At 33.9% G+C, this 230,686-nt stretch carries 222 protein-coding genes, 1 other RNA gene, 2 pseudogenes and 1 CRISPR repeat array (1 of these 226 cut by a window edge); of the genes and pseudogenes, 94 read left to right on the top strand and 131 right to left on the bottom strand.

Annotated elements, in window-relative coordinates; all coding sequences use genetic code 11:
* The 10 genes from LS70_RS01120 to LS70_RS01080 form a co-directional block, all read left to right on the top strand.
* Nucleotides 1–111 carry the final stretch of a hypothetical protein gene (locus LS70_RS01120; protein ID WP_034287557.1) on the top strand. Its footprint begins 204 nt before the window's first position, so the window shows 111 of its 315 coding nt (coding positions 205–315); its start codon lies beyond the left edge, outside the window; it ends in the stop codon at nucleotides 109–111.
* 2 nt (nucleotides 112–113) lie between these two features.
* Nucleotides 114–563, top strand: a complete 450-nt coding sequence (locus LS70_RS01115) for a hypothetical protein (protein WP_034287555.1) — start codon at nucleotides 114–116, stop codon at nucleotides 561–563.
* 29 nt (nucleotides 564–592) lie between these two features.
* Nucleotides 593–1,141: a BspA family leucine-rich repeat surface protein gene (locus tag LS70_RS01110; RefSeq protein WP_052083295.1), complete on the top strand. Its 549-nt coding sequence runs from the start codon at nucleotides 593–595 to the stop codon at nucleotides 1,139–1,141.
* 31 nt (nucleotides 1,142–1,172) lie between these two features.
* Nucleotides 1,173–1,598, top strand: coding sequence for a YopX family protein (locus LS70_RS01105; protein WP_034287552.1), 426 nt, complete (start codon nucleotides 1,173–1,175; stop codon nucleotides 1,596–1,598).
* A gap of 8 nt (nucleotides 1,599–1,606) precedes the next feature.
* Complete coding sequence (locus LS70_RS01100; RefSeq protein WP_034287549.1) at nucleotides 1,607–2,467, top strand: hypothetical protein; 861 nt, start codon at nucleotides 1,607–1,609, stop codon at nucleotides 2,465–2,467.
* A 66-nt stretch (nucleotides 2,468–2,533) separates the two neighbouring features.
* Entirely contained in the window at nucleotides 2,534–2,845 is a 312-nt protein-coding gene (locus LS70_RS01095) for a hypothetical protein (RefSeq protein ID WP_034287548.1), read from the top strand.
* Nucleotides 2,842–3,099, top strand: a complete 258-nt coding sequence (locus tag LS70_RS01090; protein WP_081949673.1) for a hypothetical protein — start codon at nucleotides 2,842–2,844, stop codon at nucleotides 3,097–3,099. Before LS70_RS01095 ends, LS70_RS01090 begins: the two co-directional genes overlap by 4 nt.
* Nucleotides 3,100–3,174: 75 nt before the next feature.
* A complete protein-coding gene (locus LS70_RS10150) occupies nucleotides 3,175–3,567 on the top strand; it encodes a toprim domain-containing protein (protein ID WP_236096402.1) in 393 nt (130 codons plus the stop codon).
* Nucleotides 3,480–5,177 (top strand): DNA topoisomerase, encoded by a 1,698-nt coding sequence (locus tag LS70_RS01085; protein ID WP_328591098.1) that lies wholly within the window; start codon nucleotides 3,480–3,482, stop codon nucleotides 5,175–5,177. The genes LS70_RS10150 and LS70_RS01085 overlap by 88 nt, the downstream gene beginning before the upstream one ends.
* A 78-nt stretch (nucleotides 5,178–5,255) precedes the next feature.
* Nucleotides 5,256–5,963, top strand: a complete 708-nt coding sequence (locus tag LS70_RS01080; protein ID WP_034287547.1) for a DUF3800 domain-containing protein — start codon at nucleotides 5,256–5,258, stop codon at nucleotides 5,961–5,963.
* A gap of 228 nt (nucleotides 5,964–6,191) precedes the next feature.
* Here the strand turns inward: LS70_RS01080 and LS70_RS01075 are convergent, their stop codons facing one another.
* On the bottom strand, nucleotides 6,192–6,644 hold the full coding sequence (locus LS70_RS01075; protein WP_034287545.1) for a hypothetical protein: 453 nt from the start codon (nucleotides 6,642–6,644) through the stop codon (nucleotides 6,192–6,194).
* Nucleotides 6,645–6,696: 52 nt separating this feature from the next.
* Nucleotides 6,697–7,074 carry a hypothetical protein gene (locus tag LS70_RS01070; protein WP_161594692.1) on the bottom strand — a complete coding sequence of 126 codons (378 nt, stop codon included), beginning with the start codon at nucleotides 7,072–7,074 and terminating at the stop codon, nucleotides 6,697–6,699.
* Between the two features lie 14 nt (nucleotides 7,075–7,088).
* Here LS70_RS01070 and LS70_RS01065 point away from each other — a divergent pair, with 14 nt between their 5' ends.
* Nucleotides 7,089–7,496, top strand: a complete 408-nt coding sequence (locus tag LS70_RS01065; RefSeq protein ID WP_161594691.1) for a YopX family protein — start codon at nucleotides 7,089–7,091, stop codon at nucleotides 7,494–7,496.
* 235 nt (nucleotides 7,497–7,731) lie between these two features.
* On the opposite strand, the gene LS70_RS01060 is transcribed toward LS70_RS01065, so the two are convergent.
* Entirely contained in the window at nucleotides 7,732–8,139 is a 408-nt protein-coding gene (locus LS70_RS01060; RefSeq protein ID WP_034287543.1) for a RepB family plasmid replication initiator protein, read from the bottom strand.
* 192 nt (nucleotides 8,140–8,331) lie between these two features.
* Here LS70_RS01060 and LS70_RS01055 point away from each other — a divergent pair, with 192 nt between their 5' ends.
* Nucleotides 8,332–9,402, top strand: coding sequence for a tyrosine-type recombinase/integrase (locus tag LS70_RS01055; RefSeq protein ID WP_034287542.1), 1,071 nt, complete (start codon nucleotides 8,332–8,334; stop codon nucleotides 9,400–9,402).
* On the opposite strand, the gene feoB is transcribed toward LS70_RS01055, so the two are convergent.
* A complete protein-coding gene (feoB, locus tag LS70_RS01050) occupies nucleotides 9,399–11,516 on the bottom strand; it encodes a ferrous iron transport protein B (RefSeq protein ID WP_138109281.1) in 2,118 nt (705 codons plus the stop codon). The genes LS70_RS01055 and feoB overlap by 4 nt on opposite strands.
* Nucleotides 11,517–11,519: 3 nt before the next feature.
* Nucleotides 11,520–11,744 (bottom strand): FeoA family protein, encoded by a 225-nt coding sequence (locus LS70_RS01045; protein ID WP_034287539.1) that lies wholly within the window; start codon nucleotides 11,742–11,744, stop codon nucleotides 11,520–11,522.
* 178 nt (nucleotides 11,745–11,922) lie between these two features.
* On the opposite strand from LS70_RS01045, the gene LS70_RS01040 reads away from it, so the two are divergent.
* The 3 genes from LS70_RS01040 to LS70_RS01030 all read left to right on the top strand — a co-directional run bounded on the left by LS70_RS01040 (nucleotide 11,923) and on the right by LS70_RS01030 (nucleotide 13,968).
* On the top strand, nucleotides 11,923–12,333 hold the full coding sequence (locus LS70_RS01040; protein ID WP_052083290.1) for a putative quinol monooxygenase: 411 nt from the start codon (nucleotides 11,923–11,925) through the stop codon (nucleotides 12,331–12,333).
* Nucleotides 12,334–12,449: 116 nt separating this feature from the next.
* The gene (mqnE, locus tag LS70_RS01035; RefSeq protein ID WP_034287537.1) at nucleotides 12,450–13,502 is read left to right on the top strand and encodes an aminofutalosine synthase MqnE; all 1,053 of its coding nucleotides are present in this window, start codon (nucleotides 12,450–12,452) and stop codon (nucleotides 13,500–13,502) included.
* Between the two features lie 10 nt (nucleotides 13,503–13,512).
* Complete coding sequence (locus LS70_RS01030; RefSeq protein WP_034287535.1) at nucleotides 13,513–13,968, top strand: phosphoribosyltransferase; 456 nt, start codon at nucleotides 13,513–13,515, stop codon at nucleotides 13,966–13,968.
* A 116-nt stretch (nucleotides 13,969–14,084) separates the two neighbouring features.
* Here LS70_RS01030 and LS70_RS01025 read toward each other — a convergent pair whose 3' ends face one another.
* Together LS70_RS01025 and LS70_RS01020 are read right to left on the bottom strand one after the other, a co-directional pair.
* On the bottom strand, nucleotides 14,085–14,486 hold the full coding sequence (locus LS70_RS01025) for a hypothetical protein (RefSeq protein WP_034287534.1): 402 nt from the start codon (nucleotides 14,484–14,486) through the stop codon (nucleotides 14,085–14,087).
* 92 nt (nucleotides 14,487–14,578) lie between these two features.
* Complete coding sequence (locus tag LS70_RS01020; protein WP_052083289.1) at nucleotides 14,579–15,244, bottom strand: thioredoxin domain-containing protein; 666 nt, start codon at nucleotides 15,242–15,244, stop codon at nucleotides 14,579–14,581.
* 209 nt (nucleotides 15,245–15,453) lie between these two features.
* Here LS70_RS01020 and LS70_RS01015 point away from each other — a divergent pair, with 209 nt between their 5' ends.
* The 3 genes from LS70_RS01015 to LS70_RS01005 are packed head-to-tail and all read left to right on the top strand — an operon-like array spanning nucleotide 15,454 to nucleotide 17,557.
* The gene (locus LS70_RS01015) at nucleotides 15,454–15,891 is read left to right on the top strand and encodes a DUF1924 domain-containing protein (protein WP_052083288.1); all 438 of its coding nucleotides are present in this window, start codon (nucleotides 15,454–15,456) and stop codon (nucleotides 15,889–15,891) included.
* An 18-nt stretch (nucleotides 15,892–15,909) separates the two neighbouring features.
* Nucleotides 15,910–16,434 (top strand): diheme cytochrome c, encoded by a 525-nt coding sequence (locus LS70_RS01010; RefSeq protein ID WP_034287531.1) that lies wholly within the window; start codon nucleotides 15,910–15,912, stop codon nucleotides 16,432–16,434.
* A complete protein-coding gene (locus LS70_RS01005) occupies nucleotides 16,427–17,557 on the top strand; it encodes a cytochrome b/b6 domain-containing protein (RefSeq protein ID WP_052083281.1) in 1,131 nt (376 codons plus the stop codon). The genes LS70_RS01010 and LS70_RS01005 overlap by 8 nt, the downstream gene beginning before the upstream one ends.
* A gap of 10 nt (nucleotides 17,558–17,567) precedes the next feature.
* Here LS70_RS01005 and fur read toward each other — a convergent pair whose 3' ends face one another.
* Entirely contained in the window at nucleotides 17,568–18,026 is a 459-nt protein-coding gene (gene fur, locus LS70_RS01000; RefSeq protein WP_034287529.1) for a ferric iron uptake transcriptional regulator, read from the bottom strand.
* Nucleotides 18,027–18,183: 157 nt separating this feature from the next.
* Here fur and LS70_RS00995 point away from each other — a divergent pair, with 157 nt between their 5' ends.
* Nucleotides 18,184–18,498 carry a DUF2325 domain-containing protein gene (locus LS70_RS00995; protein WP_034287526.1) on the top strand — a complete coding sequence of 105 codons (315 nt, stop codon included), beginning with the start codon at nucleotides 18,184–18,186 and terminating at the stop codon, nucleotides 18,496–18,498.
* Nucleotides 18,499–18,559: 61 nt separating this feature from the next.
* Nucleotides 18,560–19,255, top strand: coding sequence for a response regulator transcription factor (locus tag LS70_RS00990; protein ID WP_034287523.1), 696 nt, complete (start codon nucleotides 18,560–18,562; stop codon nucleotides 19,253–19,255).
* Between the two features lies 1 nt (nucleotide 19,256).
* Here LS70_RS00990 and LS70_RS10275 read toward each other — a convergent pair whose 3' ends face one another.
* From LS70_RS10275 to LS70_RS00980, 3 genes are read right to left on the bottom strand one after another with little or no spacing between them, the layout of a single operon-like run.
* The gene (locus LS70_RS10275; RefSeq protein ID WP_268902933.1) at nucleotides 19,257–19,385 is read right to left on the bottom strand and encodes a hypothetical protein; all 129 of its coding nucleotides are present in this window, start codon (nucleotides 19,383–19,385) and stop codon (nucleotides 19,257–19,259) included.
* A gap of 16 nt (nucleotides 19,386–19,401) precedes the next feature.
* A complete protein-coding gene (locus tag LS70_RS00985; RefSeq protein ID WP_034287521.1) occupies nucleotides 19,402–19,764 on the bottom strand; it encodes a heat shock protein transcriptional repressor HspR in 363 nt (120 codons plus the stop codon).
* Between the two features lie 10 nt (nucleotides 19,765–19,774).
* Nucleotides 19,775–20,644 carry a DnaJ family protein gene (locus LS70_RS00980; RefSeq protein WP_034287519.1) on the bottom strand — a complete coding sequence of 290 codons (870 nt, stop codon included), beginning with the start codon at nucleotides 20,642–20,644 and terminating at the stop codon, nucleotides 19,775–19,777.
* A 119-nt stretch (nucleotides 20,645–20,763) separates the two neighbouring features.
* Here LS70_RS00980 and LS70_RS00975 point away from each other — a divergent pair, with 119 nt between their 5' ends.
* Both LS70_RS00975 and nhaA read left to right on the top strand, forming a co-directional pair.
* Complete coding sequence (locus LS70_RS00975) at nucleotides 20,764–23,565, top strand: RecB-like helicase (protein WP_034287517.1); 2,802 nt, start codon at nucleotides 20,764–20,766, stop codon at nucleotides 23,563–23,565.
* Nucleotides 23,566–23,574: 9 nt separating this feature from the next.
* Nucleotides 23,575–24,903, top strand: a complete 1,329-nt coding sequence (gene nhaA, locus LS70_RS00970) for a Na+/H+ antiporter NhaA (protein ID WP_034287515.1) — start codon at nucleotides 23,575–23,577, stop codon at nucleotides 24,901–24,903.
* A gap of 18 nt (nucleotides 24,904–24,921) precedes the next feature.
* Here the strand turns inward: nhaA and LS70_RS00965 are convergent, their stop codons facing one another.
* The 3 genes from LS70_RS00965 to groES form a co-directional block, all read right to left on the bottom strand.
* On the bottom strand, nucleotides 24,922–25,785 hold the full coding sequence (locus tag LS70_RS00965; protein ID WP_138109280.1) for a polysaccharide pyruvyl transferase family protein: 864 nt from the start codon (nucleotides 25,783–25,785) through the stop codon (nucleotides 24,922–24,924).
* A gap of 152 nt (nucleotides 25,786–25,937) precedes the next feature.
* Entirely contained in the window at nucleotides 25,938–27,578 is a 1,641-nt protein-coding gene (gene groL / locus LS70_RS00960) for a chaperonin GroEL (RefSeq protein ID WP_034287513.1), read from the bottom strand.
* Nucleotides 27,579–27,604: 26 nt separating this feature from the next.
* Entirely contained in the window at nucleotides 27,605–27,865 is a 261-nt protein-coding gene (gene groES / locus LS70_RS00955; protein WP_034287511.1) for a co-chaperone GroES, read from the bottom strand.
* A 276-nt stretch (nucleotides 27,866–28,141) separates the two neighbouring features.
* Here groES and LS70_RS00950 point away from each other — a divergent pair, with 276 nt between their 5' ends.
* Nucleotides 28,142–29,314, top strand: coding sequence for a pyridoxal phosphate-dependent aminotransferase (locus LS70_RS00950; RefSeq protein ID WP_034287509.1), 1,173 nt, complete (start codon nucleotides 28,142–28,144; stop codon nucleotides 29,312–29,314).
* Between the two features lie 48 nt (nucleotides 29,315–29,362).
* On the opposite strand, the gene LS70_RS00945 is transcribed toward LS70_RS00950, so the two are convergent.
* The 11 genes from LS70_RS00945 to truB are packed head-to-tail and all read right to left on the bottom strand — an operon-like array spanning nucleotide 29,363 to nucleotide 39,097.
* Nucleotides 29,363–31,006: an N-6 DNA methylase gene (locus LS70_RS00945; RefSeq protein WP_052083279.1), complete on the bottom strand. Its 1,644-nt coding sequence runs from the start codon at nucleotides 31,004–31,006 to the stop codon at nucleotides 29,363–29,365.
* 3 nt (nucleotides 31,007–31,009) lie between these two features.
* Nucleotides 31,010–32,269, bottom strand: a complete 1,260-nt coding sequence (locus LS70_RS00940) for an aromatic amino acid transporter (protein WP_034287505.1) — start codon at nucleotides 32,267–32,269, stop codon at nucleotides 31,010–31,012.
* Nucleotides 32,270–32,299: 30 nt separating this feature from the next.
* The gene (locus LS70_RS00935; RefSeq protein ID WP_034287503.1) at nucleotides 32,300–33,064 is read right to left on the bottom strand and encodes an OmpA family protein; all 765 of its coding nucleotides are present in this window, start codon (nucleotides 33,062–33,064) and stop codon (nucleotides 32,300–32,302) included.
* Nucleotides 33,064–35,706: a hypothetical protein gene (locus LS70_RS00930; protein WP_034287501.1), complete on the bottom strand. Its 2,643-nt coding sequence runs from the start codon at nucleotides 35,704–35,706 to the stop codon at nucleotides 33,064–33,066. Before LS70_RS00930 ends, LS70_RS00935 begins: the two co-directional genes overlap by 1 nt.
* A gap of 15 nt (nucleotides 35,707–35,721) precedes the next feature.
* Nucleotides 35,722–35,898, bottom strand: coding sequence for a hypothetical protein (locus LS70_RS10040; protein WP_162845083.1), 177 nt, complete (start codon nucleotides 35,896–35,898; stop codon nucleotides 35,722–35,724).
* 9 nt (nucleotides 35,899–35,907) lie between these two features.
* Entirely contained in the window at nucleotides 35,908–36,294 is a 387-nt protein-coding gene (locus LS70_RS00925; protein ID WP_034287499.1) for a biopolymer transporter ExbD, read from the bottom strand.
* On the bottom strand, nucleotides 36,291–36,710 hold the full coding sequence (gene exbB, locus LS70_RS00920; RefSeq protein ID WP_034288993.1) for a TonB-system energizer ExbB: 420 nt from the start codon (nucleotides 36,708–36,710) through the stop codon (nucleotides 36,291–36,293). Before exbB ends, LS70_RS00925 begins: the two co-directional genes overlap by 4 nt.
* A 24-nt stretch (nucleotides 36,711–36,734) precedes the next feature.
* Nucleotides 36,735–37,196, bottom strand: a complete 462-nt coding sequence (gene smpB / locus LS70_RS00915) for an SsrA-binding protein SmpB (protein ID WP_034288990.1) — start codon at nucleotides 37,194–37,196, stop codon at nucleotides 36,735–36,737.
* A gap of 4 nt (nucleotides 37,197–37,200) precedes the next feature.
* Complete coding sequence (locus LS70_RS00910) at nucleotides 37,201–38,034, bottom strand: 4-(cytidine 5'-diphospho)-2-C-methyl-D-erythritol kinase (protein ID WP_201273943.1); 834 nt, start codon at nucleotides 38,032–38,034, stop codon at nucleotides 37,201–37,203.
* Nucleotides 38,034–38,264, bottom strand: coding sequence for a carbon storage regulator CsrA (gene csrA / locus LS70_RS00905; protein ID WP_034287497.1), 231 nt, complete (start codon nucleotides 38,262–38,264; stop codon nucleotides 38,034–38,036). The genes LS70_RS00910 and csrA overlap by 1 nt, the downstream gene beginning before the upstream one ends.
* A complete protein-coding gene (gene truB, locus LS70_RS00900) occupies nucleotides 38,258–39,097 on the bottom strand; it encodes a tRNA pseudouridine(55) synthase TruB (RefSeq protein ID WP_034287495.1) in 840 nt (279 codons plus the stop codon). Before truB ends, csrA begins: the two co-directional genes overlap by 7 nt.
* A 78-nt stretch (nucleotides 39,098–39,175) precedes the next feature.
* Between truB and LS70_RS00895 the strand changes: the two genes are divergently transcribed.
* From LS70_RS00895 to LS70_RS00860, 8 genes are read left to right on the top strand one after another with little or no spacing between them, the layout of a single operon-like run.
* Nucleotides 39,176–39,610: a hypothetical protein gene (locus LS70_RS00895; RefSeq protein WP_034287492.1), complete on the top strand. Its 435-nt coding sequence runs from the start codon at nucleotides 39,176–39,178 to the stop codon at nucleotides 39,608–39,610.
* A gap of 7 nt (nucleotides 39,611–39,617) precedes the next feature.
* On the top strand, nucleotides 39,618–40,739 hold the full coding sequence (gene hypD, locus LS70_RS00890) for a hydrogenase formation protein HypD (RefSeq protein ID WP_034287490.1): 1,122 nt from the start codon (nucleotides 39,618–39,620) through the stop codon (nucleotides 40,737–40,739).
* On the top strand, nucleotides 40,739–42,388 hold the full coding sequence (locus LS70_RS00885; RefSeq protein ID WP_034287487.1) for an AAA domain-containing protein: 1,650 nt from the start codon (nucleotides 40,739–40,741) through the stop codon (nucleotides 42,386–42,388). The genes hypD and LS70_RS00885 overlap by 1 nt, the downstream gene beginning before the upstream one ends.
* A gap of 51 nt (nucleotides 42,389–42,439) precedes the next feature.
* Nucleotides 42,440–43,075, top strand: coding sequence for a UPF0323 family lipoprotein (locus tag LS70_RS00880; protein WP_034287485.1), 636 nt, complete (start codon nucleotides 42,440–42,442; stop codon nucleotides 43,073–43,075).
* 2 nt (nucleotides 43,076–43,077) lie between these two features.
* The gene (locus LS70_RS00875; RefSeq protein WP_138109279.1) at nucleotides 43,078–44,247 is read left to right on the top strand and encodes a glutathionylspermidine synthase family protein; all 1,170 of its coding nucleotides are present in this window, start codon (nucleotides 43,078–43,080) and stop codon (nucleotides 44,245–44,247) included.
* Nucleotides 44,248–44,255: 8 nt separating this feature from the next.
* The gene (gene hemL / locus LS70_RS00870) at nucleotides 44,256–45,575 is read left to right on the top strand and encodes a glutamate-1-semialdehyde 2,1-aminomutase (RefSeq protein WP_034287482.1); all 1,320 of its coding nucleotides are present in this window, start codon (nucleotides 44,256–44,258) and stop codon (nucleotides 45,573–45,575) included.
* Between the two features lies 1 nt (nucleotide 45,576).
* Nucleotides 45,577–45,891: an AtpZ/AtpI family protein gene (locus tag LS70_RS00865; protein ID WP_034287479.1), complete on the top strand. Its 315-nt coding sequence runs from the start codon at nucleotides 45,577–45,579 to the stop codon at nucleotides 45,889–45,891.
* Complete coding sequence (locus tag LS70_RS00860; protein WP_161594690.1) at nucleotides 45,872–46,480, top strand: hypothetical protein; 609 nt, start codon at nucleotides 45,872–45,874, stop codon at nucleotides 46,478–46,480. Before LS70_RS00865 ends, LS70_RS00860 begins: the two co-directional genes overlap by 20 nt.
* Nucleotides 46,481–46,514: 34 nt before the next feature.
* On the opposite strand, the gene LS70_RS00855 is transcribed toward LS70_RS00860, so the two are convergent.
* The 6 genes from LS70_RS00855 to mltG all read right to left on the bottom strand — a co-directional run bounded on the left by LS70_RS00855 (nucleotide 46,515) and on the right by mltG (nucleotide 51,387).
* Nucleotides 46,515–47,078 (bottom strand): 2-oxoacid:acceptor oxidoreductase family protein, encoded by a 564-nt coding sequence (locus tag LS70_RS00855; RefSeq protein ID WP_034287477.1) that lies wholly within the window; start codon nucleotides 47,076–47,078, stop codon nucleotides 46,515–46,517.
* The gene (locus LS70_RS00850) at nucleotides 47,075–47,908 is read right to left on the bottom strand and encodes a 2-oxoglutarate ferredoxin oxidoreductase subunit beta (protein ID WP_034287476.1); all 834 of its coding nucleotides are present in this window, start codon (nucleotides 47,906–47,908) and stop codon (nucleotides 47,075–47,077) included. Before LS70_RS00850 ends, LS70_RS00855 begins: the two co-directional genes overlap by 4 nt.
* A 1-nt stretch (nucleotide 47,909) precedes the next feature.
* The gene (locus tag LS70_RS00845; protein WP_034287474.1) at nucleotides 47,910–49,037 is read right to left on the bottom strand and encodes a 2-oxoglutarate synthase subunit alpha; all 1,128 of its coding nucleotides are present in this window, start codon (nucleotides 49,035–49,037) and stop codon (nucleotides 47,910–47,912) included.
* Between the two features lie 10 nt (nucleotides 49,038–49,047).
* Nucleotides 49,048–49,359: a 4Fe-4S dicluster domain-containing protein gene (locus LS70_RS00840; RefSeq protein WP_034287471.1), complete on the bottom strand. Its 312-nt coding sequence runs from the start codon at nucleotides 49,357–49,359 to the stop codon at nucleotides 49,048–49,050.
* Between the two features lie 96 nt (nucleotides 49,360–49,455).
* Nucleotides 49,456–50,397, bottom strand: a complete 942-nt coding sequence (locus LS70_RS00835; protein WP_034287468.1) for a malate dehydrogenase — start codon at nucleotides 50,395–50,397, stop codon at nucleotides 49,456–49,458.
* A 144-nt stretch (nucleotides 50,398–50,541) separates the two neighbouring features.
* On the bottom strand, nucleotides 50,542–51,387 hold the full coding sequence (mltG, locus tag LS70_RS00830) for an endolytic transglycosylase MltG (RefSeq protein WP_236096401.1): 846 nt from the start codon (nucleotides 51,385–51,387) through the stop codon (nucleotides 50,542–50,544).
* A gap of 25 nt (nucleotides 51,388–51,412) precedes the next feature.
* Between mltG and LS70_RS00825 the strand changes: the two genes are divergently transcribed.
* Nucleotides 51,413–54,013 (top strand): YhdP family protein, encoded by a 2,601-nt coding sequence (locus tag LS70_RS00825; RefSeq protein ID WP_034287466.1) that lies wholly within the window; start codon nucleotides 51,413–51,415, stop codon nucleotides 54,011–54,013.
* 52 nt (nucleotides 54,014–54,065) lie between these two features.
* Nucleotides 54,066–54,686 carry an endonuclease III gene (gene nth, locus LS70_RS00820; protein ID WP_236096411.1) on the top strand — a complete coding sequence of 207 codons (621 nt, stop codon included), beginning with the start codon at nucleotides 54,066–54,068 and terminating at the stop codon, nucleotides 54,684–54,686.
* On the opposite strand, the gene folE is transcribed toward nth, so the two are convergent.
* The 22 genes from folE to LS70_RS00710 form a co-directional block, all read right to left on the bottom strand.
* Entirely contained in the window at nucleotides 54,683–55,237 is a 555-nt protein-coding gene (gene folE / locus LS70_RS00815; RefSeq protein WP_052083276.1) for a GTP cyclohydrolase I FolE, read from the bottom strand. The genes nth and folE overlap by 4 nt on opposite strands.
* A gap of 8 nt (nucleotides 55,238–55,245) precedes the next feature.
* On the bottom strand, nucleotides 55,246–56,166 hold the full coding sequence (htpX, locus tag LS70_RS00810; RefSeq protein ID WP_034287464.1) for a zinc metalloprotease HtpX: 921 nt from the start codon (nucleotides 56,164–56,166) through the stop codon (nucleotides 55,246–55,248).
* Nucleotides 56,159–57,283: a tRNA pseudouridine(13) synthase TruD gene (gene truD / locus LS70_RS00805; RefSeq protein WP_034287462.1), complete on the bottom strand. Its 1,125-nt coding sequence runs from the start codon at nucleotides 57,281–57,283 to the stop codon at nucleotides 56,159–56,161. Before truD ends, htpX begins: the two co-directional genes overlap by 8 nt.
* Nucleotides 57,284–57,298: 15 nt before the next feature.
* Complete coding sequence (locus tag LS70_RS00800; RefSeq protein WP_034287460.1) at nucleotides 57,299–57,817, bottom strand: FKBP-type peptidyl-prolyl cis-trans isomerase; 519 nt, start codon at nucleotides 57,815–57,817, stop codon at nucleotides 57,299–57,301.
* Nucleotides 57,818–57,843: 26 nt separating this feature from the next.
* Nucleotides 57,844–59,001 carry a tetratricopeptide repeat protein gene (locus tag LS70_RS00795; protein WP_034287459.1) on the bottom strand — a complete coding sequence of 386 codons (1,158 nt, stop codon included), beginning with the start codon at nucleotides 58,999–59,001 and terminating at the stop codon, nucleotides 57,844–57,846.
* 26 nt (nucleotides 59,002–59,027) lie between these two features.
* Entirely contained in the window at nucleotides 59,028–59,549 is a 522-nt protein-coding gene (locus LS70_RS00790) for an OmpA family protein (protein ID WP_034287456.1), read from the bottom strand.
* A gap of 77 nt (nucleotides 59,550–59,626) precedes the next feature.
* Nucleotides 59,627–60,907 carry a Tol-Pal system protein TolB gene (gene tolB, locus LS70_RS00785; protein ID WP_034287454.1) on the bottom strand — a complete coding sequence of 427 codons (1,281 nt, stop codon included), beginning with the start codon at nucleotides 60,905–60,907 and terminating at the stop codon, nucleotides 59,627–59,629.
* 2 nt (nucleotides 60,908–60,909) lie between these two features.
* Nucleotides 60,910–61,644 (bottom strand): energy transducer TonB, encoded by a 735-nt coding sequence (locus LS70_RS00780; RefSeq protein WP_034287453.1) that lies wholly within the window; start codon nucleotides 61,642–61,644, stop codon nucleotides 60,910–60,912.
* On the bottom strand, nucleotides 61,637–62,035 hold the full coding sequence (locus LS70_RS00775) for an ExbD/TolR family protein (RefSeq protein ID WP_034287452.1): 399 nt from the start codon (nucleotides 62,033–62,035) through the stop codon (nucleotides 61,637–61,639). Before LS70_RS00775 ends, LS70_RS00780 begins: the two co-directional genes overlap by 8 nt.
* Before the next feature lie 16 nt (nucleotides 62,036–62,051).
* Nucleotides 62,052–62,624, bottom strand: a complete 573-nt coding sequence (locus LS70_RS00770; protein WP_034287451.1) for a MotA/TolQ/ExbB proton channel family protein — start codon at nucleotides 62,622–62,624, stop codon at nucleotides 62,052–62,054.
* Entirely contained in the window at nucleotides 62,621–63,013 is a 393-nt protein-coding gene (atpC, locus tag LS70_RS00765; protein ID WP_034287450.1) for an ATP synthase F1 subunit epsilon, read from the bottom strand. The genes LS70_RS00770 and atpC overlap by 4 nt, the downstream gene beginning before the upstream one ends.
* Before the next feature lie 9 nt (nucleotides 63,014–63,022).
* The gene (gene atpD, locus LS70_RS00760; RefSeq protein WP_034288976.1) at nucleotides 63,023–64,426 is read right to left on the bottom strand and encodes a F0F1 ATP synthase subunit beta; all 1,404 of its coding nucleotides are present in this window, start codon (nucleotides 64,424–64,426) and stop codon (nucleotides 63,023–63,025) included.
* Between the two features lie 25 nt (nucleotides 64,427–64,451).
* Nucleotides 64,452–65,339, bottom strand: coding sequence for an ATP synthase F1 subunit gamma (gene atpG / locus LS70_RS00755; RefSeq protein ID WP_034287449.1), 888 nt, complete (start codon nucleotides 65,337–65,339; stop codon nucleotides 64,452–64,454).
* A gap of 15 nt (nucleotides 65,340–65,354) precedes the next feature.
* On the bottom strand, nucleotides 65,355–66,869 hold the full coding sequence (gene atpA, locus LS70_RS00750; protein WP_034287447.1) for a F0F1 ATP synthase subunit alpha: 1,515 nt from the start codon (nucleotides 66,867–66,869) through the stop codon (nucleotides 65,355–65,357).
* A gap of 19 nt (nucleotides 66,870–66,888) precedes the next feature.
* The gene (locus LS70_RS00745) at nucleotides 66,889–67,425 is read right to left on the bottom strand and encodes a F0F1 ATP synthase subunit delta (protein WP_034287446.1); all 537 of its coding nucleotides are present in this window, start codon (nucleotides 67,423–67,425) and stop codon (nucleotides 66,889–66,891) included.
* Entirely contained in the window at nucleotides 67,426–67,944 is a 519-nt protein-coding gene (locus LS70_RS00740) for a F0F1 ATP synthase subunit B (RefSeq protein WP_034287444.1), read from the bottom strand. It abuts the gene before it with no gap.
* Nucleotides 67,945–67,954: 10 nt separating this feature from the next.
* The gene (locus LS70_RS00735) at nucleotides 67,955–68,380 is read right to left on the bottom strand and encodes a F0F1 ATP synthase subunit B family protein (protein ID WP_034287442.1); all 426 of its coding nucleotides are present in this window, start codon (nucleotides 68,378–68,380) and stop codon (nucleotides 67,955–67,957) included.
* A 74-nt stretch (nucleotides 68,381–68,454) separates the two neighbouring features.
* Nucleotides 68,455–69,348 carry a ParB/RepB/Spo0J family partition protein gene (locus LS70_RS00730; protein ID WP_034287440.1) on the bottom strand — a complete coding sequence of 298 codons (894 nt, stop codon included), beginning with the start codon at nucleotides 69,346–69,348 and terminating at the stop codon, nucleotides 68,455–68,457.
* A complete protein-coding gene (locus LS70_RS00725) occupies nucleotides 69,348–70,136 on the bottom strand; it encodes a ParA family protein (protein WP_034287438.1) in 789 nt (262 codons plus the stop codon). Before LS70_RS00725 ends, LS70_RS00730 begins: the two co-directional genes overlap by 1 nt.
* Nucleotides 70,137–70,148: 12 nt before the next feature.
* A complete protein-coding gene (locus LS70_RS00720) occupies nucleotides 70,149–70,793 on the bottom strand; it encodes a biotin--[acetyl-CoA-carboxylase] ligase (RefSeq protein ID WP_034287435.1) in 645 nt (214 codons plus the stop codon).
* Nucleotides 70,793–71,695: a methionyl-tRNA formyltransferase gene (locus LS70_RS00715; RefSeq protein WP_034287432.1), complete on the bottom strand. Its 903-nt coding sequence runs from the start codon at nucleotides 71,693–71,695 to the stop codon at nucleotides 70,793–70,795. Before LS70_RS00715 ends, LS70_RS00720 begins: the two co-directional genes overlap by 1 nt.
* A 33-nt stretch (nucleotides 71,696–71,728) precedes the next feature.
* Nucleotides 71,729–72,484, bottom strand: a complete 756-nt coding sequence (locus LS70_RS00710; protein WP_034287429.1) for a putative metalloprotease CJM1_0395 family protein — start codon at nucleotides 72,482–72,484, stop codon at nucleotides 71,729–71,731.
* Nucleotides 72,485–72,592: 108 nt separating this feature from the next.
* On the opposite strand from LS70_RS00710, the gene ffs reads away from it, so the two are divergent.
* From ffs to prfB, 3 genes are all read left to right on the top strand, one after another.
* Nucleotides 72,593–72,690: signal recognition particle sRNA small type (gene ffs / locus LS70_RS00705), an RNA gene on the top strand.
* 44 nt (nucleotides 72,691–72,734) lie between these two features.
* Nucleotides 72,735–73,733 carry a tRNA 2-selenouridine(34) synthase MnmH gene (mnmH, locus tag LS70_RS00700; RefSeq protein WP_034287427.1) on the top strand — a complete coding sequence of 333 codons (999 nt, stop codon included), beginning with the start codon at nucleotides 72,735–72,737 and terminating at the stop codon, nucleotides 73,731–73,733.
* A 9-nt stretch (nucleotides 73,734–73,742) separates the two neighbouring features.
* Complete coding sequence (gene prfB / locus LS70_RS00695; RefSeq protein ID WP_034287426.1) at nucleotides 73,743–74,849, top strand: peptide chain release factor 2; 1,107 nt, start codon at nucleotides 73,743–73,745, stop codon at nucleotides 74,847–74,849.
* On the opposite strand, the gene LS70_RS00690 is transcribed toward prfB, so the two are convergent.
* The 7 genes from LS70_RS00690 to LS70_RS00660 form a co-directional block, all read right to left on the bottom strand.
* On the bottom strand, nucleotides 74,846–76,237 hold the full coding sequence (locus LS70_RS00690; protein ID WP_138109278.1) for a PhoH family protein: 1,392 nt from the start codon (nucleotides 76,235–76,237) through the stop codon (nucleotides 74,846–74,848). The genes prfB and LS70_RS00690 overlap by 4 nt on opposite strands.
* Entirely contained in the window at nucleotides 76,238–78,610 is a 2,373-nt protein-coding gene (locus LS70_RS00685; protein ID WP_034287424.1) for a ribonucleoside-diphosphate reductase subunit alpha, read from the bottom strand.
* Nucleotides 78,611–78,622: 12 nt separating this feature from the next.
* On the bottom strand, nucleotides 78,623–80,422 hold the full coding sequence (gene typA, locus LS70_RS00680; RefSeq protein WP_034287422.1) for a translational GTPase TypA: 1,800 nt from the start codon (nucleotides 80,420–80,422) through the stop codon (nucleotides 78,623–78,625).
* A gap of 107 nt (nucleotides 80,423–80,529) precedes the next feature.
* Nucleotides 80,530–81,291, bottom strand: coding sequence for a pseudouridine synthase (locus LS70_RS00675; RefSeq protein ID WP_034287420.1), 762 nt, complete (start codon nucleotides 81,289–81,291; stop codon nucleotides 80,530–80,532).
* Nucleotide 81,292: 1 nt separating this feature from the next.
* Nucleotides 81,293–81,658 carry a hypothetical protein gene (locus LS70_RS00670; protein ID WP_034287417.1) on the bottom strand — a complete coding sequence of 122 codons (366 nt, stop codon included), beginning with the start codon at nucleotides 81,656–81,658 and terminating at the stop codon, nucleotides 81,293–81,295.
* On the bottom strand, nucleotides 81,646–85,137 hold the full coding sequence (dnaE, locus tag LS70_RS00665) for a DNA polymerase III subunit alpha (protein ID WP_034287415.1): 3,492 nt from the start codon (nucleotides 85,135–85,137) through the stop codon (nucleotides 81,646–81,648). The genes LS70_RS00670 and dnaE overlap by 13 nt, the downstream gene beginning before the upstream one ends.
* A 38-nt stretch (nucleotides 85,138–85,175) precedes the next feature.
* The gene (locus tag LS70_RS00660; RefSeq protein ID WP_034287412.1) at nucleotides 85,176–87,833 is read right to left on the bottom strand and encodes a valine--tRNA ligase; all 2,658 of its coding nucleotides are present in this window, start codon (nucleotides 87,831–87,833) and stop codon (nucleotides 85,176–85,178) included.
* 211 nt (nucleotides 87,834–88,044) lie between these two features.
* Between LS70_RS00660 and fliW the strand changes: the two genes are divergently transcribed.
* Both fliW and LS70_RS00650 read left to right on the top strand, forming a co-directional pair.
* Nucleotides 88,045–88,434: a flagellar assembly protein FliW gene (gene fliW, locus LS70_RS00655; protein ID WP_034287410.1), complete on the top strand. Its 390-nt coding sequence runs from the start codon at nucleotides 88,045–88,047 to the stop codon at nucleotides 88,432–88,434.
* A gap of 5 nt (nucleotides 88,435–88,439) precedes the next feature.
* Nucleotides 88,440–90,476: an ATP-dependent helicase gene (locus LS70_RS00650; RefSeq protein ID WP_034287408.1), complete on the top strand. Its 2,037-nt coding sequence runs from the start codon at nucleotides 88,440–88,442 to the stop codon at nucleotides 90,474–90,476.
* 25 nt (nucleotides 90,477–90,501) lie between these two features.
* Here the strand turns inward: LS70_RS00650 and LS70_RS00645 are convergent, their stop codons facing one another.
* The 8 genes from LS70_RS00645 to LS70_RS00610 all read right to left on the bottom strand — a co-directional run bounded on the left by LS70_RS00645 (nucleotide 90,502) and on the right by LS70_RS00610 (nucleotide 98,737).
* Nucleotides 90,502–91,266, bottom strand: a complete 765-nt coding sequence (locus LS70_RS00645) for a hypothetical protein (protein WP_034287406.1) — start codon at nucleotides 91,264–91,266, stop codon at nucleotides 90,502–90,504.
* Nucleotides 91,267–91,312: 46 nt separating this feature from the next.
* On the bottom strand, nucleotides 91,313–92,506 hold the full coding sequence (locus LS70_RS00640; RefSeq protein WP_034287403.1) for a sensor histidine kinase: 1,194 nt from the start codon (nucleotides 92,504–92,506) through the stop codon (nucleotides 91,313–91,315).
* A 9-nt stretch (nucleotides 92,507–92,515) separates the two neighbouring features.
* Nucleotides 92,516–93,187 carry a homeostatic response regulator transcription factor HsrA gene (gene hsrA, locus LS70_RS00635; protein ID WP_034287402.1) on the bottom strand — a complete coding sequence of 224 codons (672 nt, stop codon included), beginning with the start codon at nucleotides 93,185–93,187 and terminating at the stop codon, nucleotides 92,516–92,518.
* A gap of 174 nt (nucleotides 93,188–93,361) precedes the next feature.
* Nucleotides 93,362–94,714 (bottom strand): class II 3-deoxy-7-phosphoheptulonate synthase, encoded by a 1,353-nt coding sequence (locus LS70_RS00630; protein ID WP_034287400.1) that lies wholly within the window; start codon nucleotides 94,712–94,714, stop codon nucleotides 93,362–93,364.
* Nucleotides 94,715–94,787: 73 nt separating this feature from the next.
* Nucleotides 94,788–96,071 (bottom strand): citrate synthase, encoded by a 1,284-nt coding sequence (locus tag LS70_RS00625; protein ID WP_034287398.1) that lies wholly within the window; start codon nucleotides 96,069–96,071, stop codon nucleotides 94,788–94,790.
* Nucleotides 96,072–96,189: 118 nt separating this feature from the next.
* Nucleotides 96,190–96,744: a LolA-like outer membrane lipoprotein chaperone gene (lolA, locus tag LS70_RS00620; RefSeq protein WP_052083275.1), complete on the bottom strand. Its 555-nt coding sequence runs from the start codon at nucleotides 96,742–96,744 to the stop codon at nucleotides 96,190–96,192.
* A 10-nt stretch (nucleotides 96,745–96,754) separates the two neighbouring features.
* Nucleotides 96,755–97,237 (bottom strand): YqhA family protein, encoded by a 483-nt coding sequence (locus tag LS70_RS00615; RefSeq protein WP_034288970.1) that lies wholly within the window; start codon nucleotides 97,235–97,237, stop codon nucleotides 96,755–96,757.
* A 78-nt stretch (nucleotides 97,238–97,315) separates the two neighbouring features.
* Nucleotides 97,316–98,737, bottom strand: coding sequence for an NAD-dependent succinate-semialdehyde dehydrogenase (locus LS70_RS00610; RefSeq protein ID WP_034287396.1), 1,422 nt, complete (start codon nucleotides 98,735–98,737; stop codon nucleotides 97,316–97,318).
* 122 nt (nucleotides 98,738–98,859) lie between these two features.
* On the opposite strand from LS70_RS00610, the gene LS70_RS00605 reads away from it, so the two are divergent.
* Complete coding sequence (locus LS70_RS00605) at nucleotides 98,860–99,597, top strand: M48 family metallopeptidase (protein ID WP_034287394.1); 738 nt, start codon at nucleotides 98,860–98,862, stop codon at nucleotides 99,595–99,597.
* Here LS70_RS00605 and purU read toward each other — a convergent pair.
* A complete protein-coding gene (purU, locus tag LS70_RS00600; protein WP_034287391.1) occupies nucleotides 99,594–100,424 on the bottom strand; it encodes a formyltetrahydrofolate deformylase in 831 nt (276 codons plus the stop codon). The genes LS70_RS00605 and purU overlap by 4 nt on opposite strands.
* Entirely contained in the window at nucleotides 100,421–101,317 is an 897-nt protein-coding gene (sppA, locus tag LS70_RS00595; RefSeq protein WP_034287389.1) for a signal peptide peptidase SppA, read from the bottom strand. The genes purU and sppA overlap by 4 nt, the downstream gene beginning before the upstream one ends.
* Nucleotides 101,318–101,438: 121 nt before the next feature.
* Here sppA and lepA point away from each other — a divergent pair, with 121 nt between their 5' ends.
* Nucleotides 101,439–103,229, top strand: a complete 1,791-nt coding sequence (lepA, locus tag LS70_RS00590; protein WP_034288967.1) for a translation elongation factor 4 — start codon at nucleotides 101,439–101,441, stop codon at nucleotides 103,227–103,229.
* Here lepA and LS70_RS00585 read toward each other — a convergent pair.
* Both LS70_RS00585 and LS70_RS00580 read right to left on the bottom strand, forming a co-directional pair.
* Nucleotides 103,226–104,614 carry a DASS family sodium-coupled anion symporter gene (locus LS70_RS00585; RefSeq protein WP_442906982.1) on the bottom strand — a complete coding sequence of 463 codons (1,389 nt, stop codon included), beginning with the start codon at nucleotides 104,612–104,614 and terminating at the stop codon, nucleotides 103,226–103,228. The two genes, lepA and LS70_RS00585, sit on opposite strands and share 4 nt — an antisense overlap.
* 48 nt (nucleotides 104,615–104,662) lie before the next feature.
* A complete protein-coding gene (locus LS70_RS00580) occupies nucleotides 104,663–105,979 on the bottom strand; it encodes an aromatic amino acid transport family protein (protein WP_034287386.1) in 1,317 nt (438 codons plus the stop codon).
* A gap of 153 nt (nucleotides 105,980–106,132) precedes the next feature.
* On the opposite strand from LS70_RS00580, the gene LS70_RS00575 reads away from it, so the two are divergent.
* The 4 genes from LS70_RS00575 to LS70_RS00560 are packed head-to-tail and all read left to right on the top strand — an operon-like array spanning nucleotide 106,133 to nucleotide 113,220.
* Entirely contained in the window at nucleotides 106,133–108,040 is a 1,908-nt protein-coding gene (locus tag LS70_RS00575; protein ID WP_034287383.1) for a type I restriction-modification system subunit M, read from the top strand.
* Complete coding sequence (locus tag LS70_RS00570; protein WP_138109277.1) at nucleotides 108,037–109,308, top strand: restriction endonuclease subunit S; 1,272 nt, start codon at nucleotides 108,037–108,039, stop codon at nucleotides 109,306–109,308. Before LS70_RS00575 ends, LS70_RS00570 begins: the two co-directional genes overlap by 4 nt.
* 13 nt (nucleotides 109,309–109,321) lie before the next feature.
* On the top strand, nucleotides 109,322–110,251 hold the full coding sequence (locus LS70_RS00565) for a hypothetical protein (protein ID WP_034287175.1): 930 nt from the start codon (nucleotides 109,322–109,324) through the stop codon (nucleotides 110,249–110,251).
* A gap of 2 nt (nucleotides 110,252–110,253) precedes the next feature.
* The gene (locus LS70_RS00560; protein ID WP_034287173.1) at nucleotides 110,254–113,220 is read left to right on the top strand and encodes a type I restriction endonuclease subunit R; all 2,967 of its coding nucleotides are present in this window, start codon (nucleotides 110,254–110,256) and stop codon (nucleotides 113,218–113,220) included.
* Nucleotides 113,221–113,249: 29 nt separating this feature from the next.
* Here the strand turns inward: LS70_RS00560 and LS70_RS10365 are convergent, their stop codons facing one another.
* Both LS70_RS10365 and LS70_RS00550 read right to left on the bottom strand, forming a co-directional pair.
* Nucleotides 113,250–114,629: a methyl-accepting chemotaxis protein gene (locus LS70_RS10365; RefSeq protein ID WP_034287171.1), complete on the bottom strand. Its 1,380-nt coding sequence runs from the start codon at nucleotides 114,627–114,629 to the stop codon at nucleotides 113,250–113,252.
* Nucleotides 114,626–115,162, bottom strand: a complete 537-nt coding sequence (locus LS70_RS00550) for a PAS domain-containing protein (protein ID WP_034287168.1) — start codon at nucleotides 115,160–115,162, stop codon at nucleotides 114,626–114,628. The genes LS70_RS10365 and LS70_RS00550 overlap by 4 nt, the downstream gene beginning before the upstream one ends.
* A 262-nt stretch (nucleotides 115,163–115,424) precedes the next feature.
* Here LS70_RS00550 and LS70_RS00545 point away from each other — a divergent pair, with 262 nt between their 5' ends.
* Genes LS70_RS00545 through LS70_RS00530 form a run of 4 tightly spaced genes read left to right on the top strand, consistent with a single transcriptional unit; the run spans nucleotide 115,425 to nucleotide 118,522 of the window.
* Nucleotides 115,425–116,300 carry a carbon-nitrogen hydrolase family protein gene (locus LS70_RS00545; RefSeq protein ID WP_034287165.1) on the top strand — a complete coding sequence of 292 codons (876 nt, stop codon included), beginning with the start codon at nucleotides 115,425–115,427 and terminating at the stop codon, nucleotides 116,298–116,300.
* A 15-nt stretch (nucleotides 116,301–116,315) separates the two neighbouring features.
* Nucleotides 116,316–117,197 (top strand): polysaccharide deacetylase family protein, encoded by an 882-nt coding sequence (locus LS70_RS00540; protein WP_034287163.1) that lies wholly within the window; start codon nucleotides 116,316–116,318, stop codon nucleotides 117,195–117,197.
* A 46-nt stretch (nucleotides 117,198–117,243) separates the two neighbouring features.
* Nucleotides 117,244–117,582, top strand: coding sequence for a hypothetical protein (locus LS70_RS00535; protein WP_034287161.1), 339 nt, complete (start codon nucleotides 117,244–117,246; stop codon nucleotides 117,580–117,582).
* Nucleotides 117,572–118,522 carry a CobW family GTP-binding protein gene (locus tag LS70_RS00530; protein WP_034287159.1) on the top strand — a complete coding sequence of 317 codons (951 nt, stop codon included), beginning with the start codon at nucleotides 117,572–117,574 and terminating at the stop codon, nucleotides 118,520–118,522. The genes LS70_RS00535 and LS70_RS00530 overlap by 11 nt, the downstream gene beginning before the upstream one ends.
* Here LS70_RS00530 and LS70_RS10360 read toward each other — a convergent pair whose 3' ends face one another.
* Nucleotides 118,523–120,532: a methyl-accepting chemotaxis protein gene (locus LS70_RS10360; RefSeq protein ID WP_052083261.1), complete on the bottom strand. Its 2,010-nt coding sequence runs from the start codon at nucleotides 120,530–120,532 to the stop codon at nucleotides 118,523–118,525.
* 220 nt (nucleotides 120,533–120,752) lie between these two features.
* Between LS70_RS10360 and cas9 the strand changes: the two genes are divergently transcribed.
* The 10 genes and pseudogenes from cas9 to LS70_RS00475 all read left to right on the top strand — a co-directional run bounded on the left by cas9 (nucleotide 120,753) and on the right by LS70_RS00475 (nucleotide 135,411).
* Nucleotides 120,753–123,926, top strand: a complete 3,174-nt coding sequence (gene cas9, locus LS70_RS00520; RefSeq protein ID WP_034287148.1) for a type II CRISPR RNA-guided endonuclease Cas9 — start codon at nucleotides 120,753–120,755, stop codon at nucleotides 123,924–123,926.
* Nucleotide 123,927: 1 nt separating this feature from the next.
* Complete coding sequence (cas1, locus tag LS70_RS00515) at nucleotides 123,928–124,890, top strand: type II CRISPR-associated endonuclease Cas1 (RefSeq protein ID WP_052083260.1); 963 nt, start codon at nucleotides 123,928–123,930, stop codon at nucleotides 124,888–124,890.
* Entirely contained in the window at nucleotides 124,853–125,176 is a 324-nt protein-coding gene (gene cas2 / locus LS70_RS00510; RefSeq protein ID WP_034287146.1) for a CRISPR-associated endonuclease Cas2, read from the top strand. Before cas1 ends, cas2 begins: the two co-directional genes overlap by 38 nt.
* Nucleotides 125,177–125,442: 266 nt before the next feature.
* Nucleotides 125,443–126,469: direct repeats of the CRISPR family, unit length 36 nt; unit sequence ATTTTATCATAAAAGAATTTAAAAAGTGGCTAAAAC.
* A gap of 109 nt (nucleotides 126,470–126,578) precedes the next feature.
* Nucleotides 126,579–127,304 (top strand): 3-deoxy-manno-octulosonate cytidylyltransferase, encoded by a 726-nt coding sequence (kdsB, locus tag LS70_RS00505; RefSeq protein ID WP_034291308.1) that lies wholly within the window; start codon nucleotides 126,579–126,581, stop codon nucleotides 127,302–127,304.
* A gap of 62 nt (nucleotides 127,305–127,366) precedes the next feature.
* A pseudogene (locus LS70_RS00500) lies at nucleotides 127,367–127,630 on the top strand (YnfA family protein); the annotation flags it as partial.
* A 104-nt stretch (nucleotides 127,631–127,734) separates the two neighbouring features.
* On the top strand, nucleotides 127,735–128,907 hold the full coding sequence (locus LS70_RS00495) for a NifS family cysteine desulfurase (protein WP_034291306.1): 1,173 nt from the start codon (nucleotides 127,735–127,737) through the stop codon (nucleotides 128,905–128,907).
* A 20-nt stretch (nucleotides 128,908–128,927) separates the two neighbouring features.
* Nucleotides 128,928–129,908: an iron-sulfur cluster assembly scaffold protein NifU gene (locus tag LS70_RS00490; protein WP_034291304.1), complete on the top strand. Its 981-nt coding sequence runs from the start codon at nucleotides 128,928–128,930 to the stop codon at nucleotides 129,906–129,908.
* A gap of 149 nt (nucleotides 129,909–130,057) precedes the next feature.
* On the top strand, nucleotides 130,058–132,034 hold the full coding sequence (locus LS70_RS00485) for a flagellar hook-length control protein FliK (protein ID WP_138109276.1): 1,977 nt from the start codon (nucleotides 130,058–130,060) through the stop codon (nucleotides 132,032–132,034).
* Nucleotides 132,035–132,046: 12 nt separating this feature from the next.
* Complete coding sequence (gene flgD, locus LS70_RS00480; protein WP_052083463.1) at nucleotides 132,047–133,102, top strand: flagellar hook assembly protein FlgD; 1,056 nt, start codon at nucleotides 132,047–132,049, stop codon at nucleotides 133,100–133,102.
* 11 nt (nucleotides 133,103–133,113) lie between these two features.
* A complete protein-coding gene (locus LS70_RS00475) occupies nucleotides 133,114–135,411 on the top strand; it encodes a flagellar hook-basal body complex protein (protein WP_034291211.1) in 2,298 nt (765 codons plus the stop codon).
* A gap of 197 nt (nucleotides 135,412–135,608) precedes the next feature.
* On the opposite strand, the gene LS70_RS10270 is transcribed toward LS70_RS00475, so the two are convergent.
* The 11 genes from LS70_RS10270 to hemJ all read right to left on the bottom strand — a co-directional run bounded on the left by LS70_RS10270 (nucleotide 135,609) and on the right by hemJ (nucleotide 148,069).
* Nucleotides 135,609–135,743 (bottom strand): hypothetical protein, encoded by a 135-nt coding sequence (locus LS70_RS10270; RefSeq protein ID WP_268902932.1) that lies wholly within the window; start codon nucleotides 135,741–135,743, stop codon nucleotides 135,609–135,611.
* 127 nt (nucleotides 135,744–135,870) lie between these two features.
* Complete coding sequence (locus LS70_RS00470) at nucleotides 135,871–136,380, bottom strand: ClbS/DfsB family four-helix bundle protein (RefSeq protein WP_034291209.1); 510 nt, start codon at nucleotides 136,378–136,380, stop codon at nucleotides 135,871–135,873.
* Between the two features lie 52 nt (nucleotides 136,381–136,432).
* Nucleotides 136,433–137,176 (bottom strand): GNAT family N-acetyltransferase, encoded by a 744-nt coding sequence (locus LS70_RS00465; RefSeq protein ID WP_034291207.1) that lies wholly within the window; start codon nucleotides 137,174–137,176, stop codon nucleotides 136,433–136,435.
* Between the two features lie 4 nt (nucleotides 137,177–137,180).
* Nucleotides 137,181–138,029 (bottom strand): DNA adenine methylase, encoded by an 849-nt coding sequence (locus LS70_RS00460; RefSeq protein ID WP_034291205.1) that lies wholly within the window; start codon nucleotides 138,027–138,029, stop codon nucleotides 137,181–137,183.
* Nucleotides 138,016–139,107: a hypothetical protein gene (locus LS70_RS00455; RefSeq protein ID WP_052083462.1), complete on the bottom strand. Its 1,092-nt coding sequence runs from the start codon at nucleotides 139,105–139,107 to the stop codon at nucleotides 138,016–138,018. Before LS70_RS00455 ends, LS70_RS00460 begins: the two co-directional genes overlap by 14 nt.
* A gap of 17 nt (nucleotides 139,108–139,124) precedes the next feature.
* Nucleotides 139,125–139,802 (bottom strand): TIR domain-containing protein, encoded by a 678-nt coding sequence (locus LS70_RS00450; RefSeq protein WP_052083461.1) that lies wholly within the window; start codon nucleotides 139,800–139,802, stop codon nucleotides 139,125–139,127.
* Nucleotides 139,803–139,837: 35 nt separating this feature from the next.
* A complete protein-coding gene (gene guaA / locus LS70_RS10130; RefSeq protein WP_236096399.1) occupies nucleotides 139,838–144,112 on the bottom strand; it encodes a glutamine-hydrolyzing GMP synthase in 4,275 nt (1,424 codons plus the stop codon).
* 110 nt (nucleotides 144,113–144,222) lie between these two features.
* Complete coding sequence (locus tag LS70_RS00415; protein ID WP_034288331.1) at nucleotides 144,223–145,500, bottom strand: arsenic transporter; 1,278 nt, start codon at nucleotides 145,498–145,500, stop codon at nucleotides 144,223–144,225.
* 5 nt (nucleotides 145,501–145,505) lie between these two features.
* Nucleotides 145,506–146,222: a bifunctional demethylmenaquinone methyltransferase/2-methoxy-6-polyprenyl-1,4-benzoquinol methylase UbiE gene (ubiE, locus tag LS70_RS00410; protein WP_034288333.1), complete on the bottom strand. Its 717-nt coding sequence runs from the start codon at nucleotides 146,220–146,222 to the stop codon at nucleotides 145,506–145,508.
* The gene (gene argH, locus LS70_RS00405; protein ID WP_034288336.1) at nucleotides 146,222–147,631 is read right to left on the bottom strand and encodes an argininosuccinate lyase; all 1,410 of its coding nucleotides are present in this window, start codon (nucleotides 147,629–147,631) and stop codon (nucleotides 146,222–146,224) included. Before argH ends, ubiE begins: the two co-directional genes overlap by 1 nt.
* A 9-nt stretch (nucleotides 147,632–147,640) precedes the next feature.
* Nucleotides 147,641–148,069 (bottom strand): protoporphyrinogen oxidase HemJ, encoded by a 429-nt coding sequence (hemJ, locus tag LS70_RS00400; RefSeq protein WP_034288339.1) that lies wholly within the window; start codon nucleotides 148,067–148,069, stop codon nucleotides 147,641–147,643.
* Nucleotides 148,070–148,203: 134 nt separating this feature from the next.
* Here hemJ and LS70_RS00395 point away from each other — a divergent pair, with 134 nt between their 5' ends.
* The 5 genes from LS70_RS00395 to LS70_RS00375 are packed head-to-tail and all read left to right on the top strand — an operon-like array spanning nucleotide 148,204 to nucleotide 152,094.
* Nucleotides 148,204–148,878, top strand: coding sequence for an amino acid ABC transporter permease (locus tag LS70_RS00395; protein WP_138109274.1), 675 nt, complete (start codon nucleotides 148,204–148,206; stop codon nucleotides 148,876–148,878).
* Between the two features lies 1 nt (nucleotide 148,879).
* Nucleotides 148,880–150,067: an Eco57I restriction-modification methylase domain-containing protein gene (locus LS70_RS00390; RefSeq protein ID WP_052083348.1), complete on the top strand. Its 1,188-nt coding sequence runs from the start codon at nucleotides 148,880–148,882 to the stop codon at nucleotides 150,065–150,067.
* Nucleotides 150,039–150,665 (top strand): hypothetical protein, encoded by a 627-nt coding sequence (locus LS70_RS00385; protein ID WP_052083349.1) that lies wholly within the window; start codon nucleotides 150,039–150,041, stop codon nucleotides 150,663–150,665. The genes LS70_RS00390 and LS70_RS00385 overlap by 29 nt, the downstream gene beginning before the upstream one ends.
* A gap of 29 nt (nucleotides 150,666–150,694) precedes the next feature.
* Entirely contained in the window at nucleotides 150,695–151,348 is a 654-nt protein-coding gene (locus tag LS70_RS00380) for an amino acid ABC transporter permease (protein ID WP_034288342.1), read from the top strand.
* A gap of 8 nt (nucleotides 151,349–151,356) precedes the next feature.
* Entirely contained in the window at nucleotides 151,357–152,094 is a 738-nt protein-coding gene (locus LS70_RS00375; RefSeq protein WP_034288345.1) for an amino acid ABC transporter ATP-binding protein, read from the top strand.
* On the opposite strand, the gene LS70_RS09900 is transcribed toward LS70_RS00375, so the two are convergent.
* Nucleotides 152,091–152,267, bottom strand: a complete 177-nt coding sequence (locus tag LS70_RS09900) for a hypothetical protein (protein WP_161594689.1) — start codon at nucleotides 152,265–152,267, stop codon at nucleotides 152,091–152,093. The genes LS70_RS00375 and LS70_RS09900 overlap by 4 nt on opposite strands.
* Nucleotides 152,264–153,751 carry an L-aspartate oxidase gene (locus tag LS70_RS00370; protein WP_201273941.1) on the bottom strand — a complete coding sequence of 496 codons (1,488 nt, stop codon included), beginning with the start codon at nucleotides 153,749–153,751 and terminating at the stop codon, nucleotides 152,264–152,266. Before LS70_RS00370 ends, LS70_RS09900 begins: the two co-directional genes overlap by 4 nt.
* Before the next feature lie 114 nt (nucleotides 153,752–153,865).
* Here LS70_RS00370 and LS70_RS00365 point away from each other — a divergent pair, with 114 nt between their 5' ends.
* Both LS70_RS00365 and uvrC read left to right on the top strand, forming a co-directional pair.
* Nucleotides 153,866–154,315: a hypothetical protein gene (locus LS70_RS00365; protein ID WP_034288348.1), complete on the top strand. Its 450-nt coding sequence runs from the start codon at nucleotides 153,866–153,868 to the stop codon at nucleotides 154,313–154,315.
* A gap of 20 nt (nucleotides 154,316–154,335) precedes the next feature.
* Nucleotides 154,336–156,177 (top strand): excinuclease ABC subunit UvrC, encoded by a 1,842-nt coding sequence (gene uvrC, locus LS70_RS00360; RefSeq protein WP_034288351.1) that lies wholly within the window; start codon nucleotides 154,336–154,338, stop codon nucleotides 156,175–156,177.
* Here the strand turns inward: uvrC and LS70_RS00355 are convergent.
* The 10 genes from LS70_RS00355 to LS70_RS00310 all read right to left on the bottom strand — a co-directional run bounded on the left by LS70_RS00355 (nucleotide 156,174) and on the right by LS70_RS00310 (nucleotide 163,699).
* The gene (locus tag LS70_RS00355; RefSeq protein ID WP_034288354.1) at nucleotides 156,174–156,662 is read right to left on the bottom strand and encodes a hypothetical protein; all 489 of its coding nucleotides are present in this window, start codon (nucleotides 156,660–156,662) and stop codon (nucleotides 156,174–156,176) included. The genes uvrC and LS70_RS00355 overlap by 4 nt on opposite strands.
* A gap of 71 nt (nucleotides 156,663–156,733) precedes the next feature.
* Nucleotides 156,734–157,057, bottom strand: a complete 324-nt coding sequence (gene cutA / locus LS70_RS00350) for a divalent cation tolerance protein CutA (RefSeq protein WP_034288357.1) — start codon at nucleotides 157,055–157,057, stop codon at nucleotides 156,734–156,736.
* Nucleotides 157,058–157,065: 8 nt separating this feature from the next.
* Nucleotides 157,066–157,347, bottom strand: a complete 282-nt coding sequence (locus tag LS70_RS00345; protein ID WP_034288359.1) for a hypothetical protein — start codon at nucleotides 157,345–157,347, stop codon at nucleotides 157,066–157,068.
* 8 nt (nucleotides 157,348–157,355) lie between these two features.
* Nucleotides 157,356–158,174 carry an HdrB C-terminal domain-containing protein gene (locus LS70_RS00340; protein WP_034288361.1) on the bottom strand — a complete coding sequence of 273 codons (819 nt, stop codon included), beginning with the start codon at nucleotides 158,172–158,174 and terminating at the stop codon, nucleotides 157,356–157,358.
* Nucleotides 158,175–158,182: 8 nt separating this feature from the next.
* A complete protein-coding gene (locus LS70_RS00335) occupies nucleotides 158,183–158,929 on the bottom strand; it encodes a DUF5644 domain-containing protein (RefSeq protein ID WP_034288363.1) in 747 nt (248 codons plus the stop codon).
* A 44-nt stretch (nucleotides 158,930–158,973) separates the two neighbouring features.
* On the bottom strand, nucleotides 158,974–159,447 hold the full coding sequence (locus LS70_RS00330) for a hypothetical protein (RefSeq protein WP_034288364.1): 474 nt from the start codon (nucleotides 159,445–159,447) through the stop codon (nucleotides 158,974–158,976).
* A gap of 19 nt (nucleotides 159,448–159,466) precedes the next feature.
* Entirely contained in the window at nucleotides 159,467–161,209 is a 1,743-nt protein-coding gene (locus LS70_RS00325) for a M3 family oligoendopeptidase (protein ID WP_034288365.1), read from the bottom strand.
* An 87-nt stretch (nucleotides 161,210–161,296) separates the two neighbouring features.
* Nucleotides 161,297–162,043, bottom strand: coding sequence for a flagellar type III secretion system pore protein FliP (gene fliP, locus LS70_RS00320; RefSeq protein WP_034288368.1), 747 nt, complete (start codon nucleotides 162,041–162,043; stop codon nucleotides 161,297–161,299).
* Entirely contained in the window at nucleotides 162,043–162,924 is an 882-nt protein-coding gene (locus LS70_RS00315; RefSeq protein WP_034288371.1) for an OmpA/MotB family protein, read from the bottom strand. The genes fliP and LS70_RS00315 overlap by 1 nt, the downstream gene beginning before the upstream one ends.
* 10 nt (nucleotides 162,925–162,934) lie before the next feature.
* Nucleotides 162,935–163,699: a motility protein A gene (locus tag LS70_RS00310; protein ID WP_034288374.1), complete on the bottom strand. Its 765-nt coding sequence runs from the start codon at nucleotides 163,697–163,699 to the stop codon at nucleotides 162,935–162,937.
* Between the two features lie 123 nt (nucleotides 163,700–163,822).
* On the opposite strand from LS70_RS00310, the gene glmU reads away from it, so the two are divergent.
* The 7 genes from glmU to LS70_RS00275 are packed head-to-tail and all read left to right on the top strand — an operon-like array spanning nucleotide 163,823 to nucleotide 171,040.
* Complete coding sequence (gene glmU / locus LS70_RS00305) at nucleotides 163,823–165,133, top strand: bifunctional UDP-N-acetylglucosamine diphosphorylase/glucosamine-1-phosphate N-acetyltransferase GlmU (RefSeq protein WP_034288376.1); 1,311 nt, start codon at nucleotides 163,823–163,825, stop codon at nucleotides 165,131–165,133.
* A 27-nt stretch (nucleotides 165,134–165,160) separates the two neighbouring features.
* The gene (gene thiS / locus LS70_RS00300; protein ID WP_034288379.1) at nucleotides 165,161–165,358 is read left to right on the top strand and encodes a sulfur carrier protein ThiS; all 198 of its coding nucleotides are present in this window, start codon (nucleotides 165,161–165,163) and stop codon (nucleotides 165,356–165,358) included.
* Nucleotides 165,359–165,411: 53 nt separating this feature from the next.
* The gene (gene argC / locus LS70_RS00295) at nucleotides 165,412–166,422 is read left to right on the top strand and encodes an N-acetyl-gamma-glutamyl-phosphate reductase (RefSeq protein WP_034288382.1); all 1,011 of its coding nucleotides are present in this window, start codon (nucleotides 165,412–165,414) and stop codon (nucleotides 166,420–166,422) included.
* Nucleotides 166,412–167,164, top strand: coding sequence for a UDP-2,3-diacylglucosamine diphosphatase (locus LS70_RS00290; protein ID WP_034288385.1), 753 nt, complete (start codon nucleotides 166,412–166,414; stop codon nucleotides 167,162–167,164). Before argC ends, LS70_RS00290 begins: the two co-directional genes overlap by 11 nt.
* Before the next feature lies 1 nt (nucleotide 167,165).
* Nucleotides 167,166–168,119, top strand: coding sequence for a chemotaxis protein (locus LS70_RS00285; RefSeq protein WP_034288388.1), 954 nt, complete (start codon nucleotides 167,166–167,168; stop codon nucleotides 168,117–168,119).
* Between the two features lie 33 nt (nucleotides 168,120–168,152).
* Nucleotides 168,153–170,546, top strand: a complete 2,394-nt coding sequence (locus tag LS70_RS00280; RefSeq protein ID WP_138109273.1) for a hybrid sensor histidine kinase/response regulator — start codon at nucleotides 168,153–168,155, stop codon at nucleotides 170,544–170,546.
* Nucleotides 170,546–171,040, top strand: a complete 495-nt coding sequence (locus tag LS70_RS00275) for a chemotaxis protein CheW (protein WP_034288391.1) — start codon at nucleotides 170,546–170,548, stop codon at nucleotides 171,038–171,040. Before LS70_RS00280 ends, LS70_RS00275 begins: the two co-directional genes overlap by 1 nt.
* Before the next feature lie 48 nt (nucleotides 171,041–171,088).
* Here the strand turns inward: LS70_RS00275 and hypA are convergent, their stop codons facing one another.
* Nucleotides 171,089–171,433: a hydrogenase/urease nickel incorporation protein HypA gene (hypA, locus tag LS70_RS00270; protein ID WP_034288393.1), complete on the bottom strand. Its 345-nt coding sequence runs from the start codon at nucleotides 171,431–171,433 to the stop codon at nucleotides 171,089–171,091.
* A gap of 84 nt (nucleotides 171,434–171,517) precedes the next feature.
* Between hypA and argF the strand changes: the two genes are divergently transcribed.
* The 9 genes from argF to LS70_RS00225 all read left to right on the top strand — a co-directional run bounded on the left by argF (nucleotide 171,518) and on the right by LS70_RS00225 (nucleotide 181,236).
* Nucleotides 171,518–172,438, top strand: coding sequence for an ornithine carbamoyltransferase (argF, locus tag LS70_RS00265; RefSeq protein ID WP_034288394.1), 921 nt, complete (start codon nucleotides 171,518–171,520; stop codon nucleotides 172,436–172,438).
* Nucleotides 172,417–172,842, top strand: a complete 426-nt coding sequence (locus LS70_RS00260) for a DUF2603 domain-containing protein (RefSeq protein ID WP_034288395.1) — start codon at nucleotides 172,417–172,419, stop codon at nucleotides 172,840–172,842. Before argF ends, LS70_RS00260 begins: the two co-directional genes overlap by 22 nt.
* A 13-nt stretch (nucleotides 172,843–172,855) precedes the next feature.
* On the top strand, nucleotides 172,856–174,217 hold the full coding sequence (hemN, locus tag LS70_RS00255) for an oxygen-independent coproporphyrinogen III oxidase (protein WP_034288396.1): 1,362 nt from the start codon (nucleotides 172,856–172,858) through the stop codon (nucleotides 174,215–174,217).
* A 9-nt stretch (nucleotides 174,218–174,226) separates the two neighbouring features.
* On the top strand, nucleotides 174,227–175,537 hold the full coding sequence (locus LS70_RS00250) for a (Fe-S)-binding protein (protein ID WP_034288399.1): 1,311 nt from the start codon (nucleotides 174,227–174,229) through the stop codon (nucleotides 175,535–175,537).
* A 109-nt stretch (nucleotides 175,538–175,646) separates the two neighbouring features.
* A complete protein-coding gene (locus LS70_RS00245; protein WP_034288402.1) occupies nucleotides 175,647–177,290 on the top strand; it encodes a methyl-accepting chemotaxis protein in 1,644 nt (547 codons plus the stop codon).
* Nucleotides 177,291–177,373: 83 nt separating this feature from the next.
* Nucleotides 177,374–178,588 carry a bifunctional 2-C-methyl-D-erythritol 4-phosphate cytidylyltransferase/2-C-methyl-D-erythritol 2,4-cyclodiphosphate synthase gene (locus tag LS70_RS00240; RefSeq protein WP_081949710.1) on the top strand — a complete coding sequence of 405 codons (1,215 nt, stop codon included), beginning with the start codon at nucleotides 177,374–177,376 and terminating at the stop codon, nucleotides 178,586–178,588.
* Entirely contained in the window at nucleotides 178,585–179,478 is an 894-nt protein-coding gene (locus LS70_RS00235) for a response regulator (protein ID WP_034288404.1), read from the top strand. Before LS70_RS00240 ends, LS70_RS00235 begins: the two co-directional genes overlap by 4 nt.
* Nucleotides 179,456–180,691: a sulfate adenylyltransferase gene (locus LS70_RS00230; RefSeq protein ID WP_034288406.1), complete on the top strand. Its 1,236-nt coding sequence runs from the start codon at nucleotides 179,456–179,458 to the stop codon at nucleotides 180,689–180,691. The genes LS70_RS00235 and LS70_RS00230 overlap by 23 nt, the downstream gene beginning before the upstream one ends.
* Nucleotides 180,692–180,699: 8 nt before the next feature.
* On the top strand, nucleotides 180,700–181,236 hold the full coding sequence (locus tag LS70_RS00225) for a phosphatidylglycerophosphatase A family protein (protein WP_034288409.1): 537 nt from the start codon (nucleotides 180,700–180,702) through the stop codon (nucleotides 181,234–181,236).
* Between the two features lie 4 nt (nucleotides 181,237–181,240).
* On the opposite strand, the gene LS70_RS00220 is transcribed toward LS70_RS00225, so the two are convergent.
* The 13 genes from LS70_RS00220 to LS70_RS00160 form a co-directional block, all read right to left on the bottom strand.
* Nucleotides 181,241–182,203: a chemotaxis protein gene (locus LS70_RS00220; protein ID WP_201273945.1), complete on the bottom strand. Its 963-nt coding sequence runs from the start codon at nucleotides 182,201–182,203 to the stop codon at nucleotides 181,241–181,243.
* 55 nt (nucleotides 182,204–182,258) lie between these two features.
* Nucleotides 182,259–183,962: an ABC transporter ATP-binding protein gene (locus tag LS70_RS00215; protein ID WP_034288415.1), complete on the bottom strand. Its 1,704-nt coding sequence runs from the start codon at nucleotides 183,960–183,962 to the stop codon at nucleotides 182,259–182,261.
* Between the two features lie 18 nt (nucleotides 183,963–183,980).
* Nucleotides 183,981–185,915, bottom strand: coding sequence for a penicillin-binding protein 1A (locus tag LS70_RS00210; RefSeq protein WP_034288418.1), 1,935 nt, complete (start codon nucleotides 185,913–185,915; stop codon nucleotides 183,981–183,983).
* A gap of 45 nt (nucleotides 185,916–185,960) precedes the next feature.
* The gene (locus LS70_RS00205; RefSeq protein WP_034288421.1) at nucleotides 185,961–187,130 is read right to left on the bottom strand and encodes an FtsW/RodA/SpoVE family cell cycle protein; all 1,170 of its coding nucleotides are present in this window, start codon (nucleotides 187,128–187,130) and stop codon (nucleotides 185,961–185,963) included.
* Between the two features lie 9 nt (nucleotides 187,131–187,139).
* Nucleotides 187,140–188,177, bottom strand: coding sequence for a YeiH family protein (locus LS70_RS00200; protein WP_052083350.1), 1,038 nt, complete (start codon nucleotides 188,175–188,177; stop codon nucleotides 187,140–187,142).
* A gap of 83 nt (nucleotides 188,178–188,260) precedes the next feature.
* The gene (locus LS70_RS00195) at nucleotides 188,261–189,175 is read right to left on the bottom strand and encodes a methylenetetrahydrofolate reductase (RefSeq protein WP_034288424.1); all 915 of its coding nucleotides are present in this window, start codon (nucleotides 189,173–189,175) and stop codon (nucleotides 188,261–188,263) included.
* 11 nt (nucleotides 189,176–189,186) lie between these two features.
* Nucleotides 189,187–192,027 (bottom strand): FAD-binding and (Fe-S)-binding domain-containing protein, encoded by a 2,841-nt coding sequence (locus LS70_RS00190; RefSeq protein ID WP_034288427.1) that lies wholly within the window; start codon nucleotides 192,025–192,027, stop codon nucleotides 189,187–189,189.
* Nucleotides 192,028–192,037: 10 nt separating this feature from the next.
* A complete protein-coding gene (gene dapE / locus LS70_RS00185; protein WP_138109272.1) occupies nucleotides 192,038–193,189 on the bottom strand; it encodes a succinyl-diaminopimelate desuccinylase in 1,152 nt (383 codons plus the stop codon).
* Nucleotides 193,190–193,216: 27 nt separating this feature from the next.
* A complete protein-coding gene (gene cmoA, locus LS70_RS00180) occupies nucleotides 193,217–193,927 on the bottom strand; it encodes a carboxy-S-adenosyl-L-methionine synthase CmoA (protein ID WP_034287049.1) in 711 nt (236 codons plus the stop codon).
* The gene (locus tag LS70_RS00175) at nucleotides 193,917–194,792 is read right to left on the bottom strand and encodes a bifunctional riboflavin kinase/FAD synthetase (RefSeq protein ID WP_034287047.1); all 876 of its coding nucleotides are present in this window, start codon (nucleotides 194,790–194,792) and stop codon (nucleotides 193,917–193,919) included. Before LS70_RS00175 ends, cmoA begins: the two co-directional genes overlap by 11 nt.
* Nucleotides 194,758–195,489, bottom strand: coding sequence for a 23S rRNA (cytidine-2'-O)-methyltransferase TlyA (gene tlyA, locus LS70_RS00170; protein WP_034288887.1), 732 nt, complete (start codon nucleotides 195,487–195,489; stop codon nucleotides 194,758–194,760). The genes LS70_RS00175 and tlyA overlap by 35 nt, the downstream gene beginning before the upstream one ends.
* Nucleotides 195,490–195,527: 38 nt before the next feature.
* Nucleotides 195,528–196,061, bottom strand: a complete 534-nt coding sequence (locus tag LS70_RS00165; RefSeq protein WP_034287045.1) for a hypothetical protein — start codon at nucleotides 196,059–196,061, stop codon at nucleotides 195,528–195,530.
* The gene (locus LS70_RS00160) at nucleotides 196,062–197,384 is read right to left on the bottom strand and encodes a UDP-glucose dehydrogenase family protein (protein WP_034287043.1); all 1,323 of its coding nucleotides are present in this window, start codon (nucleotides 197,382–197,384) and stop codon (nucleotides 196,062–196,064) included.
* Nucleotides 197,385–197,500: 116 nt separating this feature from the next.
* Between LS70_RS00160 and LS70_RS00155 the strand changes: the two genes are divergently transcribed.
* The 4 genes from LS70_RS00155 (at nucleotide 197,501) to murI (ending at nucleotide 201,308) form a co-directional block, all read left to right on the top strand.
* Complete coding sequence (locus LS70_RS00155) at nucleotides 197,501–198,424, top strand: aspartate carbamoyltransferase catalytic subunit (protein ID WP_034287040.1); 924 nt, start codon at nucleotides 197,501–197,503, stop codon at nucleotides 198,422–198,424.
* The gene (locus tag LS70_RS00150) at nucleotides 198,424–199,053 is read left to right on the top strand and encodes a LysE family translocator (protein ID WP_034287038.1); all 630 of its coding nucleotides are present in this window, start codon (nucleotides 198,424–198,426) and stop codon (nucleotides 199,051–199,053) included. Before LS70_RS00155 ends, LS70_RS00150 begins: the two co-directional genes overlap by 1 nt.
* Nucleotides 199,054–199,228: 175 nt before the next feature.
* The gene (rho, locus tag LS70_RS00145; RefSeq protein ID WP_034287036.1) at nucleotides 199,229–200,554 is read left to right on the top strand and encodes a transcription termination factor Rho; all 1,326 of its coding nucleotides are present in this window, start codon (nucleotides 199,229–199,231) and stop codon (nucleotides 200,552–200,554) included.
* On the top strand, nucleotides 200,535–201,308 hold the full coding sequence (gene murI / locus LS70_RS00140) for a glutamate racemase (protein ID WP_201273940.1): 774 nt from the start codon (nucleotides 200,535–200,537) through the stop codon (nucleotides 201,306–201,308). Before rho ends, murI begins: the two co-directional genes overlap by 20 nt.
* 18 nt (nucleotides 201,309–201,326) lie before the next feature.
* Here murI and LS70_RS00135 read toward each other — a convergent pair whose 3' ends face one another.
* From LS70_RS00135 to serS, 3 genes are read right to left on the bottom strand one after another with little or no spacing between them, the layout of a single operon-like run.
* A complete protein-coding gene (locus LS70_RS00135) occupies nucleotides 201,327–202,091 on the bottom strand; it encodes a TIGR02757 family protein (RefSeq protein ID WP_052083255.1) in 765 nt (254 codons plus the stop codon).
* The gene (locus tag LS70_RS00130; protein WP_138109271.1) at nucleotides 202,091–204,484 is read right to left on the bottom strand and encodes a tetratricopeptide repeat protein; all 2,394 of its coding nucleotides are present in this window, start codon (nucleotides 204,482–204,484) and stop codon (nucleotides 202,091–202,093) included. Before LS70_RS00130 ends, LS70_RS00135 begins: the two co-directional genes overlap by 1 nt.
* Nucleotides 204,485–204,487: 3 nt before the next feature.
* The gene (serS, locus tag LS70_RS00125; protein ID WP_034287031.1) at nucleotides 204,488–205,765 is read right to left on the bottom strand and encodes a serine--tRNA ligase; all 1,278 of its coding nucleotides are present in this window, start codon (nucleotides 205,763–205,765) and stop codon (nucleotides 204,488–204,490) included.
* A gap of 125 nt (nucleotides 205,766–205,890) precedes the next feature.
* Here serS and LS70_RS00120 point away from each other — a divergent pair, with 125 nt between their 5' ends.
* Entirely contained in the window at nucleotides 205,891–206,103 is a 213-nt protein-coding gene (locus LS70_RS00120) for a hypothetical protein (RefSeq protein ID WP_034287029.1), read from the top strand.
* Nucleotides 206,104–206,127: 24 nt separating this feature from the next.
* Here LS70_RS00120 and LS70_RS00115 read toward each other — a convergent pair whose 3' ends face one another.
* The 4 genes from LS70_RS00115 to gdhA all read right to left on the bottom strand — a co-directional run bounded on the left by LS70_RS00115 (nucleotide 206,128) and on the right by gdhA (nucleotide 211,231).
* On the bottom strand, nucleotides 206,128–207,468 hold the full coding sequence (locus LS70_RS00115) for an MATE family efflux transporter (protein WP_034288877.1): 1,341 nt from the start codon (nucleotides 207,466–207,468) through the stop codon (nucleotides 206,128–206,130).
* 53 nt (nucleotides 207,469–207,521) lie between these two features.
* Nucleotides 207,522–208,916: an alanine/glycine:cation symporter family protein gene (locus LS70_RS00110; RefSeq protein WP_034288874.1), complete on the bottom strand. Its 1,395-nt coding sequence runs from the start codon at nucleotides 208,914–208,916 to the stop codon at nucleotides 207,522–207,524.
* Nucleotides 208,917–209,014: 98 nt separating this feature from the next.
* Nucleotides 209,015–209,848: a DNA ligase gene (locus LS70_RS00105; protein ID WP_236096398.1), complete on the bottom strand. Its 834-nt coding sequence runs from the start codon at nucleotides 209,846–209,848 to the stop codon at nucleotides 209,015–209,017.
* Nucleotides 209,849–209,878: 30 nt separating this feature from the next.
* Nucleotides 209,879–211,231, bottom strand: a complete 1,353-nt coding sequence (gdhA, locus tag LS70_RS00100; RefSeq protein WP_034287027.1) for an NADP-specific glutamate dehydrogenase — start codon at nucleotides 211,229–211,231, stop codon at nucleotides 209,879–209,881.
* Between the two features lie 262 nt (nucleotides 211,232–211,493).
* Here gdhA and LS70_RS00095 point away from each other — a divergent pair, with 262 nt between their 5' ends.
* Nucleotides 211,494–213,080: an FG-GAP repeat domain-containing protein gene (locus tag LS70_RS00095; protein WP_052083253.1), complete on the top strand. Its 1,587-nt coding sequence runs from the start codon at nucleotides 211,494–211,496 to the stop codon at nucleotides 213,078–213,080.
* Nucleotides 213,081–213,128: 48 nt separating this feature from the next.
* Here LS70_RS00095 and LS70_RS00090 read toward each other — a convergent pair whose 3' ends face one another.
* The 4 genes from LS70_RS00090 to LS70_RS10035 form a co-directional block, all read right to left on the bottom strand.
* Entirely contained in the window at nucleotides 213,129–213,431 is a 303-nt protein-coding gene (locus tag LS70_RS00090) for a hypothetical protein (protein WP_138109269.1), read from the bottom strand.
* Nucleotides 213,428–214,831: an SLC13 family permease gene (locus LS70_RS00085; RefSeq protein WP_034287024.1), complete on the bottom strand. Its 1,404-nt coding sequence runs from the start codon at nucleotides 214,829–214,831 to the stop codon at nucleotides 213,428–213,430. Before LS70_RS00085 ends, LS70_RS00090 begins: the two co-directional genes overlap by 4 nt.
* A gap of 266 nt (nucleotides 214,832–215,097) precedes the next feature.
* On the bottom strand, nucleotides 215,098–215,538 hold the full coding sequence (locus LS70_RS00080; RefSeq protein WP_052083251.1) for a DUF4156 domain-containing protein: 441 nt from the start codon (nucleotides 215,536–215,538) through the stop codon (nucleotides 215,098–215,100).
* Nucleotides 215,535–215,687 (bottom strand): hypothetical protein, encoded by a 153-nt coding sequence (locus tag LS70_RS10035; RefSeq protein ID WP_162845082.1) that lies wholly within the window; start codon nucleotides 215,685–215,687, stop codon nucleotides 215,535–215,537. Before LS70_RS10035 ends, LS70_RS00080 begins: the two co-directional genes overlap by 4 nt.
* 97 nt (nucleotides 215,688–215,784) lie before the next feature.
* Between LS70_RS10035 and LS70_RS00075 the strand changes: the two genes are divergently transcribed.
* From LS70_RS00075 to LS70_RS00055, 5 genes and pseudogenes are all read left to right on the top strand, one after another.
* A complete protein-coding gene (locus LS70_RS00075; protein ID WP_034287022.1) occupies nucleotides 215,785–216,039 on the top strand; it encodes a helix-turn-helix domain-containing protein in 255 nt (84 codons plus the stop codon).
* A 93-nt stretch (nucleotides 216,040–216,132) separates the two neighbouring features.
* Nucleotides 216,133–216,378 (top strand): hypothetical protein, encoded by a 246-nt coding sequence (locus LS70_RS00070; RefSeq protein ID WP_138109268.1) that lies wholly within the window; start codon nucleotides 216,133–216,135, stop codon nucleotides 216,376–216,378.
* Nucleotides 216,375–216,644 carry a type II toxin-antitoxin system YafQ family toxin gene (locus LS70_RS00065; protein WP_034287891.1) on the top strand — a complete coding sequence of 90 codons (270 nt, stop codon included), beginning with the start codon at nucleotides 216,375–216,377 and terminating at the stop codon, nucleotides 216,642–216,644. Before LS70_RS00070 ends, LS70_RS00065 begins: the two co-directional genes overlap by 4 nt.
* Nucleotides 216,645–216,651: 7 nt before the next feature.
* A pseudogene (locus LS70_RS10125) lies at nucleotides 216,652–216,972 on the top strand (Fic family protein); the annotation flags it as partial.
* On the top strand, nucleotides 216,960–217,778 hold the full coding sequence (locus tag LS70_RS00055; protein ID WP_138109266.1) for a hypothetical protein: 819 nt from the start codon (nucleotides 216,960–216,962) through the stop codon (nucleotides 217,776–217,778). The pseudogene LS70_RS10125 and the gene LS70_RS00055, both read left to right, overlap by 13 nt.
* A gap of 8 nt (nucleotides 217,779–217,786) precedes the next feature.
* Here the strand turns inward: LS70_RS00055 and LS70_RS00050 are convergent, their stop codons facing one another.
* From LS70_RS00050 to ccsA, 6 genes are all read right to left on the bottom strand, one after another.
* Entirely contained in the window at nucleotides 217,787–218,518 is a 732-nt protein-coding gene (locus LS70_RS00050) for a hypothetical protein (protein WP_138109265.1), read from the bottom strand.
* An 82-nt stretch (nucleotides 218,519–218,600) separates the two neighbouring features.
* Entirely contained in the window at nucleotides 218,601–218,954 is a 354-nt protein-coding gene (gene rplT / locus LS70_RS00045) for a 50S ribosomal protein L20 (protein ID WP_034287054.1), read from the bottom strand.
* Between the two features lie 96 nt (nucleotides 218,955–219,050).
* On the bottom strand, nucleotides 219,051–219,245 hold the full coding sequence (gene rpmI / locus LS70_RS00040; protein ID WP_005021283.1) for a 50S ribosomal protein L35: 195 nt from the start codon (nucleotides 219,243–219,245) through the stop codon (nucleotides 219,051–219,053).
* A 25-nt stretch (nucleotides 219,246–219,270) separates the two neighbouring features.
* Nucleotides 219,271–219,786: a translation initiation factor IF-3 gene (gene infC, locus LS70_RS00035; protein ID WP_034287061.1), complete on the bottom strand. Its 516-nt coding sequence runs from the start codon at nucleotides 219,784–219,786 to the stop codon at nucleotides 219,271–219,273.
* Nucleotides 219,783–221,600, bottom strand: coding sequence for a threonine--tRNA ligase (gene thrS / locus LS70_RS00030; protein WP_034287063.1), 1,818 nt, complete (start codon nucleotides 221,598–221,600; stop codon nucleotides 219,783–219,785). The genes infC and thrS overlap by 4 nt, the downstream gene beginning before the upstream one ends.
* Nucleotides 221,601–221,689: 89 nt before the next feature.
* A complete protein-coding gene (gene ccsA, locus LS70_RS00025) occupies nucleotides 221,690–224,503 on the bottom strand; it encodes a cytochrome c biogenesis protein CcsA (protein ID WP_034288890.1) in 2,814 nt (937 codons plus the stop codon).
* A gap of 130 nt (nucleotides 224,504–224,633) precedes the next feature.
* Here ccsA and LS70_RS00020 point away from each other — a divergent pair, with 130 nt between their 5' ends.
* Together LS70_RS00020 and LS70_RS00015 are read left to right on the top strand one after the other, a co-directional pair.
* The gene (locus LS70_RS00020) at nucleotides 224,634–225,851 is read left to right on the top strand and encodes an HD domain-containing protein (protein ID WP_034287066.1); all 1,218 of its coding nucleotides are present in this window, start codon (nucleotides 224,634–224,636) and stop codon (nucleotides 225,849–225,851) included.
* Between the two features lies 1 nt (nucleotide 225,852).
* Nucleotides 225,853–226,491: a trimeric intracellular cation channel family protein gene (locus LS70_RS00015; protein WP_034287068.1), complete on the top strand. Its 639-nt coding sequence runs from the start codon at nucleotides 225,853–225,855 to the stop codon at nucleotides 226,489–226,491.
* 293 nt (nucleotides 226,492–226,784) lie between these two features.
* Here LS70_RS00015 and rpoD (LS70_RS00010) read toward each other — a convergent pair whose 3' ends face one another.
* Both rpoD (LS70_RS00010) and rpoD (LS70_RS00005) read right to left on the bottom strand, forming a co-directional pair.
* A complete protein-coding gene (rpoD, locus tag LS70_RS00010; protein WP_138109264.1) occupies nucleotides 226,785–228,644 on the bottom strand; it encodes an RNA polymerase sigma factor RpoD in 1,860 nt (619 codons plus the stop codon).
* 88 nt (nucleotides 228,645–228,732) lie between these two features.
* A complete protein-coding gene (gene rpoD / locus LS70_RS00005; protein ID WP_034287070.1) occupies nucleotides 228,733–230,592 on the bottom strand; it encodes an RNA polymerase sigma factor RpoD in 1,860 nt (619 codons plus the stop codon).
* Nucleotides 230,593–230,686 lie beyond the last annotated feature (94 nt).

Here is a 230,686-nt window from a genome sequence, read left to right as displayed (position 1 = left end):
CCAAAAACAGCAGAAGAAAAAAAACTTGTAAAACAAGAAGAGAAGTTAATTTACGACACATTGAGCCAAAGATTTTTAGGCAAAGAAGTGGCAAAGAGTATTGAGGAGTAAAAATGAAAATAAAAGATTTTAAAGAAAGATTTTGGGATAAGGAAGATGGGGTTTATTATTTCATAGAAGATAAAGGAATCGTAATGTTTAATGGTAATTTAGAAGATGAAATTTGCATTGAAGGTATGAATCCTTACATAGAATATAACACAGGACACATAGATAAAAAGAAGAGGAGAATCTATGTAAAAGATATTGTAAAAGTGAAGAATCCTAAGAATCCTAATGAAAAGCTTGTAGGAGTAGTTGTATTTAAATCAAAGACAGGTAAATTTTACATAAGAGATAAGTTTTATAAAGCTTATAAGGATATTCCTTTAGAGCAATTAGAATCTAATGAAATTGAAATAATAGGTATTGAAAATGAAACAATAGGGCGTTTGTGTGTTGCAGGAGAATTGAAAAATAGAATTTATATGCCAGAAAATGAACATTTAGTAAATGGGCAATAATGAAAATGAAAATGAAAAGGAATAGCAAAATGACAAAACAAAAATACAAACCAAAAACAAAAGATGAACTTCAAAAGCTAGTTAATAATGAATCTATCCATTTAGGAGATATTAATACTTCTTTAATTGATGATATGAGTTTTTTATTCTTTAAAAGTGAGCGCACAGATTTTAGAGGAATTGAAAGTTGGGATACAAGCAAAGTAAAAGATATGAATTTTATGTTTCATAACGCTAAAAATTTCAATCAAGATATTAGTAATTGGAATGTAAGTAAAGTGGAAAGTATGAGCCATATGTTTGTTGAAGCTTTTTCTTTTAACCAAGATATTAGCGGTTGGAATGTTAGTAATGTAAAAGATATGCAAGGTATGTTTGCTAAAGCTATTTCGTTTAATCAACCATTAAATTCTTGGAATGTAAGCAGTGTAGAGAATATGTGCGGTATGTTTAAAGACGCTCTTTCTTTTAACCAAGATATTAGTAGCTGGAATCTAAGTAATGTAGTAAATATGAAGCATATGTTTGAAGGTTCTCCTTGTATTTACAAAAACCAACCAAAAATTACAAATAAGTAGAGAATATCTACAATACAAAGGAGTTTCCAAAATGTTAGTAAAAGACTTTAAGTTTAGAATCGTGCCAAAACCTAATGAAAAAGGCGAGTATTGTAATTGTAATAATGCAGATTGTCCTGCTATGAAATTTCATTTTATCGTTGGGAATGAGGCTAAATCAAGACTTAGTGAAGAAGAGTTACAAGATTGTGAAATTGAGCTTTGGACAGGATTATTTGATAAGAATGGTAAAAAAATCTTTGAGGGCGATATTGTAAAAGTAGAACTCTTTTATGATTATAGTATGACTTGTGAAGTTGTTTTTGAGCTTGGTTTTGGATTAAAGCTTATTTCTTTTGCAAGTGTGAAATACTCTAATGACCCTCCAAAAGATTTTTGGACGCTTGAAGAAGTTAAAGATGAAGGATTTGCTATTGAGATTATCGGCAATACCCACGAGAATAAAGATGAGTTTTAAGGTATAATATGGACTTTGAATTACTTTTAAAGCTTAAAGAATTAGAAAAGGAAAGTGGCTTTAAAATAGAGCAGGATATTAATAATCCTAATTTATTTTATATCAAAGAGCCAAATACTAAAACACCTTTTGCAAGTTTAGATTATAGTAAGGAGATAGAAAATGCAAATACAAGAACCCATACTCAAACAAGCACATTACGAGAATGTTCCGCTTTATTCCTTGAGAGAATTAGAGGAATTATCGGAAAGAGAATTGCAAGAAGCGAGGAAATTCAGACAGGAAGCGGAAGAGTTCGCGAGGGAAGCACAGCAGTTCAAGAGGGAAGCGGACGCCTTTATGGATTCAATGATAGCCAAATATGGAGAATCAATCCTCAAGAAAGAATATCGCTCCAAAATCTAAACAAGAAATCTCAAGAGCTTTATACCAATAAAGCCCTTGAATCCTACCAACAGAATTTATCACTAGAAGAAAATCAAACAACAATCATAAAAGATGAAGTAGTAGAAGTAAAAATCTCCCCAAAAACCTTACAACAAAAGATTCCACAAATAGATTATGAAGCAATCATTAAGTCAAGTATGGGATTTACAACAACAGAAACGCTTAAATCCACTGCAAAAGACATAGCCAAAGATTATAATATATCCCAAGAAGAAGCCCTAAAAGGATTAGTTCAAGCTCATAACAAATTAGAATCACAAGAACAAAAAGAGCCAACCCAAACCAAGGAGCAAAGTCAAAATCAGAGTTTAAATCAAGAACAAAGCAAGATAATTTCTAAATCACAACTTCCTAAAGCGATTCCTAAAAAGACAGATTCAAAGAAACAAGAACCACCAAAAGAACAGGGTAGGGGAAGATAGATTAAGTGTTTATTAGTTTAAACTTTATGTTTTTTATTGGATTATTTTTAGAGTAAGGAAAAATAAATGATAGAAAAATACAACATATACAGCAACCGCAAATTATATACAGCTTTAAACACAACAAGGGCAACTTTATCAAAGTTACAAAGTGAAAAAGATAGGCTCAATAAAAAAATAGAATCTGCTATAAAAAAAGAGGTAGAAATAAAAAAGGCTTTGGCTAAATTATGGAAAACAAAAGAAGAACAGATGAAACCCTATAACAATATTCAAAAGAAAACTAATTCCCATAAACTTATAGGCATAATGAAAAAGGATACACAAGGTGAAATTGTTTTTATAGAAGACAATAATACTTTAAAGGAGAGAGAATGAAAGCATTAGTTAAAACCACCGCTAAAGTGGCAAGTTTTAGCGGTGTAAATTTGCAAGAGGCAGAGATTTACTTCTTTAAGAGGCTTCTTATTTCCTCTCTAAAAAGTGTTACTAGCACTGCAATCCCTGCAATGATTAAACTAAGAAGTTCCATTTTGGACTCCTTTATGGTTGGTTTCCTCCCGCACTCCCAACTAAATCGCCAAAAAAAAAGCCCAGCCCCCAAACGAGAGCCGAGCCTTTACCAACCATAAAGTTTGCAAATTTTTTTATCCATTTAGCCTTATGGATAAACACATTATAACACATTTTCACACAAAGGAGAAACAATGCAACTACAAAACGCTTTAATCATTATTGAAAGCCCAAACAAGATAGATAAGATTACAAAAATCACAGGAGCAAAAGTCTTTGCCACAGGAGGACATTTTAAAGAACTCTCTAAAGCAGTTATTAAAGATACAGAAAGTTATGAGCCTATCTTAGAATTTAAAGAGAATAAGAAAAATTATATCTATGAGATTCTAAAGAATGCAGAGGGTAAAGATATTTATATTGCAACCGACCCAGATAGAGAGGGTTATGCGATTGGATATTTATTCTATGAGTTTGTAAAGTCTAAAAACCAAAAAGTATTAAAAGAGCAGAATTTTTTGAGATTACAGAGAGTGGAATCGCTAAAGGCATTAGCAATTCTATCCCCTTTTTACAAAGCAATGTAAAAGAATTTGAATCTTGGAAAGCAAGAGTAGTAGGAGATAAGCTTGTAGGATTTATCTTAAGCCCAAAATATCAAAATATCTTCAAAGAAAATATTAGCATAGGTAGAGTGCAAACGCCTGTATTAACTTTTATTGTAGAAAGACAAAAAGAGATTGAAGCCTATAATGCTTTACCTTTAAAAGAAAAGGTAGATTATAAGATTAAAGCATTCTCTAGCAAAAATGGAATTGAATTTTCTATCCTTAATAATAATCTCTACAATGATAAAAACGAAGCTTTAAATCTCATAGATAAGCTTCCAAAAATTGCTAAATGTTATTCTGTTGAAACTAAAGAGAGTAAAATTAGCCCAAAAGCTCCTCTTAGGACTTCACAACTCCAAGAATTTGCCTCTAAAGCTTTAGGAATCTCTACAAGTCAAGTTATGCAATGCGCCCAAGCCTTATTTGAAAAAGGTTTAATCACTTATCATCGCACAGATTCTAATGCGATTTCTAAAGAATTTTTAGAAGAATTAGAATCACATTTAAAAAATGAAGAATGGTATCAAAAAAGAGAGTATAAAGCAGGAGAGCAAAGCCAAGCAGAAGCACACGAAGCAATTAGAATCACACATTATCATTCTTTTGAGAAAATAGAATCTCTAATAGAGGAATCTAACATTAAACAAGACCTTTTAAGAGATTCTAAATCTCTCTACACTCTCATCTATCAAAATACGATTCTCTCTCAAGCAAAAGATTGCATTAATACAATTACAACCTATACCTTTAGCATTAATGCAATGCTCTTTCATTTAAAAAACTCTAAAATCAAATATAAAGGATTTAAAGGAGTGTTTGGGGATTTAGACAATGGAGAGGGTGAGCAAGGAAGCAAGAAAAAAGAAAAAGATGAAATCATAGAAGAAGAGGGCGAGAATCAAGAAGCGCAATCTCTAAATCTTGATTTTAGTAAAGATGAGGAGATAGAAATTGCAAAGTTTGAAACACAAGAGTTTAAGAAAAAAGCACCGACAAATTATAAAGAGAGCAATTTTATTTCTTTACTAGAGAAAAACAAAATAGGCAGACCTAGCACTTATGCAACTTACTTACCAATACTACTAGATAAAGGCTATGTAACTTTAGAGAAAAAAGGCAAAGAGAATATTATTATCCCTACACAAAAAGGGATTAATCTTATTGAGATGCTAAAGGATAAAGAATCGTGGATTACTTTAAGTGAATTTACCGCTGAAATGGAAAATGTGCTAGATTTAATCACCAAAGGAGAATTAAATTATCTTGATTTCATTAAACCACTCCATCAAAAAATGAACTTTGCTAAGATTAATTCTAGTAAGCCAAGTGAGAATCAAATTAAATATGCAGAATCTTTAGCTAAAGAGCAGAGCAAAGAGATTCCAAAAGAAGTTTATGAGGATTTTAAAGTCTGCACTGATTTTATTACTTTACTTAAAAAAGATTCTAAGCCTACGCCACCAAGTGAAAAACAAATGAAGTTTGTAGAATCTCTAGCACAGAAGCATAAACTAGAATTGCCAAAAGGCTATAAAGAGGATTATAGGATTTGTAGTGAGTTTATCTCTAAGAATGCGAAGAAGTAAGAAAAAAATGGTTTAGCGGAAAAATTAAAGACTTATAAAATTTAGCTATAATAAAAAATAAAATGGAGGCAATAAGGTATGGAACATAATTTTTTACTCTTTGTTGATGAAACAGGAACTTTAAGCAGAGACAAGAACCAACCATTATTTGGTCTTGGTGCGCTTAAACTCAAAGAAACGAGTGGTTTTCTTGAAAAAATTTATTCACTTAAACAACAATGGAATAGAAAAAAGGAATTCAAATTTAACGAAATTCGTTACTATTCAGATGTTAATTTCTACAAGGAACTCATTAATGTTTGCTTTGAGCATCGAGGATTTAATTTTTATGCGTTTTTCATCAGTAAAACAAAGATTGTCAAAAATGAAACAACAATTTGGGAACTGCAAATGAATTTCCTAAAACAACACATTAAAGAAAATTGCAGTATGCCAAATGAAAAAGTATGCGTATTGGCGGATTATTTATCAAAACCCAACTCTATTCCTAGCAGTTTTGAAAAAACTATTTGTAAAATGCCACAAGTCTTTAATGCTTCTATGTTAGAAAGTGAATCATCAACTTTTATCCAAATCGTAGATATTTTAATAGGAGCAATAGCCTACAAAAATAATTTTCCTAATAGTAAAACCGAAAAGATGAAGTTTTGTTTATATTTGGAAGAAAAACTGCAAGAAAAAAGCAATGAGAGCCATTCAAAAGAAAAATTCTGTTATAAAAATTTAGAAAACAATTTCATTATCAATTACAAGGGAAATTTCTATTTTAGTTTGTATAAGAAGTAGAGTTATGGGGGTCATCAGCCTGCAATTAAATAACGCGCTAACACCCCACATAAATATTTCGTAAGTATAATCTTTTTAAATTAAAAATAGATTAAATCTTAAAGATTCTAAACACGGCAGAAAATATATAAATGCGAAGAAGTAGAATCGTATAAGCAAGGTGGTGAGGGAAGAATCCCTCTAAGTGTTAAAGGAATTATTTGCTTGAGAATTGTTTTTCGTAAAAAATCAAAAAATATTAAAAAACCATAATGAAGAAATCCATTTTGCAAGTTTTTCCAATCTCCCTCCAAAACTAAGGATAGTCATTGTAGCAAGAAAAATTGGCAATAAATCAAAAAGAATAACGCTGAATATTCTAGTTAATTTTAGATTGATAAACCAAGAAACAAGCTCTCTGCTAAATAAAAATGATAAGACAACAAAGAGCAAAATCTTTAAAAGACCAAATAAAAATTTAAGCACTGCAAACATAATTACAAAAGCTATTATATCCTCTATATTGATAATATTATAATAAAGAAGCATACCAACAACAATGCAAACCAATAATCCCTCAATAGATTTATAGAGAGTAAATGTGCCTTTAATGCTACCTTTAAATATATCTTTAGCACTTAATGCTTTGATTTTATTCTTGAAGTGATGAAACTTGATTTTAGCTCTTGATAAAATATACACTCTTAATTTCCATATTTTATATTATTACTCAAATTTGTGTATTCTAAGAATACTACATAAGCTTACCAAATTTATCTTCATATTTTTTATTTTCATTATAGAAAGGATATTCTTTATCTGTATAGCCATTTTTGTATAAAAACTTTTGCAAAGCAGAACAATTTTCAAATATTTTTAATTCTTTTTTATATTTCCCACCACCCTTTAAAAGTTCGGACATATAATCATTATTGCTTGGAATACCTTTGCTACCTTTTGCGACATAGTTAATATAAGAACATTCATTAGCAATTTTTTCATAGTCTTTTTCAAAAGATTCTTTTGCAGGGAAAATATTTTTAAAATTAACATTATCTTGTGATAAAAAATCATTGCTACCCATAGGATTTGTTTCTCCACAACCAACAAATAACAAACCACCTAAAGCCAAAGAAAGACTTAGGCGTGGATTATATCAGAAATAAACTAAAAATATTTAAAGATAGAACACATTATATAGGGTTAGATTCACAAATAGGATTTAGCGAATGCAAAGAAACACATAGGGGTTGCAACGAAGAAGAATTCTTTTTATTCACCAATCAAGAAGATTATGAAATTGAACTTTGGATAGGATTAAAAGATAAGAATGGTAAAAAGATTCACGAGGGTGATATTGTTAGTTATGAGGGCAAAATTAGAACAATTATTTTTAATGCCGAATATATGGTGTATGAATTGTGGGAGGTTGTTGAAGATAATGGAATCTACAATCTTAATGGTTTTCTTGAATATATGCACAATGAATCAATAGAAAGTGAAGATTATGAGATAATCGGTAATATTCACGAAAATAAGGAGTTGTTGCAATGAACGCTAAGGAAGCTGTTTTAAGCATTTAAAAAGTGTTTTTATATATAATTCTTTTAGTGTGTTTAAGTTGCTAGACTTTCTTTAGTGTAGGAGAGGAGGTGCTTAAATGGTTGATAGAGTTTTAAATCTTATCATTGCTATTTTGCAACTCATTAGAGAAATCCTAAGACTTCTCTAATAAAACTTCAAACATTAGAATTTTAAGCCTAACCGCCTTAGCATAAACTTAAACACACTATAAAATTTGCACTAAAGAAAGGGCGGTTCTTGGTGCGGAAAATAATGCTTCTCCTTTATCAATGGTTAGGGGATTATAATCAAAGAATATCAATAAAGCAAAAATCTCGGAGCTTACTGATGAATGTGATTTTTGTATATCCATAAGATTCTGAAATACAAAAGAATCAATATCAAGATATTTAAAATGTCTGCATTCAATTTCTTTAATGATTCTATAAAGATTCTTTGCACTTTTGGTGGTAATAAATGAAAATTCCTTAAGAGAGAATCCCACAAGAAAGTTTTTGTGGATATTATTAAAAAACTTATATGCTTCTGGAGTAACTTTAACATTCAAATAACTTAAAACATTGTTTTCATAATGTGAGCTAATATTAAAAAGTGTGATTCTATATAAATCCATATTCTTACCATTTACAACATAATTCTTAATAAATGAGCTTTGCAGTTTGTTACAAAAATTCTCAATATTTTTCAAAAAAAGTTTGAAAATTATAGTTTTCAATACAAAATTATAATATTTTTGCTATAATGCAGGCTTTGTAAAATATAAATCATAGCTTAATGTAATTTTATATGAGTTTAAGGAAATCAAATGCGTTATGCAATTGACCATTTTTCTAATTTTGATAAGAATCTTTTATTCTGGCTTGAGCGTTTTATTTATAGCAAAATTAACAGCTTATCAAATCATCAGGTTAAAAACAAAGATGAAATTTTAAAGGTGCTTGCAAAATTTCGCGGTGGATTTGAATCCATAGAATCTTTGCAAAATACTTGTAAAGAATGTAGAAATATTGGTCTAATTGGCGTGAATACTTATATTATACCGCTTGTTAGGCTTTATGAATACCTTACGCATTTAGGTTTAGAAAGCCTTAAAAATGTCGATGAGGAGCTTTTAAAGGAATTTCTAACCATTCACACAAGCGCGCTATCGGACGCAACAAAAAAAAATTATAGAATGGCATTATTAAATTTCTTTGGTTTTGTGGATAAGCAAAATGAAGATGCACAAGGCACTTCTTATAATTTCCGTATTACGCTTAAAAACTGGGGTGGTTTGCGCGGTAAAAGTGGGCAAAAGCTCCCTTCTTTTATGAATGAAGAGGAAGTGCATCGCTTTATTAATGGAATCAATAATTTTGTTTTTAAGCACCAGGATTTAGGAGCTAGAAACCGCTTACTTTTAAAGATTATTATCTACACTGGAATCCGTGTTGGTGAGGCTTTGGGATTAAAGCTAAAAGATATTATGCAAGATGGAGAATTTTATCTCATACAAGTGCGTGGAAAAGGGAATAAACCGCGTGTTGTAATACTAAAAGCCAAAAATATTAATGAGGATTTGGTATTGTGGAAAAGTGCGCGTGATACAATGCAAGTTGAAGATGATTTGCTTTTTTGTAATCATAAGGGTAAAAAGCTTACACAAGCTTATGTGAGTAGAATCGTAGAACAAGTTTTATTACACAATGGAATCAGAAAAGAAAAAAATGGCGCACATATGCTCCGCCATAGTTTTGCTACCCTACTCTATCAAAAAAGCCAAGATTTGGTGCTTGTCCAAGAATCCCTGGGGCACGCAAGCCTAGATACTTCTCGGATTTATATGCACTTTGATAAACAAAAACTAAAAGACACCACAGAGATTATGGAACATTAGCCTAGCAGGATTCCTGCAATTAGGCTTCCAATCCAAGCTGCTATATAAGCAGTGATACAAGTAAATAAGAATAAATACACAATATATTTAAAGCCGCCTGCTTCCTTGCCAAATACGACTGTTGCGGCAAGGCAAGGATTATAAATCATTATAAAAAGAATAAATGCGACTGCGCTTTGTAATGGAATCGCATTTTTAATCACTTCCATAAGGCTTTCGCTTGTTTCATCGACTTCAGCACCAAGCGTGTATAGCACCCCCATTGTAGAGATTACGACTTCTTTTGCCGCTAATCCACTAAGAAGAGAAACACTCATTTTCCAGTCAAATCCAAGCGGTGCAAAAATCGGCTCAATCGCCTTTCCTGCCATTCCCAAATAGCTATTTTCAATGCGTTGTTCTTCTAAAGAAAATTCAAGTTGATTCCTTTCCTCCTCATTTAAAGCATTTTCTATCTTTTGTGTATAGGATTCCTCAAGGGATTCTTGTTTGGGATAAGTGCTTGCAAACCAAATGAGAATTGACGCTGCTAGAATAAAAGTTCCTGCTTTTTTAAGATACATTTTTGCTTTTGCTACGATAGAAAACCAAACAAGATTCCAATTTGGCATACGATATTTTGGCATTTCCATTACAAAAGGTTCATCAGGACCTCTAAAAGCTGTTAAGCGTAGAATCTTTGCCATAATAAGCCCAATAATTGCACCTAAAATATAAATACCAAAAAGCCAATTCCCTGCCTCGCTGATTGGAAAAAATGCCCCAACAAATAGCACATACACAGGAAGTCTTGCTCCACAACTCATAAAGTTTATGATAAATAATGTGAGCAATCTATCTTTTTGGCTTTTTAGTGTGCGTGTCGCCATAAATGCTGGCACAGAACAACCAAAACCTGTAACTAAGGGAATAAAACTTTTTCCATGTAAGCCAAATTTATGAAAAAATCCATCAAGCAAAAACGCTACTCTTGCCATATACCCTGTTGTTTCTAGTAATGCGATTCCAAAAAACAAAATAACAATATTGGGTAAAAATAATATCACTGCCCCAACCCCGCCAATGATTCCATCAGCAAGCAAAGATGCAAGGGCTTCATTGCTTAGATTCTCTTTGATTCCATCTCCAAGCCATGCAAAAAAACTTTCAATCATATCCATAGGCAATGCGCCAAGCGTAAAGGTGAGCTGAAAAAGTATCCACATAAAAAATAAAAAGATTGGAATCCCTGCGTATTTGTTAATCAAAATACGGTCAATACTGCTTGTATAGTTGTGTTTTGAAGCTTTTTCGTAGCGCACAGATTCCGTAATAAGACCGCTTACAAAAGCATACAAATCATCTAAAAAAATCTCTTGAATCGAACGTGTATCAAAAGTCGCATAAAGTGTATTAAGGGATTCTTGTAAGACTTTTGAAAGTTCCATCCAAATAGGTTTTTCATGGAGAATCTTAAAAATTTTTTCATCTTGTTTTAAAAGCAAAATTGCAATTTGACGCTTACTTAAGCCCAAAGATTCCACACTTCTATCGCATTTATCTTCTAAAAAATGCTCAATATGTAAAATTTCATTTTCAATGGCATTGCTATAAATGCGTTTATTTTCGCCCTGTTCTTTTTTGTGAAGTTGTATGATGTTATCTAATAATTCTTCTAAGTTTTCTTTTGTATGTGCTGAAATTTGCACACAAGGGATTCCAAGCAGTTCTTTTAGGCTTTGTGTGTTAATTTTTATGCCTTCATTGAGTGCTTCATCGCTCATATTTAGAGCAATTATCATCTTTTTTTGTGTGTCTAAAAGTTGTGTGCTAAGCTGTAAATTGCGTTCTAAATTTGTAGAATCCACAACATTAACAATTAAATCATAAGTATCATTTTCTAAAAATTCTTTTGTGATTTGTTCTTCTTTGGAATAACCATATAAAGAGTAAGTTCCGGGAAGATCCACAATTTGCAAAGTATAGCCTTTGTGTAGAGTTTGTGCTTGTGCTTTCTCTACGGTTACTCCTGTGAAATTTCCTACTTTCATATTTGCATGGCATAGCGCATTAATCAATAGACTTTTACCGACATTTGGTTGTCCAACTAGTGCAATTTTGATAGTATTTTGCATGTATTAACCTTTTTGAATGATGATAGATTCCGCTTCTTCTGCGCGCAAAGCAACACAACTTCTATCAATTTCTACTAAGATTGTAGAACCTCCAAGAGAGCTTTTTACGCGCTTGATATGGCTTGATTTGACAAGTCCAAAGCTAAATAAACGCTCACGCATTTTTTCGTTAGCATCAATGCGTGCAATTACTCCATACTCTCCATCTTTTAAGGAATTTATTGTCATTTCATAGTCCTTGTAGTGTAAAATAATTGTGAGATTCTAAACAGTTTTATATTAAAACAATATTAAAATTTATTATCATTTTCTTTAGTGTTTTATTGCTCTAATTTAGGAGATGATGAAATTTTGCTATAATTTTTATCAAAGATAGAATCTTAGAAAAGTTAAATAAGGGGGAGAAATGAAAAAATTACTACTCATTATAAGTTTAATGATTTTTGGAGGCACCGCATTAATGGCAGAAGATAAAAACAATGGAATGATTGTAAGAATTTCTGAAATTGAAGTATATCCAGAGTATTTGGAAGAATATTTGAAATTTGCAGTTGAAGTTGCTGAGGATTCTGTGCAAAAGGAAAGTGGCGTGGTTTCAATCTATCCGATGATGCTAATTTCTGATAATCATCAAATTAGGATTTTAGAAATCTATGAAAATCAAGAAGCTTATAAAAATCATATTGCGTCTAAGCATTTTCAAAAATACAAACAAGGCACTTTGCATATGGTAAAATCGCTTAATTTGGTTGATACATACCAATTAAGCGAAGAGAATTTTAAAAGAATTTTCAAAAAGTCAAAATCAATAAAATAACATTTAGTTACTCGCCCTACTCTGCTTTTTAGGCTTTTAAAGCAATAATATAAATTAAAGTATTTTTTGTATAATTGCGCTTTACAATTTAAGGATTTAGTTTTTTAAGGTGATTTATGCAAGATTATAAACACGCGGATTTTTTAGATTCTAAAAACGCTTTAGAGCTTTATGATTTAGACCTTTTTACTTTGGGAAAAATGGCGGATTCTCTGCGTCAAAAATATTTTGGCAAAAAAGTATTTTTCAATTCAAATCGTCATATTAATCCCACAAATGATTGTGCGGATATTTGCAAGTTTTGCGGATTTTCTGCGCACAGAAAGAATCCTAATGCTTATACAATGGATAAAGAGCAAGTTTTAAAGATTGCTAGGGATTCCGTAAAATCTGGAGCGTTAGAATTACACATTGTAGGTGCGCACAATCCTAAGCTAAATTTAGAGTGGTATTTGGAGCTTTTTAGAGAGCTAAAGGCAGAGTTTCCGCAAGTGCATATTAAGGCTTTAACTGCTGCAGAAGTGAATTTCTTAAGTAAAATCTCAAATAAAAGCCACCAAGAAGTGCTAGAACTAATGGCGCAAAATGGCGTAGATTCTATGCCCGGTGGTGGTGCGGAGATTTTTGATGAAAAAGTGCGTGCTTATATTTGTAAGGGCAAGGTGGATTCTAAAGATTGGTTGAAAATTCATGGAATCTGGCATTCTTTGGGCAAAAAATCTAACGCAACAATGCTTTTTGGGCATGTGGAATCGCGAGAACATCGGATTGACCACCTATTGCGCCTTTATCATCAACAAGAAAAAAGTGGTGGTTTCAATGCTTTTATTCCGCTCGTGTATCAAAAAGAAAATAATTTTTTAAAAGTTACAGAATTTCCTAGTGGGCAGGAGATTCTAAAAACGATTGCAATTGCTAGAATCTTATTGCCAAATATTCTACATATTAAAGCATATTGGGCGACTTTGGGGTTAAATTTGGCACTTGTTGCGCAAGAGTTTGGCGCAGATGATATTGATGGCACGATTCAAAGAGAAGCAATCCAAAGTGCAAGTGGTAGCAAAAGTGCTTATGGAATCACAAAGGATACATTGGTCGCAGAGATTAAAGACGCAGGATTTATCCCTGTTGAGCGAGATAGTCTATATAATGAGATTCAAATTTATTAAGGAGGTTTAAATGCAGTATTACAGCTATGAAATGTTTAGGGAGGATATGAAAGAGCTTGTTAGTCAGATTGATTTTAATCCTGATGCGATTGTTGCGATTTCTCGCGGTGGGCTAACAATGGCGCATTTTTTAGGAATCGCACTTGATTTAAGACGCGTTTATACAATCAATGCTTCTTCATTTTTTAACAAAGTACAACAAGAGATTCAAATCTCAAATATTCCAGAGCTTAGCGGAAATCAACGCGTTTTGATTGTCGATGAAATCGTAGATAGTGGCACAAGTATGGAGAAAGTTTATAATATTTTAAGTGAAATTAACACTAACATTGATTTTAAAACAGCGTGCATTTTTCATAAACCTACAGCAGGTTTCAAGCCGGATTTTATTTTGCGTGAAGCTAAAGATTGGGTGGAATTTTTTTGGGAAGTGGATATTGTAAAATCAATACGAGAAAAGCAATAAAATTTTAGTGCGTTTTTTGTCAATTTTTGACAAATGCGCAATTTGTGGATTCTACTAGCATAGAATCTTACTTCATTTGTGGCAAGCAGAATCCCGCAAAAACAACGCAATGTTTATTAATAAGCTCTAGGATAGCATTTCCATTCAATTTCTTTAGCGGTTAATTGCATATTTTGTGGCAAGCCTGTTTGTGGATTGATTGCTTGTGCATTGCTCTCTGCATAAGCATTATATCCTCCATAAGGAATCGCTTCAACTTTTACAAATTTACCCACAGTTAAATCTCTAAAAGACCCATAAATATCTTGCCCAAAAGGACCACAATCATCACCTTTAATTTCTGTATAAGGCAAAACCTTAATCACGAGTTGCCCACCCGGACCAGATAGAGTGATTGTTTTGTTTTTGTTATCTACTGCTGAAATTTGCCCATGCACATCAAAATCATATCCAGCCATTGCAGAAGTAGAAAGAATCGCTGCGCTTAGTAGCACTCCAAATAATTTTAAAGTTTTCATTTTGTCTCCTTGTTGGAATTTTGTTGTTACGATTGGAATTATAAAAATACTTTGTTAATAAATTATGAAGATACTTTCAAGTTTTTATGAATTTATTTCCCTAGTAAATAATCTATCTTATAAATAAAATCTTCAGTGTCTTTTACATTTTGGGTTAAGATTAGATATTTGCCATTAATAATAAAGCTAGGAAGGCTTTTTATGCCTGTTTGCTCAATAGAATCTTGCCAAATTTTGAGTTTTTCTTGCACATCTGTTTGATGAAGTTGCGTTTCAAATTTTGTGCGTGAAATTTCCATAGCGTCTAATCCATAGTCGATAAACGAATCCTTATTTTTGAATATTTTTTGTTTTGAAAATGCGTCAAAATATGCATTGCTTGCGCGTCTAAAATAAGATTCAATATCTCTGGAATGGAGGGTGCGCTCCTCATCAATGCTAACTGCAACTGCTAAAACTTCGCTTGCTTGTGCGCTAAATTGGCTTCCTGTGATGATATGATAGGGTAAAAATACTGCCTCTTGTGGAATCACTGCAAATAACTTTGGTAAAATTTTTGCCATTTTTGCGCAATGTGGGCAACCTACATTAAAAATCTCTACAATAGATTTTTGTGGAACATTTAGGGGATTTTTAAGCACGATATAATCTCTACCCTCTTTTAAAGGTTGCGCATTTAGTGTGCTAAATGCAAGAAATGCGCTTAGAATCGTGCCAATAATTAATTTTGTAAAACATAATATGAATGATTTTTGCATAAGCCCTCCTTTATTTGTTGCAAAGAATTATAGCAAAAGTTAAAAATGCAACATAATAAGTTTAATAAAAGCTGAAAGTTACAGAATTGCTTTATGTTAGATTAAGTTTTATATACGATTTATCGTAATTAAGCACACAATACAATTTTTAATATTATCTTGACAATTTATTTTTATAATTAGATATTTCTAAATGAAAAAGGATAAAAATGAGAATGAATATTAAAGGTATTGCACTAGGTGCTTGTGGTGTAATGTTTGCGACAAGTATGAGTTATGCGGGTGGGTTTAATGCGCAAATGCAAGCGTATATTGAGGAGCTAAAAGTTGAAGCCAAGCAAGCTAATCCGCAATTTGTGGATTTTGATGCAAAAAGAGGTGAAGCGATTTTTAGCACAAAAAATAAAGGCAAAAATGATGCTTTGCTTTCTTGCCAAAGCTGCCATAATGCGGATTTAAAAACTTCTGCGACAAATATTTTTACAAACAAAACCCTAGAACCTTTAGCACCAAGTGTGAATCCTGCGCGACTAAGCGATGTTAAAGAGGTTAAAAAGTGGCTTAAGCGCAATTTCAAAGATGTTTTCTTGCGTGAAGGAAATGCGCAAGAAAAAGGTGATGTGCTGTATTATATTGTTTCACAATAATTTATCAAGGGAAAAATAATGAAAAATTTACCAAAATCTTTTTGTATTATCTTGCTTTGTGCTTTCTTTGGCGTTTCTTTAAATGCTAAATCTAAAGGACCAGAAGTAAAGCCTGTGGATAATCCACTTTATAAAAAAGAATGCGCAAGTTGCCATTTTGGCTATCAGCCGGGTTTATTGCCTAGCCCATCGTGGAAATATATTATGGAAAATCTAAGCTCACATTATGGCACAGATGCGAGTTTGGAAAAAGAAGAGATTGAGCAAATCACAAAATATTTGCTAGATAATGCAAGTGAAAAAGCTCCGCAATATCGCCGTAGTGCAAAGCTTACAAACTCTATGCAACCGGGAGTTTTATACACTTCTATTTCTCAGATTCCCTACCACCAAAAAAAGCATAGAAAACTAAAAGAATGGATGGTAACGCAAAAGGAAGTCGGAAATATTGCTCGTTGTGCGGCTTGTCATACAAAGGCAGATGAAGGGGTTTATGGAAAAAGAACAATAAATATTCCAAATTACGGAATGTGGCGTGATTAAAAGCTATATTTGGACTTTTGTTAATCGCTTTTTGCATTATTTTTTGATTGCGAGTTTTTCGCTTGCGTATTTGTGCGTCTATTTTGATGCGCTGATTACTTTCCATTTTATTTTTGGAATCCTATTTGGTGCAGGTGTTTTGCTTCGCGTTATTTGGGGATTTGTTGGCACAAAGTATTCGCGCTTTAGTGATTTTGAATTTCGCGGAATCCTTAGCTACTTCGCCTCTATTTTAGGAGAGAAAAAGCACTATATAGGGCATAATCCTGCTTCAAGTGTGGCGATTGTGTTAATCTTCGTGCTTGGCTTAATAACGATTTTAAGTGGAATGCTCACCATTGGTGCAGAAGAACAAAGGGGAATCTTTGGCTATCTTTTCTTTGAATATCGCTACTTTGAGATTTTTGAAGATTTGCATGAATTTTGTGCTAATGCACTTTTGGCTGTGATTTTAATCCATATTTGTGGAAGCTTGATTGATAAATTTTGGAATAAAAATGATTCCATAGATTCTATGATAAGTGGCTACAAAAGGACAAATCAAGAAGAAAACATTACTTTAAGCCTTACTCAAAAAGTGATTTTTGGATTCTATTTAGCCTTTTTGTTTGTTCTGATTCTTTATTTGTTTTATCCGCGCAATGTGTTTTTGCGCCCCTTTGAAAGAGAGATTTTTGCAAGCCAAGATTTAAAAGAATACACCAAAGAATGCGGAAGTTGCCATATTGCTTATGCTTCTTATTTGTTGCCAAAATCTTCTTGGGATTCTATGATGAGTGATTTGGAGAATCACTTCGGGGAAGATGCGAGCTTGGAGCAAGAATCGCAAGAAGTCATTGCAAAGTTTTTGCAACAATACTCAAGCGATTCTGTGGATACAAAATTTTCTAGCAAGATTGCCAAAGAATCTGATTCTAATAAAATAGCCATAACAAAATACCATTATTGGGAAGTTGCACACGATAAGATAAAACCTGCACTTTTTGAAATGGAAGAAATTAAAAGCAAAGCAAACTGCCAAACTTGCCACAAAGACGCAGAATCTGGAATCTTTGCTAAAAGCGCGATAGATTACGCAAAGCTAAAAAGCCTAAAGAAAGAACTTCAAGATTCTAAGCTTTAAGAAGATTTTTTTAAGATTCTTCTTTTTTTAGGCACTTATTGCAAACCACATAGAGCATCATATCGTGTCCTACAAGTTTTCCATTATAGGAATTAGCGACTTCAATTTGTAATTTTTCAATCTCATCGTTGCAAAATTCTTCTATTTTGCCACATTCTACACAAATAATATGGTCATGGTGTAATCCACTTGCAATCTCGTAACGTTTTCCACTTTTATCTACTTCAATAGAGCTGACAAAACCTTCTTTTTCCAAAAAAGATAAAATTCTATAAATAGAAGAAATGCTTGTGCTTTTGCAATTTTTTCTAATAATAGAAAAAATATCCTCTGGGCTTAGATGCCCCCCTTCCTCATAAATTACTTTGATTATCATCTCTCTTTGCTTGGAACTTTTTAGGTTATTTTTTTTGATTGATAAATGTAATCTGTCTAAAATTGTTTTGAGAGATTCTTTATATTTTTTCATAGAAAAATCCTTAAATAAAAATCTAATACTTAAAAATAATATTGTAGCAAAAAATCAATAAAGTAAAGATAAAATAAGAATCGTTTTTATTTTACTTTAAGTTGATATTGATTATCATTTTGTGATTATTTTATAATTTATATATTAAGGATAGTGTATGTCTGTATTAGTGATTGGAGGAGATGAGATTACTCCTATTAAAGCGGTTTTAAAAAATCTTGGGTGTGAAAAAATTACACATTGGGACGGGAGAAAAGAGAGCATTAATCATAAAGATTTACCACAAAATATTGCATGTTTGGTTATGCTTACAAATTTTCTAAACCATAACACAATGCGTAAATTTCGTAGTGCGGCAAAGAAAAAAGAGATTCCAGTTATTTGTGCAAAACGTAGCGTGAGTTGTTTGTATTGCGAGTTTATAAAGACTTTTGGCGAAAGTTGTAAAAAAGCTTGCCCTTGTGAAAATTAAGCTTAATTAGATTCTTTATGCAATACAATTTACCCTAGATAATATTTATTTAGGAAAAACAATGACTCCAGAATTATTAGAACCTCTTAAGGAATTAACATTGCTAATCGTTGAAGATGATTCTGTTGCGCTAGATTTACTTAAGATTCCTCTTGAGTGCCGCTGCAAAAAAGTAATAACAGCCAAAAAAGGCGAAACTGCATTAAAACATTTTAAAAATGAGGCAATAGATATTGTGATTACTGATGTGAAATTAGATGGAAAGCTAGATGGAATCGCAATGGTTAAAAGTATGAGAAAAATTAATCCAAGCATTCCTGTTATCTTTATGACAGCTTATAGTGATGAAGAAAAAATTGCAGAAATGATGCGATTAAATGCAGCATCATTAATTAAAAAAGTGGTAGATTTAGAAGAATTATTTGTTTTACTTTTAAATATCAATAAAAGCCTTAATAAAGAACAAATTGTAGATTTAGGGAAAGGGATAAGCTATCGTCGCCGAGATAAATCAATCCTCAAAGGATTTGCGGTTTTTGAACTCACAGATAGGGAATGCAAGATTTTGGATTTACTTTTAGAAAATAATGGTTATCCTGTTACTTATGAAGAGTTTCATCAAAAAGTTTGGGGTGGGCAGCAAATGACGATGGATTCATTACGTATGCATATTAATGGAATTAGACGCAAGACTTATTATGAACTTATCATAAATCAATCTCGTCTTGGCTATAAAATCCAACCAATCTTTGAATAATCTAAAAATTGAAACGCCACTCTGTGTAGCCTGAAGCTCCTTCAGAGTTTGCGTGTCCTCTTGTAGAGCATGCGTTAAAACAGAATAACATTAAAGGTAGGAAGATAAGTAATATTGTTGTTTTTCGCATTTAATTCCCTTAACAATTATTTAAAAATAATGACTTCATAAGAACTTTGTTTTTTTACTACAGACTTGCTTGGCTGACTAGCTTTTAATTTTTCTAAATTTAAGCGCAATTCTTCAATCTCTTTATCTTGTTCATCAAGTTTATCTTTTAAGCGCATAATAATATCTACTCCTGCTAGATTTACACCTAAATCCCTTGTTAAACGCAAAATTGTTTTAATCTTGTCAATATCGCGTTGAGAATACAAGCGCATTTTGCCATCTGTTCTTCCCGGCTCTACTAACCCTTCACGCTCATATTGGCGCAAAGTTTGTGGGTGGATAGATAAAATTTTAGCAACCACGCTAATTAAATATACCGGTTCATCATAACTATACATTGTTTTCTCCTTATAAATATTTTTCTAATGCGTCTTTTAATTCTTGAGGAAATGTATCACTATCTGGCAAAACAATATTTGCTTCTAAATACAAATCCCCATAAGTTTTGCTTTTTCTATTGTATGCTCCTAACTCTTTTACGCGGAATCTTTGTGCGTTTTTTGTATTTTTTGGAATCTTTAGCGTGATAGTTTTGCGCAGCGTTTCAATCTCTACTTTACCGCCAAACAAAGCAATCTTTAATGGCACATCAAAAGACATTGTTAAATGGTCGCCTTCTTGTGTGTATTGTGGGTGTGATGCGACACTAACTTTAAGCAGCAAATCCCCGCTTTGTCCCCCTGCACTATTTCCTTTGCCTTTTAGTCGGATTGTTTCACCACTTCTAACGCCTGCTGGAATCTTAATATCATAACTGTTGTTTTGGATATTGACATTATGCACTCCTCCTAAAAGTGCTGTTGTAAAAGGGATTGTGATTTGCGCATTAATATCCAAATTGAGATTTCTGGTGTTTTGGAATCCTCCAAAATTAAACCCTCCACCGAAGTTTGCACTATTAAAGCCACCTTGTGCAAATCCTCCACCAAAAATTTGACTTAAAATATCATCAAGATTTACTCCGCCATGTGAGCGTGTGAAATCATGAAAATTTTGTCCGCCAAACATAGAATCCCCAAATTGGTCATATTGTTTGCGTTTATTTTCATCGCTTAAGATTTCATAAGCTGCATTGATTTCTTTGAATTTATCTTCCGCACCCGGCTCTTTATTAATATCAGGGTGATATTTGCGTGCAAGGCGACGATAAGACTTTTTGATTTCATCTGCACTTGCATTTTGTGAGACTTCAAGTGTTTCATAAAGACTTTTTGACATTCTTATTTCCTTAAAAATATTTATAACTTTTAGTGTATTATATTATAAACCTTTAGTTTATGTCAATCAACTTTATTTTAAAAAATAGAAATGTTATAATTTTTATTTTGGAGAAATTTATGCAATATCCGCTATTATCGCTAAGCGCAAGTGCTGGAAGTGGAAAAACTTACCAACTCACAAGACGCTATTTAAGCCTTCTCTTTCAAGGAGCAAAGCCTTCAAATATCCTTGCTCTAACTTTTACCAAAAAAGCTGCCAAAGAAATGGAAGAGCGCATTACGCAAAATATTGAAAATCTATACCATAATAAATCTAATAGAGAGTATATTAAAAAACTTGAGTTTATTACTATAAAAAATAATCCAAAAGAGCAAGATTGGAAAGCAATAGAAGAAAAGATATGTCATATTTACTATGAGTTTTTAAGACAGGATTTAAAAATTACAACCATTGACGCATTTTTTCAAAAGATTCTAAAGAGTTTTTGTTGGTATGTGGGCGTGGAATATGATTTTGAAATCCAAGATGAAGAAAAAGATTCCATTTGTGAGATTTTTTTAGAACATTTAGAAGAAAAAACTTTTCAGAGTATTTTGAATTTTTGTTTTGCAGAAAAATGGACACTAGATTCTGTAATTGATATGTGTGTATTTTTAGATTCCTTTAAAGAGAGTTTAAGTCAAGAACTTTTTGTAAAAAATTTTATAGAATCCCAAAATATTGATTATGAAGCACAAGCAATGGAATATGCAAAAAATATCCAAAACACTTATTATAATTATTTTGAAAAGGAAACGGATAGTTTAAAGTTTTATGATTTTAAAGGCTTGTTAGAAAAAGGAAAAACTTGGCTTACAAAAACAACTTTGCAAGAATATAGAGGTTTTTCTAAAGTGCCTTTTGAGCAAGAAAATTTTGAGCGTTTAAAAGAATGCGTCCTTAATGCTTTAAGACAAAAGGAATCGCAATATCTAAACGCACTTTATACGATATTTCAGTGCTTTTTAGAGGCTAAAGAGCAATATTATAAAGACAAAAATTGCCTAAGTTTTAATGCAGTGGCTTCAAAGGTGCATACGCTTTTACGAGAAAATTTGGTGAGTAAAGATTTCTTGTATTTTAGACTTGATAGCACTCTTAGCCATATTTTAATTGATGAGTTTCAAGATACAAGCATTTTGCAATATTCTATCCTTAAACCTTTAATTGATGAGATAAAATCTGGAATCGGACAAAAAAATTTTCTTAGAAGTTTCTTTTATGTGGGAGATATAAAGCAGTCCATTTATAGGTTTCGTGGTGGGAATCCAGAGCTTTTTAAAATCGCAAGTGAAGGAATGGAGCATTTAAATTTGGAACATAACTATCGTAGCTCCATTGCGATAGTGGATTTTGTTAATCAAGTGTTTAAGGACAAAATTGATGATTTTATTCCACAGATTCCAAACTCTAAAAATACTGGCTTTGTAAGTGTAAAAAGCTATGAAAAAGAAGAGCTTTATAGTGCGGTATTGGAATCTTTAGAGCATTTAAAAGCATTAGAGATTAAAGATGATTCTATTGCGATTTTAGTTTTTGATAATAAAATGGTTGTGGAGCTTGCGCAATTTTTGCAAGAACAAAATTATAAGATTGTAATTGATACAAGTGCTAGACTAATTAATCATAATGAAGTGCGCGCAATTTTAGAACTTTTAAAATACATTACGACACAAAATCCTTTGCACAAAGAGGAATTTTTTATGCTTTTGGGGCTTTTAAAAGAAAGCGATTCTGTTTTTGAGCTATTTTTACAAAGTTTGCAAACTTCAAAAAATCCTGCGCATTTAATCTTAAAAATCATGAAAAAATATAAGATTGCAAGTTTAAGTGCTAAAAAATTTTTAGAATCTGCATTGGAATATTCTACATTAGAGACACTACTAGAAAATATTGAAAAGCTTTCTTTGGATATTGTATCTAGTGATTTTTCTGGAATCCGTATTATGACAATCCATAAATCTAAAGGCTTGGAATTTGAAAATGTGCTAATTGTGGATAAAGCAAATAAAGGAAACACACAGCGTTCTAAGGTATTTTTTGAGTTTATGGAAAATGGTGTGGATATTGCACATATTTTTAAATTAAGTAATCCTGTGCGCCAAAGTCTGGATTTGACATACAATAACGCTCTTATTAAAGAGAAATTGCAAGAATCAAAAGATTTAAAGCACCAAATTTATGTCGCTCTAACGCGCGCAAAACATACAATGCACATTTTAAAACTTAAAGAAAAGGGTGCATTTGTAGATTTGTGTTTAGAGGATTCCACCTATGGAGTTTTGGAATCTCTTGCAAAAAATTTAGAAGATTCCGCAATAAAAACCTCAAATCCTATATTTAATAAAATCCTAAAGCAAAAACTTAGCTTAGAAGATCAAGGGCGTCAAAGAGATATTCAAACACAAGAATCAGAAACTAAAAATGCTGAAGATAATCCAAAGGGGATTTATTATGGAATCGCACTGCATTTTGCAATGGAGCAAAAGTTGAAACATAAATTAAGTGATGCTTTGTTGTTAGAAATTTTAAATAATAAATTTGGGTTTTATTTAGATATTGCAGAGTTGGACAAAATTATTGCACGTAATAATTTTGTCTTAAAAAATGAAAATTTTATTGCAATTATGGCTAAAGGAAGAGTAAAATACGAAGTTCCCTTTTTGGAAAATGGCAAACAAAAACGCATAGATCTTTTAATTTTGGGTGAGGATTCTGCTTGGATTGTGGATTATAAAAGTGGTAATCCTGATGAATCTCATACAATACAGGTGCGTGAATATATGGAATCTATGCGCAAAATGTTACATAAAAACACTTATGGTTATGTTTTTTATACAAAAGAAGGGCAAAAAGGAAAACTGATTGAAATTACATAAGGAGCAGTCATGGAGGCAGAAAATAAAAGTGGATTTTTAGCAACACTTAGCAAAATAACACAAAGTGAGTCTTTTGCGGGTGTTTTATTGCTTTGTTGTGCAGTTTTGGCAATGATTGTTGCAAACTCTCCATTAGGTGAGGCTTATGCGGCACTTTGGAAAACACAATTTGGATTTAGCGTTAATGGTAGTTTTATTGGAATGAGCTTAGAGCATTGGATTAATGATGTTTTAATGGCATTCTTCTTTTTGGTCGTTGGTTTAGAAATTAAACGTGAAGTTCTTTTTGGTGAGCTTGCAGGATTTAAGCGCGCAGCATTACCGATTATTGCAGCACTTGGCGGAATGATTGGACCGGGTTTAATTTATTTTGCCCTAAATGGCGGGACAGCTTCAGAACACGGATTTGGGATTCCTATGGCGACAGATATTGCTTTTGCACTTGGAGTGTTAGCGACATTGGGAAAACGTGTTTCAGTTTCTGTTAAAGTCTTTTTGGTCTCTTTAGCTGTTGCAGATGACTTAGGAGCAATCATTGTAATCGCCCTATTCTATTCTAGTGGAATTTCATTTGAATGGTTAGCAATTTCAGCAGGTATTGTTGTATTGCTTCTTGTCTTAAATCGTCTTGGCGTTAAAGCTTTAACACCTTATATGATTTTAGGTGTATTTTTATGGATTGCTGTGCATAGCTGTGGTGTGCATGCGACAATTGCAGCTGTTATGCTTGCATTTACGATTCCAGTTGCACCTAAAATTGATACAATGAGCTTTATGGATAGGGTTGTAAAAATTGTTGATAAGTTTAGAGAGGCAGAAAAAGAAAAAGATGGAATCTTGCTACAAAATGAGCAAGTGCATGCACTTGCAGAAATTGGTAGCCAAAAAAATGCTGTTCAAAATCCACTTTTGCGCTTAGAACATGCCCTTGCGCCTTATAGCAGTTTTGTGATTATGCCTATTTTTGCTTTTGCAAATGCAGGAGTTACGATTGGTTCTAATATTGATTTTAATGTAGATCATGTTTTTCTTGGAATCTTTTTAGGATTAGTTGTAGGAAAACCAATAGGAATATTCCTATTTACTTTCTTAGCAGAAAAGCTAGGTATTGCAGCACGTCCAAATGGTGTAACTTGGGTAGAAATCTTTGGTGCAGGAGCATTAGGAGGGATTGGATTTACAATGTCAATGTTTGTAACAAATCTTGCTTTCTCTGGAGAACATGCACTTATCGCTACTGATGTTGCGAAGATTTCTATTTTGATTGCTTCATTAACTGCTGGAATCTTAGGAAGTATATTCTTCTTGGTGCGTGATAAAATCACACATCACCAATAAATTAAGAGCTTTTTGCTCTTAATAAGGAAAACACTCTAAAAGTTGTTTTTGCTTTTCTTTAATCATTGTGCGTGAAATGGGATAGTTTTTTTGAATCTCTTTTTGCAAATACGTGCTATCTAGTGTATTAAAATTTACCTGATTTAAATCAAACTGCAAATGCCCTTCTAAATCATAGGCAGAATAATAATCTATAAATTTATAATTTTGCTCAACTCTCATTGTATTTGTTGCTAAGATTCTAGCATTTGGAATCCCAAAACTATCCGCAATAATAAGTCCATGTAAGGCAGAACTTAAGATAATTTTACATTGTGCAATTTTTTGCAGAGATTCTAAAACATCTCCATGCACATCTATGAAAATCGCATTATTTAATACTTGTGTAAGTTGTTTGAAAATTGGCAAATGCACTTCGCTATGATGTGGAATGATTCCAAAGTCATATTTCTTTTGTTGTTTTTTAATAAGTTTTGAAGCAAGTATTCCGGGGTCTGCTAAGGGAATATTTTTAAAATTAACTTTTGTGATATTCTCTAAGCGTTCTTTAGTTTTTTTGCCGCGTAGTGCATAAACTTCAATCTTGCGTGTTAATTGGTTTTCTTCCCATAAAGGATTCATTAAAAATCCTGAACCCCAAATTTTAATTGGCGCAGCAGCTCTTACTCTCATTTGCCATTGCATATTAGATTCTAATTGTTTAGGCATTATCAGCAAACCTAATGTGCTACCAATAAAAGACGCTTCAAAATTTAAAAGATTTTTATAGGTGATTGCGGGGGGGGGGGCAATTTTAAGAGAAAAAAGCTCTTGACAGATATTTTCATTTAATAAATCTCCAAGATTCCTTTCTCCATGATTCCAGTATAATAAAGAAAGCATATTTATCCTTAAAAATATTATTTTAATATTAAAAGTAACTGCAAGACTAACTATACCAAGATTTTTATAAATTTAAATGATTGAATTAATGATAAAAGGAGTTTGCATTAGGGAGTAGAATCCCTAATGTCTTAATTAAGTAAAAAGGGGGATTACATCATTCCGCCCATTCCGCCCATTCCGCTCATTCCGCTCATATCTGGCATAGCTGGTTTATCTTCTTTAATCTCATGCACTGTTGCTTCTGTTGTCAAAAGTAAGCTTGAAACAGAAACTGCATTCTGCAATGCAATTCTTGCAACTTTAAGTGGGTCAATAATTCCTGCTTCAAACATATCTACATAGCTACCATTAGAAGCGTCAAATCCATGATTTACATTAGAATCTTTTTCTACATTATTTACAACCACACCATCATCAAATCCTGCATTATTTGCAATTTGTTTAATCGGTGCAGAAATTGCGCGTTTAATGATTTCATAACCAATTTTTTCATCACCTTCAAGCTTGAGGCTAACTTTAGCTGCTGCGCGCACGAGTGCTGCACCACCACCGATGATAATACCCTCTTCTACCGCTGCTTTTGTTGCGCTTAGCGCATCATCTACGCGGTCTTTTTTTTCTTTCATTTCTACTTCACTTGCGGCACCAACTTTAATAACAGCTACACCACCACTAAGCTTTGCTAATCTTTCTTGGAGTTTTTCTCTATCATAGTCGCTTGTAGTGCCTTCAATTTGTGTTCTAATTTGTGCGATTCTAGCTTTAACCGCTTCTTTTTTGCCTGCACCATCAACAATTGTTGTATTGTCTTTGTCAATCACGATTCTAGCTGCTTGTCCTAAATCCGCAATTGTTGCTGCTTCAAGTGTTTTGCCTAATTCTTCGCTAATGACCTCACCGCCCGTTAATGTCGCAATATCTTTTAACATTTCTTTTCTTCTATCGCCAAATCCGGGTGCTTTAACTGCTGCAACATTCAATACACCGCGCAATTTATTAACAACCAAAGTCGTTAGTGCTTCTCCTTCAATGTCTTCAGCGATGATAAGCAAAGGCTTACCGCTTTTCATTGTTGCTTCTAAAAGTGGCAGAATATCTTTCATAGAAGTGATTTTTTTATCTGTTAATAAAACATAAGGTTGCTCTAATTCTGCTTCCATTTTGTCGCTATTGGTTACAAAATATGGACTTAAATAGCCTCTATCAAACTGCATTCCCTCAACAACGCTTAATTCATCATTGATTCCTTTTGCCTCTTCAACGGTGATAACACCATCTTTGCCAACTTTTTCCATTGCTTCTGCGATTAACTCACCAACTTTAGAATCAGAATTTGCAGAGATTGTCGCAACTTGTGCAATTTCTTTTTTGCCTGCAACAGGTTTAGAGATTTTCTTAAGCTCTTCTGTGATTGCTTCTGCTGCCTTATCCATTCCGCGCTTAACTTGCACAGGATTCGCTCCTGCTGTAATATTTCTTAAACCTTCTTTAAAAATACTATAAGCCAAAACGGTTGCGGTTGTTGTTCCATCTCCTGCTGCATCTGCTGTTTTACTTGCAACTTCTTTAACAAGCTGTGCGCCCATATTTGCAATTGGGTCTGCAAGCTCAATTTCTTTAGCCACAGAAACTCCGTCTTTTGTAATACTAGGAGCTCCAAAACTTTTTTGGATTAAAACATTACGTCCTCTTGGTCCCATAGTTACTTTTACTGCGTCATTAAGTTGTTTTACACCCTCATACAATCTATTTCTTGCATTATCTGAAAAATTAATTTCTTTACTTGCCATTTTTTATTCCTTTTATCAATATTATATTAAGCAATTACGCCTAAAACATCTTCAAGTTTTAAAATCAAATATTCTTTACCATCAAGTTTTACTTCTGTGCCAGAATATTTACCAAAAACAATTTTGTCATTAACATTCACATCTTTAACTTCTGAACCTACTGCTTTTACGATTCCTTCTAGTGGTTTTTCTTTTGCGTTATCAGGAATAATGATTCCAGATGCTGTTGTTGTATTTTCTTCGAGCCTTTCTACTAAAACTCTTTCTCCAAGTGGTTTAAAATTCATAGGATTACCTCCGACTTAATTTAATTTAAAAACGCGGAATTATAATGTTTTTTTTTAAGATTGTCAATACATTAAGTTAAAATATTCATAATATCTTAGTCTAATAGACTAAATATTAATTAGCTTATTATACTAATATTTTTCTTTTTAAAGAAAATATGATTCTGTAAAATACACAAATACTACAAACTTTCAAAAGCCTAGTTTTAGTAGTTATAAAGGAAAAAAGTAATATTCTTTTTGGAATTTAACCTTTAATTGTTTAGGAGTTATATTATGCAGGCACATTATACAAATCGTGTTACAAATCTTTCAGAGTCCATTACACTCGCTATTAGCTCATTAGCAAGAGAGCTAAAAGCACAAGGAAAGGATATTCTTTCATTCTCTGCGGGTGAGCCGGATTTTGATACACCACAAGTCATAAAAGATGCAGCTATTTTAGCAATTCAAGAAGGCTTTACGAAATACACAGCGACTGCTGGGATTCCAGAATTACTTAATGCAATTAGTCAAAAACTACAACGTGATAATAATCTTAGCTATTCCACAAAAGAAATTATTGTTAGCAGTGGAGCAAAGCATTCTTTGTTTAATGTTTTTCAAGCACTTATCCAACAAGATGATGAAGTGATTATACCAAGCCCTTACTGGGTAACTTATCCCGAGCTTGTAACTTTTAGTAATGGTAAAAATATCTTTATCCAAACTTCAGAAGAGAATCATTTTAAAATCACAAAAGAACAACTAAAAGCAGCAATTACTCCAAAAACAAAAATACTGATTCTAACATCTCCTTCTAATCCAACCGGAATGGTGTATTCACGCAAAGAGTTAGAAGAAATTGCAGAAATTTTAAAAGGCACAAATATTTGGGTATTAAGTGATGAAATTTATGAAAAACTGATTTATGAAGGGACTTTTATTTCCACAGGCAGCATTAGTCAAGATATGCTTGAGCGCACAATCACAATTAATGGATTAAGCAAAGCTGTTGCAATGACAGGTTGGAGAATGGGTTATTTAGCAAGCAAAGACCAAAAGCTTTGCAAGCTTATTAATAACTTACAAGGTCAAGCACTTTCAAATATCAATTCTATCACGCAAAAAGCAGCAATTGCTGGGCTTAATGGAAGCGCGGATAAAGATATTGAAAATATGCGTGTGGCTTTTAAGCAAAGACGTGATTTTGCCTGCGAAAAGCTTAACGCAATTCCGGGATTAAGCGTTAGTAAGCCAGATGGAGCCTTTTATCTTTTTATTAATTGCAGTGCAATCAATAAGGATTCTATGCAATTTTGCAAAGATTTATTAGAGCAAGTTGGGGTTGCTGTAGTTCCGGGTGTTGGTTTTGGAATGGACGGATATTTTAGATTCTCTTTTGCCACAGATTTAAAGAGCATTGAAGAAGGGATTCAAAGAATTTCTAATTTTGTCGCAAAACAATAACAATAAAATGTAGAATCTCTTTTTTGGGATTCCGCATTTTTCTTAAGATTAAAAACCTAATAGTGTTTTTACATTTTTGGTATGCTTTGCAATATTTTCGCCATGTTTGCAGAGCTGTATAAAATTTGTATTGCATTGTTCTAAAAATTTAGATTCCAAACAACTTGAAGGAATCTGCAAAACTTTAATTTCTTTTTCTCCTACGCGTTCATTATGGTTTAGATAAAATTTTTTTAGAATCTCTTGCCCGTCTTTACTTGAAAAATAAAAATACATTGCTTTGGCAATTTTGGAATCTTTAAAACGTAGCACCAAGATTCCAGCATTTGGAAGCACAATTTTATCTTCCGCTTCTTTGCCGATGATTGCAATTTTTGGAATTACACCGCGCATTGAAAATAAAACATCAAAAGGCTTGATTTTTAAAAGATTTAATTGTGCGCTATTTGCCTTTAATGTGGAATCACAAAAACTATCACTAAATCCATAGGGATTAAAATCTTTAATCCCAAAATCATAGCAAGATATTAAACCGCTATCATTTTTTGAAGCAATACGACTTCCTCTATATGCACATTCTAAAAGTGTTTCTAAGGATATTTGCGCGTTACTATGATGACTATAAGCAGATGGGCGAATATTAGTCTCTTTAATCTTTGCATAATCCAAAAGATAAGAATATTGCGTAGCTTGTTTAGAAAAATACAAATCCAAAATATTTTCAAGATTGATTAATTTATTATATTTTCCCTCTTTTAGATAAAAATTTCTTGCATCAATTAGCAAACAACGTTGATTTGTATTAGAGATGACAAGCAAAGAATAAGATTCCGCTTTATAAGGAGAAATATTATCTGGAAGTTCAATAACACATTCTAGTAGATTAGAATCTAATAAATGCTTGCACAAACGTTCCCCTGCTCCCTTGCTTAAAAGCGCGGTGCGCGCAATAAATACTGCCTTTTTTTCAAAACGCATTAAAGAATAGTCTATAAATGGAACCTCTAATGCAGTTTTATTATAAGGGGCAAGTTGAGATTCTTTTGGTGCTTTGATATTAAGATGTTGCAACAAGGGCGGGTAGCAAAAAACTTTATCATATTTTTCAGTTGGGACAAATGTTTCACTAAATACATTTCCAACATTTAAAGTGCAAAATTTGAATTCTAATAAAAGCGCAAGTGCTTTGGCAATACGGATTAACTTTGGATTAATATCTAAACCATAAAACACACAATCTTTAGAGTATGTATTTAAATGTAGCAGCCAAGAACCAAGTCCGCAACAAGGATTATAAACACTCTCTCCATTTTTAATCTCTAAAATTGCACACACAAGAGTGTTAATCTCAATTGGTGTTGCGTATTCATACAGCTTTAAAATTGTTTTTTGCATTGTAATGATTTGGATAAACTCTGCTAAAGAATGCGTTTTTATCGTGAGATTTTGCAAACTTTTTAAGATTTTTTTATAATTTAAACTAGGGTGAAATTCTACAACTTCAAGCTCTAGGGATTCTAAAAATCCTTTAAAATCTTCTAGAGCTCGTGTTTTATGTTTTTGCACAATAAGCGCATTTGACACATTTGCATTGCGCGCAATTAGCAAAAATTCCAAAGTGAGATATAAAATATCAAGATTATCATCGTGATATTTTTGAATATAGTTAAAAATGTGCAAAAGGTTTTTCATCATTTACTTATACATTGGCAAATAATTTAGCACATATAAAATATGAAAAATTCCTACAATACAGCCAAAAACAAGTAGCATATAGATAGTGAAATTTCCACCTTTTACGTGAAATGCGCCTTTTTCTTGTGTTGCAAGCTTTTTACGACTTGTTTTTAACAACAACGCAGGAATGATTACAGACCAAATTGTCGCAGCAAGTCCTGCCCAACCAATAGCCACCAAAAAGCCATTTGGAAACAGCATTTCAAGTAAAATTGGTGGCGCAAAGGTAACCAAAAGTGTTTTAGTGCGTCCAAGCCTGCTATCATCAAACCCGCATAAATCAGCAATATAATCAAACAATCCAAGTCCAGCACCTAAAAATGAAGTAATAACTGCTAAAAATGCAAAACCTTCAAGCATTCTTAATAAAAATGCTCCATTCAAACTTGAGCTTGCAGCAGCAATTAAGTGGCTAACATTTCCACCTTGTGCGATAACTTCTTTGAAATTTACGCGCGCAATATTGCCATCGCATGCAACAATCCAAATCAAATATGCAAATAGCGTTATAAGTGTTCCATAAACTAGGCATTTATTAATACGCTTTGGTTTTCTACCAAAGTATTTTACAAGGCTAGGCACACTTGCGTGAAAACAAAAAGAAGTCAGATAAGTAGAAAGTGCTACAAAAATAAAAATTGTATAAGAGTTATCATCGCTATTGGTATTGAATAAATTTGTAAGTTTTATCTCACCCAACATTCCACTCATCGCAAAAATAAAAGTTAAGACCATTCCGCCAATTAATATAACCGATAGCCTATCTACAAGATATGTGCTCCACCATACGCAACCGCTTAATAGGATTCCAAAAAACAATCCTGCTAACATTTTAGGAGGTTCATAGCCAAAAACTGCCATTGAAGTGTGCATTACCATTGAGCCGCCACCACTTACATAAGCATAAATTAAAATATACAAGACAAACGCTACACTTAAGCCATTAACGAGATTCCAAAATTTGCCTAAATTGTCTTTGACAAGCGTATGAAAACTAGAACCCGGAGCATAATTTAAATTAACTTCCAAAAGTGCTTGCGCACTTAAGAGCATTAAAAGCCAAGTTGTAAGCATTAGTGCAATAGAATACCAAAGCCACATTCCCGCACTAATTGTCGGCAAAGCTAACATTCCAGCACCAATAGCAGTGCCTGCAATAATCATCGTTCCCCCAAAAACACTGGGATTTCGTCTTGTGAAAATCAGCTTTTCTAACATAACCCTTCCTTCTCTTTGATTAGAATCCTGTTAATTAGAATCTTGCATTGTTGGATTTTCAAGCGTTTCTTCTTTTGTATTCTCTCTATTAACATCTAAAATATCCATAATCTTTTGATTACTTTTTGTGATTGCCTTAAACTCTACACGGCGTGAGAGTTCCGGTGTCTCTAAAGGTTTTGCAAAAGAAAGTCCATTTGCACGCAAAACACTAACTAACCATTGTTTTTGGGCGTTGATTTGCTTGTTGCTAAAACAATATTTTAAAACTTCTAATGCTCTTGCTTGTGAAAGTTCTGCATTTCCCAAATAACGTGATTCTAAAGTATTTGCATTTTGCCATTCTGTGGAAGTGTGTCCCTCAATCCTAATTTCTTCAATATCCTTTTTGTATTTTTCTTGCGTTAGAATCCGAATATAGCGCGGAAAAAAATCATCTAAAATTTCTTGGAATCGCGTTTTAACTTCCTTTTTACCTTGGTCAAATAAAATTTCAGGCTCTCTAAAGCGCACTGTATTATCTGCATCAATCTCTGCATTCCAAGATTCCAAGTTTTTAGAAAATTCTGCAATTAAATCTTTGTGCAAAGTAATTTTTAAATCTTCATGCGTTTGTGCAATATCACTCATTTGTTTATTGAGTTCTTTGAGTTCTGCATTTTGCAGGGCAAGTTGTTTTTCTGTCTTGCTAATCACTATCATATAAGAGACGGCAATGAGCAAGAAAATCATCATTACTCCTGCCATCATATCAGAAATGCTAATCCATTCATTGCCTTTATAAGAATTTGCCATTAGCCTCTAGCTCCCATTAATTCTCGGATTCTGCGTAAGAACCACTCGTAATCTTGACGGAATCCTAAAGTAATATTAGAAAGCGCACCATCTAGCTCTCCTAGCGACTTACAAAGTGTTTGATTAAGCTCTGTTGTTTGGCTTAATGTCGTAGAGATATTTGTTTGGGTGATTTTTAAGATTGCATCAATCTCTTTACGATTGTTTTCAAGAGAGAGATAAGTTTGTGTCAATGCTTCTCCTAAATTTTTCTGTAAAATATTAAACGCATTTAGTAATTCTGTGCTGGCATTTTTGGGAGTTTCAAGGCTTTGTTTTGTAAGAATCTCTAGCATACTTAGATAATTTTTTGCCATTTCTTGTAAAGTTGTTTTGACATTATGGTCAAGCGTATTGTAATTTTCCATTATCTTTTTTGTGTGCGTATCTAGGGAATTTGTAGAAATTTTTAAAAGATTTTCTGCAAATGCTGTGCTACTTTGGATAACTTTTTGACTATTTGCTTCAAATCCTTTTGCGATTCCATTAAGTTGTGCTTGTAAATTTGTGCTTAATGCTTGATGATGCTCTACTCCTAATTTTGATAAATCCTGAAGTTTGTTTTGATACGCATTTGTCGTATTTTTAAGATATGCGCTTAAAGATTCCAATGCGTTTTTATAAGATTCTGCAAAGCTGCTACGCATTTGCCCTTGCACTTCTTGTGTGTGTTGTGCGGAATCCTTATGGAGTTGTTCTAAGCTAGAAGCAAATGTTTTTATATTATCTTCTAAAAGTGCATTTAGGCTTTGTGCATGTGTTTGGTTTTGCTCTAGTAAGTTTGCAACGCTTTGTCCCATATTATTTGTCGTAGATTCTAAATTTTCACAGATTTTTTGCGTAGCCTCTTCAAAGCTTTGACTTAAAGTTGTGTTGGTTTGCACTAAAGATTCTTCAATATTTTGTGTGCTTTTATTTAAAGTTTCTGCTGTGTCATTGAGTAGAGAATTTAAAGATTTTGTTGTAACAACCATTTGCGATTCTATTTCTTTACTTAGCTCCATTAATGTATTTTTGGAATCTTCAAAATTCTCTTCTAAGGCTTTTGTTGTTTTACCAAGCAATGTATCAAAGTTTAAGACTGCATTTGTGATGTGTTGTTCTAATGTATCAGAATTTTTACTTAGATTTTGTTGTGTTTTATCGCCTAATTCTTGTAAATGGTGGCTTGCTTTTTCAACTACACTTCCCATTTCTTGTGTATGGCGCATTAGCACATCATCACTGCGTTTAGCTTGCTCTTCAATCAAAAGCAAAGATTCCTTTTGCGCATTTTCTAGCACTTCCAAACTCTCTTTGAAGCTTTCTTTTACACCTTCTAATCTCTCTTCAATACTGCTTTGAATTTGTGCAATCATTTCTAAATTTTTATGTTTGAGTTTAGAATCGCTTTCTACAAAAGATTCTATAAATGTATTTAATTCTTCTTTTAGAGAATTCAAAAGGTTTGTAAGCTGCTCTTTGTTTTGTGTGATATATGCGGCATTAAATGTGTTGAAGGCTTCTTGAAGTGCTAGCAAGGATTCTTTTTGTTTTTGTGAATCTTCTTCTAGTGCTTTTAGGCTAGATTCTAAAGAATCTTGCACATTTTGTTTGTAGTTTTGTGTGCTTTGTGTTAGGAATCCTTGCACTTCTTGCAAAGATTCTTTTGTGTAGTTTAAGGATTTCGTGTGTGTAGCATCAAGATTTTTGCTTAGCTCTTCTACACCTTTAAGGGCAGACTCTGCATTTGTGTGCATACTTTCAAATCCGCTTAGTAAAGCAGATAGTTTTTCATTTTCAATGCGTGAAGCTTCAATACTATGTGCTAATGCGTTATAAACCTCTAAGACTTCTGAATTACGACTTGCAATAAGCTGTAAAGATTCCTTAGTAGAATCAAAAACTTTTAATGTATTTTTCAAGCTACTATCAAGCCCTGCAATAGAATCTTTATAACTATTTTGCCAAGCAATCATTTGCGTAACTGCTTGATTTAATTCTTTAAAATTATCACCAAACTGGTCTGTAATGCGTATATTGAAATCTCTAATCACTTCTTGTAATGCAGCAATAAGCTCTTTACTTGCGCCTTTTGCTAAATGGTGCATTGCTTCTTTGAGTGTGGCATTTGTATTGCTAAAAGCTTCTTCTAAAATTTTAAAATTTTCTATTTGTTGTGTTTGGTAGGTATTTTGAGATTCCACTTGCGCTTTGTGAGAATTTGCAAGCTCTTGTGTTGTGCGTTTTAAATCCCCTAATAATTCTAGTTTATCTAATTTTCCTGCTTGCAATGAAAAATAATCTAGCATATTTTCAAAATCACTTTTTACTGCCTTGCTTTTTTGTAAAATTGAAAGTAGAATCGCTAAAGCCATTCCTAAAATTGATGTGTAAAAGGCAGTTTGCAAACCTGCTAAAAGCGAAGGGACAGAGTTTTCTACATTACCAACATCAAAATCTTGCAATCCTATAAAGATTCCAACAAAAGTCCCTAAAACCCCTGTGCTCATAATAATGGATTTAAAATCTCTATGCTTTTGTTTTCCATAGCTATGATAATCCCAAAAAGCAAGACCAAGCATAAAAAGTGTAAAAATTCCATTAATGAATAGATTTTCCATTAAAATTCCTTTGTTTTATTTTTTCTTTTTCTTCTTTAGATTAAATCTATCATCATCAACCCAATCTGGTTTTTGAATCTGTGAGCCTTTGCGATTTGCATAATACAACATAAAACGAATCGCTAACACAACAACCATAAAGGTAATAACCGCTGAAATTAGTGTGGGTAAATCATAATTTTCTCTTAACAAATGCTCTCCTTATTTGCGCTCAACTTCCACATCAACATTATTATGTCCTGTTTGGTTTAAGATTCCAACAAGCTTTACAAATTGTTCAAAATAACTTTTTTGGTCTCCACGCAGAAGAATAGGCGTATCTTGTGGAATCTTTTGTAAAGCTTCTTGCACTCCTTCTAGCTCCATTCCTTTGCCATCAAAATAATAATGCCCTTGTGCATCAATAGCAATCTCAATACTTTTTTTGCTTTTTGGAATCTCTTGTGAGCCTTGTGCTTGTGGAATCGCAATAGGAATCTTGCCTTGTGCGATAAATGTTGCACTTGTTAATACAATGACTAACAAAACAAGCATAATATCAATAAAAGGAACAATATTAATATTATCCATACGCCTAAAGCGTTTCATGCTTTGCCTTCTTTTTCTTGTAAAATTTCCCATTGTGCGACTAGCACTTCACTTTTACGCATTAAAAGATTGTAAAAAATAATGCTAGGAATTGCAACAAGCAATCCTCCTGCTGTTGCTTGTAATGCAAGTGCTAATCCTGTCATAATGCTTGCGGTATCCACCATTCCAGATTGCCCAAGTTGCACAAAGGTTAAAATGATTCCAAATACAGTTCCTAAAAGCCCAACATAAGGTGCATTTGAACCAATCGTAGCAATCAGTGTTAGATTTTTGGACAAATCAATTTCAAGCTCTGTTTTGTTTGTGTATAGCACAAGCTTAATATAGCGATAAAACAACAAACGCTCAATACTCGCCCAAAGTGCTATAATACTCATCAGCACCAAAACCCCAATCACTCCGTATTCAACCATTTCTTTTAGTGGCACTTTTCTTCCTTATCTAAATTTTTGCATTTCTTTTAAAGTTTGCGCAATTTCGCGCTTTTGGATTTTTTCTTTTAAACTCTCGCGTTTATCATGGAGATTCTTCCCTTGAGCAAGCGCAATTTCAAGCTTTGCTTTATTGCGTGCATTAAAATATAGCTTAAGTGCTACAATACTCATTCCTGCAACTTGACTTTTTCCAAAGAGTTTATCAATTTCTTTACGATGAAGCAAAAGTTTTCTTGGGCGTTTTTCATCAGGCTTATAATGCAAGTTTGTTGTAGCAAGGGTTGCAATATGTGCTTGAAACAAGAACGCTTCCCCATTCACAATTTTTACAAAACTATCTTTTAAATTCACTTTTCCAGCACGGATTGCTTTAACCTCACTTCCTTGTAATGCGATTCCAGCTTCTAGCTTTTCTAAAATAAAAAAATCAAAAGTTGCTTTTTTGTTTGTTGCTATGATTTTCATGGCTTTAAGCTCCAGCTTTCTTTTTCCAAAAACAACTTCCACTTCCACTTAAAAATACACCATTTTTACAATAAGATTCCAAATTTGGATACAGCGTTAAAAGTGGTTTTAACAAGTCATTATTCACAAAAGCATTATTCTGTAAAATTTCCATGTTAGTTTTTTTTAGCCAAGCTTGCGCTTTTGTGTTAGCAATCTCTTTTTCAGAGTAAAAATTATTTGCATATTTTTTAAAAACTTCTACTGTGCTACAATGCACTTTAGGCATAATAATATCCACATCAAAAGAAGATTCCTTAGGATAAGGAGTTACAATCTCTCCTCTGCCTTCTACATTAGCAAGTTCTAAATCACTGATAAAAAAAGGCACATCACTTCCAACTTGCGCGCCAATTTGCATTAATGTTTCTTGCGGTAAGCCAAGCTTTAGTTCTTTATTGATAGTGTTTAAAAAACACGCTGCATTAGAGCTTCCCCCACCAAGTCCCCCACCACTTGGAATATTTTTATGCACAATTACTTGTATGCGCTTTAAGGATTCTGCTTTTTTACCACTCACATAGGATAAGAGTGCAATATAAGCCTTATAAATCACATTTTGTTCCATAGAGCAATCAAAATCACCCAAAATGTCAAATTCTTTTGCATTAAAATTAAACCCTAGTGAATCATAGAGCGAAGAAACGCGCATAAAACGAGATTGTAAGAGATGATAATGCGTGTTGTTAATTTGTGTTTTTCCAACAATTTTTAAAAATAAATTGATTTTTGCATACGATTTAACCACCGTAGAGCAAGATTGCAAATGTGAAGTTGCTAAATCATAAGAAAAGGGCATTACACTTTCTTTTTAATGCGAGAGAGTTGATTAAGTGCAGCTTCACTATGCTGCAAAGATTTTTTGTTTTCTTCTTGCACTGCAATTTTTAATTCTTCGCGCAGAATCAACAGTTCAGGCGGTGCTTCAAAACCCAATTTTACACTACCCTTTTCAATACCGATAACTTTAATTTTTATGGAATCTCCAACGGTAATGCTTTCATTTTCTTTTCGGGATAAAATCAACATAAAGGAATCCTATTTGCCAAATATTGCACATTTTCATTTTCTTTTGAAATTATAGAAAAAAAATCTTCAAATTGCACTATATATTTTGTATTTTCAGAAATTTTAAGCATTTTTGGATTAAATTTTTTACCATTTTCAATAATTTTACGCATTGAAAAATCTCCCCGTAAATCAATTTTACCAAAAGGGAGAATCTCTAAGGGATTAAGGGTTGTTTCATTGGTATAAAATAACCCTCCTTCACTCTCACGTTCTAAATAACTCAAACCTCCAATACAGCCTAATTTTTGTGCGATTAATGCGCCTAAAGAACGAATATATGCTCCTTCACTAACAGTTGCCCTAAAGCTAATAAAGGGGTGGGAATAGTTTAAAAACTCTATTTTATACACTTGCATAATCTGTTCTTTTAGCTGCTTTAAACTCTCTTCATCTCCACTTCTTGCAAACATATAAGCTTTTTTCCCATTGATTTTTTTTGCACTATATTTTGGAGGAGTAAAACGCACTTCTCCTACAAAACTTTGCAAAATGGATTCTATACTTTTGCGCAAAACACTTTGTGTTGTATGGATAGTACGCACATTTTCTAAATCTAGCGAATCACTTTCTAAACCCAACCAAAGAGTAGCTTTATAAACTTTTGGGGATTTTTGCAAAAAACTAAAAAGTTTTGTATATTGCCCAAATGCAACAATTAATGCTCCACAAGCAAAAGGGTCTAAGATTCCACTAAATCCTGCTTTTTTTGCATTATATTTGCGCTTTAGTGTATTTAAATACCCATTAGAAGTTACAAAGAGTGGCTTTTTTGCAACAAAAATTCTATTCAAATTTTAATCCTTAATCCATTTGCCTTAATAATTTTGCTAGAATTCACACTTTAGATTTAAAAATGAGGTGTAATGTAAGTGAGAATCTTAGCATTTTTTCTTTTAATTCTTACATTTTTTACGTTTTCTAGCTGCTCTAAACCCATAGCAAATGCAAATTTTCCCTATCCAAAAATCACATACATTCAAACAAAAAATCCATCAATTATTCCCCAAGACTTTGCAAACACCCTAATAAATCGCTTTAAAATTCTTTATGAAGAACAACCTAATTTAAATTTAAAAGAATTACGCTTTTATTTTAGTGATTATACAAATGATGCTTTGGAAGATTTTAGGATTCCTGCGTCTTTTAGCCTTGTGGCAAGCTATCATTTGACGTTAAATGCACAAGCAATTTATTCTAATCACACACAAGATTTTGTCCAAAGTTATACAATTCCTGTGGGAATTTTTAATCCCCCTTATGCACACGATTTTGATGGAATCATATTAAAAATTTTAGAAGAATAGGCACAAAATGCAAGAAAATCCTTATATTGATACTTACAGAAATAGTGATAGCATTAAACGCGTTTTTAAAGCTATTAATACACTTAGCAAATCTCTTAAGCAACCTTTAAAAATTATGGAAGTTTGTGGGGGGCATACACATACGATTATGAAATATGCTTTGCCATCTTTATTGCCAGATTCTATTGAGTTTGTGCATGGTCCGGGTTGTCCAGTATGTGTAATGCCTAAGAATCGTATTGATTGTGCCTATAAAATTGCAAAAATACAAGATGTGATTTTAGTAACTTTAGGCGATATGATAAAAGTTCCCGGAAGCTATGGAAGCTTGCAAAATGCAAGAGCAGAAGGGCTTGATGTGCGTTTTGTGTATTCTCCTTTAGATGTTTTAAAGATTGCTAAAGAAAACCCAAAAAAACGTGTTGTGTATTTTGCTATTGGATTTGAAACAACAACACCAATGAGTGCTGCTCTTTTAGAGCGCGTAATTGCAGAGAAATTAGACAATGTATTTTTACATAGTAATCATGTCTTAGTTCCGCCCCCTTTGCATGCAATTTTAAGTGATGATAATTGCCAAATTAACGCACTTTTAGCCCCATCGCATGTTAGTGTAATAACAGGTTCTAAAATTTATGAACCTTTATTGCAACGCTATCAGATTCCAATTGTTGTGTGTGGCTTTGAACCTTTAGATGTAGGTGAAAGCTTATTGAGCATTCTTAAGCAATGTCTAGAAGGCAAGCCAAAAGTGGAGACACAATATGCGCGCAGTGTTACAAAAAAAGGGAATCTTAAAGCGCAAGAATTCGTAGAAAAATATTTTACTCTTGATTCTAGCTTTTTTTGGCGTGGTTTAGGTGAGATTCCGCACTCTTCTTTGCGTTTAAAAGATGAATTTGCCAACTACGATGCAGGCGTAATTTTCAAAGAATATTTAGGTGGAATCGCAAAAGAAGACCACAAAAATTGTTTATGCGGAGAAATTTTAAAGGGCAATAAAAAGCCTTATGATTGCAAACTTTTTGGCAAAGTATGTAATCCACAAAACCCACTTGGTAGTTGTATGGTAAGTAGCGAAGGTGCATGTGCGGCATATTATAAATATCAAGGAATAAGCATTTCTTAATGTATCCTTTCTTACAAGATTCCGCCCAAAATTATCTCCAATACATCGAAACCTTTGATAAAGGGCATGAAAAAATCAAAATTAGAAGTATTAATCGAGATATGTTTGGGTTGCATTTGCAATTAGATTCCAAACTTAAAAGCCTAGAATCTCTAGCTTTACGCTCACATTTAGGAGAATTTCTGCTTGAAGAAGATAGTGAAGAAATCAATATTTCTGCATATGATGACCGCACAAAAACATTGTATTTAAATATAGAATCTCCCTTGTGCAATTCTTTATTTAATCACAAAGAATCTCTTGAGCTTATTTCAGATTTGCGTTTTTTAATCCAAAATGTGATTAATTTTTATGCACAAGAACTTCCCTTAAAACTCCCAACAACTTCACCAAATTTTATTCCAAATATTGCTTCACTAAAAGACTTGCCCACCCCTCCAAATCAAGAACAACTTAATGCCTTATATGGAATCTTTAAACAGCCATTTTGTTATATTTGGGGACCAGCAGGTAGCGGTAAAACAAAAGTTGTGCTACTCCACGCACTAGCTTTTTATCTCAAACAAGGACAAAAAATTGCACTTTTAGCCCCTACAAATAATGCTCTTGAGCAATGTTTAAAAACTTTATTAGTAAGCTTAAAAGATATTGGATTTAATACCGATGGGATTTTGCGTCTAGGGACACCAACACAAAAATTTGTAGAATCTTTTCCGCAAAACTGCGAGCAAACTCTTTTTGATAAAAGTAACCCTTCGCAAAAGAATCTCAATAAAGCACAAATTCTTGCGATGACTTTAGATACTTTTTTGCGCCGCACAGATTTGCAGTCAATGGATTTTAAACACTTTTTTGTTGATGAAGCAGCTTTTGCTCCTTTGATTAAGATTCTGCCTTTATGTGCGTTTAGCAAACCAATTACCTTGCTTGGAGACCATAAGCAACTTCAGCCAATCACTCTCCTTAGCCAAGATGATTCCAAAAAACCCATGTGGAATCTTTCAAAATTTTGGAGTTTTTCAGCTTTATTTTTAGAATCTTTTTTTGAAAAGCAAGAATCTTTAAATCTACAAAACCCGCAAACAACACCGCAAATTACAAATTTTTTCACTCTTAGCCAAACCTACCGCTATGGTGATAATCTCGCAAAACTCTTAGATAATTATATTTACAAAAATGGTTTGCAAGGGTGTGGAGCGCACACGCATTTGTATTGTCTTGATATTACAAGATTCCAAAAGTTAGAATCTAAAATTGAACGCACAAATCCTCTTGAAGCTTCTTTGTGTTGTTCTTTGGCAAAGGATTTTATCTCCCAAGACTTAGATTTTGCAATCTTAACACCTTTTGTCAATCAAAGGCAACTTATCTTAAAGACAATGCCTATTTTGTATAATAAAGAATGTGTTTTAACCATTCATTCTGCGCAAGGGCAAGAATTTGATTATGTGATTTTCTCTCCTGTAATTTTGCATTATCATTTAAGCAACTCTCAAAACCAAAATGCACTTTTTGCTCTAAATGTCGCACTTTCACGTGCAAAAAAAGCAATTATTATTGTATGTGATAAATCCTATTGGTTAAGACAAAAAGGGCAATTTTTGAGTGATTTAATTGCAATTGCCAAGCCCTATTCTCTCATTGTTTAAACATTATTTTATTTTAGGTATAATTTTTATAAATTTCACAAGGAGAATGTCATGCAAAAGTATTTAAAAAAGATTTCTGACCCCAAAATTACAGGTATTTTTAGCAAAAGTGGTTTAGGGCTTGCGGCAATTTTACTGATTACAGGTTGTGGCTCAAATGAGCAAAATCAATCCCAACAAAGTGGAATCTCAGAAGCTACCAAAAATGGCGCAACAGTTACGATTGAACAACAAGCTGATGGGAGCTATAAAATTTTAGATGAAGTTCCAAGTGCGCAAACACGTATTATTTTGCGTGAAAAAGACGGCAGTGAGCGTATTTTAAGCCAAGAAGAAATTGATAAAATTATTGCTGAAGAATCCAAAAAAATTGATAATGGCACTTCACAACTTACAAATCCAACAGGGGCTGGTTTATCTTTGGGGGAAACAATCTTAGCAAGTGCAGCAGGCGCAATTTTAGGAAGCTGGATAGGAAGCAAACTTTTTAACAATCAAAATTTTCAAAATCAACAACGCACTACCTATAAAACCCCACAAGCTTATGAGCGTTCTCAAAATTCTTTTAATCGCTCAAATACGGGTTCAAGTGCAGCGCGTAGTGGATTTTATTCTCCCAATAATACAAACACACAAAATCGCTCAAGCGGAGGCGCAGGCGGCACAACAAGCAATTATGGAGGCTAAAAATGCAAATTTTAAATGCACAACCTTTGAGCAATGCTGATTTAGAGGAACTTGGATTACAATGGCATACAGATACTGATGATACGCCTTATATTAGCAATGCTATTATAGAGATTAGCGAGCAAGAAGCACAAAATTTCTATGATGCTGCTAATACGTTGTATGATATGTATATAGAAGCTGGGCAATATGTGATTGACCATAATTTATTTTTTGAGTTAGGGATTCCTTTTAATCTTGTAGAAACTATTAAAAGGAGTTGGGAAGATGAAGTGCATTGGCATTTATATGGAAGATTTGATTTTGCTGGTGGTTTAGATGACAATCCTATCAAACTTTTAGAATTTAATGCAGATACTCCTACAATGCTCTATGAAAGCTCTATCATACAATGGGCTTTGCTTAAGAAAAATGGATTTGATGCGTCCTTACAATTTAATAGCTTATATGAAGCATTAGGAGATAATTTTAAGCGTATCATTACTCTAGGAGATGATATTTCGCGTTTTGAAGATATTTATGAGGGTTGGAAGATTCTTTTTTCAAGCATTGCAGGAAGTATTGAAGAAGAACGCACAGTGAAACTCCTTGAAATTATCGCCAAAGAAGCAGGTTTTGAAACAAACTTTTGCTATGCGCATGAAGCACTTTTAGATGAACATAATGGATTAAGCTTTAATGGAGAGAATTATGAATTTTGGTTTAAATTAATTCCATGGGAGAGTATTGCAATAGATGAACCAGAGCTTGCGCAATTAATCACAGCAATGATTGTGAATAAAAATACTATTTTTCTAAATCCTGCTTATACACTTTTGTTTCAAAGCAAAAGAATGCTTAAAATTCTTTGGGATTTATTTCCAAATCACCCTTTGCTTTTGGAAACTTCCTATGAACCGCTAAAAAAGAAACAAGTCAAAAAACATGCCTTTGGCAGAGAGGGAGAAAGTGTAAGTATTCTTGATGCACAAGGAAATCTTCTCCATAAACAAAATGGAAATTATGAAAACTATCCAGAAATCTATCAAGAATTTGCACTCCAAAATAGTTGCGATGGAAAATTTTATCAACCTAATGTATTTTATGCTTATGAAGCTTGTGCTTTAGGATTCCGCAAAGGTGGAGAAATCTTAGATAATATGTCTAAATTTGTCGCACATAAAATTAAATAAGGAAAAAAATGGAATCTTTAGAACATTTAAATAGCATTAATGATTTTAATACAGCAAAACAAGTTATTCCCGGTGGAGTAAATTCTCCCGTTAGAGCATTTAAAAGCGTAGGTGGAACACCTCCTTTTATTGTCAAAGGCAATGGCGCATACATTACAGATGTTGATAATAACACTTATATTGACTTTGTGCAAAGTTGGGGACCTTTAATTTTTGGGCATTGTGATAAAGAGATTGAAGAAGCAGTGATTGATTCTGTTAAAAATGGCTTATCCTTTGGAGCTCCAACAACTTTAGAAACAGCACTTGCTAAAGAAGTGATTAGTATTGTTGATGGGATTGAAAAAATTCGTTTTGTTTCAAGTGGCACAGAAGCTACAATGAGCGCGATTCGTCTTGCTAGAGCCTACACAAAGAAAGAAGATATTATTAAATTTGAAGGTTGTTATCATGGGCATAGTGATGCGCTTTTAGTCTCTGCAGGAAGTGGTTTGGCTACCTTTGGTAACCCTAGTTCCCCGGGTGTGCCAAGTGATTTTACAAAGCATACGCTTGTAGCAACTTATAATGATTTAGAAAGTGTGGAATCTTGTATTGCATTAAGTAACTCTAAAGGCAGTGGCGTAGCGTGTATTATTATAGAGCCTATTGCTGGAAATATGGGGCTTGTGCCAAGTGATGTAGAATTTTTAGAAGGTTTAAGATTGCTTTGCGATAAACATGGAATCCTATTAATTTTAGATGAAGTGATGAGTGGTTTTAGAGCTTCTTTAAGCGGTTCGCAAAGTTTTTATAAAGTGCGTGGAGATTTAACAACTTTTGGCAAGGTGATTGGCGGGGGAATGCCTGTTGGTGCATTTGGTGGAAGTGATGATATTATGCAACTACTTTCTCCTAGCGGAGCGGTTTATCAAGCAGGAACACTAAGTGGCAATCCCGTAGCAATGCACGCTGGATTAGTTGCTTTACAAAAATTGCGCGCAAATCCTAAAATCTATCAATCTATGGAATCCCTAGCTTTGCAACTCACTAATGGGCTTAAAGCAATTTGCGATTCTTTTAAGATTCCATTACAAGTTTGTGTGCGCGGTAGTATGTTTGGATTCTTTTTTAATGAAAATCCTGTTAAAAACTTCCAAGATGCGCTAAAAAGTGATACAAAAATGTATGCAGCTTTTCATCAAGGAATGCTAAATTCGGGAGTATATTTCGCAGCTTCACAATTTGAAACGGGCTTTATTTGTGCCACAATGGATTCTAAACTTATTGATGAAGTTTTACAAAAGGCGCATGTGGTGTTATCAGAAATTAAGACTTATGGAATCTAAAATGGATTTTAAAGAAACAGACGCGACAAAAACTGATTCCAAACAAGAGCCAAAATACAAGGACGCTGTTTTAGCTTATTCTAATGCAACACTTGGAATCTCAATGGTCCTTGCAGTGCTTATAGGAGTTGGAATCGGATATGGATTAGAATCGCTTTTTAATGTGCGTTGGTTATTTTGGTTAGGGGTTGTTTGGGGAGTAAGTGCTGCAATTTTAAATGTTTATAAGGCTTATAGTCGTCAAAAAAAAGAACTTGATGAACTTGCAAAAGACCCAAAATACTCGCATTTAAAATATGATGATACCAAAGATTAGAATAGTTTTATTTGATTTACTACTCTGCGCTATGATTTGCATTAGCGTATGGATTGCGTTTGGGGCAAGATTCGCTTTAAATTTTTCTTTTGCACTTTTTTCATTTTTTCTTATTGTTTTGGGCGTTTTTTATACACAGAGAAAAAAGATTCTAAAACTCATTAATGGAGCTTCTAAAGAAGAATTAGAAGCACTTATGAGAACTTATCAAAGCAAGCAAGAAAGACTAGAAGAAGAGGAAGAAGAATTTTATTCTAATCAAACAATAGAAAATACAGAATCTCAAAATAATAGTGAAACCAAAGATTTTAGCTTGGAATTCAATCAGATTCCAAATCCACCGCAGAAGCAAGAAAAGATTTCACTAAAAAAGCGTAGATTTTGGGATAATTTTAGTGCGATAAACATAAAAAATGGGGCTAAAATGTTCTTTTTGCCTTTGCGTCTTTTAGCCTATGGAATCCTAATTATTGGAATCTTAATTTTAATACGCCATCAACTTTTTGACACACTTGCTTTTTTTAGTGGCTTAGTCTTTGCAAATCTTCTTATAGTTTTAGGAATTGTTTTTAGTGTATTTGGAGTGTAAAATTAATTTCTAGCCAAAAAAGGCTAGAAATCTTTTATATAGAGCCTTTCGCTAAGGCTTCTTTAGCGTATTTTTCACCAAGTTCAAAAGCTTTTTTATTGAGTTCTACAACTTTTGCTGGCACTTTGCTAATCATTGTATCAAAAACTAAATCTCTATCTACACATTTTGTAAGTGTAACCGTTACAGCAAGCGCAACAACAGATTGTGTAACAACATTTCCAACTTCATTTTTAGCAATGCTAATAATTGGAATCGGATAGATTTTAAAACGTTTTTTATCTGCATCACTTGGTGTTACAAGATTTGGCTCTACGACAATAATTGCACCCTCTTTTAAACCATCTTTAAATTGATTATAGCTAACTTGCGCAGTTGATAGCATATATTCTACTTCACCTTCATTAGCATAAGGATATAAAATCTCTTCCTTATCTAGCAAAATATCTACCTTTGTAGGTCCTCCACGCACTTGCGAAGTATAAGTTGCAGCTTTTACACCATAACCACCTGTTCGAATTTGTGCTTCTGCAAGAATTTCTCCTGCTAGCAAAACACCTTGACCACCTACACCTGTAAAACGGAGTTGCCTTCTCATTTTGCACCTCCTTTTTTAGCTTGCGCTTTTTCTTGCACTTGTCGATATGCCTTACAATATTCTATTTTATTTGTATCGTGATGTAAGATTCCAGTTGGATATTTTCCAATTTTTTCCTCATCACTTAATTCATCATATTTTTTCTTTGAGATAATTCTGCTATCAATCCATTTTAGCGTATCAATAGCTTCACCCATTTTATTTTTTCTACCTAAATTTACATGGCAGTTACTAAAAATATCAAAGAAAGCAAAGCCTTCGTGTGAGAAACCTTCTACTAAAACTTTTTCTAGTTTTTTAGGGTCAAGCACAGATTCACGTGCTACAAAACTTGAACCCGCAGCAATTGCTAAATTACAAGGGTCAAATTCTGGATCCACATTTCCATATTGTGCTGTTACAGTCCACATTCCTTTTGGAGTTGTTGGGGAAGTTTGTGAATTTGTAAGCCCATAAATGAAGTTATTAATTAAGACATAATTAATATCAATATTTCTACGGCAAGCATGGATTGTATGATTTCCACCAATTGCCAATCCATCACCATCACCACCCACAACAATCACTTTTTTTGTAGGGTTTGCAAGCTTAATCCCTGTTGCGTAGGCTAATGTTCTTCCGTGTGTCGTATGCACTGTGTTGCAATTTACATAAGAACTAACACGCCCACTACATCCGATTCCACTTACCAAACAAACATCATCCATATTCCAACCAAGTTTATCAATAGCACGGACAATTGCTTTTAAGATAACACCATCACCACAACCCCAACACCAAAGTGTTGGCATTTTATCCACTCTTAAATATTCATCGTAATTAAATGCCATCTTATAACTCCTTAATTTTATTAATAATCTCAATTGGAGACAATGGGCGTCCATTTGCCTTCGCTAGCAATGCAACATCTTTCTTCATGCTATGTTCTACTTCTTTGATATATTGTCCTTTATTTAGCTCTGCAACTAAAATTTTATCAAAGCGTTTTCCAAGTGCCGCTAACTCTTTTTTAGGAGAAGGCCAAAGTGTGATTGGTCTAAATAATCCAACTTTTTTGCCTTCTTCTCTTAGTCTATCCACTGCTTCTTTTGCACTTCTTGATGCTGAACCATAGGCAATTAGCAAAGTATCTGCGTCTGCAAGCTTATATTCTTCATAAGTAACAATTTCATCTTTTTTACTTAGAATCTTATTAAACAATCTATCAATTAGCTTCTGTGATAGCACAGCATCTTCTGTTGGGAAGCCTGTTGGTCCATGGTGTAATCCTGTAACATGATAACGATACCCTTTAAAGAAAGGATTTAACACAGCAGGAGCATCATCTGCAACATCATAAGGCTTATAAGAATTTTTATCTCCAGTGAATTCCTTACGATTAATAATAGACTTTTGCACTTCACTAAGGTCTGGAACAATCGCTTTTCCATGCATGTGCCCTAATGTCTCATCAAGAAGCAAGAATACAGGTGTCATAAATTTTTCTGCCAAATTAAATGCACGCACTGTTTCTGTATATGCCTCTTCTAAACTTCCTGGGCATAATGCAATAGATTGATAATCCCCATGTGTCGGGTTTGCAGCTTGTGCAATATCACCTTGCGCTACACGTGTTGGAAGACCAGTTGAAGGACCACCACGCATAACATTTACAATAACCAAAGGAACTTCTGCCATAAAACTAAGACCAATTTGCTCCGCTTTTAAAGAGATTCCCGGTCCTGAAGTTGCTGTCATTGATTTTACTCCACTCATAGAAGCACCAAGTGCTACAGAGATTCCACCAATTTCATCTTCCATTTGTATAAATGAACCATTCTCTTGTGGTAGCATTACACTCATTTCGTGTGCAACCTCACTAGAAGGCGTGATAGGATACCCACCAAAAAACTTACAGCCAGCATCAATTGCAGCATGTGCAACTAGCTCATTTCCGCTTGAAATTAATTCTCTACTCACTAATTACTCCTTATATAGCCATATAACCATTAGCTTTGATTGCTTCTGCTCTTTGTTTTGCTTCATCGGTTATTTTTGCAAATTTGAATTCTTTTCTATCTGCAACAGAAATTGCAAAATCTGGACAATGTAGCTCACAATCTTGGCATCCAATGCAACTTTCTGGATGGATAATTTCCACCATTTTTCCTAATACTCTATTCTCATCAAGGCGCATTGCTAGTGTTCCTGAAGGACATACAGATACACATAAATCACAAGCTTTACAACGATCTTCATTCACCCAAACAGGTGTATTATCTGGGGCTTTTAATAATCCCATTTTAACTCCTTAAATTTTCTAAACTTAAATCTATTTCACCTAAATTGCCTGCAACCATTGAAAGATTTTCTATTACTACGCCTCCTTGAAATAGATTTAAAAATATTCTTTTTTTAATGTATCAATCAAACTTTTAACAGATTGGATTGACTTATCAAATTGTGCTTTTTCTTCTGCATTAAGCTTAAGCTCTACAATGCGTTCAATTCCGTGGATTCCAAGTTCTACTGGGACACCACCCACAACATCATCATAGCCGTATTCTCCTTGCAATAACACAGAACAGGGCAGAATCTTATGGCTATCACTCATAATTGCTCGCACCATCTCTGCTGTTGCTCTAGCTGGAGCAAAATATGCAGAACCCTTTTTTAAGCAATTGACAATTTCAGCTCCTGCATTTTTGGTGCGCTCAATCACTTCATTAATTTCTTCTGCGCTTAAAAGTTCTGCTAATGGCACACCATTGACCATACAAAATCTTGCAAGAGGAACCATATCATCACCATGCCCACCCATTACTGGAGACATAATTTGACCAGGTGCGCATTGTAATTTTTCATAAATGAAACTTGCCATTCTTGCACTATCTAAAACGCCTGCCATTCCCAAAATCTGCTTTGAATTAAATCCAGTTTCTTTTAAAGCGGTATAAACCATTGCATCAAGCGGGTTTGTTACAAGCACAACAATCGCTTCTGGGGAATTTTCTTTAATATTTTTTGCAATTTCACTAATAACTTTTGCATTTGCTAAGAGCAAATCATTGCGACTCATTCCGGGCAATCTTGGAGAACCAGCAGCAATAACAATGACATCACAACCCTTTAAATCTTTAGGAGATGCAATAACACCAAGTTTTGTAAATTTTGGTCCCACGCAAGAAGCTTGAAACATATCAAGCAACATTCCTCTTGCTCTATCTTTATCTTTATCTTGTAAAACAATTTCATAAGGAGTCGTAGCAGACAGAATATAAGCCAAAGTTGAACCTACATTACCAGCACCAATGATTCCGACTTTTTTGACTCTCTCCATTGCATCCTTCCTTAAAAAATTAGAATTTTATAATGACAAAAAGCAAAGTTTTATTTAACTTTTTGCGTTAAACTTTGTTGAGATATTGTTAAGTATTTTTTCTTAAATTAATCTTATTTTTAAAGCTTTTAGCGATTCTTTTTGTTATTTTGAGAAATTATCAATATGTTCCTTATATGTTTTACTAAAAGAATGTACCCCATTTTTATTTCTTACAAAGTAGAGATAATCAACGTTTGCGGGAAATATTGCTGCTTGAATCGCCTTAAATCCTACACTTCCTACAGGAGCTTCTGGGATTCCATCATTACGATAAGTATTGTAACTAGTTGTATCATTTCGTATCATTTGGGGTGTTATTTTTGTGTGTGAATATTTTCCATAATTAAGAGAGCCATCCATTTGTAGGCGCATTTTCTTTTCTAGGCGATTCCGAATTACTGCTGATACCAGAGGCATTTCCTCTTCATTGGCGGATTCTTTTTGGATAATAGATGCAATAATCACATATCTAAACCATTGTTTTTCATCATATTCCCCTAAAAATTTAATCGCCCATTTTTTATGCTCACTTAGGGAAGTATTGACTAAATAATACATTAAATGGGAAGCACTAATGCCTTTTGGCACTTTATAGGTATTTGCCAAAATCACACCATCTGGCATAGGAGCATATTTTGCATAAGCTAAATGTAATGCGTTTTCATCTAAGTTTAACTTTGCGCTTATTTCTTTGATAAAGAAATACAAAGTTTCTCCCGGAATTAGCGTAATATCTTCTAAGACTGCTTTTGCAGTAGTAAGTTTATAGAGAAAATCTCCCTTGCTTAGAGTTGTTTCACCAATATCTAGCCACCCACTTTGTGGATAACCAAAAAATCGCACCAAATATTTATCCCCAGCGGTTAAATCAAAATTATTTGCTTGTAAATATGCTATAATTGTATTTGTTCCTCCTTTTGGCACATAAACAATACGACTAGACTGCATAGAAGTCTGCAAATAGAAACATAAAATGATTAAAAGAATAAAAATACCATCAACCAAGACATTAAAGCTTATCTTATTTCTTACATTTTTTATAGGTTTATTTATCACGCTTTATACCTTTTTACATACAGGAATTAAACTAGAGCGTTTTAGTTTAGTTGGCTCTCAAATTGAGGGATTCTACCTAAGATTAGATAAAAAACTCATTTTAGAAATCGAGTCCTTGCATTTAAAACATTTTGATTCTAATGATTCTGATAACAAACTTCCCATTTCTACGCAAGTAACTATTGCTAAAAATGTGCATTTTATCCTTCAATATTTTCAAAAAATTTCTATTAAAAATATTTATATTAAAGACTATCAAGCAAATTTATTTTATGATGGAGATAATTTTACGCTTAATCTTCCAGATTTGCATGCTAAATTAAATCTCATAGAAGAGACTTCTAAAGTCCTCATTAAAATTCACGATTTTTATCTTAAACCTTATGGAATTTACTTTCATGGTGAAGGTGTCTATGATTTAAGACGTCAAGAAATTGCTATAAATGGAAGCGTAGATGTTTTAAATAAAGAAAATTATTACTCTTATGTGCGTTTAAATTTAGAGATTTATAGCGATTTAAAGACCTTGAATATTAAAGGCTCTAGTAATATTTTTGGAGATATTAAATTTTTACGCTCTTTGCTCCCAGAAATTGAAAATAAACTTGTTGATGCATGGATTTTTGACAATTATAGCGTAGAGAGTGCGCAAATTAATGACTTATCTATCACAATTCCATTAAAGGGCAAACAAATCCTACAAGATTCCATAGATTCCTTATATGTTTTAGCAACTGCTAAGAATGCTGAAGTAATCTTTCACCCAAATCTACCTGCAGCCCATGCAAAATCTGTAAAATTATTATTTCAAAATAACGCACTAGAGTTTTATCCAGAATCTCCAACCTACCAACAATACTCTGCAAATGGAACAAAAGTAGCCTTAAGGAATATAGTTGGAAATACACCAAGTTTAGAGCTAAATTTAAACACTAACGCTCCTTTGGATTCCACAATTCAAGAGGTTTTACAAGCCTATCATATTATATTGCCTATCAAAGCAGCAAATGCCAATATTATCACAAATCTTTTTATTCATCTTGATTTAATGACTCACCAACTTAAAACAAAAGGAATCTTTAAATCCAAAGATTCTCAAGTCTTGCTTAGTGGAGTTCCTTTAAATTTTAAAGAGCTTAATGTCGAGCTTAATAACCATATTATCAAAGTAGAATCCCAAAATATCACTTATCAAAATATCTTACAAGGAGATTCTAATTTTATTATTAACACGGAAAATAAAAATATTAGTGGAGATATGCTTGTCCATTCTTTAATGTTAGTTCGACCTGATATTTTACAAATCTCTAATCATTCTTTGCCTTTTAGCGTAGATTTTAAAGACGAAAACTCTATTATTTTGACTTTACCAACGCTTACATTTAACGCTAAATTAAATGCACCTTATATTTTCGATGTAGAAAATTTAAGCCACTTTATTCCATTTTCTGAAATTCTACAAGAATATAAAGTTACTAATGGCGCATTAGAAGTCAATACGCAGGATTTTTTAGAATACCAAGCAAAAATTTCTGTAAATAGCGAACAAAATATATTGATAAATCAAAATGATAATGCACCAATTTCTAATATGAATCTCACTTTATTTTATAATCCCGATGGTTTTATTATAAGCAGTGATATTTTTGCACTTCAGAACTTACAAGGAAAGAAAAAAATAAACTTTAAAGATGTGAATCTAAATTTAAATAGCGAAAATTTTACAAGCACGAATCCAGACAATACAGAGATTCCGCTTATCGTAGAAGGAAGCAATACAAATTTAATCTTTAAAGATTATACAATTTTAAGTGATTATTTTAATTTTCACCTTTATGATGATACCATACAAGGCACATTAAAACATAAAAATGGAAATGCAGATATTTATAAACGTGGAACTTCTATCACACTTGATGCAAGGGAATTTGGTGATACATTCTTAAACACCATTGCACGCAAACATATTTTTAATAAAGGACGTTTTTTTATTAATGCAAACACCAATGAAAAAGGGATTATTGTTGGAGAAATGAAGTTGCTTAATACTTCTATAGATGAGCTTAATGTCTTGCAAAATCTAATGGCATTTATTGATACTATTCCCTCTTTATTAAGCTTTAAACTTCCGGGTTTTAACCAAGAAGGATATTATTTAGAAGATGGCAGTATTCATTTTGGTTTAAATGACCAATTTTTAGCGATTGATGCTTTAAATTTCAAAGGTTCTTCTATTGATATTAATGGACAAGGGATTATTCAACTAGAAAGCAAAAATATTGATTTTAATGCTGAACTTATTACAGCAAAAGCTTTAAGCGGAATCATCAATAAGATTCCACTTGTCAATTACATTGTGCTTGGTAAAAATGGCATAATCTCTACAAATTTTAAAATCAATGGAACAATTGATAACCCACAAATTAGCACACAAACTGCTCAAGATATTATCCTCTCTCCTTTTAATATCTTAAAACGCGTCATTACTTCACCTTTTGAAGTATTTACTAAGGATTAAAGTGGAAACAAAAAATAAAATCAAAAACCCAAAAAAAGCAACAAAAGCTGAAATTAAAGCCATTAAAGAACTCTTTTTAGAGCATTTCAAAGGTGCAAAAACTGAATTAATATTTTCTAATGATTTTGAGCTTTTAATTGCAGTAATGCTTTCAGCACAATGCACAGACAAACGCGTTAATCTCATAACACCAACGCTTTTTTCAAAATTTCCTAATCCGCAAGCTTTAAAAGAAGCAAATTTAGATTCCATTAAAGAATGTATTAAAACTTGCAGTTTTTTTAACAATAAAGCAAAGAATCTTAAAGCAATGGCAAAAGAAATTTGTGAAAAATATAACGGAGAGATTCCTTTGGATAGGGAGATTCTAAAAACTCTCCCGGGTGTTGGACAAAAAACTGCAAATGTTGTGCTAATAGAATCCAAAGAAGCAAATTTCATTGCCGTAGATACGCATGTCTTTCGCGTTTCTCATCGTTTGGGTTTAAGTTCTGCTAGCACGCCTCTTGCCACAGAAGATGACCTCACAAAAATTTTTAAAGACAACTTAGCAACTCTACACCAAGCAATGGTATTATTTGGACGTTACACTTGCAAGGCAGTAAATCCTAAATGTCAAGAATGTTTTTTAAACCACCTTTGCAAAAGCAAAACAACTTATCGTTGCAATTAATTACGAATCAACCCCATAAACTCTTCTCTTGTGCGATGATCGCTTTTAAAAAGTCCCCGAATTGCACTTGTTAACATAAGGCTATTTTGTTTTTCCACACCACGCATTACCATACACATATGTTTTGCTTCAGCAACGACCATTACACCTTTAGGTTGCAAGACTTCCATTAATGTATCTGCAATTTGCGCTGTCATCTTTTCTTGGATTTGCAAACGCCTAGAATACACCTCTACAAGACGTGCTAATTTTGAGATTCCAACAACTTTAGAATCAGGAATATATCCAATAGAGATTTTTCCAAAAAAGGGCAACATATGATGTTCGCAAACAGAGTAAAACTCAATATCTTTTAACACCACCATTTCATCGCAAGCTCCCTCAGTAAAAACAGTCCCTAATATTTCTTTAGGATTGCTCTTATAGCCACTATATAAATGTTCCCAACTCTTCACAACACGTTTTGGTGTATCCAAAAGTCCCTCACGATTCCTATCTTCCCCAATACAATCAAAAATAGAACGGATAAGTTCTTGAGCATTTTCTCCCATAGGATTCCTTATTGATTTAATAATGCTTTAATGCGATTTTCAATGCTAGGGTGTGTGCTAAATATTTCTGAATTTGAAAAAATATATAAAGCTTGTCGCGTAGGATTCCTATCACTTTGTGAAAAGTCTGATTGTGCATAACTTCCACTAATTTTTTGTAAAGCCTGAATCATTGGTTTGCTATCCCCCATTAAATACGCTGCTCCAGAATCCGCCATATATTCTCTTGAGCGGCTCAAAAACATTTGTAGCACAAGTGTTATGATAGGCAAAACAACCTGCAAACCAAGCAAAATCATACGCGCAATATTTGCACTTCTCTCACGTGAATCACCTAGAAACATATAGACGCCATAATTAACAGCCAAAAGCATAATATTACTTAGTATTCCAACCATTAAAGTTAATCGAATATCACCATGTCTAATATGGCTTAACTCATGTGCCATTACTGCTTTTTGCTCAGCATAGCTTAGATTCTGCACTAGGGTTGTGGTAAGCGTTATTAGAGAATTCTTCGCGTTCCATCCACTAGCAAAGGCATTCATATAAGGAGCTTCCATTAGATAAAGTTTTGGACGAAAAGGTAAATTTGCACTCTCAACGAGTTCATCTAGCATTTTTGTGAGATTCTTTTCTTGGGCATTTGTTTCATTTCCAGCTACGATTTCTTTATACTCACTTCCACTAAGTAAAATTTGCTTAAAATTATTAATGGTAAAAAATATTAAAACAAGAGCAACTCCTAACATAATCACTGTAACTAATGGAAACTTTAAACTAAGCAGCGCATAAAATCCATCGCTAAAAGTGTTAGCATCAACTCTAATAATATCTACAAGTAAGCCAATACATACAAAAATTAATACATAAACCACTATGACACAATTTGTCTTAAATTGATTTTCTCTTATTATCTTATCAAACATCTATTTCCTCCATAATCTCTCTGTGTGCTAGCTCACGCAATAAATTTGTCGCATATGCACCTTTTGGCAAGAAAAAACTAAGCTCACCTTGTGCTTCTTCTTTTTTATAAGAAAATTGTAAATCTTGTGGAAAAATCCAAGCATAGCGACGTTGCCCTACACTTTGAATCCTATTATCCAAAAATTTTTCTTCAAAAAACTCTGCGCATTTTTGACTTAATGCTGCCTTTTCTCCATTTAACAAACCCGTAGGTGCTATATCCTTTTTTAAAAAACGTGTCGATTCCTTTAGTAAATCTTTTTCCAAAAGAAAATGTTTCCCAAAAGGATAGTGGCAAAGTATATCTCCTTCTAATAATTTAAAAGGGTGATTTTGTGCTTTTAAAGCCGCACAATAAGTTTTATCTTCAAAAATTGTTGGAATCACATTTGATTGTAAATACAGCTCTAATGCTTTCTTGATTTCTTGAGTGCTAGCAATAATGTGTGAAATCTCAATGCGCAGTGATAACCAAGCGTTAAATAAATAACTCTGATATGCACTAATAAGAAAATTTCTTATCTTTTTATCACGAATATATTTTTTTTTCTCAATAATCTCTTTGCCTTGCAAATAATTCTTTCCATCTATGCCAAAACGTTGATAGCTAAAATAATTTGGAATCCCAAATTTTTCAATAGATTCTACAACTTGCTCTACCTTTTGTGCATTTAGTGGATTTAGCTTTTTAATACGGATAAAAAATTTATTACCCTTTAAATGTCCAATTTTAATTTTATTATTATGTAATGTGGATTCTAAAATTTTAATATCATTATGTGTAAAACTTTCTAACTTTATTTTTGTAGAAATAGGCAAGCTAATATGTTGGATTGTTAAAGCATTTTTATCTTTTAATCCTGCATAGCCAATATCTTTTTCTTTAATCCCAAGATGATTAGATAAGATTTTTAATAATTCAAATGTTGCAAGATTTTTTTTGCGGACTTTTAAAATAAGATGCATTCCTGAACCACAAAAAGGATAAAGAGGAACTTCTTCAACAACAAAGTCTCTAGGACTTTGTCTAAAATAAAATTCTATTGGGGAATGCGTATAAGCAAAAGTAAGATTCATTGTATTTAGAGAATTTTAGTGGCAACCACATCCACCGCCACCGCAACACCCTCCGCCGTCATGACTATGTTCTTGATAATGTAATCCACAACTTAGCTCTTTTTCTGTCGCTTCACGTGTTGCAAGAATTGCAACTGAAAAGTTCAGTGTTTTTCCAGCTAAAGGATGGTTATAATCTACAATTACCACATCATTATTGAAATCTTTTACTATAACTTGAACAGTTTCACCATTTTCCCCTTGACCAAAAAGCGTCATTCCTTGTTGTAAATCAATCCCAACAAATTGGTCGCGCGGAACTTCTTGTACGTAATCAGACTGATATTCACCATAAGCATTAACTGGAGCTATAATCACCTCTTTTTTATCACCAACTTGCATTTCAGCTACTGCTTCTTCTAAGCCTTTAATAATCTCTCCTGCACCCATAATAAATTCTAATGGCTTTCCACCAATATTAGAATCCAAAACATTATCTGTTCCATCTTCTTTAACAGAATATTCAATGCTTACAACTTGATTTTTATCAATCATTATCTTCTCCTATTTTATAGATTAAATTATTTAATAAGTTTTTTTGCTTCTTTAGCTTCATTAGATTTTGGATACAATGTAATTAAAGTCTCCAAAAAACGATTTGCATGTTCATTCTCTTTAAGAGACAAAAAAGATTTTGCACTATTTAACATAAGGCGCGGCATGTAATCTGCCTTATCATAACGTGTTGCACTGGTTTTATAATAATAAATTGCATCTTCGTAACGCTTTTGCTCAAATGCAATCTCACCAAGTAGATAATTCCCGCGAGCAGGTTTATAATTTCCCTTTACAGCAAACTGCAAATATTCATCAGCCAATCCATAATTTTTATCTTTATAAAACTGCTCTCCTTCTTGAAAAACATTCGCTAATGGTTTTTTCTTTAAATCCGATGTTTTTTGAGTTTCTTTTTTCGTTTGAGAGGAATTTTTAGAATCTACTTTTTGGTTTTCTTTATTGTTATTCTCTTTTTTATTTTCTGCATTAGCATCATTATTTTGTTGCGATAATGTTGTTTGCTCTACTATTTTTTGTGCATTTTCTGTTTCTTCACTTTTCTCTAATGGCAATTCTTCAATACTCTTAGCATTTAAAGAGGGCTGTTCTACTTTAATCTGTGTTGCATTATTTTCAACATTTGCAATCAACGCATTAATTGCTACATTTGTTTCATTACTTGTTGCATTTGTTTCCCTTGTTAGGCTTAATGTGCTATTTGCGGGAATATTTTGTGATTTTGCACTCTGCGAGGATTCCAATGCTACAATTTTTTCTTTCAATGCATTAATCTCTTCTTGCATTTGAGCATTTGTTTTCTTTATCAATGCCCCAAGAGAAGAAATGCTCTGCTTAATTTTTTCAATATTTTCATTTTGCAATGCAAAATTAGAATCTGTATGTTTTCTTATTTCAGTGATTGTCGCGTTGTTTTCACCTTTTAGCAGCTCTATTTTGCCAGCAACATCCTGCACTCTTTGAATCTGCCCTTCAAAAACACTTTTTAAACCTTCTTGAGATTCTTCTATGCTTTTTACCTGCGTAGAAAGATTAAAAAGTCTTTCATTAATAATTTGTAGTTCTGTTTTTTGTGGCATAGTGCCACCTGCATTAAATGCAGACGGCTCTTGAGCAAAAACTAAACTTGCTACAACTAAACTTGAGGCAAATAACTTTTGCAATGAAACAACCCTAAAAAAACAGCTTATTATGGTAACATTTTAAATGTTACTTTTCTATTTTCAGCCCAACATTCCTTTGTTTTTGCTGTACAAGTAGGTTTGCTCTCACCATAGCTTACTAAAACAGTTTTGTTCTCATCAACACCTTTTGCGACAAGTGCATCTTTGACAGCAACTGCTCTTTTTAATCCCAAAGCATAATTATATTCGTCAGTTCCCCACTCATCAGTATTTCCTTCAATTCTAACATTTAATGTGCCTGCAGAAATAGAAGATAAGATTCTTGCATCTCTTTCCACTACTGATTGCATATCTGAACGCACTATAAATTGGTCAAAATCAAAAAATACATTACTCAAACCATTTTCTACATAGTTGATTCTCTCTTCAAGGCTTACAAAATTGTCTCTATTATAATCATAGCCACTACCATCACTATAATATCTGTTATTTTGAGCATTTGAATCAGATTCTACGCCACTTTTTTGGCTACAACCTGTCACTAATAATACAGCTGCTAATGAACCTAAAACTAGAAACTTTTTCATTTCTTCTCCCTAATTTTTTTTTAAAAAACATAACATTATACCAAAAAAAATATTTTTTGCAAAAATTTCTTATTTCTTTACCAATCCATTGATTGAATTACTTCACCTTTTAAAGGAAAAAGTAATGTTTTATTGTAATTTAAACGAATAATTCCAAGCGCACTTTGATTTGCTTCATGTTTAATATACATAATTGTTTCTCCATCTTTTGCAAAGCGTGGTAATTGATTAACTCCATTTGCGCTTAAGCGTCGAATAAAATCACTTTTTGTAGATACAAGATAAAGATTAAAAGTATTTCGACTAAACTCGCTGCTACTTTCACGGCTAGAATATACAATATAATTTCCATGTGCATTTGCTGCATTATTATTGCGACCATGGAATACCATTTGCTCCACTTTTCCAGAAGTTTCTCCACTAATTGGGATTGCAAATACATTAGGATAACCTAAACGATCCGAGATAAACATCACGCGTTCTTCATTATCAATAAAATTACCGCTGACATCAATTCCGCTATATTTTGTTAAACGCGTTAATGACCCACTTGTTACATCATATATAAAAATATCAGGTTGTTCGCTTGGTGCCATTGTAAGTAGAATCTTATTGCCATCATTGCTGACATCAGAAGCAATAAGCATGCCATTACTATCAAACATTTTTTTATTTTGCCCTGTTGTTAAATCAAACATAAACAATGTCGGTTTATCGAGATACTTCGTGTAATAAAATGCAGTTTGTTCATTATTTGCCCATTTTGGAAAAATATTTAAACCTCCTCCCAACACTTTCTTTTTATAGGTTAGCGTATAATCACTCATTAAAATTTCACTTTCTCCGGGTTTTGTATAATATGACAAAACCACCATTCTTTCCATCCAATCTACACTCGGAGCTTTTATATAAGCATTAATATCAATTGCCATCCTATGAGCTAAAAAAGGATAAATTTCCTGTTGAGCACCCCTATATTCTTTACTTAGCGCAACTAAACCAGAATTCGCATCATAGAGTTGTAATTTTGCAACAATACTCTCACCTTTCTTTTCTGCTTTAATACGTGCAACTAAATCAACTTTATTTTTGCGATACTCATCAAAATTGACAAGCATTTCACTAGAAATAACATCTTTTGCCTCATCTACTGCAAAATGCCCAGTAACTTTCAAATCTGCAATTAACATCTTAAAAATTCTTTGGCTAAACTCACGCTCTGAATAATTGCCACCCGCATTTTGAACTAAGATATTAGGAAGATTTCCAAACTTCTTTACAACCTCCAAAGTAGCATCAATTTGATTTGCAGAAGCAAACCCACAAAAACACAATAATACAAAAACAATCTTTTTCATTTTTACACCTCAGTTTTAAAAGTTACCATAATTTTAGTACTATTTCCACCTTCATAAGGAGGAAATTCTTGAGAGCGCATTATATCTAAAAAGCTACTCAAAGCGTTATCAAATTCTAAATCTCCTGATTTCTTAACAATTACATAAGAAAACCTTCCTTGTGCATCAATAGTAATTGCTACTTCTGCAAAATGCTCTCTACTTGTCCGCATAGGATTCCAATTTTGAGCTAAAATTTCATGCACTTTCGCATAAAACGCATCATATTCTCCTTTTGGGGTAGTAAAACTTAATGTTTTTTGCGTATCTAAATTTGCCATAATTTTTTCTAGCTCATCAGCAAGATTTTCATTTTGCGCACTCTTTTTCGCCTTTTTATTTTTAGCAATTTTATCATTTTGGCTAGGTGGTTTTGTAGATTTCACTGGCACTTTAGATTCTACTTGCTTAAATAAATCATTAATACCAGCCCCAGCATTTGGACTCACAGAAGCACTTTCTTTTTTGATGGGAATATCTTTTACTTTTTTCTCCACACGCTTTTGTGTAACCTTAATTTGATTTTTTGGTTGAGATTCTTCTATTAAAGAGATATTAAAAGTCGTTTCTTTATAAGTTGTATAAGCTTTTGGAGTATCATTGATTTCATAAAAACGCCAAAGTAACAATACAATGATTGAAGCATAACAAAAAACAGAGAGACCGCCACTTGTAAAAAATAAAATGATTTTAGCCATCGGTAACGAGTGAAACCCTTGAAAATCCGCTTTGTTTCGCAATCCTTAAAATATAGATTACATCATCATATTTTAAGTTTTTATCTGCTCTAATATATACTTGTGTATCTTTATCATAAGCATTTGCAAAAACGACAAATGCGTCAGGAAAACTATCAAATGTTAAAATATCATCTTTAAGATAAATATTGCGTTTTAAATCTACTCGAATCTCTATCTTTGAATCCTCTTGCATTTTTGTGCTTTTAGAACCTTGTGGCAAAGCAATTTCTTCTTGATAAACAATTACTGGTGCTGTTACCATTAAAATTGCTAATAACACAAGCATAATATCTACTAAAGGAGTGATATTTAATTCTGGAGTTTCATCCCAATTATAATGTGATTTCAAAATAAAACTCCAAATTTTAAGTAGCAGACTTTGGAGAAATTAAGACATTAATTTGTAATTGCAAATAAGTATTAAGCTCAAAGACTTTGCGTTTTAAAAACAAATTAAAAGAATAGGCTGGAATAGCCGTTAAGATTCCAGCTGCAGTTGCAACAAGTGCTTTTGAAATTACTGGAGCAATAACATCTAAGGTTGCTTTTGAATTTTCACCAAGTTTAGAAAAAGCTTCCAAAATTTCAACAACTGTTCCAAACAATCCAATAAAAGGAGCTGTTGAAGCAACAATAGCCAAAAATGTTAAACCAATTGTAGCGTCTTTAATTGCCTTATCTAGCGCATATTGCAACATAGGTTCTGTTAGTCTTTTGTCAATTCCAATTAAATTTGCACCAAGCAACGAGCTTTTAGGTAGAGCATTGCGACCGCCAAGCAATGTCTCAAGACATTTCTTTTCCCCTGATATAATCATTGAAATTGAAAAATAACGGTATATAAAAATCCAAAGGATCAAAATGAAATATAAAGAAAGCCAAGCTAATACAACTACGGTTGTGATTCCGTAGTTGCCTAGTAGTGTCAAGAGACTCACAATACACTCTTTGCAGCATTCTCAATACGAGAAACTACCATAGAAACAGCAATATTATTATCTGTTGATTCTTCAAGTAATTGTTTTGCATTAGCAATAGCTTGCGCAATCTCACTCTCATTATCACCATTAATATCCACTGCACCTTCTGCTAAAACATCTACGCTTCTCTCATCAACTTTTGCATGCCCCCAGTTAATAGCAACAATTTCTCTTTTCCCATCAACTTTCTCGATTTCAATCACACCAGCATGTAATGTTGTTACAATTCCGACATGCCCAGGAAGGACTCCAAATTCACCTTCACTTCCCGGAAGGGTAACACTCTTTACGTCATTAGAAAAAATCTTGCCTTCTGGAGTTACAATATCTAATTTTAAGGTTTCCATCAAAGTTCCTTATGCGTTAACTTTCATTTTCTCCGCTTTTTCAAGAACCTCATTAATATTTCCTACCATATAGAAAGCATTTTCTGGAATATGGTCATATTTACCCTCTAAGATTCCTTTAAAGCCCTCTAAAGTCTCTTGCAATGTTACATATTTCCCAGGACTTCCTGTAAAGACTTCTGCAACGAAGAATGGTTGAGATAAGAATTTTTCAATCTTTCTTGCTCTTTCAACGACTTTTTTATCTTCCTCTGAAAGTTCATCCATACCCAAAATTGCAATAATATCTTGTAAATCTTTATATTTTTGAAGCACTTGCTGCACACTTGTAGCAACCTTATAGTGTTCTTCTCCTACAACTTGCGGATCTAAGATTCTTGAAGTAGAATCCAATGGATCCACAGCTGGATAAATACCTTTTTCTGCAATCTTTCTATTTAATACCGTTGTTGCATCAAGGTGAGCAAAAACAGAAGCAGGAGCAGGGTCTGTTAAGTCATCTGCAGGAACATAAACTGCTTGAACAGAAGTAATAGAACCTTTCTTTGTAGAAGTAATTCTCTCTTGAAGCTTTCCCATCTCACTTGCCAATGTTGGTTGATAACCTACAGCGGATGGAATCCTACCAAGAAGTGCTGACATTTCTGCTCCAGATTGTGCATATCTGAAAATATTATCAATAAACATTAGAACGTCCAAGCCTTTTTCATCGCGGAAATACTCTGCCATTGTAAGTCCTGTAAATGCGATTCTATTTCTTGCCCCAGGTGGTTCATTCATTTGTCCATAGCATAGGGCAACTTTATCTAAAACCCCTGATTCTTTCATTTCATGATAAAGGTCATTCCCTTCACGCGTTCTCTCACCAACACCTGCAAATACAGAGTAACCACTATGTTTAAATGCAACATTATGGATAAGCTCCATAATAACAACTGTCTTACCAACTCCAGCACCACCAAATAGACCAACTTTACCTCCTTTTGAGTAAGGAGCTAGTAAATCTACAACTTTAATTCCTGTTTCAAACATTTCTGTTTTTGTGCTTTGGTTTTCAAAAGTTGGCGCACTTCTGTGTATAGACCATTTTTCGGGATTATTAAGTGCTTCACCGCCATCAATAATATCCCCAGTAACGTTAAAGATTCTTCCTAAAACTTGCTCCCCTACTGGAACTGTAATAGAATTTCCTCTAGCACTTACCTTTTCACCTCTTGTAAGACCTTCTGTCATATCCATAGCAATCGCACGCACACGATTATCGCCAATATGCGCAGCAACCTCTAAAACCAACTTATGGCTTTGTCCATCAACTTCAAAATCAATATCTAAAGCTTCATTAATAGCTGGTAGATATGATTCAAAATCAACATCAACCACAGGACCCATTACTTGAATGATTTTTCCTACCATATTTTCTGACATTATAATATACTCCTTATTTCATTGACTCAACGCCGGTATTAATTTCTACCAATTCTGTTGTAATAGCCTCTTGACGTGCCTTATTATAAGCAATTGTTAAATTCTTTGCTAACTCGCCTGCATTACTTGTCGCAGCATCCATTGCCTGCATTCTAGCACTATGCTCCGCCGCTAAAGAATCCACAAGAGCATAATACATACTAAACTCAACATATTTTTTTGCAAGTTCATTTAAAATCTCACCCTCTTGTTCATTTGGTTCTACTTCTAATACAGAAGCGCACTCTTCAGAGAGTGTAATACTTTCAATAGGTAAAAGCTGAGAAACTTTCATTTCTTGAGCAATCATATTTTTAAACCCATTATGCACCAAAATTACTTTAGAAGTTATTCCATTTAAATAATCTGCAACAGCTTTATTGATGAATTCTGCAGCATTTGCATATTGAGGTGTTGCACTTAAACCAACAACGCTATCAAGCACTTCTATTTCATTGAATTTATAATATTCAACAGCTTTTTTGCCAATAACACGCAAACGCACTTTCATATTTTTTTCTTTTTGTTCAGCAATGATACGATTAACCTCTTTAATTGTATTGATATTGAAACCTCCACAAAGTCCTTTATCTGCTGTAACCAAAACAATATCAATAAGCTTAGAATCCTTATTCCCTGTATTAAAATAAGGATTATCTTGCACATTTTCACCGCTTGCAACTTTTGCTTTAATCTCTTCTAAAACTTCTACAATCTTTCCTGCATACATTCTAGAACGTTTAGCCATTTCTTCGGCTTTTTTGAGTTTAGATGTAGATACAAGCTTCATTGCACGTGTCGTTTTTTGCGTGTTTAAAACACTTGAAATCTGTTTTCTAATATCCTTCAGGTTGTTTCCCATAACAACTCCCTACTTTTATACGGCAAAACTAGATTTAAATTCTTCTAACGCTTTGCAAAGTGTTTCTTCAATATCTTTATCCAACATTTTTTTAGAACGAATATCTTCAAATATCTGTGGATATTTCGCTTCCAAAAATGGATATAGATCAGCCTCAAATTTCGTAATATTAGCAACAGCTATATCATCCATATATCCTCTAGCACCTGCAAAAATAATTACAACTTGGCGTTCAATGGGTAATGGAGAATATGGTGGCTGCTTAAGAATCTCAACCATTCTTTGCCCTCTATCCAATTGTTTTCTACTTGATTCATCTAAGTCAGATGCAAATTGCGCAAAAGCCTGTAATTCACGATATTGTGCTAAGTCAAGTCTTAGAGTTCCTGAAACTTGCTTGGTTGCTTTAATCTGTGCAGCACCACCTACACGAGATACAGATAAACCAACATTAATTGCAGGACGAATTCCAGAGTTAAATAAATCTGTTTCTAAGAAAATTTGACCATCTGTAATAGAAATAACATTTGTTGGAATATATGCTGCCACATCGCCTGCTTGTGTTTCAATGATAGGTAATGCTGTCAAAGAACCTGCTCCTAATTCATCACTAACTTTTGCAGCTCTTTCTAGCAATCTTGAGTGTAGATAGAATACATCACCAGGGAATGCTTCACGTCCTGGAGGGCGTCTAAGAATCAAAGACATTTCACGATATGCTACTGCGTGCTTACTTAAATCATCATATACAATAAGCGCGTGTCTTCCATTGTCCCTAAAGTATTCTCCCATTGTTACGCCCGCGTAAGGTGCTAGATATTGCATTGCAGCAGAATCAGAAGCTGGAGCATTGACAATGATTGTATATTCCATTGCACCATGTTCTTCAAGTTTTCTCACTACTTGTGCAACTGTGGATTCTTTTTGTCCGATTGCTACATAGATACAAACAACATCTTGTCCTTTTTGATTGATAATTGTATCAATTGCCACTGTTGTTTTTCCTGTTTGCCTATCGCCAATAATTAATTCTCTTTGTCCTCTACCAATTGGCACAAGTGCATCTATAGCTTTTAAACCTGTTTGAAGTGGCTCATGCACAGATTTTCTAGCCATAATTCCCGGTGCTTTTTCTTCCATAAAACGATATTCTTTTGCTTCAACTGCACCCTTACCATCAATTGGATCACCAAGTGCATTCACAACGCGCCCCATCATTCTATCGCCAACTGGCACACGCAAAAGTTTTCCTAGACGCTTTACTGAAGTGCCTTCCTTAATTTCTTTTCCAGCACCTAAAACAACAACACCGACACTGCCTTCTTCTAAGCTAGATGCAAGACCTTTATCGCCTGTATCAAACTCAACCATCTCATAATTCATTGCATTTTTAAGCCCATAAACCTTTGCAACACCATCTGCATACGCGACAACTTTCCCTGTCTGCGCAATATCTAAATCAAGTTCAAAATTATCAATTCTTTCTTTGATGATAGAACTAATTTCATCTGCTTGTAACTTTGCTACCACTGCTACTCCTTATCTAAAATTAAAATGCTTTTAAAATATGATTTCTCAAGTCATTAATAAATTTCTCTTGAGAAAAAGAAACTTCCACACCCAAATCTTCTACAACAAGTTTAATCCCAGCATTTTCCACAACTTGCTGTTTTAATAAAAGATTTACACCGAGCTTTTTGCTAAATTTACTCTCAATTTCTTGGAGCATAGAATCTTCATAGCTGTCATTAACAATTAGTTTTGCAATATATTCTTTGTTTAAAGCCGCTAAATGAGAAGACAATTCTCTATGAAGCTCCTCAAACAAATCTAATCGCTTATGCTCTGCTAACACTTTAACAAAATTTACAAATTTTGCACTTGCCGTATTATCCAAAATACCTTTTAGAATAAAATCCACTTTCTGTGTTGAAGTAACATAAGGAGATTCTATAATATCTCTAAATTTTGGAATCGAATTTGCGACTGCCAATTTTTCAAGCAGAGCCACAATCTCTTCAAGTTCTTTTTGAGGTAAAGAAAAAGCCAATGCCTTTACATAACGCTTTGCAATTAAATCTTTCATTTACGCCGCCTTTTTTAATAAAGATTGTGCTAAGACATCTTTGCTTAAAGCCACAGAATCTTTATTTAAGAATTCAGATAAAATCTCATCAATAATAAGTTTTTCAGCCTTCCTTTGCTCAAATGCAATATGGTCATTGTATTGACGAACAAGATTCTCAATCTCAATTTTTGTAGTTTCTTCAACTTTTTGTGTAATAATTACAGACTCTTTATGTGCCGTTTCTACAATGTCGCGTGCAGTTTTCTTGGCATCTTCAAGACTATTTAAAGCTTTTTCTTTTGCTTTCTTGGAATCTTGCAATTTCTCCTGAATTTTTGCTAAAGAATTTGCAATTTCATCTCTACGTGCCTTAAAAATATTTTTAATAGCGTCTGCTGCAAAATAATATACAAGAGCAAAGAAAATCACAAAATTGATTGTTCTCTCAATAATATCATAGTCAGCACTTTCTCCGCTAGCAGCAAAAAGTATAGCTGGAGAAAACACTAATGATAAAAAATAAATTTTCTTATTCACTTCATCCTCCTTAAAGTTTTTTAAGTTTAGCTTGCAAGCTCTCTTTAAAGAGTGGAATCTCGGAATTTAAAGATGCTTTTAATCTTGCCTTTTCGTCTTCTAATTCCGACATAAACATACTGTATTTTTGCGCTAATTCTTCTTTTTTTTGAGAGATTTTTATTTCTGCAGTTTGTTTTGCGCTATCGTGAGCCTTATTTTTGATTAAGGCTGCTTCTTCCTTAGCTTTTTGCAAAATATCATTCGCTTCCTTTTTTAAGGCTCTAATATCTGCAGTATTGCCATCAATCCCTTCGCTATCTTTTCTAATTGATGCATCACGTGTATCCATAAATCCTAATAAAGGCTTATAAAGCATACGATTTAATAAATACATCAATATAAGAAAAATAACAAAAACTAACGCCATTACCCAAGGAGTTGGGATAATAGTCATTTGCACTCCTTTCTTTAATTTTCTAAAATGCCTTTTATTCTATCACGACTTTTTCTAAGTTTTTCTTAAAAAGTTCATATTGGTAAAATTTTACTAAACTTTTTCACCTCCTCGTCGTTACTAAACTCTACAATTAACCGATTTTTTTTAATATCCGCCAAAATTCCATTATTTTTTAATATTTGACAACAAGTATTTAAAATGGTTTCAGAGTTTTTACTAAGATTTTTCTGTTTGGTATCTTGTAAAGATTTTGGAAGAATTTTAGAATCCTTAGAATCTTTAAAACTTTTAACAATTTTTTCTGTTGCATGCACGCTTAACTTTTGTCCTACAATAGAACTTGCAATGAGATTCTGTTTTTCTTGCGGCAACGCAACTAAAATCTTAGCATGCCCTTGAGAAATTTTATTTGCCAACACCAACTCTTGAACTTCTTGGCTAAGATCAAGCAAACGCAATGTATTTGTAATCTGTGCGCGAGACTTTGAAAGGCGTTTTGCCACCTCTTCATGTGTGATACCATAATCTTCAATCAACTCTTTATAAGAATGCGCTAAGTCAATAGGATTAAGATCTTCACGTTGGATATTTTCAATTAATGCTAATTCTCGCAATTTATCTGTTTGAACATCAACAATAATTGCTTTTATGCTCTCTTTTTTAGCAAGTTTGCTTGCGCGCAAACGGCGCTCACCAGCAATAAGATAATAAAAATCTGTATCTTTGCTATCTTCATAAACTAAAATAGGTTGTAATAATCCATGCTCTTCAATAGAAGCCGCAAGTTCTCTTAGAGCATCATCATCAAAAATTTTACGTGGTTGCAATGGGTTAGGCTTAATTTTGTCTAAGTCAATTTCTACGACAAGCCCAGAAGTATCATTCAAATCATTTTGATATGCTTCTTCCACTTCGCCAAGTATTGCTTCTAATCCTCTCCCTAAACCTGCTTTCTTCTTTGCCATTAAGCTCTCTTTAAAATTGCGCGTGCAAGATTTTGATAAGCCATATTTCCTTGCGAGCGCACATCATATAAAACCACAGGCTTGCCAAAGCTTGGGGATTCTGCGAGTTTAATATTTCGCGGAATCGCAATAGCTGTTTTTGATGTTGCTTCTTTAATCAGTTGTCCATCAAAATGCTGCACCAAATCCGCATACACTTGTCTTGAAAGATTATTTTGCGCACTATACATTGTTGGCAACAAGCCTTTAATTTCTAAAGACGGATTAATCTCTTTACGTAAAATTTTAATCGTATTTAAGAGCTGCGCTAAACCTTCAAGAGCAAAAAATTCACACTGAATTGGAATAATTACAGAATTTGAAGCAGAAAGCGCATTGATTGTAAGAGGTCCAAGTGCAGGCGGAGAATCAATCACTACATAATCATATAAATCTAAAACATCTTCAATTTTCTTTTTTAAAATTAATTCACGCCCATTACGTTTGTGGTTATAAAATTCTTTTTCTATACCTACTAAACCAATATTTGAAGGTGCTAGATGTAAAGTTGGAATTGCAGTTTTTTGAATAATTTGAGATAATTTCTTCGTCCCAATTAATACATGATAAATATTAAATTCAATGCTATTGCGATGAAATCCTAAACTCGTTGTCGCATTAGCTTGCGGGTCTGCATCAATTAATAAAACCTTCTTTTCCTCCACTGCAAGAGAAGCAGCAAGATTTACTGCCGTTGTTGTTTTTCCTACCCCACCCTTTTGATTTGCGATACAAATCACTTCACACATTCTTTCACTCCACTATCTTAAATTGTAAATTTTTTCATTTCCAATCAAAATCGCACCATCATCACACAATATTGCATTACGCATTTCCACAATTTTGCCATTATGATGGAATCCATAGTTGAAATTATTTGAGAATTCTAACGCATATTTACTAAAAATTTGCTTCCAACTAAACTTTTTTCTTTCATTTTCCAAAATTTTTATCAAAGATTCCAAAATTTCTTGTTTTGAGATTTGCACTTTCACAGCACCAAAATGTGCATTATCCACTTTTAGATTAATTCCAATTCCAACTACTAGATTTTCTTGTATCTTTGCGCAAAGGATTCCACCTGTTTTTTTATCTTCTATATATAAATCATTAGGCCATTTTAGCCATACTTCCGCACCATTTTGATTAAGAATTTCTTTAAAAATATATCCCATATAAATAGACGCCGACTCTAATGGTAAATCTTGTGGTAACATAGAACATGGAATCGCAAAGGAAAAATATAATCCTTCTTGCACATTCTCCCATGTATTGCCCCGACTTCCTATACCACCACTTTGTGCATTAGCTACCACCATCACAGGTGTTTTTAAGATTCCTTTACGCAAACTCTCTATCAAATATAATTGGGTAGATTCTATACAATCAAATTTTAAAATTTGCATTATTCTAAAATATCTCCCACTTTTAAACGTTTTCCTTGTGCATATTCATAAGCACCCATTGCTTTTTTAGAAGGAACTTGCAAAGTTTCAATCCATACACTTCCCTTCTGACACCCAACTTTAATACCACACTTTGCAATCTCTAAAATCTCTCCTTTTTTGTAGCTTCCTTCTTCTAAATCTAATCGTAGAATCTTTAATTTTAAACCACTTGTTAAATAAATCTCTGGCCAACCGCTATATGCCAATGCCTTTTTTTGCAGAGTTTTAGCATTATCAAACTCTACAAGACCAAATTCTTTTTTAATCTTTTTGCAATAGCTGCTATCTGCATGATTTTGCTCTAAAGGCTTGACAAATTTTAAACGCTCTAAATATTCCAAAGTTAGTTGTGCTGCTATTTTTGCTAACTCTTCAAAAAGCACAGAAGCATTTTGCCCTACATTTTTAATGACTTTAAACCCCAAAATATCACCACAATCTAAACCTTCTTGCATCAACATCACACTTACACCAAAATACGATTCTGCTTCTAAAATACTTTGTTGAATTGGGCTTGCTCCACGAAATTTTGGCAAAATAGAAGCATGCAGATTTACACAAGGCGCAATCTCTAAAATAGCCTTTGGTAGAATCTTTCCAAATGCCGCAACAATAATCCTATCAGGCTTCAGTGCTTTTAACTGCATAACAAAATTTTCATCTAAGCTTTCTGGTTGAAATATTGGAATCTTAGAATCTTTAAGTTGTAATAATTCCTTTGTTGCTGGTGCTTTTAACTGCATATCACGCCCCGCTCTTTTATCACCTTGACAAACAAGCGCGCAAACTTCATGTTTTTGTAATAAAGATTCCAAAATCACCGCTGCATAATCTGGCGTTCCCATGAAAATAATTCGCATCATTTATCCTAAAAAATTATAGAAATAAATACTCTACCCGGCAATCGCAAAAATTTCAGTGGAATCTTTAGCATTGTCTTGATAGCTTTGGACTGCATAATTACGTAAAAAAGGGTCTTGTTTTTGATTTTGTTCTTCAAAATCTCTAAAATCGGTTTCTTGTGATACGGATTCCTTGTCTTGTTCTTTAAAATTATCTTGAGATTCTTCTTGTTTTTTTAGAGCTTCTTCAACTTCTTTTGCTTTTTCGCTTGCTTGCTCACTTCTAGCAGAACTTTCCATTTGTGCCGCACTTGCTGCAACTTTATAATCTTGCGGACTAGGATCAGAAGGAGCCATTGCTGCTGCGACAATTTGACGCGCATTTTGAATCGTCTCTTCTGGTGTTCTACCCTCTTTCATAGCAATAGGAACTTCACCTGCTGTGGCATACATCTTTCCATCTGGACCACGCGTATAACTAAAAGAAGCACCACCAGTTACAACTCCGGCTCCCGCTGCAATATGCGCAGCTTCGTGTGCGCGGACATTTCTGTCAATACTTTCTAACTCTCTTATGTATTGCTCATCTTTGGGCTCTAGAGGTTCTCCATTTGGTGCTGTTTTTTCTGATGTTGATTCTGTGTTTTCTGTATTTTTAGAATCAATTTCTTCAGAATTTTGAACTTTGGAATCTTTTGTGGAATCCGAAAAAGAAGTTTTACTATCCGCAACATTCTGATTTTGATACAGGTAACTATTTTGCAAGTAACTATTTTGTAAGATAGACATAGAACTATTAATCTGCATTACAATCCCTTATATCTTGTATTTAAAAGTATTATACTAAAAAGAAACTAAAAGAATGATTTTTTATTTGCTTTTTTTAAAAGTTTAAAATATAATTGCACTCGCCCTTTTTGAGACTTGTGCAATGGGCTTTTTGGATAATGCTTCAGGGTGGGAACACAGCAGAGCCTCTAAAAAGTTTGTGTGCCGCAAGTATCTTAAAAAGGGTGCTTAACTACTGAACTCCTAGTATTTAACTTGCGGATTAACAATGATAAAAAAAGCTACCATAGATACATTTTTACAAATGGACTTCTCCCATATTATTGATGTGCGTTCTCCTAGAGAGTATGCAGAATCGCATATTCCAAATGCTATAAATTGCGCTGTTTTAAATGATGAAGAATTTGAACGCATTGGCACTTTATATAAACAAAATTCTTTTAATGCCAAAGTCTTGGGTGCGAGTTTTGTAAGTGCAAATATTTCTAAACATCTTTTAGATTTACAAGATAAAATCACTCCCAAAAAACCTATTGGAATCCATTGCGCACGCGGAGGTATGCGCAGCCAATCTTTTTTTACCGTGCTTAGCTCTATTGGCTATCAAGCAATTTTGCTAGAAGGTGGCTATAAATCTTACCGCAAAGAAGTAATCCGCTATTTACAATCCCCTCTCCCTCATCGTTTTATCACACTTGTCGGGCAAACAGGAAGTGGAAAAAGTGAAATTATTTCTTCTTATAAAAATGCTTTAGATTTAGAAAGAATCGCAAAACATTTAGGCTCAAGCTTTGGAGCAATTTATGGATTACAGCCTAGTGTTAAAAGTTTTCAAAATCTGCTTTTTACAAAACTTAAAAATTTAGAAAATACTCCTTTTGTATTAATAGAAGGAGAAAGCAAGAGAATTGGGAATCTTATTTTACCTAGCGTGTTGTATTCTACTTACCAAAAAGCCCCAAAGATTCTTATTCAAACCCCTCTTGAAATGCGCATTAAAAGAATTACAGAGCAATATGGTAAAATCTCACCTATATTTTTTGAAAATGCAATGCAAAAAATCGCACCTTTTATGAAAAAGGAATTTTGGCAAAATGCAAAAGACGCATTTAACCGCGGGGATTTAGAGAGTGTAGCTGAGATTTTACTTGTAGAATATTATGATAAAGTCTATAAAAAGGAATCCTATATCTACACAATTCCCTACCAAACTCTAAATCAAGTGCATGCCGCAATTGATGATTTTGCAATGCAATATTACGCATAAAGGAAAATTTTGGATACTTATACATATAGCGAACTTTTAAAAGAATTAAAAATTAAATGCGACAATATCACAAAAATTATGCAACCAGACTCCCTAAAAGTGCGTATTGATGAAATTTCAGCACTCGAGCAAACAAAGGAATTTTGGGAAGATGCAAAAAAAGCTGGAGAATTACAAAAAGAAAAAAAGCGTTGTGAAAGACAACTAGAAAAATATAATAATGCCAAACAAGCCTTAGATGACGCGTATGAACTTTTTGAACTCTCAAGTGATGATAATGAAAGCCTTGAAGCACTTTTTGCAGAATCTGATGAGCTAGAACACACCATCAAAAACGCAGAAATAGAAGTAATGCTCAATGATACTTTAGATTCTAATAATGCAATTTTCACAATCACTCCCGGAGCTGGGGGAACAGAATCGCAAGATTGGGCAAGTATGCTGTATAGAATGTATTTACGATGGGCAGAGCGCAAAGGCTTTAAAGTGGAATTGCTAGATTATCAAGAAGGCGATGAAGCAGGGATTAAAGATGCAAGCTTCATTATTAAAGGGGAAAATGCTTATGGTTATGCAAAAGCTGAAAATGGAGTGCATCGCCTTGTAAGAATCTCTCCATTTGACGCAAACGCTAAACGCCATACTAGCTTTAGTTCCGTGCAAGTTAGCCCAGAAATTGATGATGAAATTAATATTGAAATTGATGAAAAAGATTTAAACATTGATACTTATCGCGCTAGTGGCGCAGGCGGACAGCATGTCAATAAAACAGAATCTGCGGTGCGCATTACGCATAAGCCAAGCGGAATCGTGGTGCAATGCCAAAATGATAGAAGCCAACATAAAAATAAAGCGAGTGCGCTTAAAATGTTAAAATCTAAACTTTATGAATTAGAACGTTTAAAACGTGAAGAACAAACAAATAACACAGATAAAGGCGATAATGGTTGGGGGCATCAGATTAGAAGTTATGTTTTAACTCCTTATCAACAAGTCAAAGATTTGCGCTCCAACATCGCCTATACCAATGTAGATGCAATCTTAGATGGTGATATTGATGCAATCTTAGAAGGCGTATTAATCCATATTAGCACGCAAAATACAACATCTAACTAAAAATTATCTTCAAACCAGCCGGCAATTTCACTGCGAATAGTTTGATGTAGAACAATGCCAGCAAGAAAATCATCTTGTTTTGCTTTTTTTAGCAAGCTTACTAAACCATTGCGAAATTTACTTAAATAAGGGTGGTCAATTTGCATAGGGTCGCCCAAAAACACAATCCTAGAATCCTCCGCCATTCTTGTTCCAATTAGTTTTATAGTCGCATTTGAAGCATTTTGCGCTTCATCAAAAATCACAAATTTTTTTGCAATACTTACTCCACGCGCATGCGCAATATCCATCACTTCAATATTATGTTTGGCAATAAAATATTCTGTTGCTTCTTTGCTCTCAATACTATTTGCTTCGCCACGATATTCAATGCGCTTTGCTAGCGATTCCTTTTGCATTTTAGTAATCATAAAATTAATCGCGCTAAAAAGCGGATACATAAAGTAATTTAGCTTTTGACTCTCATCGCCTTTGCGGAATCCAAGCTCTGCTTCTTTGTCGTTTGCTGTTACGGTATTGCGTAAATACACGATTCCACTAACCACACCCTTTTTTAGCAAATGTAATCCCGCTTGTAATGCAATAAGAGTTTTTCCACTACCTGTTGCACCACTACAAATTGTGATTTTATTTTTTGGGTGTGTAAGAAGCGCGTAGAGAAACTTTTGCTCCAAATTCATAGGCTTAACATAAAAAACATATTCTTCCAAAAGTGCGTCAAAATCTAACTTTTCAAAAGTATTATCAAGTTTGATTCCATAATGCTTTTTTCCTGTTTGATAAAGACTACTTTCTGTGTTATCTAGCTCATCAATTGCAATTAAACTCCAATTTTTAAGACCACTAAAGTCTTTTTCTTTCTCAACATTTGCCTTAATAGCATTTTTATGCACACTAAAATGGCTTAAAAAATCAATATCTTGTGGATTTTCAATGCGGTCGCGCATTAAAGATTGTGATTGCACACTTAAAGAAAGCGCATAAACCTTTAAAGAAATATCATTTGTCAGCAAAACAAGATTATAATCTTTGGCAATTTCTAAAATACGCGCATCATTTAGCCCATAATCTTGGAATTTTGTTTTATAAATAGGACGATGGATAATTTGCAAGGGGATTTGCTGATGATTTGCATTAAAGAATAATGTATGGATTTTATCATTTTCCAATGCCTTAAAATCCGACACACAAGCACAATCACTTAGAATATTTCTAAAAAATTCTCTTGCAAAGAATCCTGTTTCGTTGTTAAAATCCTTTTTCTTATCTAGCTCACTTAATGTAACATCACAAATGAAGATTGCATTTTCACCATTTTGGTGGAGAAAAAAGAGATTCTCCACATCATCTAAGATGATTGAAGTATCAATAAGATAAGATTTTTTCACCTATTGACAGCCCTCACATTCAATGCTTCTATCCATTGTATCTGTTGAAGATTCTGCTTCTATGCTTTGTGAGCGCAGATAATAAGTCGATTTTAATCCCAATTTCCAAGCAAGCATATAGATTTCATTGAGGTATTTTCCACTTGCAAGATTTAGAGTCATAAAAATATTTGTGCTTTGTCCTTGGTCAATCCATTTTTGGCGCACCGCAGCTGCTTTTACAAGTGAGCGTTGGTCAATCTCATAAGCAGAAGTGTAGTAATTCCAATTCTCCAAACTTAAATTTGGAGCAACTACTGGAATCAATCCGCTTAGATTTTCTTCAAACCATTTGCGTTTATAAATAGGCTCAATAGTTTGCGTTGTGCCAACAAGAATAGAAATAGAGCTTGTCGGAGCAATTGCCATTAAATAACCATTGCGCATTCCTTTAGTTTTCACTTCTTCGCGCAATGTGTTCCAATCATAATCATACGCAAACAATCCACCACGATCCACTAAAGCTTTTGCTTCGTTGTTGGCTTTATCAATCGGAAAGATTCCTTTTGACCATTCAGAGCCCACAAAATCATTATAAACACCTTTTTCTTGCGCTAAATCACAACTTGCTTTAATTGCATTGTAGCTAACAGATTCCATAATCGCATCAATTTTTTCAAAATGTTGATTACTTCCCCATTCAATACGAGATTCTGCAAGCATTTGCGCTTCACCCATTACCCCTAAACCAATAGCACGATTATCAAGATTTGTTACTTTTACCTTACGATTTGGATAAAAGTTTAAATCAATCACATTATCAAGCATTCGGATTGCAATAGGAACTACGCGCTCAATATCCTCTTTTGTGTGGATTTTAGAAAGATTAATAGACGCCAAATTACACACTGCTGTTTTTCCGTCTTTGGATTCTCTTTGTGCGATAAAGACTTTTTTGCCCCTAATGCTATCTGTAGAAGTGATTTTATTAGAAAGCTTTTCTACACCACAATCTGTAATAATAGGCTGATACTCTGGATAATCTTCAATCGTGCCATCTTCAAATTCTACGCGGATAAAAGAAGTGTTTGGCTCTGTATTTTGAAAAATCTCTGTGCAAAGATTTGAGCTTCTAATAATCCCTGAATGTGCATTTGGATTTGCGCGATTTGCATTATCTTTAAAGCACAAGAAAGGAGAACCAATTTCAAAATAACTTGTTAGAATCCTTTTCCATAACTCTTTTGCTTTTATCGTCTCTCTAGTAATGCTAGAATCTTGCTCATATTCTATATATCGCGCTTCAAAAGCTTCACCATAAAGATTTGTCAAATCCGAACACGCAAGTGAGTCAAATAAACTCCATAAGCCATCTTCGCTAACTCTTTTCATAAATAAATCTGGAATCCAAAGCGCAGGGAATAAATCATGCGTTCTGCGTCTTTCTTCTCCGCTATTTTTCTTAATATCCACAAAATCAAAAATATCACTATGCCATGGTTCTAAATACACAGAAATTGCACCTTTTCTAGTGCCTAGCTGATCCACTGCAATTGCAATATCATTTGTAATTTTCAAAAATGGAATCACACCACCTGCTGCATTTTTATGCCCATCAATAAAACTTCCTAAACCTCTAATTTTGGAGAAATCCCAACCGATTCCGCCACCATATTTGCTTAAAAGTGCCATTTCTTTATAAGAATCAAAAATCCCTTCAATGCTATCTGGAGTGCTTCCTACATAACAAGAGCTTAGTTGATGACGTGGAGTTCTTGCGTTTGAAAGCGTAGGCGTTGCAACCATCACTTCAAATTTTGAAAGCAAATCATAAAACTGCTCTGCCCAATAATTAGGGTCTTTTTCATTTTGCGCTAAAAACATTGAGATTCCCATAAACATATGTTGGGGTAATTCAATAGGATTCCCTTGCTTGTCTTTTAACAAATAGCGGTCATAAAGCGTTTTAACCCCAAGATAATTAAACTGCAAATCCCTTTCTTTGACAATTTTTTTATCCAATCGCTCCAAATTAAACTTTTCTTTCATTCCTTTGATAATGCGATTCTCATTTTCGCCTAATTCCAAATACTCACGCAAAGTTTTGTAACCATTAAAACCATTAACACGATGATAAAGGTCATAAAGAAAAAGTCTTGCTGCGACAAAAGTCCAATTTGGACAATCAATGTCAATCTTATCTACTGCTGTTTTAATAAGTGTTTGCTGGATTTCTTGCGTTGTGATTTTATCGCGGAATTGTAATTTTGCATCGACTTCTAATTCACTTTGAGAAACTCCCTCTAGCCCTGCAACAGAATCGCGCGTATATTTTTGGATTTTTGTTACATCAAGAGGCTCAATTCGTCCATTTCTTTTAATAACGGTTAGCACAGACTCCTCCTTTTATTTGCTTTTTCTTTTTCTTTGTGTTGGGTCAAGCACCTTTTTGCGGATTCTAATATTTTTTGGAGTAACTTCTAAGATTTCATCTTCTTCAATCCACTCCAATGCGCGCTCTAAGTTCAAATCACGCGGAGGAGTTAGCTTGATTGCATCATCACTTCCGCTTGCACGCATATTTGTTAAATGCTTTGCTTTAACAGGATTTACATCCAAATCATTTTCTCTACTATGCTCACCAATTATCATTCCTACATACACCTTTGTTTGCGGTGAAATAAACAAAACCCCTCTTTCTTGGATATTTCCTAATGAAAAAGGTGTTGTTTCTCCATTCTCCATTGAAATTAATGCACCATTGCTTCTTGTTTCTACACTTCCGCTAAAAGGGCGAAACTCTAAAAAGCTATTGTTCATTACGCCTTCACCTTTTGTATCGGTCAAAAACTCACTACGATAGCCAATAAGCCCACGCGCTGGAATCTCAAATTCCAATCTTGTATAACCTTCACCCATAGGATTCATCGCTTTTAACTCTGCTTTTCTGCGCCCTAGCTTTTCAATCACGCTTCCAGAATAATCTTGTGGCGTATCCACAACTAGCGATTCAAAAGGTTCGCATTTTTGCCCATCAATTTCTTTAACAATCACTTCAGGACGAGAAATACTAAACTCATAATCCTCACGGCGTAAATTTTCTGCCAGAATCGTAATTTGCAACTCTCCTCTACCGCTTACTTTAAACTTCCCTTCGCCAAGCTCTTCGACTTTCATTGCAATGTTTGTTTGCATTTCTTTCTCTAATCGCTCTTTAAGCTTGTTTGCAGTTACATGCTTACCTTCTAGTCCCGCAAATGGAGAATCATTTACCGCAAAATTTACACTCATTGTAGGTTCTTCTAAGTGCATAGGGTCAAGTGGAATCGGATTGTTAGGATCTACAATAGAATCTCCAACATTAATAGAATGGAATCCTGCTAGAGCGACAATATCTCCTGCTTGTGCTTCATCAATTTCCGTTCTTGCCAGCCCATAAAATCCGATAAGTTTGGTGATTTTTCCTGTAACTTTCTCGCCATTACTTTTAGCAAGCATTACATTTTCACCCTTTCTAATCTTACCATTAAAGATTCTAGCGATTCCAATTTTTCCTACATAATTATCATAATCTAATGTAAAAATCTGCACTTGTAGAGGATTATCCTTATTTCCACTAGGTAGCGGAACATGCTCTAAAATCGCATCAAAAAGTGGTTCAAGATTCTTTTTCTCATCATCTAATTCTTTAATCGCATAGCCATCACGCGCAGCAGCATAAACAATAGGAAAATCTAATTGTTCTTCATTTGCTCCCATTGCAGAAAATAAATCAAAAACTTCATCAATCACGCGGTCAGGTTGGGCAGCAGGCTTGTCAATTTTATTAACCACCACAATAGGACAGATTCCAAAACCAAGTGCTTTTTTGACGACAAATTTTGTTTGTGGCATGACGCCTTCTTGTGCATCTACAAGCAATAATACGCCATCAACCATTTTTAGCACGCGCTCTACTTCTCCGCCAAAATCAGCGTGTCCGGGAGTGTCAATAATATTAATCTTCGTCCCTTTGTAATTAATCGCTGTATTTTTGGATAGAATCGTAATTCCTCGTTCTTTTTCAATATCATTGCTATCCATCACACGTTCATCAACTTGTTCATGGCTTGCAAATGTTCCTGATTGTCTAAGCAAGCCATCAACAAGCGTTGTTTTTCCATGATCAACATGCGCAATAACCGCAATATTTCTAATTTCTTGCATACATTTCCTTAACGATAAAAATAAAAACAATAGCGTGGATTCTATCTAAATCAAACTTAAAAACTTGCATTTTTATTACGCTAATATTACACCTAAAATTACAATATTTACTCTATATAATCTTTTTCTAAAAATGCGTGCAATTTATTGTATTCTCCGCGCTCTAAAAAGCGCACTTTTTGCATGGGTAGATTATTGAGTTGCACAAACCCATAAGCAATACGCTTAAGGTCTAAAACTTCAAGCCCAAAGTGTGCAAAAAACCTTCTAAGCTCTCGATTTTTTCCTTCTTTAATAATAACTTTGATTTTTGAATATTTTTCTGTATTTTTGATACAAGTATATCCCACAAAGGGCGCAAACTGCATTGCTTTAATCTTGCTCTTATTATGCCCCCCAGCACTTGCATCTTTTAGTGTGATTCCACTTTCCATTGCATCAAAAACACTTTCTTTAATAAAACCAGAAAGCTTAAGCAAATAAACACGCTCTAACGCACTTTCCATTAATGCACGCACAACTTTAACATTATCACTAAGCAGCAAAAGACCTTCACTTGCAAAATCTAATCTTCCAACAGGCTTAAAATGTGAAAATCGTTTAGGTAAAGAATCATAAATCACTTTACGTCCTCTATCATCATGCTTACTAACAATCTCACCTTTTGGTTTATTATAGACAATTACCGTATATCCTTCTTGCTTTCTTAAAAGTTTTCCATTGAGATAAACTTTTGTATTTTTATCAACTTGATAAGAAAAATCAAGCACAACTTCTTTGTTGATTGTAATCCTACCTTCTTTAATTAGCTTATCTGCTTCTCTTCTTGAGTATTTTGAATGGTGTGCTATAAATTGATTAAGGCGCATTTTACTTCTTAAATTGGAATTTTTGTGTTTTTAAAAACATTTTTAACACTTCTTTATGGCGTCCTTGCAAAATCAACCAAAAACCATTATTCTCTTGCTCTAAACTTCCCCCACAAGAAAACTTTTTCTTCGCTGTTTTTAGAATCTCTTGCATTGCTTCTTTTTCTTCAAAAAAGATTCCACAACGTGTAATATCTTTTCCCTTTGCCTTTTCTTCATTGATTCCTAAAAAATAACTATTACGCTCTTTGACTTCCCCTACTTTAGAGCAAACACAAACACTCTTTAACTCTCCGCATTTCTTACATAAAGAATCAATCCCATCTGCAAACTTTGCCCCTATATCAAACAAAGCTAATTTCTCCATTGCAGCTCACTTAATGCAGTTTTAATCTCACTATGCACCCTAAATCCACTTACCATTTCTAGTTCTTGTGTTTGCGTCCTAAATAAAATCCTAAGCTCGCGCTTTCCAGAGTGAATCAATGCGTATTCTCTAAGCTTTTGCAAACTTTGGCTTTGTGTATTAGAATCTAATAACACAAGCAAAGGGTCGCTAATATCAGCTTTTTCAATCGCAAAATTTATCGTTTCTTTTTTGGCTTCTTTTAGAGTTAAAATCTTCTCTGCCTTAAGCTTCTTTGTCTCATTTTGTTCTTGCACTTGGCATTTTATAGCGATTGGAGTCTCTTTATCTAATGCTTCAATTTGAATCAGCATTTGCTCAAAAATTGCAAACTCCACACTTCCATGCAAATCTTGAATCTTAAGCATTCCATAACGTTTTCCTGCTTTTGAAAATTTTACAATCACATCTTCAATACGTCCCAAAATTAGAATCTTACTATTTTCTGATAAATTTTCAATTTGATTGCTAGGTGTGTAATTAATCTCTTTAAAAGATTCTTTATACGCATCTAATGGGTGTCCAGAAGCATAGAATCCTAAACTTTCTTTTTCAAATTCTAAAATCTCTTTTTGACTATATTCCCCTAAATCTTGCAAATCTAGTTGCACGCGCGTCATCTCTTCATCTTCGCCAAATAATGACCCCATGGCTTCTTTTTGTGCGTTTTGAGAATTTTTCGCTGCTTCTGTTAAATCCTCAACTTGTTCCAACAAAGATTTACGCGTATAGCCCATTCCATCAAGCGCACCACTTTTTATAAAAGATTCTAATGCTTTTTTATTGACTTTAGTGGGATTAATGCGTTTTAAGAAGTCTTCTAAACTCTTAAATGCGCCATTTTGTTTGCGCTCTTCTAAGATAATATTAATCGCTGCTTCTCCAGCACCCTTAATTGCCCCAAGACCAAAAAGAATGCAAGACTCTCCATTAACTTCAGCAACACTAAATTCTAATTCTGATTTTTGAAGATTTGGCGGAAGCACTTTAATCCCCATTTGATTAACTTCTTCAATATATTCTACAATCTTATCTGTATCGTTTTTTTCTGAAGTTAGCAATGCTGCCATAAACTCTCTTGGATAATACGTCTTTAAATACGCTGTTTCAAAAGTAAGCATTGCATAAGCCGCTGAATGTGATTTGTTAAATCCATATCCAGCAAATTTTACAATCAATTCCCAAAGTTCTTCTGCCTTTTTTCTATCAAAGCCCTGCGCAACTGCTCCATCAGCAAACTTACTTTTATTATCCGCCATAATTTGCGCATCTTTTTTACCCATTGCACGGCGGATTAAATCTGCCCCGCCTAAAGAAAATCCACCGATTCTTTGCACAATTTGCATCACTTGTTCTTGATAAACAATCGTTCCGTAAGTGGGGCGCAAAATAGGCTCTAATTCTGCAAACATATACACAATAGGTTCTTTTCCATGTTTTCTATTAATAAAATCATCAACCATTCCAGATTCCAAAGGACCCGGACGCCCTAACGCAATAGTTGCAATAATATCTTCAAAGGTGCTTGGACGCATTCTTTTGTTAATCCCTTGAAACATACTAGATTCTATTTGAAAAACACCTAATGTATTTCCACTTTGCAAAGTTTCATAGACTTTTTTGTCATTGACATCAATACTTAAAAAATCAATTCTTTTACCACAACGTTTTTCAATCAAATTTAACGCATCATCAACAACAGTGAGTGTTTTTAAACCCAAAAAGTCAAACTTAATCAAATCCACATCTTCAAGATATTTCATCGAATATTGTGTTGCAATGATTCCATCACGTTGAGAGCGATAAAGGGGAGCTTTGTGCCATAATTCTTGTGTCGAATCAATCACAACAGCAGCAGCATGTGTCCCGGGATTCCGCTTTGTTCCTTCTAAAATTAATGCAAATTCCCAAACTTTTTTAGCTAAAGGATTACTTGCAATAAGCTCTGCAATCTTTGGTTCTTTATTATAGGCATCTTCTAATGTAATTTCTAATTCTTTGGGAATTAGTTTTGCAAAATTATCCGCATCATTATAAGGCATACCCATTACACGCGCAACATCTCTAATTACCGCTTTTGCTTTCATCATACCAAACGTAATAACTTGCGCAACATTATGCCGCCCATACTTGTCTGTTACATAATCTAAAATTTCCCCGCGCCTACTTTGACAAAAGTCCATATCAATATCAGGCATACTTACGCGCTCTGGATTTAAGAATCGCTCAAAGAGTAAATCATATTTTAAAGGGTCAATATTTGTAATTTCTAAACAAAAAGCAACCAAACTTCCAGCAGCACTTCCACGACCGGGACCAACAGGGATTCCACGCTCTTTTGCTGCGCGCACAAAATCCCAAACAATGAGCATATAGCCCGGAAATTTCATAGAGTTAATAATTTCTATTTCTCTCTCTAAACGTTCTTTGTATTTTGTATGCTCTTCTTTTGGAATCCTTACAAGACGTTTCTCTAAGCCTTCTCTACATTTGTATGCAAAATACTCACTATCTTGTGTAAAATCTAGCCCTTCAGTCTTTGCATATTCTTGCGTAAATTTAAAGCTAGGTGGTGTTGGGTTTCCTAAATGCAATTCTAAATTACATTTATCTGCAATCTCTTGTGTATTTGCCAATGCTTCTGGCAAATCTGCATAAAGTTCCGCCATTTGTGTGGGAGTTTTAATATAAAATTCCTGCACTGTATGGCGCATACGATTCTGGTCGTTAAATTCCTTGCCAAAACCAATACAAAATGCAACTTCTTGCGCAGAAGAATCGCTTTGCTTCGTGTAATGCGTATCATTAGTTGCAATAATTTTAATTCCCGTTTCTTGTGATAGTTTTAAGAGTTGATTATCAATAAACTGCTGCTCTTCAATCCCATGACGCATAAGCTCTAAATAAAAATCTTCACCAAAAATTTCTTTATATTCTAGTGCGACTTCTTTTGCTCTCTCATAACCTTTGCGTCCTTTATTATCATCTTTTTTAAGATTCAAATGCCATTGCACTTCACCATTTAAACACGCGCTACTACAAATTAGCCCTTCGCTATGCTCTCTTAGCATTTTTTTACTAATGCGTGGTTTCATATGGAATCCATAAAGACAAGCTTGCGAGCTTAGATACATTAAGTTTTTATAACCTTCTAAATTCTTTGCATATAAGCACAAATGAAAGCGTTGATTATTCTTATCGCTAATTTCTTCTGCATTATGCAAATATGCCTCCATTCCTAAAATGGGTTTAATCCCTTCTGCTTTCATTGCTTTATAAAACTCAATCGCACCAAACATATTGCCATGGTCAGTTACTGCCACACTATCCATGCCATATTCTTTAATCTTTTTTGCCAAAACTTTAATTTTATTTAGCCCATCAAGCAAAGAATATTCTGTATGTAAATGCAAATGTGTAAATTTAGGTGTTTGACTCATTATAAACCTTTCAAAATTTTCAAAACTTCTAACTTCTCTTAAGATTCTCCGCGCAAGACTTTTAACTCTTGATTAATTTTTAAGAGTTTTTGCTCTTGTTCTATTAACGCATTTTTATTACTTTCAAGCACTTCTTTAGGTGCATTTGCGACAAACTTTTCGTTCTTTAACATATTTTCTAGCTTGTCAATTTCTTTTTGTGTCTTTTGAGCTTGCTTCTCTAAGCGCGCAATAATAGATGATAAATCAATATCAGCAATTGGCAAATACACTTCTAGTTTTTCTGTAATATCTACAATACAATTTGGAACTTTTTGGCTAACAATCTCCAAAGATTCCACTTTTGCAAGCTTACACACATAGCTAGTAAATAAATTTTGCATTGATTGTGGAATCTTGACATTTACATAAGCCTTAGCAATTTTTTGGTTTGCCAAATCAATTGTCGCTTTTGCGCGGCGCAAAGCCACAATGGAATCTACAATCAATCCAAAAGTCGCAAAATTTTCTGCATTTGCATAGCTAAAATTTGGATAAGGACGCACCATAACAGAACCACTTTCTTCTAAAGCTGTGCCATCTAATCTGTGCCATAAATAATCACTAATAAAAGGCATATAAGGGTGCAATAACAGCAAGGATTCCTTAAATATTGCGCCAAGCTCAACAATAGAATCTTTATCTGCTTTGCTAAGTTCAATCCCCCAATCGCAAAATTCTCCCCATAAAAAGCGATAAAGTGTATTTGCTCCATCATTGAAGCGATAAGATTCCAAATGCTCACGCACTTCTAAAATCGTTTGACTTAAAAGCTCTGCAAAATACTTTCCAAGAGCAGTTTTTGGCTTTCCTAAGTCTTCTAAATTTGGGAATTTTTCAGCATTAAGCAATAAAAAATTTGTCGCATTATAAAGCTTATTTGTGAAGTTTTTAGACACTTCAAGCTGCTTTGGAGCAAGTTTTACATCACGTCCTTGCGCACAAAGAATCGCCAAAGTAAAGCGCAAAACATCTGCACTATATTCTTCAATTTTTTCTAGCGGGTCAATCACATTGCCTTTAGATTTGCTCATTTTGTTACCAAATTCATCTCTAACAAGTGCATGCAAATAAATATCTGGATAAGGAAGCTCTCCTAAGAAATGTTCGCCCATCATCAACATTCTAGCGACCCAAAAAAATAAAATATCAAAGCCTGTAATGAGCAAGGAATTTGGATAAAACTCCTTCATATCGCTAGTTTGCCAAGTTTCCCCTTCACCCCATTTGCCATTTAGGAATCCAAGCGTTGAAAAGGGCCAAAGCGCAGAGCTAAACCAAGTATCTAATACATCTGGGTCTTGTGTGATTGCGCTACTTCCACATTTTTGGCAAGCTTTTGGGGATTCCACACTTGCAAACTGCCCTCCGCAAGTCTCACAATAATACACTGGAATCTGATGTCCCCACCAAAGCTGGCGTGAAATACACCAATCGCGTAATTCTCTCATCCACGCATTATAATTATTTTTCCATTGTGTCGGGAAGAAATTACTTGCATTTGCATTGATTTTTTCAATCGCTTTTTGTGCAACTTCTTTTTTCAAAAACCACTGCTTAGAAATATAAGGTTCTACGACATTACCACAACGATAGCAATGCCCTACTTGGTTTTTGTAATCCTCAATTTTTTCCACAAAGCCTAGCGATTCTAATTTTTCTATGATTTTAGCACGCGCTTCTAATCTCTCTAATCCGCAAAATTCTCCTGCATTTGCATTTAAGATTCCATGTTTATCAAAAATTACAATCTGTTCTAAATTGTGCCGCTTGCCCACTTCATAGTCGTTAGTATCGTGTGCTGGTGTTACTTTAACCGCTCCTGTCCCAAACTCCATATCTACATGAGAATCAGCAATAATTGGAATCTCGCGCTCTAAAAGTGGCAACACAACATTTTTACCCACAAGGTGTTTAAAGCGCGAATCTTCGGGATTTACCATTACAGCAGTATCGCCGAAGTAAGTTTCTGGACGCGTAGTTGCCACAATGATATAATCTTTGGAATCCTTTAAAAAGTAGCGTAAGTAATAAAGTTTGCCATTATTTTCTTTGTATTCTACTTCAATATCTGATAATGCGCCATCGTGTGTGCACCAATTAACTAAATATTCTCCTTGTATAATTAAACCCTCATCATAGAGTTTTACAAAGGCTTCTTTGACGGCATTTTGCAAGCCTTCATCCATTGTAAAGCGCGTCCTACTCCAAGCAGGTGAGCTACCAAGTTTGCGCATTTGATTAAGAATCATTCCCCCGCTTTTTTCTTTCCATTCCCACACTTTTTGCACAAAAGCTTCGCGTCCTATCTCTTCTTTTTTGATACCTTGTGCTAAGAGTTGCTTCTCTACGACATTTTGCGTTGCGATTCCCGCATGGTCAAGTCCGGGTTGCCAAAGTGTCTTATATCCGTCCATTCTTTTAAAGCGTGTGATAACATCAATCAATGTATGGTTTAATGCATGTCCAATATGTAAGCTTCCTGTTACATTTGGTGGGGGAAGCATAATACAAAAGTTTTTACCTTCTTTTTGAATCTTTTGATTGCCATTAACTTCAAAATATCCTGCGTTTTCACAAAAATTATAATAGCTTTCTTCAATTACTTTTGGATTATAAGTATTAACTGTTTTTTGTTCTTGAGTTATCTCACGCATAAAAGCCCTTTAAATAGCAAATTGGGTGCAAATTTTAAAATTGGAATAGTTTTTGCTAGTTTGCTAAGTATGAATTTTAATTTCAGAATTCTACCAAAAAATCATAATTCTTTAAAATCTATTTTTCACAAGGAAGTTTATTAAGAATAGGTGTTAAAGTAGAAACTTTATGGTAAAATTCAATCATACCAAAAGACAAAAGGAGCGTGTTATGAAAAGTGAAAAGTTTCAAGTAAAGTCCCCAATTTTAGGATTTGAAAATGTCAATGAAGTGAGTTTTGCTGAAGTAGATGATGGCGCATTAGCATTTTTATCAATGGAAGGAAGCACGGAGTTATTACTAATTAACCCTTACAAAGTGCGTGAGTATTCTTTTGAAGTGCCAACAGCAATCCAAACATTGCTTGATATGAAATCAAATTCTAATGTAAAAGTATTCTGTGTATTTGTGCGCGAAAAAGAAGCAGAAGTGCGCATTAATTTTTTAGCACCTATTATTTTAAATTGCGATAACAATACACTTGCCCAAGTTGTGTTAAATATCAAAGATTATCCAAATTTTGGTGTTGCAGAATCTATTAAAAATTATATTAAAGCATAGCTTGATTGCCCTTATCCAATCTTAACTCCCAACAAAAAGAAGCTTGTCAAGCTCCAAGTGGGCATAATCTAATCATCGCTTCTGCAGGAACTGGCAAGACTTCTACGATTGTTGGGAGAATCTCTTTTTTACTACAAAATGGAATCTCGCCCCATGAGATTTTACTCTTAACATTCACAAACAAAGCTGCTGCAGAAATGTTATCACGTTTAAACACTAAGTTTGATACAAAAATTATCAAAGAAATTGAAGCGGGTACTTTCCACGCAGTAGCTTATCGGTATCTAAAGGCTAAAGATTCTATTATTTTAAAGCAACCTAGAGAGCTTAAGGTTTTGTTTAAAAGTCTTTATGATAGACGTGTTTTTTTAAACCATTCAGAAATTACTCCCTATGGAGCAAATTACCTTTATGATTTATTTTCTCTCTATTTTAATGCAACAACTTCAGAAGATTTTACAGGTTGGTTGGAGCGCAAAAACCCTCAACAACTTGAATATGCAGAGATTTATTTAGATATTTGGGAAGAATTTAAAGCTTTAAAAGAAGAATACCATTATGTCGATTATAATGATTTACTTTTAAATTACAAGGCAAATTTGCTAAAACAAACACAATCGCCTTTTAAAGAAGTTTTAGTCGATGAATATCAAGATACAAATCCTTTGCAAGATTCCATTTTGCAAGCCCTTAACCCACCTTCTATTTTTTGTGTAGGCGATTATGACCAAAGCATTTACGCGTTTAATGGAGCAGATATTAGTATTATAGGCAGTTTTAAAGAACGCTATCCTGAAGGGAAAATTTATAGTTTAACCAAAAACTATCGCTCCACAGAACCAATTTTAAACCTTGCAAATCGTGTAATTGAAAAAAATCCGCGCATTTACCCTAAAAAACTTGAAGTTATTAAAACACAAAATTTTGGAAACCCTGCACTTCTTGTCTATGAAGAGTTGTTTTTACAATACGCCGGAATCGCAAACAAAATCAAACTTTCAAATCGCCCTTATCAAGAAATTGCGGTGATTTTTCGCAATAATTCTAGTGCTGATGGCATTGAAGCAAGTTTGCGTGAGATTGGGATTCCGACTAAGCGCAAAGGTGGTGTAAGTTTTTTTGATTCCAAAGAAGTGGTTTATATGTTAAATCTTTGCACTTTACTCTTTAATCCTAAAGATATGATGGCTTTTATTCACATATTAAGCCACACAAAAGGAATCGGAAATGCAGTCGCAAAAGATATTTATGAAGCCTTACTGCTTTTGGGGAAAGGGAACTTAGCACAAGGGATTTTATATCCCGACAAAAGCATAAAAGAACCTTATAAAAAAGGCATACGAAACACACAATTAGGGCTTTTTGATGATTTTATAGAATTTAGCAATACCGCACAATTTCACGCTCTACCCTTAGAAGAAGGATTTAAAAACAATGCCATTTTAAGCCACCCAAAACTTACCAAAGATGGTGCTGAATTTTTAAATGCTCTGTATTGCTTTTTTAAATTCTTTAATCCTTATGACAAGCCTTATTATTTAATTACAAAAATCCAAACTTTGCCAATTTTTCAAATCGTTGCTCAAAAACTCGCAAAGGAACGCTCCATCACAAAAGAAGGTGTTATTTTAGAAGAAAAACGTTTGGAATCTTTAGAGAAAATCAACAGAAAAATGTCGCTTTTAAAAGATTTATCAACACATTATGATGATATTGGACGCTTTTTAAATGCAATGGTGCTAGGCTCAAGCGAAATGAGTGAAGGCGAAGGCGTTAATTTGCTAAGTATTCACGCAAGCAAAGGATTAGAATTTAGCGAAGTTTATCTTGTAGATTTAATGGAAGGAAGATTTCCAAACAAAAAACTTATGCAGCAAGGCGGAAGTTTAGAAGAAGAGCGCAGGTTATTTTATGTCGCTGTTACACGTGCAAAAGAAGTTTTATATTTGAGTTATGCCAAAAAGGACGCATTAAAAAATATTCCCTATGAAGGGTCTATTTTTCTTTATGAAGCAGGACTTTTAAGGAGCTATCTTACTTAATTACCAAACAGAATCCAAATTTAACTTAATAAATCTCCAGCAACTCAAAATCTTTCAACACAGTTTTTTTAGGCACATAAGGAGCTGCGAACTCATTTCCTATTTGATAAATCGGTAAAAACTTAAAGTCATGCGCAACAGAATCCTCACCATAAGCATAAAAATCCTTTTGGGGATTCTGATTCTGCTCTTTTATCGCTTTGTGTTCTTTCTGTGCTTTTGGAAGATCTAGTGCTACACGCTGCATATCTTTTTTCTTAAAATAAGATTCCAACTCCTTAACGCGCCAAGCTATTTCTTGATAATACTTTTCAGCTTGTGTATTTGCAGTGGAGCTTTTTTTCCAGCTATAACCTTTATTATAAGATTTTACAATATTTTTCCAATTTCCTTGATGTTCTTTTTGCCAAAATTTTAACTCTAAAATTGCAATCTTTGCGGCAAATTCATCATCATCGACAAGCATTGCTCCGACCATATTTTGTGTAAAACCATTTTGTTTTAATTGTGGATAACGGTTAATTACACCCGGAATATAAGCGTGAAAATTCCCAGCACTTGGGTCTTGAAAATTCATTTTATACTCTCCAGCACAAGACTCTTTCCATGCAATTGCTGCAAGTGTTAGTCCAAATCCTTCGCTCTCCCCAGCAAGATAAGAACGCAATAATACCTCCTTTTGTTCTTTGGAAAACTGCGCTAAAGGAACGCAAGCGTTTTTAAAATCTACTTTTGGTGCAGCAAATACAACTCCACAAAATAGCAATAAACTTAAAACAATCCTTTGCATAACAACTCCTTATTTAGAAATGTTATAGCAATTTTTGTTCCTAAATTTATGCACTCAATTCTAGTTTAAACGCAGCAATTACACCTTGTTTATCTTTGCGATTCTCTAAAGTTATCTCTCCGCCGAGTTCCTCTGCAGCTTTTTTTGCTAGAAACAATCCAAGCCCTATTCCTTCTTGGTTACCCACTTTTTCAAAAGGGGCAAAAATATCTGAATCTGCTTTGATTCCCTCTCCTTCATCTAAGACTTCTATTTCTAAGATTCCATTTTTTACAAAACTCTTTAAACACACGGCTTTATCTTTTGGAGTAAATTTAAAGGCATTTTGTAAAAAATTCTGAAGAATTAGTCGCAATAATGCAGGTTTTATTAAAATTTCTAAACCTTCTGTTTGAAGCACGTATTCAAACTTCCTATCTTTACTTAAAAGTGTGAAATCTTTTATAAGATTTTCTAATTCTCTTTGTATATTGATGAGTTGCGCGCATTCTGTTTTATCGCTATTTTGTATCAAATTAAATAACGCTTTAATGCTTGTTTGCGCCACATTAACACTTTGGATATTTTCTTTTAAAGCATTAATATACGCTTCACTTTCCCTAGCCTTTAGCAAAGTAACTTCACATCTTGTTTTAATCACTGCTAAGGGTGTTTTTAACTCATGTGCGATTCCGCTATAAAGCTGCTTTTTTGCTTGATAATATGCTTCAACACGCTCAAAGAATCCCTTAAATGCTAATACCAAAGGTTTCTGTAAAGATTGTTCTAAGAATTTCTGATTTGGATTTGCAAATTTGTTTAATTCATCGACTTTAAGAGTATTTAAAAATATAATTAATTCTCTAATAAGTTTATCTTCATTTCTTCTGTTTTGCCAAACAAGCAACACTGCCATTATCCATATCGTAAAATTTAAAACAACTAAACTTAATGCTAAAAACCTTAAAAGCTTAACTTCTTGTGTAATATCCTGCGTGATTTGCAATCCTGTATCCTTAAAAGGAATTTGCAAGATATATTCTATACGATTTGTATGAATCTGTTTTTCAAAATTAGCTGTTGTAATTTTAGAATCTAAAACTATTGCGCCATTTAGAGATGTGTCAGTGGGATATTTTTTAGAAATTTCTTGTAGTTTGGATTCTATATTTTGATAGGTTGTTGTATAAACAAAAAAATAAAAAAGTGTAGAAAAAACCGCCACAAGGGCGATAAAAATGTAGATGAACCACTTTTGCAAAGCGTTCTCTTAAATACCTTTTGGATAGCAGAATCTATAACCTCTGCGTCTTACAGTTTCAATTGTAGCGATATTTAAAGGCTTGTCCATTTTTTGACGGATTTGGTTGATTGCTACTTCAATGACATTTGGAGTAACAAGCTCTGGTTCTTCCCAAATCGCGTCTAATAATTGTTCCTTAGAAACAATTTGGTCTCTATGGCGAGCAAGATGCGTTAATACTTCAAATGGCTTTCCTTTAAGCTCAATCTCTTGTCCTTTATAAGTAATTTTCTCTTCATCAGGATTAATGACTAAATCTTCAATTTCGATGAGATTTGTTCCACCAAAACGCAAGCGCGCTTCGATTCTAGCCACTAAAACGCTAAAATCAAAAGGTTTTGCTAAAAAATCATCAGCCCCAGCCCTTAATGCTTCCACTTCACTTTGCGCATCATCTTTTGCAGAAATTACTACAACTGCTGTGCGCGGAGATTTGCTTTTAACTTGATTAATAATCTCCAATCCACTTCCATCTGGCAACATCCAATCAGCAAGCACCAAATCATAATTACGAATACTAATATAATACTCACCATCTTTTAGATTTTCAGCAACATCAGTTTGATAGTTAAACTCATTTAACCCTTCTGTAATAGTCTTATTAAGGCTTATCTCATCTTCAATAATTAAGATTCTCATCTCTTCTATCCTTACGATAAATTTAAAAATTTTCGGAATTATATCATAATTTTAGCTATTTTTAAACAAATTTTTATGAAAAATTAAAAAAATAATAAGAATTTTTTAATATTTGAAGCAATAATTTAAATAAATATCTTTAACCTAAGGATTCCATAAGTGGAATCCTTCAAGCTAAATACGGCGTTGTTTTAAAACATCAGCAATTAAAAAAGAAAGTTCAATAGCTTGACTTGCATTCAAACGCGGGTCGCATTGTGTGTTGTAATTACAGCCTAAGTTTTCTTCGGTAATTGCCTGCATTCCGCCCACACATTCTGTTACATCTTCACCTGTCATTTCTAAATGCACACCACCAGCATAAGTGCCAACACTTCTATGAATCTCAAAGAATGCTTTCACTTCATTTAAAATATTATCAAAAGAACGGGTTTTATAGCCACTGCTTGCTTTTGTTGTATTACCATGCATTGGATCAATACTCCAAACAATTTCTCTACCTTCACTTTTTACAGATTCCAGAAGCTTTGGAAGCTTCTCTACAATTACATTTGCTCCCATTCTAATAATAAAATTTAAACGCCCTGCTTCATTGTTTGGATTTAGAATCTCACAAATTCCTAAAATATCCTCTTTTGTGGCATTAGGTCCAATTTTCACCCCTAAAGGATTTCCAACTCCACGCAAAAATTCCAAATGCGCACCATCTAAATTACGCGTGCGCTCTCCAATCCAAAGCATATGTGCTGAACAATCATACCACTCCCCAGTTAAATGATCTTTACGCGTTAATGCTTCTTCATAATTTAAAAGCAAGGCTTCATGAGAAGTAAAAAACTCTGTTTCATGCAATGTTGGTGTATTTTGTGCTGTAATTCCACACGCTTCCATAAATGCTAAAGCTTGTGTAATCTTATCTGCCATTTCACAAAATCGCTCACTTTGTGCGCTATTAACGAAATCTAAATTCCATTTCTGCACTTGATTTAAATCCGCTAAACCACCTTGTGCAAAGGCTCGGATTAGATTTAATGTTGCAGCAGATTGATGATAGGCATGTAAGATTCTATTTGGGTCTGCTTCTCTAGCTTCAGCATTAAATTCTATTCCATTAATAATATCGCCACGATAACTTGGCAACGTGATTCCATTAATCGTTTCTGTATCGCTACTTCTAGGCTTTGCAAACTGCCCTGCCAATCGCCCAACCTTTACAATCGGGCAAGCACCAGCATAAGTCAAAACTACTGCCATTTGCAGAATAACTTTAAATAAATCTCTGATTCTTACTGCATTAAAATCCGAAAAACTCTCTGCGCAATCTCCACCTTGTAGCAAAAAGGCTTCTCCGCGAGAAACCTTCGCTAAATGTGCCTTTAGCGTTCTTGCTTCTCCAGCAAACACCAAAGGAGGAAGTTTGCTAAGTTGCTCTTGTGCCTTATTTAGTGCTTCTAAATCCTTATATGTAGGCTGTTGTAAGGCAGTTTTATCACGCCAACTTTTGAGATTCCAGTTTTTTACCTGCATTAAATGTCCTAATTCTTTAAATTAAGCCTAGCATTTTATCACACAAAAAATAAAATCACTCTTACCGCAAACCTTATTTACCCAAATATACTTGTCTAGGGCGCGTAATTCTTGCATGAGGATTTTTAATATGTTCCATTACTTGCGCACACCAACCGGGCATTCTTCCAATAACAAACATTGGGGTAAATAACTGCACAGGAATCTTAAGTGCTGTTAAGATGATTCCACTATAAAAATCAACATTAGGATATAAATTTCTTTCTTTGAAATAATCATCACTTAGAGCAACTTCTTCTAATTTTTCTGCAATCTCACTGAAGCACGCATTCATTTTAATGCCTTTTTTATCAAGTTCATCTTTTAAGGATTTAATTGCTCTTGCACGAGGATCATAACTCTTATATACACGGTGTCCAAAGCCCATTAATCTAAAAGGATCATTTTTATCTTTTGCTTTTGCGACAAATTTATCTACATTTTTAACATCGCCAATTTCTGCAAGTTGCACTAAAACCTTTTCATTTGCTCCACCATGTGCTGGACCCCAAAGCGCATTAATACCAGCAGAAATTGCCGCATAGGGATGCACGCCAGTTGAAGCAACATTACGCACTGTTGTCGTAGAAGCATTTTGTCCATGGTCAGCATGCAGTATAAAGATTTTATCAAGTGCTTCAACTTCCAATGGAGTAATTTCCTCCTCTCCTTTGAGAGTGTATTTTAACTTTCCTCCAGGATATGCACGCAACATATAAAGGAAATTTTCTACATAACTTCTACTAATATCAGGATAAATAAAAGGAGCTCCAATAGAATTACGATAAGAAAATGCAACTAAAGTCGTAATTTTTGCAATAATTCTACGTGCCATTATTTGATAGTCATTTTCTTCTTCCATTTCATTATGGTCAAAATGAAATGTTGAAAGTGCTGCAACAGCAGAACTTAAATTTGCCATTGGATGCCCTCCATCGGGAAAAGCACTAAAAATATTGATTAACCCTTCATGTAAAAATCCACGATGGCGTAACTCTAAATCAAATTCCTTGGATTCTGTTTCATTTTTTGGTGCTTCCCCAGTGATTAAAAGCTTTGCAACATCTGTAAAATGGTATTTCTCCACAACTTCTTCAATCGGCAATCCTTTATATAACAAACGCCCATTTTTTCCATCTACATAGCTTATTGTAGATTCACAACCCGCAGTAGAACCATAGCCCGGGTCATAAGAAAAAATATTTGTGCGTTCAAATAATTTACTAAAATCAACTGCCTTTGGTCCTCTTGTGCAGTCAATCAAATCAAAATCAAATTTTTCGCCTGTTTCATTATTAATCAGCGTAATTGTTCCCATACTTGACTCCTTAAATAATTTGAATTGAGTCCTATTTTAACGCACTTTTTTAAAATAAGTCAAAAAATATTTAAATTTTTATGGAAACTTTCTAGCATTTTGACAATTTTACACATTTTTAATGATAAACAATATCAATATCACTACTAGGGTTAAATTCGAAAATTCCTTCGTCAATCTTGCTATTTACAACAATCTTAGAAAAAATAATCTCCACTTTATTTTCCAAACTATCGCTAAAATAGATTTTCTTTAAGATTCCACTTTCTGAAACCAATGTGTATTTTTGCTCTAAAATCACCGCTTCATAATAATCATCTTTTATTTTTTTTGCTTGTTTTAATAGACCTAAAAAATCCATATTTTCTTGAAGTTGTGCAAAAATTGCTTGTTTTAACTTCGGTTCAAAAATTATCATTGCTCCATTATCGATATAAATTTCTTTTGGAATAGGATTATCATACTTCCAAAGAACGCTAGAAGGAGCTAAAGCCTTAATTGTTCCTGTATATTTTAAAACACTTCCTTTATCTTCGCTAGAATACACATTTTGTTCAAAATTTGCACTAAAGCTTTGAATTTTTTGTAAATCCTTTGCTTCTACTACAATACCAAAAATCGACACTGCGATTCCGATTTTTAAAAATTTTAAAAAAACCTTAATACTTTTCATTAAAAAACCCTTAATGTTTCGCATCTTTATGCAAAAAATATAACCCAATAGCAAGCGATAAAATAGAAATTGCAAAGAAAAGCATATCTTGTGTTGTCTTCATTCCCATATTTAGCACTTTTGAAAAGAATGCAACAATGAGTGCCATAACAATGACTTTTGCCAATTTATCTTTAAGTTGGTCTAGCGTGTGAATCTCTAGCACTTTAGATTGATTTTCATCTTTTACTTCAATTTTTGCAATAAACAACTCATATAAACCAAAAGCAAAGATTAGCAACACCACAGCAATAAGATACAAATCAATCGCCATAATAATGGAATTTAATAAAATATTATGAATATCTACCCCTTCTCCTAATGCACCAACATAATATAAATAAGTTTGCTTTGCTGCTTTTATAATATCTATACTTGCTACGACAAATAACAAAATAGAGCCTACTAGAGATAAAAGCACGGCTAGAATAATAAATAATCGTGCATTCCACATTAATTTTTCAAACAAAACTCTCAAAAAAGATTCCTTAGCGACAAAATTATGCAGAATTATAACTCATCTTTTAAACAATTATTTCACACTTAGGCATAAATATTTCAACTCCATATATTCTTCTATTCCGTATTTCGACCCTTCTCTTCCTAGCCCACTATGTTTAATCCCGCCAAATGGAGCAACTTCATTAGAGATTAACCCTGTATTAATCCCAACCATACCATATTCTAAGGATTCTGCAACACGCCACTGTCGCTTATAATCTTGCGTGAAAAAATATGCAGCCAATCCAAATTCTGTCGCATTTGCCATAGCAATCGCTTCTTCTTCTGTATCAAACTTAAAAATCGGTGCTAATGGTCCAAAAGTTTCTTCTTTTGCTACAAGCATACTAGGTGTTACATCACAAATTAGCGTTGGTTCAAAATAAGTCCCACCAAGCTTATGTTCTTTACCCCCACTTAATAATCTCGCACCTTTACTTAAAGCATCTTCAATATGCTCTTTGACTTTTAAAACAGCACTTTTATGGATTAATGGTCCTTGATTCACCCCTTCTTCTAACCCATTACCAACTTTAAGTGTTTGCATTTCTTTTTGTAGAATCTCACATAAGCGCGTATAGATTCCACTTTGTGCATAAATACGATTTGCACAGACGCAAGTTTGTCCGCTATTACGAAACTTTGAAGCCATAATACCTTGCACTGCTTCTTCCAAATTCGCATCATCAAAGACAATAAAAGGTGCATTACCCCCAAGTTCCATACTCAACTTTTTAACCGTCTTAGCGCACTTTGCATATAATTGCGCGCCAACTTCAGTAGAACCCGTAAAGCTTAATTTACGAATCATTTCACTTTCACAAAATACATCACTGATTGTATTAGAATCTCCATTGACTATCATAAATACATCTTTTGGGATTCCAGCTTTTTGAGCTAACAACTCTAAAGCATATGCACTTAAGGGAGTTTTCGAAGCAGATTTAACAAGAATCGCACACCCACTAGCAAGAGCAGGAGCAATTTTGCGCGTAAGCATTGCAGAGGGAAAATTCCAAGGGGTGATTGCAGCACAAACTCCAATAGGTTGTTTAAGCGTCATAATCTTTTGGTCTTTGACTTTAGATTCCATAATATCCCCGCAAACCTTTCTAGCTTCTTGCGCAAACCATTTAATAAAAGATGCTGCATAAAGAATTTCTCCCCTAGATTCAGCAAGCGGTTTTCCCTGCTCTTTTGTCATAATTTCTGCCAAAGCTTCTTTATATTCTAGCATTAATACAAAAAAGCGCATTAATCTATCACTGCGCTCCTCTGCTAAAATATTTGCCCATTGTTTTTGTGCTTTATATGCTTTTAGAATTTTCTCTTCTAGCTCTTGTGCATTTGTTTTTTTTACATAGGCTAGAATCTCTCCTGTTGCAGGATTTATAACCTCTATTGCCTCTGGAATCTGTGTTTTTGAAATATCTTGATGTGCAAATAAATCCATAAATATCCCTTTGTTTTTTGAAAATTATGTAACTTTATCTTTAACTTTTTGTTTAAAAACTAAAATTTTTGCTATTTATTTGCAAAATTTGTATAAAATATGCACAGATTAAGGAGATATTTATGCGTTACTTGATGATTCTTTTAATTAGTCTTTGTTTTTATTCTTGTGCTTCCACAGATTATACAAACCGTTCTCAACTTATGCTTTTAAACAGCAAAGAAGAAGTGGCTTTGGGTGAGCAAAGTGCTAAGGAAATCCTGCGTAATGCAGAAATTAGCAATAATGCAACACAAACAAAAATGATAGAGCGCGTAGGGACTAAAATCGCTAATGTTGCAAATCGTCCAGATTTTCAATGGGAATTTTATCTTTTACAAAGCGAACAAATTAATGCGTTTTGCTTGCCCGGCGGCAAAGTATTTGTTTATACAGGCATAATGGATATGGTTGCAAATGATGATGAATTAGCTGTAATCTTATCCCATGAAATTGCCCACACAATTTTACGCCATGGCGCAGAGCGTATGAGCATGCAAAATCTCCAGCAAATTGGAGGCAGTATTCTAGGGCTTGTTGTGCAATCACAAATTCCAGAATATGCTTCACTTTTTAATCAAGCTTATAATGTAGGAAGCAATGTTGGCGTAATGCTTCCCTTTAGCCGTTCCCATGAATTAGAAGCTGATGAAGTTGGAATCGCACTTATGCAAAAAGCAGGATATGATGCACAAGCTGCAATTGCTTTTTGGCAAAAAATGGCACAAGGCAGTAAAAACTCTTCGGATTTTTTCTCCACACACCCTAGTGATACGAAACGCATAAAAGCAATCCAAGAAATTTTACAAAAACAAAACTAAAACACAATCGTTTTATTATTGTAAGTAAAAATCTTCTCTTCTAAAGCTAGATTTAGTGCCTTAGCAAGCACAATTTTTTCTACATCTCTTCCACTTTTTTGCATATCTTTCCAACTCATTGCGTGATTAACTTTTGTAATATCTTGATAGATAATTGGTCCTTCATCTAATGCGTTATTGACAAAATGCGCTGTCGCACCAATGATTTTTACACCGCGCTCATATGCTTGTTTGTAAGGGTTTGCTCCGATAAATGCAGGCAAAAAGCTGTGATGGATATTAATAATTTTACCCTCAAACTCTTCTACAAATTTAGGACTTAAGATTCTCATATATTTTGCAAGCACGATATAATCACAAGGAAATTTTCTTAATGCTTCTAACACTTTTTCTTCATGTTCCTCTCTTGTGAGATTTTCACTAGAAACACATATAAAGGGCAAATCAAACTTTTGACACAATGGCTTTAAAGAATCATAATTTGAAATTATTGCTAAAATATCCGCATTTAGCTCTCCACTATCATAGCGAATGAGTAAATCTCCTAAGCAGTGGTTTTCTTTGGTGCATAAAATCACAATTTTTCTACGCTTTGCTTCAAAAATCTCAACTTGAGCTTCTTTAGACAAGAGTTTTAAAATCTCTGCTTTTAAAATATCAATATCACATTCTCCTAACATTTCTGAACGCATAAAGAAGAGATTATTCTCCATATCCACAAACTCATCGTTTGTTAAAATATTTAAATTAAAATCAAAAATCACACGCGTAATTTCTGCAATCAAACCTTTCTTATCAGGAGTTTGAATTTTTAGTATGATATTCATACACTTCCCTTTGCAAATACTTTAGAAAATTGTTCTAATCCCTTTACGATTCCATTTTGAATCCCTAGCGCAATCTTTTCACCAAATATTTTTTCTAAATACACTTCAATTTTATCTTTTTCTTTTTTTAGCCATTTTGGCTCTAAAACATTTGCCTTTTCAAATAGCAGTATTTGCGCATCATAAATGCTTCCCACTCTATCCACTAGCCCTAATTCTAAAGCCCCCTTAGCACTTAGGATTCTACCTTGCCCAAAGTTTGGCTCTTGTGCTACATCTAGCTTTCTAGCATTAGCAACTTCTTCTACAAACATCCAATATTGCTCTTGCACCAAATCTTCTAGCATTTGTTCTTCATCTTTATTCCAAGGGCGCATTAACGTTCCAGCTTCTTTATAGATTCCAGCTTTAATTGTTTGTGGCTTGATTCCTAATTTATCAGCTAGTTCGCTAATATCTGCTCCATTAATAATCACACCAATAGAACCCAAAAGCGCACCACGATTTGCCACAATAGAATCCGCCCAAACACCCGCTAGATAACTACCACTTGCCATAGAACCTTGCGCATAGACAATCACAGGAATCTTTGCATTAAGCCTTTTAATCGCTTCAGAGATTTCAATACTTGGGGCAATCGCTCCTCCGGGAGAATCAATCACAAGCAAGATTCCTTTTAATTTTGGATTCTCCTCAAGCAATTCTAACTCTTGCAAAAATGTATCACTTTGCAAAATTGTCCCATATAAATCAATCCTAGCAAGATTTGCTTCTTCTAAAATTGTTTCTTGTTTTGGCATAAAAATCAGCACTAAAACCAACAAAAAAACTAAAGCCTTTAAATGCTTCCCAATAAATTCTAAAGGTTTGACAAAAAAATCTACAAATCGCACAAAACACCTTGTCAAAGAAAAAATAAAGGTGAAATTATAGCATAGTCAAAAATATTAAGTGTAAATTTGCTAAGATTTTGCCTCTAAATTGATTTTTGAAGGTTTAAATTTTATGGACGCTATGCAAAAGATTCGCAACTTCTCTATTATTGCACACATTGACCATGGAAAATCCACTCTCGCAGACTGCTTAATCCAAGCTTGCGGTGCAATTAGTGCGCGCGAAATGAGTGCGCAGGTTATGGACACAATGGAGATTGAAAAAGAACGTGGAATCACAATCAAAGCCCAAAGCGTGCGTCTAAACTACCATTATAAAGGTGAAAATTATATTTTAAACCTTATTGATACTCCCGGTCATGTGGATTTTAGCTATGAAGTCTCCCGCTCTCTTGCAAGCTGCGAAGGCGCATTGCTTGTTGTAGATGCAAGTCAAGGCGTGGAAGCCCAAACGATTGCAAATGTGTATATCGCACTAGATAATAACCTTGAAATTATCCCTGTTTTAAATAAAATTGATTTGCCTGCTGCAAATGTTGAGCGCGTAACGCACGAGATTGAGCAAACTATCGGGCTAGATTGCGCAAATGCTCTACAAGTGAGCGCAAAGGCAAATATTGGAATCACAGAATTGCTCAATGCGATTGTAGAGAGAGTCCCTGCGCCAAGCGGCGATGTAAATGCTCCAACAAAGGCGTTAATTTATGATTCGTGGTTTGATAATTATTTGGGCGCACTTGCGCTTGTGCGCGTCATAGATGGCAATATCTCCGTAGGGCAGAATCTCTATATTATGGGAAGTGGCAAGAATCACGAAGTTTTAGGGCTGATGTATCCCCACCCATTGCGTCAAGAAAAAACAAAAATCATTCGCAGCGGAGAGATTGGAATCGTAATTTTAGGGCTTAAAAATGTAACAGATATTGCAGTAGGCGATACGATGACAGATTTTAAAGTGCGCACAAAAGAGCCTGTTGCAGGGTTTGAACCTGCTAAACCTTTTGTATTTGCTGGAATCTATCCGATTGATACCGATAAATTTGAAGATTTGCGCGATGCGCTAGATAAATTAAAACTTAATGATTCTAGTTTGACTTATGAGCCTGAAACTTCTGTTGCGCTAGGTTTTGGATTCCGTATCGGGTTTTTGGGGCTTTTGCATATGGAAGTGATTAAAGAGCGGTTAGAGAGAGAATTTGGACTTGATTTAATCGCTACTGCGCCAACTGTGGTTTATGAGGTGATTCAAACTGACGGAGAAGTTGTTTGGATTCAAAACCCAAGCGAACTACCGCCAGAACAAAAAATTGCAAAAATCAAAGAACCTTATGTGCGTGCGACAATCATCGTCCCTAGCGAGTTTTTGGGTAATATCATCACGCTTTTAAACAAAAGACGCGGAATCCAAAAAAAAATGGAATATTTGCAAGAAACACGCGTTTTATTAGAATATTGGATTCCAACAAATGAAATTGTTATGGATTTTTATGACAAACTAAAATCCTGCACAAAAGGCTACGCAAGCTTTGATTATGAGCCAATTAGCTATCAAGAAGGCGATTTGGTAAAATTAGATATTCGCGTGGCAAATGAAGTTGTCGATGCACTTAGTATCATTGTGCCAAAATCTAAAGCTTATGAGCGTGGCAAAGAGCTAGTAGAAGCTATGAAAGAGATTATTCCTAGACAGCTTTTTGAAGTCGCTATTCAAGCAAGTATCGGCAATAAAATCATCGCGAGAGAAACCGTCAAATCTATGGGCAAAAATGTTACTGCAAAGTGTTATGGTGGGGATATTACGCGTAAGAGAAAATTACTTGAAAAGCAAAAAGAAGGCAAAAAGCGTATGAAAGCAATCGGCAAGGTTGCATTACCACAAGAAGCCTTTTTAGCGGTTTTGAAGATTGATTAACTCCAAACAAATAATGCAAAAATAATTAGCATAAATACAGAAAAAACGCCAAGCCAAAACCCAGCTTTTACCATCTCGCTTTGTTTAATATGACCCGTTCCAAACACGATTGCATTTGGCGGAGTTGCTACGGGAAGCATAAAGGCACAACTCGCTCCAAATCCAATAACTAAAGTTAAAATAGAATCAGGCATATTCAGTGCAGCACTCAAAGATGCAAAAATAGGAATCAAAAGGCTTGCACTTGCTGTATTGCTTGTAAATTCTGTGAGCAAAATAATAAAAATAGCCAAAGCAGCAATAACTAATATCCAACTCCCAATCCCTAAAACATTAACACCAAATTCCCCCATTCCAAGTGCTTTTGCAATAGTATTTGCCATTATAGCACCTGCTCCAGAATCCTTAATGATTCCACCAAGTGCTAGCCCTCCACCAAATAAAAATAAAACTCCCCAATCTGTGTTTTTTTGGATTTCTTTCCAAGACGCAGTGCCACTTAACCCAATAACCACAGCACCGATAAGCGCAATCATCGCATCAATATCTTGAATACCACCCAACCAAACATTAATTTTACTACTAAAAATCCACGCAATCGCCATTCCTAAGAAAATAAAAATCGTCAGTGTTTTATGGAGATTCCATTCCATTTTTTCAAATTGCATAGAAAAACGCTCATCTAAATTTGGCTTTGTAACAAGATATAAAATAAATAAACAACTAGGAAACATTACTAACATAAAAGGGATTCCAAGCTTCATCCACTCCAAAAACCCAATGCCAAGTGATGAAGCTGCAATCGCATTTGGAGGGCTACCAACCAATGTCCCAAACCCCCCAATACTAGCACTATATGCGATTCCTAGCAAAACAAAAACAAATGTCCTCCTGTCTTCTTGCGCGCTAAGATTACTTAAGATTCCAAGCCCAAGAGGTAGCATAATAGCAGCAGTGGCAGTATTGCTAATCCACATTGAAAGCATTGCAGTTACAGCAAACAGCATAAAAACAGCGACTTTCACTCTACCTTTTGCTAGAATAATGAGTTTTTGCGCAATTAGCTTATCAAGCTCTTGCATATGCAAAGCAGTAGCAAGTGCAAATCCACCAAAGAATAAAAAGATAATTGGATTTGCAAAAGTGCTAAGTGCTGCATTTGTATCTTGCAAACCTAAAAGAATCGATAAAACCGGAACCAAAAGTGCCGTTAAACTTACGTGCATAGCTTCTGTTAGCCATAAGATTCCAACAAAAACCAAAAGGCAAATTCCTAAATTTTCATTGCGCGAATAAGGCAAAAGATAATAAAGAATCGCAAATAAGCAAATATCTAAGACTAAAATTATTAAAGCGCGCTTAAGTATAAAATCTCTCTGCATCATCTCACTTTACCTTCATTCTTAAAAACTTTTCACTTTTATTTAGCACAATTAAAAAACATAAATCACTGTAACAATCGTCAAGATTCCTGTTACAAACACAAATGTATCCAAAAATTTATTTTGAAATTTCTTTAACTTTGAAACCATATAAATCGCCACAATAGGCATTATAAATAAGATTGCCGCAATGATTGGACCACCTAAGTTTTCAATAAACCCTAAAACGCTAGGATTATAAAAAGCAACAAATAGCATTACAACATACATAACAAGACCGCTAAAAAAGCGAATAAGCTTTAAATTAGGTTCTTTATCGCCAAAAAGTTTGCAAGCTTTTCTAACAACCCCATACGCACCTTCTCTTGCTCCAAAATAATGCCCAAAAAATGAACTTGAAATTGCTAAAAATGCGATAATAGGGCTACTATACACAATCCAAGGATTCTCAAATTTATTTGCAAAAAACGAAAGAATCGGAATATTTTGCGCTCTTGCGTCTGCTAATTCTTCTGGATTTAAAGACAACACGCAAGAAATCACAAAAAACATCACAAAAACAAGCAACATACTAGAAGTTGCAAACAAAATTTCACTTGTTTTTTTCTCATAGATTGTTGCATATTCTTTTTTTACATTTAAAGAAAAAGTAGAAATTGCCGGAGAGTGGTTAAAAGAAAAAACCAAAACAGGAAGCGTTAGCCAAATGATTGTCAAAAATTCTTTTACATTTGGAATCGCGACAAAATCAAAAGACCAATGCGGAATCAAATATAAAGAAAAGGCAAACAAGATAATACAAAGCGGATAAACTAGCCATTCACAAATTTTTGTAATAATCTCTTCACTAAATAGCATAATCACCATAAAAGCACTAACTAAAACAAATACAAGAATCGCACGATAAAAAGGAAAAAGTGCAATAATCTTTTTACCATTAACATCTTTAATCTGATAAATGCTATTTAGCCATTGTGCAAATGCACCATCTACATTTAAAAGGGGCAAAAGTTGGTTATAAATAAAATTTTCAAAAGTATTTGTGATTCCAACACAATACGCAAGACAAATAGGAAAGATAGCAAAAAAATACAAAATTGCGATAAAAAGGCTAACTTTTCGCCCAAAATACTCTTCTGCTGCATAAGTAATATCTTTATCATTTCCACTTGCCTGCAAGACAAAGCGGCTTAATGCCCTATGGCTTAAAAACACCATAGGAAAAATAATAAATGCCATGACCAAAACAGGAAAAACTCCCCCAGAGCCTGCTTTAATAGGCAAATACAAAATCCCAGCTCCAACTGCTGTGCCAAAAAGTGATAACATCCAGCGCGTATCAAATTGTGTCCATTTTAAACTTTTCATCACCATTCCCAAAATTAAATTTTAGCATTGTAACACACTTGATTTAAAGCAAAGCTATGTGAAAACTCTAAACCATCAAGTTATAGTATAATTAGTTTAATTTAATATCAAAAAACAAACTAAAAATTTTAATATTAGCATTAGGAAACAACAATGAACGCTAACGAGTTCCAACCTATCATCAATTTCATTTGGAGTGTTGCAGATGATTTGCTCCGCGATGTTTATGTCAAAGGCAAATATCGCGATGTAATCTTGCCTATGACCTTGCTTAGAAGAATAGATGTCCTCTTAGAACCCACAAAAGACAAAGTGATAAAAACTTACAACACCTACAAAGACAAGCTAGGAAATTTAGATTCCATACTTAGTGGCAAAAATGGTAGCAATATGGGATTCTACAATTATTCCAACTTCACACTAGAAAGCCTTTTAAGTGACCCTAAAAACATAAGAATAAATTTTGAAAACTACCTTGATTCTTTTAGCGAAAACATCAAAGACATTTTTGCAAAATTCAAATTCAAAAACCAGCTTGATACCCTAGAAGACGCAAATATTCTCTTTGGCGTGATAGAGAGATTCTGCTCCCCTAAAATCAACCTTTCAATCAATCCTATTTTGGATAAAGAAGGCAATGTTATTCATAAAGGGCTTAGCAATCTTGGTATGGGCTATGTCTTTGAAGAGCTAATCCGCAGATTCAATGAAGAAAACAATGAAGAAGCAGGCGAACACTTCACACCACGAGAGATTATAGAGCTTATGACACATCTTTTATTTTTACCCCTAAAAGAGCAAATCAAGCAAGGCACTTTTCTCATCTATGATAATGCTTGCGGGAGTGGCGGAATGCTCACAGAATCCAAAGAATTTATCACAGACCCGCAAGGCTTGATTAAATCACAAGCAACAATTCATCTCTATGGACAAGAGATAAACCCAGAAACTTACGCGATTTGCAAAGCTGATATGCTAATAAAAGGTGAAAATCCCGACAATATCAAATACGGCTCAACACTAAGTGATGATAAGTTAGGGCATTTAAAATTTGATTTTATGCTTACAAATCCTCCTTATGGCAAATCATGGGAAAATGACCAAAAAATACTAAACATTGACAAGAAAAGCTCAAAAACAAGTTGCGCCGACCCGCGATTCCAAATCGGTATCACAAGCAAAAGTGATGGGCAAATGATGTTTTTGCTAAACATGCTCTCAAAAATGAAATTTGATACCCCCTTAGGTTCGCGCATAGCTAGCGTGCATAATGGAAGCTCACTTTTTAATAGTGATAGCGGTATGGTGGCAATTAGAAAGCACATTATAGAAAACGACTTTTTAGAAGCCATTGTCGCCTTGCCAACAAATATGTTTTATAACACCGCAATCCCTACTTTTATTTGGATTATCACAAACAAAAAGAAAGAAAAGGGCAAAATAAAGCTTATCAACGCCACAAGCGATTCCTACTACACTAAAATGAAAAAATCTCTTGGCTCAAAGCAAAATGAAATGCAAAAATCCCACATAGAGGCAATTACTGATTTATTTTTGGGCAATACTTCTTGCAAAGATTGCAAAATCTTTGATAATGCAGAATTTGGCTATACCAAAATCGTAATAGAAAGACCAAAAAGCACGCAATCCCTAAAAGATGATGAAAAGTTTGCAAAGCTTTCAAATAAAGAAAAAATTTTAGAAAAACTCCAAAATTTAGAGCAAAACCCTAGAAATTTCAAAGATAGAAAAGAATTTTTTGATTTTCTAGGCATAAAGCTTAAAAAGAGCGAAGAAAACCTTTTAATAGATTCTGATAAAACTAACAACACAGAAAAAATCCCGCTTAAAGTAGAGATTCAAAGCTACTATGAAAATGAAGTCAAGCCCTATGTGCCAAACTCTTGGATAGCGTGGGAAAGCGCGGAAATAGGCTATGAAATCCTTTTTAACAAATACTTCTACACCTACACTCCACCAAGAAGCCTAAATGAGATAGATAAAGACTTGCAAGAATTAGAATCCCAAATACAGAATCTTTTAAAAGAGATTATGCAATGAGAGAATTTAAAGATAGTGGTATAGAGTGGTTGGGGGAGATTCCAAAGGAGTGGGGTTTAGTCAGAGGAGCTTTTATTTTTTCAAATAAAAAGATTCTAAATTCTACTTTGCAGTGTCAAGAAAGACTTTCTTTAACTATGGAAGGTGTAATTGAAAGAAATATTGATGATAATAATGGCTTAAATCCATTAGACTTTAGAACATACCAAATTTTTCAGCAAGATGACTTGGTTTTCAAACTTATAGATTTAGATAATATTAAAACAAGTCGTGTGGGATATGTGCATAAAATTGGAATTATGAGTTCAGCTTATATTAGGTTAATTCCAGCGAAAAATATTTTTTCAAAATATTTTTACTATCAATATTTTGATATGTATTTAAAACATATTTTTAATTATTTGGGTACAGGAGTCCGCTCAACTCTAAATTGTGATGAATTACTTAATATTAAAGTTGTTTATCCACCCCTAAAAGAACAAGAGCAAATCGCGGAATTTTTAGATAAAAAATGCGAAAAAATTTCAAATTTCATAGACAAAAAGCAAAAGCTCATCACACTTTTAGAAGAGAAAAAACAAGCCCTAATCAATGAAGCAGTAACAAAAGGACTAGACAAAAGAGCAGAACTTAAAGACAGCGGCATAAAATATCTAGGCAAAATCCCAAAACATTGGGAAGTTAGGAAGTTAAAATTTGTAATATCAACAAATATAGGATTAGTCTATGTTCCAGAAGAAATTGTCAATAACAAAAATGAGGGGTATCCAGTTTTGCGCGCAAATAATATTCAAAATGGTAAAATAAATTATCAAGATTTAATTTATGTCAATTCTAAACAGATTAGAGAAAAGCAAGTTGCGTTGATTGGGGATTTGCTAATGTGCGTGCGAAATGGAAGTGATAATCTTTTAGGGAAAACAGCTAAAATAATGGATAATGATTTATCATTTGGTGCTTTTACTGCTATTATAAGAAGTCGGTTTAATGATTATCTCTATTGGATTTTTCAAACAGATTTACTTAAGAAATCCATTACCAATTTTTCTATGGCTATAGGAATTGGACAAATTTCTCAAGATGATATTAAAAATTTTACAGTTCCATTCCCACCTTTACAAGAGCAAAAAGAAATCGCACAATTTTTAGATTCTAAAATTGCCAAAATTGATACAATTATAGAAAAAACCAAAAAGCAAATAGAGCTTATCAAAGAATACAAAACCACACTTATATCCCAAGCCATCTGCGGAAGAATAAATTTATAGAAAAGAGGTAGTTATGAATAAAGAATCTTTGGATATTGAAAAACAAAATTTGCAAATTCATTATTATTTTAATGATGAATCGCATTCTATGAATGCCCATATCCGTAACGCTATGGAAAAAGAGCTTTTAAGTTTTATTAGTGAATTAGGAACACTATTAAATCTTGAAATTAAAATAGAAAGCAAGGCTAGGGAAGAAGGAGGGCTGATAGATGACTTTATTATAATAATCAATTCAATTTACCCAATAGCTATCGCATTCTTTTTTAAAGAAGCTTTCAATAAAATCGCAATTCATTACCTTACGGGAGGATATAAAAGAAATAAATTAGATAATCTCTTAAAAGAAGAACAAATCAGAGAATTAAAACTTAAAAATGATGATTTCTCTAAAATTATAGAGAAACTTCAAGAACCTGAACAAAATTCAAAAATCAGAAGAATATTATCGAACTTTTATAAAAAAGCAAAAAATTATGAAAAGATTAAACAAGTCGGGTATCAAACTAATACAAACGAAGTAATTGTTCTGCGAAATGATTTTAATTCTTTTATTGTTGGAGAAAATAAAGATACAGATATTATTGAAGATGCAAAAATTGAAATTATATCTCCTGTGTTAAAAGAGGGTAGATTTAAATGGAAAGGAATTTATAATAAAGAAAAGATAGATTTTAGTATGGGTGATAGTGGCTTTAAAAGAGATGTGATTAATCAAAAATATAATTTTATTAATGGCACAATTATTACTTGTCAATTAGAAATTTGTAGAACTTTTGATGATTGCGGGGAAGAAATCAGAATATCACATCGGGTAAAGAAGGTTTATGATGTAGAGAAAAATAATAATATCCAAATAACAAAACAAGGCATAAAAAGAAAAAAACAAAAATATAATGGACCAAGCCTATTTGATTTAATAGAAGACAACAATAAGGACTAACAATGTCAAACTACCAAGAAAAAGACTTAGAAAGCTTTATAGAAGAATATTTACTCTCTAAAAATGGTTATATCAAAAGAGTAAGCGGGGATTATGATAAGAATCTATGCTTAGATAAAGAGCTTTTTATAAGCTTTATAGAATCCACACAAAGCGAAAAATTAGAAGAGATTAAAAAGCGTTTGGGAGAGAATTATAAAGAGGAATTTTTTAAAAAAGTTTCAATCCAAATCAAAGAAAAAGGCATAGTCAAAGCCTTGCAAACTTGTGTAGAAGTTAAAGGAATAAAAATTTTCTTAGCTTACGCAAAGCCAAATACGAATTTTAATCAACAAAGTGAGCAAAACTACAATCACAACACCCTTTCAATCATTCGCCAACTTTATTTTAGCCAACAAAGCAAGGATTCCATAGATATAGTGCTTTTTCTAAATGGAATCCCACTTGTTACAATTGAGCTAAAAAATCCTTTTACACATCAAAATGTTTATGACGCAATCAAACAATACAAAACAGATAGAAACCCAAGAGAACCCCTTTTAAATCGCTGTATTGTGTATTTTGCGCTTGATAGTGATTTAAGCTTTATGACAACCAAACTTGAAGGAGAAAAAACCTACTTTTTGCCTTTTAATCGTGGGTTAAATAATGGAAGCGGAGAAATAGGGCTAAGTAATGGTGCAGGGAATCCGCTAAGTGAGGGCATAAAAACTGCTTATATGTGGGAGAAAATTTTTACCAAAGCAACTTTAATAAATCTTATTTTTAATTTTGTGCAAATTATTAAGAAAAATGATAAAGAAGTAATTATCTTCCCTAGATTTCACCAATTTGATTTAATAGAAAAGCTACTTTTAGACGCAAAAGAAAATGGCGTGGGGCAACGCTATCTTATAGAGCATAGCGCAGGAAGTGGCAAAAGCAATTCTATTGCATGGCTTGCGCATAATCTTGTAAGTTTGCATAGATTAGAAAATGGCAAAATGCAAAATATCTTTGATACTATCATTGTCGTAACTGATAGAAAAGCCCTAGATAGTCAAATAAGAGAAAATGTGCAATCTTTTTCACAAGATAAGAATCTCGTTGAAGCCATAACGCAAGGGAGCAGACAACTAAGAAACGCCCTAGAAGAAGGTAAGAAAATCATCATTACAACGATTCAAAAATTCCCTTATATTTTAGATGAAATCACACAGCTTAAAGCTAAAACCTTTGCGATTCTCATTGATGAGGCACATTCTAGCCAAAGTGGAAGCAATGCACAAAAACTAGGGGAAGTTATTAGAGATAAAGACGAATCCCAAAACGAGGAATCCCAAGAAAATACAGAAACTACAATAGAAGATGAAATTACAGAAATTATAAAAAATAAAAAGCTCCAACCCAATGCTTCCTATTTTGCTTTTACTGCCACGCCTAAACCAACAACCTTAGAGCTTTTTGGCACAGCTTGTGAAATACAAAACACTAAGAAATTTATCCCCTTTCATCTCTACCCAATGAAACAAGCTATTGAAGAGGGATTTATCCTTGATGTGTTGCAAGGATACACGACTTATAAAAGCTATTATAGAATCCTATCGCGCATAGAAGAGAATCCGCTTTATGACAAGAAAAAGGCTAATGCTAAACTAAAAGCCTATGTTGTTAGCAATGTTGAAACTATTAAGAAAAAATCTAGCATTATGATAGAGCATTTTTTCAATAAAACTTTTAGAAAAATTAATGGAAAAGCAAAAGCAATGGTGGTTACAAGTTCAAGGAAAAATGCCATAAATTATTACTTTGCTTTTAGGGAATATTTAAGGGCAAATTATCCAAACTTTAAAGCTATTGTGGCATTTTCTGGGGAAGTGGCTTTAAATGGGGAAACTTATAGCGAAAGTGGGTTAAATGGCTTTGGGGAAAGTGTTTTAAAAAAGGAATTTAAAAAAGATGAGTATAAATTCTTAATTGTCGCAGAAAAGTATCAAACCGGTTTTGATGAGCCACTTTTGCATACAATGTATGTAGATAAAGCTTTAAGCGGCGTCAATGCAGTGCAAACTCTCTCACGACTAAATAGAACCTGCCCAAACAAAGAAGATACTTGCGTGATTGATTTTGTAAATACACATGAAGATATTGCCAAAGCTTTTGAGCCTTTTTATGAGCAAACTTATTTAGGTGAAGCAACCGAAGATGAGCAAATCTTTACCCTTAAAACAAATCTAGCAGAATATGGAATCTACACTCAAGATGAAATAGATTCCTTTGTCAAAGCAATTTTAAACAGAGAAAAAGAAGATATTATCCACCCTAAGCTTGATATTATGGTGGGGCGTTTTAATGGGAAGCAAGAAGATGAAAGAAAAGAATTTTACACTAAGGCAAAAACTTATCTTAAAGCCTATTCTTTTCTTGTGCAAATTTTGCCCTATGAAGATATAGAGCTTGAAAAACTTTATATCTTATTAAAAAAGCTAGTTACTAAGCTTGCTCCTCCAAATGCTGATGATTTTGCAAAAGATATATTAAAAAATATAGATTTTGATAGCTTTCGTGTGCAGCTTGATAAAAGTCAAAATATCATCCTTAAAGCAAATGGCGAGTTAAAACCTTCCCAAGCAGATGGTTCAAGCGCAACTCCACAAACAGAGCTAGAAGAGCTTTCAAGTATTGTAAAAGAATTTAATGAAAAATTTGGAATGGATTTTGAAGAAAGAGACAAGATAGTTAAAGATTTGCACAATATCAAAAACACTATGGCAAAAGATGAGAGAATCTTAAATTCTTTAAAAAATTCTGATAGGCAAAATTTGCGCATAGAATTTGAAACAATTTTGCAGGAAAAATTCCAAGATATTATAGAAGAAAATTTCGCACTTTTTCAACAATTTAATGATGATAACGCATTTAAAAATAGAATCACACAAACAATGTTTGAAATGGTTTGCTCTAATACAAAATCACACAATCTTCTATAATATTTCTACTCACAAATACTTCTAGGTATTTATGCGTGCGATTCTAAAAGCTCAATAGCGTGTTTTGAAGATTTTTCAATATCTCCAAATGTATTGATGATAGATTCCACATTTTCTTTTGTCAAAGTATGGCTAAGTTTATCTAACGCAGAATTTGTATCTGCAAGCAAGGCTTGTTTTGTTTGATTTAACCCTTCAATATCTAATTGTCCGATTCTTAGTAATGTTTTTTCATTATCTAAATACTTAGAAATAGGATTAATGGCATTAAAATCGCAAGTTTCCTTTCTTAGATTAAAACTTAGATATAAATTTGATTTATACACAATGTGTTCTAGCTTAGAAATACTCAATAACAAGCGCGAAGATAGTTTATCAAAGACTTCTTGAAGCGTGATTGTTGTTTGCTCCATTTTTCCAAATATCTCACTAAAATTTGCAATATTGCTTTGCGTAGAGTTTGCATAATCAGAAATTTGAGAAAAATTGTCTTGAATCTCGGCAATTTCTTGTTGCATATTTTGCACTACCATTGAGATTCCATTAGTTGCCTTGTGCGTCTTTTCTGCAAGCTGGCGCACTTCATCAGCAACAACAGCAAACCCTCTTCCGTGCTCTCCTGCTCTTGCTGCTTCAATGCTTGCATTTAAGGCAAGTAAATTTGTTTGGTTAGCAATATCGGCAATAATCTCAACAACAGAATGAATATCTTTTGATTTTTGAGTAAAGCTCTCTATGGTGGCTAGATTTTCATTAATAATCACCATTAATGTATCAATGGATTCGTTAATACTTGCTACATCTCTTTGAGAATCCTTAGCACTTGTTGTAATATTTGTAACATTGTCATTTACAATATCAAGCTGCTGCATATCTCCATCTAAATCTGATGAAATTTTTGTTAAATTTTCATTTTGGCTACCCAAGCTCAAATCAAGAAGAGATTTAGCAAGCGCATTTTGAATATTTTCTTTTGCATTCTCTTCAATTTTTAGTAATGCTGCATTAATATTATTAATATTTTGAATAAAATCACCCTTTAAGCCTTGTGCATAAGCTAGACGATAATATTTTCCTTGTTGAGAAGAATGGACTGCGGTGCTAATTTCTCGCATAAAAGCTTCTAAATTATCCGCCACATTATTTAGATTATTTGCCATTGTGCAAAGGTCTGCATCACCTTCAATCCATAAAACACGCTTTTCAAATATTCCTTTTTGATAAAAATTTGTAACATTCAGCATTTTTTGAATAAACTCTTCACGCTTTTTAAATTTTAAGAATCCCAAAATCAAAGAAGTCATAATTAAAACATAAAAGACTAAATGCGCACTAAAGTTTTGTAAAAGAATTTCAACAACAAAACCAATAACACTAAGTGCGATTCCAATCATTAAAAAAATTTTCATCTATAACCCCCTACTTTTCCTTGTGATTGAAGGTCAATAATTAATTTGTCCCAAGTTGTATTGTTTTGCTCTAAATAATCTAATACAAATTTTACACTTGCATCTAACCCATGCTCTTTTTCAATGAGCAATAATTGCTTATAAATTTCTATCATTGCTTCGATTCCAGCTTTGCTCGCACGACGACGCACAGAATAATACCCAATCACTTGTCCATTTTCATCATAAGAAGGAGTTACATTCGTAAAAACCCAATATGTTTGACGCTTTTTAGAAAGATTGCACACAAATGCAAAAAATTCTTGCTTTGCCTCTATTGTATCCCACAAAAGTTTAAAAGCAGCGCGTGGCATAAAAGGATGACGCACAATACTATGAGGTTTGCCTAAAAACTCTTTTTCACTATAAACAACATATTTAATAAAATCAAGATTCCCATAAGTTATTTTGCCTTTTAAATCTGTTTTGGAAGTAATTAAAGTATCATCATTTAAAAAAACTTCATTTTTAAGAAGGTTCAAGAGAGATTCCATATTTTTTCCTTAAGAAAAATATAAAAATAATGCTAAAATAATAATTATTACTAAAAATTTATAAGAATCACATAAAGACAGCTGTAAAATTTTCTAAATTTAATAATGATTAAATAAAATAACTTCAAGTCAAAACCAAAAAACAAATTTTTCAAGCCTGAATAATATAAAAAGAATAAAAATGCAATTAGTAAATTTTAAGTTTTGCTTAGATAGAATGCACTTAATTAAGGTTGTTTTAAAAAACTTTAAAGATTAAAGAATGAAAGTCGCACTCATACAATTCACACCAGAATCCTACCAAAGAGAAGAAAATTTAGATAAATCCTTGAATCTCGCCTCAAAAGCTGTAGAAAAAGGTGCAAAAATCATCGTTTTACCCGAACTTTTTGATAGCGGATATTGCGTTGAGGATAAAGATTCTAAATTTGGGCTTGATTTTGCATTTTTCCAAAAAGCCATAAAAAACAAAAGACTAAAAGAACTTTCTTCAAAATACCCTACACTTCATCGTTTGTATGAATTTGCAAAAACGCATTCTATTCACATCATTACTTCAAGTATCGAAAAAGATAAAAATAAGTTTTACGATAGTGCTTATATTATTAATAAAGAAGGCTTGGTAGGCAAATACCGCAAAATTTACCTTTGGGGTAATGAAAAAAAGCGATTCCAAAGGGGCAAAGATTATCCTATCTTTAAACTCAAAATCGACAAAGAAATCATCAAAGTCGGTTTAGGTATTTGCTATGAAATAGGCTTTGGCGAGGGGGCGAGATTCTTATCTTTAAAAGGAGCGCAGATTCTTATTTATCCCGCAGCTTTTGGCAAGGCAAGAAATTATGTGTGGGATTTAGCAAGTAGAGCAAGAGCCTTAGAAAATGGCGTTTTTGTCTTAGCGAATAATCGAAGTGGGTCTGAAGTCTCTAAGCTTAATGGCGAGACTTTAGAATTTGCAGCAAATTCAAGAATCATTAATCCAAAAGGAGAGATTCTCACTCAAGCTTTACAAGATGAAGAAGTCATTGTGGCGGATTTAAATCTTGCAGAAGTTACATCGCAAAGAGAGGCTTTGCCTTATTTAAAAGATTTAAATGTAAAGCTCAATCAAAAAGTTCTAAAAGAGCTTTTATCTTAACACAAGGAGAATAAAATGGCAAAAGAAATTTTAGTTGCTTATGGCGTTGATATTGATGCAGTTGCAGGTTGGCTTGGAAGCTATGGCGGGGAAGATTCTCCTGATGATATTTCACGAGGACTTTTTGCGGGTGAAGTAGGGATTCCTAGACTTTTAAATTTATTTAAAAAATACAATCTTCCAGCGACTTGGTTTGCACCCGGACATTCTATTGAGACTTTCCCTGAGCAAATGAAAATGATTGTAGATGCAGGGCATGAGATTGGTGCGCATGGCTATTCCCATGAGAATCCTATAGCAATGACACCTAAGCAAGAAGAAGATGTACTTGTCAAAAGTATAGAGCTGATTAAAGATTTAACAGGTAAAAAACCAAATGGTTATGTTGCTCCATGGTGGGAGTTTTCTAATGTAACAAATGAGCTTTTGCTAAAGCATGAAATTAAATACGACCACTCTTTAATGCACAATGACTTCACACCTTATTATGTGCGTGTGGGCGATAGCTGGACAAAAATTGATTATAGAGCTCAAGCAAAGGATTGGATGAAGCCTTTAGTAAGAGGGCATGAAACAGATTTAGTAGAGATTCCTGCAAACTGGTATTTAGATGATTTACCACCAATGATGTTTATCAAAAAATCTCCTAATAGCTTTGGATTCATTTCCCCAAGAGATATAGGGCAAATGTGGATAGACCAATTTGATTGGGTTTATCGTGAAATGGATTATGCGGTTTTTGCGATGACAATACACCCTGATGTAAGCGCAAGACCACAAGTTTTACTTATGCATGAACGCATTATTGAGCATATCAACAGCAAAGAAAATGTGCGTTGGGTAAATTTCAATGAAATTGCAGACGACTTCCTTAAAAGATGTCCAAGAAAAAAGTAAATATTAAAAATCAAAGGGCTATTTTAGCCCTTTAGTAAGGTTTATTATGTGTGTTTTATGCGGAGAAATGCTAAGCGTTTTGCATTGGAGTGATGCGCACTTTAAAGAAGAAAGCTCTGTTATTGTAGCAGGAGAGAATCAAAGAGAGAGAATGCGCTTAAGGCTTAAAAAAGTCGCAATCATCAATGATATTTTAGAGTTTTATGGGCTAAATCTCAAAGATTGGCAAGGAAGCAAATATCTCCTAAGCAACAAAAAAGGCGGTTTTGTGATTGTTAATGACCTTGGAGATTTATGGATTAAAGCAAGTGAGCTTGAAGGATTCTCACTTGATGCTATTGATGAAAACCTCCTTGATTTTCTAAACACAAAAAATGCCAGCTAAAATTCCTATCCATATCATCACAGGTTTTTTAGGAAGCGGTAAAACTACTTTTTTAAAAGAACTCTTACAAGATAAGAAAAATGCAAATATTGCTGTTGTAGTCAATGAGCTTGGAGAAATTTCTCTTGATGATATGCTTATCCAAACTGAATTTGTCAAAGAAAAAACAATTATGCTTAATGCTGGCTGTATGTGCTGCAACAAAAGAGAGGATTTAAGCATAAAGTTTAAAGAACTCCTTAATAAATATGAGCAAAAAAACCAAAAATTAGAGAGAATCCTAATAGAAACCACAGGCATTGCAAATCCCGCACCTATTATTTTTACCTTTTTAAGTGATATATTTTTATCAAATCATTTTGAAGTTTTTAATATCATCACTTGCATTGACGCTCTTAGCGGACTTTCACATATTCAAAATAACCAAGAAGCGTATAATCAAATCATTAGCGCAGATTGTATTTTACTCACAAAAACAGATTTAAACCACGATATAAGCCCCTTAAAAACAAAAATAGATTCCATTCATCAAGGCATAGATTTTATTGACAAAAAGGATTTTAGTTTTGAAAATCTCACAAATATAAAAAGCCAAAATTTGACTGCGATTCCTAATGAAACTTCTCATACAAGCGAGATTGACTCACTCTGCCTTTCTTTTGATGAAAGCTTAGATTGGAGTATTTTTAGCATTTGGCTTAGCATGCTTTTGCACCGCTATGGAGAGCAGATTCTAAGGGTAAAGGGGCTTTTAGATGTGGGAGAAGATTATCTTGTAAATCTCAATGGTGTGGGACATCTTATCTACCCAACCACTCATACTAAAACACGAGGAAAAGGCTCAAAGCTAGTAATTATCGCAAAAAATCTAGACCTCAAACGCATTGCTAAATCTTTAGAATCTTTTTTGAATCTTTCTGCAAGATACACGCAATATTAATTAGAATTTCTTTTTATTAACATCATCAAGAATATCTTGAGCGACTTTATCTACTCTCTCGCTAATCTCAAAACTTGCATTAGCGATTCCAACATTTTCTTGTGTAACAGCGTCCAAATGAGAAACAGCTTCATTGATTTGGGTAACTCCTGCAGTTTGCTCTTTAATAGATTCTCCCATATCATTAACACTTTGCACTAAGAGATTCGTATTTGCTTCAATCTCTCCTAGAGATTTTTGCGTGCGCTCTGCTAGTTTTCTAACTTCATCAGCAACAACTGCAAAGCCTCTTCCATGCTCTCCTGCTCTTGCTGCTTCAATAGCTGCATTTAATGCTAAAAGGTTTGTTTGGTCGGCAATATCTCTAATGATTCCAATGACATTTTTAATATCTTCACTTTGTCGCACTACATCTTCTGTTTTGCTGCTCACATTTTGCATAGAAGCAGTAATCTCTTCTACCGCTTGTGCAGTTTTGTCTAAGCTAGCTGCTTGAGAATTTGTTAAATTTGTGAGATTTGATACTGCCTCAGCAAGAGATTTTGACTCCATAGAGAGAGATTGTGCAAATTCAGAACTTGCGCGAAGCATTTTTCTAATTTCTTCTCCTAGAGTATTTGTTACCACCTCTACTCTTCCATGCGCATCTTTTACTTCTGTGGTGAAGTCAAGCTTGGTATAAGAATCAAAGACGCGTGAAATTTCGTTTGTATCTGAACCTATTTTAGATTGTAAATCATCTAAAAGATGGTTGAGCACATTTTTTAATTCATTAAGCTTTGGACTATGAGGAGTTTCTGTAATTCTTGCAGTAAAATCCCCAGATTCTATTGTTTTTGCAGTTTGGACAGATTGTTCGACTGCTTTAGAATCTTGCTCTAATCCTTTTTGTGTTTTTTCTACATTAAAATTAATAGCAGCTGCCATTTGCCCAAATTCGTCTTTGGTTTTAATTGCAATAGGTTTTGGAGCTGTTTTAACTTCAAAATTAAGGAAGCTAAAAAATGCTTTTAAGCCTTGTGTGATAGTTGCTAAAGGATGCAACATAATATTAACCACTATATAAAGAATCGCACTTGCAATCAGAGCAAATAAGATTCCTAAGCCTATTTGCACATATCCTGCTTTGATAATTGGTGCTTCAATCTCTTTGATAGTTTCTAAACTACACAAAGTAAAATCGGCAAATTCTGGATGCGAAACAGATTTGCATTGTGCGATTTTCTCAACCCCATTTTCTAGAATTGTAAAAGGTTCAAAATCTCCTGTTTTATGGCTCATTGCATCAATTTCATCAAAGAATTTATCTTTTTTCAAAATATATGATTTTTCAGTAGCAATAAATGGAATATTTTGAGAGTCAAGCGCGAAAAGATTTATATCATTTTGCTCTTTAAGGGCATCAAAATACTGCTGTAAGTTTTCAAGGAAAATATCTATACCAACCACCCCTATAAGTTTTCCATTTTTCACAATAGGATAACTATAAGTAAAGTTTGGTTTCCCTGTGATAGAATCGCTATAAATCTCGGTTTGGTAAAATCCATTCTTTTTAACTGCTTCTATAAACCAACCGCGTTGATTTGCTTGATAACCAGTATTGTCATAATCCCCACCGCGGAAACGATAAATTTGTCCTGCTTCATCTGTTAAATGGTTGCTTTCAATCATTGTTCCATTTGCCAAACCTAAATAAGTCGCATATATTCCAGCAGTATCTTTATGTAGTTTAAGAAAATCCCCTATATGTTGAGCAATAAGCTCTCTTGAAGCAAGCTGGCTATCTGGCAAAGAATTAATCTTATCCACCAAAGCAAGAACAGCTTTTTTCATCTGCTCATTGTTGATGCCAATAACCATCTCAACAACTCTTAACTCCTTTGCTTGGTTTTCTGTTGCAGTTTTCATTGATTCTTGCTTGTTAAGTGTTATAGAAACGGTGCTTAACAAAACCATAGCAATTATAGAAATAATGCTTACAAGCAGTGCGACTTTAATCTTTACACTCATGATTTTCCTCCCTAAAAATAATCAACGCTATTAAGATGACACAGAAATAAACTTAGAATTATATCTAAATATTGCTGCTTAAGTAAATGTATTTTTTAGGGTCTGCAAAATTTATTCACCTAAATCTCTATCCTTGTTTTGAAGCCAAAAACACAATGAAGTTAATATTTTATGATAGAATATTTCATTACTGCATTAAATTATTGAGGGAAAAAATATCATGTCAGATAAAAGCAAAATTCTAGGATTTGATATTGGGATTACAAGCATTGGTTGGGCTTATGTTGAGGGTGAAGAACTCATTGATTGTGGGGTGAGAATCTTCACTAAAGCAGAAAATCCTAAAACAAAAGAATCTTTGGCGTTACCTAGAAGAGAAGCACGAGGGGTTAGGCGGAGATTAGCACGAAGAAAAGGCAGGCTTAATGCGATTAAACAGCTGATATGCAAAGAATTTGGGTTAAATTATCAAGATTATATAGCACAAGATGGGGAACTACCTAAGGCTTATGCAGGAAAGCTTATAAATCCTTATGAACTAAGGTCTAAAGCATTAAGAGAGAAGCTAGAAAAAGAAGAATTAGCAAGGGTGATTTTGCATATTGCTAAACATCGTGGGTATGGAAATAAACACGCCAAAGAAACTGATGATGCAGAATCGGGAAAAATTAAAAAAGCTATTTCAAATAATGAAAAAATATTAAATGAAAAGGGTTACCAAAGTGCAGGAGAATATCTTTATCAAGAATTTTTTCAAAAAGAAAGATTGCAAGAAGAGAAAAAAGGTAACAATACTACAAAAGAATTTAAAAATGTGCGTAATAAGGCAGGAGATTATGAACACTGCATCGCACAAACCCAAATGCAAAATGAGCTTAGATTAATTTTTGAAAAACAAAGAGAATTTGGGTTAAATTTTAGTGAAGAATTTAAAAAGAAGGTATTAGAAACCGCCTTTTTTCAAAGACCTTTAAAAGATTTTAGCGACAAAATAGGTGATTGCACCTTTATAGAAGGAGCGAAACGCGCCCCCAAAGATTCTCTAAGCGCGATAGAGTTTGTTGCTTTAGGTCGCATTATTAATACATTAAAAAATTTACAAAACACTAGCGGTGAAGTTTATAGTAGAGATAAAATTAATGAAATTTTACAAATCGTGCTAGATAAAGGCGAGATAAGCTATAAAAAGCTAAGAGAGATTTTAGATATAGAATCTAGTGTTCGTTTTAAAGATTCTAAACTTGATTATACAAAAGAGCTTAAAGAAGCTGAAAAAACTAAACTTTTTGAATCAAAAAACTTGCAAAAATTTAAAAAGGCTTTGGGTAGCTTTGAGGGAATTTCTCGCGAAATTTTAGATTCTATTGCAAAAGAAATTATGATAACTAAGGACAAAGAAAAACTTGCAAAAGAATTGAAAAAATTCCCGCTTGATGAAACACAAATACAGAATCTAAGCAATCTTTCATTCTCTCAAACAATTAATCTAAGCCTTGAAGCATTGAGTCAAATTTTACCTTTTATGCGTGGAGAAAGAGAAGACAAGTGCTTGCGTTATGATGAGGCAGTGGAAAAAGCGGGATTAAAAGAAGTAGCAAAAAATAAATCTAAAGATGATTTTCTCCCTCCTCTTGAAAATTATGAGCCTTATCTTGCCAATCCTGTTGTCGCAAGGGCATTAAGTGAGTATCGCAAGGTGTTAAATGCACTTTTAAGAAAATATGGCAAGATGCACAAGATTCATATAGAATTTACGCGTGAAGTTGGTAAAAGTAAGGAAGAGCGAAATAAAATTGAAAAAGAGCAAAAAGAAAATTTTGCTAAAAATCAAGAGGCACAAAAGCAATGTGAGATTCTAGGATTACCAATTAATGGTGCAAATATTCTTAAAATGAAGCTTTGGAGAGAGCAGCAAGAATCTTGTGTGTATAGTGGAAAAGAGATTGCAATAGATGATTTAAAAAATCCTGCTATTTTACAAGTTGATCATATTTATCCTTATTCACGAAGTTTCGATGATAGCTATAATAATAAAGTGCTTGTTTTTAGCAAAGAAAACCAAAATAAGCTCAACAAAACACCTTTTGAAGCTTTTGGCGAAAATAAAGACAAATGGGAAAAAATCTTAAGTCTTGCAAGTAAGCTTCCAAAGCCAAAACGGCAGAGAATCTATAATATGCAGTTTAAAGATAAAGAGCAAGGATTCCTTACGCGAAATATCAATGATACGGGCTATATCGCAAGACTTGTTAGCCAATGGACAAAAAATTGTCTAAGTTTTGAGAAGTTAAGCGAAGATGAAGTAAGCATTGCAGGAGAAAAAGGAAGTAAAGTGCATGTGGAAGTCATAAGCGGGAGTTTAACCGCTATGCTTAGACATTATTGGGGATTAGGAGATAAAAATCGTGATAATCACCTCCACCACGCAGTTGATGCGATAATTATCGCTTATAGTAATGAAAAAGTTATTAAGGCATTTTCAGATTATAAAAAACACAGAGAACAAAATAAGGCAAAGTTTTATGCGAAAGAAATTGCAGAATCTGAATATAAAAAACAAAAAGTATTCTTTGAGCCAACGAATCATTTTAGGCAAAAGGTTTTGGAAAAAATAGATTCTATCTTTGTTTCTAAACCTCCACGTAAAAGAGCAAGGGGAGCTTTGCATGAAGAAACATTTTACTCCTTTGAAAGATTATGCAATGATAAAGAATATGCTAAAAAAGAAAAAATGGATTATGGTGGGAAAGCGGGTATCCAAAAGGCAATAGCATTAGGAAAAATCCGCCAAGTTGGCACAAAAATTGTGAGTAATGGAACAATGGTGCGTGTGGATATTTTTCAACACAAAAGCAATGGTAAATTCTATGGTGTGCCAATTTATACAATGGACTTTGCCTTAGGAGTGCTGCCTAATAAAGCAGTAGTAAGTGGTAAAGATAAACAAGGAGTGATTAAAGATTGGCTTGAAATGGATTCTAACTATGAATTTTGCTTTAGTCTTTTTAAAGATGATTTGATTTTAGTGCAGAAAAAGGAAATGGAAAAGGCGGAGTTGTGTTATTACACAGATTTTAATTCTAACACAGCAGGAATAAAGTTTGAAAAACACAATAATTTGTATGTAAATTTAAACGAAAATGAACGCAAGCTATTTACCAGCAAAGAAGTTGTTAAGGGGGGCAAGAAAAATGTATGGAAAGATAAAACACCCAAAGAAATAGAGCAACTAGAAAAAAATAGAAAAATTATAGGTGGATTTGTAACAATAGAAGATTTAAAAACTTTTGAAAAATACCAAGTCTCACCCTTAGGTGAAGTGCAAAAGGCAGATTTTGCACCGCGTCAAGCTATCACCCTAAAATCTAGCCCAAAACATAGAATTAATAAATAAGATGTTTGATTCTGCTTTTCGCACACTTTTTCTAAGCACGCCCGCAAAGCTTAGTTTGCTTGATAATCATCTGTGTATTGCACAAGATAAAAAGGATAAGGTGAAGATTCCACTATCTGATATTTTGTGCCTTATTTTAGAATCTCCACAAATCACGCTCACAAATGCCTTGCTTAATGCACTAGCTCTTCATAAAATCATCTTTTATACTTGCGATAATGCGCATTTGCCTAGTGGAATATTTATGCCATTTTTGGGGCATTATAGAAGTTTAAGTGTCTTGCAAACTCAAATTGCACTTAAAAAGCAAAGAAAAGCTGTGCTGTGGCAGCAAATCATAAAGGCAAAAATCACTAATCAAGCGGCTTTATTGCAAATGTGTGGCAAGAATCAATGGCAGAATTTGGAGTATTTAGCTAAAAGTGTAAATCTAGCAGATAGCGCAAATAACGAAGCAAAAGCAGCGGCAATTTATTTTAAAGCACTTTTTGGGGCAGATTTTAGTCGCAAAATACAAATTTTTGAAGATAGCAAAATAGGAACGATAAATGCTACACTCAATTATGGTTATGCGATTGTTAGAGGAATGATAGTTAGAAGCCTTTGTGCAAGTGGGCTAAATCCGGCACTTGGGATTTTTCATGCTAATCAATTTAATGCTTTTAATCTCGCTGATGATATGATAGAACCTTATAGAATCTTTGTAGATTCTATGGTTGTGCAAATGTGTGAGTGTGGAGAGTTAGAAGAGGAATTTAAACTTGAGCATCGTCTTAACCTAGCAAATATTTTAAATATAGCAGTGAAGACAGAGGATAAACTCTATCCACTTAGTCGCGCAATCATCGTCAGTGTGCAAAGCTTAGTGCGGTGTATAGAGGAAGAATCTAAACTCAAACTTCCGCTATTTTGCAAGGATAAATCAAATGGAAGAGAAATTTATGAGAGTGCTAGTGATGTTTGATATGCCTACAATAAATAAAGAAGATAGGAAAAATTATACAAGATTTCGCAAACGGCTCATTAAAGCAGGCTTTATGATGTTGCAATATAGTGTTTATATGCGAATCTGCAAAGGCATAGCAAGTGCAAATAATCATTTAGATAAAGTGGGTTTGATGATACCACCTAAAGGGCATATTAGAGGGTTAATCTTGACAGAAAAGCAGTTTGATAATATGCGATTATTGCTTGGAAAGCCAAGTAAAAATGAAAAGGTAAATAAACCAAGACAACTCACACTTTTTTAGATTCTAAATTTTGTTATGATAAAAAATTTGCAAGAAATTTGTTGTTAAATTATCTTATCAAGGTTATTGTATTTTGTAGAAAAGGAAATTATAAAATCGGTTTTAAGGGATTGTAACCCTGCAGAGACCGAAAACTCCTTATTTTAGCCACTTATTAAATTCTTTGATTGGAATTATAAATTCATTTTCCTTAAATACCTATTTAGGATATTTAAGCCTTTTTAAAACCTCTCAAAATTCGTAAATACACCATTTTAATGAGGTGTATTTTATCATAAAAGAATTTAAAAAGTGGCTAAAACAGTAGAATCAATATCCAAGATTGCTGATTTATTTTATCATAAAAGAATTTAAAAAGTGGCTAAAACCATTTAGGATATTATTATTTTTTCCTAAATATTTTATCATAAAAGAATTTAAAAAGTGGCTAAAACTTCTATTAAACCCATAATGCTTTCATTTCAATTTTATCATAAAAGAATTTAAAAAGTGGCTAAAACACTCATAAGTTTTATTTACCAAAACTTTATATTTTATCATAAAAGAATTTAAAAAGTGGCTAAAACTTCTATTAAACCCATAATGCTTTCATTTCAATTTTATCATAAAAGAATTTAAAAAGTGGCTAAAACACTCATAAGTTTTATTTACCAAAACTTTATATTTTATCATAAAAGAATTTAAAAAGTGGCTAAAACTTTCTTGTGTTCCCGCAACTTTTGCTTTAAATTTTATCATAAAAGAATTTAAAAAGTGGCTAAAACTGTTGAAGTGGAAGTCTATATCTCTGATGAATTTTATCATAAAAGAATTTAAAAAGTGGCTAAAACTACCAAAGGAGATTTACTAATATAATATTTATTTTATCATAAAAGAATTTAAAAAGTGGCTAAAACACGCAAAATAAGCACTTTGCCTTGCCCTTGAATTTTATCATAAAAGAATTTAAAAAGTGGCTAAAACAGTGTATGATAGGTTTGTTTTAACTCCTTAATTTTATCATAAAAGAATTTAAAAAGTGGCTAAAACCTGTATTGTTTGAAATTGCGCACATCAAAAAATTTTATCATAAAAGAATTTAAAAAGTGGCTAAAACATCTGATAGCAATTTATGCCTATATAAAGATTTTATCATAAAAGAATTTAAAAAGTGGCTAAAACTACTTTATCCCACATACTCATTTTTTGCGCATTTTATCATAAAAGAATTTAAAAAGTGGCTAAAACCAAAAATGTTTTTCTTTTCTCTTAGAATAAATTTTATCATAAAAGAATTTAAAAAGTGGCTAAAACAAAACAAACGAAGATAATATTAGAAAAAATGTTCTTAGCTTTTTAATAAACTCTACAACTTTAAAATGCTTGTGCTATAATCATACCTATAAACTTTAAAGGAGAAACAATGATTATAATTCCAGCAAGACTTAAATCAACCCGTTTTCCAAATAAAGTTTTAGAGCAAATTGATGGAATCCCTATGGTAATACGCACTGCAAATCTCGCAAAAAAAATCGATGATGTTGTCGTGGCGTGTGATGAACCCATAATCGCAGATGTTTGCGCACACTATAAGATAAATTCCATCCTAACAAGCAACACGCACGAAAGCGGAACAGATAGAATCGCAGAATGCGCTAGAATCTTGCGCCTTAAAGATTCTGAAATTGTGATTAACCTGCAAGCTGATGAGCCATTTTTAGAAGAAGAAGTGATTAAAACGCTAAAAACTCTCATGGAGCAAAATACTAAAAATGGTGTGATTCCATTTATGGGAAGTTGCGCAAAAGTGATTAGCAAAGATGATGCAGAGAATCCAAACCTTGTTAAAGTTGTGCTAAATGCAAACAACGAAGCAATTTATTTTTCACGCTCTAAGATTCCTTATAATAGAGACAATTTAGAATCCGTAACCTACTATGGACATATAGGAATTTACGCATTTAGCGCAAAAAGTTTGCAAGAATTTTGTAGCCTACCAAAATCCACTTTGGAATCCATTGAGAAGCTTGAGCAACTCCGCGCATTAGAAAATGGAAAAACTATTGTAATGGCAAAAGTGAAATCACAATCTTTTGGTATTGACACACAAGAAGATTTACAAAATGCGTTAAAATTCTTTTGCAAATGATCGCAAAGTCTTTATTTTATTTTTTATTGAGTGCTATTTTTGAAGTTTGAGGGGGCTATTTAGTATGGATCTGGCTCAAAGAAGGCAAAAGTGTATCACTTGGTATCATAGGTATGTTACTTTTAGCTTTCTATGGGATTATAGCTACTCTACAAGTGCAAGGTTTTGGACGCGTTTATGCTGCTTATGGGGGAGTTTTTGTAGTATTTTCTATCCTTTTGGCATGCTATTTTGATGGATTCAAGCCGGATTTATGGGATTTTTTAGGTGCAATTTTAATTTGTGCGGGTGTATATTTTATTATGTTTGCGCCACGCAATACTTAAAAATAATCTAAGCATTTTTAGAGTAAAAGCTAAGCGCAATTTGTAATTTTGCAACAAATAAACAAATATTATTATTTTTCATCTTTTTAGAAAGGATAAACAATATGGAAAAGTCTAACAAAAGGGTGTATTTAGACAATAACGCCACAACAATGCTAGACCCAAAAGCAAAAGAAAAAATGGATGCTTATTTTTGTGAAAAATATGGGAATCCTAACTCTTTGCATAGCTTTGGCACAGAAACACATCCAGCAATTAGAGAGTCTTTTGAATATTTATATGAAGGCATTAATGCGCGTGATGAAGATGATATTATCATCACTTCTTGTGCGACAGAGAGCAATAACTGGGTGCTAAAGGGAGTGTATTTTGATATTTTGCGCTTTGGAGAAAAGAATCATATTATCACCACAGAAGTAGAACACCCAGCAATCCTTGCTACCTGTCGTTTTTTAGAAGAGCTTGGAGTTAATGTTACTTATCTTCCCATTGGAGAAAATGGAACACTTAATGTTGCAGAGCTTGAAGCAGCAATCACTGACAAAACTGCGCTTGTTAGCATAATGTGGGCGAACAACGAAACAGGAATCATTTTTCCTATTGAAGAAATTGGCGCAATCTGCAAAAAACATGGAATCTTATTCCACACAGACGCTGTGCAAGCCATTGGCAAGATTCCAGTAGATGTGCAAAAATGCAATATTGACTTACTTAGCTTTAGTGCGCATAAATTTCATGGACCAAAGGGAATTGGTGGCTTATATATCAAAAAAGGCGTTAATCTCTCTCCGCTATTTCACGGGGGTGAGCATATGGGCGGACGCCGTAGCGGGACTTTAAATGTGCCTTATATTATCGCAATGGGTGAGGCAATGCGTCAAGCAACGCTATATTTGGATTTTGAACGCAATAATGTAAAAAGATTACGTGATAAATTAGAGGACGCTTTGTTGGGGATTCCAGATACTTTTGTCGTAGGGAATCGTGAGATTAGAGTTCCAAATACGATTCTTGTTAGTATCCGCGGCGTTGAGGGTGAAGCAATGCTTTGGGATTTAAACAAATATGGAATCGCATGTTCTACAGGAAGTGCTTGTGCGAGTGAAGACTTAGAAGCAAATCCGGTTATGAGCGCGATTGGAGCGGATAAAGAGCTAGCACACACAGCAGTTAGAATCTCTTTAAGCCGTTTTACGACAGAAGAAGAGATTGATTATACGATTGATGTTTTCAAAAAATCTATTGAGCGTTTGCGCTCTATTTCAAGTAGTTATTAAGATTTAACAAAGGAAATATAATGGCAAAAAATGAATTATTAGGTGGTGCGTTATGGGACGCATATTCCAAAAAAGTTAGCGAAAGAATGGATAATCCTACACATTTAGGGGTTATCACACAAGAAGAGGCAGATAAAAGGGGCTTAAAACTCATTGTCGCAGATTATGGTGCAGAAGCTTGCGGGGATGCAGTAAGATTATATTGGCTTGTAGATAGCAATGATATTATTGTAGATGCTAAGTTTAAGAGTTTTGGATGTGGGACTGCGATTGCAAGTAGTGATATGATGGTGGAGCTTTGTCTTGGCAAAAAAGTGCAAGAAGCGGTGAAAATTACAAATATTGATGTAGAAAAAGCTTTGCGTGATGACCCAGATACTCCAGCAGTTCCAGGACAAAAAATGCACTGCTCTGTTATGGCTTATGATGTGATTAAAAAAGCAGCTGCACTTTATCTAGGAAAGAATCCCGAAGATTTTGAAGATGAAATTATCGTTTGTGAATGCGCTAGAGTTAGCTTAGGAACGCTTAAAGAAGTGATTAAGCTTAATGATTTAAAAAGTGTAGAAGAAATTACAGAATACACAAAAGCAGGTGCATTTTGTAAAAGTTGTATTAAGCCCGGCGGACACGAAGAGAGAGAATATTATTTGGTAGATATTCTAAAAGAAGTGCGCGCAGAAATGGAAGAAGAATCCCTAAAGGCAAAAGCAGATGCGCAAATCCATGGGGATCTAAAATTTACAGAAATGACAACAGTGCAAAAAATTAAGGCAATTGAAAATACAATTGATGAAAAAATCCGCCCTATGCTAATGATGGATGGCGGAAATATGGAAATTATTGATTTGAAAAATGGAAGCGATGGCTATACAGATGTTTATATCCGCTATTTAGGAGCTTGCAGCGGGTGTGCTAGCAGTGCCACAGGCACTCTTTTTGCCATTGAATCTGTCTTGCAAGAAAATTTAGATTCTAGTATCCGCGTCTTTCCTGTATAAGTAAATACAATACATTTAAATGTGTGGATTCTAAATTTATGGAATCCACGCAAAAATTAATCTCGCGTAATTTTAAGAGTTAGTGTAAAAAATTAATCTGGAATGTTTTTTGCTTTTAAAGTGATAATATTTCATTAAAAGGTGTTCTTATGCTTCCTCTATTAGAAGTCAAAACCGTTAATAAAAAGTCTGCATTAAATAATACTTCTGCACCAATATCAGTAGAAAATCCACAAGGAGAAGGTTTTGCAGAGATTTTTAATGCCCTAACCCAAACTTCAAATACACCTAAAAATGCTAAAAATATAAAATCTAATGTCAATTCTAAAACAACAAAACAAGAAGCAGCACTAACACCCAACAAACAGCCTAGTAATTTTCTAAAAAGCCTAGATGAAAAATACAATCTTACAAAAGATTTTAAAAAACAAAATCTTACAAATTTAACTAGTGCTAAGGATTTGTTAGAATTTTCAAAATCCCAAAAACAAGAAAAAACCCTAAAGGATTTAGGCGAAGTTGCAAAAAGCTTACAACTCAATCTAAAAAAGATTTCCGCAGAAACCCAAACACAAAACCCTAATAAAAAGATAGCTGATTTAAATAATTCTAAAGCAACATTGCAAATTCAAAATCTTTTAGACAAAGATTCAAGTCAAACAAAACTTCAGACTAAAAACACGCACAATGCGAAAGATTCTTCACTTCTAAGTGCAATTTTGCAAGATAAAAGTCTAGTTTCTGATAAAGAAACAAAAGAGGAGAACTCTAAAGAAAAGTTAGAATCTCAAAATGAGAAAGTTGCACAGAAAAATACAAAAGAGATTCCAGAATCTCAAAATAAAATACAATTGCAAGAACCAAAAAATAAAGCACCTAATCCTTTAGAATCTCAAGAACCAAAAAATGTTTTAGATAAATCTGACAATAAAGTTAGTCCTAAAGAAAAGTTAGAATCTCAAAATGAGAAAGTTGCACAGAAAAATACAAAAGAGATTCCAGAATCTCAAAATAAAATACAATTGCAAGAACCAAAAAATAAAGCACCTAATCCTTTAGAATCTCAAGAACCAAAAAATGTTTTAGATAAATCTGACAATAAAGTTAGTCCTAAAGAAAAGTTAGAATCTCAAAATGAGAAAGTTGCACAGAAAAATACAAAAGAGATTCCAGAATCTCAAAATAAAATACAATTGCAAGAACCAAAAAATAAAGCACCTAATCCTTTAGAATCTCAAGAACAGCAAAAAAGCCCCAAAAAAGAATCTAGGTTGGAAACTAAGGCAAAAGAACAATTAAATACTACGCAACAAATGGGATTTACTCAAAAATATAATAAAGAATTCCAAAAAGAATCACCAAATAAAACTGAAAAATATAAAGAGGCTAAACAGACAACCCCAAGCAATTCCTTTAACTCTATTCAAAAAGAGGAAATACTACAACAAGTGCTAGAACAACCCTCAAAACAAGAAAATTTCTTAAATAATTTGCTAAAAACAAATCAAAAAATGCACAATGAAGCTCAAAAAGAAATTCAAAACGCAACAGCAAAAGAAAAGCGTAATGAAAAAATAGAGCAAGAAACTTATCAAGGGATTTCACAAACTCAAAGAGAGGCAAGATTTAATATCCAAAATACTTTCACGCATTTTAGCGACCGCTTAAGAGATGCAATAGCAAACTATCGCCCACCTGTTACAAAAATAAGCTTAGAGTTAAATCCAGATAATCTAGGAAGCGTAGAATTAACGATTGCCAAAAATGGCGATAAACTTTCTGTGCAAGTTAGCTCAAACCAAAATGCTCTGCAACTCATTATGCAAAATGCACAGGAATTTAAAAATTCTTTAAATAATCTTGGATTCCAAAATGTAGAAATTGATTTCAAAGACAATCAAGGCAATAGCTTAGGAAATGGTAATTTTGGGGATTCTAACAATAATCATCAAGGCGGATTCCATCAAGGACAGCAACAAGATGCACAAAATTTTCAACAAAATGCGCAACAAAATCAAGAAAATACTGAAAGTTGGAACGAAAATAGCTTGCATATAGATAAAAAAGCAAAAAATCCCTATGAGAGATTAGCCATTGTGGAATTTAGCTTTTCATACTATGCTTAACAAGGAGTTAATATGTCAACAATTTCAACTTTAAATGGAAACTACCAATATCCAAACTCAACATCAAGATCAACTGATACAAGCACTGAAGAAGAAAATAAAACGCAATCAGGAAGTGGAACGCAATCAGGTGGTGGGACAAATTCTGGAAGTGGCACAAACTCAGGTAGCGGAACAGAATCTGGAAGTGGGACAAGCTCAGGTGGTGGAGCATTAGGCGACAAGCCGATTCCAGAAAAAGACAAAGGAGATCCTACAAGTCTTTCTAATGAAGCTTTTATGCGATTATTCTTAGAGCAACTTAAAAACCAAGACCCAACAGCCCCAATGGAAACACAAGAAATTTTGACACAAACTGCACAACTTACACAAGTTGAAGCACAAGAGAAAATGAAAAAAGCAATGGAAGAGATGACGACAACAATGAAGTCTATGCAAGAAACAAACGAAGCTTCCATTGAAGCGCAAAAGAAACTTGTAGAAGCACAAGAGAAAATGCTAGAAACAATGGGTATTCTCGCAGGCGGTATTCAAGATAGCACTATACTTAATGGTTATAACACAGTAGGAATGATAGGAAATATCGCAGAAACAGCATTTACTGCATTAAAAGTAGAAAAAAATGAACCTATTGATTTTGAATTGTATTTTGATGAGCCTATTGACCCGTCAAAAGGTTCTCCTAAAATTACCATTACTGACAAAGATAACAATGTTATCCGCGAAATTGATTTGGCTGAAAAAAATCCAGATGGTAGCTACAAATATCAAGGAAAAGAAGGCTATATCGCATTTGAGTGGGATACTAGAAACAACAAAGGCGAGTTTATGGGCAAAGGAGATTATACAGTCAGAGCAGAATATAATCTTGATGCAAACACAAACAAATACAAAGAAACACAGCTTGGTAGAGGAGAAGTTCAAAGTATCGTGTTTGACCAAGGTGTTCCTTATGTGAAGCTAGGAGATAATCTGACTGTTCCAATCATTTATGTTACGTCTTACTATAAGAAGACAGGCGAAGGAATTGATTTACCAGACTTACCAAAGCCCGAGAATAAAGCTTAAAGGAGTTTTTTATGATTGGTTCATTTTACAATGGAATAAGCGGAATCAAAACTCATCAATTTGGGCTTGATTCCACATCAAATAATATTGCCAACGTTAATACAACAGGATATCGTGGAAATTTACCAGAATTTAAGAGTCTTTTTTCTACAAACCTAAACTATATCAACTCTAACTCGCCAATTTCTAATGATTATAACTATGGTGCAACAGTTGCTTCTAATGCCATTAACGCTAATGATGGTTCTTATGTTAGCGCAGATGGAGATTTTAATGTTGCTTATAGTGGAAAAGGTTGGTTTGTTGTTGGGCTTAATAAAGGTGGGGAATTTGATGTCAAAGCACCAGATTACACTGGAGTTCAAAAAAACTACTTCACACGTGATGGTTCTTTTAGTTTAGATGGTGAGGGCTATTTAGTCAATTCTAGCGGTTATTATATGTATGGAATCAATCTAGGGAAAATAGCGGCAGATGGAACACTAACTGGCACAAACAACTTAGAAGCAGATTTTGCAGCACTTGGGGGTTCAAAATTAGAACCTTTACAAATTCCAAAAGAGTTGCACTACAAACCAACACTTACCACAGAAGTTAATCTAGCAATTAATTTAAATCGCACCCAAAACCCAAAAGGAATTAATATTTTAAGAGATGAAAATGGTAATTTTAGTATGGATAAATTCCTAGCACAAGATATTAATACACTTATGGACGCTAATGGTAAATCTGTTGATGCAAAAAACTTTAAAGATATTACATTTAGCATTGAAAAAGGTGGAATCACTACAAATCACACTCTTGTTTATGGAGAGGATTTTAAAAATGTTGGCGAGTTAATGGACGCAATCAAAGAAAAAACTGGCTTAACACTAGGTTTAAAGCTTGATAGTGAAGGTAACCCTACGGATTGCTCAATGTTTTTAAGTAATGGAGGAATGCAAGATATAAAACTAAGTGTTAGTGGAAAATTAGCAGATAAACTAGGATTAAAAACAAATGGAAGCACATTAGAATCTGCTTTTAAAGGAGTAACTAGCGAATTTGCAAGCGGAAAAAATTATAAAGATAAAGATTATGTTGCTTATCAAGGTTTAATTTTTCAAAAAAATGGAGATGGGCAAGCTACTGGAAATCCAATAGATAATCCTAATGCTTGGACACTTGTTGATAGTAGCTCTACAGAAGAATATACGGATAATCAAGCTAAAGAATACGAAAAAGATTCTTTTGTGGTTGTAGATGGAAAAATTTATCAAAAACTAACTGATAAGGGACAAGTAGAAGAAGAAACAGACCAAACAACAGGCGAAACCACGATTAAATCACCCCTAGAAGATACGACAAACTGGAAAGAAGTGGGCGATGTAGTAACAGGGAGTGTTGGCGAATATCAAGAAGGTGAAACTTACGCACAAGATTCTATTATAAGCTACAATGGAATCTTATATAAAAAAATTAATGGTGAAGGCGATACTAATCCTGCTGAAGATTCCAAAGGTTGGAGAGTGCTAAATGTAAGTGGCATTAGCAGCACACAACTTCAAGTTCCAACTTATGAAACAAATACAGAAATTTTTAGTGATTCTGGTGAGAAATTTATTTTAAAAAGTCAATATGTGCTATTAGAACAAGGTAACTACAATGCTAACCCTGAAGTTTTAGAGCGTTGGGAAGTGCGCACAGAAATTTATGATAACACAGGAAAAGCACTTATTAGTGAAACACCTGTGATGAGTGAAATTACTTTTAATGCTGATGGAAGCGCAAATGCTGCTCCTTTTGATGTGCCTTTTAATAATGGAAGTATTACTGTTGATTTAACACAATCTGGAGATGGCAAAACTTCTAGCAACTTTGCTTATACAGATTCTACCGCAAAAGCAACTACACAAGATGGAACGCAAGCTGGTATTATGAAAGATATTATCATCAATGATGATGGAATCATTTTAGTGAATTTCACAAATGGGAAAACAGAGCCTATTGGTCGCTTTGGGGTTGCTGCATTTGTCAATGACCAAGGATTGAGCAAAATTGGTGGGAATCTTTTTGAAATGAATGCACGCACTGTAAATGGACAAACTAGCGTTGTAAGCGGACCTCCAATTCTAGCTTGGAATGAAGATGGGCTTGCGGGATTAAAGTTTGGAAAAGTAATGGATCATATGCTAGAAACTAGCAATGTAGATACAGGAACTGCGCTTACAGATTTGATTGTTTATCAAAGAGGTTATCAAATGAGCGCAAAATCTATCACAACAGCTGACCAACTTATGCAAGAAGCAATCCAACTCAAGCGTTCTTAATTTAGCCTAAAACCCATTTCATAATGGGTTTAGGGCTTGACACAAAATTTTATAAATTTTCCAATCATTATAGATTTTTTGCCAACTCTCATTATTTTTACTCATAATTCCCCTTAATTAAAAGCTCTGTAATTTTGCCCCTTTTGTCGCCTTTGCAATTAATTGCTCATTTCTCTTGCGCTCTCACAGCTCCGTCTTCAGAACTGCTCCATTTGCGACATTGTATGCCAAGCTGCGCTCATCGCACTTAGCCCCATACACGCGCCAAAAAAGCTCACAGGTAGATAGCTTAGCGCACTTTTTTGAGGGGATTCTTGTTGAACTTGTGGCATTGAGATTCCTTTAGTGAAATATCGAGGTATTGTATAGCACAGATTGTTAATAAATAGTTAAAAAGTCAATTTATCCTTGTGTTTGGCACAATGGGGGCAGTTTGCCAAATCTTGCAAAATGGAGCAGTTATAATGCTTTTAAACGTTTTTTAATCAGCTTATTTGCCCAATCATAATGGCTTGAAGTCGCACTCACGCAATAGCTCCCAAGACTTGTTGTGCCACACCAAACATAATGTTTTTTGAGAAATAGCTCATTTTCAGGGAGATTTTGTATCATCTCTATGCAGTCTAAATGGCTTTTTTGTAGCATTGTTTTTGCTTTTTTTAAGGGTGTATTTTGGTGTTTTTGCCAAATTTCTCTATTCATTTTGGGGTAGGTTTTGAAATTATAAGGAGCGGGCAAAAAGGGCACAAAATCAGTCGTTTTATGCAGATTTGTTTGCACAAAATGAAGCAATAACTTTTGCCATTCGTATAGATGAATGAGAATATCACGCAAAGTTTTATCGCGTTCGTTATACTCAAATTCTGCAGTTTGCAACCCAGCAGGTATAGAATCAATGAGCGCAAAAAGTTGTTCAAAATTTGCTTGGCTTTGGCGCAATAAATCATTTTTGGTGTTGGGGCGAGGCATAGGATTCCTTTGAATAGAATTTGATTGTATTGTATCTAAAATTTGCCAACATTTATCGTTTGAATATGCGCTGCAAAGTGGGTATGTCAAGTAGATTAATCGTTGCAAATTGCCCTTTATAAAACACTGCAAAATTATTAAAAACGCATGGCAGTTCTTTTGCCTTTTGCAAACTATCCACTTGCACAAAAGAGGCGCAAATGTTATGAGCTGTGCAATAATTTTCTATCATTTGAATATTTTGCAGGATATAGGGGCATTGCAAGCTATAATAAATCGTGAGTTCTTGATTATCAATCGTGCATTGTTTCGCATTTGGCGCGAATTTGGGTGCTGTATCATCAAAAGAGAGTGCAAGCAGTTCATAGCCATTTGCCGTGCTATCTACCACTTCAAAACCAAATTTTTTGGCAAAACTTTGGTTTGAGAGCCAATGCTTTTGACGCTTAGCCCCAAGCATACAAACGCCCGATTTGCCCTTTTCTTTGGCGTCATTAAGGCAAGATTCCATTAATGCCCTGCCTAAACCTTTGCCTTTATATTCACCATCAACCCATAGACAATAGAGGTAGAAATAATTTTCACCGACAATAGGAGTCCAAGCAGATTCTAGCGGAGCGTATTCGACAAACACGCAAGCCTTTGCGTTAAGCTTCCTAAAAATATGCCCATCATTCAGTTGCTCACTTAGCCACGCTCTCTTTGCTTCAACACCTTCGTGAATCTTTCTGCTGCGAATGATGCAACACAAATGCTCATTTGCAAGGTTTTGTGGAGTGAGGGTGAGAAAATCCATGTATTTAAGCACTAAACAATAAACAATTTTGTTTGGAAAACTTAAAATTACTAATTAAAAGCTCCTGTCCCTTAGCCGCTTTTTCTTGTTTGTAATTATTCATTCCATATTGCAAATGCCAAGTCTGCAAATAAAAATCTTTATAAAGTTCCCTTATAAAATCGCTATCATCGTAAGTAAGCAAGAATCTATGGGGAGTATTTTTAAGATTCTCGCATAAAAGGTGATGATTAAAATCTTTGTGCAAATCTCCTTTTTTGCCATAAAGCTTTGATTTAGTAGCACTAAAATAGGGTGGGTCTAAGAAAATGAAAACATTTTTACCTTTTTTTTGCAATAGTGTTTGATAGTTATCAGAAGAAAAATGAAAGAACTTCAAAATACCACAGATATTTTTTAGCCGCTCAATAGAGCTTTGAGTAAAACGCGATTCAAAAGCTTTTTGTGAATATCCTCCACAATCTACCACTCCAGAAAAAGTAATACGATTTAAAATAAAAAAATCTACTGCTCTTTGGAAATCACTTAAATTTTCCTCTCTACGCCCTAAAAGCATTTTATAAAGCTCTCGTCCATTATTAAATTGTTGTTTTATAGTTTGAATTTGGGCTATTAAATCATTGCTTTGGTTTTTAAGTGTCTGCCAAAAACAATACACATCATAATTTAAATCATTTGCATAAAATTGTGTTTTTTTTTGCCGATAGCATTGTGCCAAATGTAATCCCACACTTCCGCCACCAAAAAATGGTTCGCGATATTCCTTGAAATCTTTTGGAAAATAATGTTGCAAAAACTTAATTGCCCTTGATTTACCACCAGGATAACGAAGTGGGGATTTAAAAAAAGTCATTGTTAATCCAAATTTCAAAATGATTATTTACAGATTCTAAATTAAGTGCATTGAGTGTTTGAATCTGTGAGCTTGAAAAAGCGTTATTTTCAATAAAAGATTCTAAGTTTTTACTTGGTAAGACAATGCTATTTTTCAAAATATCCGAAGTTAATCTCAAGACAATTTTAAAATCTTTAAATCCTGAAATATTACTTAAATTATTATAAAGCATAAGCTTCAAAAGCCCATCTTTAATATCATCATTACTTGGCAAAAGAGCATTTTTGCTATGTTTGCTTTCACAAAGATATAAAATATTATCTTGAAATATCACATCATCAATAGTGAAAAAATACTGCCCTCCCAAATAATTATTTATCGTGATTTTTTCTTTTTTGCCTATGCCGATTTGTTCTTTAGGCTGTATAGTTAAGGATTCCCTATTTTGCGCATCTTTTGCCTTTTGTCGTGAAAATTCCATGAAAGATTCTCTATCTTTGGTAATTTTTTGTGCAAACTTATCAATATTTTGGGAATTATGCAGTTTTACATGTAAAGAATTTTCTATTTTTTGATAGGAATTTTTAGCATTCTCTACCAAAGATAAAAGATGATTGTTTTCTAGCTGATTAAGATTCCAATGTAGTGCAGACTGATGATAATTAACAAGGTTGATAAGCTGTTTTATAATATAGTCATTGTTAAATTTTTGATTAGTGATTTTATCCTTTCTTGTTGGGTGAGTCTCCGCATAATCATAAAAACACAAAATAACATAAACATTAAGCAAACTCATTAAAGAAATAGTATCCCATTGCAAATAATCCATATCGCCATTAAAACCCTCATCTTTGATAATCGGGATAATGGTAATAATTTTATTTGCTTTGGGACTATCAAAAGTGTCATATACCCTTGCATAAGGGTAGGAGCGTGTGCGTTTAGGGCTTACCCATTTACTCAAGGCTAAAGTTTTACCTTCAAAATTTATTAAACATTTGCTAGGCAAAATATTGATATTTTCAAAGTCAAATTCTTCTAAAACATCTCGCCAACATTTTTGATAGGAAAAATTCTGAATCTGTGCTTGCAACAATCAACTATCCTTAAAAATTAATCCATAGCCTTAAAAACATTATTTTTATCTATTTGAAATCCACATTGTTCTAATCTTTCAACTAATTTTTTCAATACTTCTTTTGGATTTTCTTTAAATTCCAATCTGAAAACACCTTCTATATCAGAAGGTATTTCAACACCTTTTTTGTTTAAAATAATTGTATTTTCTCTACCTAACTTTGCCATAATCATACCCATTTCAAGTATAACATTTTGCCTTGCTCGTTCATGGATATAGCCTTCAAAATTATCTTTATGATCATCATAGTCTTTTTTAGACATAGAAATATCATCAGGAGTAAGCAAAATTACTCCAGCATTAACGCAAGAGATTTTACTTTCTAAAGCTTCAATGATAGTTGTGCCTGTGTTATTAGTTATTTGATTTGTTTGAATACTAAGCTTTTCAAGTATATGCTCTAATTGTTCTTTGGCTATTTTATCATGTCCATATACAATAAAAAGCTGCTTGTCATTTTCAAACATTTCTTGTTCTAGGATTTGATTAACCTCTTTTTCTATTTTTTCTTTATTTTTGCCTTGAACTTGCACTTTTCCAGTTGTGTGAATAGTAATAGTTACACCATCTTTTTTTGCTAGAAGGCTATTATTACCGCCTTTAGAAAATTTTGCATAATTTTTCAATTTTTCTAACGCATCTTGTTGGTTCATTTTATACTCCTAATTCTATTGGTTTCTATCAGCTATCACTCCCACTCAATCGTTCCTGGTGGTTTGCTCGTAATGTCATAGACTACGCGATTAATGCCCTCAACCTCATTAATAATTCTATTACTTACAGATTCTAAAAAATCATGGGGCAAATGCGCAAAAGTCGCAGTCATTCCATCTAACGCTTCTACTGCACGCACACAAATCGTGTTATCATAAGTGCGATTATCACCCATTACGCCCACACTTCGCACATTAAGCAGCACACAAAATGCCTGCCATACCTTGTCATATAATCCTTGATTTTGCAACTCCTCAATAAATATAGAATCCGCCTCACGCAATAAATCCAAGTCTTTTTTATTCACTTCACCCATAATGCGTATAGCAAGTCCGGGTCCGGGGAATGGGTGGCGCATTAGCATAGATTCTGGCATTCCAAGCTCTCGCCCTAATGCCCTTACTTCATCTTTAAAAAGTTCTCTTAAAGGTTCTATAAGTTCAAACTTCATCCATTCAGGCAAGCCGCCGACATTATGATGAGATTTAATCGTTTTGCTAGGTCCTTTTACACTCACAGATTCTATAACATCGGGATAAAGTGTGCCTTGTGCTAGGAATTTTATCTCGCCATTTTGGTTATGCTTTTTTGCTTCTTTTTCAAACACTTCAATAAAAGTCTCACCAATGATTTTACGCTTTTTCTCTGGGTCTAGCACACCCTTAAGGCGACTTAAAAATAACTCACTTGCGTCCGCAGTAATCAAAGGCACTTTTAGATTTTCTCTAAACATTTTTTCTACCGCTTCTTTTTCGCCTTTGCGCAAAAGCCCTGTATCTACAAATACAGGGATAAGATTTTCCCCAATCGCACGATAAAGAAGGGCGGCGACAACGGAGCTATCAACCCCACCACTTACTGCACACAATACCTTCGAAGAAGGCTTGTCTTTTGGCGATAAATCTTCGCTCCTCAAACTCACTTCACTGCTAGTGGTCTGCGAACTCTCAAAATTCCCAAAATCTGCGGAATAATTGCCCGAAGCTAAATGCCTTTTAAAGCAAGAAATAAGATGATCATTAACTATCCCTGCACTTTGCATATACGCATACATAATCGTGCTTCCTACAAACTTAAAGCCACGTTTTTTCAAATCTTTGCTAATTGTATCTGATAATGGCGTGGAAGCGGGCAAATCTGCAATACTCTTAAAATGATTAATAATTGGCTTCCCACCCACAAAGCCCCAAATATACTTATCAAAGCTCCCAAATTCAGCTTGAATCTCTAAAAACAATTTTGCATTAATAATTGCTGCTTCAATTTTTAGACGATTGCGGATAATGCCCTCATTTTGCATTAATTCTTCAATCTTTGCTTCATCATAATTTGCCACAATTTTTGGGTTAAAATTATCAAATGCTATTCTAAAAGCCTCGCGTTTTTTAAGAATCGTAATCCAACTTAGCCCTGCTTGCATTGCTTCTAAAACAAGCAATTCAAAAAGCTTATTATCATCATGCAGCGGCACACCCCATTCTTTATCGTGATAATCTTCATAGAGTTTATTTGCCTTTTTGTCTTTATCCTTAGCCCATTCGCACCGACTTATTTTTGGTGGGCAAATTCCTAAAGATTGCTGCAATTTTTCACGCTTGATACTTAGGGGGATAAGTTCGGGAGAAAATGCACTTGCTACCCCAGATTCAATAGATTTTGCTTTTGTTCTTTCAAAACCTAAATGTTGATAGAATCCTAAGGAACTCTCAAGACTTCCAACAATCACTTCATCAAAGCTACTTAAATATTGATGATAGGCTTCTTTTATCAAAGCTTTGCCATATCCACCCCCAAAATATTGAGGTGCAACAAAAAGTATTGTGATTTCATTAGATTCTAGGGCAATAAAGCCTATCCATTCATCTTTTTTATGAGCTATCAGCAAATTTTTTGTTTCTAAAATATCCCCTTCTATTTCTTTTCTCATACCCTCAATTTCTTCTTCACTCAAATCTTGATGAGTAACTCTTGCTCCATCTTCCCATATTTGCGAAAGTTTCTTTACGGCTTGTTCTTCTCCTATCTTTGCACAAGCTTGTTGGAATGAAATAAAACTTTGAGCAGATTCACCCTCTACAATTTTGCGTAATTTTTCTATCTCACTTTCTGCAAAGTTACGCATATTCCAGCTTGTATCACTCCTGCAAATGCCCACAGCAAAGTTACGCAACATTTGCCCTCCACATTCGCTATGCACGACTTCGGGGTGAAACTGCAGCGCATAGATTCTGCGTTCAAAATCTGCAATTGCACAATAATGCGTGTTGCCACTTTTGGCAAGCTCTACAAAGCCTTTTGGGATTTTTTCAACCTTATCTGCATGACTCATCCAAACAATAGAATCTTGCTTCACACCTGCAAAAAGCCCATAATCTATTTGGTTTGTTTGTGTTAATAAATCTCTATTTTGTTGCTGCCAAAGCTGTTTTTCAATCTTAAAAACAAAATGGAGAAGTTCTTTGCCTCTGTAAAGCTTAACTAGCTCGCCCACTTTACGCATTCCAAGCTTTTGTGCAACCTTTTGGGAAGCAAAATTATCTTCTTTGACCAAGCAATAAACTTCCTCTAGCCCTAGATTCTTAAAAGCATATTCCAAACATGCCAAAGCACATTCGGTCGCTAAGCCTTTATTCCAAAAATTACGTTGCAAAATATAGTCAATTTCAACAACTTTTTGCTTATTTTTATCTAATTCAATCGTTGTCCAATCTAGCCCCGCATTGCCAATAATCTTGCCACTTTGTTTATCAACAATCGCCCAGATTCCAAAGCCATATTTTTGATAATTTGCCATTTGCTTATTAAGCCATTCTTGTGTCTCTTCTCTCCCAAACCCATGCCCCCACGCAAGCATTGTTTTTTTATCACCTACTATTGCATGTAAATCTTTAAAATCTGCTTGAGTATAGGGGCGCAAAGTGCAACGATTCGTTTGAATAATGCTTTGAGATTCTGCAAATTTTTCTAAAAACACTGCTTTTATCGGAAAACCTTTTGGCTTTTCTATCTTAAAGCGCACAAATCCCAATTTTTCATATAATGCAATATTTTCAAGGCTTTTTTCACTTGTAAAAATCTCATATCGCTTTGCGGGGAGCTTTGCACAAAGCGTTTCAATCAACGCTGAAGCAATGCCTTTTTTACGATATTGAAAATCCACAAAAAGTTTTGCAATATGCGTTGTGCCATTTTTGGTGATTCCACGCACAGAGCCGACAATTTCGCCATTTTCAAGTGTGCATTTGAGAATCATTTGTGTTTGAAATTCTTGCTCAATGCTTTGCAAATCTTGCGTTAGCGGTTCAATATCCATTTTGCCAACTCTCTTTGCCTCATCGACAAAAGCCCTATGTTGCAAAGCCAAAATTTCTTTTAAGTCCTCTTTCTCCGCAACTGCAATAGAATAATTTAATGGCTTTTTCTCTAAAGTTTTAGCCAGCTTATCAGCCTGCACTTCCAAATGCACAATCGGGAAATCTCGCCCCGCAGAATCTTTGGGGCTTTTGGCAATAACTTCAAAACCAAGATGTTGATAGAATCCTAAAGCTTGTGGGTTTTGCTCATTGCAATCGACTTTGATGATTGGCGCATTTTTGAAAAACTGCTTCAATGCTTGATTGATTAATGCCTTTCCCACGCCATTTTTAAACACATTTGGAGCGACAAATAGCATTTCGATGTAATTTTTTGCCACGCCAATAAAGCCTAATATTTCGCTTTGCTTTCTAGCGATAAGAATCTGGCAATTTTGCAATCCGACTTTAAGCTCTTGCCTCAAAGCTGGGAAATCTTTTTCTTGCAAAAAATGGTGCGTTTGTCGTGCAGAATCTTCCCACAAAGCCATAAGTTTATCAAGCATTTGTGCAGACTTTTTAGGATTGAAAAGTTCAAAACTTAAAGGTTGTTTGTGGTTGATAATCTCTAGCACCGCTTTGCCAAATTCTTGTGCTTCTGCTTTCACCACACGCCCACCAAAAAAGTGCGCAATATATTGCATTCCATAGCAGATTCCAAGAATGGGGATATTCAGCGTGAAAATCGCGGAATCTGGCTTATAGGCGTCTTTTTCATACACACTAGCTGGTCCGCCACTTAGGATAATGCCTTTGGGGTTTTTTGCCTTGATAGAATCTAGTTTTTCAAAATACGGCACAATCTCAGTATAAACACCATATTCACGCAAACGCCTTGCAATAAGCTGCGTATATTGCGAACCAAAATCTAAAACCAAAATTTCTACTTGTTGCATAAAAAAACCTTGTGAAAGCGATTAAAATAGTGAGGATTCTAACAAAAACTAGTTTAAACTTTTATGTTGATTTTCTGCGCGTTGGCGTTAGAAATCAATTCAATAATTTTTTAAAGGATTGCATAAAAATACAATCCAAGCAATGCGCAGCACAGGACAGGAAGAGTAATAAGAGCTGAAGCAAACATATATTGCAAAAAGCTAATATGGATTCCATAACGCTTTAAACTAGCAAGCCAAAGAAGTGTCGCTAAAGAGCCAATAGGCGTGAGTTTTGCCCCGATATTACAACCCAACAAATGTGCAAACACTAAATCTTTAGCAGAATCCAAAAGTGCTAAATCTCCAAGCATTACCATTGGCAAGTTGTTAATTACACTTGCTCCAAAACTCGAAGCAAAACCAACACTAAGGATTCCAAAAAATGATGAGAATGCACTAAATCTTGTAATTTCCTCTCTTAAAAACTCCACTAGTCCCATATTTTTTAGCCCAAAAACCACAACAAACAATCCCAAACTAAAAACAACAATGCTTAAAGGTGCTTCTTTTAAAATCCCTAAAAGTTGTATTTTTTGCGTTAGGATTCCACAAATCACACTAAGAGAAGCTGCGACAAGTGTAAAAACGCTAAGTGGAATCCCAAATTTTTCTCCGCTAATAATTCCAACAAGCAATAACACAACTAAACTTGCACAAAAAAGAGTGATAAAAGGCTTTGGCAAAGATTGCGTTTTTGTCTGAAACTCTAAAGTTTTTGGCAATCTACGCCCAAAAATTAGCCAAAATAACCCAAGAGTAGAAAAAATGGCGAAAAATTGTGGAAGTGCCATCATAAAGGCAAATTCCAAGAATGGAATCTTAAAAAATTCTGCTGTGATGATATTTGTAAGATTAGAAAAAACAAATAAATTTGAAGCAAAATCACTTATAAAACTTACAAATAATAAAAAAAGAATCAAAGGATTACGCGTAAATTTTATGGTTTTAATATGTTTTAACAAAGCAATCATAAGGGGTGTTAGAATCAAAATCGCTCCATCATTTGCAAAAAATATTGCTAAAAGACTTGCAAGCAAGCCAATAAGCACATAAAATTTCCAAGTTTGAAGTGTGAGATTTTGTTTATGAAGTGATAATTTTAGTGTCAAATTTGCCAACACTTCAAAAAAGCCAAGCTTTTCTAAAGCAAGCGCAAAAACGATTAGCCCAACAAGCGCGAAAGAGCTATTCCACACCATTCCCCACACAAAGCCTATATCACTGAGGCTAACACTGCCTAAACCTAAACTTAGCATTGCGCCAAATAAACTCGTAAGCCAAATTGGAATCCCAAAAGGGCGCAAATAAATGCCAAGCATTACAAGGCTAAAAACAACAAGAGCCATTTCTTTTAAAGTTTTTTAGCGATAAAAAGCGTACAGACACTTGCGGAAAATGCTTTTGTATAAAGGGGTTTTAAGCTAACTGCATTAAGTTCGCTATTAAGCTTATCTGCGGTTAAAAATTCCTCAATAGAATCCGGTAAATAACGATATGCGCGGTAATTTCTTGAAACAATCCCGCCTACAAAAGGCAAAATATTTTTCGTATAAAATCCCATTAATTTTTCTAAAAAGCTAGGATTCTCGCATTTGGTAAATTCTAAAATTACTAAGATTCCATTTGGTTTAAGCACACGCGCAAACTCTTCTAATGCTTGCTTTCTTTCTACGACATTTCGGATTCCATAGGCAATGCTTATAATATCCTTGCTTGCGCTCTCCAAAGGAATCTTAGTCGCCTCACATTGCACAAACTCAACTTCTGGAAGTTTTTTGCGTGCGACATTTAGCATTCCCTCGCTTGGGTCAAGCCCTACAATGCTTTGGATTTTTACATTTTCTTTGTTTGCATTTTTTTGCCAATGGCTTATCATATCTCCTGTCCCACAAGCAACATCAGCGATATTTACAGCATTTAAAGAATCTTTGGATAGATTTTTAAATGCTAATTGACAAGCTTTTTTGCGCCAAGCAATATCTATCCCGCAGCTCATCACGCGGTTTGTCAAATCATAACTCCCCGCAATATTATCAAACATTGCGATGATTTCTTGCTGCTTTGACATTATGCTTCTCCTAATGTATTTTTAGCAAGATTCAACCACGCATTTAAGCTTTCAATCTGCACTAATGTGGATTCTGTGGAAGTCCCGCCATAAGAATTGCGACTATTCATTGACGCTCTTAAATCCAAACTCTTATGCGCTTCTTGTGGAATCCTAGAATCCACAGAACATAACTCCTGCACGCTTAAATCGCTCAAATCCTTATGCAAGGATTCTGCGTGCGCTACGGCTTTTCCTGTGATATGGTGCGCTTCTCTAAAAGGAATCTCACAATGCTGCACAAGAAAATCTGCTAAATCTGTCGCACTTAAATGCCCTACTTTACAAGCTTTTAGCATAGAATCTGTGTTAATTTGCATTGTTTTTAGAACGCTGTTTAAGATTCTTAAAGAAATATCTAAAGTTTCAAAACTATCAAAAACCCCTTCTTTATCCTCTTGTGTGTCTTTATTATAAGCAAGCGGTAAGCCTTTCATCACAACTAAAAGGCTCATCAAATTCCCATACACGCGCCCACTTTTGCCACGCAAAAGCTCGGGAACATCGGGGTTTTTCTTTTGAGGCATAATAGAACTTCCCGTAGAATACGCATCGCTTAAAGTGATGAATTTAAACTCATAACTACTCCAAAGCACAAGCTCTTCAGCAAGCCTTGAAATATGCATTGCAAGCATACTGCTATCATACAAAAAATCTAAGGCAAAATCCCTATCACTCACAGAATCTGTGGCATTTAATGTTGGCGCGGTAAATCCTAATTGCTTTGCGACAAAATGCCTATCTGTTTTATAAGGTGTTCCCGCAAGTGCTGCTGCGCCTAATGGACAAAAATTATTGCGCTTAAAAGAAGATTCCAATCGCTCAAAATCTCGGACAAACATACAAGCATACGCGCAAAGCAAAAAGCCAAAATTTACAGGTTGTGCGTGTTGCAAATGCGTCATACCCGGAAGCATACTTTGTGTATGCTCTTTTGCAATATTAAGCAAAGTCGTAATAAGCGTTAAAACAAGTGTGCGCAAATGTTGATTAGAATCTTGCACAAAAAGCCTAAAATCTAGCGCGACTTGGTCGTTGCGACTTCTTGCAGTATGCAGTTTTTTACCAACATCGCCAATTAATTCTGTCAAGCGGCTCTCCACTGCCATATGAATATCTTCATCACTAAGCTTAAAGACAAATTCCCCTGCTAAAATTTCTTGTTGCACTTTTTCTAGCCCATTGCAAATTATCTCTGCTTCTTCTTGTGTTAGGATTCCACAATTTGCAAGCATTTTTGCATGTGTTTTTGAGCCTAAAATGTCTTGTTTATAAAGCTTTTTATCAAAAGGCAAAGACGCATTAAAAGCATCTAAAATCTCTGCTGCACTTGCGCTAAATCGCCCGCCCCATAGTTTTTGATTTGCCATAATGCGCCTTTAAAATGGTTTTAGAATCACTAAAATGGTAATCACAATAATTGCAAGTGTTGGAACTTCATTATACGCGCGGAAAAATTTACCACTTTTAAAACAACGATTCTCCCTAAAAGCTATCATATAACGATACAAACTATAATGATATGCTGCTAAAATCACAACAATGAGAATCTTTGCGTGTAGCCAACCCCCATTTAACCAGCTAGGCTCTAATACGATTAGCCAGATTCCAGAAATCAATGTGCAAAGTAGCGCAGGATAACCGATAAAATTAAAAAGTTTTTCTTCTTGAATCTTTACAACTTCTACAAAACCAGTATTATTGATATGCTCTGCGTGATACACAAAAAGGCGAGGTAGATAAAAGAGCATCGCCATCCACGATACAAACGCCACAATATGAAAAATCTTCACATAAAAATAGGTCATAAATACCTCCAAAAAGTGATAAAAGTCAAAATTGTAGCAAAACAGACTTAAAAGTGGGCGGAAAATTAATCATCTTTTTTGTATAATTCTTACAAAATTGACAAAATTATTTTTTAAAACAACAAGGATTCTTTTTGGGCGAATTGTTTTTCAACCTTGATTTTGTATTTATTAAAAACGCGATTCCAACCTTTACAAAAGCTTTGTGGCTAACACTCCATTTATCCTTTTTTGGAATCCTATTTTCTATACTTTTGGGATTCTTTATTGCTGTTGTGCAATACTATAAATTCCGCTTTTTAACACCATTAGCTCAAGGTTATATTGAGCTTTCACGCAATACGCCTTTACTGATTCAGCTTTTCTTTTTGTATTATGGATTGCCCCAAATTGGGCTAAAGCTAGATAGCTACACTTGTGCGTTAATTGGTGTAACCTTTCTTGGTGGAAGTTATATGGCAGAATCCTTCCGCTCTGGGCTAGAAGCTGTTGGAAAGATTCAGTTAGAATCTGGGCGGAGTTTGGGACTTAGTGAATTGCAACTTGTGCTTTTTGTGGTGTTGCCACAAAGCCTTATGGTGAGTTTGCCCTACATTGGTGCTAATGCGATTTTTTTGCTCAAAGAAACTTCCGTAGTTAGCGCGATTGCGCTTGCAGATGTGCTGTATGTAACTAAAGATTTAATTGGCAGCTATTATAAAACAAATGAAACTTTGCTCTTACTTGTGCTTTGCTATTTGGTGGTATTACTGCCTTTATCAATTCTCTTTTCGCTTTTAGAGAAACATTATAAGCGGTATTTGGTGTGAGATGGAGAGATTCTTTTTTGTTGAAAAATCACATCATCTTAAAGGCAAGATTACTCCATTTGGTCTCAAAAGAGATTTGGGGCAGTTTTTTAGCCCTAAGAATCTTGTCAATAAATGTATTTCTTTAATACAAAATAAAAATGGCAGACTTTTAGAACCAAGTTGCGGAAATCTAGCATTTAGAAAATGCTTCAATGAAAATGCTGTTTTTATTGAAATTGATACAGATTTGATAAAAGACAAAAGAGTGCTAAATATGGATTTTTTTAACTATCCTACTTTTGAGAAATTTGATACAATTATAGGCAATCCTCCTTATGTAGATAATAAATTTTTAAAAATTACCCACCAAACAAATATCAATGTTGAAGCAAATTTATATCTTTATTTCATTGAAAAATGTTTTTATCATTTAAAAAATGGTGGTGAATTGATTTTTATTGTCCCAAGAGATTTTATAAAACTCACATCAGCAAGATACACAAATAAATTGTTGCTAGATAATGGGACAATCACACATTTTTTTGATTATGGAGATACAAAATTATTCAAAGAATCTTGCCCTAATATTTGTATTTTTAGGTATGAAAAGGGCAATTTTTCTTATAAAACACAAACCTTTAAAGGAGAGAAATATTTACTCATTAAAGATGGAATCATTTCTTTTAGCGAGAGTTTGAAAGTAAAATCATTAGGAGAGATTTTTGATATAAAAGTAGGTGCAGTAAGTGGCAAAGATGAAGTTTTCGCAAATAATAAGGGAGAAGAGTTTGTTTGTTCGCAAACAGCAAAAACAGGAAAGCTTAAAAAAATGATTTATGAAAGGTATGATTTAGAGCTTGAGCAATATAAAGAGATTTTAATCAATCGTGGTATTAAGAAGTTTGATGAAAAGAATTGGTGGGCTTGGGGGCGTCCAGTAAATTTTAGAGAAAATGAGCCTAGAATCTATGTAAATTGTAAAACTAGAAATAAAAAACCATTTTTTATTAATAACTGCAAAAAGTGGGACGGCTCTATTTTAGCACTTTTTCCAAAGATTCCTTTGGATTTAGAGAAAGCAGTTGAAGAATTAAATCATTTAAATTGGGAGCAAATGGGATTTGTAACAGGTGGCAGATATATTTTTGCTCAAAAATCTTTAAAAGAGGCGATGATAGATGATTGTGTATTTAGAAAATATTGTTGATTTTTTGCAAAATAATCCGATTACATTAACAAATGAAAGTGATGATGGTAGATTAAATTCTGCTACAAATGAAGAAATAATTTTAAAAAAATTGATTGAAAATTTTAAAGAGATAAAAGTGCCAAGCATTAGGGAATGGTATGACTTTAGAATCGTAGATAAAGATGAAATTTTTATCAATATTAAAATTTCAGATTTGAGCAATAGCGTAGCGGATAATTGCTCCTCAAAACTAGGTATGGGATATGCTTTAAGCGGGATAAAAAATATGCCTCTATCTTGGGATAAATTCCATAAAATGTTAGCAGATGAGTTAAAAATAGGCTATGATTATTATTTTTTAGTTATTAATAAAAATGATACAAAAGATTGCTTTTATACATCGCTTAAAAGAATCCAAACACTTGTGCCAAATGGCAATAATTTACCCTTTCAATGTGATTGGTCTAAAAATAGGGAGTTTTCGGATAGAAGCGAGATTGAAGCAACGCGATATATTTTAAAAACTTATATAGAAAGTTGGGATAAAAAAGTCAAAGGCTATCCTTTTGCGCTAAAAGAAATGCTTGTAAATCATAAAATTTTAGATACAGAATAAAATGAAATAACTAATATTAGGAATCTTAGATGGAATTATTATTTGTGCCCCAAAATATTTTAAGAATCTTAGAAGGTGTGTTTGTAACGCTTCAAATTGCGCTAATTGCGATTCTATTCTCTTGTATTTTTGGCTTTATTTTGGGCTATGTTATGACTTTGCATTCAAGATTTTTGCGCTTTGTTTGCAGGCTTTATTTAGAATCCATTAGGATTATTCCAATTCTTGCGTGGCTTTTTATTATTTATTTTGGGTTTTCAAGCCTAATCAATCTAAGTGGTGTTGGCGCGTGTATTTTGGCATTTAGCCTTTGGGGGATTGCTGAAATGGGAGATTTAGTGCGTGGAGCAATTTCAAGCTTACCTCCACACCAAAGCGAAAGTGCAAGAGCTTTGGGGCTAAAAGAATGGCAAGTGCAAGTTTTTATCATCATTCCACAAAGTTTCAAACGTCTTTTGCCAAGCCTTGTGAATCTTTTTACAAGAATGATTAAAACCACTTCTTTAGCGGCACTTATTGGCGTGAGTGATATGCTTAAAGTTGGGCAGCAAATTATTGAAGTGAATCTCATTTCTTACCCAACTGCGAGTTTTTGGGTGTATGGTGGAATCTTTATTGTGTATTTTATGCTTTGCTACCCGCTATCCTTGCTTAGTCACAATTTAGAAAAAAAACTTGTTTAAGGAAAACAATGATTTTATTAAAACTAGAAAATATTGTTAAGAAATATGCTGATAATCTTGTTTTAGATGGTGTGAGTTTAGAAGTCAAAAAAGGTGAGGTTTGCGCGATTTTAGGACCAAGTGGTTGTGGAAAAAGCACATTTTTGCGCTGTATTAATGGATTAGAATCCATACAAGGTGGTAGGATTTATTTGGATAATATCCAAATTAGTGGCGAAAATGTGCAAACAAAATGGAGCAAGGTGCGCCAAAAAATCGGTATGGTTTTTCAAAATTATGAATTATTCCCGCATTTGAATGTTTTAGAAAATATTACTCTTGCTCCACAAAAAGTGCAGAATCGCAATCTCAAAGATGCAAAAGAACAAGCTTTAAAGCTTTTAGAACGCGTAGGATTAGCTAACAAAAAGGATTCCTATCCCAAAGAGTTAAGCGGAGGGCAAAAACAACGCGTTGCGATTGTGCGCGCATTGTGTATGAATCCAGAAATTATGCTTTTTGATGAGGTAACCGCTTCCTTAGACCCAGAAATGGTTAAAGAAGTGCTTGATGTGATTAAAGAGCTTGCAGAAAACGGCATGACAATGATTCTAGTAACCCATGAAATGAAATTTGCAGAGCATGTCGCAGATAGAATCGTATTTTTTGACCACGGAAAGATTGCAGAAATCGCAACTCCTAAAGAGTTTTTCACAAACCCTAAAAGTGAGCGTGCGAAGAAATTTCTTAATATCTTTGAATTTTAAAAGAATGAATAATCTTGTTCAGACATCACTTTGTTCTTTTTGGGACGCCTAGGTCTTTTTTGAATCTCTTCTAAATCTTTCAAAAGTGTTTTTCTAATCTGTTTCATTTTTATTTCTTCATTTTTTTTGAATTTATTTTTGAACTTATTACGTAATCTCATTTTATTTCTCATTGTAATCCTTCATCAGTTAGATAATGTGCCCCCACAGAAGCATCACGCTTAAGGGCAGATTCTATAATATTTTTTGCTGTTAGCAAACGCAAGCGCAACAAACGCCCCACTCCACTTTGTAGCATAACTTCTACACCTCCTAAAGCCTCATTAAGTCCTGATTTTTTGCGCATAATGCCGACTTTGTTCCACATTAAATTGCGCAAAATTGCTTTAAGATTCTCATCTTGAGCATTTTGTAAAACTTCTGTATGTAATAAAAATTCTCGAATTTTATGCTCTGTTTTTGCGCCATAACTTCCTAAAATATCCCTTGCACTCCGTCTTGAAAAAACCAAACCTTCAAGCAAGGAATTTGACGCTAGACGATTTGCGCCATGCACTCCTGTGCAAGCACACTCGCCAACTGCATAAAGATTCTCCATTCCTATAACCTTTCCAACACCATCAGTTTCAATCCCACCCATACAATAATGAAAAGCTGGAGAGATTGGAATCTTATCTTTTGGCAAATCAAATCCAAATGCACTAAGATTTCGTGAAATATTAGGAAAGCGATTATAAAAAAATTCTTTAGAAAAAGCACTTAAATCTAAATAGATTTCTTGTTCTTCTTGTTTTTTAAATTTTTCTTTTAGTTTCATTTTGTAATCAAAGATACTTCTAGCAACTTTATCTCTAGGTGCAAGCTCACCTTTTTTGTCATAATCAAACAAAAAACGTTCTCCCCAAAAATCTACGATTTTTGCTCCCTCTCCTCTTAATGCTTCACTAAGTAACATTTTACGCGCGTGGTGTGTTTTTACAAATACAGTAGGGTGAAACTGCAACATTTCCATATCTTTAAGTCTCAACCCACTTTCAATAATCATTCCATGCAGCTCACTAGAAATTGTATAAGCATTTGTATGATACTCAAAAAGCGCACCAACGCCACCACTTGCTAGGATAATATGGTTTGCATAAAGATTATAATTTCCACGCTTTGTTAGCACGCTAACTCCATAGCAATGATTATTTTCGATTAAAAGCTCTGTTACAGTTGCATTTTTCCACAATGTGTGTGAAATTTGTGCAATCAAATGTGAGTGTAATGCTCTCCCTGTGGAATCCCCACCCGCATGAATAATACGCGAAGTGCTATGTGCAGCTTCTTTAGTAAAAAGAAGGTTTCCAAACTCATCTTTATCAAAAGGAATTTGGCGCAAAATTAAATCTTCTAAGACTTCTAGGCTTTCTTGACTTAGCGTTTTTACCGCTTCTTCATTGCACATTCCAGCACCAGCATTTAAAGTATCTTTAATATGCAAAGCAATATCTTCTATATCTTTTGCTACTGCGATTCCACCTTGCGCATAAAAAGTATTACACTCCCAAGGCTGGTCCTTGCATAAAATCAAAACTTTTAGATGTTTAGGTAAATTTAATGAAGCATAGAGCCCAGCAACACCTGCACCTACAATAATCACATCAAAATGCAACATTGACATTCTTTATTATTGTGTTGTTTGCGCATTCTTTGGTCTAAAAGGTTCATCTTTAAACCCACAACCCACACTTAAAGTGCCAAACAAAAGAATCTGTGTTATAATCAAAAAATGAAAAATGTATCGGAAGTTTTGACACATCTTTTAAATTCTCCTAGTTTTAGAAAATTACACGAAGTTAGGGAATCGCAGTATTTTATCCAACTATTACCTTTAAGCTTAAAAAATGGAATCGCTTTTAGCTTTACTCGGGATAAAATTTTATTCATTGCTTTAAAACACCCTTGTTTCAAGCAAGAATTCTATCATAAAATTGCTTTAGTCAAACAACTTTTAAAACAATATCAACAAGAAAAAAATGCACTTTTACAAACCACAGATATTAAAGTCTTTGTAACACACAATATTTATCAAAAAGAAGTAGAAAAAAATCAAGAAAAAGCGATTCCACAAACTTATGGAGAATTAAGCAAAGGAGAGTTTAAAAACTTAGCACAGAATCCAGAAATTTATGCACTTTTTGAATCTATCAGAAATGTTATTTTAAAAGCTCAAGAATAATTTTATCAAAAGATTCACCAATGCAAGAAACAAAAACTCTTCTTACTCCCTTATCTGAAACCTTGCTTGAAACATTAAAAAAAGTTCCAAATGATAGTGGGGTGTATCACTATTTTGATACACAAGGCAGGCTTTTATATGTCGGCAAAGCAAAGAATCTCAAAAACCGCATTAAAAGTTATTTTCGCTTTACTCCAACTCTTTCCCCTGCTCCAAACCTAAGCCCAAGAATTGCACAAATGGTGCGTCAAATTGCACAATTGCGTTATATTGTCGTTAAAGACGAAAATGACGCGCTAATTTTAGAAAATTCTCTTATTAAACAACTCAAGCCAAAATATAATATTTTGTTGCGCGATGATAAGACTTATCCTTATTTGTGCGTAGATTTACAAGAAGATTTTCCGCGCATTTTGCTTACAAGAAAAGTTTTCAAAAAGCAAGGTTTGCGCTACTTTGGTCCATTTTCTATGGGAGCTAGAGATCTTTTGGATTCTATTTATGAAATCTTCCCTTTAGTGCAAAAAGAAGCTTGCAAAAAAGGTAAAAAAGCTTGTTTGTTTTATCAAATTCATCGCTGTTTAGCACCTTGTGAAGGAAAGATTACAACTAAAGAATATGCAACAATTCTGCAAAATGCCCTAGAATGCGTAGAAAATCCCAAAAAGATTCTACCCCTTTTAGAAAAAAAAATGCTTCAACTCTCTGAAAATCTGCGCTTTGAAGAAGCTGGAATCTTACGCGATAGAATCGCAAAGATTCAACAATTAAATCCACTCTCTTCTGTGGATTTTGCAAATTTAATCGACTTAGATGTCTTTGCGCTTGTATGCGAAGAAAAGCGTGCTGTGTTAGTCAAATTTTTTATGCGCAATGGGAGAATCATCTCAAGTGCTACACAAAGCATTAAAAGTGAGATGGGTTTTGAAAAACTGGAAATCTACAAACAAGCTATTGTAAATTACTATTCTAACACTTTGCCACTTATCCCAAAACAGATTCTTATTCCTTTTGATTTAGGAGATAGCACACAAGAGCTTGAAACATTTTTGTATGAAAAAACGGGCAAAAAAATTACAATTCATTATCCAAAAAGTGGAGATAAAAAACGTTTATGCGAGCTTGCATTACAAAATGGAAGAGAGATTTTGCGATTAGAACAAAATGATGAAGAAGAAATTTTTAGCTCTCTTAAAGCACTCTTTTCTTTACAAAGCACACCTTATCGCTTTGAAGTCTTCGATACTTCTCATCACAAAGGAGCGCAATGCGTTGGAGCAATGGTTGTGTATGATAGCAAAGACTTTATCAAGGAATCTTATCACCATTATTTGTTAGAAGGCAAAGATGAATACACGCAAATGCGCGAAATGTTAAGCCGCCGCATACAAGATTTTGAGATGGAATCTCCCCCTGATTTATGGGTATTAGATGGAGGAGCTGGACAAATCAATCTTGCAAAAGAGCTACTAAATAGTGCTGGTGTGAATTTAGAAGTTATTGGAATCGCAAAAGAAAAATTAGATAGCAAAGCACATCGCGCTAAAGGTAACGCAAGAGATATTTTAAGAGATGAAAATTTAGAAGAATATCGTTTAAGCACTAGTGATAAACGCTTACAATTTTTACAAAAATTGCGTGATGAAGCACATCGCTTCGCTATCACTTTTCACCAAAAACAAAAACAAAAAATAATGCAACACTCTAAGATTTTAGAAGTTAAAGGTGTAGGCAAAGCAATCCAAAATAAGCTACTCGCATATTTTGGAAGTTTTGAAGCTATAGAAAATACAAGCTTAGAAGAGCTCAAAAAAGTTCTTTCTGAAAATCTTGCAAATGCTGTCTTTAACGCACTACATTAAAAATTTCCAAAATAGCGCACTGCACCAATTTTTCTATCTACATTACTTAGTAAATTTATATTTTCTTTGCTTAAATTTGAATTTTGCAAGATATTTTGTGTTTGTGCAGAATCTAAACTTGGGTTAATTTTATAAAGCACATCAAAGCCCATTTTTTCTTCTTTATTTAAGATTCCACTTTGTGCCATTGCATCACCTAACTCGCTAAGATTTCCTTTTATGCTAAATTCCTTTGCAAAATCACGCATTTTTGAAAAATCATGGCTTAGCGTTAAAACATCTTCAATATCATTTGTCATCACTCCAGTAGAATTTACGACATCAAATAGTGTATCAACGTTTTGGGATTTTTGTGTTTTTTCTGTGGAAAAAATAGAATTAGAATTGCTATTGTTAGTATAGCCCGTAAGATTGCTAGATTTATTTTGGTCATACGCTTGACTTAACAAACCCCACATTTGATTATTTTTATCACTAACTTGCATGACTTTTCCTTTTATTTAAAGTTTTTCACTTTAAGATAAAAGCAAAATTTATTCCATTTTAGATAAAAACTCTACGCAAATGCACTTTTACACCATTTCTTATAAGGTTTTGAGACTTTTTGCAGATGGATTCCAATAATTTCAGGGAGCTCGTAAGTGTGGTGCTTTAAAAGAAGTTTCTTTAAAGCCTTAAAATCTTTTTTAAAAACTTTAAAACTTAGCAGAATCTCATTTTCATTGACGACTTCTAAAGTTTTAGAATCCTTTGCCCACATATAATGGCTTTGGATTTGCATTTGTTGGATACAAGGGCTTAAACCGCAACCCAATGCGACTTTAATCAGAATCTTAGCATTAGATTCCGTAGTTGTTGTTTGAAGTAGCATTAACCGCATTTGTAAGCCTATTTTTCTTTCTCTCCGCCCATTCTTTTTTTCTTTTCTTCTAAGGCTTTTTTCTTTTCTTCTTGACGCATTTTTTCTAGGTTTCTTTGACGCTCTTTGGAACGTCTGTATTTTTCAATAAATTCTTCTCGTTCTGTTTGACTTTGATAGGCAATAGGACGGACAAAAAATATTACAAGCATTAAAACAAAGAAAAAAATCGCTGTTTCTTGATTGGAAGTTAGCTGATACCAAGCCATCGCAATTGCAAGCGAAATGACAACTTTTAATGCAGAAACCATTTTCTTTATTAAAGCATTTGTGGTCTAATTTTATGTGAGTCAAACCCTAAAAACTCTGCTTTTGTGTCCATAAAGAGAGCTAAAATTACTTGTGGCACAAACAAAAGTGGAATCTCTGCTGTATCACGCCCAGAAATATCTTGTAATGCTTTTGTGTGCTTATCCATTAATTCAAAATTTCCAATGTTTGGCGTAATAATAAAATCTATTCCACAATCTACCATTTCATAATAATCCATTGCAGCCATTTTGTAAGCTAATTCGGGATTGCTTTGCAATAAATACGCATAACTATTTTTAAAAAATGGTAGAATCTTTAGCCCTGTAATGCTCTCTGCACGCAATAAAATTTGGGATTCCTTGATATACTCTTCAAGCTCTCTATCAAAAACAAATGCGCATTTAAAACTTTCCCAACGTCTTTGTTTAATCTCTGCAACTTTAATTGCGTCAAACACAATCTCAGGAGCAAAAACAAAACTATTTTCAAGATTTAAAATATCAATATTACAAGCACAAGCTTCATTCATCGCTTCTCTAAATTCTGAATTTTCATAAAGTTTTTTAAGGAGTTTAGCAACCACCAACAAACTTTGCGTATCACAAATTAAAACTCTCTGTCCTTCTTCATGCGCTTTATGCAGAAGCGTGATAATAGGTTTAAAATAAGAAATTGGCTCAATAAAAGGCAAAAACTTATCATCAAGCGTGAGGGATTCTGTGCGAACAATGGAAATATGCAGTTTATCAAGTAGTTTCTTAATGTTGTCTATCAAGATTTCAGAGGATTGATATAAATGATTATGCAAAAGGATACAAGATTCCATGAATTCTCCTATAAACTTTTTAAGATTTTAGCTTTAAGCTTTTGGATTTTTGGATTTTCACAACGATCAAACACCAAAGTTTTTAACTCTTCTATACAAATATCAAACCTATCATCTTGTGGAAAAAGATAAGTCTTCAATGATTCTGCATTAAAGATTCCATCTTCTAAACTACTTATCGCTTCTAAAATACCTTCTGTTTTATGCTTTGCATACAATGCCGCAGCTAATAAAAAATAAGCTTCACCAAGATAGTTAGAATTTTCAACACTTAATGGCGTTGCATATGCAAAAGGAATAAAAGATAATAAAAATGTATTACTCATAGCTTTTGATTCTAAATTTTCTACAAAAATTTCCTTAAAATCTGTATTTTTAAAAGTGCTTAAGACTTCATCATGTGCTAACTCATCTAAGCCCAACGCTCTTAAAGTAGCTAACTTGTTTAAAAAAGGCTCAATATTAATGATTAAATCTTTAAGTGCTAAGTGCGTATTAAGCGGTTCAATAACCCACGCGTCTCCAAACTTTTTAATAAGCACAGAAATAGGAAGATTAAAATCAAAAACGACTACACCATTAATCTTAAAACCATATGCGTTGTATCCATAATCATATACAGAATCTTGAACCATTTTTAACAAATCTAACAAAGATTTTTCAATATCAACTTTAAATGTAAGCTTTGTAAAATAAGGTAGATAGTCCGTTTTTACATCAAATCGAAATAATTCTAAATTGATTTTTCTATTCATTTTTTCTCCATTGTTTGAGACTAAAATCTGTGCAGTATAGCAAATTATTTCTTAAATCTTTTGTTTTTTGGATTAGCTAAAAGAGCTTGCATAGAACTATTAATACCCTCCTCTTCTTCAATAGAACTTTGTTTAATCTTAGCAAATGTTGCAAATAGATTGACATAAATACAAAAATCTGATTGCAAGCCATCATGATTTGGTAACAAAATTTGCACAATACTATCAAGTGGAGCTGTTACAAAACTACCTAAATTCTCTTCTCCAAACCCTGCTTCAAAATAAAGATTCTTTTCATCAAGCTCCAAACTCTCAAAAGTATAACCCGCCAAAATAAACAAAGTTAAATCACTAAAAGCATTGCGAATCTCTTGTGGCAAACTTGGCTCAAATTTCACACATTCTACATTACAAAGAATTGAAAAGTTGATTTTTTTTCGGATTAAATACTCTAAAATCTCATGGCAATGCCTTCCTTGCATTGCTTGAAACTTCTTGTCTTTTAATAAAATTTCCATTGATTTTATCCTTTTTTCCTTACAAAATCTCTTTTAAACCTGAAAGCAAGTTTCTCACTTCTTGCATTCCAATCTCCCAAAAATCGCCACTTTCAATATCTAGCCCAAAAATCCCAACAAGCTCTTTTGGAGATTTACTTCCACCAAGACTTAAAAATTTCTCATATTTTGCCACAAAATTTTCTCTTTGGAGACGATACACACCAAAAAGTGCAAACACTAATAGCTGTCCATAACTATACGCATAACAATAAAATGGGGTGTGGATAAAATGTGGAATATACGACCACCATAGCTTATAATTTTCTGTTAAAATCACACTTTTACCAAACATTTTTTGATTCTCTTGTTGCCATAGCGTATTAAGTATCTCTGTGCTTAACTCACCCTCTTGCTTATGCACCAAACGTTCAAAATTTGTAAAAACATTTTGACGAAATAATGTCGCGAATACATCTTCTAGCTTACCTGCATAAAGGGCGATTTTTTCTTCCTTTTCTAAACTTTGTTGCATTTTTTCAAAAAGTAACATTTCTGCAAATACAGACGCTGTTTCTGCTGTTGTTAATGGAGTATCCGCATTAAGATAACCCACAGAATAAGATAAATATTGATGAATAGTATGCCCTAACTCATGTGCCATTGTAAAAGCATCACGCCTACGATTTGTGTGATTTAGCATTAAATACGGATGCACACTTGGCACAGCACTATGACTAAATGCCCCTCCTCTTTTATTTTCTCTAGGGTGTGAGTCAATCCAACCCTCATCAAATGCACGTTTAGCAATCATATAAAACTTTGGTGAAAACTCTTCAAAAGTTTTTAGCACAATCCTTTTAGAATCCGCATAACTAAAATTCTCTTCTTTATTACTATAAATAGGTGCATAGCGGTCATAATCATACAAACAATCATAACCTAAAATCTTTGCTTTAAGCGTGTAATACTCTTCTACGATTCCAACATTCCTATTAATCGTTTCTACCATTGTATCCACGCTTTTTTGGGTTGTTTGATTAGAAAGATGCCTTGACTCTTCTAAACTTTCATAGCCACGTATTTCTGCTGTAATTTTCAAATCTTTACGCACCACATTATAAATATATGTCAAAAGTGGGAGATTTTTCTTTAATGTTTGACTTAAGGATTTTTGCGCCATTTTACGCACTTCTCTATCCTTATCATACAGCAAGCTTAACACTTCCTCTTCGCTCACTTCTTTACAATCCCCTTTAAGAGTAATCATAAAACGCAGATGGCTTAAATGCTCATCAAAGAGACGCTTAAAGCTATCCACGCCTACAGGCTGTGTTTTTAGTAAAATTTTTTCTTCTTTTAAGCTTAGCTGATATTTTGCTTGTTTTACTAACAATTCCAAATAATACGCATAACCCTCTGCACTTTCAATAAACTTTTGCTGTTTTGTCTCTTCAAGCGCATTAAACTCCAAATCAAAAAATAGCAAAAACTCTTGTGCTTTATTGACTTCCATTTCGCATTCTGCATAAAATGCACCCTCATTTGTATCTGCTGCAAAACACAAAAACGCGTAAGTCATAATGCGCGAAAGCTCTTCACAAATCTTTTCATATTTTCTAAGACATTGACAAAAAGATTCCGCATTTAGCGTATCAAGATTGCCTTTATAGTTTTTCTCAAAAGCTTGTGCATTGCAAATTGCATTATTCTTTGCTTCTTGCAGGGATTCTTTATTGTCAAAAAGGGGATTGAGATTCCATATATCTTGTATGCTTTCCATAAAATTCCTTATAATGCTTTTTGATAAATTTTTACGAAATTTTACAGCAACTGCACTTAATTTTGCGCTTATAAACTAACGCCATTGCTACCGAAAACTTTGCACTAAATTCATCGTAAGCAAATTGAAGCCATCAACCAAAATAAAAATTAGAATCTTAAAAGGCAATGAAATCATCGTAGGGGGAAGCATCATCATTCCCATTGCCATAAGGATAGAGCTAATAACCATATCAATCACCAAAAAAGGCAAATACAATAAAAATCCAATTTGGAATGCGGTTTTCATCTCGCTAATAATAAAAGCAGGTAACGCAATGCTTAAAGGCACATCTTGCGCGGTTTGTGGATTTTCTATGTTGCGAATACGATAAAACAATGCTAAGTCTTTAGGACGAGTGTTGCGAATCATAAAGTCTTTAAAGGGTTGTGAGGCACGCAAAAAAGCTTCATCATAAGGAATCTGCTTAGCTATATAGGGTTCTATACCTTGTGTATAGCCTTCTTTTGCTACAGGTTCCATAATAAACATTGTTAAAATTAAAGCAAAAGAAACCAAAAGTTGTGTGGGTGGAGATTGTTGCGTTCCCATTGCAGTGCGCAAAAAAGAAAAAACGATTAAGATTCTAGCAAAACTTGTCGCCATTAAGATTAAAGAAGGCGCTAAAACAAGGAGTGTTAAAATAACAACAATATTTAAAGTAGTAACCAAATCTCCCGGTTCTGTGGGTGCTCTAAGTGTCAAATCAACCGTTGGAATCGTGGGTGTTTGTGGTTCTGGAGCTGCTAAAAGTGCAATAGCACTAAAACAAAGCAGAAAAACTAAACGCAGCACTAAAGATTCCTTATTAGTGCATTTTGCGATTCTTCATTAGATTCTACTTGCGTATCAATTACTTCTGTTGTCGCCCCGTTTTGTGTTGCATTATTTTCTAGTTGTTTTTCTTCAATAATTTGCTCCAAAATACTTTGTGTTTTTTGCAAATGTCTATCATTTGGATAGAATCTAAATTCCACACGGCGATTCTTTTGACGATTCTCTTCTGTGGTATTTGGCATTACAAAATTTGTCGCACCATTGCCAAGAGCTGTCATCTTCTTTGGATCAACATTATTTTCTAGTAACACGCGCTCAACTCCTAAGGCTCTAAGTGCGCTCAAACCAATATCGTCTTTATACTTTGGCGTTGGCGCAATTGCTCGATTATCAGTATAACCAATCACATCTAAATGCAAAGTAGAAGGCATTTTTTGTAGAATCAATGCAAGACGTTTCAAAAATAAAATCTCATCTGCATCATAAAGCGTTGTTTCACCTTCATCAAAAAGTAATTTTCCATTAAAACGCAAAATAAAACCTTCACTCCCATCATCAACAATATTCGATGGACCAAAAGAGGTTTTAACATTTTCTTTAAAATCCAAAATTGCACTCTCAATTAAGCGCACTTCTTCAGCGGTTTCTGGTTCTACTGTCATATCGGCTTGTTGTTGGATTCTTGTATTATCTGGCTCAATCTTAATTCCACCACTCAGCAAAGAAAGAGCACCTTTCATACTTCCTTCAGCTTCTGTAAGTTTTTTGGCATCAAAAGTTACCATAGAAAGAATCAGAATAAAAAATGTTAATATAAGTGTAACCATATCCCCATAAGTTCCAAGCCAAAGAGGTAGAACTTGAGGACAATCACAAGGCGGACAACGCGTTTTTGCCATTTTTCAAACTCTATTCAAATTGACTAACGCGTTGGTTTGGAGGTAAAAATGTCAGTAATTTTGCTTCAAGTGCGCGTGGGTTATCGCCTGCTTGAATAGACATAATCCCTTCAATGATTAGTAATTTAACCAATGCTTCATCAGCTGCACGCACTTTTAAAATATTGGCAATAGGCGAACCTACGACATTTCCAACAAAAGAACCATAAAATGTAGTAAGCAATGCAACCGCCATCGCAGGACCAATAGAAGCTGGGTCAGACATATTCAAAAGCATCGCAACCAAACCAATCAAGGTTCCTAACATTCCATAAGAACCCGCAAATGCAGCCCAAGTATCAAAAATCCCTGCATTATCTTTGTGTCGCTCTAATGTCCTATCCATATCGGTTTCTAGCAAATCACGAATGCTATCAGGCTCTGCGCCGTCAATTGCCATATTAAGCCCACGTTTTAAAAATTCATTTTCTTCTTGATTGGATTGTTGCTCTAATGAGAGAATCCCATCACGTCTTGCTTGCGTAGAATAATCAACAAGTTTCTTAATAAGTCCCGGGACATCAAAAGTTTGCGGCTTAAAAGCAATCATAAAAAAAGTAAAAAACTTTTTCATGCTTTCCATTTTGTAAGCAATCAATAAGCTTGTAATAGAACCACCAACTGTAATGAGAATTGAAGGAACATCAAAGTAGGGTCCAATTCCTACACCAAGTGTCATCGCTGTGCCTAATAATATCAGCGACAATGAAATGCCTGCAACTGATCCCAAATCCATACTTACACTTCCTTATAAGGATATAAATCAACCCTTAAAATGATTTTTGATTCTAAAGAATAAATTTTAAACTTTATTGTGTTAAAATTTGTTTAAATTATTTTTAAAAATATGGAATCTTAAATGACAAATAATCATTCCTTATCAATCGTAATTTTAGCCGCTGGCAAAGGCACGCGTATGAAATCTAATACACCTAAAGTTTTGCATAAAATTTGCGGGCGTGAAATGTTGTATTATAGCATCAAGGAATCTCTCAAATTAAGCGATGATGTTTGCGTGATTTTGGGTTTTGAACAAGAGAGAATCGCAAAGGCAATGCAAGAATATTTTGGGGATAAGATTCGCTTTTTGATTCAAGATTTAGAAAATTTTCCAGGCACTGGTGGCGCGCTAAAAAAATATACACCCAAACATCAAAAAGTATTAGTATTAAATGGCGATATGCCCTTAATTCAAGCTAGTGAATTAGAGCAATTTTTGCATACTAATTCACCTATTGTAATGAGCGTTTTGGATTTGCCAAATGTCAATGGATACGGACGTGTTGTAATCCAAAACAACGAAGTCCAAGAAATCATAGAAGAAAAAGATGCGGATTCTAAAATCTTAGCCCTTAGCACATTAAATGCCGGAATTTATTGCTTTAATAAGGAAATTTTAGAATCCTATATTCCAAAACTTGCTAATAATAATGTACAAAAAGAATATTATTTAACGGATATTATCGCTCTTGCGCGCAAAGATAGTGTAAAAATTGCACCACTTTTTGTAGCTCTTGAAAATTTTAAAGGCGTTAATGACAAATTAGACCTTGCAAAAGCAGAAGAGATTTTGGGTAATAGAATCAAAGAATCGTGGCTGAAAAAGGGTGTGCTAATGCGTCTGCCAAATACTATATATATAGAAGAAGGTGTTGAGTTTGTCGGGGAATGTATCTTAGAAAATGGTGTGAGCATTTGTGGGGATTCTAAAATTATAGAATCTCATATTAAAGCGCATAGTATTATAGAATCTAGTTTTGTCAAAAATAGTGATGTTGGACCTTTAGCACATTTGCGCCCACAAAGCGTGCTAGAAAATACACATATTGGAAATTTCGTAGAAGTAAAAAAATCTACACTTAATGGCGTGAAAGCCGGGCATTTAAGCTATATTGGCGATAGTGAAGTGGATTGTGGCACAAATATTGGTGCAGGTTTTATTACTTGCAACTATGATGGCAAAGGAAAACATAAAACCAAAATTGGTAAAAATGTTTTTATTGGCAGTGATTCTCAAGCTGTTGCTCCTGTGGTGATTGAAGATGATTGTTTGATTGGTGCGGGCAGCACAATAAGACGGAATCTTAAAAAGGGTGAATTTTTTGTTACTCTTGGAAAAGAAGTCATTAAGGAAGGATTTTTTTATAGATTTTTTAATAAAAAACTATAATTTTAATTAAGTAATTGGAGGGAAATAATGCAAATCAAGCTCAATGGTGATATAATCAATACAGAATCTAAAAATGTTTTAGAATTATTACAAGAATACAAAATAGAAACCAAAAGTGTTGCTGTGGCAATTAATCTTGAAATCATCAAACAAGATAAGTGGGATTCTCATCTCTTAAAAGAAAATGATGTGATAGAATGCCTTACATTTATGGGCGGTGGGTAAAATATGCTCAAATATTTAACGTAAATGTGTAATTATTATTTTAAGGAAAGATTATGAGCATAAAAACTTCAATTATTGGTGTTGGCGGCTACACAGGCTTAGAGTTAGTTAAATTGCTTTTTACACACAATACTTTTGAGCTACAAAGCGTATATGCTAGCGAAAATTATCAAGATATTGCTGCATTGCACCCTAGCCTAAAGGAAGTCATCAAACTCCCTGTGAAAGAAGCAAATATAGAAAAAATCGCACAAGAAAGTGAGCTTGTATTCCTTGCATTACCCCACCAAAAAGCAATGGAATACACAAAAGCACTTCTTAGCAAAAATCTAAAAGTGATAGACCTCTCCGCTGACTATCGCTTAAGCTTAGAAAAATACGAGCAATATTACTGCCCACATAGTGATAAAGAGAACCTTCAAAATGCTGTTTATGGATTGCCCGAATATAATCGTGAGCAAATCTCCAAAACAAATTTAGTTGCAAATCCGGGTTGCTATCCTACGGCAACTTTACTTGCAATTTTGCCTTTTGTTGAATACATTGATAATACACATAGCGTGTATATTGATGCAAAAAGTGGCGTGAGTGGCGCAGGAAAAAAGCTTGTGCAGACTTCGCATTTTGTAACCATTAATGAGAATCTTTTTGCTTATTCTCCTGTTAGTCATCGCCATTCTCCTGAAATCAATGAACAAATCAAGAAAATTGGAAAAGTGCAACTAAAAACTCTCTTTGTTCCACATTTAATTCCATTAACACGCGGAATGTTAGTCTCTATTTATGCACGCTTAAAAACTTCTATTGACCCATTAGAAATTTTACGCTCACATTATAAAAATGAGCCATTTATTAGAATCCGTGAAAATTGTGTGCAGATAAAAAATGTTTCAGGAACACATTTTTGCGATATTTACGCAAAAGTTGATGGAGAAGACCTCTTTGTAAGCTCCAGTATTGATAATCTTCTACGCGGCGCAAGCTCTCAAGCACTCGCAAATGCGAATTTAATGTTTGGTTTGCAAGAAAGCTTGGGATTACCACAGATTGCATATGCTCCATAATCCACCCATTATTATTAAAGAAAATGCAATATTTATTGCAGATTCTCACCATAATAACCTTTATCAAAATACTTTAGATTCCATTTTTATAGAACTTTTGGAATCTAAAAAATGTCAAATTTTTTTAATGGGCGATATTTTTGATTTTTTAGTTGGTCCAGTAACGCAATCTATAAAAGATAATCAACATACTTTAGAGTTATTAGAAAAACTCTCTTTAAAACACGAAATCTATTATTTGGAAGGAAATCACGATTTTTTACTTGATACGATTCCATATTTTAAAAAAATTCACTATTTTCCATTAAGCAAACAACCTATTTTGTGTAGTTTTAATGGTAAAATAAGCTATCTTGCACATGGTGATGTATTTTTAGGTTGGAATTACAAAGTCTTTTCAAAAATCATTAGAAATAAATTTTTGATTACCTTTCTCAACCTTTTTTCAAAGATCTTATATCCTAAAATTACGCATTTTCTGCAAAATAGAAGCATCAAGAAAAAAAACATCAATCAACATTTTGCCCAAAACTTCGAAAAATTTTCACAAGAGCGTATTATAAAATATCTCAGCAGACTCCCTATTTTGAGAGATTCTTACATTATAGAAGGACATTTTCATTTAGGAATCACAACACGAAGTCGAGAAATTAATTATATTGGATTGCCTTTTTTTGCTTGTAAAAAAAAATATTTTATTGTAAAATGCGCAAACGATTGTTTAATCCTAAAGGAGCCTTAAAGTGTCAAGCTTTGAAAAAGACGATACCCTAAAAGTGGGAACAAATGAGATGGAGCTTGTAGATTTTAGAATTCACAAGCTCGAAAAAGGTAAGCAATATGAAGGGATTTATGGAATTAATGTCGCTAAAGTCAATGAGATTATTCGCCTACCTGAACTCACAGAATTGCCCGGTGTTCCAGACTATATAGAAGGAATCTTTGATTTACGTGGAATCGTTATTCCTGTTATCAACCTTGCAAAATGGATGCATGTTGAGATTCCAAAAAATAAAAAAATTAAACCACGCGTAATTATTGCCGAGTTTAATAATGTTATGATAGGCTTTATTGTCCATGAAGCAAAGCGTATCCGTCGCATTAGCTGGAAAGATATTGAGCCAGCACATTTTAGCTCTTCAGCAGATGCTACAATGGATAAAAATAGAATCACTGGTGTTACTAGAATTGAGGGTGATCAAGTTTTATTGATTCTAGATTTAGAAAGTATTGTGCAAGAATTAGGGTTTTATCAACCAGAAATTAGCTCCGAACGCACCTATAACAAATTTAGCGGACTTGCACTTGTATTAGATGATAGCTCTATTGCTAGAAAAATCATAAAAGAATTTTTAGAAAAAATGGGCTTTGATGTTGTAGAAGCAAGCAATGGAGAAAGCGGGTTGCAAAAGCTCGAAAAAATGTATGAAGCCTATGGAGACAATCTAACAAAAAATCTAAAAATCATTATTTCGGACATTGAAATGCCACAAATGGACGGATTCCACTTTGCAGCAAAAGCAAAGGAGGATCCGAGATTTTCAAAGATTCCAATTATTTTCAGCTCGTCAATTAGCGATAAATTCAGTGAGGATCGGGGGCGTGAAGCTGGAGCAGAATCTTATCTTGTGAAATTTGATGGAAATAAATTCCATGACGAAGTTTCAAGAATCATTAATAAATACAGCAATAATTAGCGTAAATTTTATTTTGTAAGGAAAGGTATAATTATGGACGAAATGCAAGAAATACTAGAGGATTTTCTAATTGAAGCTTTTGAAATGGTTGAGCAACTTGACCAAGATTTGGTAGAATTGGAAAATAACCCTGATGATTTAGACTTGTTAAATAGAATCTTTAGAGTAGCTCATACCGTCAAGGGTTCTGGTTCGTTTTTGAATTTCTCAGTGCTAACACATTTGACACATCATATGGAAGATGTATTAAATAAAGCAAGACACGGCGAATTAGCGATTACTCCAGATATTATGGATGTCGTTTTGGAATCCATTGACTTTATGAAAAAGCTACTTAATGCAATTCGTGATACAGGGACAGACGCCAATACAGGCTTAGATGGAGATATTGCAAATGTTGTAGAAAGACTTGATGCGATTTCAAAAGGTGAAACACCAAGTGAAACAGCACAGACTGAACAAACTGAAAATACTACTCCAGAAGCTGCAGCGCAGGAAACAGAAGAACCAGAACCAGATTATGCCAATATGTCTCCAGAAGAAGTTGAAAAAGAAATTGAACGTTTATTAAATAAACGCCAAGAAGAAGACAAACAAAAACGCGAAGAAAAGCGTGCAAAAGGCGAGCTTGGTGATATTCAAGCTCCGGGAGAAATCAATGCAGAGGCTAATACACCTGCACCAAAAGCTGCTCCTGCGGCACCTGCTGCACCAAAAGCTGCGCCAAAGCCTGCTCCAAAAGCTGCTCCACGTTCTGGAGGAGATGATAATAAAGCTCCTGCAACCGCGGTTGAGCAAACAATCCGCGTGGATGTTAAAAGACTTGATAGCTTAATGAATCTTATTGGTGAGTTAGTTTTAGGTAAAAACCGCCTAATTAAAATCTATAACGATGTTGAAGAACGCTATGAAGGTGAGAAATTCTTAGAAGAACTTAATCAAGTAGTAGCTTCTGTTTCTATGGTAACAACAGATATTCAACTAGCAGTTATGAAAACAAGAATGTTGCCTATTGGAAGAGTATTTAATAAATTCCCAAGAATGGTGCGTGACCTTTCAAGAGAACTTGGCAAAAATATTGATTTGGTTATTAGTGGTGAGGAAACAGAGCTTGATAAATCTATTGTAGAGGAGATTGGTGACCCATTAGTGCATTTAATTAGAAATGCATGCGATCATGGTGTAGAATCCAAAGAAGATAGAGCGGCAGCCGGCAAGCCAGAACAAGGAACCGTTGAACTTAAAGCCTACAATGAAGGAAACCACATTGTTGTGGAAATCAAAGATGATGGTAAAGGAATGGATCCTGATGTATTGCGCTCTAAAGCGGTTGAAAAGGGTATCATTAGCGAACGTGAAGCGGATTCTATGACTGACAAAGAAGCATATGGGTTAATCTTCAAAGCAGGATTTTCAACTGCAAAGGTTGTTACCAATGTTAGCGGGCGTGGCGTAGGAATGGATGTTGTTAAAACAAACATTGAAAAACTCAATGGTATTATTGATGTAGATAGCACTCATGGTGAGGGGACTACGCTAAAACTCAAGATTCCACTCACATTAGCAATTATTCAATCTCTACTTGTTGGTGTGCAAGAAGAGTTTTATGCGATTCCACTTGCTTCAGTTATTGAAACAGTTAGAATTTCACAAGATGAAATTTATACTGTGGAAAATAAAAGTGTTTTACGCTTAAGAAATGAGGTATTACCACTTGTTCGTCTAGCGGATATTTTTGGAGTAAATGCTGTCTTTGATAATTCTGAACAAGCTTATGTTGTTGTTATTGGATTAGCTGAAAATAAAATTGGTGTCATTGTAGATTTCTTAATTGGACAAGAAGAAGTTGTTATTAAATCGCTTGGTTCTTATCTCAAAGGAACAGAAGGAATCGCTGGAGCAACAATCCGAGGAGATGGTAGAGTAACATTAATTGTAGATATTGCTGCAATGATGCAAATGGCTAAAAATGTAAAGGTAAGCATTTCAAAACTCAAACAAGAAAGTGAGACAAGACACGAGAAAAATTCTCCAAGCGATTATAAGGTTTTAATTGTTGATGATTCTATGACAGACCGTAGTATTATGAAAAAATGCCTAAAACCTCTTGGTATATCAATTACTGAAGCTACAAATGGTGTAGAGGCACTTGATATTGTAAAAAATAGTGATAGTAATTTTGATGCAATCCTTATTGATATTGAAATGCCAAAAATGGACGGCTACACACTTGCTGGTGAAATTAGAAAATATGCAAAATTTAAAAACTTGCCACTCATTGCAGTAACCAGCAGAACGAGCAAAACAGATAGAATGCGCGGTGTAGAATCTGGAATGACAGAATATATCACAAAGCCATATTCTCCAGAATATTTAATGAATGTTGTTAAACGCAATATTAACCTAACTATGGAGGTAACAGAATAATGAGTAATCAACTAAAAGATGTTTTACAAAAACAACAAGAACAAAAAAAACCCGTTGTAGAGACTGAGAATATTATTCAGCTTGTTGCCTTTGTTGTCGGAACAGAAGAATTTGCTGTGCCAATCCTTAGTATTCAAGAGATTATCAAACCCTTAGAATACACAAGAGTTCCGGGTGTTCCTGATTATGTATTGGGAGTATTCAATATGAGGGGATGGGTTGTTCCACTTATTAACTTACGTTTAAAATTTGGTTTGCCTTATGAAAAACCAACAGAAGATACACGCTATATAGTTATTAGAAACCAAGAAGAACGTGCAGGATTTATTATTGACCGCTTAACAGAAGCTGTTAGAATTAAAGAATCAGATATTGACCCAACACCAGAAACAATTACACACCAAGATGAAAATCTCATCTATGGAGTGGGCAAAAGAGATGATAGGCTCATTACAATCTTGCGTCCAGAAGAATTATTGAAGCGCACATTTTAATATTTTTGTTAAGTAGCACTTTATTTGCTTTGTGCTACTTAAACTCTCTTATTCCATTTCTAATCTTAACAATAACATTTCATCTCCCTTAGAAATAAAAACATTATCACTTTTGCATTTTGGGCATTCTGTATAATTTATTTCATCTTTTCTACTAACTTCTCCACAATCTCTACAAGTTAATTCCACCTTTGCAAAGCTAATATTCAACTCTGCTTGCTCACACTTGCTTCCTAGTTTAAATTCAGAAAACGCACTTTGTAATAAATTAGGATTTACTCCACTACGCTCCCCTATTTCTACATACACAATAAGAATTTTTGTTGCCTCATTGTTCCTAGCAATGCTTTCACAAGATTCCAAAAGAGAGGAAACAATAGAAAATTCATGCATTTTAACCCTTTTTTTTAAAAAATATTGTATTATACACCTTTTTTATTTTGAAGATTTTTTAATCCAATAGCACAAGGTATAAAAATGCGACATTTTTTAACTTTAGCAGATTTTAGCAAGGAAGAAATTTTAGAGATTCTAAACATTGCTAGGACACTCAAAGATGCGGTTAAATCTAAAAAATATAGTAATGTTCTTGCAAATCAAACGCTTGGAATGATTTTTGAGAAAAACTCTACAAGAACACGCGTAAGCTTCGAAACTGGAATCTATCAACTAGGCGGACAAGGAATTTTTTTATCTAGCAATGACACACAACTTGGGCGAGGCGAACCTATCAAAGATACCGCAAGAGTGCTTTCTTCTATGGTAGATTTAATTATGATGCGCACACATGGTCATGAACGCCTAGAAGAATTTGCTAAATATTCCAAAGTTCCTGTAATTAATGGATTAAGCGATGATTTTCACCCGATGCAATTGCTCGCTGATTATCTAACCATGCAAGAATGCGGTAAAGATAAAAATCCTATTGTTGCTTACATTGGTGATGGTAATAATATGGCACACTCTTGGCTAATGCTCGCTTCAAAACTAGGCTTTGAACTACGTGTTGCTTCGCCAAAAGATTATGCGGTTTCTCAAAAGATTTTCCAAAGTGCGCAAGAATTTGCTAAAATTTCTGGAGCAAAAATCACACTAAGTGATAATCCAAAAGAAGCTGTAATAAATGCTGATGTTGTAACCACAGATACTTGGGCGTCTATGGGGCAAGAAGCAGAAAAAGAAACAAGGAAAAAAGCTTTTGAAAATTATTGTGTTGATAGCGCATTAATGCGTCTTGCAAAAGAAGATGCAATCTTCTTGCATTGTCTGCCTGCCTATCGCGGACAAGAAGTCAGCGAAGAAGTCTTAGAATCTCATCAGAGCAAAATTTGGCAGGAAGCAGAAAATCGCTTACACGCACAGAAAGGAGTAATGGTTTGGCTACACCAAAACCGCTAGAAAAGCAAGCTTCCATTAAGCAACACAATCATTACGAAACTATAAAAGAAGTGTTAAGACACAAAAATACGGAATCTTTAACTTATGATTCCACACTTGAGAATAATGCGATTTATACTCTACTTGATAATAATGCGCAAGAATTTTATCTCATCTCCAAAAAAACAATGCAAGATCTTATGATTGAGATAAAAAACCTTGAAAATGATAAATATCTCTTTAGGCTAGAAAAAGAAATCTACAAAAATATGCCTTTAGATTTTGATGATGTGTGGTGCATTGCTCTAAAAGAAATTAAAAATTACAAAAAAGAACCAAAAATTGTAGTAAAAAACCTCAAAAAGCGTTACCCTTATCTATTTGTTGATTTTTTAAATCAATTTGATTCATCAAATAAATTCTAGGATTTCTATTACAATGATTGATTTTAAAAAATTTTCCACTTATTCAAAACCCGGACCACGTTATACAAGCTACCCAACTGCAATAGAATTTAGTGAAAACTACACATTGGAATCCTATTTAAAAGACTTAAAAGAAGATTCTAGCCCACTTTCTTTGTATGTGCATTTACCCTTTTGTCGCAGTGCATGTTACTTTTGTGGTTGTAATGTTATTTACACAAGCAAAGAAGAAAACAAAACACTCTATTTAGAATATTTAAAAAAAGAACTCGCACTACTTAAAGAAGCAATGGATACACAAAAGCCTATATATCAACTCCACTTTGGCGGTGGAACTCCAACTTTTTTTAATGCTAAAGAGCTTGAAATTCTTATTACTTTGCTTAAAGAAACTTTTTCAAATTTCGCAGAAGATGCAGAAATTGCTTGTGAGATTGACCCGCGTTTTTTTAATGCTGAACAAATGCAAGCCTTAAAAAATGGAGGTTTTAATCGCTTAAGCTTTGGAATCCAAGACTTTGACAACGCTGTCCAAACTGCAATCCACAGAATACAACCTTTTTCTCTTGTGCAAGATTCTATTACCATAGCACGCGACTTTGGAATCGCTTCTATTAATTTTGATTTAATTTATGGGCTTCCTTTTCAAAGCCTTGAAACCTTTAAACAAACTTTAGAACTCGCCTTAGAGCTCAATCCAGACCGCTTTGCTATTTTTAACTATGCTCATGTGCCTTGGATTAAAAAAACAATGCGCAAAATTGATGAAACCACATTGCCAACACCAGAAGAAAAACTTAAAATTTTAGAATGGAGCATTCAATTTTTGCAAAATAATGGCTACAAAATGATTGGAATGGACCATTTTGCAAAACCCGATGATGAACTTTTTAAATCCATTCAAAAAGGGCAATTACGTAGAAATTTTCAAGGTTATAGCACAAAAGGAGGCACACAAACTATTGGAATTGGGCTTACTTCCATTGGTGAAGGAAGTGATTATTATGCACAAAATTTTAAAACAATCAAAGATTATCAAAATGCCCTTGATAACAACACTCTACCCTTCCACAAAGGTATCAAGTTAAACACTGATGATATTATTAGAAAAACCGTAATTATGCAGTTAATGAGTAATTTCAAGCTTGATTTTAAAGCAATAGAATCACGCTTTAATCTTGATTTTAAAACTTATTTTGCCGAAGCACTTTATGAATTGCAACCTTTAGAAGATGTAGGATTAATCACAATTAATAACGATGGAATCGCGGTTAGCCAAACAGGAGCTTTATTAATCCGCAATATTGCGATGCCTTTTGATGCTTATTTAAAACACATTAACACTAATCAAAAAGTTTTTAGCAAAACCATCTAAAGGATAAAAATGGCGCATTTTGAAAATTACAGCTATCTAAAAACAAGTGATGCGTGTGTAAAATGTGGCAAGTGCCTTCCTGATTGCACAATTTTTGGTATTAATGGCGATGAAGCGACTTCTCCTAGAGGTTTTATTGACTTGCTAGGAGCATATCAACGCAATGAGATTCCACTTGATAAAAATGCTAAAAATATTTTTGAAACATGCTTTTTATGCACCACTTGCGTAAGTGTCTGCCCAAATGCGCTACCTACGGATACTTTAATCGAAAACATTCGCTATGAAATTGCACAAAAATATGGAATTACTTGGTTTAAAAGAATGTTTTTTTATCTTTTAAAACATAGAAAAACAATGGACTTGGGCTTTAAATTAGGAGCAATTTTTGCCCCCCTACTTTTCAAAAAAACAAAAGATAATAGTGCTTTACAACCACGCTTCAAGCTCCCATTTGTTGGCAATAGAATCTTTGGAGCAATGGCACTCAAGAGTTTCTTAAATAGCTATGATGAAGAATTGCATTTTAACACTTCTAAAGATTCCACCACGCCTAAAAAAGTTGCTATTTTTATCGGTTGTTTGGGAAATTACAACTATAAAGGCATTGGAGAATCTTTATTATTGATTTTAGAAAAACTTGGAATTAACGCAAAGCTCGCAAAAGGGCAGAAATGTTGCGGCGCACCTGCATATTTTACAGGAGATTTTGAAAGCGTTGATGCGCTAATACGCCATAATGTAGAATATTTTGAAAGCTTTATTGATGAAGTTGATGCCATTTTAATCCCAGAAGCAACTTGTGGCGCAATGGTTTTAGAAGATTGGGAACGTTTTATGCAAAAAGATTCCACAATGCAAGAAAGAATCAAAAAGCTTCTCCCAAAAATTTATATGGCAACACAATATTTAGAATCACAAACAAACCTAGTAGAATATTTAGCAAAACTTCAAGGAGATTCTCCAAAAACAGAAAATGTTACTTATCATGACCCATGCCATGCTAGAAAAGTGCTTGGAATCTATAAAGAACCACGCAAACTTTTAGCACAAAACTATCAACTCATAGAAATGGAAAATCCTAATGCATGTTGTGGGTTTGGTGGTGTTACTATACAAACAGAACGTTTTGAACTTGCACAGAAAGTTGGTAGCAAAAAAGCAAAAATGATTGCAGATACAAATGCAAATTTTGTTGCCGCAGAATGTAGTGCTTGCCGTATGCAGCTAAGCAATGCTTTACATCAAGAGAAAGTTGCGATTCCATTTTCTCATCCTTTAGAGCTTATTGCAAAGGCTATACGTCATTATGAGTATTAACCTTTTAAGAAGTTTTTTTGCTTCTTTATTTTATTATTTACGATAAAATTTGATAGTTTTTCTCTTTTGAAAAAATATTAATTAATCTTTAATTAAACAAGGAGACATTGTGTTAGGAAAAAATTTGTCGCTAAAAACACAACTTTTCTCAGGGTTTGGAGTTATTTTGGCATTTATTATTATTGTTGCTATTGTTGGATACAATAAAATCAGTTTTGTAGAGAAAACTATATCTGTAATTAGTGATATTAATGCAGTAAAACAACGCTACGCAATCAACTTTAGAGGTAGCGTGCATGATAGAGCGATTGCTGTGCGTGATGTTGTTATCCTAAATGATGTTCAAGAAATCGAAAAAACATTGAGAATTATCCAAAATTTGGAAGAATTCTATAAAGATTCCGCAATTAAAATGGATGAGATTTTCAAAAATCCAACAATGGTTGATGAAAAAGACAAAGAAGTTTTAGCGCGTATCAAAGAAGTAGAAGCCAAAACAATGCCCCTAATCGTAGAAATTCTAAATAAAAAAGCGCAAGGAGATTTAGAAAGAGCAAATACACTCCTCATCAGTCAGGCACGCAATGCTTTTGTGGAATGGCTAAATATTATCAATGTGTTTATTGACTATCAAGAAGCAAAAAATAAAGATTTGACAGATGTTGCAAGAGCAGAGATTGAGTCATATTTAAATATCACAATTTGGCTATCACTTATTGCTATTATTGCCGCTGTCGTTGTTTCTCTTTACATTACAAACCTTATTATTTCTTCACTTGGTGGAGAACCAAAAGAAGCCATTAAAGCAGTTTTAAGCATTGCTAAAGGAAACTTAAATACTCCTATTAAAACAAAATTTCAAGAAAGCATGTTAGCCTCTGTTGCTCAAATGCAAGAAAAATTGCGCTCCATTGTAATGGAAGTTATGAAATCTTCTGAAGAACTAAATACGCGCTCAAATGAAGTTACTACAATTTCTGAAGAATCTAGAGTTACTTCTTATCATCAAGCAGAAAACTCCGAAAAATCTGTTGAACATATTAAAAAAATTGTTGAAGCTGTTAATAATGTTTCAAATATTGCTAAACAAACTGAAGAAAATTCTGGCTACACCACAGAACTCTCTGTTAAGGGAAAAGAAGCTATGCAAATCACTATTGCAGAAATCGAAAAAATCACACAAACCGTTACTTCATCTTCTGAACATATCCGCATGCTAGAAAAACACTCTCAAGATATTAGCGGAAGTGCGGAACTTATCAAAGAAATTACCGACCAAACAAACCTTTTGGCACTCAATGCAGCGATTGAAGCAGCAAGAGCTGGAGAAGCTGGGCGTGGATTTGCTGTTGTTTCTGATGAAATTAGAAAACTTGCAGAACGCACAGGTGTTGCTACTTCTGAAATTTCAAAAATGATTGAAGTTATCCAATCTGAAACACAAACAGCTGTTGAAGCGATTCAAAATGCTGTTCCTCAAGCAGAAAAAGGTATGGAGCTTGCCAATGAAGCAAGTGAAATCTTAGACCAAATCAATACGCAAGCAACAGATTCTCTAAATAAAGCAAAAGAAGTTACGCAAGCTGCTGATGACCAAGTTAAAAATATGGAAAATCTAGCAATAGAATTTGATGAAGTTACTAAAGGCTCTAGGGTAACTGCAGAATCAATGACAACTAACACAACAGCTGCCCAATCTTTAAAAGAACTCTCTAATATTTTAAAACAACACATTAACTTCTTCAAAATCTAATATTTTTTAGAATCCCTTAGCAAATAAAAGGGATTCTAAACTTTAAAAATGTATAATTCCGCAATTTTTATCAAGGATGATTTTTGTATAAAATTGCTCTAATCTTATTAGGCGCAGGCGAAAGTAGCCGCTTCAAGGATTCCAAAAAGGATTTAATGGATAATTTTTCATTGCAAAATTCTGTTACAAAATTGCCCAAAAAACAGTGGATTCGCCTTGATGAGATTCCACTTTGGCTAAAAGTAGCAAGAGATTTGCATGCAGTGTATCCTTTTTGTGATTATATTCTAAGTGCAAAAGAGTGCGAAATCCCTTATATGCAAAAATATTTAGATACATTTGGATTAAATTTTAAACTAATTCGCGGTGGAGAAACACGACAAGAATCCCTAAAAAATGCTGTGAATTCCCTAGAAGAAAATGTAGAATTTGTCTTTGTTAGCGATATTGCACGTTGTAATATTTCACAAGAGCTTTGTCAAAGAATCCTAAAAGAAGTTGGCAAATATGATTGCGTTGTGCCTTTTTTAAACCTACACGATACAGTCGCTTATGAAAACCCCACATTAGAATATCTAAAAAGAGAACAACTAAAAATCATTCAAACCCCACAACTTAGCAAACTCTCCGCCCTAAAGAAAGCTTTTTTACAAGGAGATTTCACTGATGAAAGTAGTGGAATATGCAAAACTGGGGGCAGCATAGGTTTTGTAAAAGGTGAGCAATCTGCTAGAAAACTCACCGTATTTCAAGATTTAATTGATTTTAATCTTCCTTCCCCTAGCACTCAAACTTTGATTGGCACAGGCAGTGATATTCACGCATTAACGGCTGGAGATGGAATCATTTTAGGAGGGATTCCTATTGCTTGTAATTACAAGCTTATCGCACATAGTGATGGCGATGTATGTTTGCATGCCCTTTGTGATGCGATTTTAGGGGCAATTGGTGCAGGAGATATTGGAGAGTGGTTTCCGGATAACGATGCCAACTACAAAGGAGCAGATTCCAAAGAATTGCTTAGAAAAATTGTAAATTTTGCCCATAATGTGGGCTATACAATCTTGCAGGTTGATGTTACAATATTTGCACAAAAGCCAAAAATATCCTCATATAAAACTGCAATGGAATCGCAAATTACAAAGATTCTTGAGATTCCAAATTTTAAAGCCAATGTCAAAGCGACAACTACGGAAAAATTAGGTTTTATAGGCAGAGAAGAAGGAATCTTTGTGCAAGCAAGTGTCTCTCTTGGATATTTTAATTGGAAAAACTTATTAAATAAAGGGATTTTATGAAAATTTTAATCATTGAAAATGAAATTTATTTAGCACAAAGCATAACAGTTAAACTTAGTCAATTTGGCTTTATTTGTGAAACAATTTCAAGTATTGACGATGCGCTAAAATTTGAAAGTGCAGATATTATTTTGCTCTCTGCAAATATTCCGGGTCAAAATTTTTATCCTGTGATTGAAAAATTTAAATCTTCTATTATCATTATGATGATTCCTTATGTTAATGATGATACTGTAACAAATCCATTAAAAGCTGGTGCTAGCGATTATATTGTTAAACCTTTTATGATTGATGAGCTTATTAGAAAAATTGACCATTATATTGAGTTTCACCAACTCCAAAAAGAAATTATTTTTTATCGTGATTATTTTTGTAACTCTCTTTTGATTCCAACCTATACAATCAACACAAAAGTTTCTTTTCCTCTTATTATTAAAAGTATTTCACAAAAAGCTATTGATATGTGTGTTGTTAATTACGCAATTCAAAAAAAAATTACAATCAACTTCATTTCTCTTTATAAAGACTCTGCTAACTATAAAAAAATTTTACAAAACGTTCTAAAAACACAATTAACTTATGTCTTGGGATTTGAGATTCTACCAAAAGAAGAAAAAGAAGAATGTATTAAAGCATTAAAAAATATCCCTGTGATTCTTTCTTGTCTTAATAGTGATGTAAGTGATTTTAAAAATGTTTTTGAAATTAATATCAAAGAAATCTCACATGGATTTCAAGATGATGTCTTAAGTGTAGATGAATATATCAAAACAATGATTTTGAAATTTGAAGATCGCTATCCAGATACTGAGCTTAGCAAACGCTTAGGAATGTCGCGTAAAAGTTTATGGGAAAAGAGAAAAAAATATGGAATCACAAAAAAGAAATAATGCGCAAGGAGAGATAAAAACCTTTCAAAATGCTCTATTTATAGACAAAGAGGCTGTTTTTGCGCTACTTTTGTGCCAAGAGGGTTTGCTAGCACCTGTATCGCATTTGATGAATGAAGAAGAAATGCAAGAAGTAGATGCTACCGGGCTTTATAGAGGACAAAGCTTCCCTTTTTCTTTTGTATTAGCGCCATCTGGAAAGCGCAATGCTATTGTTCTCCAAAATGCTCAAGAAGGAAGCGTTATTACTCTAGTTTGCGAAGGTAATATATGTGGGGAACTAATTGTAGATTCTGTCTTTACAATTGATAAACAGCAACGCCTTTTTAAAATTATGAGCGGAGATATTTATTCGCAAAAAGCTCAAGATATTTATAAGCGTTTGGGAAACTATGCAGTTTGCGGAAAATATAGTTTATTTTTAAACAATGAACAATTCACCTTTATGCACCATGTGAGCAAGCAAGCTATTTTGCAAACAAAAAAGAATATTCAAGCAAACAACGTAACTGCAATGGTGCTTGATGCGTCTCCTGCAACACGTATCCATGAGCGCATTTTCCGCTTTGCATTAGATGAGAGTGATTTATTAGTTCTATTATTGTTGCGGCATCAAAACGAAGGGTTACTTGATTTTCATATTCGTAAAACCTGTTTGCAATTTATTATTGAAAACTATTTACCAACAAATCGTATTTTAATTTTTCCCCTAGATGATATTTATCTTTTTGCAGGAACGCACGGCATAATCTTAGACGCAATCTTAACGCAAAATCTAGGTTGCGATAGAATCGTTATTGGGGAAAACTACCCAAATTTAACCATTTACTATGATAACCAAAAAATCTATTCTATCTTTGATACGATTAAAGATATTAAGATTAATGTCAAGCTTGTTAATGAATTTGTCTATTGCAGTCAATGCAATACTATTGTAAGCCTTAAAACTTGCCCACATGGAAACCACCATCATATCCACTATCATTCAGGATTCTTACAAGGAATCTTGCAAGCTGGATTAATTCCCCCTACGATTCTTATGCGCAAAGAAGTTTCTGCTAAGATTTTAAGCTATCTTTATCCTAAACGTTTTAGCCCATTACTCAAACAATTTGGAACAATGTTTGCCAACAATGGAATGATTGAAGAACAAGATGATGAAGATTTTTATCTAAAACTTATTGATTTATACCAAACACACTCCCTAAAATAGGAATCAAAATGCAGCAAAATAGCAATTTTTTCAAAACCTTTGATGGAACAAAGGATTTTTTACAAAAAATGTTTTTAACTCTATTTTTTAGCGGACTATCCCGAGTAGCACCCGGCACTATCGGAACGCTCGTTGCTCTACCCTTTGGGTTTTTGATTAGCTATTATATTGCACCTAGCACACTTTTATTAAGTGCGCTTTTATTCTCTGCTATTGGAGTTAAAATTATTGATAATTATGAAAAACAAGGATTAGACCATGACCGCAGTGAAATTGTTATTGATGAATTAGCTGGGGTTTGGGTTAGTATTGCAATGATAGGACATAGTATTTTTGGATTATTTTTATCTTTTATTTTATTTAGAATTTTTGATATTTGGAAGCCCTCAATTATTGGGAAAATTGACAGAGAAGCCAAAGGAGGCTTAGGAGTAATGGGAGATGATTTACTTGCTGGATTTTTTGCTGGATTATTAGGACTTATAACCATTGGGATAATGCAAAAGATAGAATCCTTAGCACCTATTTTAGAATTTAGCTTTTAAACTCTTATTTAATCATAAATCTTCTCAATGCCTCTTCAACTTCCACAGGATTTGATTTTGAAATAAATTCATCAGCATTTAATGAACGTGCCATATCCTCATTGCTACTTCCACTCATAGAAGAATTCACCACAACTGGAATCTTAGAGGTTAATGGAGCTGCCTTAATTTGCTTAATCACTTCAAATCCACTTGCTTCTGGCATTTCTAAATCTGTAATGATAATTCCAATTTTTGATACATCTGTGCCTTCAGCAAACACATAATCTAGTAACTTTTGCCCATTAACAAAACTTTTATAACTTAAGCCCATTTTGCTCAAAATATTTTGCATTGTTTTAATAACACTTGGTGAGTCGTCAGCTAGTAACACTTCGCGATTTGTAACGATTTGCTTGATTTTATTCATTTCTGTATTTTTCTCTTCCTCAATCCAAGGGAACACATCAACAAGCATTTTCTCAATATCCACAACCTGCACTAAACGTCCATCAAAATAGCGCGTTCTACTCACTAACTTACTATTTAACCCAGAGTTTCCAATCCCTGCGCTTTGTTCAATTTCTGTCCATTTTTTATTTAAGATTCTATCTGCTTCATAAATTCTAACACCAACTGTCCATTTAGAAAACTCACAAATCATGATAACTTCATCTTCGCCCGGCTCACGCTTTACACCATAATTTTCTAAATTTCTGCTTGTATCTTTTGAATCATAATAAAACCATTTACGTAAATCAATAAGAGGAATCGTAAGCTCTCTAATTGTAATTAATCCCTCAATCAAAGAACTATTTTCATGAGAAACAACAGTAATTTCTCCGCGATATTTCACAACTTCACGAATTTTAAAAACATTTACCGCATATAAATCTTTATCTTTTTCAAGCCTAAAACACAAAAGCTGTAATTCATTATTTCTATGGAGATTGGTGATTTGATCGACATTGGATAAATTAGACATTATGAAACCTCAAATTTTAGAAATTTGCTTACATTATAACATAAAAAAGTATAAGTTTTTAAAGACTTTTATAATATTCTCTAAAGGAATCGCATTTTTCAAATAATTCTGCTTGTGTTCCGCTAGATAAAATCTTTCCATTTTGGAAAAAATAAATCCTTTTAGCAAGTGATACAGTTGAAAAACGATGCGCAATGATAATCACTATTCTATTTTCTAGTAGCAGACTTAATGCTTCCCTAAACTCTTCTTCTGTTTTATTATCTAACGCACTTGTTGCTTCATCTAAAATCAAAATTTCAGGATTCTTATAAAGTGCGCGCGCAATTGCAATTCTCTGCCTTTGCCCTCCGCTTAAATTTGCTCCAAATTCATCAAGATTTGTATGGATTCCATTAGGAAGAGTTTGAACATAATCAAAAATTCTAGCCTGTTGTAAAGCTAGTTTTACACGCTCCTCATCAATTTCACCTCCATAAGCAATATTGCGCGCAATAGTATCATTAAAAATAAAAATTCTTTGCGTTACAACTGCTATTTTGGAGCGCAAACTTTTTTGCGTGAAATGTTTAATATTTACACCATTTATTAAAATTTCACCACCACTTACATCATAAAGACGCATTAATAAATTCACAAGCGAACTTTTCCCTCCTCCACTTCCTCCGACAAATGCAACACTTTCTCCATTGTTAATCTTTAAATTAATTGCACTTAATGCTTTTTTCTCTCCATAAAATAAATCAACATTATGGAATTTAATTTCTTTAATTGTTTCTGTTAATTCTCTTTCCCCATCTTGAATTTTAGGATTCCTATCTAACATTTCAAAGATTCTATCTCCAGCAGCAAAGGCAATTTGAATCTTGGCATAGAGATTACTAAGTCGCTTAAAAGGAGTGTAAAGCAAAAATAATGCTGTCGTAAAGGAAAAAAACTCTCCTGCTGTCAATTCTCCATTAATCACTTTGTATCCACCTACAAAAATTACTGCTGCAATGGCTATTGACCCTAAAGTTTCCATCAAAGGTGAAGTTAATTCCGAAATCCACACAGATTTCATTGAAAGCTTAAATAATTCTTGATTATGTTCTGTAAATTGTTGGTGCTCTATTTTTTCTCCAGAACTTGCTTTAATAAGCTCCATATTATTAAAAGTCTCAATTAACTTAGAAGATAAATCAGCATTTTTTTCTTGTAGTTTTTTAGATGTTTTGCGCATTTTTCTCGCAATAATCACAATAGGATAAAGTGCGATTGGCATTACAACAAGCCCATAAAATGCTAATTCTGAACTTTGATAAATCACAACACATACAAGCCCTAAAATTGTCAAGCTCTCTCGAATTCCTTCGATAAAATAATTAGACACCGCGCCTTGCACTGCTGCAATATCATTTACAATACGAGAAATCAACTCTCCATTGCGATAACGATTAAAAAAATTCATCTCAAAAGTTAGCATTTTATCTAACAAAATATTTTTTAAATGCTTTACAATATCTTGCCCAATATAATTCATAAAACAAACTTGGATATAAGCTCCAAACCCTTTTGAAAAATAAGCCAAAACAATCAAAGGTGGAAGAATTTGGAGCATTGTTACATCTTTTGCTAAAAAAATATCATCTAGCACGGGTTTAACCAAGTATGCACTAGCACTTGTTGCAACAGCAACTAAAATTGTCCCCATAATTGCATAAAAAAAGTAAAGCTTATAATTCTTAATATAAGGTAATAAGCGCGAAAAAAACTGTTTCAAATTCACCCCTTATAGAATCTAAAAAATAATCGTATCATGATTAGCTTTTGGTGCGCTTCTAATTGGCGACTCATCTGTATAATAGAATCTTTCATTATCTACATTTTGACTACGCACACCTTGTGGAATTTTAAATTTACGCTCTAATCCCGGATCAATTTCTAAAATCTTACTAAAAAAGTAACCAAATGAAGAAGCAGGCGCAATACTACCCGTTTCACTATAACCCATAGGCGTATTATCATCTTTTCCAAACCAAACAACTGCTTCAATACTTGGAGAAAACCCACAAAACCAAGAATCTACATTATCATTTGTTGTTCCTGTTTTTCCTGCAAGCTCAATTCCTTCTACCCTTGCACGCCTACCAGTTCCAGCATTTATAACATTGCGTAAAATATCTACAATCAAAAAACTTTGCGCATCTTTAGATAACTCATATTCATTTGGAGTAAAATACGCCACATCTCCTTTCATATCTACAATACGATCAATAAGCATCGGGTCAATGACTTTTCCATAATTTGAAAACACCATAAAATTTCTAGCCATATTCAAAGGAGAAGCACCAAAACTTCCTAAAGAAATTGTTAAATCTTTAGGCACATTACTAAAACCATATCTTAAAACTTCATTATAAATTCTATCAAATCCTACTTCCTCTACAAGATTAATTGTTGCTAAATTCATAGATCTTGTTAATGCTGTTTTTAAAGAAACAAATCCACTCAAAGATTTATTATAGTTTTTAGGCTGCCATTTTTTACGCACACTGCCTGCTTTGTATTCATAAGTTCTTGCAATATCTGGAATCTGATAGTTTTGTGATAATCCAGAATTAATAGCACTTAAATACAAAAAGGGTTTTACGCTACTACCTACTTGTCTTTTGCTTTGCGTTGCACGAGAAAAATTACTTTTTGCATAATCCACTCCACCAATAAGAGCCAAAATCTTTCCTGTTTTATTCTCTAAAACAACAAATGCGCCATTTAGCTTTTCTTTTAAGTCTTCATCATTTTTGTGCCTAGATAAAATCTGCTCATAGCCAAAATACAACGCCTCTTGTGCAATTTCTTGATAATCCAAATCAATATTTAAATAAATCTTATAACCAGCTGTTTTCAAATCTGCTAACCCAGCAAGTTGGCGTTGCACTTCATCAACAACATAAGGGGCAACATTTTGTGTCAGTGTATCATCATACACCTTTGGTCTTTCACTACTTCCCTCATCAAACTCTTCTTTGGAAATCCAACCTAACTCATACATTCTTTGCAAAACATTATTTGCTCTACCTAGTGCAAATTCATAGTTTTTTGTCGGGTCATAAAAACTTGGTGCGCGCGGCAATGAAACAAGTATAGCCATTTCTTTTAAAGTAAGAGCATTCATGTTTTTGCGAAAGTATCCCATTGTCGCAGTTTTTACTCCGTAAAATCCATGTCCAAAATAAGTATGGTTTAAATATCTCTCTAAAATCTCTTCTTTGCTTAAAATTGTCTCTAAACGCATAGCAAGCAAAACTTCTTTGATTTTTCTCTCAATTGTCTTTTCGCGTGTTAAAGCCACATTTTTAATGAGTTGTTGCGTGATTGTGCTTCCACCCTCTGCATAACGCGCATTTTGGATATTTTTTATCATCGCACGCATAATCGCATCTACATTAACCCCGGGATGTTCAAAAAATAATGTATCTTCAATAGCTAAAAGTGCCTCAATCAGACGTGCAGGCATTTCTTCAAAAGTTGCATAAAAACGAAACTCTTCTTCGAATAAATTTGCAACTAAACGATTTTGTCTATCAAAAATTTGTGTAGCAATTTGGGGTTTATAATGCACAATTTTATCTGTATCATTACGAACCTCTACATAAACTTGCACAACAAACGCAACGATTCCTATTATTGCAACAATGCCAATAACACTAAGTATTCTAAAAAAACTTTTCAATTTCTTCCCTAGAATGCGAAATTTTTAAATTCTAACACAGATTTTCTAAATATTTGCCATTTTAACTTTTTTGCTAATAGATAGCACGATACCTATCATTATACTTGTTGCTAAAATTGAACTTCCTCCATAGCTTAAAAATGGAACTGCTATTCCTTTAATTGGAATTAACCCAGAGATTCCAAAAGCATTGATTAAAAAAGAGAATCCCAAAATCACTGCAACTCCAGAACAAAAAAGATAATACATAATATTTTCACAACGATTCGCAATTTTTAAAATCCTAAATATAAGTGCGATAAATAAAATACAAATACAAGCTAAGCCTAAAAATCCTATCTCTTCAGTAATTCCAGCTAAAATCACATCTGTATGCACTTCACTTAAAAAGCCAAGTTTAATTAATCCATTTCCCAAGCCTTCCCCTAAGATTCCACCATTTACAATAGCATTTAAAGAATGTTGGATTTGATAGGGTTCTGGTAAGTTTTCAACACGCAAAGAATTTGCAATAGATTGTGGAAAAAAGGACAAAATCAAATCCTGCGCCCCAGCCCACCAAGTTTTAACTCTAGCGATTCTATGCGCACTTGTGATAATGACAAGCACAAAAAGTGTAGCTGCTCCACTTAAAAGATACAAAAATAATTTGAAAGACGACCCTGCAAAAATCATCATAACGGCTAAAGTTGTTCCCAAAAGCACAATTTGCCCTAAATCATTTTGTAAAATAGCTATCAAATACACTGCAAGCAAAAACACAGCGACATAAGGCAAAAATGTAATAAATTCCTCTTTTAAGCTCTTTTGTTCCAATAAAGAAAATTTACGCGAAAAACTCCACGCAAGAAAAGTTACAAATCCAATTTTAAAAAACTCCACAGGGGCAAGAGAGAAAAAAGGCAAACGAATCCAACGTTTAGCCCCCCCTGCACTTGTTGCTAAGGATTCTGGCAAAAAGTGCATAATAAACATTACAAAGATTCCGCCAAAAAATAAGATAAAACCAAAACGTAACACAAAATTATCAGGATTACAACGTGAAATTCCCCACATTAAAAGCACGCCTAAAATACCAGCAATACTTTGTCTTAACATAAAATGAAATTCCCCATAATCATAATACAAGATTGCAAATGATGATAAAGAATAAGAAAATAAAACACCAATTGTAATAAGGCTTGCACTAATAATAAATAATGGACGATCAACCATTACTTCTCTCTACACAAAATAATACACAAGTGAGAATCCCCCAAAAGTAAGAATCCCAAACAAAATAAGCGCAAGAACAAAAGCTTTACCACCAAACTCTAAAAACTTCTTTAAATCCACTTGCAAACCTAAAGCACTCATCGCCATTACCAAGAAAAAGGCAGATAAAAATCTAAAGATTCCAACAACAACTTCAGGCAAAGCTACTAACGAATGCAAAATCACAACTCCTAAAAACCAAAATGCAAACCAAGGAATATGTAATTTTCTGCGCTCCCCCTCTTTACTTTCTGCAAAGAAATAAGGCACAACTAACAAAACAGCTACAAGAAGAATCACACGAATCATTTTAACAATCAATGCAACTTCTTGTGTTTGTGGAGAAATCGCCCCACCAGCTCCTACAACATTTGCAAGCTCATGCAAGGTAAGCCCTATGTAATATCCTTCTTGCGTTAGATTCAAATGCACGATTCCAAGCGCATAAGCTAGCGGATACAAAAACATTCCTAATAGCCCAAAAATGACAACCGTCCCTACAGCTATGATTCCTTTATAAGGTTTTGATTTTAGCGAAGATTCCAATGCTAAAACCGCAGCTGCTCCACAAATTGCACTTCCACCACTTACTAAAATTGCAATTTCTTTATCGAGTTTTAAAAATTTCACACCAATGACATAACCAAGCACCAAAATTGCTACTACAACAACAATGCTTAATACAATCCCATTTAAGCCCACACTTGCGATACTTCCCAATGTTACATTAAAACCATACAAAATAATACCAAGCCTTAAAAGCTTTTTTGCGCTAAAAACAACAGCTTTTTCACAAGATTCCTGTGCATTTCGAAAAAGCGGAGAAGCAAAGATTCCAAATACAACACCAATAATCAAAGGCGATAAATGCAACTTTGCAATCATAGGCAAAGCTGCAATATAATAGCTTGCTAGGCTCACTAAAAGAACCAAAACAAAACCATTTAGCCAATCTTTCAATAAATCTTTTATCAATACGTATTTAGATATTTGATGATTTTGCGCCATTATTTACACCTCAAAATTTTAAACTTTGCAATCTTAAATCGCGGAAGTTTAACAAATTTTTATAAATTTTTAGACAATAAAAGCTAGTTTTCCAAAATTTTCTTAATCACGTCTGGTTTGTTTGCACTCATAAAATGGAATCTTTGCTGCAATGCGCTTAAATCTTTAAATAACGCTTGACTTTTTTGCAAACCAATTTGCTCTTCATTGCCTTCTTTGCTAGCATTCTCCAAAGCAATAAGCCAATCTTTTGGCACAAAAACACCGGGTAATTTATGGTGCAAAAAAAATGCAGTTTTATAGCTAGTAATCGGAAAAAATCCAAACATAAGCACACATTTTTTATTATATTGTGCATTGATTTTAGCACACCATTCTAAAAGCTCTTCTGCAATATTAATATCATAAATAGGCTGTGTAAAAATTGCTAATGCCCCATTTTGGATTTTTTCACACATTTTTCTATACAAATTTTCTTTATTCTTTGCATAAGAATTTAACACACAAAAAGGATAAATACTTTTGGATTCTCCCTGCAAATTTCCTCCATTAATATCTTTGCTAGCATTAAGCGCACAAATAATTTTTAAAAGCAATGCGCTACTTCCTTCAAAAACCCCTTTTGCTTGTGGTTGATTCCCAAGACGCAAAGGGTCTCCGGTTAAAGCCAAAACAAGGCGTAAATCTAAGCTATTCATACCGATTAATTCACTTTGTAATGCAAGCGTATTTTTATCGCGCATAGAAATTGTTGCAATACTTGGAATCTTAAAAGCATTTTGCAGTTTCAAACTCGCTAAAACTGCACTATGCTTGAGCTTACCAAGAGGAGAATCTGTGCAAACAAATGCGTCAATATTTTGTAAAAATTTTTGTTGTTTTAATGTTTCAAAAAGCACATCAAGATTAAAACTAGCTGGGGCTGAAAACTCATAAGTATAGCATTTTGCACCATTTTGAAGTTTTTGCATAAAAGATTCTATTGCTTGACTTTCCATAAATACCTCATCTAAATATTAGGTTTTTGCGCGCAAGAATCTAGCAAATAAATAATATGTTGCCAAACTTTTTGCGTATTTGCGCTTAAACCAATCTCACAAGTGCTTGAGCTTGAATATCCCTTCGTGATAGGGGATTTTTCATAAAATTTTACAAAAGAACTTAATGCATGTTGGTTTAACTTAGGATCTAAAAATCCTTTATTCCCTGCAAACCCACAACATTTTGTCCCGCTATGCACCTTTACATCACTCGCACAAAGTTTTGCAATCTCTAAAATTGCGTTTTCATTATTTGTTTTGTGTTTATAATGTCTTGTCGCACAAGGTGCATAAACACCGATAGAATCTTGCTTTTGTGTAATCTTAAGATTTGGAATCACGGATTCTAAAACAAAACTTGGCATATCCTCAATCTTCAAACACACATTTTTCAAAACTCCAAATTCTTGCGCCCTTTCTAATAATTCTAATGCACAAGCACTATGGTCGCAAACAATAGGAATCGCGCCATCTTCGCTTGCTTCTTTTAATGCTTCAAAGCTTTTTAATGCAACTTGCATTGCGCTTTCTTTATAATCTTTAAAAGCCTTAGAACAACATAATCCTAAAAGATTCTGTGGATAAATAATCTCTATTCCTGCTTTTTGGCACAATGCCTCAAAAACCTCTTGAATGCTACGTTTATCCTCTGCTTCTTTTGGTGGAGCAAATACCCGATTTAAACACGATGAAAAATACACAACTTTTTGTGTTGCTGCAGGATTTTTTATATTATGAAATTCTTTCTTAGGATTTGCAGTTGGAAAATAATCTAACATTATCGGTGTTTTTTCCCACTGGTGCAAGGTTTTAGAAAAAGGCTTGGAAATTTCTTGTGTTGCATTTGCGATATTTAAGGAAGTTTTAAAGATTGGCATTAATGTTTCAAAATTCTTTGCAACAAAACGCGCTGTATTTGGAGATTTTCCAATTTTAGTTAGTTTTGCAATATTTGCAGTATCAATCTGCAAAGGACAAAGATTTGCACAAGCAGAACAAGTCGCGCAACTCTCCACTCCAAAATAAGTATATCCTTCTTTTAAACTTTTTAATTCCTCTTTTTCTTGCACACTTAAACCTGATTTTGCTTCTAAGCGACAAATTTCTTGATACACGCTAATTCTCTGTCGCGGAGTAAGCGTAAATCCAAGCGTTGGACAATGCTTCTCGCAAAATCCACACTCCATACATTTTCCAATTAACGCATTTACCGCATCATTATGCTCTAAAGAAGGTTTAAGATTCTTAGTGTGGATTGCTTTATCTTCGCTAATAATTACATCAGGATTGAAAATATTATCCTTATCAAAAATTTTCTTAATGCGCTTATGGATATGATAAGCTTTTTCTCCCCATTCTAACTCTACAAATGGTGCAACCATTCTTCCTGTGCCATGCTCTGCTTTAATACTTCCTTGATATTTTGCAACCCTATGCGCTAACTCCTCCATAAAAAGCGCAAAGTTTTTTGCTTCTTGTTCTTGATTTAAATTAGGTGTAATAATAAAATGCACATTTCCACTTAAGGCATGTCCAAAAATAATCCCTTTAAAATGGTATTTTTCAAACAATTCCATTACCTCAGCGATTCCTTTTGTGAAATCCTTAATAAAAAAGCAAATATCCTCTGTAATTACCGTGCTACCTTTAGGACGACTTCCAGCAGCAATAGGTAAAATCCCTTTTCTAATCAACCACCAAGAATCTTGCTCGACTTTATCAAAGCTAAATCGCACTGCAAAACGTGTTTTTAAAGCCTCAATTTTTGGCGTTAAATCTGCAATATTTTTTTCTAAAGTTTCTCTATCTTGCGATTCTAATTGAATCAAAATCGCACAATTTCCCTCTTGGATTTCTAAAATTTCCTTAGGCACTCCTTCTAAATGCTGCACACTTTGCAAACAAGCATAATCCATAATTTCTGCTGCACTAATAATTTTCTCATTTTCTGCAAAAAGTAAAATTGCCTCTGTTGCAGCATAAATATCTGAAAAAAACAAAAGTGCGCAAGCTTTATGTTGTAAATCTGGCACTGCTTCATATTCCACACGACTTACAAATCCAAGCGTCCCCTCTGCTCCAATGAAAATATGGTTTAAAATATCTTTTGGATTATCAAAATCTACCAAAGCATTTAAACTATATCCTGTTGTATTTTTGATAGAAAATTTTTTGGCAATCCTTGCTTTTAATTCCGTATCGACATTCACTTCTTCATGCAATTCCATAAGCTCACTAATAAGCTCTGTATGTGTGTTGCAAAATGCTTCAAAAGATTCTGTATCAGAAGTATCCAAAATACTACCATCACTTAAAATCATTCTAATAGATTTAATCGTGTTATAACTATTTTGCTTCACACCACAGCACATTCCACTAGAATTATTAGAAAAAATCCCTCCAATTTGCGCACTTGCAAGCGTTGCTGGGTCTGGTCCTATTTTTTTGCTATAAGGAGCTAGAGCATTATTTGCTTCTATGCCAATCACTCCACAATCACACCAAATACTTTCTGCATTATGTGAAACTTTAATCTCTCTCCAAAAACATACTACCAAAACACTATCACTACATGCTTGTCCGCTTAGAGAAGTCCCAGCTGCTCTAAAGGTCAAAGGAACATCAAACTGCTTTGCAAGCTTAATTAATGTAGAAATTTCTTGCTCATTTTCTGCCCAAACTACCGCTTTAGGAATATAACGATAGCACGAAGCATCAACACCATAAGCAAATCTCCTTAAATAATCCGTAAAAACTCTTTCTTTAAAGACTTCTTTTGCCACCTCTAAAAATGCGTTAATAGATTGCATATTCTCTCCTTTAGAAATTTTCTAATAAACACTTAAAGACTTGCTTTAATGCTTCCACTTCTGTAATTTTCACCCTTTCATTAAGTGAGTGGATTCTATCATTACACACACCACATTCTACAACACGCACTCCAAATTCTGCAAAATAGCGCGCATCACTTGTCCCACCACTTGTGCTAAGCATAGGAGCAAAACCATTTTGAGATTCCAACACTTCTACCATTTTTTGCACAATCTTATTTTCTGTATCTGTCAAAAAAGGCTTAGAACTCTGTTTTAGCTCCAAATGATGTGGAATCGCACTTAAAAGATTCTCTAAATATGCCTGCAAATCTTCTAAGCATGTTAATGTAGAATTGCGCATATTAAACATTATTTTTAAATCACTAGGCGTTACATTGACAACTTCCATTCCCCCGCGTATATCTGTAATAACAATCTTACTAGGTTCAAACTCTGCACTGCCTTTATCCAAATCAAAGCCCGCGATTCCACTAAGCATAGGCGCGATTAACTCCACAGGATTCACACATTTATTAGGATACGCGACATGCCCTTGCTTGCCAAAGATTGTTAGTTTGCCATTAATAGAACCGCGCCTGCCAACTTTAATCATATCTCCAAATTTCTCTACACAAGTCGGTTCTGCAACGACTGCAAAATCAGGAAGTAAGTCTAGTTTTTCTAACTCTTCAAGCGCATATTTTGTGCCAAAAATTGCATCGCCTTCTTCATCACTTGTTAAAAGCACAGATAGGATTCCATCAAATGCCTTATTGGAATCCAAAAACTCCCTTATTGCACATACAAAAGCAGCAACTCCCCCTTTCATATCTTGCGCTCCTCTCCCATAAAGAAAACCATCTTTTTGCAATGGAACAAAAGGCTCACTCTCCCAACCTTCACCCGGTGGGACAACATCAATATGTCCTGCAAAACATAAATGCGCAACTTTAGAATCTGTATTTTTAGATTCCATAAAATCCTTATATAAAAATATATTTTTCACACCATTTTTATCAAAGCATAAAGCTTTAAATTCTGGCAAAATTGCGCAAATATAAGCATAGATTCCACATTCTTTTGGTGTTATACTTGGATAAGAGATAAGGTTTTTTAAAACTTCTAGTGTTTGTGAATTTTGTATTTGCTGTATCTGCATTTATAATCCCTTAATCATTTATTTAATTTATTCTTTTATTGCAATAAAAGTTGCAAAATTTACCCAGCAAAATAATGTTTGAATATGGCTAAACCCAGCATTGCTCAACATTGTCCGATTCTCTTTTTCGCTATAAGGGATTAGCACATTTTCTAAAGCTTCACGCTTTTTACTAATCTCAAACTCGCTATAACCGCGCTTTTTTTTGCTCTCCAAATAATACTGAATCATTTTAAAATCTAAAGTTTTATTCTCACAAATAATTTTTTCTGAAAAAATAAAGATTCCACCAACATTTAAAGCATTAAAAATCTTCTGCGCTAGCTTTTCCCTTTCTAATGGGCGGATAAACTGCAAAGTATAATTTGCGATAATCACATCACTTTTAGGAAATTGCTCTTGTAAAATATCTCCACAAATTAAATGCGCTTGCATTCCATAGGCATCTAGTTTCTTTTGCGCATAATCAAGCATACTTTGTGCATTATCTATTCCATAGAATCTCAAAGGTATTTTAGCTTTTGAAGCAATCTCTACCAGCATTGCGCCAGTAGAAGTTCCTAAATCTAAGATTATGGAATCTTTTTTTGCATATTCTAGCGCAAAATCCGCACTCAATGCTAAAACTTCCTTATAATATGGAATACTTCGACTTAACATATCATCAAAAACGCCTGCAACTTTTGCGTCAAACTCAAATTGTTTTTGCGGCGTTTGCATAAAAACTTTATCCGTCATTTTTCACCTTTAAGATTCTATATGTTTCTTTTATATCCTCACAAATTTGCTCTTTTAGAGATTCTAAATTATCAAACTTACGATTATTACGGATTTTTTTTACAAAATAAAATCCTGCTTCTTTTTCTTTAACTTCTAGCTGCATTCCTAGCAAGTGCCCCTCGATAGAAAAAGACTTATCTGTGCTTAAACGATTCCCTACAAAAATCACCGCTGGATATTTTGGAGTGCTTTGGCTTTGCGCTCCAAGCTGAATATATCCCGCATAAACGCCTTCTTGTGGAAGTAAAAATCCGTCATTGCAAAGATTTATCGTAGCATACAACTCTTTTCTTCCAAGTCCTTGTCCTCTGATAATATCCCCTCTAATTTCATAAAGACGTCCTAAAAACTTGCTTGCTTGCTTAACATTTCCATTTAATAATAATTCTTTAATTAAGCCGCTATGCACAGAAAGCTTTTTGTAAAACACTTCATTAACAACAACAACTTCGCCTTTAAAATACTTAGATAAATCAAAAGTATAATAGAATCTATCCTTACCAAATCTAAAATCATAACCCACAACAATACGCTTTAAGTTTGGCAATACACTTTGCAAAAATCCTACAAATTCCTTATCATTTTGATAACGCACAACATCTAAACCAATATGAAAAATCGGAAATTTCACATAAAAATCTCTATATTTTTTAGGCAATAGCACTCCACAACCTTGCTCAATGCACAAAATCGCCCCATGTTCATCTAATTTTTCAAAAAGTGCTTGATGTCCCAAATGCAAACCATCAAACTTGCCAAGTGCAACACTTGTAATACTATTTGCAAGTTTAGAGTTTTTGGCAAGCGATAAAAAACTCAACATTTCCTTCCTTTCCTGCAATTTTTGATTCTTTACATTCTAAAATCCCAAAACCACTTTTTTTAAGCAATATCAGCATATTCTCCAAAGATTCCTTAATCGCTTCTCTATTTTGCACCACACCTTTTTTATTGCGCTTAATTTCTCGCCCTACTTCAAATTGTGGCTTAAAAAGCAAAATGACCTGATAACTAGAAAGCACAACAATAGAATCTAAAATATCTTTTAACCCAATAAAAGAAACATCGCAAACCACAATATCAAACTTTTTTGCATATTGTTTTGCATGTCTTTTTGCAAAATCTCTAATATCTGTATTTTCATAACTTTTTACACGAGCATTTTCTCTTAAAGAATTATGCAATTGATTATTCCCCACATCAACACACACCACAGATTCCACGCCTTTTTGTAGCAAAACTTCACAAAATCCCCCCGTGCTTGCTCCAATATCTAATGCGCTTTTGCCTTTATAGTCTAGGGAGTTATATTCTTCTAAAAAATAATATAACTTCTCTCCAGCACGACTTACAAACATTTGGGATTCCAAACTTGTAATTTTATCTTGCGCAAGAAGCTTATACGCGCTCTTCACACAAGGGATTCCATTAATACAAACTTTGCCCTTTTGAATTAAAGCATGCGCTTTGTTTCGCGTAGGTGCAATTCCAAGCTTCACACAAGCAATATCAAGACGCAAATTACAAATTTCTTGCAATGTTGAATTCTGTATTTGCATTAACGCCTATCCTTTAAATCTTCCTTATCTAAAGGCTTAAATCCAAAATTTAAAAAATTCTCTCCAAAATCTTTATGCCTTAAAAACAATTGCAAGCTATTTTGTGTGCGCTTATCTTGGGGCAAAAACTCGACAATATAATACTCGCCCCAACGCGTAGCATTACTTTGCATAAGTCCTTGTAAATCCTCTTTTTTTATCTCTGTAATTTTTATCGGAGTTTCTCCATTGCTAAGCGTCAAATGGAATCCATTTTCAAAAAATTTCTTAGGATTCTCTATTCCATGTTGAAAACTCTGATACACATCTAAAAAAAACACCTCATTAGCATTTTCTGGATATTTCTCTTTATCAAAAGCGTTTAAATGCGTAACGATTAACACGACTTGCACTCTATCATCAACAATTAATTCTGTTTTTCTTGTCGCTTGAATATAAGCTTCTTCAAATTTTTGTGGCACAATAGCAGATTTGACACTCTCACAACCCACAAAAAAAACAAAAGCTATGCCAAAAATTATCTCTTTTAACATTTAAACTCCGATTTGATAATAAGTAAAACCAAGCTCTTTAAGACGTTTTGCATTATACTGATTGCGTCCATCAAAAATCACTGGCGATTCTAAACGCTCCTTTATCTCTAAAAAATCTGGGCTTCTAAATTCTTTCCATTCTGTAACCAGCACCATTGCTTCACAATGATTTAAAGCATCATATTTGTTATTACAATACGTAATATTTGGGATTCCTTTTAAATAAAATTCTTGCGCTTCTTGCATTGCTTTTGGGTCATACACGCTAACTTTTGCTCCATTTTGCACCAACTCTTTAATAAGCACAATAGAAGTTGCCTCGCGCATATCATCTGTTCCGGGTTTAAAACTAAGCCCCCAAACTCCAATACGCTTACCCTTTAAATCCCCTTTAAAATGCTTAAGAATTTTCTGTCCCAAGATTCTTTTTTGTGCAATATTGACTTCTTCAACTGCTTGCAAGATTCTAGCTTCTCTACCATTATCTTTTGCTATCTTTTCTAATGCTTTAACATCTTTTGGAAAACAACTTCCACCATACCCACAACCCGGATAAATAAAACTATATCCAATGCGCTTATCACTTCCAATCCCCAAACGCACAGCATTAATATCTGCCCCTACTGCTTCACAAATATTTGCCATTTCATTCATAAAACTAATTTTTGTAGCAAGCATTGCATTTGCTGCGTATTTTGTCATTTCAGCACTTTTAATATCCATTACAATCAATCTATCAGAGCTTCTCAAAAAAGGCGCATATACTTCTTTTAAAATCTCTTTTGCCCAATCTTCTTCTATCCCAATCACCACTCTATCGGGTTTTAAAAAATCATTAATCGCATCGCCTTCTTTTAAAAACTCTGGATTGCTCGCCACACTAAATGGAATCGCAACTTGACGCTTTTGTAATTCTGCGCTAATTATATCTTTTACTTTTTGCGCTGTGCCAACTGGAACGGTAGATTTATCGACAATTAGCATTTTAGATTCCAAATGTTGCCCAATCTCTTTTGCTACCCCTAACACATATTGCAAATCCGCACTTCCATCTTCCTCCATAGGAGTTCCAACAGCAATAAAAGCAACTTCGGCTTTATTTAAAGCTTCTTTAAGCGCGGTTGTAAAATGCAAGTTTCCATTACTGATATTTTTTTGCACAATCTCTTCTAAACCCGGTTCAAAAATTGGAATCTCACCATTTCTTAATTTTTGGATTTTAGATTCTACAACATCTACACAAATCACATTATTTCCCATATCTGCTAAACACGCACCACTGACTAATCCCACATAACCTGTGCCAATAATTGCTATATTCATCTTTGTTAATCCTAAATTTTTCTGCAATTTTAGCATATTCTCATAATTAGAAAAACAAAGCAAACTTAAAGCAAAATAAATTTATAATGTTGCTATTTTGTAATTTAAGGCTTAAAATGGCGCGTCACCTACTAGAAACAAAAGATTTCAGCAAAGAAGAAATAGAAGGAATCTTAGATTTAGCGCAAAACTATTTAGATTCCAAAAACACATTAAATAGCAAAAATGCGCTTAATGGGCATATTGTTATTACTATCTTTTTTGAAAACTCCACCCGCACGCTTTCAAGTTTTGAAGTCGCTACTAAAAGACTAGGTGGTAGCGTTGTGCGCTTAGATGTTTCAAGAAGCTCCACAACAAAGGGAGAAACGCTCTTTGACACTGCTGCAAATCTTAATGCAATGCAACCTAGTGCAATTGTTGTGCGCCACAAAAATTCTGGTGTGCCAAATATTCTCTCAAAATATGTTACTTGTTCTATTATTAATGGTGGTGATGGCGCGCACGCTCATCCTACACAAGCACTCTTGGATTTGCTCACTTTGCGCAAACATTTAGGGAATCTGGAGGGCAAAAAAATTGCTATTGTGGGCGATATTCGTAATTCTCGTGTTGCAAATAGCAATATTGAGCTTTTAGGACGTTTTGGTATGGAAGTGATTCTAGTAGGTCCTCCGCATTTTATCCCTAAAACAAAATTACGCCATTGCCTGTTTTTAAAAGAAGCTATTGATTCCGTAGATGCAGTAATGAGCTTGCGCACACAGACAGAACGCCACGATTATCCGATTTATTCTAGTCTTAGAGATTATGCAAGTGATTATTGCATCACAAAAGAGCTTTTTGGAAATCGCAATATTATTTTATTACACCCAGGACCCGTGCATCGCAATATTGATATTAGCGATTCTATGCTAAAAGACCCGCGCTGCAAGGTTTTAGAGCAAGTAACACATGGGGTTGCGATTCGTATGGCAGTTTTAGAAACGCTAATCCATAGCAATCAAACAAAACTTCCAAAAAACTTCCCTTACTTTTAATGGTTTTAGAGCTTTTCACATTATTTTCTGTGGGATTTATTACCGCTTTAACGCCTGGTCCTGATATTTTATTTACACTTAAAAATACGCTAAATTATGGTATAAAAGCAGGTTTTTTAAGCTTTTTTGGAATCTTTTGTGGCTGGATTATATTTTTAAGTCTAGTTTATTTTGGTTTTGCGCATTTTGTCAGCGGATATTTTATGCAAGCAATTTTATGCGCATTAGGTGGAATCTATCTCTCTTATATTGCTTACTTGCTTTTGTTTAAAGCAAATCCTAATATTACATTAAACACAAATTCTACAAATCGTGAATCCTTGCAGAGAAAAACTCTATATTCTCTCTTGCCAAAAGGCTTACTGATAAATCTCTCAAATCCCAAAGCAATTCTATTTTTTGGGCTAATCATCACTCCTTTTATCGACAATCATCTTGCATTAAGCCTTATTGTATTGCTAACAAGTTTAACTTCTGCGTTTATCTTAGTGATTTTTCTTGCAACTTTCTTTAGAAAATTTATTAGCAATTCCTTATTTTATACGATTGATAAGATTTGTGGAATCTTATTTTTGTGCTTTGCCTTGCTTTTATTCTTTACAAGTTATCGTAACTTTATGGCTTTATAACAAAAAATCTTGACAAGAAAGGGCTTTTAGATTAAAATTCCGCATTACTTCATTGCAAAACCAAGAAACTATAAAGGTGCAACACTACTTTTGGATATAATCCCAAATTTCCCAAAATTTCTATGTCATGTTTAAACTTTTGCAAGGAATCCTAAATCAAATTCTAAGGTAAAAAATGAGCGAACAATCCGCAAATAAAAAAGAACATAAAACCCGCACACATACGCCTGTTGAAGGACACACTATTGAAGAATTGCGTGCAAAGCCTATCAATAAGCTTGCAGAAATTGCCATCTCACTAGGTATTGAAAATCCCCAAGAATTTTTGCGTCAAGATTTAATTTTTGAAATTCTTAAAACCCAAGTTAGTAAAGGTGGATTTATCCTATTTACCGGAATCCTAGAAATTACAAGCGAAGGCTATGGATTCTTGCGTGCTATTGATGAAAACTTCTCAGGTTCTCAAAATGACGCTTATGTTAGTAGCACACAAATTCGTAGATTTACTTTAAGAAATGGTGATATTATCACTGGGCAAGTTCGCTCACCTAAAGACCAAGAACGTTATTACGCACTCCTTAAGGTAGAGGCGATTAATTATCAGTCTCCAGAAGAGATGAAAAACCGCCCGCTTTTTGATAATCTCACCCCCCTTTTCCCAACAGAGCAAATCAAACTAGAATATAATAGCTTTAAAATCACAGGCAGAATGCTAGACCTTTTCGCACCCATTGGCAAGGGGCAACGCGCACTAATTGTCGCTCCACCAAGGACAGGTAAAACCGAGCTTATGAAAGAGCTCGCTTATGGAATCACACACAATCACCCAGAAGTAGAATTGATTGTTTTGCTTGTCGATGAGCGTCCAGAAGAAGTTACAGATATGGAACGAAGTGTTAAAGGTGAAGTGTATAGCTCCACTTTTGATATGCCCGCAAACAATCATACACGTGTGGCAGAGCTTGTTGTAGAAAAAGCAAAGCGTATGGTAGAAATGGGCAAAGATGTTGTGATTTTGCTAGATTCTATTACGCGTTTAGCACGGGCTTATAACACTGCTACACCGAGTAGTGGAAAGGTATTAAGCGGTGGTGTTGATGCAAATGCACTGCATAAGCCAAAACGTTTTTTTGGTGCAGCAAGGAATATTGAACAAGGCGGAAGCTTGACAATTATTGCAACTGCGTTGATTGAAACAGGCTCCAGAATGGACGAAGTGATTTTTGAAGAATTTAAAGGCACAGGAAATAGTGAAATTGTGCTTGCTAGAAATATTGCAGAGCGCAGAATCTATCCTGCAATGGATATTTTAAAAAGCGGCACACGTAAAGAAGAATTGCTTTTAGGGCAAGATAAATTACAAAAAGTTTGGGTGCTTCGCAATGCGATTCATCAAATGAATAATGAGATTGACGCACTCACCTTCCTTTACTCGCAAATGCAAAAAAGTAAAGATAATGAAGAATTTTTAAATATGATGAATGATAGTGCAAAAGACTAAAATAATTCCACAAAAAATCGGTGTTTTTGATAGCGGGGCTGGTGGAATTAGTGTTTTAAAAAGCCTAATCCATTCGCATAATTTTGAAGAAATTATTTATTATGGCGACACCGCGCGCGTCCCTTATGGAGTGCGTAGTCCAGAAACAATTGCACAATACTCCTTAGAAGCATTAGAATTTTTCAAAAGTTTTAATTTAGATTTGCTTGTGATTGCTTGCAATACCGTGAGTGCCTATGGATTGAAAGCTATGCAAGAAGTCGCACCCTATCCTATTATAGGAGTTATTGAGCCCGGTGTCCTAGCACTTAAAAATAAGCTTGCAAATAAGGATTCTAAAATCTTAATTTTAGGCACAAAAGCAACCATTCAAAGCAAACTTTATAGCAAACTTCTTAGTGTTGAAGGTTACCATAATACTTTTGGACTTGCGACAAGTCTTTTTGTCCCTATTGTTGAAGAAGGAATCTTTGAAGGGGCAATTTTAGATTCCACGATTGCGCATTATTTTAAGCAATATCCACAAACCCCTGATGCAATCATTCTAGGCTGCACACATTTTCCCCTTATTGCAAATTCCATCACTAATTTCTACCCCAAAAAACCCTTACTTATCCACTCCGGAGAAGCGATTATGGAATATTTACATAGCTCCTATATATTAAAAAATTTTAACAAACCTGCACAAGTCAAGTTTTATGCTAGCGATGCAGTAGAAAATTTAGAAAAAATTGCGAATCTTTGGCTAAACTAATTTAAAAATTCACTTAATTCAACCAAGCATTCCAAATTGTCCTATCCGATAAAGCGCAAAGTCATATTTAATCGGGTCATCTGCGTCAAATTCCCTTAAAGTCTCACTGACTTCTAATACGGATTTAAAATCATAAGTTTTACGTTTCAAAAGCCCTAATTGTTTTGAGATTCTAAACGTATGCGTATCAAGAGGAAGCAATAAATCACTTTTTTTGACACTGCTCCACAAACCTAAGTCCAAACAATCTTTTCTCACAACCCAACGCAAAAAGAGATTCCATCTTTTCAAAGGAGATGTATTATGCGCATTTATGGGCGCGCAAAGTAAGAATCGCAAACCTTTAGAATCCAATATTGTTAAATTGTTGTAAATTTTTGTTTGCAAAGTTTGGATTCCACCTAAGATTCCATATTTTTTATATCCTTGATAAAAAATCTCTTCTAAAGATTCTAAACGCGATAACGCACTAAAAAAATCTTGTATTTCTGCATTATTTTGAAAACGATAAGGTTTAATTGTTTGAAGCTTACAAGTCTCTTTGGAATCCAAATCTTTTAAATTACAACCTTGCAAAAAATTTAAAATCGCCTTCACATTCCCATAAGCAAACAATGCACAAAATAAAGCCACTTTTTCACTTTTTAATTCTCTTGCAACAAGCAAGGGGTCTAAAAGTGTTCTGTTGATAGCATTTTCTTGATTAAAAGCTTGATATTGCTCTTCTAAAAAATTGCGCAAAAATTTCTTTGAAGGACGTTTTGGAATCTTAAGCGTTTGCATTAGGGATTTTGCAGAATCTGTGTGGTATCCACTTTAAAATCAAAATACTTTGAAACAACTTTGGAATCCCCAAGCATTCCAAATTGAACGCTTGCAGCATTAAAGTTTTTTTCTTGTAGATAAATAATTGCATTTGCGATTCTTGTTTCATAATGCGTTGGTGCTTCTAATTTTGCAAGTTGCAAAAGCGCAGCCGCATTCTCTAAATGCCCTGCTCCAACTGCACTAACAGCAGTTAAAAAAAGTGTTTGTGTATCTTGCTCTTTAAAATCATCAATCAAACTATTATAAAGTGTGAAAGATTTTTCAAATTCTTGCAAATACAAATAAGTCAGTGCTAAAGCCTGAATCACACCGCGCACATCTTTTTGCTCTGTAATTAAACGCGTATCTAAATCTTGCTGAATATAATGCAGCGTCCCGATAATATGTGCCATTTCAATATACATCTCTCTAACCACAGATGCGCCGTAATAAAAAGCGTCTTTGTTAATTGTTTTATCTTGATAATATTGTTGAAGCTTTAAAGATAAGGCTTTGGGTTCATCTTTATAATTTAAAGCGAGCAAAGCGAGCAAATTTGCAATAGGGTCGCGAGGGGAAATTTGCTTTAAAGATTCCGCACTTTTAATCAGCAATGTTTGATTATTCATCTGCACACCTTGTGCAAAATCTAAAGCATAATAAATTGCCATATTGCTTTTTTCTTTCTCTAGCGATTCTAAAGGATTTGGAATCCCATCGCGCACAAAGTTTAAGAGTGCTTGTATAAACTCTTGCTCTATTGCGCTGCCATTAAAATTAATAATCTCTCTACCAATCTCTTCTTCTAAACGTGCCGTATCCCTATAAGTCAATCTTGCTGCAACCATTGCAAAAAGCCCAGCATTTAAATCACTAGGATTTAAATGAAATGCGCGCAAAAAATGGCGATAAGCTAAGTCAAAATCATTCATTTGCGCATAATTTAACCCTAAATTATAATGCAAAATAGAATGATTTGGATAAGTTTCTACCGCTTTTTTTAAGAGCGCGTTTGCATTGCGAATATTTCCGCTTAATGTTTCTAAAATCGCATTTGCAATATTACGATTAACGCGTGAAATTGTCTGCCCTCTAACTAAAATCTCCTTAGCTTCTTGTAAATTTTCAATATGGATATTCATTCCACCTTCTTGAATCACACTAAATGCTTCTTCTGCATCAAAAACTTTATAAGGAGCATAATAAAATAAAATCTTATACGCATTTAGCTTTTGCCCTGTAAAACTCTCCCAAAATCTTGCTTGCGCAACATCTACATTAAAAAACTCGTCTCTTAATGTGATTTTAACAGGATAAGGATTGCTATTTAATGCTACTTGATTCGTTGCGTATTTACTTGATAATTTTGATGCTTGTCCGTATTCTGGGAGCTTCATTTTAATAAGCAATAATGCAAAATCCGTTTCTTGCGTGCTGCCAAACGCATCAACACTTTGCAACATTAGTGAATTTGCGCGCTCATAATCCCCAATTCGCGCATATAATAGCGCAAGATTGAACCAATTGTGTGCATCTGTGGAATTTTTGCTTAGAGCTTCGATGGCTTTATAATTGTTTCCAAAATAAGCATACATTGCAGCAAGTAAAGCATCACTTTCTTTTTCATAATAAGGAGAATTTCTGTGCAACAATGACGAAAAAGCTTCTAAGTAATTCCCCAAATAAAAATTCGTCAAAGAATACAAATAAGAATACAAAGGTAAATTCCCAGAATACGGCAAATAAGTCTGTGCTAACTGCAAATAATAACGATATTTTAGTGGCTCTTCTAAGCGCAGAGAACACACTGCTGCATTTAACGCGCTAATGACGCGGTCTTCATTTAAGTCAATTGCTTTTTGGAAAGAATCTAATGCCTCTGCATAAGCCTTTTCTTCCATTTGAGCTACACCTAAATTATAATTAGACAAAACTTCAGAATAATTAGAAATTTTCCCATATAAATCTAGTGCTTCTTGTTTATTTCCATTTGTATATAAAAAATTTGCCTTTTTAATCAGTGCTTCTAAATTTTCTGCATCTGTAATTAGTTCTTTGCTTTGATTAATAATAAATTCTTTTGGAGGGGTTATTGCCGATTCTGTTTGCTGTGGAGCTTTATGCTCTTTGGTTAAAAGAACCCCAATAAGAAAAATAAACGCAAGTAATAAAAGCCCAAATAAAAAAGCTAACAAAACTGCTATTTTTTTATGTTTTACAAAATAATCTTGTAATTTAGCAAACTTGCTTGCTGGCTTTTGCGACTCTGGTTCTTTTTTTAGAATATCATCTAAAATATTAAAATTATCATCAAGCTGTATAACATTATTATCAGCTGTTTTTTCTGTGCTTTCTTGCGCGTTTGGCATCTACTATCTCAAATAAGGCTCTAAAACATGTGGAATCTCAATGCTTCCATCAGCTTTTTGGTAATTCTCCATAATCGCTACTAATGTTCTCCCAACTGCTAAACAAGAACCATTTAATGTATGCACCAAACAATTCTTTTTGTTAGAATCCTTATAGCGAATCTTAGCGCGTCTTGCCTGAAAATCTCGTGTATTAGAAATCGAGCTAATTTCACGATAGCAGTTTTGTCCGGGTAGCCACACTTCAATATCCACTGTGTTGCTTGCACTAAATCCTAAATCTCCACCACAAAGCTGCACAAGACGATGAGGAAGCCTGAGTGAAACCAAAAGTTCTGAAGCACAAGCAATCATTCTTTCTTGCATTGTATCACTATCTTGTGGCGTTGTGAGTGCGACAAGCTCTACTTTATCAAATTGGTGTTGGCGAATAATCCCTCTTGTATCGCGCCCTGCGCTTCCTGCTTCTTTTCTAAAGCATGGCGTATAAGCTGTTAGCATCATAGGAAGCATATCTTCTTTTAAAATCTCATCACTATAAAGATTTGTAAGTGTTGCTTCTGCTGTTGGAATCAAATATAAAGCGTGTCCCTTGCCACTTTCTTCATCTTTAAATTCAGAAACTTTAAACAAATCATCTTCAAACTTTGGCAACTGCCCTACTCCAAAAAGCGTTTGCGCATTTGCAATCGCTGGCGTTCCAACTTCACTAAATCCACGCGCAGTGTTGAAATCTAACATATAATTAATAAGTGCGCGCTCTAATTTAGCTCCCATTCCCATAAATACACTAAAACGACTTTTTGCAAGCTTCACACCGCGTTCAAAATCAATCCAACCATTTTGCTCGGCAAGTTCCCAATGCTCTTTTGGCTTAAAGTCAAATTGTGGAATCTCTAGCACCTTTTTAAGCTCTACATTATCGCTTTCATCTTCGCCAAATGGAGTTTTAGAATCTGGAATATTTGGAATACTATATGTTAGTTCTTGAAGTTTATTCTCCCAAACTTCTAATTCTTTAGCATATAAATCAATCTTGACTTTCAAGGCATCGCATTCTGATTTTAGTGTTATTATGTCCCCGCCTTCTTGTTTATATCTAGCAAATAACTTTGTTTTTGCATTTTGTTCTGCTTGCAACCCCTCTAGCGCAATTTTCTTTTGTTTATAGTTTAAACTACTCTCGCGCAAAGCATCTAGCAAAGTTGCATCAAGATTGCGTTTTGAGAGCTTTTCTACTACAGAATCAAAATCGCTGACAAGAAGTTTTAAATCAATCATAAATACCCCAAAAATTTAAAAATGCAAAGATTTTACAATACCGCTTTTTAAAACAGGCTAAAAATTTAATAAATTAGAAAAAATCAAAGAAAGATAATATATAATTCGATTTTTAAGGAGTTTAAATGGTTGGAAACTTTGCGCTTACACTTTCAATTTTATGTGGAATCTCATTAGTAATCTTAGCAATTACTGGAATTTCTATTAGTAAAAATCGCGATAGACTTACAGGATTTGAAAAAAAGATTCTCTTTTTTGTCGCGTTTTTATTATGTTTTGGTGTAATTTTACTCTACATTCTTTCAAATTTAGAGTTATTCTTTGCGCTCATTAATTAAGATTTCAAAATTATGGAATCTTAATTAAACTTTTTGCTTTCTCCAAATCCCACTTTGAAAAATTTTCCAATACACGAAAGCTCGCAAAAATGTTTCTAAACAAATACAAATATAAATATAAAACACCGGATAGCCCATTGTAGCAATCAAATAGCAAGGTAAAACACGCAATCCCCAAATCATTACACTATTAATCACAAGAGTAATTTTTGTAATGCCAGCCCCACGCAACGCGCCATCTAAAATACAAATAAACGCAAAGGCAACCTGTGAAATTCCAATAGGAATTAAATAAATTGTGCTTGCACGAATTGTCGCAGAATCCTCGCTAAAAAATCCCGACCAAAAGGGAGCAAAAACACTCATAAAAAATCCAACAATGCTCATAAAGATTCCACCTAAAAGTAAAGTGTTTAAAGTAGAATATTTTGCCTCTAAGGGTTTTTTTGCCCCAAGATTCTGCCCCATTAATGCCATTGCCGCAATCATAAATCCAAATCCGGGCATAAAAGCAAAACCTTCAATCCTTGTTGCAATCTGATACCCTGCTAAATCATAAGTCCCATAAAGTGCCACAAATTTTGTCATTATAATAATCGCAAACAAAGTAAAAAGACGCTCACAACCGCTAGGAATCCCGATAATAAAAGCGCGCTTGATATAATCTAAGTTGATTCTACCCTTTAAAGAAATGGGGCTGTTTTTATAAATTAGCAAAAGTAAAAAAAGTGCCGATGTTTCTAAAAAGTTAATAATCAATGTCCCAATAGCCGCTCCAATTACTCCAAAAGCAGGAATAAAAATAAAGCCAAAAATTAAAATATACTTCACAAAAGGATTAATAAGTGTAATAATAATTTTAATATAAAAAGGAAATTTTGTAGCTCCAGCAGCGGAAAATGCAGAGATACTCACTTGTCTAATCAAAAGCAAAGGCACACTAAAAAGCACGATTGCTAAATATGCACTCCCAATGCTATGCGCTTCACTAGAGATTCCAATCCAAGAGAAAAAAAACTCATAACCAAAGAATCCTAATAGCATTAAAGGTATGGAAAAACAAAAAGAAGCAAAGGTTAAACTTAGCACAACCTCATCTGCACTTCTTTTATCATTTGCTCCTAAAAACCTTGCTACAAGTGCGCTATTCCCCACAAAAATAATCGCAATAAAGGCAAACATTAGCATGATAAAATTTAAACTCACCCCAACTGCTACAATCGCATTTGCCCCAAAAGTGCCAATCATTAATAAATCAATACTAAGATTAATAATATCAAGCAATGAATTAAGACCAGAAGGAAGTGCGATATTTAGGATTCTACGACTTCTATCTTTAGAAAAAAAACGCAATCTATCAAACACATTTGTTCCAGAATTATGAAGATACAAGCTTCAATTATAACAAAATTTAATCCCTACTTCCAAAACTCTGTATTTGTAATCCCTACATCTGATGCTTTAAACACAGGATTCTTACCTGCTTTTCTCTGCGATTCATAATCTTTTAAAACCAACACTGCAATATTGCTCAAAAGTAAAATCACAACAATATTAATGCTCGCCATAAATCCCATAAAAACATCTGCTAAATCCCAAGCAAGTGATAAATCTAATTGCGCACCAATAAAAACAACAACCACAGCACAAGACCTAAAAACTTGTAAGGCAAGCTTATTTTCTGTAATAAATTTGAAATTTGCCTCTGCATAAAAATAATTTCCAATTAATGAAGTAAAAGCAAAAAGCACGATTGCTATGCTGACAAACATCAATCCAAAAGTCCCAAAATGTCCTTGCATTACCCCTTGCATTAAAGCCATGCCTGCTAAGTTTTTTGTATCAATGCTAGAACAAAGCACCATAAATGCACTTGCAGAACAAATAATAAGTGTATCAATAAATACAGATAAAGTTTGTACCATTCCTTGTTTTGCTGGGTGGCTAGTATGCGCTGCTGCTGCAGCATTTGGAGCAGAACCCATACCCGCTTCATTAGAAAATAAACCGCGTTTGATTCCAATAACAATCGCACTTCCAGCAAATCCACTAAAAATTGCCTCAAAATTAAATGCTTCTTGTAAAACATTTCCAAAAATAAGTGGAATCTTATCAAGATTCATTCCAATCACACAAAGTGCTATCACAAGATAACCAAACGCCATAATAGGGACAAGAATCGAAGAAATCACTGCTGATTTTTTCGCCCCACCAAAAAAGAAAAATGATACCAAAACCGCTAAAATAAGTCCTATAAAAATTGTTAAATAACTATTATTATAAGTTTCTGTCCCTACAAAAATTTCAAAAGAAGATGCTAGCGTATAAGACTGCAATCCATTAAATCCACATGCAAAGCAAAAAATTAAAGAGAGCGCAAATATTACACCAAGCATACGTGAGTTTAACGCTGTTTCAATGTAATATGCAGGACCGCCTTTATAATTATGCTCTCCATCTCTGCGTTTATAAACTTGTGCAAGCGTAGATTCCACAAAAGCACTAGCTCCCCCCACAATCGCAGTAATCCACATCCAAAACAATGCCCCAACACCTCCTCCAGCAATTGCTACAGAAACTCCTACAATATTTCCGATTCCAACACGCGAAGCAGTAGAAATCATCAAAGCCCCAAAAGGCGTAATATGCTCCTTGCTTCCACGTTCTTTTAAAACCAAAAATGCGTCTTTTAAAAATCTCAACTGAATAAAACGCGTCCTAATCGTCAAATACAATCCACATAAAATTAGTGCAAAAACAAGCCAATAGGTATATAAAAACCCGCTTATTGCACCAACTAGATTATAAAACATCTCCACATAGAATCCTTATATTAAAATTTATAAGATTCTAGCAAAATATTTATCACTATGTAATAAAGTTACATTTCTATATTGTAAATTTATAACAACTAATCTCCTGCTCTAACACGTAAAAACACCGGAAAACGAGGAATATTATTTTTGGTATAACCTTGATATTTGTAAGTAATAATCGTGCCGATTTTTGGAGGATTTTCGCGCTCTTCATCTTTTAATCCTGTGCCAATTTTAAAACGTTTTCTCTCGCCAAGAATCTCTCCCTCACACCAAATTGCACCCACTCTACCAGCATTCCTACCTTTTCCTTGCGTATAGCCTTGCACAATACATTCTGCGTCTGTAAAAGGTTTCAGTTTATAGCCAATTTGAGAATGCGAATTTTTACGCAAAACAACACCTTCGCCGCCCTTTTTTAAAATCTCTTGATAATAAGATTCCAAATGCTCACGATTTTGTATAGGGATTTGGGGAATGATTTTAATAAAAGCATTAGGAGATTTGTTTAAATAATTTTCAAGCTCTTTTAAGCGCATTGTTAGTGTGCATTTTTCACAAATTCCTTGCACATCAAAAACGAAATAAATGATATTTTGCCACTCTTTTTCATTAGGAATAGAATCCCGCACAATACTTGAAGTTTTTTCAAAGCTCTTATAACCAAACCATAATTCTCCATCAAGCGCAAAAGGAGGAAAATTATCAAGCCAAAATTTTGGAGCTTGAATGCTGTTACCTTTACGCGTTTTTAGACTCTTTCCGTCCCAGATTCCGCGCACACCATCAAATTTTTCACTCATAACAAATTGTGGCAATTCTTGTGGAGAAATACAATGTTCTTCATAGAAGCTAAAGCTTGGAATCTCCGCGTATATCTGGAGATTCCAACCCAAAAATAATAAAAGGAATAATTTAAATAATCTCAAATATCTATTCCCGATTATTTGATGATTTAATTATAGCCCTTGCTCAATCATCGCATTTGCAACTTTACGGAATCCTGCAATATTCGCTCCAAGCACAAGGTTAGTAGGCTCTCCAAATTCTTTTGCTGTTTCACTTGCATTAGCATAAATATTTCTCATAATATTATGCAACTTTTTATCTACTTCTTCAAAAGTCCAAGAGCTCATAGAGGCATTTTGACTCATTTCAAGTCCGCTTGTCGCTACACCTCCAGCATTAGCCGCTTTACCCGGACCATAGCAGATTTTAGCGTCTAAGAACTTATGCACTGCTTCAATTGTTGAAGGCATATTTGCTCCCTCACTTACGCACTTACAACCATTTTTAAGCAAATTCTCTGCATCTTTTGCGTTAATTTCATTTTGTGTTGCGCTAGGAAATGCTGCAAAAGCGGGAATTGTCCATAAAGGATTATGGTCGCTTGGATAATCTTTCACGCTAGTCCATTTCGCACTACTACGCTCTTTTGCATAAGATTCCAAACTTTCGCGTCTTACTTCTTTAATCTCTTTTAAAAGTGCTAAATCAATTCCTGCTTCATCATAAATCATACCTTTAGAATCACTGATTGTTACAGGTTTTGCGCCGAGTTGTTGGAGTTTTTCCACTGTGTAAATTGCTACATTTCCACTACCAGAAACTAAGCACACTTTGCCTTCTAAACAGCCAAGATTGCTGTGTGATAACATTTCTTGCGCAAAATACACACTTCCATAACCTGTCGCTTCTGTGCGCACAAGGCTACCCCCCCAAAGCAAAGATTTACCTGTTAGCACACCATCATAACGATTTGTTAATTTTTTGTATTGCCCAAACAAATAACCAATCTCACGCCCACCTACTCCAATATCACCTGCTGGAACATCAGTATGCGCACCAATATGACGATAAAGCTCGTTCATAAAAGCTTGACAGAATCGCATAACTTCTCTATCACTTTTTCCTTTTGGGTCAAAGTCGCTTCCGCCTTTACCACCGCCCATAGCAAGCCCGGTTAAAGAGTTTTTAAAGATTTGTTCAAATCCTAAAAACTTAATAATCCCTTCTGTTACGCTAGGGTGGAATCTCAAACCTCCTTTATAAGGACCAATCACAGAGCTAAACTGAATACGATAACCGCGATTAACTTGGATTTCTCCTTTATCATCTTCCCAAGTTACGCGAAAATTAATTTGTCGCTCTGGAATTACAATTCTCTCTAAAATTTTATTCTTTTGATACCTCTTATCTTTTTGAAGTGCTGGCTCAATAGATTCTAATACTTCTTTAACTGCTTGATGAAACTCTTTTTGCTCTGGATAAAGCACTTGAACTCTTTGGATAATTTCTTGTGCGTAAGACATTGTCATTCCTTTATTTTAAATTGCGTCTAATTATTTTCGCGATGAAATTGTATTAAAATAAAATTTAAATTAAACTTATAACTTAATATTTTTTATTAATTTTATTATTATATCTTTAAAAACATTGTTTTTTATAATGCTAATTTGGCACTAATTTTGATATAAAACAAAACTTATAAACAAAAAATTTATAAAAAGTTATTTAGTTTTTTAAAAAATTGTCGATATAGAGAATGTTAAACAAAAAGTAAAAGGAGAAACAATGCAAGCAGGCATTAATTTCTCTTCTTTGCAGGCTTTTGAATTTTCACACACTTTAGCCACCACGCATTTAAGTGTAAATCAAAAGAATACCAAAGAAGAGATTACAAATACACAAGCAAACAGCGTTCCACAATCTAACATTGACAAAGATGGAAATGGACAAACTTCAGAGGTTCTCTCTAGCAATACTTTAAGTAGCGGAAGCTTAAATGACTTCCAAAAACTTATTGTCAATAAAGCGTTAGAAAAAGTTACTCAAATTAAAGAGGAAATGTTAAAAACATGGGAAGAAATTTTTGGGCTTAAGCCTAGCAATTCTTCTAATAGTTCTCAAAATATCAATTTGAGTATAGAATCTTTGTTAAATGCAACCTTAGAGCAAAAAGCATTAGGCAGCGGAATTAGCATTTCTCAAGGCTTTTCACAATCCTTGCAAGTTTCTATTCAAGGGACAATTATCGCAAGTGATGGCACAAAAAGACAACTAGACATTAGTATTGGAATCTCACAAAGCTTTATGCAAAATCTCCAAATTAGTGGTGTTGGCAATAATAATACACAAACATCAAACAAAAAAGTGATTGACCCACTTGTCATTGATTATGAAGGAAGCGGGACAGAGCTTAGTGATACCAAAATGCACTTTGACTTAGATAGCGATGGCAAACCAGACCAAATTGCAACACTTAAAAAAGGTTCAGGATTCCTAGCACTTGATAAAAATGGCGATGGCAAAATCAATGATGGCAGTGAGCTTTTTGGCACAAAAAGCGGTGATGGGTTCAAAGATTTAAGCGTCTATGATGCAAATGGTGATGGCAAAATTGATAAAGAAGACCCAATCTATGACAAATTAAGAATCTGGACACCAGATGGCAATGGAGAAGGACAACTTGTAGGGCTTGGCGAAAAAGGAATCGGTGTTATTTATCTTAATGCTCAAGAAAGTCAAGAAATGATGCGAGGAGAAAATGGCGATTTATTGGGAATCAAACAAAAAACTGCTGATTTTCTCTTTGAAAATGGAAACAATGGAAAAATCCACCATATTGACTTAGTAAGCGAGAAAATTAAAGATGAAGCTTTGCAAAACCAAGCGCAAAATGATGCAATTCTCTCACAAGGCGGACAAAGCATTTCACAAATCCTAGCTAGTAAAGCTTATGGTGCTAACATTAACTTCCAAAGCACACAAGCTACATTCGCACAAAATAACACTAGCAGTAGCGGAATCTTAAGTGGTATCCTAAGTAATAGCAATATTAGCTTTGCGCAAATCTCTAATATTGAAATAAATATCTCTTTAAGTATGAGTTCTTTACAAAGTGGAAAAAATGGAGTAAGCTTCGAGCTTTCACAAATGTGGGCAAAACTTGAAAGTAACTTTGGAAAAATCCAATCCAATCAAAATGATAACCCAAAAACAACAGGAAATCTTGTAGAATCTCTACTAAACCATTTTGAAACAAGCTACAAAAATATCAACCGCCTACTTTTTGACCCAAGCACACAAAAAGATAGCGCAAATACTTTTGATTTAAATGCCTTAAATATGTTGCGCATTACTAGACTTTTAGGAGCATAACCCTTAGCTCATTTGAGCTAGGGTAACCCAATGCAAACAAAATCTCTCTCATTTCACATATTCTCCTTTTTTATCTACTTGTAAATCAATCCATATTTTAGTTTTTGGGACAATTTGATAGAGATAAGGTAAGTCTTTTTTAAAGACTTCTGCGGTGCTTTTTATAGAGTCTGTTAGAATATTAACTCCTTGAATTGCCGCTAAATATTCTGTTCTTTCCTTTCTCTTAGATTCCTCTAATGCTCTTAAATATTCACTGCTTGCAGTTTTAAACTCATCACTACTTAAAGATAATGCACTCCAGCCTACTTCACTTAGTTTCCTATCATTAACAAATGTAATTTTTCTCAAAAAAACCAACGCCAATAAGCCATACCAAAAGCAATAATTAATATGATTCCAGCAAAGCTTAATAAAATCCCAAATCTAAACATATCCCAAATTTTCACTCCCCCTTTGCTAAAAACTATCGCATTAGGTGGCGTAGAAATCGGAAACATAAAAGAAAATCCAACACAAATCGTAGCAATTAGCATGACTAAACTTTGCATTTGTGGGTCTAAAAAGTCCTTAGTTGAGGCAAAAATTGCAGACAAAAGAATCGCGATTAAGGCAGTAGAGCTAATAAACATCGTCAAACACAAAACCAAAAGGCAAACACAAAGCAAAAAAACCAGAATCGGCAAACTACCAAAATATTCAAAAATAGGCTTAAAAGAATCTCCAAGTTGCATTTCTGCAATCGCCATTGCGATACAAAACCCAGCACCAAATAAAAACATCACTTCAAAAGGAATCGCTTTAGAATCCTCCCAGCGTAAGCAACCAATTTTTGGCACAAACATCAAAAGCCCAAAACTAAGCAAAAGGATATTTTCATTAAACCCAAGCCCACTATAAATTGGCTTTATTGGCGAATTAAGTAGCAATAGTAACAACAAAATGCCAATAAGAGCCATTAGCTTTTTATGTTCTAAAGTTATTTTAATCTCCTCAAAAGCATCAATTTTGAGTTCCTCATTTGGGAGATTGAAAGAAAGAATCTTAATCATCACATACAACATACTTAAAGTCAAAGGCAACATCATAAAAATCCAAGCAGCAAAGCCGATACTCTCAAAATGCACGGTTTCTAAAAAACCCAAAAAGATAAGATTTGGCGGCGTGCCTATGGGCGTAGTGATTCCGCTGATACTTGCACCAAAAGCAACAGATAGCAAAAATCTCGCTTTTAAGGATTCTTCTTGTGTGATAGAAAATGCAATAGGGATTAGCAAAAGTGCCACCGTAGAATTAGACAACACACTTCCTAGCGCGACACTTGCTACCCCAAGTGCAGTGATAACTCCTTTTGGTGTGGGAGGGAAATAACTCAAAAATTTTCTAGCAATGATTTTGTGCAAACCTATCTTTTCTACGCCAATAGCAAGCATAAAACCACCTAAAAATAAAAAAATAATTGGATTTGCATAATTGCTTGTCGCGCTTTTCACATCTAAGATTCCAAAAGCAGGAAACAAAATAATCGGAAACAACGACACAATGCCAAGCGGCAAAGCTTCATTAATCCACAAAACAATCAAGAAATATAAAATGCCAATAAATGCCCCAACTTCAAATGAAGCAGAAAAATAATAAATGCTTAAAAATCCTGCCAAAATTGCACAAATAAAAGCCAAGCTTAAACCAGATAGAATCTGAAAATGTGTTTTGAATTTTAATTTTTTTCGCACCCGCAGTCTAAGCTTCATCATAACCCTTATTTATTATTTTTTTATAAAATTATAGCATAAGAATTAATTTAGGATTCCTTTTGTGTTTTTAAAAAAGCAAACTAAAGTTTTATCACAAGGAAGTTAAAAAGAATTGTGTAAATTTTTCAAAAGCCTTGTTCTTCTTGTATGGGATTTTGATTAGCAAAAACAAATCTTTAAATTTATGCGTATTAGATTGCCAAAAGATGCAATTCAAAATATAAAATAATACCTAGAAATTTAAAATCTCTAGGTATTGAAATCTACTTTTCTCCACATTCAAATATTTCGGCATGAATCCTATATGAAATGGAGGAAAGTGCAATATTTGAGGGAAACATTCTGCATTCCCCCTCTTTTAATGCACCTTTTATGACACCTTGGCATATACTTGCTTCATTAGTGATTCTAAGCATAATGCGTCTATTATTACCTACCGCTGCTCCAGCTTCATTTTTTAAATCATTCAATGCACCTTCTCGCAACTTCTCTAATGTCGCACCTTGCATTGCTGCACTACTACTATCCTTACCTTCAACCTCTCCTAAAATCCTACAATTATAAGGTGTAGAACTTGCAATTGTGATTCCTCTACCATGTGGCTCTAAAGATTTAGGAGTATATGAAAGTAGTTGTTGAGCGGCACAACCAACGAAGAAAAATAAAACTCCACAAACTATTACTAAAAAGATGATTTTTTTCATTTTGAATCTTTTTTGCCTTGATTAGGGTTAAGTTGTTTGCCTCTATTCCCTTGATTCTTATCATATTGCACGTTTGTGCCTTTAGTGCCTTTATTTGGATTTTGCATATTTGACGCATTATCTTTTGAGTTAATTTTCTCTGAACTCATAAGTTCCTCCTTGTAAAAATACACTCTATTATAATAGAGTGAAATAAAATTATAAACCAATTAAACTTAAAAAAATCTATTATAGTAGAGTTTAATTATGCCAACACATTTTACAGATGATGAAATTAGTAAAGAACAAATCTATCAATTTTATTACCAAATCGCTCAAAATGTGGCAAAAATCCGCAAACAAAAAGGACTCTCTCAACTTGATTTAAGCCTTGCTATCGGCTATAAGTCTGTTTCTTTGGTAGCTGGTGCAGAAGCTGGATATAAAAATATTCATTTTAATCTTGAACATCTTTATAAAATCGCAAGAGTTTTAGAAATAGATATTAAAGAACTCTTTTAAACTTACCAAAAAGATAAATTTGTTATTCCCATAGGATTCTTAGTGTGGGATTTAAAACACGAATAGGCTATAATACTTTAAAAAGGAGTGTAAATGACATTAATTATTGAAAATGCAGATTCTAAAGTTTTAGGTGTGCTAGAAAGTCTCAAAGCCTTTAATCCAAAGCTTAAGATTCAAGAGGAATGCCCTATTTGCGCAGCAGCGGATTATACTTTAAAACCTAAGGCAGAAAAAAGGCTCAAAAAGGCGATTAAAGAGATAGAATCTAAACGCAAAAAAGGCACACTTAAAAGCTTTACAAGCATAGAAGAGTTAAGAGCGGATTTAGAATCATGAAATATTCTATTGTCTTTACAAAAACCTTTAAAAAAGCTTTTAAAAAACTTACCCGAAGCGACAAAGAGCAAACACTAGAGATTCTTAACAAACTTGCTAACAAGGAAGCTTTAAAAGACAAATATCACGACCATGCTTTAATGGGAGAATTTAAAGGCTGCAGAGATTGCCATATTAGACCAGACCTTGTTTTAGTATATAAAATTAATGATGAATTTTTAGAAGTTTTGGCAATGCGAATCAGTAACCATAGCAAATTATTTTGATGCTAAAGGAGCAAATCCTAAGCAGATAGGGCTTTTAGATTCTGCTTTAATACAAATCCAAAATGATGATTATTATCCAAATTTTATAGATAAACTCACGCATTTAATGTTTGCTTGTGTGAAATTCCACCCCTTTGCAGATGGCAATAAACGCACTGCAATTTATATAGCAAAAGCTTTTATAAAAGCAAACAAACCAGAGATTCTCCCGACTAACTTTTATCAAGAATTAGAATATATTATCGTGTGTGTAGCAGATGATAGTGTGAGCAAAGATGAGCTAAAAGGGATTCTAAAACATTTATTAGGACTTGTATGCAAACAATAGAACTTGATATTTTTGGGAGAAATGGGGAGTTTTTAGGTAAAAAGCGATTCTATCCATTTATGGGGGAAAATATCGGTAAATGGATAGCACAATTTAGAGAAAGTCAAATCCATTTGCCTTTAGGAATGCTCAATTCAGGCAGAGTGGATTTCCAAAACCAAAAATTATGCTACATTAAGCATAATATAAGCGACAAGTCGCACGCTCTTACTCTTACTAATCTAATCCCTTGTGCTGTATTTTTCTCTGTCCGCCATGCAATCCCTGCCGCTTGGATAAATGACCGCGACCAATTTTTATACCCTAACAATTTATGGGAAAAAGATTCCACTTTTCAAAATAATTGTTTGGCTTTTATGCTTTTTTCTAGCCAAAATAAAATCACAAGCCTTGAGGACGTAAATCATTTTATCCCTTTTTCAGAATCACAAGTCGGAGCAAAAGAAGCATTTGAATTTAACTTTATGCGCAGATTTATCAATGGGAAAATCAAAGATTCCAAGCCCTTAGATTCTACATTTCAAGCTTCAGAGGCAAAGGAAGTTTTTGCAGCAGGATTAGAGCTTTGGAAATATTACCACGCACAAGATTTTAACGATTCCACAAACCCTTATAATGCTAATGCTTCTCTTTATGATATTAAAGCGCATTTTCAAGGATTTAATGACAAGGGAAAAATGAACCCGCCCCAAAAGGCGCAAGATTCTTATTATAAAGATTTAATAGGGAATCTAAACTTTACACTAAACAGCCTAGTTCAAAAGATTGAACCTAAAATCTATGAATATGGATTTTTGTTGGAATAACTATCTTTCTATTTACAGCTAAAAATTACATCTCCCCACAAACTTTTTTGAGATTCTCTCGCACTAGGCAATGCAATATCTTCTAAAGAATTTTTAGCAGTAGCACGCATTAATTGTGCTTCTGCTTTTAGGGGAGTTTTATCAAAACTTCCTTCATCTCCAAGCGTAATTTCTTTGATAGAACATTTCTTTTGGGTAAGATTTGAATACTCTTTCGCTTTTTGTAACGCAAGATTCAAAAGTTTAGCATTAAGCACAGAATCACTCTCGCTAAAAACCTTTTCATCTACGCCTAAATCAACTCTAGGAATAGGAAACATCAAAAACGTATTCTTAGAAACTTCTGCTTGAATTTTGTCTAAAATTGCATTAAATTCTTGTTTTTGGGATTCCACAAATACACAATTTAGTGTAAAATTTGTCTCAAAGCCTTCTTGAATTTTTTTGCCATCTTTATAATAATACGCCGGATTTATCGCAAAACTCCCACCTTTACAAATACTATCACTCCCCAAAAAAGCATTAATAGCATTAAAAGTTTTGATGATTGCATTTTTATCTTCAACGCCTAATGTTTTTAATTTTTGAAGTTCTTTTGAAGCAGTAATTACAGGATTACTAGAATATTTTGTAGGAGAAAGATTTAATGTAGTATTTAAACGCTGTTTAATAAGCGTCTCTGCCGCATTTACCGGAAGCAACGCAAATAGAAATAGAGCAATAGCCAAAAACAATCGCATAACAAACCCTTTAAAATTAAGATTACTATCATAATTTCAAAAGGCTTGAGAGATTCTTTTAAAGAATCTCAAAGCCAAAAAATTACAATGCTTTTTTTGCGCTTTCAACAATTTTTGCAAACGCAGCTGGTTCGTGCATTGCAATATCTGCCAAAATCTTTCTATCTAGTGTAATGCCCGCTTTTTTGAGACCAAACATAAATCTTGAATAGCTGATTGCATTAATTCTACAAGCAGCATTAATTCTCACAATCCAAAGTTTTCTAAAATCTCTTTTCTTTTGTTTTCTATCACGAAATGCGTAACATAAACTTCTTTCTAATTGTTCTTTAGCTTTTCTAAAATGTTTATGTCTTGCACTATAAAATCCGCGCGCTAACTTTAAAACTTTTTTATGGCGACGTCTTCGCACTACGCCTGTTTTTACTCTTGCCATTTTATATCCTTTACCATATTGTGGTGTGGTATTTTCTACCAAACTTGCCCTAAAATTTTAGGGGAATGACATACTTAAATGTATGAAACTTCTAGCCTATGCCATACAAAGCATTTTTTTAACAGACTCAATATTAGCATCATGCACATATTTTGGTGCATTAAGATTTGCGATTTTTCTAGGGCGTTTTTTCGTCAAAATATGACTTTTAAACGCTGAACCACGCTTAATAAGATTCTTTTTAAGCTTAAATCTTTTTGCTGCACCACGATTTGTTTTCATCTTTGGCATCGTTATTCTCCTTTCATAAGATAAATTATTTTTTTGGTGTTACGAGCATATTAACATAACGCCCTTCAACTTTGTAATCTTTTTCAATATTTGCAACATCTTCTAACATCGCAGCAACTTTATTTAAGACTTCAAAGCCAGCTTGAGGTTCGCTTACCTCTCTTCCACGCAAGAAAACGCGGAATCGCACATGTTTGTTTTCTTCTAAAAACTCTTTTGCGTGCCTAACCTTATAATTAATATCGTTGCTAGCAATTTTTACAGAAAGCTTAATCTCCTTAATTTCGATTTGCTTTTGTTTTTTCTTAGCTTCTTTTTGCTTCTTCTCTTGCTGATAACGGAATTTTCCATAATCCATAATCTTACAAACAGGGGGTTTCGCATCTGGTGCGATTAACACCAAATCTAACCCTTTACTATCTGCGATTTTTAAAGCCTCATCTGAACTTATTAAACCATACTGCTCACCATCATCACCTACACAGCGAATCTCTGGAAAATCAATATCCTCATTTAGGATTACATTATCATTTTTACTCAAAAGCTAACCTCACGCATTTTCTCCTTAGTTAATGTAATAAACGCATCAAAACTCATAGTTGATTGCTCTTTGGCACGCCTATCGCGTATTGAAACTTCTCTATCCTCCACTTCCTTTGCTCCAAGCACTGCAATCATCGGAACTCTTTGTTTTTCAGCATTGCGAATACGCTTATTAAGCGTTTCATTTTTGTCTTCGATTTCTGCATAAACGCCAACTTTTAGCAGTGCATTACGCAATTCTTTTGCATACTCTTGTTGTGCTTCATTAATTGGAATAATAATCACTTGTGTTGGAGCAACAAAGAATGGAAACTCCCCTCCAAAATGCTCTGTTAGAATCGCTACAAAACGTTCAAAACTTCCAAGAATTGCACGATGAATCATTACAGGCTGTTGCGCACTATTATTCTCATCTGTGTAAGTTAGCGCAAAACGCTCTGGTAAATTCATATCAATTTGCACAGTGCCACACTGCCATTTTCTACCGATTGCATCAGTGATTTTAATATCAATTTTTGGACCATAAAATGCTCCACCACCTTCATCAATCTTATAGGCGATTCCACAACGTCTTAAAGCCCCCTTAAGAGCTTCTGTGGCTTCTTCCCAAACTGCATCACTTCCAATAGATTTTTCAGGCTTTGTTGAAATTTCCATTTCATAGCTAAATCCAAAAGCTTGCATAATTTTTTGTGTAAAATCAATAATATTTTCAACTTCGCTTGCAATTTGACTTGGGCGACAAAAAATATGCGCGTCATCTTGTGTAAATTCACGCACACGCAACAATCCATGCAATACCCCACTTTTTTCATGGCGATGCACAACACCATATTCATAGAATCGCAAAGGTAACTCACGATAACTATGCAAAGAATTTTGATAAACTTTAATATGCCCTACGCAATTCATCGGCTTAATTCCATATTCTACTTCATCAATTGTTGTAAAATACATATTCTCGCCATAGTTTGCATAATGCCCACTTGTTTTCCAAACAGCACTTTTTAGGATTTCAGGACCACGCACAGGCTCATATCCACGCTCAATCAAAGCTTGCGTTAAAAGATTTTCAAGATTCCGTCTAAGTCTAGCTCCTTTTGGCAACCAAATAGGAAGACCTGCTCCAACTTCTTCATCGAAAGTAAATAGCTCCATTTCTACGCCAACTTTTCTATGGTCGCGTTTCTTTGCTTCTTCTAATTGGCGTAAATATTGGTTTAAGCTCTCCTTATCAGCGAATGCGATTCCATAGATTCTTGTTAGCATTTCTGCTTTTTCATCACCGCCTAAATACGCCCCAGCAACTTTTGTAAGTTTAAAAGCATTTAATAATTTTAGAGTTGGCAAATGGGGACCGCGGCACAAATCTTCAAATACACCTTGTGTATAAATGCTTAATCTTCCATCTCCTAATGGAATCTTTCGAATTACTGCTTGCTTTAAATCATCATTTTGAAACTTCTGTATTGCTTCTTCGCGCGTTAAATAATATTTTGTAATTTTTTCGCCTTTTTTAGCGATTTCTTTCATTTTTGCTTCAATAGCACTTAAATCTTCTTCATTGATTTTATGATGCACACGAAAATCATAATAAAATCCCTCTTCTACCACTGGACCGACAAAAAATTGTGCTTCAGGGTAAAGTTCTTTTAGTGCTTCTGCCATTAAATGCGCACAAGTATGGCGTGCAATAGACAAAGAATCTTCAGAATTATCAAAATAAATCGGATTCCCGTTTATTCCTAGTTCCTCTGCACTTTGTGTATCATAAATTACGCCATTTGCTTTAATTCCAATAATTTGCGACATAAAATATTACCCTTAATATTTCAAAAATAACCTCTGATTATACCAAAAATTTAAATAATTCACTCTTAATTACAAAGATTCCTTTAAAACTAAGGTAATTTTGGTGGTGGTAAATCTCCTTTGCGTGCTGCTAATAGGATTAAAAGAATAGTAGCCCCAATAAAATAATATAAAAAAACCGGAATTGGTAATGGGTCTCCAGCAGCATAAGAATGCAATCCAGAAAGATAGAAATTAACCCCAAAATATGTCATCAAAATAGAATAAAATGCTACAACACTTAGTGAAGCAAACACATAAGGATTATTCCCCTTAGGAATAAATCTCGCATGTAGCACAATCACATACACCACAATAGAAATCAATGCCCAAGTCTCTTTTGGGTCCCATCCCCAATATCTTCCCCAAGATTCATTTGCCCACACACCACCTAAGAAATTACCCACAGTTAGCATTGCAAGCCCTAGTATCATCGCCATTTCATTAATTGTATGTAAAGTTAGAATCGTGCGATCAAGCTCTGGATATTTTTCGCTTCTAAAAATAAATAAAAACAGCGTTAATGCACCGAGCATAAAACATAAACCTAAAAATCCATAGCTTGCTGTAATGATTGAAACATGGATATTAAGCCAATAAGATTTAAGAACAGGAACAAGATTCCCAATTTGAGGATCCATAAACCCTAAATGCGCGACAAATAAAGAGATTCCAGCCAAAAAGCTTGCCATACTTTGTGCCAAATAACTTTTTCTAAAGAACACAACCCCAGAAACTCCAGCAGCCCAAGCAATATAAATCATTGATTCATAGGCATTACTCCAAGGTGCATGCCCGCCAACATACCAACGCAATCCTAATGCGATCGTATGCCCTAAAACCAAAAGCGCAATAATCCAATGCACAATGCGACTTGCTAAAATATCTGCTTGTTTATGCCTAAAAATCTGCACAAGCACGATAGAAAATAATAAGATTCCAAAACAAAGATAAAGTGGTGTTAGATTTTCAAATAAATTATAATGATTAAGAAAAATTTCTAAATCAATTTGTATTTTAGGCGGGATTAAATCTTCTCCAAACTTATGTTGAATCGCATTAAGCGCATTTATAGCTAAATCTGCATTTTCCCAATTATTTTCCACCAAACCATAATGAAAACTATTAAAATATGCACCAAAAAGCTTTTGAAGTTGGGTTGCATTTTCTTTATCAAAACCAGCAATCGCTTCACTTGGAGCAAACCATTTATCGCTTTCTTTATTAAAATCAGGAATAATTTTTAAAGATTGTGCAGTATAAATCAAATATGCTACATTAACCCGCTCATCAAGGCTAATAACATCTTTATCAAATTTATCACGCATTGCAGGCTTTTTGCGGTTTGCTTCTTCTAAATAATTTGTAAGCTTATAAGTATCATCGACAAATAAATCTTCAAAAGCTACATATTTTTCATTTTTATCCACGCCAATAACTTCTTTAAGCTTTGGTGTGGAGAGTGCCAACATCTTCACCTTTTTAAACTCATTAGGATACACCATCATTCCTAAGAATAATTCCATATTACTAAGCCCTAAAAATCCATCTTTTTTTGTCATTTTGTGGGTATATTCCATCGCAAGTGTATCAAGCGGCTTCATGCGTCCGCCAAAATCCTGAACGATTAAACGCCCAAATTTTTCTGTATGCGCTCCACTTTTTTCTTTAAGATTCTTAATTAAATCCAAAATACTCTCTGTGGTGATAGGAGGAATCTCAAGCATTTCGCCAGCATGGGGATTTTCAGTATGCGGGTTTTCAGCTTGTGGATTTGCTTGTAGTGGTATTGCGCTTAAAATTCCAAAGCAAAATGCAAACGCAACTATAAGATTTTGCATTTTTAAATACTGCCCTAAGCGATAAAAACGTCCATTTTTAGCAAACATTGCCCATAATAGCCCAATAGTTAGCAAGGCATAACCAATATATGTTGGAATCTTCCCTGGGTCTTTATTTACTGATAAAATTGTGCCTTGCTCATCCATATCATACGAAGATTGAAAAAAACGGAATCCCCCATAATCAAGGACATTATTCATGTAAATACGATAAGATTTTTCAATATTATTCACAGAATCAATCACCACAACATCTGAAGCATACGATGAAGGACTCATAGAACCTGCATAGCGGTCTAGCTGAAAATCTTTTAATGCAAGCGCAAAAGGTAAAACAATCGTGCGGCTACCCCACTCTAATGCAAATTTCTTACCACCAAGCACAAAAGGAACAACTTGCTCCATTCCAGTATTTTTGATTACTTCAATCTCTTTACTCTCACCTTTAAAACTTACTTTAACATTTAATTTATCTGAATCCATCTTATCTTTTGCAGGAGTAAAATCTATATATTGCACTTCTAAATTTCCATCTTCTAAAGGAAGATTTTGTTGGAATCGCTTTTGCACTAAAGGCGTTATTGTCGTTGGAAAAAACGCACGATAAAATTTATCATCAATTTTTGCTAAAACAGTAATAAACTCTTCTTGTGATTGTATTGTATTGCTCTGCTCCCCTTCTCTTATATGCATTACACCTTCAAAGCCATAATAACGAGTTATCGCAGCCCCTATAAAAATCACAACTAAAGAAAAATGGAATAGAAACGAAGCATATTTCTTACGTTGCAAAGCACGTGAAAAAATCAATACACCAATGAGATTTAAAATAAGTAACAAATGTAGTAAATCAAACCATTGTGTGCTATACACCAAAGCTTTTGCACTAGGCGTTCCATAATCATTCTCCATAAAAGTTGCAACACCACACGCACTGCCATAAGCAACTAATAAAACAAATGTAACCCAAAAATTGCAGAATCCTTCAACAATACCTTTTGTAATTTTTTTTATTATCTCCATAGATTCCTCATAAACATAAAAATAGCCCGCTATTTTACCCAAACTGCGCTTTAATTTGATTAACAAAAAGCAAATAAAAAAGTTAAAGATTCTTGTTTTGGTATAATCGCACAAAAATATTAGGAAACTTATGGAATCTAAACTTACAAAACCCTCTTTAAGCTTTTCTCTTTTGCGCAAATTTTTTGTCGCTGCAAATATTAGACGATGGAATGACCAAGCTACACCAGTAGAATTTATAGAGCTTGACAAACAAGCGCATAAAATTGTTATTGCTTATCTTTTAGCACATTATGAAATGCTAGAAAATGGTGTAGAGATTAATTTTGAACGCCTAATTATGCAATTTTGCTATGAATTTCTTGAACGCATTATCTTAACAGATATTAAACCTCCCGTATTTCATAAACTTGTCCAAAAACATAACAAAGCTTTAGTTGATTTTGTCTGCGCGCAGTTAGAGGAGGATTTAAAAGGATTTGGTTTTTTGGAATCTATGCGCAGTTATCTTTATGGTGAAGTCGAAAATTTAGAAAAAAAGATTCTAAAAGCCTCTCATTATTACGCATCCAAATGGGAATTTGATATTATTTATCATTTCAATCCCTATCTTTATGATGTCCAAAACACGAAAGATTCTATTGATAGACAAGTGCAAGAACATTATCAATTAGCCGGCATTAGGCAGATTGTGCTTTATAAAGAAACGCAAGAGCTTGTTAATATGTTTGGGCAGCTACGTTTTCAAAAACGTTGGAGTCAAACACCACGAGTTCCTTGCACTTCTGTGCTTGGACACACTTTAGTTGTAGCTCTTTGTGCATATCTTTTAGGCTATGATCTTAAATTTTCAAAAACAATGCAAATTCAACATTTCTTTTGTGGCTTATTCCATGATTTGCCCGAGATTCTAACGCGCGATATTATCTCTCCAATCAAGAAAAATGTTGAAGGACTTGATGCTTTTATTAAAGAAATTGAAGAAGAGGCTGTTAGAGAAAAAATTTTAAATATTGTCCCAAAAACAATTGCGCGAGAGATTATTTATTACACACAAGATGAATTTAAAAACCGCTACAAATGCAATGAAAATGTTATTTATAGCAAAAAAAGTGGAGAAGAATTTTTAAAAGAAATTGCTACAATCAATCCACAAATTCCAATTTTTGGAGAATTTTTAAAATATTGCGACCATTTAAGCGCATTTTTAGAAGCAAAAATTTCTATAAGCCATGGCATTAAAAGTCGTGATTTAGTAGAAGGAGCGAAAAATTTAGAATATTCTTACAATGCAAAAACTCTAAATGGTATTGATTTAGGCTACTTATTTAGGGAGTTTGGAGAATAAAATGCTATTAACAAGCCTATATATTATTGGAATCACAGCAGAAGGAATGACAGGAGCACTTGCAGCAGGAAGACATAATATGGACTGGTTTGGCGTATTATTTATCGCTTGTGTAACAGCAATTGGCGGGGGTTCTATCCGCGATGTTCTCTTTGGGCATTATCCATTAACTTGGGTTGCGCACCCTGAATATTTAGCACTTATATGTATTGCAGCACTTTTAACAACAAAGATTCCATATTTTGTAGCACGCTTTGAACGCACTTTTTTGGTGCTTGATGCGCTTGGGCTTTCTGTATTTAGCGTCATTGGTGCGCGTATCGGATTAGATTTACACCCTAGTGGCGCAATGGCAGTTGCTGGAGCAATTATTACTGGAGTATTTGGAGGAATTTTACGCGATATATTTTGCGCTAGGATTCCACTTGTATTCCAAAAAGAACTTTATGCAAGCATCTCTTTGCTCATTGGAAGCTTATATGTAATAGGAACTTACATTAGTAAGAACTATTTTTCCATAGATGAAAACACGATTATTATTATTTGCTTAGTGATTGGCTTTGTTGTGCGTCTGATTGCAATCCGCTATCATTTAGGATTACCAACTTTTAAATTTAATCCTAGCAATAAAGCCAAATAAGGCTTTATTTTACCGCACCGCTTCTGTGTGCTGGATGTTGATATTCTTGTTTTTCACAACCACTTACTGCAACCATTACTGCAAAGATTCCTAAACCCAATAAAAACTTTTTCATCGACAATCCTTTTTCCTTTTTTGATTTTTAACCTTGATAAAATGCAATAACAAATTTGCAAGCATAAATTTTATCTCTAGCTAAAAGTTTGATTATAGCAAAACAACAACATTCTAAACCTTAAAAAGATTCTCCAAATCCATAGACTCTTGTTAAATTAAAAAAATATTGTTTCGTTTTAATCCTCAATATAATTCTTTAACTTTCTTCCTACTTTTGGATGTTTTAGTTTTTTAATTGCACTAGATTCTATTTGTCTAACTCTCTCTCTTGTAACATTTAATTCTTTTCCAATTTCTTCTAAAGTTCTATCAGATTCATCATCTAATAATCCAAAGCGCATACGTATTACTGCTTTTTCTCTTTCATTGAGTTGGTCTAAAACATCATCAATTTGACTTTTTAAATCTTCTTTTAAAATATGATCCATAGGTCCAATAGAGCTTTTATCTTCTACGAAATCTCCAAACTTTCCATCTTCTCCATTTCCAATAGGAGCTTCAAGACTAATGGGTTCTTTTGTAATCTTAATCACATTTTTTACTTTATCAATGGGTAAGCCCACTTCTTCTGCAATTTTTTCTAAATCTGGTTCTTTTCCTTCTTCTTGTAGAAATTTACGCATAATTTTATTGATACGATTAATGGTTTCAATCATATGAATAGGGATTCTAATTGTGCGGGCTTGGTCGGCTACTGCGCGGGAGATTGCTTGACGAATCCACCATGTTGCATAGGTAGAGAAACGATAACCCTTTTTATACTCAAACTTATCCACAGCTTTCATTAAACCAATATTGCCTTCTTGGATAAGGTCTAAAAATGGTAATCCGCGATTAGTGAAGTGTTTTGCAATACTCACCACAAGCCTTAGATTAGATTTTGCCATTTTTGTTTTGGCTTTATCTGCAATATCTTTACCACGTTTGATTTGTTCTAAGATTTGCTTGAGTTTTTCTGGCTCTAAATCAAAGCTTCCTTCACTCGCTGCTTTTGTTTGGAAGAGTTTTTTAATCTCCATATAAGTTGATACCATTGTTGCTTCTGGCACTGCTGCGGTAATTTCTGCTTTATTCATTTCTGTAATATTATCCAGAATCTTTTTATGGTTTGCAAGCAAAATATCATTAAAGAGTGGCAAGCGATATTCTAAACGTTTTAATTCTTTATCAAATCCTTCATCACTTTTAATTGTATTTTCCATTGCTTTTACAAGCTCATTAATAAGTTTGCTTGTAGGTCCTAAATCTAAAAGCTTTTCTTTTAAGAATTGTTTTTTATGTGCTAAGGTTAAAAGATATAGCATATCTTTAGAGTTTTCATTTCCTTTTTCTTGTTCCCAAGTCTTTAACCAATCTTTTTTTGCTTTTTCTAAAGCTTTAAAACTGATTAAGACTTTTTCTACACGTTTTTGGTCTTTTTTACTAATGGGCTTTTTAGATTCTTCTCCTTCTTCTCCATCTCTTTCTTCTTCCTCTTCGCTTTCTTCTCCCTCTTCTTCTTTGCCTTCTTCTTCATCATCAAAGCTTTTAAAAAGTTCTTTAACGCGTCTTTCTCTATTAATTAGTGCTTCTTTATAATCTAAAATAAAATCAATTAAATAAGGAACAGAACAAATTGCATCTAAAATAATATTTTCCCCAAGCTCTATATTTTTACTAAGCTCTATTTCTTCATCTCTTGTTAATAATGGAATCTGTCCCATTTCTCTTAGATACATTCTAACTGGGCTATCACTTCTACTCCATTCTAAAAGTTCTCTTTCTTTCATAAAATCAAATTCATCTTCTAATTCTTCATCTAAAAGACGTTTTTTATCTTCTTTGATTTTTCTTGCATCATCTTGGTTTAGAATCTTTGCAACTTCTGAAGCAGACATTAATTGTTTATCATATTTTTTTGCTAATTCACTAACTTTTTTTGCTTGTGTTGCTGTTGGGAGCTTTCCTAAAACTTGTGCAACTTTTTCATAAGAAACATATTTGAGAGCATTTTGGAATAATTCATCAAGCTGTTGATTGATAGTTTTTGCAGACATTAGGAACTCCAAAAGATTAAAATGGCATTAAATTCTTTTTAAAATCATGAAAAATCAAGCATTATAGCCAAATAAGTTAAAAGCGGGGTTAATCCTCAATATAATTCTTTAACTTTCTTCCTACTTTTGGATGTTTTAGTTTTTTAATTGCACTAGATTCTATTTGTCTAACTCTCTCTCTTGTAACATTTAATTCTTTTCCAATTTCTTCTAAAGTTCTATCAGATTCATCATCTAATAATCCAAAGCGCATACGTATTACTGCTTTTTCTCTTTCATTGAGTTGGTCTAAAACATCATCAATTTGACTTTTTAAATCTTCTTTTAAAATATGATCCATAGGTCCAATAGAGCTTTTATCTTCTACGAAATCTCCAAACTTTCCATCTTCTCCATTTCCAATAGGAGCTTCAAGACTAATGGGTTCTTTTGTAATCTTAATCACATTTTTTACTTTATCAATGGGTAAGCCCACTTCTTCTGCAATTTTTTCTAAATCTGGTTCTTTTCCTTCTTCTTGTAGAAATTTACGCATAATTTTATTGATACGATTAATGGTTTCAATCATATGAATAGGGATTCTAATTGTGCGGGCTTGGTCGGCTACTGCGCGGGAGATTGCTTGACGAATCCACCATGTTGCATAGGTAGAGAAACGATAACCCTTTTTATACTCAAACTTATCCACAGCTTTCATTAAACCAATATTGCCTTCTTGAATCAAATCCAAGAAAGGAAGCCCTCTGTTTGTATAACGCTTCGCAATACTCACCACAAGCCTTAGATTAGATTTTGCCATTTTTGTTTTGGCTTTATCTGCAATATCTTTACCACGTTTGATTTGTTCTAAGATTTGCTTGAGTTTTTCTGGCTCTAAATCAAAGCTTCCTTCACTCGCTGCTTTTGTTTGGAAGAGTTTTTTAATCTCCATATAAGTTGATACCATTGTTGCTTCTGGCACTGCTGCGGTAATTTCTGCTTTATTCATTTCTGTAATATTATCCAGAATCTTTTTATGGTTTGCAAGCAAAATATCATTAAAGAGTGGCAAGCGATATTCTAAACGTTTTAATTCTTTATCAAATCCTTCATCACTTTTAATTGTATTTTCCATTGCTTTTACAAGCTCATTAATAAGTTTGCTTGTAGGTCCTAAATCTAAAAGCTTTTCTTTTAAGAATTGTTTTTTATGTGCTAAGGTTAAAAGATATAGCATATCTTTAGAGTTTTCATTTCCTTTTTCTTGTTCCCAAGTCTTTAACCAATCTTTTTTTGCTTTTTCTAAAGCTTTAAAACTGATTAAGACTTTTTCTACACGTTTTTGGTCTTTTTTACTAATGGGCTTTTTAGATTCTTCTCCTTCTTCTCCATCTCTTTCTTCTTCCTCTTCGCTTTCTTCTCCCTCTTCTTCTTTGCCTTCTTCTTCATCATCAAAGCTTTTAAAAAGTTCTTTAACGCGTCTTTCTCTATTAATTAGTGCTTCTTTATAATCTAAAATAAAATCAATTAAATAAGGAACAGAACAAATTGCATCTAAAATAATATTTTCCCCAAGCTCTATATTTTTACTAAGCTCTATTTCTTCATCTCTTGTTAATAATGGAATCTGTCCCATTTCTCTTAGATACATTCTAACTGGGCTATCACTTCTACTCCATTCTAAAAGTTCTCTTTCTTTCATAAAATCAAATTCATCTTCTAATTCTTCATCTAAAAGACGTTTTTTATCTTCTTTGATTTTTCTTGCATCATCTTGGTTTAGAATCTTTGCAACTTCTGAAGCAGACATTAATTGTTTATCATATTTTTTTGCTAATTCACTAACTTTTTTTGCTTGTGTTGCTGTTGGGAGCTTTCCTAAAACTTGTGCAACTTTTTCATAAGAAACATATTTGAGAGCATTTTGGAATAATTCATCAAGCTGTTGATTGATAGTTTTTGCAGACATTAGGAACTCCAAAAGATTAAAATGGCATTAAATTCTTTTTAAAATCATGAAAAATCAAGCATTATAGCCAAATAAGTTAAAAGCGGGGTTAATC

Origin of the sequence: Helicobacter sp. MIT 11-5569, from assembly GCF_000765695.2 — a bacterium.
In the GTDB taxonomy this organism is placed as follows: domain Bacteria; phylum Campylobacterota; class Campylobacteria; order Campylobacterales; family Helicobacteraceae; genus Helicobacter_D.
The sequence above is the reverse complement of the archived record's forward strand: the minus strand, read 5'-3'. Positions and strand labels throughout refer to the sequence as shown.

What these genes read in the sequence shown, in the direction of transcription:
- LS70_RS01115 (WP_034287555.1), top strand. Translation starts at nt 114, where the DNA reads ATGAAAATAAAAGATTTTAAAGAAAGATTTTGGGATAAGGAAGATGGG.
- LS70_RS01110 (WP_052083295.1), top strand. Translation starts at nt 593, where the DNA reads ATGACAAAACAAAAATACAAACCAAAAACAAAAGATGAACTTCAAAAG.
- LS70_RS01105 (WP_034287552.1), top strand. Translation starts at nt 1,173, where the DNA reads ATGTTAGTAAAAGACTTTAAGTTTAGAATCGTGCCAAAACCTAATGAA.
- LS70_RS01100 (WP_034287549.1), top strand. Translation starts at nt 1,607, where the DNA reads ATGGACTTTGAATTACTTTTAAAGCTTAAAGAATTAGAAAAGGAAAGT.
- LS70_RS01095 (WP_034287548.1), top strand. Translation starts at nt 2,534, where the DNA reads ATGATAGAAAAATACAACATATACAGCAACCGCAAATTATATACAGCT.
- LS70_RS01090 (WP_081949673.1), top strand. Translation starts at nt 2,842, where the DNA reads ATGAAAGCATTAGTTAAAACCACCGCTAAAGTGGCAAGTTTTAGCGGT.
- LS70_RS10150 (WP_236096402.1), top strand. Translation starts at nt 3,175, where the DNA reads ATGCAACTACAAAACGCTTTAATCATTATTGAAAGCCCAAACAAGATA.
- LS70_RS01080 (WP_034287547.1), top strand. Translation starts at nt 5,256, where the DNA reads ATGGAACATAATTTTTTACTCTTTGTTGATGAAACAGGAACTTTAAGC.
- LS70_RS01060 (WP_034287543.1), bottom strand. Translation starts at nt 8,139, where the DNA reads ATGGATTTATATAGAATCACACTTTTTAATATTAGCTCACATTATGAA.
- LS70_RS01055 (WP_034287542.1), top strand. Translation starts at nt 8,332, where the DNA reads ATGCGTTATGCAATTGACCATTTTTCTAATTTTGATAAGAATCTTTTA.
- feoB (WP_138109281.1), bottom strand. Translation starts at nt 11,516, where the DNA reads ATGCAAAATACTATCAAAATTGCACTAGTTGGACAACCAAATGTCGGT.
- LS70_RS01045 (WP_034287539.1), bottom strand. Translation starts at nt 11,744, where the DNA reads ATGACAATAAATTCCTTAAAAGATGGAGAGTATGGAGTAATTGCACGC.
- LS70_RS01040 (WP_052083290.1), top strand. Translation starts at nt 11,923, where the DNA reads ATGAAAAAATTACTACTCATTATAAGTTTAATGATTTTTGGAGGCACC.
- mqnE (WP_034287537.1), top strand. Translation starts at nt 12,450, where the DNA reads ATGCAAGATTATAAACACGCGGATTTTTTAGATTCTAAAAACGCTTTA.
- LS70_RS01030 (WP_034287535.1), top strand. Translation starts at nt 13,513, where the DNA reads ATGCAGTATTACAGCTATGAAATGTTTAGGGAGGATATGAAAGAGCTT.
- LS70_RS01025 (WP_034287534.1), bottom strand. Translation starts at nt 14,486, where the DNA reads ATGAAAACTTTAAAATTATTTGGAGTGCTACTAAGCGCAGCGATTCTT.
- LS70_RS01020 (WP_052083289.1), bottom strand. Translation starts at nt 15,244, where the DNA reads ATGCAAAAATCATTCATATTATGTTTTACAAAATTAATTATTGGCACG.
- LS70_RS01015 (WP_052083288.1), top strand. Translation starts at nt 15,454, where the DNA reads ATGAGAATGAATATTAAAGGTATTGCACTAGGTGCTTGTGGTGTAATG.
- LS70_RS01010 (WP_034287531.1), top strand. Translation starts at nt 15,910, where the DNA reads ATGAAAAATTTACCAAAATCTTTTTGTATTATCTTGCTTTGTGCTTTC.
- fur (WP_034287529.1), bottom strand. Translation starts at nt 18,026, where the DNA reads ATGAAAAAATATAAAGAATCTCTCAAAACAATTTTAGACAGATTACAT.
- LS70_RS00995 (WP_034287526.1), top strand. Translation starts at nt 18,184, where the DNA reads ATGTCTGTATTAGTGATTGGAGGAGATGAGATTACTCCTATTAAAGCG.
- LS70_RS00990 (WP_034287523.1), top strand. Translation starts at nt 18,560, where the DNA reads ATGACTCCAGAATTATTAGAACCTCTTAAGGAATTAACATTGCTAATC.
- LS70_RS10275 (WP_268902933.1), bottom strand. Translation starts at nt 19,385, where the DNA reads ATGCGAAAAACAACAATATTACTTATCTTCCTACCTTTAATGTTATTC.
- LS70_RS00985 (WP_034287521.1), bottom strand. Translation starts at nt 19,764, where the DNA reads ATGTATAGTTATGATGAACCGGTATATTTAATTAGCGTGGTTGCTAAA.
- LS70_RS00980 (WP_034287519.1), bottom strand. Translation starts at nt 20,644, where the DNA reads ATGTCAAAAAGTCTTTATGAAACACTTGAAGTCTCACAAAATGCAAGT.
- LS70_RS00975 (WP_034287517.1), top strand. Translation starts at nt 20,764, where the DNA reads ATGCAATATCCGCTATTATCGCTAAGCGCAAGTGCTGGAAGTGGAAAA.
- nhaA (WP_034287515.1), top strand. Translation starts at nt 23,575, where the DNA reads ATGGAGGCAGAAAATAAAAGTGGATTTTTAGCAACACTTAGCAAAATA.
- LS70_RS00965 (WP_138109280.1), bottom strand. Translation starts at nt 25,785, where the DNA reads ATGCTTTCTTTATTATACTGGAATCATGGAGAAAGGAATCTTGGAGAT.
- groL (WP_034287513.1), bottom strand. Translation starts at nt 27,578, where the DNA reads ATGGCAAGTAAAGAAATTAATTTTTCAGATAATGCAAGAAATAGATTG.
- groES (WP_034287511.1), bottom strand. Translation starts at nt 27,865, where the DNA reads ATGAATTTTAAACCACTTGGAGAAAGAGTTTTAGTAGAAAGGCTCGAA.
- LS70_RS00950 (WP_034287509.1), top strand. Translation starts at nt 28,142, where the DNA reads ATGCAGGCACATTATACAAATCGTGTTACAAATCTTTCAGAGTCCATT.
- LS70_RS00945 (WP_052083279.1), bottom strand. Translation starts at nt 31,006, where the DNA reads ATGAAAAACCTTTTGCACATTTTTAACTATATTCAAAAATATCACGAT.
- LS70_RS00940 (WP_034287505.1), bottom strand. Translation starts at nt 32,269, where the DNA reads ATGTTAGAAAAGCTGATTTTCACAAGACGAAATCCCAGTGTTTTTGGG.
- LS70_RS00935 (WP_034287503.1), bottom strand. Translation starts at nt 33,064, where the DNA reads ATGGCAAATTCTTATAAAGGCAATGAATGGATTAGCATTTCTGATATG.
- LS70_RS00930 (WP_034287501.1), bottom strand. Translation starts at nt 35,706, where the DNA reads ATGGAAAATCTATTCATTAATGGAATTTTTACACTTTTTATGCTTGGT.
- LS70_RS00925 (WP_034287499.1), bottom strand. Translation starts at nt 36,294, where the DNA reads ATGAAACGCTTTAGGCGTATGGATAATATTAATATTGTTCCTTTTATT.
- exbB (WP_034288993.1), bottom strand. Translation starts at nt 36,710, where the DNA reads ATGGTTGAATACGGAGTGATTGGGGTTTTGGTGCTGATGAGTATTATA.
- smpB (WP_034288990.1), bottom strand. Translation starts at nt 37,196, where the DNA reads ATGAAAATCATAGCAACAAACAAAAAAGCAACTTTTGATTTTTTTATT.
- LS70_RS00910 (WP_201273943.1), bottom strand. Translation starts at nt 38,034, where the DNA reads ATGCCCTTTTCTTATGATTTAGCAACTTCACATTTGCAATCTTGCTCT.
- csrA (WP_034287497.1), bottom strand. Translation starts at nt 38,264, where the DNA reads ATGTTGATTTTATCCCGAAAAGAAAATGAAAGCATTACCGTTGGAGAT.
- hypD (WP_034287490.1), top strand. Translation starts at nt 39,618, where the DNA reads ATGCAAGAAAATCCTTATATTGATACTTACAGAAATAGTGATAGCATT.
- LS70_RS00885 (WP_034287487.1), top strand. Translation starts at nt 40,739, where the DNA reads ATGTATCCTTTCTTACAAGATTCCGCCCAAAATTATCTCCAATACATC.
- LS70_RS00880 (WP_034287485.1), top strand. Translation starts at nt 42,440, where the DNA reads ATGCAAAAGTATTTAAAAAAGATTTCTGACCCCAAAATTACAGGTATT.
- LS70_RS00875 (WP_138109279.1), top strand. Translation starts at nt 43,078, where the DNA reads ATGCAAATTTTAAATGCACAACCTTTGAGCAATGCTGATTTAGAGGAA.
- hemL (WP_034287482.1), top strand. Translation starts at nt 44,256, where the DNA reads ATGGAATCTTTAGAACATTTAAATAGCATTAATGATTTTAATACAGCA.
- LS70_RS00865 (WP_034287479.1), top strand. Translation starts at nt 45,577, where the DNA reads ATGGATTTTAAAGAAACAGACGCGACAAAAACTGATTCCAAACAAGAG.
- LS70_RS00860 (WP_161594690.1), top strand. Translation starts at nt 45,872, where the DNA reads ATGATGATACCAAAGATTAGAATAGTTTTATTTGATTTACTACTCTGC.
- LS70_RS00855 (WP_034287477.1), bottom strand. Translation starts at nt 47,078, where the DNA reads ATGAGAAGGCAACTCCGTTTTACAGGTGTAGGTGGTCAAGGTGTTTTG.
- LS70_RS00850 (WP_034287476.1), bottom strand. Translation starts at nt 47,908, where the DNA reads ATGGCATTTAATTACGATGAATATTTAAGAGTGGATAAAATGCCAACA.
- LS70_RS00840 (WP_034287471.1), bottom strand. Translation starts at nt 49,359, where the DNA reads ATGGGATTATTAAAAGCCCCAGATAATACACCTGTTTGGGTGAATGAA.
- LS70_RS00835 (WP_034287468.1), bottom strand. Translation starts at nt 50,397, where the DNA reads ATGGAGAGAGTCAAAAAAGTCGGAATCATTGGTGCTGGTAATGTAGGT.
- mltG (WP_236096401.1), bottom strand. Translation starts at nt 51,387, where the DNA reads ATGCAGTCTAGTCGTATTGTTTATGTGCCAAAAGGAGGAACAAATACA.
- LS70_RS00825 (WP_034287466.1), top strand. Translation starts at nt 51,413, where the DNA reads ATGATTAAAAGAATAAAAATACCATCAACCAAGACATTAAAGCTTATC.
- folE (WP_052083276.1), bottom strand. Translation starts at nt 55,237, where the DNA reads ATGGGAGAAAATGCTCAAGAACTTATCCGTTCTATTTTTGATTGTATT.
- htpX (WP_034287464.1), bottom strand. Translation starts at nt 56,166, where the DNA reads ATGTTTGATAAGATAATAAGAGAAAATCAATTTAAGACAAATTGTGTC.
- truD (WP_034287462.1), bottom strand. Translation starts at nt 57,283, where the DNA reads ATGAATCTTACTTTTGCTTATACGCATTCCCCAATAGAATTTTATTTT.
- LS70_RS00800 (WP_034287460.1), bottom strand. Translation starts at nt 57,817, where the DNA reads ATGATTGATAAAAATCAAGTTGTAAGCATTGAATATTCTGTTAAAGAA.
- LS70_RS00790 (WP_034287456.1), bottom strand. Translation starts at nt 59,549, where the DNA reads ATGAAAAAGTTTCTAGTTTTAGGTTCATTAGCAGCTGTATTATTAGTG.
- tolB (WP_034287454.1), bottom strand. Translation starts at nt 60,907, where the DNA reads ATGAAAAAGATTGTTTTTGTATTATTGTGTTTTTGTGGGTTTGCTTCT.
- LS70_RS00780 (WP_034287453.1), bottom strand. Translation starts at nt 61,644, where the DNA reads ATGGCTAAAATCATTTTATTTTTTACAAGTGGCGGTCTCTCTGTTTTT.
- atpC (WP_034287450.1), bottom strand. Translation starts at nt 63,013, where the DNA reads ATGGAAACCTTAAAATTAGATATTGTAACTCCAGAAGGCAAGATTTTT.
- atpD (WP_034288976.1), bottom strand. Translation starts at nt 64,426, where the DNA reads ATGGTAGGAAAAATCATTCAAGTAATGGGTCCTGTGGTTGATGTTGAT.
- atpG (WP_034287449.1), bottom strand. Translation starts at nt 65,339, where the DNA reads ATGGGAAACAACCTGAAGGATATTAGAAAACAGATTTCAAGTGTTTTA.
- LS70_RS00745 (WP_034287446.1), bottom strand. Translation starts at nt 67,425, where the DNA reads ATGAAAGATTTAATTGCAAAGCGTTATGTAAAGGCATTGGCTTTTTCT.
- LS70_RS00735 (WP_034287442.1), bottom strand. Translation starts at nt 68,380, where the DNA reads ATGACTATTATCCCAACTCCTTGGGTAATGGCGTTAGTTTTTGTTATT.
- LS70_RS00730 (WP_034287440.1), bottom strand. Translation starts at nt 69,348, where the DNA reads ATGGCAAAGAAGAAAGCAGGTTTAGGGAGAGGATTAGAAGCAATACTT.
- LS70_RS00725 (WP_034287438.1), bottom strand. Translation starts at nt 70,136, where the DNA reads ATGTGTGAAGTGATTTGTATCGCAAATCAAAAGGGTGGGGTAGGAAAA.
- LS70_RS00720 (WP_034287435.1), bottom strand. Translation starts at nt 70,793, where the DNA reads ATGCAAATTTTAAAATTTGATTGTATAGAATCTACCCAATTATATTTG.
- LS70_RS00715 (WP_034287432.1), bottom strand. Translation starts at nt 71,695, where the DNA reads ATGCGAATTATTTTCATGGGAACGCCAGATTATGCAGCGGTGATTTTG.
- LS70_RS00710 (WP_034287429.1), bottom strand. Translation starts at nt 72,484, where the DNA reads ATGCAGATTAATAGTTCTATGTCTATCTTACAAAATAGTTACTTGCAA.
- mnmH (WP_034287427.1), top strand. Translation starts at nt 72,735, where the DNA reads ATGATAAAAAAAGCTACCATAGATACATTTTTACAAATGGACTTCTCC.
- typA (WP_034287422.1), bottom strand. Translation starts at nt 80,422, where the DNA reads ATGCAAGAAATTAGAAATATTGCGGTTATTGCGCATGTTGATCATGGA.
- LS70_RS00675 (WP_034287420.1), bottom strand. Translation starts at nt 81,291, where the DNA reads ATGCGCCTTAATCAATTTATAGCACACCATTCAAAATACTCAAGAAGA.
- LS70_RS00670 (WP_034287417.1), bottom strand. Translation starts at nt 81,658, where the DNA reads ATGGAGAAATTAGCTTTGTTTGATATAGGGGCAAAGTTTGCAGATGGG.
- dnaE (WP_034287415.1), bottom strand. Translation starts at nt 85,137, where the DNA reads ATGAGTCAAACACCTAAATTTACACATTTGCATTTACATACAGAATAT.
- LS70_RS00660 (WP_034287412.1), bottom strand. Translation starts at nt 87,833, where the DNA reads ATGCGTGAGATAACTCAAGAACAAAAAACAGTTAATACTTATAATCCA.
- fliW (WP_034287410.1), top strand. Translation starts at nt 88,045, where the DNA reads ATGAAAAGTGAAAAGTTTCAAGTAAAGTCCCCAATTTTAGGATTTGAA.
- LS70_RS00645 (WP_034287406.1), bottom strand. Translation starts at nt 91,266, where the DNA reads ATGCAAAGGATTGTTTTAAGTTTATTGCTATTTTGTGGAGTTGTATTT.
- hsrA (WP_034287402.1), bottom strand. Translation starts at nt 93,187, where the DNA reads ATGAGAATCTTAATTATTGAAGATGAGATAAGCCTTAATAAGACTATT.
- LS70_RS00630 (WP_034287400.1), bottom strand. Translation starts at nt 94,714, where the DNA reads ATGCAGGTAAAAAACTGGAATCTCAAAAGTTGGCGTGATAAAACTGCC.
- LS70_RS00625 (WP_034287398.1), bottom strand. Translation starts at nt 96,071, where the DNA reads ATGGGAACAATTACGCTGATTAATAATGAAACAGGCGAAAAATTTGAT.
- lolA (WP_052083275.1), bottom strand. Translation starts at nt 96,744, where the DNA reads ATGAAAAGTATTAAGGTTTTTTTAAAATTTTTAAAAATCGGAATCGCA.
- LS70_RS00615 (WP_034288970.1), bottom strand. Translation starts at nt 97,237, where the DNA reads ATGTGGAATGCACGATTATTTATTATTCTAGCCGTGCTTTTATCTCTA.
- LS70_RS00610 (WP_034287396.1), bottom strand. Translation starts at nt 98,737, where the DNA reads ATGGATTTATTTGCACATCAAGATATTTCAAAAACACAGATTCCAGAG.
- LS70_RS00605 (WP_034287394.1), top strand. Translation starts at nt 98,860, where the DNA reads ATGCGTTACTTGATGATTCTTTTAATTAGTCTTTGTTTTTATTCTTGT.
- purU (WP_034287391.1), bottom strand. Translation starts at nt 100,424, where the DNA reads ATGAATATCATACTAAAAATTCAAACTCCTGATAAGAAAGGTTTGATT.
- lepA (WP_034288967.1), top strand. Translation starts at nt 101,439, where the DNA reads ATGCAAAAGATTCGCAACTTCTCTATTATTGCACACATTGACCATGGA.
- LS70_RS00585 (WP_442906982.1), bottom strand. Translation starts at nt 104,614, where the DNA reads ATGATGCAGAGAGATTTTATACTTAAGCGCGCTTTAATAATTTTAGTC.
- LS70_RS00580 (WP_034287386.1), bottom strand. Translation starts at nt 105,979, where the DNA reads ATGAAAAGTTTAAAATGGACACAATTTGATACGCGCTGGATGTTATCA.
- LS70_RS00575 (WP_034287383.1), top strand. Translation starts at nt 106,133, where the DNA reads ATGAACGCTAACGAGTTCCAACCTATCATCAATTTCATTTGGAGTGTT.
- LS70_RS00570 (WP_138109277.1), top strand. Translation starts at nt 108,037, where the DNA reads ATGAGAGAATTTAAAGATAGTGGTATAGAGTGGTTGGGGGAGATTCCA.
- LS70_RS00565 (WP_034287175.1), top strand. Translation starts at nt 109,322, where the DNA reads ATGAATAAAGAATCTTTGGATATTGAAAAACAAAATTTGCAAATTCAT.
- LS70_RS00560 (WP_034287173.1), top strand. Translation starts at nt 110,254, where the DNA reads ATGTCAAACTACCAAGAAAAAGACTTAGAAAGCTTTATAGAAGAATAT.
- LS70_RS10365 (WP_034287171.1), bottom strand. Translation starts at nt 114,629, where the DNA reads ATGAAAATTTTTTTAATGATTGGAATCGCACTTAGTGTTATTGGTTTT.
- LS70_RS00550 (WP_034287168.1), bottom strand. Translation starts at nt 115,162, where the DNA reads ATGGAATCTCTCTTGAACCTTCTTAAAAATGAAGTTTTTTTAAATGAT.
- LS70_RS00545 (WP_034287165.1), top strand. Translation starts at nt 115,425, where the DNA reads ATGAAAGTCGCACTCATACAATTCACACCAGAATCCTACCAAAGAGAA.
- LS70_RS00540 (WP_034287163.1), top strand. Translation starts at nt 116,316, where the DNA reads ATGGCAAAAGAAATTTTAGTTGCTTATGGCGTTGATATTGATGCAGTT.
- LS70_RS00535 (WP_034287161.1), top strand. Translation starts at nt 117,244, where the DNA reads ATGTGTGTTTTATGCGGAGAAATGCTAAGCGTTTTGCATTGGAGTGAT.
- LS70_RS00530 (WP_034287159.1), top strand. Translation starts at nt 117,572, where the DNA reads ATGCCAGCTAAAATTCCTATCCATATCATCACAGGTTTTTTAGGAAGC.
- LS70_RS10360 (WP_052083261.1), bottom strand. Translation starts at nt 120,532, where the DNA reads ATGAGTGTAAAGATTAAAGTCGCACTGCTTGTAAGCATTATTTCTATA.
- cas9 (WP_034287148.1), top strand. Translation starts at nt 120,753, where the DNA reads ATGTCAGATAAAAGCAAAATTCTAGGATTTGATATTGGGATTACAAGC.
- cas1 (WP_052083260.1), top strand. Translation starts at nt 123,928, where the DNA reads ATGTTTGATTCTGCTTTTCGCACACTTTTTCTAAGCACGCCCGCAAAG.
- cas2 (WP_034287146.1), top strand. Translation starts at nt 124,853, where the DNA reads ATGGAAGAGAAATTTATGAGAGTGCTAGTGATGTTTGATATGCCTACA.
- kdsB (WP_034291308.1), top strand. Translation starts at nt 126,579, where the DNA reads ATGATTATAATTCCAGCAAGACTTAAATCAACCCGTTTTCCAAATAAA.
- LS70_RS00495 (WP_034291306.1), top strand. Translation starts at nt 127,735, where the DNA reads ATGGAAAAGTCTAACAAAAGGGTGTATTTAGACAATAACGCCACAACA.
- LS70_RS00490 (WP_034291304.1), top strand. Translation starts at nt 128,928, where the DNA reads ATGGCAAAAAATGAATTATTAGGTGGTGCGTTATGGGACGCATATTCC.
- LS70_RS00485 (WP_138109276.1), top strand. Translation starts at nt 130,058, where the DNA reads ATGCTTCCTCTATTAGAAGTCAAAACCGTTAATAAAAAGTCTGCATTA.
- flgD (WP_052083463.1), top strand. Translation starts at nt 132,047, where the DNA reads ATGTCAACAATTTCAACTTTAAATGGAAACTACCAATATCCAAACTCA.
- LS70_RS00475 (WP_034291211.1), top strand. Translation starts at nt 133,114, where the DNA reads ATGATTGGTTCATTTTACAATGGAATAAGCGGAATCAAAACTCATCAA.
- LS70_RS10270 (WP_268902932.1), bottom strand. Translation starts at nt 135,743, where the DNA reads ATGCCACAAGTTCAACAAGAATCCCCTCAAAAAAGTGCGCTAAGCTAT.
- LS70_RS00470 (WP_034291209.1), bottom strand. Translation starts at nt 136,380, where the DNA reads ATGCCTCGCCCCAACACCAAAAATGATTTATTGCGCCAAAGCCAAGCA.
- LS70_RS00465 (WP_034291207.1), bottom strand. Translation starts at nt 137,176, where the DNA reads ATGGATTTTCTCACCCTCACTCCACAAAACCTTGCAAATGAGCATTTG.
- LS70_RS00460 (WP_034291205.1), bottom strand. Translation starts at nt 138,029, where the DNA reads ATGACTTTTTTTAAATCCCCACTTCGTTATCCTGGTGGTAAATCAAGG.
- LS70_RS00450 (WP_052083461.1), bottom strand. Translation starts at nt 139,802, where the DNA reads ATGAACCAACAAGATGCGTTAGAAAAATTGAAAAATTATGCAAAATTT.
- guaA (WP_236096399.1), bottom strand. Translation starts at nt 144,112, where the DNA reads ATGCAACAAGTAGAAATTTTGGTTTTAGATTTTGGTTCGCAATATACG.
- LS70_RS00415 (WP_034288331.1), bottom strand. Translation starts at nt 145,500, where the DNA reads ATGGCTCTTGTTGTTTTTAGCCTTGTAATGCTTGGCATTTATTTGCGC.
- ubiE (WP_034288333.1), bottom strand. Translation starts at nt 146,222, where the DNA reads ATGTCAAAGCAGCAAGAAATCATCGCAATGTTTGATAATATTGCGGGG.
- argH (WP_034288336.1), bottom strand. Translation starts at nt 147,631, where the DNA reads ATGGCAAATCAAAAACTATGGGGCGGGCGATTTAGCGCAAGTGCAGCA.
- hemJ (WP_034288339.1), bottom strand. Translation starts at nt 148,069, where the DNA reads ATGACCTATTTTTATGTGAAGATTTTTCATATTGTGGCGTTTGTATCG.
- LS70_RS00390 (WP_052083348.1), top strand. Translation starts at nt 148,880, where the DNA reads ATGGAGAGATTCTTTTTTGTTGAAAAATCACATCATCTTAAAGGCAAG.
- LS70_RS00385 (WP_052083349.1), top strand. Translation starts at nt 150,039, where the DNA reads ATGATTGTGTATTTAGAAAATATTGTTGATTTTTTGCAAAATAATCCG.
- LS70_RS00380 (WP_034288342.1), top strand. Translation starts at nt 150,695, where the DNA reads ATGGAATTATTATTTGTGCCCCAAAATATTTTAAGAATCTTAGAAGGT.
- LS70_RS00375 (WP_034288345.1), top strand. Translation starts at nt 151,357, where the DNA reads ATGATTTTATTAAAACTAGAAAATATTGTTAAGAAATATGCTGATAAT.
- LS70_RS09900 (WP_161594689.1), bottom strand. Translation starts at nt 152,267, where the DNA reads ATGAGAAATAAAATGAGATTACGTAATAAGTTCAAAAATAAATTCAAA.
- LS70_RS00370 (WP_201273941.1), bottom strand. Translation starts at nt 153,751, where the DNA reads ATGTTGCATTTTGATGTGATTATTGTAGGTGCAGGTGTTGCTGGGCTC.
- LS70_RS00365 (WP_034288348.1), top strand. Translation starts at nt 153,866, where the DNA reads ATGAAAAATGTATCGGAAGTTTTGACACATCTTTTAAATTCTCCTAGT.
- uvrC (WP_034288351.1), top strand. Translation starts at nt 154,336, where the DNA reads ATGCAAGAAACAAAAACTCTTCTTACTCCCTTATCTGAAACCTTGCTT.
- LS70_RS00355 (WP_034288354.1), bottom strand. Translation starts at nt 156,662, where the DNA reads ATGCAAGTTAGTGATAAAAATAATCAAATGTGGGGTTTGTTAAGTCAA.
- cutA (WP_034288357.1), bottom strand. Translation starts at nt 157,057, where the DNA reads ATGCGGTTAATGCTACTTCAAACAACAACTACGGAATCTAATGCTAAG.
- LS70_RS00345 (WP_034288359.1), bottom strand. Translation starts at nt 157,347, where the DNA reads ATGGTTTCTGCATTAAAAGTTGTCATTTCGCTTGCAATTGCGATGGCT.
- LS70_RS00340 (WP_034288361.1), bottom strand. Translation starts at nt 158,174, where the DNA reads ATGGAATCTTGTATCCTTTTGCATAATCATTTATATCAATCCTCTGAA.
- LS70_RS00335 (WP_034288363.1), bottom strand. Translation starts at nt 158,929, where the DNA reads ATGAATAGAAAAATCAATTTAGAATTATTTCGATTTGATGTAAAAACG.
- LS70_RS00330 (WP_034288364.1), bottom strand. Translation starts at nt 159,447, where the DNA reads ATGGAAATTTTATTAAAAGACAAGAAGTTTCAAGCAATGCAAGGAAGG.
- LS70_RS00325 (WP_034288365.1), bottom strand. Translation starts at nt 161,209, where the DNA reads ATGGAAAGCATACAAGATATATGGAATCTCAATCCCCTTTTTGACAAT.
- LS70_RS00315 (WP_034288371.1), bottom strand. Translation starts at nt 162,924, where the DNA reads ATGGCAAAAACGCGTTGTCCGCCTTGTGATTGTCCTCAAGTTCTACCT.
- LS70_RS00310 (WP_034288374.1), bottom strand. Translation starts at nt 163,699, where the DNA reads ATGGATTTGGGATCAGTTGCAGGCATTTCATTGTCGCTGATATTATTA.
- glmU (WP_034288376.1), top strand. Translation starts at nt 163,823, where the DNA reads ATGACAAATAATCATTCCTTATCAATCGTAATTTTAGCCGCTGGCAAA.
- thiS (WP_034288379.1), top strand. Translation starts at nt 165,161, where the DNA reads ATGCAAATCAAGCTCAATGGTGATATAATCAATACAGAATCTAAAAAT.
- argC (WP_034288382.1), top strand. Translation starts at nt 165,412, where the DNA reads ATGAGCATAAAAACTTCAATTATTGGTGTTGGCGGCTACACAGGCTTA.
- LS70_RS00290 (WP_034288385.1), top strand. Translation starts at nt 166,412, where the DNA reads ATGCTCCATAATCCACCCATTATTATTAAAGAAAATGCAATATTTATT.
- LS70_RS00280 (WP_138109273.1), top strand. Translation starts at nt 168,153, where the DNA reads ATGGACGAAATGCAAGAAATACTAGAGGATTTTCTAATTGAAGCTTTT.
- LS70_RS00275 (WP_034288391.1), top strand. Translation starts at nt 170,546, where the DNA reads ATGAGTAATCAACTAAAAGATGTTTTACAAAAACAACAAGAACAAAAA.
- hypA (WP_034288393.1), bottom strand. Translation starts at nt 171,433, where the DNA reads ATGCATGAATTTTCTATTGTTTCCTCTCTTTTGGAATCTTGTGAAAGC.
- argF (WP_034288394.1), top strand. Translation starts at nt 171,518, where the DNA reads ATGCGACATTTTTTAACTTTAGCAGATTTTAGCAAGGAAGAAATTTTA.
- hemN (WP_034288396.1), top strand. Translation starts at nt 172,856, where the DNA reads ATGATTGATTTTAAAAAATTTTCCACTTATTCAAAACCCGGACCACGT.
- LS70_RS00250 (WP_034288399.1), top strand. Translation starts at nt 174,227, where the DNA reads ATGGCGCATTTTGAAAATTACAGCTATCTAAAAACAAGTGATGCGTGT.
- LS70_RS00235 (WP_034288404.1), top strand. Translation starts at nt 178,585, where the DNA reads ATGAAAATTTTAATCATTGAAAATGAAATTTATTTAGCACAAAGCATA.
- LS70_RS00230 (WP_034288406.1), top strand. Translation starts at nt 179,456, where the DNA reads ATGGAATCACAAAAAAGAAATAATGCGCAAGGAGAGATAAAAACCTTT.
- LS70_RS00225 (WP_034288409.1), top strand. Translation starts at nt 180,700, where the DNA reads ATGCAGCAAAATAGCAATTTTTTCAAAACCTTTGATGGAACAAAGGAT.
- LS70_RS00205 (WP_034288421.1), bottom strand. Translation starts at nt 187,130, where the DNA reads ATGGTTGATCGTCCATTATTTATTATTAGTGCAAGCCTTATTACAATT.
- LS70_RS00200 (WP_052083350.1), bottom strand. Translation starts at nt 188,177, where the DNA reads ATGGCGCAAAATCATCAAATATCTAAATACGTATTGATAAAAGATTTA.
- LS70_RS00195 (WP_034288424.1), bottom strand. Translation starts at nt 189,175, where the DNA reads ATGGAAAGTCAAGCAATAGAATCTTTTATGCAAAAACTTCAAAATGGT.
- LS70_RS00190 (WP_034288427.1), bottom strand. Translation starts at nt 192,027, where the DNA reads ATGCAATCTATTAACGCATTTTTAGAGGTGGCAAAAGAAGTCTTTAAA.
- dapE (WP_138109272.1), bottom strand. Translation starts at nt 193,189, where the DNA reads ATGCAGATACAGCAAATACAAAATTCACAAACACTAGAAGTTTTAAAA.
- cmoA (WP_034287049.1), bottom strand. Translation starts at nt 193,927, where the DNA reads ATGACGGATAAAGTTTTTATGCAAACGCCGCAAAAACAATTTGAGTTT.
- LS70_RS00175 (WP_034287047.1), bottom strand. Translation starts at nt 194,792, where the DNA reads ATGTTGAGTTTTTTATCGCTTGCCAAAAACTCTAAACTTGCAAATAGT.
- LS70_RS00165 (WP_034287045.1), bottom strand. Translation starts at nt 196,061, where the DNA reads ATGTTAAAAGAGATAATTTTTGGCATAGCTTTTGTTTTTTTTGTGGGT.
- LS70_RS00160 (WP_034287043.1), bottom strand. Translation starts at nt 197,384, where the DNA reads ATGAATATAGCAATTATTGGCACAGGTTATGTGGGATTAGTCAGTGGT.
- LS70_RS00155 (WP_034287040.1), top strand. Translation starts at nt 197,501, where the DNA reads ATGGCGCGTCACCTACTAGAAACAAAAGATTTCAGCAAAGAAGAAATA.
- LS70_RS00150 (WP_034287038.1), top strand. Translation starts at nt 198,424, where the DNA reads ATGGTTTTAGAGCTTTTCACATTATTTTCTGTGGGATTTATTACCGCT.
- rho (WP_034287036.1), top strand. Translation starts at nt 199,229, where the DNA reads ATGAGCGAACAATCCGCAAATAAAAAAGAACATAAAACCCGCACACAT.
- murI (WP_201273940.1), top strand. Translation starts at nt 200,535, where the DNA reads ATGATAGTGCAAAAGACTAAAATAATTCCACAAAAAATCGGTGTTTTT.
- LS70_RS00135 (WP_052083255.1), bottom strand. Translation starts at nt 202,091, where the DNA reads ATGCAAACGCTTAAGATTCCAAAACGTCCTTCAAAGAAATTTTTGCGC.
- LS70_RS00130 (WP_138109271.1), bottom strand. Translation starts at nt 204,484, where the DNA reads ATGCCAAACGCGCAAGAAAGCACAGAAAAAACAGCTGATAATAATGTT.
- serS (WP_034287031.1), bottom strand. Translation starts at nt 205,765, where the DNA reads ATGATTGATTTAAAACTTCTTGTCAGCGATTTTGATTCTGTAGTAGAA.
- LS70_RS00120 (WP_034287029.1), top strand. Translation starts at nt 205,891, where the DNA reads ATGGTTGGAAACTTTGCGCTTACACTTTCAATTTTATGTGGAATCTCA.
- LS70_RS00110 (WP_034288874.1), bottom strand. Translation starts at nt 208,916, where the DNA reads ATGTTTTATAATCTAGTTGGTGCAATAAGCGGGTTTTTATATACCTAT.
- gdhA (WP_034287027.1), bottom strand. Translation starts at nt 211,231, where the DNA reads ATGTCTTACGCACAAGAAATTATCCAAAGAGTTCAAGTGCTTTATCCA.
- LS70_RS00095 (WP_052083253.1), top strand. Translation starts at nt 211,494, where the DNA reads ATGCAAGCAGGCATTAATTTCTCTTCTTTGCAGGCTTTTGAATTTTCA.
- LS70_RS00085 (WP_034287024.1), bottom strand. Translation starts at nt 214,831, where the DNA reads ATGAAGCTTAGACTGCGGGTGCGAAAAAAATTAAAATTCAAAACACAT.
- LS70_RS00080 (WP_052083251.1), bottom strand. Translation starts at nt 215,538, where the DNA reads ATGAAAAAAATCATCTTTTTAGTAATAGTTTGTGGAGTTTTATTTTTC.
- LS70_RS10035 (WP_162845082.1), bottom strand. Translation starts at nt 215,687, where the DNA reads ATGAGTTCAGAGAAAATTAACTCAAAAGATAATGCGTCAAATATGCAA.
- LS70_RS00075 (WP_034287022.1), top strand. Translation starts at nt 215,785, where the DNA reads ATGCCAACACATTTTACAGATGATGAAATTAGTAAAGAACAAATCTAT.
- LS70_RS00070 (WP_138109268.1), top strand. Translation starts at nt 216,133, where the DNA reads ATGACATTAATTATTGAAAATGCAGATTCTAAAGTTTTAGGTGTGCTA.
- LS70_RS00065 (WP_034287891.1), top strand. Translation starts at nt 216,375, where the DNA reads ATGAAATATTCTATTGTCTTTACAAAAACCTTTAAAAAAGCTTTTAAA.
- LS70_RS00055 (WP_138109266.1), top strand. Translation starts at nt 216,960, where the DNA reads ATGCAAACAATAGAACTTGATATTTTTGGGAGAAATGGGGAGTTTTTA.
- LS70_RS00050 (WP_138109265.1), bottom strand. Translation starts at nt 218,518, where the DNA reads ATGCGATTGTTTTTGGCTATTGCTCTATTTCTATTTGCGTTGCTTCCG.
- rplT (WP_034287054.1), bottom strand. Translation starts at nt 218,954, where the DNA reads ATGGCAAGAGTAAAAACAGGCGTAGTGCGAAGACGTCGCCATAAAAAA.
- rpmI (WP_005021283.1), bottom strand. Translation starts at nt 219,245, where the DNA reads ATGCCAAAGATGAAAACAAATCGTGGTGCAGCAAAAAGATTTAAGCTT.
- thrS (WP_034287063.1), bottom strand. Translation starts at nt 221,600, where the DNA reads ATGTCGCAAATTATTGGAATTAAAGCAAATGGCGTAATTTATGATACA.
- ccsA (WP_034288890.1), bottom strand. Translation starts at nt 224,503, where the DNA reads ATGGAGATAATAAAAAAAATTACAAAAGGTATTGTTGAAGGATTCTGC.
- LS70_RS00020 (WP_034287066.1), top strand. Translation starts at nt 224,634, where the DNA reads ATGGAATCTAAACTTACAAAACCCTCTTTAAGCTTTTCTCTTTTGCGC.
- LS70_RS00015 (WP_034287068.1), top strand. Translation starts at nt 225,853, where the DNA reads ATGCTATTAACAAGCCTATATATTATTGGAATCACAGCAGAAGGAATG.
- rpoD (WP_138109264.1), bottom strand. Translation starts at nt 228,644, where the DNA reads ATGTCTGCAAAAACTATCAATCAACAGCTTGATGAATTATTCCAAAAT.
- rpoD (WP_034287070.1), bottom strand. Translation starts at nt 230,592, where the DNA reads ATGTCTGCAAAAACTATCAATCAACAGCTTGATGAATTATTCCAAAAT.